General features: G+C 72.1%; 197 protein-coding genes, 4 tRNA genes, 1 pseudogene and 1 riboswitch (2 of these 203 cut by a window edge). Of the genes and pseudogenes, 85 read left to right on the top strand and 117 right to left on the bottom strand.

Going from position 1 to position 228909, the window contains the following annotated elements; all coding sequences use genetic code 11:
* The 11 genes and pseudogenes from U5C87_RS10495 to U5C87_RS10445 all read left to right on the top strand — a co-directional run.
* Positions 1 to 33, top strand: the 3' portion of a protein-coding gene (locus U5C87_RS10495; protein ID WP_330476513.1) for a DUF6636 domain-containing protein. It extends 642 nt beyond the left edge of the window; 33 of the gene's 675 nt are visible here — the last part of the coding sequence; its start codon lies beyond the left edge, outside the window; it ends in the stop codon at positions 31 to 33.
* Positions 34 to 269: 236 nt separating this feature from the next.
* The gene (locus U5C87_RS10490; RefSeq protein WP_330476512.1) at positions 270 to 2726 is read left to right on the top strand and encodes an immune inhibitor A domain-containing protein; all 2457 of its coding nucleotides are present in this window, start codon (positions 270 to 272) and stop codon (positions 2724 to 2726) included.
* A gap of 89 nt (positions 2727 to 2815) precedes the next feature.
* Positions 2816 to 5776 (top strand): Na+/H+ antiporter subunit A, encoded by a 2961-nt coding sequence (locus U5C87_RS10485; protein WP_330476511.1) that lies wholly within the window; start codon positions 2816 to 2818, stop codon positions 5774 to 5776.
* Complete coding sequence (locus tag U5C87_RS10480; protein WP_330476510.1) at positions 5773 to 6258, top strand: NADH-quinone oxidoreductase subunit K; 486 nt, start codon at positions 5773 to 5775, stop codon at positions 6256 to 6258. Before U5C87_RS10485 ends, U5C87_RS10480 begins: the two co-directional genes overlap by 4 nt.
* Complete coding sequence (locus U5C87_RS10475; protein ID WP_330476509.1) at positions 6255 to 7916, top strand: Na+/H+ antiporter subunit D; 1662 nt, start codon at positions 6255 to 6257, stop codon at positions 7914 to 7916. The genes U5C87_RS10480 and U5C87_RS10475 overlap by 4 nt, the downstream gene beginning before the upstream one ends.
* Positions 7913 to 8560 carry a Na+/H+ antiporter subunit E gene (locus tag U5C87_RS10470; protein ID WP_330476508.1) on the top strand — a complete coding sequence of 216 codons (648 nt, stop codon included), beginning with the start codon at positions 7913 to 7915 and terminating at the stop codon, positions 8558 to 8560. The genes U5C87_RS10475 and U5C87_RS10470 overlap by 4 nt, the downstream gene beginning before the upstream one ends.
* Positions 8557 to 8925 (top strand): monovalent cation/H+ antiporter complex subunit F, encoded by a 369-nt coding sequence (locus U5C87_RS10465; RefSeq protein ID WP_330476507.1) that lies wholly within the window; start codon positions 8557 to 8559, stop codon positions 8923 to 8925. Before U5C87_RS10470 ends, U5C87_RS10465 begins: the two co-directional genes overlap by 4 nt.
* Complete coding sequence (gene mnhG, locus U5C87_RS10460) at positions 8922 to 9296, top strand: monovalent cation/H(+) antiporter subunit G (RefSeq protein ID WP_330476506.1); 375 nt, start codon at positions 8922 to 8924, stop codon at positions 9294 to 9296. The genes U5C87_RS10465 and mnhG overlap by 4 nt, the downstream gene beginning before the upstream one ends.
* A 129-nt stretch (positions 9297 to 9425) precedes the next feature.
* Positions 9426 to 11138 carry an ABC transporter ATP-binding protein gene (locus U5C87_RS10455; RefSeq protein ID WP_330476505.1) on the top strand — a complete coding sequence of 571 codons (1713 nt, stop codon included), beginning with the start codon at positions 9426 to 9428 and terminating at the stop codon, positions 11136 to 11138.
* Positions 11138 to 12913, top strand: a pseudogene (locus U5C87_RS10450) (ABC transporter ATP-binding protein). The gene U5C87_RS10455 and the pseudogene U5C87_RS10450 overlap by 1 nt, the downstream one beginning before the upstream one ends.
* A gap of 642 nt (positions 12914 to 13555) precedes the next feature.
* Positions 13556 to 14107 carry a hypothetical protein gene (locus U5C87_RS10445; protein WP_330476504.1) on the top strand — a complete coding sequence of 184 codons (552 nt, stop codon included), beginning with the start codon at positions 13556 to 13558 and terminating at the stop codon, positions 14105 to 14107.
* 72 nt (positions 14108 to 14179) lie between these two features.
* Here U5C87_RS10445 and U5C87_RS10440 read toward each other — a convergent pair whose 3' ends face one another.
* Positions 14180 to 14485: a hypothetical protein gene (locus U5C87_RS10440; protein ID WP_330476503.1), complete on the bottom strand. Its 306-nt coding sequence runs from the start codon at positions 14483 to 14485 to the stop codon at positions 14180 to 14182.
* A gap of 120 nt (positions 14486 to 14605) precedes the next feature.
* Positions 14606 to 15040, bottom strand: a complete 435-nt coding sequence (locus U5C87_RS10435) for a hypothetical protein (protein WP_330476502.1) — start codon at positions 15038 to 15040, stop codon at positions 14606 to 14608.
* A 242-nt stretch (positions 15041 to 15282) separates the two neighbouring features.
* On the opposite strand from U5C87_RS10435, the gene U5C87_RS10430 reads away from it, so the two are divergent.
* Positions 15283 to 15789, top strand: a complete 507-nt coding sequence (locus tag U5C87_RS10430; RefSeq protein ID WP_330476501.1) for a hypothetical protein — start codon at positions 15283 to 15285, stop codon at positions 15787 to 15789.
* A gap of 128 nt (positions 15790 to 15917) precedes the next feature.
* Here the strand turns inward: U5C87_RS10430 and U5C87_RS10425 are convergent, their stop codons facing one another.
* Complete coding sequence (locus tag U5C87_RS10425; RefSeq protein ID WP_330476500.1) at positions 15918 to 16352, bottom strand: hypothetical protein; 435 nt, start codon at positions 16350 to 16352, stop codon at positions 15918 to 15920.
* 233 nt (positions 16353 to 16585) lie between these two features.
* On the opposite strand from U5C87_RS10425, the gene U5C87_RS10420 reads away from it, so the two are divergent.
* Positions 16586 to 16924: a DUF488 domain-containing protein gene (locus tag U5C87_RS10420; RefSeq protein ID WP_330476499.1), complete on the top strand. Its 339-nt coding sequence runs from the start codon at positions 16586 to 16588 to the stop codon at positions 16922 to 16924.
* Positions 16925 to 17028: 104 nt separating this feature from the next.
* Here the strand turns inward: U5C87_RS10420 and U5C87_RS10415 are convergent, their stop codons facing one another.
* The 3 genes from U5C87_RS10415 to U5C87_RS10405 form a co-directional block, all read right to left on the bottom strand.
* Positions 17029 to 17283: a hypothetical protein gene (locus U5C87_RS10415; protein ID WP_330476498.1), complete on the bottom strand. Its 255-nt coding sequence runs from the start codon at positions 17281 to 17283 to the stop codon at positions 17029 to 17031.
* A 76-nt stretch (positions 17284 to 17359) separates the two neighbouring features.
* The gene (locus tag U5C87_RS10410; protein WP_330476497.1) at positions 17360 to 19027 is read right to left on the bottom strand and encodes a GMC family oxidoreductase; all 1668 of its coding nucleotides are present in this window, start codon (positions 19025 to 19027) and stop codon (positions 17360 to 17362) included.
* A gap of 89 nt (positions 19028 to 19116) precedes the next feature.
* Positions 19117 to 20238: a GuaB3 family IMP dehydrogenase-related protein gene (locus tag U5C87_RS10405; RefSeq protein ID WP_330476496.1), complete on the bottom strand. Its 1122-nt coding sequence runs from the start codon at positions 20236 to 20238 to the stop codon at positions 19117 to 19119.
* Positions 20239 to 20304: 66 nt separating this feature from the next.
* Here U5C87_RS10405 and U5C87_RS10400 point away from each other — a divergent pair, with 66 nt between their 5' ends.
* Positions 20305 to 21792, top strand: coding sequence for a peroxidase family protein (locus tag U5C87_RS10400; protein WP_330476495.1), 1488 nt, complete (start codon positions 20305 to 20307; stop codon positions 21790 to 21792).
* 79 nt (positions 21793 to 21871) lie between these two features.
* Here U5C87_RS10400 and guaB read toward each other — a convergent pair whose 3' ends face one another.
* The 3 genes from guaB to U5C87_RS10385 are packed head-to-tail and all read right to left on the bottom strand — an operon-like array spanning position 21872 to position 25233.
* Positions 21872 to 23389 carry an IMP dehydrogenase gene (gene guaB / locus U5C87_RS10395; protein ID WP_330476494.1) on the bottom strand — a complete coding sequence of 506 codons (1518 nt, stop codon included), beginning with the start codon at positions 23387 to 23389 and terminating at the stop codon, positions 21872 to 21874.
* A gap of 42 nt (positions 23390 to 23431) precedes the next feature.
* Positions 23432 to 24667, bottom strand: a complete 1236-nt coding sequence (locus U5C87_RS10390) for a hypothetical protein (RefSeq protein WP_330476493.1) — start codon at positions 24665 to 24667, stop codon at positions 23432 to 23434.
* Positions 24664 to 25233, bottom strand: a complete 570-nt coding sequence (locus tag U5C87_RS10385) for a sigma-70 family RNA polymerase sigma factor (protein ID WP_330476492.1) — start codon at positions 25231 to 25233, stop codon at positions 24664 to 24666. The genes U5C87_RS10390 and U5C87_RS10385 overlap by 4 nt, the downstream gene beginning before the upstream one ends.
* A 372-nt stretch (positions 25234 to 25605) precedes the next feature.
* Here U5C87_RS10385 and U5C87_RS10380 point away from each other — a divergent pair, with 372 nt between their 5' ends.
* Positions 25606 to 25893 carry a WhiB family transcriptional regulator gene (locus tag U5C87_RS10380; protein ID WP_030196692.1) on the top strand — a complete coding sequence of 96 codons (288 nt, stop codon included), beginning with the start codon at positions 25606 to 25608 and terminating at the stop codon, positions 25891 to 25893.
* 190 nt (positions 25894 to 26083) lie between these two features.
* On the opposite strand, the gene groL is transcribed toward U5C87_RS10380, so the two are convergent.
* Together groL and groES are read right to left on the bottom strand one after the other, a co-directional pair.
* The gene (gene groL, locus U5C87_RS10375; RefSeq protein ID WP_330476491.1) at positions 26084 to 27697 is read right to left on the bottom strand and encodes a chaperonin GroEL; all 1614 of its coding nucleotides are present in this window, start codon (positions 27695 to 27697) and stop codon (positions 26084 to 26086) included.
* 147 nt (positions 27698 to 27844) lie between these two features.
* Complete coding sequence (groES, locus tag U5C87_RS10370) at positions 27845 to 28141, bottom strand: co-chaperone GroES (protein WP_030196684.1); 297 nt, start codon at positions 28139 to 28141, stop codon at positions 27845 to 27847.
* Positions 28142 to 28346: 205 nt separating this feature from the next.
* Between groES and U5C87_RS10365 the strand changes: the two genes are divergently transcribed.
* A complete protein-coding gene (locus tag U5C87_RS10365; protein WP_330476490.1) occupies positions 28347 to 29588 on the top strand; it encodes a class I SAM-dependent methyltransferase in 1242 nt (413 codons plus the stop codon).
* 204 nt (positions 29589 to 29792) lie between these two features.
* On the opposite strand, the gene U5C87_RS10360 is transcribed toward U5C87_RS10365, so the two are convergent.
* From U5C87_RS10360 to U5C87_RS10350, 3 genes are all read right to left on the bottom strand, one after another.
* Entirely contained in the window at positions 29793 to 30290 is a 498-nt protein-coding gene (locus U5C87_RS10360; protein WP_330476489.1) for an SRPBCC family protein, read from the bottom strand.
* Positions 30291 to 30381: 91 nt separating this feature from the next.
* Positions 30382 to 31215: a PfkB family carbohydrate kinase gene (locus U5C87_RS10355; RefSeq protein ID WP_330476488.1), complete on the bottom strand. Its 834-nt coding sequence runs from the start codon at positions 31213 to 31215 to the stop codon at positions 30382 to 30384.
* Positions 31215 to 32204 (bottom strand): nucleoside hydrolase, encoded by a 990-nt coding sequence (locus U5C87_RS10350; RefSeq protein ID WP_330476487.1) that lies wholly within the window; start codon positions 32202 to 32204, stop codon positions 31215 to 31217. The genes U5C87_RS10355 and U5C87_RS10350 overlap by 1 nt, the downstream gene beginning before the upstream one ends.
* Before the next feature lie 85 nt (positions 32205 to 32289).
* On the opposite strand from U5C87_RS10350, the gene U5C87_RS10345 reads away from it, so the two are divergent.
* Complete coding sequence (locus U5C87_RS10345) at positions 32290 to 33594, top strand: glycoside hydrolase family 3 N-terminal domain-containing protein (RefSeq protein WP_330476486.1); 1305 nt, start codon at positions 32290 to 32292, stop codon at positions 33592 to 33594.
* Between the two features lie 312 nt (positions 33595 to 33906).
* Here U5C87_RS10345 and tsaD read toward each other — a convergent pair whose 3' ends face one another.
* The 9 genes from tsaD to glmS all read right to left on the bottom strand — a co-directional run bounded on the left by tsaD (position 33907) and on the right by glmS (position 43042).
* Positions 33907 to 34953 carry a tRNA (adenosine(37)-N6)-threonylcarbamoyltransferase complex transferase subunit TsaD gene (gene tsaD / locus U5C87_RS10340; RefSeq protein ID WP_330476485.1) on the bottom strand — a complete coding sequence of 349 codons (1047 nt, stop codon included), beginning with the start codon at positions 34951 to 34953 and terminating at the stop codon, positions 33907 to 33909.
* Complete coding sequence (gene rimI, locus U5C87_RS10335; protein WP_330476484.1) at positions 34950 to 35447, bottom strand: ribosomal protein S18-alanine N-acetyltransferase; 498 nt, start codon at positions 35445 to 35447, stop codon at positions 34950 to 34952. The genes tsaD and rimI overlap by 4 nt, the downstream gene beginning before the upstream one ends.
* Positions 35444 to 36157 (bottom strand): tRNA (adenosine(37)-N6)-threonylcarbamoyltransferase complex dimerization subunit type 1 TsaB, encoded by a 714-nt coding sequence (tsaB, locus tag U5C87_RS10330; protein WP_330476483.1) that lies wholly within the window; start codon positions 36155 to 36157, stop codon positions 35444 to 35446. The genes rimI and tsaB overlap by 4 nt, the downstream gene beginning before the upstream one ends.
* 124 nt (positions 36158 to 36281) lie before the next feature.
* Positions 36282 to 36746 (bottom strand): tRNA (adenosine(37)-N6)-threonylcarbamoyltransferase complex ATPase subunit type 1 TsaE, encoded by a 465-nt coding sequence (gene tsaE, locus U5C87_RS10325; protein WP_330476482.1) that lies wholly within the window; start codon positions 36744 to 36746, stop codon positions 36282 to 36284.
* 5 nt (positions 36747 to 36751) lie between these two features.
* Positions 36752 to 38002: an alpha/beta fold hydrolase gene (locus tag U5C87_RS10320; protein WP_330476481.1), complete on the bottom strand. Its 1251-nt coding sequence runs from the start codon at positions 38000 to 38002 to the stop codon at positions 36752 to 36754.
* Entirely contained in the window at positions 37999 to 39222 is a 1224-nt protein-coding gene (gene alr, locus U5C87_RS10315; RefSeq protein ID WP_330476480.1) for an alanine racemase, read from the bottom strand. The genes U5C87_RS10320 and alr overlap by 4 nt, the downstream gene beginning before the upstream one ends.
* Before the next feature lie 73 nt (positions 39223 to 39295).
* Positions 39296 to 40831: a bifunctional ADP-dependent NAD(P)H-hydrate dehydratase/NAD(P)H-hydrate epimerase gene (locus U5C87_RS10310; protein WP_330476479.1), complete on the bottom strand. Its 1536-nt coding sequence runs from the start codon at positions 40829 to 40831 to the stop codon at positions 39296 to 39298.
* Complete coding sequence (locus U5C87_RS10305) at positions 40831 to 41181, bottom strand: holo-ACP synthase (protein ID WP_030196644.1); 351 nt, start codon at positions 41179 to 41181, stop codon at positions 40831 to 40833. The genes U5C87_RS10310 and U5C87_RS10305 overlap by 1 nt, the downstream gene beginning before the upstream one ends.
* A 1-nt stretch (position 41182) precedes the next feature.
* Positions 41183 to 43042, bottom strand: a complete 1860-nt coding sequence (gene glmS, locus U5C87_RS10300) for a glutamine--fructose-6-phosphate transaminase (isomerizing) (protein ID WP_330476478.1) — start codon at positions 43040 to 43042, stop codon at positions 41183 to 41185.
* A gap of 63 nt (positions 43043 to 43105) precedes the next feature.
* Between glmS and coaA the strand changes: the two genes are divergently transcribed.
* Entirely contained in the window at positions 43106 to 44116 is a 1011-nt protein-coding gene (gene coaA, locus U5C87_RS10295) for a type I pantothenate kinase (protein ID WP_330476477.1), read from the top strand.
* A 93-nt stretch (positions 44117 to 44209) separates the two neighbouring features.
* Here the strand turns inward: coaA and U5C87_RS10290 are convergent, their stop codons facing one another.
* The 7 genes from U5C87_RS10290 to U5C87_RS10260 form a co-directional block, all read right to left on the bottom strand.
* Positions 44210 to 45280 (bottom strand): lytic transglycosylase domain-containing protein, encoded by a 1071-nt coding sequence (locus U5C87_RS10290; protein WP_330476476.1) that lies wholly within the window; start codon positions 45278 to 45280, stop codon positions 44210 to 44212.
* Positions 45281 to 45569: 289 nt separating this feature from the next.
* A complete protein-coding gene (locus U5C87_RS10285; RefSeq protein WP_330476475.1) occupies positions 45570 to 46982 on the bottom strand; it encodes a PhoH family protein in 1413 nt (470 codons plus the stop codon).
* Between the two features lie 299 nt (positions 46983 to 47281).
* A complete protein-coding gene (locus tag U5C87_RS10280) occupies positions 47282 to 47800 on the bottom strand; it encodes a hypothetical protein (protein WP_330476474.1) in 519 nt (172 codons plus the stop codon).
* Positions 47797 to 48135, bottom strand: coding sequence for a hypothetical protein (locus U5C87_RS10275; RefSeq protein ID WP_330476473.1), 339 nt, complete (start codon positions 48133 to 48135; stop codon positions 47797 to 47799). The genes U5C87_RS10280 and U5C87_RS10275 overlap by 4 nt, the downstream gene beginning before the upstream one ends.
* Positions 48132 to 48803: a hypothetical protein gene (locus U5C87_RS10270; RefSeq protein ID WP_330476472.1), complete on the bottom strand. Its 672-nt coding sequence runs from the start codon at positions 48801 to 48803 to the stop codon at positions 48132 to 48134. The genes U5C87_RS10275 and U5C87_RS10270 overlap by 4 nt, the downstream gene beginning before the upstream one ends.
* 186 nt (positions 48804 to 48989) lie before the next feature.
* A complete protein-coding gene (locus U5C87_RS10265) occupies positions 48990 to 49964 on the bottom strand; it encodes a WXG100 family type VII secretion target (protein ID WP_330476471.1) in 975 nt (324 codons plus the stop codon).
* Positions 49965 to 50207: 243 nt separating this feature from the next.
* Positions 50208 to 50999, bottom strand: a complete 792-nt coding sequence (locus U5C87_RS10260; RefSeq protein ID WP_443082114.1) for an isoprenyl transferase — start codon at positions 50997 to 50999, stop codon at positions 50208 to 50210.
* 156 nt (positions 51000 to 51155) lie between these two features.
* On the opposite strand from U5C87_RS10260, the gene trhA reads away from it, so the two are divergent.
* Positions 51156 to 51866, top strand: a complete 711-nt coding sequence (trhA, locus tag U5C87_RS10255; RefSeq protein WP_330476469.1) for a PAQR family membrane homeostasis protein TrhA — start codon at positions 51156 to 51158, stop codon at positions 51864 to 51866.
* Between the two features lie 85 nt (positions 51867 to 51951).
* On the opposite strand, the gene U5C87_RS10250 is transcribed toward trhA, so the two are convergent.
* Together U5C87_RS10250 and mca are read right to left on the bottom strand one after the other, a co-directional pair.
* The gene (locus U5C87_RS10250) at positions 51952 to 52260 is read right to left on the bottom strand and encodes a hypothetical protein (protein ID WP_330476468.1); all 309 of its coding nucleotides are present in this window, start codon (positions 52258 to 52260) and stop codon (positions 51952 to 51954) included.
* Entirely contained in the window at positions 52257 to 53312 is a 1056-nt protein-coding gene (gene mca, locus U5C87_RS10245) for a mycothiol conjugate amidase Mca (protein ID WP_330476467.1), read from the bottom strand. The genes U5C87_RS10250 and mca overlap by 4 nt, the downstream gene beginning before the upstream one ends.
* A 189-nt stretch (positions 53313 to 53501) precedes the next feature.
* Between mca and U5C87_RS10240 the strand changes: the two genes are divergently transcribed.
* Positions 53502 to 53873, top strand: coding sequence for a DUF4307 domain-containing protein (locus tag U5C87_RS10240; protein ID WP_330476466.1), 372 nt, complete (start codon positions 53502 to 53504; stop codon positions 53871 to 53873).
* A gap of 196 nt (positions 53874 to 54069) precedes the next feature.
* Positions 54070 to 54555: a transcription elongation factor GreA gene (greA, locus tag U5C87_RS10235; RefSeq protein ID WP_030196589.1), complete on the top strand. Its 486-nt coding sequence runs from the start codon at positions 54070 to 54072 to the stop codon at positions 54553 to 54555.
* 210 nt (positions 54556 to 54765) lie between these two features.
* Here greA and U5C87_RS10230 read toward each other — a convergent pair whose 3' ends face one another.
* The 3 genes from U5C87_RS10230 to U5C87_RS10220 all read right to left on the bottom strand — a co-directional run bounded on the left by U5C87_RS10230 (position 54766) and on the right by U5C87_RS10220 (position 58510).
* On the bottom strand, positions 54766 to 55611 hold the full coding sequence (locus tag U5C87_RS10230; protein ID WP_330476465.1) for a hypothetical protein: 846 nt from the start codon (positions 55609 to 55611) through the stop codon (positions 54766 to 54768).
* 365 nt (positions 55612 to 55976) lie between these two features.
* Positions 55977 to 57311 (bottom strand): glutamate mutase L, encoded by a 1335-nt coding sequence (locus tag U5C87_RS10225; protein WP_330476464.1) that lies wholly within the window; start codon positions 57309 to 57311, stop codon positions 55977 to 55979.
* Positions 57312 to 57331: 20 nt separating this feature from the next.
* Positions 57332 to 58510, bottom strand: coding sequence for a cystathionine gamma-synthase (locus tag U5C87_RS10220; RefSeq protein WP_330476463.1), 1179 nt, complete (start codon positions 58508 to 58510; stop codon positions 57332 to 57334).
* An 80-nt stretch (positions 58511 to 58590) separates the two neighbouring features.
* Between U5C87_RS10220 and U5C87_RS10215 the strand changes: the two genes are divergently transcribed.
* The gene (locus U5C87_RS10215) at positions 58591 to 59304 is read left to right on the top strand and encodes an SGNH/GDSL hydrolase family protein (protein ID WP_330476462.1); all 714 of its coding nucleotides are present in this window, start codon (positions 58591 to 58593) and stop codon (positions 59302 to 59304) included.
* Between the two features lie 42 nt (positions 59305 to 59346).
* Here U5C87_RS10215 and U5C87_RS10210 read toward each other — a convergent pair whose 3' ends face one another.
* The 9 genes from U5C87_RS10210 to U5C87_RS10170 form a co-directional block, all read right to left on the bottom strand.
* A complete protein-coding gene (locus U5C87_RS10210) occupies positions 59347 to 60138 on the bottom strand; it encodes an amino acid ABC transporter ATP-binding protein (protein WP_330476461.1) in 792 nt (263 codons plus the stop codon).
* On the bottom strand, positions 60135 to 60803 hold the full coding sequence (locus U5C87_RS10205) for an amino acid ABC transporter permease (RefSeq protein ID WP_030196566.1): 669 nt from the start codon (positions 60801 to 60803) through the stop codon (positions 60135 to 60137). The genes U5C87_RS10210 and U5C87_RS10205 overlap by 4 nt, the downstream gene beginning before the upstream one ends.
* Positions 60800 to 61615 carry an amino acid ABC transporter substrate-binding protein gene (locus U5C87_RS10200; protein WP_330476460.1) on the bottom strand — a complete coding sequence of 272 codons (816 nt, stop codon included), beginning with the start codon at positions 61613 to 61615 and terminating at the stop codon, positions 60800 to 60802. Before U5C87_RS10200 ends, U5C87_RS10205 begins: the two co-directional genes overlap by 4 nt.
* 184 nt (positions 61616 to 61799) lie before the next feature.
* Positions 61800 to 62369 (bottom strand): DUF4825 domain-containing protein, encoded by a 570-nt coding sequence (locus U5C87_RS10195; protein ID WP_330476459.1) that lies wholly within the window; start codon positions 62367 to 62369, stop codon positions 61800 to 61802.
* A gap of 109 nt (positions 62370 to 62478) precedes the next feature.
* Positions 62479 to 63099: a response regulator transcription factor gene (locus U5C87_RS10190; RefSeq protein ID WP_330476458.1), complete on the bottom strand. Its 621-nt coding sequence runs from the start codon at positions 63097 to 63099 to the stop codon at positions 62479 to 62481.
* Positions 63096 to 64568 (bottom strand): sensor histidine kinase, encoded by a 1473-nt coding sequence (locus U5C87_RS10185; RefSeq protein WP_330476457.1) that lies wholly within the window; start codon positions 64566 to 64568, stop codon positions 63096 to 63098. The genes U5C87_RS10190 and U5C87_RS10185 overlap by 4 nt, the downstream gene beginning before the upstream one ends.
* 44 nt (positions 64569 to 64612) lie before the next feature.
* Positions 64613 to 65125: a hypothetical protein gene (locus tag U5C87_RS10180; RefSeq protein ID WP_330476456.1), complete on the bottom strand. Its 513-nt coding sequence runs from the start codon at positions 65123 to 65125 to the stop codon at positions 64613 to 64615.
* A gap of 175 nt (positions 65126 to 65300) precedes the next feature.
* Positions 65301 to 66308 (bottom strand): GNAT family N-acetyltransferase, encoded by a 1008-nt coding sequence (locus U5C87_RS10175; RefSeq protein ID WP_330476455.1) that lies wholly within the window; start codon positions 66306 to 66308, stop codon positions 65301 to 65303.
* On the bottom strand, positions 66305 to 67327 hold the full coding sequence (locus tag U5C87_RS10170; RefSeq protein ID WP_330476454.1) for a GNAT family N-acetyltransferase: 1023 nt from the start codon (positions 67325 to 67327) through the stop codon (positions 66305 to 66307). The genes U5C87_RS10175 and U5C87_RS10170 overlap by 4 nt, the downstream gene beginning before the upstream one ends.
* Positions 67328 to 67509: 182 nt before the next feature.
* On the opposite strand from U5C87_RS10170, the gene msrA reads away from it, so the two are divergent.
* Together msrA and U5C87_RS10160 are read left to right on the top strand one after the other, a co-directional pair.
* Positions 67510 to 68184, top strand: a complete 675-nt coding sequence (gene msrA, locus U5C87_RS10165) for a peptide-methionine (S)-S-oxide reductase MsrA (RefSeq protein WP_330476453.1) — start codon at positions 67510 to 67512, stop codon at positions 68182 to 68184.
* Positions 68185 to 68322: 138 nt separating this feature from the next.
* Positions 68323 to 68727 (top strand): hypothetical protein, encoded by a 405-nt coding sequence (locus U5C87_RS10160; protein WP_330476452.1) that lies wholly within the window; start codon positions 68323 to 68325, stop codon positions 68725 to 68727.
* 80 nt (positions 68728 to 68807) lie between these two features.
* Here the strand turns inward: U5C87_RS10160 and U5C87_RS10155 are convergent, their stop codons facing one another.
* Positions 68808 to 79367, bottom strand: coding sequence for a calcium-binding protein (locus U5C87_RS10155; protein WP_330476451.1), 10560 nt, complete (start codon positions 79365 to 79367; stop codon positions 68808 to 68810).
* Positions 79368 to 79599: 232 nt separating this feature from the next.
* On the opposite strand from U5C87_RS10155, the gene U5C87_RS10150 reads away from it, so the two are divergent.
* Positions 79600 to 80064, top strand: coding sequence for an SRPBCC family protein (locus U5C87_RS10150; protein ID WP_330476450.1), 465 nt, complete (start codon positions 79600 to 79602; stop codon positions 80062 to 80064).
* The gene (locus U5C87_RS10145) at positions 80061 to 80519 is read left to right on the top strand and encodes a GNAT family N-acetyltransferase (RefSeq protein WP_330476449.1); all 459 of its coding nucleotides are present in this window, start codon (positions 80061 to 80063) and stop codon (positions 80517 to 80519) included. The genes U5C87_RS10150 and U5C87_RS10145 overlap by 4 nt, the downstream gene beginning before the upstream one ends.
* Before the next feature lie 45 nt (positions 80520 to 80564).
* Here the strand turns inward: U5C87_RS10145 and U5C87_RS10140 are convergent, their stop codons facing one another.
* The 3 genes from U5C87_RS10140 to U5C87_RS10130 all read right to left on the bottom strand — a co-directional run bounded on the left by U5C87_RS10140 (position 80565) and on the right by U5C87_RS10130 (position 84620).
* Positions 80565 to 82529, bottom strand: a complete 1965-nt coding sequence (locus U5C87_RS10140) for a M13 family metallopeptidase (RefSeq protein ID WP_330476448.1) — start codon at positions 82527 to 82529, stop codon at positions 80565 to 80567.
* A 127-nt stretch (positions 82530 to 82656) separates the two neighbouring features.
* Positions 82657 to 83169 (bottom strand): hypothetical protein, encoded by a 513-nt coding sequence (locus tag U5C87_RS10135; RefSeq protein WP_330476447.1) that lies wholly within the window; start codon positions 83167 to 83169, stop codon positions 82657 to 82659.
* Positions 83170 to 83243: 74 nt separating this feature from the next.
* The gene (locus U5C87_RS10130; protein WP_330476446.1) at positions 83244 to 84620 is read right to left on the bottom strand and encodes a PspC domain-containing protein; all 1377 of its coding nucleotides are present in this window, start codon (positions 84618 to 84620) and stop codon (positions 83244 to 83246) included.
* A gap of 224 nt (positions 84621 to 84844) precedes the next feature.
* On the opposite strand from U5C87_RS10130, the gene U5C87_RS10125 reads away from it, so the two are divergent.
* Both U5C87_RS10125 and U5C87_RS10120 read left to right on the top strand, forming a co-directional pair.
* Positions 84845 to 86206 (top strand): ATP-binding protein, encoded by a 1362-nt coding sequence (locus U5C87_RS10125; protein ID WP_330476445.1) that lies wholly within the window; start codon positions 84845 to 84847, stop codon positions 86204 to 86206.
* Positions 86203 to 86907, top strand: coding sequence for a response regulator transcription factor (locus U5C87_RS10120; RefSeq protein ID WP_330476444.1), 705 nt, complete (start codon positions 86203 to 86205; stop codon positions 86905 to 86907). The genes U5C87_RS10125 and U5C87_RS10120 overlap by 4 nt, the downstream gene beginning before the upstream one ends.
* A gap of 139 nt (positions 86908 to 87046) precedes the next feature.
* Here U5C87_RS10120 and U5C87_RS10115 read toward each other — a convergent pair whose 3' ends face one another.
* Positions 87047 to 87877, bottom strand: coding sequence for an alpha/beta fold hydrolase (locus U5C87_RS10115; RefSeq protein ID WP_330476443.1), 831 nt, complete (start codon positions 87875 to 87877; stop codon positions 87047 to 87049).
* 219 nt (positions 87878 to 88096) lie between these two features.
* Between U5C87_RS10115 and U5C87_RS10110 the strand changes: the two genes are divergently transcribed.
* The 5 genes from U5C87_RS10110 to nirD are packed head-to-tail and all read left to right on the top strand — an operon-like array spanning position 88097 to position 96295.
* Positions 88097 to 89581, top strand: coding sequence for a nitrate/nitrite transporter (locus U5C87_RS10110; RefSeq protein ID WP_330476442.1), 1485 nt, complete (start codon positions 88097 to 88099; stop codon positions 89579 to 89581).
* Positions 89578 to 91722: a molybdopterin oxidoreductase family protein gene (locus U5C87_RS10105; RefSeq protein ID WP_330476441.1), complete on the top strand. Its 2145-nt coding sequence runs from the start codon at positions 89578 to 89580 to the stop codon at positions 91720 to 91722. The genes U5C87_RS10110 and U5C87_RS10105 overlap by 4 nt, the downstream gene beginning before the upstream one ends.
* Positions 91719 to 93296 (top strand): FAD-dependent oxidoreductase, encoded by a 1578-nt coding sequence (locus tag U5C87_RS10100; protein ID WP_330476440.1) that lies wholly within the window; start codon positions 91719 to 91721, stop codon positions 93294 to 93296. The genes U5C87_RS10105 and U5C87_RS10100 overlap by 4 nt, the downstream gene beginning before the upstream one ends.
* Positions 93296 to 95854, top strand: a complete 2559-nt coding sequence (gene nirB / locus U5C87_RS10095; protein ID WP_330476439.1) for a nitrite reductase large subunit NirB — start codon at positions 93296 to 93298, stop codon at positions 95852 to 95854. Before U5C87_RS10100 ends, nirB begins: the two co-directional genes overlap by 1 nt.
* 18 nt (positions 95855 to 95872) lie before the next feature.
* A complete protein-coding gene (gene nirD / locus U5C87_RS10090) occupies positions 95873 to 96295 on the top strand; it encodes a nitrite reductase small subunit NirD (protein ID WP_330476438.1) in 423 nt (140 codons plus the stop codon).
* A 135-nt stretch (positions 96296 to 96430) separates the two neighbouring features.
* Here the strand turns inward: nirD and U5C87_RS10085 are convergent, their stop codons facing one another.
* Positions 96431 to 97306 (bottom strand): SDR family oxidoreductase, encoded by an 876-nt coding sequence (locus tag U5C87_RS10085; RefSeq protein ID WP_330476437.1) that lies wholly within the window; start codon positions 97304 to 97306, stop codon positions 96431 to 96433.
* Positions 97307 to 97402: 96 nt separating this feature from the next.
* Here U5C87_RS10085 and U5C87_RS10080 point away from each other — a divergent pair, with 96 nt between their 5' ends.
* Positions 97403 to 97804 carry a winged helix-turn-helix transcriptional regulator gene (locus U5C87_RS10080; RefSeq protein WP_330476436.1) on the top strand — a complete coding sequence of 134 codons (402 nt, stop codon included), beginning with the start codon at positions 97403 to 97405 and terminating at the stop codon, positions 97802 to 97804.
* Here the strand turns inward: U5C87_RS10080 and U5C87_RS10075 are convergent.
* Both U5C87_RS10075 and cobA read right to left on the bottom strand, forming a co-directional pair.
* Entirely contained in the window at positions 97794 to 98927 is a 1134-nt protein-coding gene (locus U5C87_RS10075; protein WP_330476680.1) for a uroporphyrinogen-III synthase, read from the bottom strand. The two genes, U5C87_RS10080 and U5C87_RS10075, sit on opposite strands and share 11 nt — an antisense overlap.
* Positions 98928 to 98965: 38 nt before the next feature.
* The gene (cobA, locus tag U5C87_RS10070) at positions 98966 to 100027 is read right to left on the bottom strand and encodes a uroporphyrinogen-III C-methyltransferase (RefSeq protein ID WP_330476435.1); all 1062 of its coding nucleotides are present in this window, start codon (positions 100025 to 100027) and stop codon (positions 98966 to 98968) included.
* A gap of 170 nt (positions 100028 to 100197) precedes the next feature.
* Here cobA and U5C87_RS10065 point away from each other — a divergent pair, with 170 nt between their 5' ends.
* Positions 100198 to 100887, top strand: coding sequence for a sirohydrochlorin chelatase (locus U5C87_RS10065; protein WP_330476434.1), 690 nt, complete (start codon positions 100198 to 100200; stop codon positions 100885 to 100887).
* A gap of 157 nt (positions 100888 to 101044) precedes the next feature.
* Here U5C87_RS10065 and U5C87_RS10060 read toward each other — a convergent pair whose 3' ends face one another.
* Positions 101045 to 101758 carry a WXG100 family type VII secretion target gene (locus tag U5C87_RS10060; protein WP_330476433.1) on the bottom strand — a complete coding sequence of 238 codons (714 nt, stop codon included), beginning with the start codon at positions 101756 to 101758 and terminating at the stop codon, positions 101045 to 101047.
* Positions 101759 to 101883: 125 nt separating this feature from the next.
* Here U5C87_RS10060 and U5C87_RS10055 point away from each other — a divergent pair, with 125 nt between their 5' ends.
* A complete protein-coding gene (locus U5C87_RS10055; RefSeq protein ID WP_330476432.1) occupies positions 101884 to 102531 on the top strand; it encodes an IMPACT family protein in 648 nt (215 codons plus the stop codon).
* Between the two features lie 73 nt (positions 102532 to 102604).
* On the top strand, positions 102605 to 103177 hold the full coding sequence (locus U5C87_RS10050) for an HhH-GPD-type base excision DNA repair protein (protein WP_330476431.1): 573 nt from the start codon (positions 102605 to 102607) through the stop codon (positions 103175 to 103177).
* Positions 103178 to 103270: 93 nt separating this feature from the next.
* Here the strand turns inward: U5C87_RS10050 and U5C87_RS10045 are convergent, their stop codons facing one another.
* Positions 103271 to 104641, bottom strand: coding sequence for a cystathionine beta-synthase (locus tag U5C87_RS10045; protein WP_330476430.1), 1371 nt, complete (start codon positions 104639 to 104641; stop codon positions 103271 to 103273).
* A 107-nt stretch (positions 104642 to 104748) separates the two neighbouring features.
* Between U5C87_RS10045 and U5C87_RS10040 the strand changes: the two genes are divergently transcribed.
* Entirely contained in the window at positions 104749 to 105978 is a 1230-nt protein-coding gene (locus U5C87_RS10040) for an SGNH/GDSL hydrolase family protein (protein ID WP_330476429.1), read from the top strand.
* A gap of 92 nt (positions 105979 to 106070) precedes the next feature.
* Here the strand turns inward: U5C87_RS10040 and U5C87_RS10035 are convergent, their stop codons facing one another.
* Positions 106071 to 106847 carry a hypothetical protein gene (locus tag U5C87_RS10035; protein WP_330476428.1) on the bottom strand — a complete coding sequence of 259 codons (777 nt, stop codon included), beginning with the start codon at positions 106845 to 106847 and terminating at the stop codon, positions 106071 to 106073.
* Positions 106848 to 107173: 326 nt separating this feature from the next.
* Between U5C87_RS10035 and U5C87_RS10030 the strand changes: the two genes are divergently transcribed.
* Positions 107174 to 108397: an acetyl-CoA C-acetyltransferase gene (locus U5C87_RS10030; RefSeq protein ID WP_330476427.1), complete on the top strand. Its 1224-nt coding sequence runs from the start codon at positions 107174 to 107176 to the stop codon at positions 108395 to 108397.
* A gap of 188 nt (positions 108398 to 108585) precedes the next feature.
* Here U5C87_RS10030 and U5C87_RS10025 read toward each other — a convergent pair whose 3' ends face one another.
* Together U5C87_RS10025 and U5C87_RS10020 are read right to left on the bottom strand one after the other, a co-directional pair.
* Complete coding sequence (locus U5C87_RS10025) at positions 108586 to 108900, bottom strand: hypothetical protein (protein WP_330476426.1); 315 nt, start codon at positions 108898 to 108900, stop codon at positions 108586 to 108588.
* A 6-nt stretch (positions 108901 to 108906) separates the two neighbouring features.
* The gene (locus U5C87_RS10020; RefSeq protein WP_030196428.1) at positions 108907 to 109791 is read right to left on the bottom strand and encodes a Bax inhibitor-1/YccA family protein; all 885 of its coding nucleotides are present in this window, start codon (positions 109789 to 109791) and stop codon (positions 108907 to 108909) included.
* Between the two features lie 177 nt (positions 109792 to 109968).
* On the opposite strand from U5C87_RS10020, the gene U5C87_RS10015 reads away from it, so the two are divergent.
* Together U5C87_RS10015 and mptB are read left to right on the top strand one after the other, a co-directional pair.
* A tRNA-Leu gene (locus tag U5C87_RS10015) sits at positions 109969 to 110043 on the top strand.
* Positions 110044 to 110236: 193 nt separating this feature from the next.
* Positions 110237 to 111832, top strand: a complete 1596-nt coding sequence (gene mptB / locus U5C87_RS10010) for a polyprenol phosphomannose-dependent alpha 1,6 mannosyltransferase MptB (protein WP_030196424.1) — start codon at positions 110237 to 110239, stop codon at positions 111830 to 111832.
* 37 nt (positions 111833 to 111869) lie between these two features.
* Here mptB and U5C87_RS10005 read toward each other — a convergent pair whose 3' ends face one another.
* From U5C87_RS10005 to eno, 4 genes are read right to left on the bottom strand one after another with little or no spacing between them, the layout of a single operon-like run.
* The gene (locus U5C87_RS10005; RefSeq protein WP_330476425.1) at positions 111870 to 112862 is read right to left on the bottom strand and encodes a Ppx/GppA phosphatase family protein; all 993 of its coding nucleotides are present in this window, start codon (positions 112860 to 112862) and stop codon (positions 111870 to 111872) included.
* A complete protein-coding gene (locus U5C87_RS10000) occupies positions 112855 to 113421 on the bottom strand; it encodes a DUF501 domain-containing protein (RefSeq protein WP_330476424.1) in 567 nt (188 codons plus the stop codon). Before U5C87_RS10000 ends, U5C87_RS10005 begins: the two co-directional genes overlap by 8 nt.
* A gap of 37 nt (positions 113422 to 113458) precedes the next feature.
* Positions 113459 to 114169: an FtsB family cell division protein gene (locus U5C87_RS09995; protein ID WP_330476423.1), complete on the bottom strand. Its 711-nt coding sequence runs from the start codon at positions 114167 to 114169 to the stop codon at positions 113459 to 113461.
* Positions 114170 to 114173: 4 nt separating this feature from the next.
* The gene (gene eno, locus U5C87_RS09990) at positions 114174 to 115475 is read right to left on the bottom strand and encodes a phosphopyruvate hydratase (protein WP_330476422.1); all 1302 of its coding nucleotides are present in this window, start codon (positions 115473 to 115475) and stop codon (positions 114174 to 114176) included.
* A 370-nt stretch (positions 115476 to 115845) separates the two neighbouring features.
* Here eno and U5C87_RS09985 point away from each other — a divergent pair, with 370 nt between their 5' ends.
* Entirely contained in the window at positions 115846 to 117282 is a 1437-nt protein-coding gene (locus tag U5C87_RS09985) for a sugar transferase (protein ID WP_330476421.1), read from the top strand.
* Positions 117283 to 117320: 38 nt separating this feature from the next.
* On the opposite strand, the gene U5C87_RS09980 is transcribed toward U5C87_RS09985, so the two are convergent.
* The 7 genes from U5C87_RS09980 to U5C87_RS09950 all read right to left on the bottom strand — a co-directional run bounded on the left by U5C87_RS09980 (position 117321) and on the right by U5C87_RS09950 (position 126375).
* Positions 117321 to 118304: a MazG family protein gene (locus tag U5C87_RS09980; protein ID WP_330476420.1), complete on the bottom strand. Its 984-nt coding sequence runs from the start codon at positions 118302 to 118304 to the stop codon at positions 117321 to 117323.
* Positions 118305 to 118320: 16 nt separating this feature from the next.
* The gene (locus U5C87_RS09975; RefSeq protein WP_330476419.1) at positions 118321 to 118878 is read right to left on the bottom strand and encodes a hypothetical protein; all 558 of its coding nucleotides are present in this window, start codon (positions 118876 to 118878) and stop codon (positions 118321 to 118323) included.
* 33 nt (positions 118879 to 118911) lie between these two features.
* Positions 118912 to 122556 carry a transcription-repair coupling factor gene (gene mfd / locus U5C87_RS09970; protein WP_330476418.1) on the bottom strand — a complete coding sequence of 1215 codons (3645 nt, stop codon included), beginning with the start codon at positions 122554 to 122556 and terminating at the stop codon, positions 118912 to 118914.
* 54 nt (positions 122557 to 122610) lie between these two features.
* Positions 122611 to 123204 carry an aminoacyl-tRNA hydrolase gene (gene pth / locus U5C87_RS09965; RefSeq protein WP_030196397.1) on the bottom strand — a complete coding sequence of 198 codons (594 nt, stop codon included), beginning with the start codon at positions 123202 to 123204 and terminating at the stop codon, positions 122611 to 122613.
* Positions 123205 to 123360: 156 nt separating this feature from the next.
* A complete protein-coding gene (locus U5C87_RS09960) occupies positions 123361 to 124044 on the bottom strand; it encodes a 50S ribosomal protein L25/general stress protein Ctc (RefSeq protein WP_330476417.1) in 684 nt (227 codons plus the stop codon).
* Positions 124045 to 124318: 274 nt separating this feature from the next.
* Positions 124319 to 125422 carry a metallophosphoesterase gene (locus U5C87_RS09955; RefSeq protein ID WP_330476416.1) on the bottom strand — a complete coding sequence of 368 codons (1104 nt, stop codon included), beginning with the start codon at positions 125420 to 125422 and terminating at the stop codon, positions 124319 to 124321.
* A gap of 20 nt (positions 125423 to 125442) precedes the next feature.
* Entirely contained in the window at positions 125443 to 126375 is a 933-nt protein-coding gene (locus U5C87_RS09950) for an EamA family transporter (RefSeq protein WP_330476415.1), read from the bottom strand.
* 241 nt (positions 126376 to 126616) lie between these two features.
* Between U5C87_RS09950 and U5C87_RS09945 the strand changes: the two genes are divergently transcribed.
* The gene (locus U5C87_RS09945; protein ID WP_330476414.1) at positions 126617 to 127177 is read left to right on the top strand and encodes a CGNR zinc finger domain-containing protein; all 561 of its coding nucleotides are present in this window, start codon (positions 126617 to 126619) and stop codon (positions 127175 to 127177) included.
* A gap of 79 nt (positions 127178 to 127256) precedes the next feature.
* Here U5C87_RS09945 and U5C87_RS09940 read toward each other — a convergent pair whose 3' ends face one another.
* Positions 127257 to 128237: a ribose-phosphate diphosphokinase gene (locus U5C87_RS09940; protein WP_330476413.1), complete on the bottom strand. Its 981-nt coding sequence runs from the start codon at positions 128235 to 128237 to the stop codon at positions 127257 to 127259.
* Entirely contained in the window at positions 128234 to 129739 is a 1506-nt protein-coding gene (glmU, locus tag U5C87_RS09935) for a bifunctional UDP-N-acetylglucosamine diphosphorylase/glucosamine-1-phosphate N-acetyltransferase GlmU (RefSeq protein ID WP_330476412.1), read from the bottom strand. The genes U5C87_RS09940 and glmU overlap by 4 nt, the downstream gene beginning before the upstream one ends.
* Positions 129740 to 129983: 244 nt before the next feature.
* Between glmU and U5C87_RS09930 the strand changes: the two genes are divergently transcribed.
* Both U5C87_RS09930 and U5C87_RS09925 read left to right on the top strand, forming a co-directional pair.
* A tRNA-Gln gene (locus tag U5C87_RS09930) sits at positions 129984 to 130062 on the top strand.
* Between the two features lie 75 nt (positions 130063 to 130137).
* Positions 130138 to 130743: a TetR/AcrR family transcriptional regulator gene (locus U5C87_RS09925; protein WP_330476679.1), complete on the top strand. Its 606-nt coding sequence runs from the start codon at positions 130138 to 130140 to the stop codon at positions 130741 to 130743.
* 240 nt (positions 130744 to 130983) lie between these two features.
* Here U5C87_RS09925 and U5C87_RS09920 read toward each other — a convergent pair whose 3' ends face one another.
* Positions 130984 to 132855, bottom strand: coding sequence for a sigma-70 family RNA polymerase sigma factor (locus U5C87_RS09920; RefSeq protein WP_330476411.1), 1872 nt, complete (start codon positions 132853 to 132855; stop codon positions 130984 to 130986).
* 517 nt (positions 132856 to 133372) lie between these two features.
* On the opposite strand from U5C87_RS09920, the gene U5C87_RS09915 reads away from it, so the two are divergent.
* Positions 133373 to 134854, top strand: a complete 1482-nt coding sequence (locus U5C87_RS09915) for a cryptochrome/photolyase family protein (protein WP_330476410.1) — start codon at positions 133373 to 133375, stop codon at positions 134852 to 134854.
* Between the two features lie 25 nt (positions 134855 to 134879).
* Here U5C87_RS09915 and U5C87_RS09910 read toward each other — a convergent pair whose 3' ends face one another.
* Positions 134880 to 135770 (bottom strand): methyltransferase domain-containing protein, encoded by an 891-nt coding sequence (locus U5C87_RS09910; protein WP_330476409.1) that lies wholly within the window; start codon positions 135768 to 135770, stop codon positions 134880 to 134882.
* Positions 135771 to 135825: 55 nt separating this feature from the next.
* Between U5C87_RS09910 and U5C87_RS09905 the strand changes: the two genes are divergently transcribed.
* Positions 135826 to 136389, top strand: coding sequence for a MarR family winged helix-turn-helix transcriptional regulator (locus U5C87_RS09905; protein WP_330476408.1), 564 nt, complete (start codon positions 135826 to 135828; stop codon positions 136387 to 136389).
* A gap of 13 nt (positions 136390 to 136402) precedes the next feature.
* Here the strand turns inward: U5C87_RS09905 and U5C87_RS09900 are convergent, their stop codons facing one another.
* From U5C87_RS09900 to metG, 7 genes are all read right to left on the bottom strand, one after another.
* The gene (locus U5C87_RS09900) at positions 136403 to 136765 is read right to left on the bottom strand and encodes a VOC family protein (RefSeq protein WP_330476407.1); all 363 of its coding nucleotides are present in this window, start codon (positions 136763 to 136765) and stop codon (positions 136403 to 136405) included.
* A 61-nt stretch (positions 136766 to 136826) separates the two neighbouring features.
* Entirely contained in the window at positions 136827 to 138710 is a 1884-nt protein-coding gene (locus U5C87_RS09895) for an ABC-F family ATP-binding cassette domain-containing protein (RefSeq protein WP_330476406.1), read from the bottom strand.
* Positions 138711 to 138836: 126 nt separating this feature from the next.
* A complete protein-coding gene (locus tag U5C87_RS09890) occupies positions 138837 to 139781 on the bottom strand; it encodes a 4-(cytidine 5'-diphospho)-2-C-methyl-D-erythritol kinase (protein ID WP_330476405.1) in 945 nt (314 codons plus the stop codon).
* A gap of 30 nt (positions 139782 to 139811) precedes the next feature.
* Positions 139812 to 140738, bottom strand: coding sequence for a 16S rRNA (adenine(1518)-N(6)/adenine(1519)-N(6))-dimethyltransferase RsmA (rsmA, locus tag U5C87_RS09885; protein ID WP_330476404.1), 927 nt, complete (start codon positions 140736 to 140738; stop codon positions 139812 to 139814).
* Between the two features lie 284 nt (positions 140739 to 141022).
* Positions 141023 to 142159, bottom strand: coding sequence for a transglycosylase family protein (locus U5C87_RS09880; RefSeq protein ID WP_330476403.1), 1137 nt, complete (start codon positions 142157 to 142159; stop codon positions 141023 to 141025).
* Positions 142160 to 142344: 185 nt separating this feature from the next.
* On the bottom strand, positions 142345 to 143226 hold the full coding sequence (locus tag U5C87_RS09875) for a TatD family hydrolase (RefSeq protein WP_330476402.1): 882 nt from the start codon (positions 143224 to 143226) through the stop codon (positions 142345 to 142347).
* Positions 143223 to 145121, bottom strand: a complete 1899-nt coding sequence (gene metG / locus U5C87_RS09870; RefSeq protein ID WP_330476401.1) for a methionine--tRNA ligase — start codon at positions 145119 to 145121, stop codon at positions 143223 to 143225. Before metG ends, U5C87_RS09875 begins: the two co-directional genes overlap by 4 nt.
* Before the next feature lie 161 nt (positions 145122 to 145282).
* Between metG and U5C87_RS09865 the strand changes: the two genes are divergently transcribed.
* Positions 145283 to 145714, top strand: coding sequence for an SRPBCC domain-containing protein (locus U5C87_RS09865; protein WP_330476400.1), 432 nt, complete (start codon positions 145283 to 145285; stop codon positions 145712 to 145714).
* A gap of 84 nt (positions 145715 to 145798) precedes the next feature.
* Here the strand turns inward: U5C87_RS09865 and U5C87_RS09860 are convergent, their stop codons facing one another.
* Together U5C87_RS09860 and rsmI are read right to left on the bottom strand one after the other, a co-directional pair.
* Positions 145799 to 146224: an OsmC family protein gene (locus tag U5C87_RS09860; protein ID WP_330476399.1), complete on the bottom strand. Its 426-nt coding sequence runs from the start codon at positions 146222 to 146224 to the stop codon at positions 145799 to 145801.
* Between the two features lie 151 nt (positions 146225 to 146375).
* Positions 146376 to 147206, bottom strand: a complete 831-nt coding sequence (gene rsmI / locus U5C87_RS09855) for a 16S rRNA (cytidine(1402)-2'-O)-methyltransferase (RefSeq protein ID WP_330476398.1) — start codon at positions 147204 to 147206, stop codon at positions 146376 to 146378.
* A 138-nt stretch (positions 147207 to 147344) separates the two neighbouring features.
* On the opposite strand from rsmI, the gene ppc reads away from it, so the two are divergent.
* The gene (ppc, locus tag U5C87_RS09850) at positions 147345 to 150188 is read left to right on the top strand and encodes a phosphoenolpyruvate carboxylase (protein ID WP_330476397.1); all 2844 of its coding nucleotides are present in this window, start codon (positions 147345 to 147347) and stop codon (positions 150186 to 150188) included.
* 132 nt (positions 150189 to 150320) lie between these two features.
* Here ppc and U5C87_RS09845 read toward each other — a convergent pair whose 3' ends face one another.
* A complete protein-coding gene (locus U5C87_RS09845; RefSeq protein WP_330476396.1) occupies positions 150321 to 151313 on the bottom strand; it encodes a helix-turn-helix transcriptional regulator in 993 nt (330 codons plus the stop codon).
* Between the two features lie 61 nt (positions 151314 to 151374).
* Here U5C87_RS09845 and U5C87_RS09840 point away from each other — a divergent pair, with 61 nt between their 5' ends.
* Together U5C87_RS09840 and U5C87_RS09835 are read left to right on the top strand one after the other, a co-directional pair.
* Positions 151375 to 151950: a DinB family protein gene (locus tag U5C87_RS09840; RefSeq protein WP_330476395.1), complete on the top strand. Its 576-nt coding sequence runs from the start codon at positions 151375 to 151377 to the stop codon at positions 151948 to 151950.
* A gap of 14 nt (positions 151951 to 151964) precedes the next feature.
* Complete coding sequence (locus U5C87_RS09835; protein WP_330476394.1) at positions 151965 to 152573, top strand: DinB family protein; 609 nt, start codon at positions 151965 to 151967, stop codon at positions 152571 to 152573.
* Between the two features lie 897 nt (positions 152574 to 153470).
* On the opposite strand, the gene U5C87_RS09830 is transcribed toward U5C87_RS09835, so the two are convergent.
* Together U5C87_RS09830 and U5C87_RS09825 are read right to left on the bottom strand one after the other, a co-directional pair.
* Positions 153471 to 155792 carry an immune inhibitor A domain-containing protein gene (locus U5C87_RS09830; protein WP_330476393.1) on the bottom strand — a complete coding sequence of 774 codons (2322 nt, stop codon included), beginning with the start codon at positions 155790 to 155792 and terminating at the stop codon, positions 153471 to 153473.
* Between the two features lie 107 nt (positions 155793 to 155899).
* On the bottom strand, positions 155900 to 156637 hold the full coding sequence (locus tag U5C87_RS09825; protein ID WP_330476392.1) for a dienelactone hydrolase family protein: 738 nt from the start codon (positions 156635 to 156637) through the stop codon (positions 155900 to 155902).
* Positions 156638 to 156720: 83 nt separating this feature from the next.
* On the opposite strand from U5C87_RS09825, the gene U5C87_RS09820 reads away from it, so the two are divergent.
* From U5C87_RS09820 to U5C87_RS09810, 3 genes are all read left to right on the top strand, one after another.
* The gene (locus tag U5C87_RS09820; RefSeq protein ID WP_330476391.1) at positions 156721 to 157578 is read left to right on the top strand and encodes a CPBP family intramembrane glutamic endopeptidase; all 858 of its coding nucleotides are present in this window, start codon (positions 156721 to 156723) and stop codon (positions 157576 to 157578) included.
* An 88-nt stretch (positions 157579 to 157666) separates the two neighbouring features.
* Positions 157667 to 159262 (top strand): dolichyl-phosphate-mannose--protein mannosyltransferase, encoded by a 1596-nt coding sequence (locus tag U5C87_RS09815; protein WP_330476390.1) that lies wholly within the window; start codon positions 157667 to 157669, stop codon positions 159260 to 159262.
* A gap of 70 nt (positions 159263 to 159332) precedes the next feature.
* Positions 159333 to 159408, top strand: a tRNA-Ala gene (locus U5C87_RS09810).
* Between the two features lie 221 nt (positions 159409 to 159629).
* Here the strand turns inward: U5C87_RS09810 and U5C87_RS09805 are convergent.
* The 5 genes from U5C87_RS09805 to U5C87_RS09785 all read right to left on the bottom strand — a co-directional run bounded on the left by U5C87_RS09805 (position 159630) and on the right by U5C87_RS09785 (position 164256).
* Positions 159630 to 160304: a Type 1 glutamine amidotransferase-like domain-containing protein gene (locus tag U5C87_RS09805; protein WP_330476389.1), complete on the bottom strand. Its 675-nt coding sequence runs from the start codon at positions 160302 to 160304 to the stop codon at positions 159630 to 159632.
* Between the two features lie 65 nt (positions 160305 to 160369).
* On the bottom strand, positions 160370 to 161416 hold the full coding sequence (locus U5C87_RS09800; RefSeq protein WP_330476388.1) for an ABC transporter ATP-binding protein: 1047 nt from the start codon (positions 161414 to 161416) through the stop codon (positions 160370 to 160372).
* The gene (locus U5C87_RS09795; RefSeq protein ID WP_330476387.1) at positions 161413 to 162231 is read right to left on the bottom strand and encodes an ABC transporter permease; all 819 of its coding nucleotides are present in this window, start codon (positions 162229 to 162231) and stop codon (positions 161413 to 161415) included. The genes U5C87_RS09800 and U5C87_RS09795 overlap by 4 nt, the downstream gene beginning before the upstream one ends.
* Positions 162228 to 163124 carry an ABC transporter permease gene (locus tag U5C87_RS09790; protein ID WP_330476386.1) on the bottom strand — a complete coding sequence of 299 codons (897 nt, stop codon included), beginning with the start codon at positions 163122 to 163124 and terminating at the stop codon, positions 162228 to 162230. The genes U5C87_RS09795 and U5C87_RS09790 overlap by 4 nt, the downstream gene beginning before the upstream one ends.
* Positions 163117 to 164256 (bottom strand): ABC transporter substrate-binding protein, encoded by a 1140-nt coding sequence (locus U5C87_RS09785; RefSeq protein WP_330476385.1) that lies wholly within the window; start codon positions 164254 to 164256, stop codon positions 163117 to 163119. The genes U5C87_RS09790 and U5C87_RS09785 overlap by 8 nt, the downstream gene beginning before the upstream one ends.
* 351 nt (positions 164257 to 164607) lie before the next feature.
* Here U5C87_RS09785 and U5C87_RS09780 point away from each other — a divergent pair, with 351 nt between their 5' ends.
* From U5C87_RS09780 to U5C87_RS09760, 5 genes are all read left to right on the top strand, one after another.
* Complete coding sequence (locus U5C87_RS09780) at positions 164608 to 165759, top strand: magnesium and cobalt transport protein CorA (protein ID WP_330476384.1); 1152 nt, start codon at positions 164608 to 164610, stop codon at positions 165757 to 165759.
* Between the two features lie 36 nt (positions 165760 to 165795).
* Positions 165796 to 166626 (top strand): DUF72 domain-containing protein, encoded by an 831-nt coding sequence (locus U5C87_RS09775; protein WP_330476383.1) that lies wholly within the window; start codon positions 165796 to 165798, stop codon positions 166624 to 166626.
* A gap of 119 nt (positions 166627 to 166745) precedes the next feature.
* Positions 166746 to 167264 carry an OsmC family protein gene (locus tag U5C87_RS09770; RefSeq protein ID WP_330476382.1) on the top strand — a complete coding sequence of 173 codons (519 nt, stop codon included), beginning with the start codon at positions 166746 to 166748 and terminating at the stop codon, positions 167262 to 167264.
* A gap of 9 nt (positions 167265 to 167273) precedes the next feature.
* Positions 167274 to 169379: a phosphate acetyltransferase gene (gene pta / locus U5C87_RS09765; RefSeq protein WP_330476381.1), complete on the top strand. Its 2106-nt coding sequence runs from the start codon at positions 167274 to 167276 to the stop codon at positions 169377 to 169379.
* Positions 169376 to 170533, top strand: a complete 1158-nt coding sequence (locus tag U5C87_RS09760; RefSeq protein ID WP_330476380.1) for an acetate/propionate family kinase — start codon at positions 169376 to 169378, stop codon at positions 170531 to 170533. The genes pta and U5C87_RS09760 overlap by 4 nt, the downstream gene beginning before the upstream one ends.
* Before the next feature lie 63 nt (positions 170534 to 170596).
* On the opposite strand, the gene U5C87_RS09755 is transcribed toward U5C87_RS09760, so the two are convergent.
* On the bottom strand, positions 170597 to 171469 hold the full coding sequence (locus U5C87_RS09755) for an SDR family oxidoreductase (protein WP_330476379.1): 873 nt from the start codon (positions 171467 to 171469) through the stop codon (positions 170597 to 170599).
* A 25-nt stretch (positions 171470 to 171494) separates the two neighbouring features.
* Entirely contained in the window at positions 171495 to 172052 is a 558-nt protein-coding gene (locus U5C87_RS09750) for a hypothetical protein (protein ID WP_330476378.1), read from the bottom strand.
* Positions 172053 to 172231: 179 nt separating this feature from the next.
* Here U5C87_RS09750 and U5C87_RS09745 point away from each other — a divergent pair, with 179 nt between their 5' ends.
* Positions 172232 to 173485, top strand: a complete 1254-nt coding sequence (locus U5C87_RS09745; RefSeq protein ID WP_330476377.1) for an AI-2E family transporter — start codon at positions 172232 to 172234, stop codon at positions 173483 to 173485.
* Positions 173486 to 173755: 270 nt separating this feature from the next.
* Here the strand turns inward: U5C87_RS09745 and U5C87_RS09740 are convergent, their stop codons facing one another.
* From U5C87_RS09740 to U5C87_RS09720, 5 genes are all read right to left on the bottom strand, one after another.
* Positions 173756 to 174865: a hypothetical protein gene (locus tag U5C87_RS09740; protein WP_330476376.1), complete on the bottom strand. Its 1110-nt coding sequence runs from the start codon at positions 174863 to 174865 to the stop codon at positions 173756 to 173758.
* 70 nt (positions 174866 to 174935) lie between these two features.
* Positions 174936 to 175568 carry a GNAT family N-acetyltransferase gene (locus U5C87_RS09735; RefSeq protein WP_330476375.1) on the bottom strand — a complete coding sequence of 211 codons (633 nt, stop codon included), beginning with the start codon at positions 175566 to 175568 and terminating at the stop codon, positions 174936 to 174938.
* Between the two features lie 7 nt (positions 175569 to 175575).
* A complete protein-coding gene (locus tag U5C87_RS09730; protein WP_330476374.1) occupies positions 175576 to 176070 on the bottom strand; it encodes a MogA/MoaB family molybdenum cofactor biosynthesis protein in 495 nt (164 codons plus the stop codon).
* A complete protein-coding gene (moaC, locus tag U5C87_RS09725) occupies positions 176063 to 176566 on the bottom strand; it encodes a cyclic pyranopterin monophosphate synthase MoaC (RefSeq protein ID WP_330476373.1) in 504 nt (167 codons plus the stop codon). The genes U5C87_RS09730 and moaC overlap by 8 nt, the downstream gene beginning before the upstream one ends.
* A complete protein-coding gene (locus U5C87_RS09720; protein ID WP_330476372.1) occupies positions 176566 to 179208 on the bottom strand; it encodes a UTP--glucose-1-phosphate uridylyltransferase in 2643 nt (880 codons plus the stop codon). Before U5C87_RS09720 ends, moaC begins: the two co-directional genes overlap by 1 nt.
* A 59-nt stretch (positions 179209 to 179267) precedes the next feature.
* Between U5C87_RS09720 and U5C87_RS09715 the strand changes: the two genes are divergently transcribed.
* Complete coding sequence (locus U5C87_RS09715) at positions 179268 to 179882, top strand: 5-formyltetrahydrofolate cyclo-ligase (protein ID WP_330476371.1); 615 nt, start codon at positions 179268 to 179270, stop codon at positions 179880 to 179882.
* Positions 179883 to 179949: 67 nt separating this feature from the next.
* Here the strand turns inward: U5C87_RS09715 and U5C87_RS09710 are convergent, their stop codons facing one another.
* Positions 179950 to 182484 (bottom strand): penicillin acylase family protein, encoded by a 2535-nt coding sequence (locus U5C87_RS09710; protein WP_330476678.1) that lies wholly within the window; start codon positions 182482 to 182484, stop codon positions 179950 to 179952.
* A gap of 228 nt (positions 182485 to 182712) precedes the next feature.
* Between U5C87_RS09710 and U5C87_RS09705 the strand changes: the two genes are divergently transcribed.
* From U5C87_RS09705 to mscL, 5 genes are all read left to right on the top strand, one after another.
* Entirely contained in the window at positions 182713 to 184233 is a 1521-nt protein-coding gene (locus U5C87_RS09705) for a potassium/proton antiporter (RefSeq protein WP_330476370.1), read from the top strand.
* A gap of 44 nt (positions 184234 to 184277) precedes the next feature.
* The gene (locus U5C87_RS09700; protein WP_330476369.1) at positions 184278 to 184649 is read left to right on the top strand and encodes an FmdB family zinc ribbon protein; all 372 of its coding nucleotides are present in this window, start codon (positions 184278 to 184280) and stop codon (positions 184647 to 184649) included.
* Between the two features lie 73 nt (positions 184650 to 184722).
* The gene (locus U5C87_RS09695) at positions 184723 to 185601 is read left to right on the top strand and encodes an S-methyl-5'-thioadenosine phosphorylase (protein ID WP_330476368.1); all 879 of its coding nucleotides are present in this window, start codon (positions 184723 to 184725) and stop codon (positions 185599 to 185601) included.
* Entirely contained in the window at positions 185601 to 186281 is a 681-nt protein-coding gene (locus U5C87_RS09690) for an SAF domain-containing protein (protein ID WP_330476367.1), read from the top strand. The genes U5C87_RS09695 and U5C87_RS09690 overlap by 1 nt, the downstream gene beginning before the upstream one ends.
* Before the next feature lie 193 nt (positions 186282 to 186474).
* Positions 186475 to 186840, top strand: a complete 366-nt coding sequence (gene mscL, locus U5C87_RS09685; RefSeq protein WP_330476366.1) for a large conductance mechanosensitive channel protein MscL — start codon at positions 186475 to 186477, stop codon at positions 186838 to 186840.
* Between the two features lie 190 nt (positions 186841 to 187030).
* Here mscL and U5C87_RS09680 read toward each other — a convergent pair whose 3' ends face one another.
* From U5C87_RS09680 to U5C87_RS09670, 3 genes are all read right to left on the bottom strand, one after another.
* A complete protein-coding gene (locus tag U5C87_RS09680) occupies positions 187031 to 187447 on the bottom strand; it encodes a tetratricopeptide repeat protein (protein WP_330476365.1) in 417 nt (138 codons plus the stop codon).
* Positions 187448 to 187503: 56 nt separating this feature from the next.
* Complete coding sequence (locus U5C87_RS09675) at positions 187504 to 191616, bottom strand: AAA domain-containing protein (RefSeq protein WP_330476364.1); 4113 nt, start codon at positions 191614 to 191616, stop codon at positions 187504 to 187506.
* Positions 191617 to 191770: 154 nt separating this feature from the next.
* Positions 191771 to 192268, bottom strand: a complete 498-nt coding sequence (locus U5C87_RS09670; protein ID WP_162180991.1) for an ANTAR domain-containing protein — start codon at positions 192266 to 192268, stop codon at positions 191771 to 191773.
* Between the two features lie 238 nt (positions 192269 to 192506).
* On the opposite strand from U5C87_RS09670, the gene U5C87_RS09665 reads away from it, so the two are divergent.
* The 3 genes from U5C87_RS09665 to U5C87_RS09655 all read left to right on the top strand — a co-directional run bounded on the left by U5C87_RS09665 (position 192507) and on the right by U5C87_RS09655 (position 195656).
* Entirely contained in the window at positions 192507 to 195071 is a 2565-nt protein-coding gene (locus U5C87_RS09665; RefSeq protein WP_330476363.1) for a GH92 family glycosyl hydrolase, read from the top strand.
* 184 nt (positions 195072 to 195255) lie between these two features.
* Positions 195256 to 195328: transfer RNA gene (locus U5C87_RS09660), tRNA-Arg, on the top strand.
* A gap of 157 nt (positions 195329 to 195485) precedes the next feature.
* Positions 195486 to 195656, top strand: coding sequence for a PLDc N-terminal domain-containing protein (locus U5C87_RS09655; RefSeq protein WP_330476362.1), 171 nt, complete (start codon positions 195486 to 195488; stop codon positions 195654 to 195656).
* Between the two features lie 12 nt (positions 195657 to 195668).
* Here the strand turns inward: U5C87_RS09655 and U5C87_RS09650 are convergent, their stop codons facing one another.
* Entirely contained in the window at positions 195669 to 196541 is an 873-nt protein-coding gene (locus U5C87_RS09650; protein WP_330476361.1) for a hypothetical protein, read from the bottom strand.
* Between the two features lie 164 nt (positions 196542 to 196705).
* A complete protein-coding gene (locus tag U5C87_RS09645) occupies positions 196706 to 196924 on the bottom strand; it encodes a hypothetical protein (RefSeq protein WP_330476360.1) in 219 nt (72 codons plus the stop codon).
* Positions 196925 to 197321: 397 nt separating this feature from the next.
* Here U5C87_RS09645 and U5C87_RS09640 point away from each other — a divergent pair, with 397 nt between their 5' ends.
* Both U5C87_RS09640 and U5C87_RS09635 read left to right on the top strand, forming a co-directional pair.
* Positions 197322 to 199592 (top strand): MASE1 domain-containing protein, encoded by a 2271-nt coding sequence (locus tag U5C87_RS09640; RefSeq protein ID WP_330476359.1) that lies wholly within the window; start codon positions 197322 to 197324, stop codon positions 199590 to 199592.
* The gene (locus U5C87_RS09635; protein WP_330476358.1) at positions 199589 to 200089 is read left to right on the top strand and encodes an STAS domain-containing protein; all 501 of its coding nucleotides are present in this window, start codon (positions 199589 to 199591) and stop codon (positions 200087 to 200089) included. Before U5C87_RS09640 ends, U5C87_RS09635 begins: the two co-directional genes overlap by 4 nt.
* Here the strand turns inward: U5C87_RS09635 and U5C87_RS09630 are convergent.
* Entirely contained in the window at positions 200074 to 201765 is a 1692-nt protein-coding gene (locus U5C87_RS09630; RefSeq protein WP_330476357.1) for a zf-HC2 domain-containing protein, read from the bottom strand. The genes U5C87_RS09635 and U5C87_RS09630 overlap by 16 nt on opposite strands.
* Before the next feature lie 326 nt (positions 201766 to 202091).
* Here U5C87_RS09630 and U5C87_RS09625 point away from each other — a divergent pair, with 326 nt between their 5' ends.
* Positions 202092 to 202703: a carboxymuconolactone decarboxylase family protein gene (locus tag U5C87_RS09625; RefSeq protein WP_330476356.1), complete on the top strand. Its 612-nt coding sequence runs from the start codon at positions 202092 to 202094 to the stop codon at positions 202701 to 202703.
* 36 nt (positions 202704 to 202739) lie between these two features.
* Here U5C87_RS09625 and U5C87_RS09620 read toward each other — a convergent pair whose 3' ends face one another.
* From U5C87_RS09620 to U5C87_RS09605, 4 genes are all read right to left on the bottom strand, one after another.
* Positions 202740 to 203423, bottom strand: a complete 684-nt coding sequence (locus U5C87_RS09620) for a DsbA family oxidoreductase (protein WP_330476355.1) — start codon at positions 203421 to 203423, stop codon at positions 202740 to 202742.
* Between the two features lie 84 nt (positions 203424 to 203507).
* Entirely contained in the window at positions 203508 to 204287 is a 780-nt protein-coding gene (locus tag U5C87_RS09615; RefSeq protein WP_330476354.1) for a C40 family peptidase, read from the bottom strand.
* Positions 204288 to 204289: 2 nt separating this feature from the next.
* A riboswitch (cyclic di-AMP (ydaO/yuaA leader) is annotated at positions 204290 to 204454 on the bottom strand.
* A gap of 252 nt (positions 204455 to 204706) precedes the next feature.
* Positions 204707 to 205402: a metal-dependent transcriptional regulator gene (locus U5C87_RS09610; protein WP_330476353.1), complete on the bottom strand. Its 696-nt coding sequence runs from the start codon at positions 205400 to 205402 to the stop codon at positions 204707 to 204709.
* 29 nt (positions 205403 to 205431) lie between these two features.
* Positions 205432 to 206682 carry an MFS transporter gene (locus U5C87_RS09605; protein WP_330476352.1) on the bottom strand — a complete coding sequence of 417 codons (1251 nt, stop codon included), beginning with the start codon at positions 206680 to 206682 and terminating at the stop codon, positions 205432 to 205434.
* 67 nt (positions 206683 to 206749) lie between these two features.
* On the opposite strand from U5C87_RS09605, the gene U5C87_RS09600 reads away from it, so the two are divergent.
* Positions 206750 to 207976 (top strand): hypothetical protein, encoded by a 1227-nt coding sequence (locus tag U5C87_RS09600; protein ID WP_330476351.1) that lies wholly within the window; start codon positions 206750 to 206752, stop codon positions 207974 to 207976.
* A 324-nt stretch (positions 207977 to 208300) separates the two neighbouring features.
* Here U5C87_RS09600 and pdxH read toward each other — a convergent pair whose 3' ends face one another.
* A complete protein-coding gene (gene pdxH, locus U5C87_RS09595) occupies positions 208301 to 209017 on the bottom strand; it encodes a pyridoxamine 5'-phosphate oxidase (RefSeq protein WP_330476350.1) in 717 nt (238 codons plus the stop codon).
* A 110-nt stretch (positions 209018 to 209127) separates the two neighbouring features.
* Between pdxH and U5C87_RS09590 the strand changes: the two genes are divergently transcribed.
* Positions 209128 to 209532 carry a hypothetical protein gene (locus U5C87_RS09590; protein ID WP_330476349.1) on the top strand — a complete coding sequence of 135 codons (405 nt, stop codon included), beginning with the start codon at positions 209128 to 209130 and terminating at the stop codon, positions 209530 to 209532.
* 8 nt (positions 209533 to 209540) lie between these two features.
* On the opposite strand, the gene U5C87_RS09585 is transcribed toward U5C87_RS09590, so the two are convergent.
* On the bottom strand, positions 209541 to 210128 hold the full coding sequence (locus U5C87_RS09585; RefSeq protein WP_330476348.1) for a pentapeptide repeat-containing protein: 588 nt from the start codon (positions 210126 to 210128) through the stop codon (positions 209541 to 209543).
* Between the two features lie 132 nt (positions 210129 to 210260).
* Here U5C87_RS09585 and U5C87_RS09580 point away from each other — a divergent pair, with 132 nt between their 5' ends.
* Together U5C87_RS09580 and U5C87_RS09575 are read left to right on the top strand one after the other, a co-directional pair.
* Positions 210261 to 211382: a citrate synthase 2 gene (locus U5C87_RS09580; protein ID WP_030196165.1), complete on the top strand. Its 1122-nt coding sequence runs from the start codon at positions 210261 to 210263 to the stop codon at positions 211380 to 211382.
* Positions 211383 to 211534: 152 nt separating this feature from the next.
* Positions 211535 to 212224 carry a helix-turn-helix transcriptional regulator gene (locus tag U5C87_RS09575; protein ID WP_330476347.1) on the top strand — a complete coding sequence of 230 codons (690 nt, stop codon included), beginning with the start codon at positions 211535 to 211537 and terminating at the stop codon, positions 212222 to 212224.
* Between the two features lie 25 nt (positions 212225 to 212249).
* Here the strand turns inward: U5C87_RS09575 and U5C87_RS09570 are convergent, their stop codons facing one another.
* Positions 212250 to 212531 carry a hypothetical protein gene (locus U5C87_RS09570; RefSeq protein ID WP_330476346.1) on the bottom strand — a complete coding sequence of 94 codons (282 nt, stop codon included), beginning with the start codon at positions 212529 to 212531 and terminating at the stop codon, positions 212250 to 212252.
* A gap of 291 nt (positions 212532 to 212822) precedes the next feature.
* On the opposite strand from U5C87_RS09570, the gene serC reads away from it, so the two are divergent.
* From serC to U5C87_RS09555, 3 genes are all read left to right on the top strand, one after another.
* Positions 212823 to 213965, top strand: coding sequence for a phosphoserine transaminase (gene serC / locus U5C87_RS09565; protein ID WP_330476345.1), 1143 nt, complete (start codon positions 212823 to 212825; stop codon positions 213963 to 213965).
* A gap of 151 nt (positions 213966 to 214116) precedes the next feature.
* Positions 214117 to 215469: a lytic transglycosylase domain-containing protein gene (locus U5C87_RS09560; RefSeq protein ID WP_330476344.1), complete on the top strand. Its 1353-nt coding sequence runs from the start codon at positions 214117 to 214119 to the stop codon at positions 215467 to 215469.
* Between the two features lie 220 nt (positions 215470 to 215689).
* Positions 215690 to 217414, top strand: coding sequence for a ribonuclease J (locus U5C87_RS09555; RefSeq protein WP_330476343.1), 1725 nt, complete (start codon positions 215690 to 215692; stop codon positions 217412 to 217414).
* 172 nt (positions 217415 to 217586) lie between these two features.
* On the opposite strand, the gene U5C87_RS09550 is transcribed toward U5C87_RS09555, so the two are convergent.
* Together U5C87_RS09550 and U5C87_RS09545 are read right to left on the bottom strand one after the other, a co-directional pair.
* Entirely contained in the window at positions 217587 to 218873 is a 1287-nt protein-coding gene (locus tag U5C87_RS09550; protein ID WP_330476342.1) for an MFS transporter, read from the bottom strand.
* Positions 218870 to 219319: a MarR family winged helix-turn-helix transcriptional regulator gene (locus U5C87_RS09545; RefSeq protein WP_330476341.1), complete on the bottom strand. Its 450-nt coding sequence runs from the start codon at positions 219317 to 219319 to the stop codon at positions 218870 to 218872. The genes U5C87_RS09550 and U5C87_RS09545 overlap by 4 nt, the downstream gene beginning before the upstream one ends.
* Before the next feature lie 154 nt (positions 219320 to 219473).
* Between U5C87_RS09545 and U5C87_RS09540 the strand changes: the two genes are divergently transcribed.
* Complete coding sequence (locus U5C87_RS09540; RefSeq protein ID WP_330476340.1) at positions 219474 to 219929, top strand: hypothetical protein; 456 nt, start codon at positions 219474 to 219476, stop codon at positions 219927 to 219929.
* Between the two features lie 65 nt (positions 219930 to 219994).
* Here the strand turns inward: U5C87_RS09540 and U5C87_RS09535 are convergent, their stop codons facing one another.
* On the bottom strand, positions 219995 to 221497 hold the full coding sequence (locus U5C87_RS09535) for an NCS2 family permease (RefSeq protein WP_030196131.1): 1503 nt from the start codon (positions 221495 to 221497) through the stop codon (positions 219995 to 219997).
* 58 nt (positions 221498 to 221555) lie between these two features.
* Between U5C87_RS09535 and U5C87_RS09530 the strand changes: the two genes are divergently transcribed.
* Positions 221556 to 221828: a DUF2530 domain-containing protein gene (locus tag U5C87_RS09530; protein ID WP_330476339.1), complete on the top strand. Its 273-nt coding sequence runs from the start codon at positions 221556 to 221558 to the stop codon at positions 221826 to 221828.
* Between the two features lie 63 nt (positions 221829 to 221891).
* On the opposite strand, the gene U5C87_RS09525 is transcribed toward U5C87_RS09530, so the two are convergent.
* Both U5C87_RS09525 and U5C87_RS09520 read right to left on the bottom strand, forming a co-directional pair.
* Positions 221892 to 222839: a DUF3027 domain-containing protein gene (locus U5C87_RS09525; protein WP_330476338.1), complete on the bottom strand. Its 948-nt coding sequence runs from the start codon at positions 222837 to 222839 to the stop codon at positions 221892 to 221894.
* Positions 222840 to 222843: 4 nt separating this feature from the next.
* Positions 222844 to 223239 carry a cold-shock protein gene (locus tag U5C87_RS09520; protein ID WP_330476337.1) on the bottom strand — a complete coding sequence of 132 codons (396 nt, stop codon included), beginning with the start codon at positions 223237 to 223239 and terminating at the stop codon, positions 222844 to 222846.
* 193 nt (positions 223240 to 223432) lie between these two features.
* Between U5C87_RS09520 and U5C87_RS09515 the strand changes: the two genes are divergently transcribed.
* A complete protein-coding gene (locus U5C87_RS09515) occupies positions 223433 to 223909 on the top strand; it encodes an SRPBCC family protein (RefSeq protein ID WP_330476336.1) in 477 nt (158 codons plus the stop codon).
* 29 nt (positions 223910 to 223938) lie between these two features.
* On the opposite strand, the gene U5C87_RS09510 is transcribed toward U5C87_RS09515, so the two are convergent.
* The gene (locus U5C87_RS09510) at positions 223939 to 224880 is read right to left on the bottom strand and encodes an aldose 1-epimerase family protein (RefSeq protein ID WP_330476335.1); all 942 of its coding nucleotides are present in this window, start codon (positions 224878 to 224880) and stop codon (positions 223939 to 223941) included.
* A gap of 91 nt (positions 224881 to 224971) precedes the next feature.
* Here U5C87_RS09510 and U5C87_RS09505 point away from each other — a divergent pair, with 91 nt between their 5' ends.
* Positions 224972 to 227389 (top strand): helicase-associated domain-containing protein, encoded by a 2418-nt coding sequence (locus U5C87_RS09505; protein ID WP_330476334.1) that lies wholly within the window; start codon positions 224972 to 224974, stop codon positions 227387 to 227389.
* 6 nt (positions 227390 to 227395) lie between these two features.
* The gene (locus U5C87_RS09500; RefSeq protein ID WP_330476333.1) at positions 227396 to 227770 is read left to right on the top strand and encodes a DNA polymerase ligase N-terminal domain-containing protein; all 375 of its coding nucleotides are present in this window, start codon (positions 227396 to 227398) and stop codon (positions 227768 to 227770) included.
* Positions 227771 to 227851: 81 nt separating this feature from the next.
* Here U5C87_RS09500 and U5C87_RS09495 read toward each other — a convergent pair whose 3' ends face one another.
* Complete coding sequence (locus U5C87_RS09495) at positions 227852 to 228784, bottom strand: hydroxymethylglutaryl-CoA lyase (RefSeq protein ID WP_330476332.1); 933 nt, start codon at positions 228782 to 228784, stop codon at positions 227852 to 227854.
* A 113-nt stretch (positions 228785 to 228897) separates the two neighbouring features.
* Between U5C87_RS09495 and U5C87_RS09490 the strand changes: the two genes are divergently transcribed.
* A protein-coding gene (locus U5C87_RS09490) for a DNA repair helicase XPB (protein WP_330476331.1) crosses the window boundary here: on the top strand, positions 228898 to 228909 show its 5' end (the start). 1641 nt of this gene lie beyond the right edge of the window; only the first 12 of its 1653 coding nucleotides appear in the window; it begins with the start codon at positions 228898 to 228900; its stop codon lies off the right edge, out of view.

The raw sequence follows: 228909 nt of genomic DNA, 5'->3' as shown, positions 1-228909 counted from the left end.
TTCCTCGCCCGCAACAGCTTCGTCACCTTCTGACGCGCTGAGGCGCATACCAATTCTGACGCGCTGAGGCGCATACCAAGGCAAACGCACCAAGACGGGGCGAATCAGCCGAACCCCCGGATCACGAATCGATAACGGTGATGGTACGAAACGGCCACGGAGGACCACCGAGGTCTTGACTGCGAAAGTCGCGCCTCGGGGGCGCAGCGCAAGAATCAGCGGCGGGTGCGGCATCCCACAGGAAACTCACACTTCTAGGGACGGTCCTCGTGAGGCAATCACTCCACTCCGGGCGTCGCAGGCTCATCGGCCTGCTCGCCACGGGAGCCCTCGTCACCGGCGCCGTAGCGGCGTCCCCGGTGCAGGCGGCTCCCAGCGTCGGCAAGACCAAGGCCGACAACGCAGCATCGGGCAAGACCCGCAACGACAACCTGCGCTCGCCACTGGCGGTCAAGCAGGACGCCATGCGCCAGAAGGCGCTCGAGAAGCGCCTCAAGGGCGACGCCAGCGCCCAGGGCAAGGTCGCCAAGCTCGGCAAGGGACAGCACGTCCAGCTCGAGCGCGAGGGGACCGACAAGATCTTCGTCGTCATCGTCGAGTTCGGCGACCAGCAGTACCCCAACCCGATCTTCCAGGGGCCTCCGCCGGACGGCAGCGCCACCGACGTGACCGGCCCGCGCCACAACGAGATCCCGGCCCCCAACCGCGCCGTCGACAACTCGACGCTGTGGCAGAAGGACTACAACCGGGCGCACTACCAGGACATGTACTTCAACCGGATGGCGAAGTACTACGAGCGCCAGTCCTCCGGCCGCTACTCGGTCGAGGGCGACGTCACCGAGTGGGTCAAGGTCCCGTTCAACGAGGCGCTCTACGGCCGCAACTACTGCGGCAGCATCGTCTGCAACACCTCGACGGCGCTCGTGCGTGACGCCCTCGCGGTCTGGGTCGACGCGCAGCTGAAGGCCGGCAAGACGATGGCCGAGGTGCAGACGTACCTCAAGACGTTCGACCAGCAGGACCGCTACGACATCGACGGCGACGGCAACTTCAACGAGCCCGACGGCGTCATCGACCACTTCCAGATCGTCCACGCGGGCGGCGACGAGGCGGCCGGCGACCCCAACCAGGGCACCGACGCCATCTGGAGCCACCGCTCGTTCGCAGCCGTGCAGGGTGGCGGTCCCCTGGGGGCCGGCGTCAACGTCGGCAGCAACACGGGTCTGGTCTCGAGCTCGCTCGTGCCCAACAACCCGACTGGCGTCTGGGTCGGTGACTACACGATGCAGCCCGAGAACGGCGGCCTCGGTGTCTTCGCGCACGAGTTCGGCCACGACCTCGGCCTGCCCGACCTCTACGACACCTCCGGCAACACCGGTGGCGCGGAGAACAACACGGCGTTCTGGACCCTCATGAGCTCCGGCGCCAACATCGGCGACGGCGGCACCGACGGGATCGGCGACGACCCGACCGACCTCGGCGCCTTCGAGCTCTTTCAGCTCGGCTGGCTGCAGCCGCAGGGCAAGCAGGGGCCGTTCTATGACGTCGCGCGCGCCGGCAAGCGCTCGTCGCACACCATCGGCTCCAACGTCCCGGCGACGAAGCAGAGCCAGGCCCTCTTCACCGTCCTGCCGGACAAGATGGTGCCTCTCGAGCTGGGCGACCCCTACGAGGGCTCGAAGATGTACTACAGCGACGCGGCCGACGACCTCGACACGACGATGACGAAGTCGGTGACCCTGCCGGCCGGCACGGTCGGCCTCGCGGCCAAGGCGCGCTACAACATCGAGGAGGACTGGGACTACGCCTACCTGCGCGTCTCGGCCGACGGCGGCGCCACGTGGACGCAGGTGCCGACGAGCCTGTCGCGCACGACCGACCCGAACGGCAACAACCTCGGCCAGGGCATCACCGGCGTCAAGGCGTCGTGGACCGACCTCACGGCGGACCTCTCGCCGTGGGCGGGCAAGACCGTGCAGGTCCAGTTCCGCTACAAGGCCGACGGCGCACAGGTCGGGCAGCCCGGGGTGGACACCCCGCCGCCGGGCCTCCAGGTCGACGCCATCGCCATCACCGGCCAGCCGCTCGACGGGGCCGAGGCCGCAGCCGGCTGGACGTTCAGCCCGGCCGACGGCAGCGGCTTCCGGGCCACGGAGGGATCGGTGGAGCGGGCCTTCTTCAACGCGTACATCGCCGAGAACCGCCAGTACGACGGCTACGACACGTCCCTGAAGACGGCCTACAACTTCGGGTTCCCGACGAAGCCGGACATGGTCGAGAGCTACCCGTACCAGAACGGGCTGCTCATCAGCTACTGGGACAGCTCGCAGAACGACAACAACGTCGGCGACCACCCCGGCTCCGGCCTCGTCCTGCCGGTCGACGCCCACCCGGAGTTCACGCACTGGTCCAACGGCACGCTGATGCGCAACCGGATCCTGTCCTACGACTCGACCTTCGGACTCGAGCGCACCGACGCGATCACGCTGCACAACCCGGCCGACGGCACCACGGGCACCGTCGCGAGCAAGCCGGCCCAGCCGGTCTTCGACGACACGAGGACGTGGTGGTTCAACAGCGACCAGCACGGCGCGACCGGCACCCACCCGGGCCGCTACCAGCCCGGCTGGTACTCCGTCGACGTGCCCAAGACGGGCACGACGATCCGCGTCGTCGGCACCTCGAAGCAGGGCAACTCGCTCAACGTCCTCGTCGCCCCGAAGTGACGCGAACGGCCTGACGCACGAGGGGCCCCGTCGACCACTGGTCGGCGGGGCCCTTCGCTGCACCTAGAATCGGGGCACGACCTGAACCGATGTGGACCGAGCTCAACTCACCCGACGACCGAAGGGCCGCCGTGGCGCAACTCCTGCTCCTGCACCTGCTCGCCGCCGCCCTCGCGCCGTGGCTGGCCAAGGTCCTGCGCACGAAGGCCTTCCCGGTCCTGGCCCTCGCACCCGCGGTCTCGTTCGCCTGGCTCGTGTCGGTCTCGAACGACGTGCGCTCGGGCAACCTTCCGACACAACGGATCTCGTGGGTGCCCGGCCTCGGCATCGACCTCGACTTCCGGGTCACGACCCTCTCCTGGGTGCTCGGGCTGCTCGTCACCGGGGTCGGGGCCCTCGTGCTGCTCTACTGCACGTGGTACTTCAGCGACCGTGACCCGACGCTGTGGCGCTTCACGTCGGTCTTCACCGCGTTCGCCGGCGCGATGCTCGGACTCGTCCTGACCGACAACCTCCTCGTGCTCTACGTCTTCTGGGAGCTGACGACGGTCTTCTCCTACCTGCTCATCGGCCACAACCCGGCGAGCTCCACGAACCGGCGCGCAGCGATGCAGGCGCTCATCGTCACGACCTTCGGCGGCCTGGCGATGCTCGTCGGCATCATCGCGCTGGGCGTGCACCACAGCTACTCGATCTCCGTGCTGCTCGCCGACCCGCCTCCGCTCGACGCCGTCACGGTGGCCGCGGTCGTCCTGCTCCTCGTCGGCGCCCTGAGCAAGTCGGCGCTCGTGCCCTTCCACTTCTGGCTGCCGGGCGCCATGGCTGCACCGACGCCAGTCAGCGCCTACCTGCACGCCGCCGCGATGGTCAAGGCCGGCATCTACCTCGTCGCGCTGCTCGCCCCCGCCTTCGCCGGCGCGCCGGCCTGGCACGCGCTGACGGTCGGGCTCGGCCTCTTCACGATGCTCGTCGGCGGCTGGCGGGCGCTGCGCCAGCACGACATCAAGCTGCTCCTCGCCTACGGCACCGTCAGCCAGCTCGGCTTCATCGTCGCCATCGCGGGCCTCGGCACCAAGACGTCGGCGCTGTCGGCGCTTGCCCTCGTCATCGCGCACGCGCTCTTCAAGTCGACGCTCTTCCTCACCGTCGGCGTCGTCGACAAGTGCACCGGCACGCGCGACCTGCGTGAGCTCTCGGGCGTCGGGCGCCGCCTGCTGCCCGTCGCGGTGCCGGCGACGCTCGCCGGGCTCTCGATGGCCGGCATCATCCCCCTCGCGGGCTTCGTGTCCAAGGAGAGCGCGCTCGAGTCGCTCTGGCAGGACGTCCAGACCTCCGCCCCGCTCCCCGCGCCGTGGAGCTGGCTCGCGATCATCGGCGTCGTCGCCGGGTCGGCCCTCACCGTCGCCTACACGGCGCGCTTCCTCTGGGGCGCCTTCGCGGCGAAGCCGGGCGTGGCCCCGACCCCCGTCAAGGCGGCCCACCCGGGCTTCGTCCTCGCGCCCGTGCTGCTCGGCGTCGCGAGCCTGCTGCTCGGCCTGCTCGCGCCGCTCGAGTCACCGTGGCTCATGCCGTATGCCGTGGGCTTCCCGGTCGGGAGCGAGCCGCAGACGCTCGCGCTGTGGCACGGAGTCACGGTCCCGCTGCTGCTCTCCCTCGTGTCCGTGGCCGTCGGTCTCGTGCTCTTCGCACAGCGCGACCTCGTCTCGCGGGTGCAGTCCGGCGTGCCGGCCCTCGTGGACGGCGAGCGCGGCTTCGCCCGCACCCTGCGGTGGGTCGACCGCGGCGCCGTCGAGACGACCGCCGTCACCCAGCGCGGCTCGCTGCCCATCTACCTCGCCGCCATCCTCATCGTCTTCGTCGCGCTGCCGGGGGCGGCCGCCGTCACGCGCGGCACGTTCCCCCAGGTGCGGCTCTGGGACAACGCCGGCCAGGCGGTCGTCGGGATCGTCATCGTCGCCGCGGCCGTGCTCGTGCTCGTCACCCGCCGCCGCCTCACCGCCGTCATGCTCGTCGGCGCCACGGGCTACGGCGTCGCGCTGCTCTTCATCCTGCACGGCGCACCGGACCTCGCCATCACGCAGATGCTCGTCGAGACCGTCTCGCTCGTCGTCTTCGTCCTCGCCCTGCGCCGGCTGCCGACGAAGTTCACGCGGCACCCGCACTCACCGTCGCGCACCTGGCGCATCGTGCTCGGTGCGGCCGTCGGGGCGTCGGTGGGGGCCATCGCCCTCGTCGCGTCCGGTGGGCGCAACAGCGAGCCCGTGTCGGCCGGGTTCCCCACGGAGGCCTACGCGTTCGGCCACGGCAAGAACATCGTCAACGTCACGCTCGTCGACATCCGCGCGTGGGACACCCTCGGCGAGGTGTCGGTGCTCGTGGCGGCCGCGACCGGCATCGCGAGCCTCATCTTCGTGCGCACCCGCAACACCCGGCTCTCGCGGGCCACGGCCAAGTCGCTCCCGTCGACGAGCCCGGGCCGCGGCACGTGGCTGCACGGCGGCCGCACGATGCGCACCGAGAAGCGCTCGGTCATCTTCGAGGTCGTCACCCGCCTCGTCTTCCACATCATGCTCGCTGCGTCCCTCTTCCTGCTCTTCGCCGGGCACAACCAGCCGGGTGGCGGCTTCGCGGGTGGGCTCGTCGCCGGCCTCGCCCTCGTCGTGCGCTACCTCGCCGGCGGCCGCTACGAGCTCGACGAGGCAGCGCCGTTCGACGCCGGCCTCCTCGTCGGCATCGGGCTGCTCGTCGCCGTCGGGTCGGCGCTCGCACCACTCGCGTTCGGCGGCACCATCCTCGAGACGACGACAGTCGACTTCACCCTGCCGCCGTGGGGCGAGGTGCACGTCGTGACCTCGCTCGCCTTCGACATCGGCGTCTACCTCATCGTCGTCGGCATGATGCTCGACATCGTGCGCAGCCTCGGCACCGGCATCGACCGGCAGATCGCCGAGGAGGCCGAAGCCGCGGACGACGAGGACGACGCGCAGGACGACGCGGGTGTCGATGCCAGTGCCGAAGCCGCCGGCGCGCAGGAAGGGGTCCGGTCGTGACCGCCCTCGCCCCCACGCTCATCGAGTCGAGCCTGCAGCCGAACATCACCCTCGTGCTCGTCACCGTCGGACTCGTCGCCACCGGCACGGCGCTCGCGCTCGACCGCAGCCTCGTGCGCGTCCTGCTCGGCATGGTCCTCATCGGCAACGGCATCGCCGTGCTCTACCTCGTCATCAGCGGACGCGCCGGGCGGGCACCCTTCGTCGGTGAGGACCCGGCCGCGATCAGCGACCCGCTCCCCCAGGCCATGGTGCTGACCGCGATCGTCATCTCGCTCGCGACCATCGGCTTCCTGCTCGCCCTGTCCTACCGCCTCTGGCAGATCTCCGGGACCGACGACGTCCCCGACGACGCCGAGGACGCCCGTATCCAGCGCCTCGCCCTCGAGGACCAGACCTCGTCCACCTACGACCCGTCCGAGGAGTCGACGACGACGTCCGACGAGCTCGCGGCCGATGACGGGAGCCCCGGAGCGCCATGAGTCCCAACGCCTTCCCCGTGCCCGACCTCGTGCCCCTGCCGGTGCTGCTGCCGCTGCTCGGTGCCGCCCTCACCCTCGCCTTCCGCCGGTCGCCGAGGCTGCAGCGCAGCGTCAGCATCGCGGTGCTCGCCGCGGTGGTCGCCGTGGCCGGGATCCTCGTGTGGCAGACCGACGTCAACGGCCCGCAGGTGCTGTGGCTCGGCGCCTGGCAGGAGCCCCTCGGCATCTCGCTCGTGGCCGACCGGCTCAGCGCCCTCATGCTCCTCGTCTCGAGCATCGTCACCCTGCTCGTGCTCGTCTTCGCCATCGGCCAGGGCCAGGCCGACAGCGACGACGAGACCGAGAGCGAGACGCCGCTGACGATCTTTCACCCGACCTACCTCGTGCTGGCCGCCGGCGTCTCCAACGCCTTCCTCGCCGGCGACCTCTTCAACCTCTTCGTCGGCTTCGAGATCCTGCTCTTCAGCTCCTACGTCCTCATCACCCTCGGCGGATCCGCCGCGCGCATCCACGCCGGCACGACCTACGTCGTCGTCAGCCTGCTCAGCTCCGCGCTGTTCCTCGTCGGCATCGCCGCGGTGTATGCCGCGACGGGCACCGTCAACCTCGCCCAGCTCGCGATCCGCATCGGCGACCTCCCGTCCGGCGTCGCGCTCGTGCTCCAGCTCTCGTTGCTCACGGCCTTCGCCATCAAGGCCGCCGTCTTCCCCCTGTCGGCGTGGCTGCCCGACAGCTACCCGACGGCTCCCGCGCCGGTGACGGCCGTCTTCGCGGGCCTGCTGACGAAGGTCGGCGTCTACGCGATCATCCGCACCCAGACGCTTCTCTTCCCCGACTCCCCGCTGCAGGGCCTGCTCATGTGGGCCGCCCTGCTGACCATGGTCATCGGCATCCTCGGCGCCGTGTCGCAGTCGGGCCTGAAGAGGATCCTGTCGTTCACGCTCGTCAGCCACATCGGCTACATGATCTTCGGCATCGCGCTCGCCACCCCGGAGGGCACCGCCGGCGCCATCTTCTACGTCGCCCACCACATCACGATCCAGACCGCGCTCTTCCTCATCACCGGCCTCGTCGAGCGCCTCGCCGGCACGACCTCGCTCGACCGGCTGGGCGGTCTCGCCGTCGCCTCCCCCGTGCTCGCGACGCTCTTCTTCGTCTCGGCGATGAACCTCTCGGGCATCCCGCCGCTGTCGGGCTTCCTCGCCAAGGTCGGGCTGCTCCACGCCGGCATCGAGCTCGGCACGCCGCTCGCGTGGCTGCTCGTCGTCGGCGGCATCGTCACGAGCCTGCTGACGCTCTACGCCCTGACCAAGGTCTGGAGCCAGGCCTTCTGGCGCACCCTCGCCGACGCGCCACGCTCGTCCGAGACGGCTGCCGCCCCACAGGAGGGCGCCCTCGTCGGCGCGCGCGGGACCACCTCTGGGACCGCCACCCAGTCCGGACCCGAGACCGGTCCCGCGGGCGCCGTGCTCGTCGACGCGAACCCCCGTACCCTGCCCCGCACGATGCTCGGCGCGACGGCCGCCATGACCCTCGTCGGCCTGCTCATCACCGTCGTCGCCGGACCGCTCTTCGCCTACACGCAGCGGGCCGCTACCGACCTCACGAGCCGCGAGCCCTACGTCACGAGCGTCCTGCCCGTGGAGGTGCGCCGGTGAGCGACGTCCGCATGACGACCGCCCCGCGCGGGCCGGCCACCCCGCGCCGCCGGCGGCGGGTCCTGCAGCCACGCGCCGTCGTGACGATCGCGCTCGCCTGGGTGCTGCTGGGGGACCGGGTCACGTGGGGCAACGTCGTCAACGGCGTCCTCATCGGGCTGCTCGTCACCTATGCCTTCCCGCTGCCCTCGATCGAGTTCCAGGGTCGACTGCGCCCGCACCGGTTGCTGCTCCTCATCGGTCACTTCCTCGTCGACCTCGTCGCCTCCTCGTGGCAGGTGATGCGCCTCGCCTTCGGCCGGCGCCGCCCCCGCAACGCCGTCATCGAGGTGCAGCTGCGCTCACGCTCGGACTTCTACCTCACCATCACGGCCGAGCTCGTCGCGCTCGTGCCCGGGTCCGTCGTCATCGACGCGCGCCGCTCGACCTCCGTGCTCTACCTCCACCTGCTCGACGTCGAGCGCGAGGGCGCGATCGAGACCCAGCGCGCCCACGTCCTCGCCATCGAGCGACGCGTCGTGCGTGTTCTGGGCTCGCGCGAGGAGATCGCGGCCCTCGAGTCCGGGGGCGCGTGGCCCACCCCGAGCTCCGGCGCGACCCCCTCGACTCGCCCCGGCACGACCGACGAGGAGGACCTCGCATGACCGTCGTCCTCGGCATCTCGCTCGCCATGCTCGGCGTCGCGGCCGCGCTCGTGCTCGTGCGCCTCTACCGGGGCCCGAGCAACCTCGACCGCATCGTCGCCGCCGACATCCTGCTGGTCATCGTCATCGCGGGGGTGGCCCTCGAGTCGGCGCGTCAGCGCACGACGACCTACCTGCCGCTCCTGATGATCCTCGGGCTCGTTGGGTTCGTCGGCGGCGTGGCCGTCACCCGCTTCCTCTCCCGCGACTCCGACGAGCCGCAGGGCGTGCTGCGCGAGCAGCCCCTCCCCGCAACCACGCCCGAGCCCGACGGGCCGGACGGGCCGGAAGCCCAGCAGGACCGACGAGCGGAGGACCCGTCATGAGCTGGACCTCGCTGCTCGACGTCGCCGGGGCCGTCTGCCTCCTGCTCGGCTCGTTCCTCTGCCTCGCCGGAGCCATCGGCCTCGTCCGCTTCCCCGACACGCTCTCGCGGCTGCACGCCGCGACCAAGCCGCAGACCCTCGGGCTCATCCTCATCCTCGCCGGCCTCGCCCTGACGCTGCGCACCTGGGCGGCCGTCACGACGCTCGTGCTGCTGGCGGCGACGCAGTTCTTCACCTCCCCCGTCTCGGCGCACCTCGTCGGCCGGGCCGCCTACCGCAACCGGTGCGTCGACGTCGACACCCTCGTCGTCGACGAGCTGTCCGACGCCCTCGAGCGCGCCGAAGGAGCCGACGAGGACCGGGCGCGCTGACGGGACCCGGCCACCCGGCATACCCGGGCGCCGTTTGACCTCAAGGCGACTCGAGCTCCTGGCGTCTGCGACGTGACCCCGACGGAAAATGGCGTGAGGCGCCGTCCTGCCGAACGTACGATGAACCAAGTGATCTCGCTGCCCCTGGCTGACCCAGGCACCCCCGACCTGACCAGCCCGACGGCCTACCTCCGGTGGGTCGGCAAGGGTCAGTGGCGCACCCTCGTGATCGCCATCGCCTTCGGCATCGTGTGGCTCGTCAGCCAGGCGCTCTTCCCCGCCGCGATGGGCAAGGCCATCGACGAGGGCATCATCGGCGGCGACGCCGGCTCGCTCCTGCTGTGGTGCGGCATCCTCATCGGGCTCGTCGTCGTCAGCGCGGCGTCGGGCGCCATGCGGCACAAGTACGCCGTGACGAACTGGATGACGGGCGCCTTCCGCTCGGCCCAGCTGATCGGTCACAAGGCCGCCGACACCGGCGAGGCCCTGACGCGCGCCGTCCCGACCGGCGACGTCGTCGCGACCGTCAGCTCGGACGCGATGCGCATCGGCGGGCTCTACGACGTGTCAGCGCGATTCGCGGGCGCCGTCGTGTCCTACGTCGTCGTCGCGCTCATCCTGCTCGGTGCCTCGACGCCCCTCGGTCTCGTCGTGCTCATCGGCGTGCCGGTGCTCGTCGCGTGCCTCACCTTCATCGTCCGACCGCTCCAGGCGCGCCAGCTCGCCCAGCGCGAGGAGTCCGGCAAGCTCATCGGCCTCGGGGCCGACACCGTCGCCGGCCTGCGCGTGCTGCGCGGCATCGGCGGTGAGCACACCTTCCTGACGAGGTATGCCGTGCAGTCGCAGTCCGTGCGCCGGGTGGGCAACCGGGTCGCCGGCTACCAGGCGGCGCTCGACGCGGCGCAGGTGCTGCTGCCCGGCCTCTTCGTCCTCGTCGTCGTGTGGCTCGGTGCACGCTTCGCCATCGCGGGCGAGATCACCGCGGGGCAGCTCGTCGCGTTCTACGGCTACACCGCCTTCCTCGTCATCCCGCTGCGCACCGCGACCGAGATGGTCGATCGCGCGACCCGCGCCCACATCGGCGCCCGCAAGCTGACGAAGATCCTGCGCGTCGAGCCCGACCAGGTCGAGATGCCGGACGCCCAGCCGTTGCCGACGCAGCCTGCGCGCCTGCACGACCCGCGCAGCGGCGTCACCGTCGAGCCGGGCCGGTTCACGGTCGTCGTGTCGTCCCGGCCCGAGGAGTCCGCCGCGCTCGCCGACCGGCTCGGCCGCTTCGGCGCCGCCCCGACCGACGTCCGGCGCGACGGCACGCGCCTGGCCGACGCCTCCCTGGCCGAGGTGCGCCGCCGGGTCGTCGTGTCCGAGACCGACCCGCGCCTGTTCACCGGCACGCTGCGCGAGGAGCTCGACCCCTGGGGCGAGCACGACGACGCGTCGATCCTCGCGGCGCTGTCGGTCGCGAGCGGCGAGGACGTCCTCGAGGCGCTGCCCGGCGGCCTCGACAACGAGGTCGAGGAGCGCGGCCGCGCCTTCTCCGGTGGCCAGCGCCAGCGCCTCGCCCTGACCCGCGCCCTGCTGACCGGCGCCGACACCCTCGTGCTCGTCGAGCCGACGAGCGCCGTCGACGCCCACACCGAGGCCCGCATCGCCGAGCGGCTCACCGCCGCCCGGGCAGGACGCACCACCGTCGTCATGTCCGCGAGCCCGCTCATCCTCGACCAGGCCGACCACGTCGTCTTCCTGCGCGACGGGGCGGTCGCCGCGACCGGCACCCACGCCCGCCTGATGGCCGAAGAACCCGACTACCGACGCACCGTCGTCCGAGGAGAGGAGGACTGATGTCGCTGACACCAGCGCCGACCACGCGCACCCTGCCGGTGGCCGACACCGAGTCCGTGCGGGACCACACCCGTGGCCTGCTCCGCCGGCACCGTCGAAGCCTGCTCACCGTCGTCGGCCTGCACGCCGTGGCCGCGTGCGCCGCCCTCGTGGCCCCGCGCGTCATCGGCTTGCTCGTCGACGAGATCAGCCACGGCCGCTCGCTCGACGTCGTCAACCGCCTCGCGCTGTGGATCGCCGGCGCCGTCGTGGTCCAGACCGTCGTCACGTGGTTCGCCCGCCGCGCCTCGTTCGTCATGGGCGAGACGATCTTCGCCGAGCTGCGCGAGGAGTTCATGGGCCGCGTCGTCGAGCTGCCACTCTCGACCGTCGAGCGTGCCGGCACCGGCGACCTCGTCTCGCGCACGACGAACGACGTCGAGGCCCTCTCGCACGTCATCCGTTTCGGCATCCCGTCGATCTTCGTCGGGGCCGTGACGACGACGATCACCGTCGTGGCCGCCTTCCTCACCGGATGGCAGGTCGCCGTCGCGATCGTCGTCGGCGTGCCGATCCTCGTCGTCACGACCCGGCGCTACCTCAAGCACGCGCCCGACGGCTACCTCCGGGAGCGCGCCACGTACGCCGTCCTCAACGGGGTCGTCACCGAGTCGGCCGACGGCGCCCGCACCGTCGACGCCCTCGGCCTGCGCGGGCGTCGCCGTCGGCGCATGGACGACGCCCTCCGCGACTGCTACGACGCCGAGCTCTACACGCTCAAGCTGCGCATGCGGTGGTTCCCCTCGGTCGAGTTCGCCTTCTTCGCGCCCGTCGCGGTCACGCTGCTCTGGGGCGGCTTCCTCATCTCGCGCGACGTGGCGACCGCCGGCACGGTCACTGCCGTGGCGCTCTACGTCCAGCAGATGGCCGGCCCGCTCGACGAGCTCATCTCGTGGCTCGACGAGATCCAGGTCGGCGCGACGAGCCTCGCGCGCGTCATCGGCATCGCCGACGTGCCCGCGGACCGGGCGGCGACCGGCGAGGAGCCGGCGGACGACCACCTCGAGGTCGAGGACGTGCACTACTCCTACCGCGCCGGCCGCGACGTGCTGCGCGGCGTCTCGCTCGACCTGCGCCCCGGTGAGCGACTCGCCATCGTCGGCCCCTCGGGTGCCGGCAAGTCGACGCTCGGCCGGCTCATGGCCGGCATCGACGGACCCCGTGAGGGCCGCGTCGACGTCGGGGGTGTGCGCCTCGTCGACCTCGAGCTCGCCCAGCTGCGCGGGCAGGTCGCGCTCGTGACGCAGGAGCACCACGTCTTCGTCGGCTCGCTCGAGGACAACCTGCTCCTCGCCCGTCCCGGGGCCTCGCGCGAGCAGCTGCTCGACGCGCTGGGCGCCGTCGACGCCCGCGGCTGAGCTCTCGAGCTGCCCGACGGCCTCGACACCGTCGTCGGCTCGGGCGGCCACCGGCTCACCGAGCCGCAGGCGCAGCAGCTCGCGCTCGCCCGTCTCGTCCTCGCCGACCCGCACACCCTCGTGCTCGACGAGGCGACCTCGCTGCTCGACCCCCGCGCGGCCCGGCACCTCGAGCGCTCGCTGGCGGCCGTCGTCGAGGGACGCACCGTCGTCGCCATCGCGCACCGGCTCATGACGGCCCACGACGCCGACCGGGTCTGCGTCGTCGAGGACGGCCGGATCAGCGAGATCGGCTCGCACGAGGAGCTGCTCGCCTCCGACGGGGCCTATGCCGCTCTGTGGCGCTCCTGGCGCGACGAGCCCCAGCCCGCCCGCTGAGGAGCGCACGACACCGTCCCGGACGACTGTGACGACGGGGCCACTCGACCACCACGTCGAGTGGCCCCGTCGTCACACGCTCGGGCCCCGGGTCTCGACGACTTCGGCAAATAAATGGCAGATGCCGTAACCCCCCTCGGGCTGCCTCGTTGTCAGCGCGGTGCCGGGTCGTTTCTCGACCGGTTGCTGACCCGCACCGCCGGGTGGGGCCGTCTCTGAGGGGTGACGGCCTCACCCTCCCCCATCCGGACCGCCTGTTCGGCTTTGAGGTTTATGCCGGGTGCACTTCCGGTGCTCTGGGCCGCGACCCCCGCCGGGAGGTCGCGGCCTCGCTGCATCCCGGCCTCGGCGCGGTGCGTGACCGCGATGGCGGAGAGCCTTCTCCCGAATGGCGTGTCGGCGCGTCGATCGCGGGCAGCCGGGCTTGGGGATGCCGAGGCCATCGCCTGAAGTACGGGGCCGGCGAGCCGGGCTGTCCCTGCGATATGGAGGACGGAAGCACTCTTCCCGTCATGCCGATGACAGGATGTGCAGTTCTGGCTGCGCACGGTTTCATGCCAAGTGGTCTTGGCGGCCGGGCCTCTTGAGAGCTTGGCGTGTAGCGTGACGCCGACGCAGTAACAGCCGCGTCAGTCTTCGGGGGTGCAGGTGGAAGAGGGCAGATACGCCAAGTACGCATCGTTCCCGATTCAGATCCCTGCCGGAGAGCTGTATGACGGAGACGTCGTGCAGGACCCCTGTGGACGGTGCCTCACGGTCCTAGAGGCGTGGCATGGAGATGCCGGGGTGATCGCCCGATGCGCCCGCGGCGCATATCGGCTCAGCGATGCCGGCGGAGGCTTTGCCTGGAAGGGCCGAGTCCATGAGTATCAACCCCGCTCCACCCGCCTGCGCCTGACCGGCTCTCTCGAGACGGGCAAGCCGCTGCGGCTGGGCCACCTTCCCGGGCAGCCCCCAGAGTCACCGGCGTTCCTCGGCTGGTGGACGCCTGAGGTTGCTCCCGGCGACATGATCATCGCTGCCGACGGCTATCCGTACAGCATCAACGACGATGGTGATCTGGCCACGCCGTGGACCTGGACTGGCCCGTCGATACTGGCGGGGTGGCCAATCAGTACCCATCTCGGAAAGACAGCAATCCCTCAAAGTGGCTTCGTCGTCGTTAAGCCGCCGGAGGAACTGGCCACGACGTAGAGAGTTCGCGGCCATGCGTGCGCTTGACTGCGCTGGCCGGTCACCGTGGGCATCCGACCATGCCGCGTTCGGCTAGTATCTGAACTCGAGCAGGTGCTCGAACTCCTCTCTGCTGTCTACGCGCTCGACCGTCGGCCAGGGCGACTCTTCCCTGCGACCTTTCCAGGTCAGGTGCACCAAGAACACGTCGTCGCGGTCCTGGACCAGCACTTCATCCTGAGGCATCGCCTCGGCCACTACGGTCCACTTGCGACCCTGCAGCACGTGACCGTGACCGACCTCGCGAGCCAGCTCTGTCTCGAGCACCGCGGCACGCTCTGCCTCTGAGCGAAGATCCACCATGGGATCGACAAAGACGTACGTCTCGGTCCACGACATGGGCCCACCGTACTGACGCCGAGCCTCGAACGCAGATCGCACATCCTCATCTGCCGCGCTGAGGTCGAAGGCGTCGCCTGATTCAGTGTCCGAAGGGTCAGAGCCGATGTCCGTAACGCGTCATGGTGCGACAGACACCGACCAGTCAAGGGGCGCGCTCGGGTCGCCGCCCTCCCTTGGCGACACGATCAACCTGTCGATGGACACGGCGTGGCCCGCATCAGTCCACGTGACCGTGACGGTGTACATGACGTCCGAGATGTCACTGCGGGTGATGTTCACGTCGGTGACGTCTACCGGACGGCCGTCCACCTCGTTCAATCTTCTGGCCAGGAGGCCGGCGTTCCCGTCCAAGACGATGGCCATGGCGTCCCGATCGCCCTGCTCACGAGCGGACACGTAAAGGTCCACAGCGCGAATAGGGGTGTCAGCAGTGGGCGCGGGCCGGAGGGTGAGCACCAGCACCGCCAACAGACACCCGAGCAAGAAGAGCCCAAAGGCAAAGACCTTCCAACCGATGCGCCGAACCCGCCTTGGGGCCACGTCAACGACCATGCCTGAAGGTACCGCCCCAGTTGCCAACTTGATCGCCTCTCAGCTCGCCCATCAGGCGGGCTAGCCGCGTGCGGCCGACGCGCGCTCATGCCGCTCGTCGGACAACGCCCACAGCCGCGGACAGTGCGGCCGTGCCGATGGTAGGACGTTGCGATCCTGCCGATGAGCGCGCTTCGTCACGATGCGGTTTCGCCACCGAGCACGGGCGACTTCCGACCGTTGTTCAGCCCTATGTTTCGGGCATGTCCACGACTCGCAGGCTCGCCGCTAGCGCCCTCGTAGGACTCGCCGCTCTTCTCCTTTGCGGTTGCACGCCACGACCGCCCGGGCTCGTTGTTGTTGGCCGTGACAGTCACGGCACCGCCAGTGGAGCGATGGTGGGTTGCAGCGACCCTCCCGACCACGCCGTATTCGAGGCCACCGCGCAACTCCAGAAGAACACACCGGCCGGGACACAAGCGACATGGCAGTTCAAGCGCGAAGCGCTCCAGCGAGGGGTCCTCGTCACCTGGCCACTAATCGGGGGCACCAACCGCGACACCGTCCGCTCCCTGACAACATTGGATATCGCCCCAGAGGACGCGATGTCGCTCTACGTGCAAAGGGACCCCGAGGACGGCGCTTCCGGGATCGACTTCACGATGACTCAGGTCAACGAACTCCCGATCTCGCGGTTCCTCTACAGAGACTCAAACGACAAGCTTCGCCGCGGTACCGAGGCCGACGTGCTCAGCGCCGCCCACTGCTAGCGCTGAATATCAGACGACCACCATCCGGTCTGACCATCGCTGTAACGTCCGGAGATGCCGCTGAGCGAACATGCCGAAGCAGCGGACGTTGGGATCAGCCTCGTAGTGGTTCGGCTGGCCGCCCACTACTACAGATCGCCCGGCATGGCCGTCAACAGGCGCACCTCCAGCCGCGCAGCTGAGAACGACATGTGCAGCGCGTAGGTGAGGAGGTCGAAACCGTCGCCGGCGTCCCAAGAGAAGCCTGAGACTTGGCCGCAGTGCTTGGTATCCGAGAGAGCCTCCTCGTCGGTCTCCCAGACGGACAGCTCTACGGAGGAGAAGGCCATCTTCACCACCGGTGTTGCTTCAGCTCCGTATAGGGGCGCCGTTTTTGAGTCGTAGGCGAAGTAGAAGCGTCCTGTGGCATCAGGCAGGAGCGTCATACCGAGGAAGTCGGCGTCGTGCAGGTAGACGTGAACGCCGGAGTCGGTGAAGAACTCGTAAGGTCCGACGCCCGCGCGGATGCCCCGCCCGGACTCGGCTGACACACCAGCGAACTCGGCCACCCGACGGCTCGTCATGCTGCTCCCTCCGCTTCCTCCAGCAGATCGCAGGCTAACCGATGAGTCATCCGTATCTGCCGCTCTACGCGTCATCAGCGATGCACGCGGCGGCTGTGCGAAACTCGCTCATGGCCGCCATCGCATACGTAACGGGGCCCTCATTCACCCCGTAAGTCGCGTCGGCGTCGTAGTCAGCGGATCCATCGGCGCTGGAGGGCGGGATCGTGACGAAAAGTCCCCGAGACGTGAGAGTGCGCAGGATCTACGAACCGGCGGAAGAGCAAGACGGAAAGCGCGTCCTGGTGGACCGCCTGTGGCCGCGCGGAGTGAAGAAGGTCGACGCCCATCTCGATGAGTGGTCCAAGGACGTGGCGCCCTCCACAGAACTGCGCGAGTGGTACAGACACGCACCGGCGAAGTTCGAGGAGTTCAGCCGGCGTTACCTTGCCGAGCTCGATGACCCGGCGCGCGCCGAGGCTTTGGATCACCTTCGGGAGCTGGCGGGCGGTCAGCGGCTGACCCTGTTGACGGCAACCAAGAATGCCGAAATCAGCGAAGCGGCAGTCCTCGCCACCATCCTTCGTGAATGACGGGCCGGCGCAGACTCCCGTCGAGGAGAACAGGCGCCTCTGTCCACAAAGCAACCCTGAAAGCCGAACCGGTCCGGACCAGAGGGTCCGGATCCCCCGCGCGGTCAGCGGTACCAGAGGCTCCCGGTCACGGCGGTGAAGAGCAGGAGTGGCACCGCGGCCGCCAGCAGCAGCACGCTCACCCACCGCGGGCACCGCACAGCCGCAGCGACCCCAGCCGCCACGAGGAGCAGTCCCGCCCGCGCGACCCCCGGCAGCAGCAACGCCGCCAAGGTCAGCCCGGCGACGATCGCCTGCTGCTCGCGCGACGCCTGCTCGGCTCCCGGCAGTCCGTTCCTTGCGCTCGTCTCCGTGCTCACGTGGCCTCCCCTGTCGATGGTGGCCCGATCCAAGCACGGCAGGCGCCAGCGCGCGACCGCGTCGACTCGAGAGCGCTCAGGCGTCGACGAGGCGGTAGGCCTCCCCCTGGGCCGGGCGCCGGTCGGCCTCACCCCGGGCGGGCCACAGCGACACGGCGCGCTCGGCCTGGGCGGTGATGGTCAGGCTCGGGTTGACGCCGAGGTTGGCCGAGACCGCCGACCCGTCGAGGACGTGCAGGCCCGGATAGCCCCACACGCGCTGGTAGGGGTCGATGACTCCACGCTCCGGCGAGTCGGAGATGACGGCGCCACCGAGGAAGTGGGCCGTCATGGGAATGTCGAGGACCTCGCCGACCGACGAGCCGGGCCAGGCCCGCTCACCCGTGCTCTGCTCGAGACGCTCCGCCATGGCCCGCACCGCGACGTTGCCCTCGGGGATGTAGGTCGGGTTGGGCTCGCCGTGGCCCTGCGACGAGGTCAGGTGCCACCCGAACGGGCCCCGCCGGCGCCGCACCTTGATCGAGTTGTCGCTCGTCTGCATGACGAGGGCTATGACGGTGCGCTCGCTCCAGCGCCGGGTCGACAGCGACCGGGCGAACACGAGCGGGTGACGGGCCGCCGTGCCTGCGAACCGCAACCACCGGGGTATGCCGCCACCACCGTCGACCTGCATGACCGCGAGCGCTCCCATGAGGTTGGAACCCTTGCCGTAGCGGACGTTCTCGACGTGCGTGGTGTCGGAGACGTGGAAGCTCGACGTGATCGCCACGCCCCTCGTCAGGTCGACGTCGGCCGGCACCTTCGCGGTCATCGCGCCGCCCAGGGCCTCGGAGTTCGTGCGCGTCAGCTCGCCGAGCGTGTCGGACAGGCGCGGCAGCCCCCGCCCCTCGGGCTCGGCCTTCATCGCCTGGAGCAGCTGCGCCGTGCCCCACGCCCCCGCCGCGACGACGACCTGGGCGGCCGTGACGGTGCGCTCCCCCGCCCGGCGGCGACCCCACGACCCGCTGCGGACGGTCGTCACGGCATACCCCTGCTCCGGCGCAGCCGGATCGAGCGGGCGCACGCGCGTCACGGTGCGCAACGGCTCGATGGTGACCCCGCGTCGCTCCGCGAGGGCGAGATAGTTCTTGACGAGGGTGTTCTTGGCGCCGACCCGGCAGCCGACCATGCAGTTGCCGCACTCGGTGCAGCCCGTGCGGGCAGGCCCCTCGCCGCCGAAGTAGGGGTCGGGGACGCGCTTGCCGGGCTCGCCGAAGAAGACGCCCACCGGCGTCTTGCGGAAGGTGTCACCGACGCCGAGGTCGGTCGCCGTGTCGCGCATCAGCTGCTCGACCGGCCCCTCGCACGGGTTGACTGTGACCCCGAGCATGCGCTGGGCCGTCGCGTAGTGCGGCGCGAGCTCGGCCTGCCAGTCGGTGATGTGACCCCACTGCCGGTCGCGGAAGAACGGCGCCGGCGGCACGTAGAGGGTGTTGGCGTAGTTGAGCGACCCGCCGCCGACGCCCGCACCGGCGAGGACGAGGCAGTCCGGGAGGCGGTGGATGCGCTGCACGCCGAAGAGCCCGAGCTTCGGCGCCCAGAGGTAGCGGCGCACGTCCCAACTCGTCCGGGCGAAGTCCTCGTCCTCGAAGCGGCGCCCCGCCTCGTAGACGTGGACGCGGTAGCCCTTCTCGGCGAGCCGCAGCGCGGCGACGGACCCGCCGAAGCCGGACCCGATGACGACGACGTCGTGGTCGAACTCCATGTGCTCACCCTAGGGAGCGCGGGCGCATCAGGCTACCGGCAGTAACCTTCGCCACACGCTCCATGAGTGAGCCAGGGAGGGGCCGAGCGTCAGTTGCCGAGGTACGGCGAGACGACGACCTCGACGCGCTGGAACTCCTTGACGTCGGAGTAGCCGGTCGTGGCCATCGCGCGCTTCAGGGCACCGATGACGTTGGTCGCGCCGTCGGCCTGGCGTCCCGGCCCGAAGAGGACCTCCTCCAGCGTGGCCTGTCCGCCGAGGGCGATGCGCTCGCCGCGCGGGAGCTGCTGGTGGTGGGCCTCGGGCCCCCAGTGGTAGCCGCCGCCGGGCGCGTCGGTGGCGCGCGCCAGCGCCGCACCGAGCATGACCGCGTCGGCGCCGCACGCGACGGCCTTGACGATGTCGCCGGACGTGCCGACGCCACCGTCGGCGATGACGTGGACGTAGCGGCCGCCCGACTCGTCGAGGTAGTCGCGGCGGGCAGCCGCGACGTCGGCGACGGCCGAGGCCATCGGCGCGTGGATGCCTAGGGCGGTGCGGGTCGTGTGCGCGGCGCCACCGCCGAAGCCGACGAGCACGCCCGCGGCGCCGGTGCGCATGAGGTGCAGGGCGGCCGTGTAGGTGGCCGCGCCGCCGACGATGACCGGCACGTCGAGCTCGTAGATGAAGCGCTTGAGGTTGAGAGGCTCGGCGCGGCCCGACACGTGCTCGGCCGAGACGGTCGTGCCGCGGATGACGAAGAGGTCGACGCCGGCCTCGACGACGGTCTTCCAGTGCTGCTGGGTGCGCTGCGGGGACAGCGCGCCGGCCACGGTCACCCCGGCCTCACGCAGCTGGCGCAGGCGCTCGGTGATGAGCTCGGGCTTGATCGGCTCGGCGTAGATCTGCTGCATGCGCGCCGTCGCGGCGCCGTCCTCGAGGGCCGCGATCTCGGCCAGCTGCTTGGTCGGGTCCTCGTAGCGCGTCCAGAGGCCCTCGAGGTCGAGGACGGGCAGCGCGCCGAGCTTGCCGAGCGCGATGGCGGTCTCGGGCGAGACGACCGAGTCCATCGGGGCCGCCATGACCGGGATGTCGAAGTGGTAGGCGTCGATCTGCCACGACACCGAGACCTCCTCGGGGTCGCGCGTGCGCCGCGAGGGCACGACGGCGATGTCGTCGAAGGAGTAGGCGCGCCGTCCGCGCTTGCCTCGGCCAATCTCGATCTCGGTCACCGACCGATCCTATCGACAGCCGGGCACCGGACGTATCAGCACATACAGGCACGGGCACTGACCCCCATGGCACACGGATCAGCAGATGCCGGCGTCTTCACGCCGCAGTCGACGTTCTACGAGCAGGGCCGGTTCGGCCGCCTGTTCCCCACCCTGGCGCCCTTCTCCGCCGACACCCCCACCGTCCGCCGCGCCCTCATGGAGCTCGGCAAGCCCGGCGGGATCATGGACGCGCAGGACGGCACCGACCCCGTCGCGCTCATCGTCGACCCGACGCAGAGCGCGCACAACCCCAACAACCCCGACCTGACCGCGGGCATGACCTTCCTCGGCCAGTTCCTCGACCACGACATGACGTTCGACCCGACGAGCTCGCTCGCCCGGCGCCAGGACCCGGAGTCGATCCGCAACTTCCGCATCCCGGCGCTCGACCTCGACAGCGTCTACGGCGGCGGCCCCGGGGTCAGCCCCTTCCTCTACGACCACGCGGTCGACGGCGGCGCCACGAGCTTCCTCGTCGAGTCCATCCCCGGGTCCGATGCCGTGTCTCTCGGAGGGACCCGGACCGACCTGCCGCGCAACGCCCAGAACGTCGCCCTGATCGGCGACCCCCGGAACGACGAGAACCTCATCGTCAGCCAGCTGCACCTCGCGATGCTGCGCTTCCACAACCGGGTCGTCGCCGACGTCAAGGCCGACCTCGGCACCGTCCTCACCGTCGAGGAGGTCTTCGCCGAGGCCCAGCGGATCGTGCGCTGGCACTACCAGTGGATGGTCCTGCACGAGTTCCTGCCCAAGACCGTCGGCGCCCAGACCGCGACGGACGTGCTGACCCACGGCCGGAAGTTCTACCAGTGGCGCAACGACCCCTACATCCCCGTCGAGTTCTCCGTCGCGGCCTACCGTTTCGGCCACTCGCAGGTGCGCCCGTCGTACCGCGCGAACTTCGGCACGTCGGCCACCGACGCGAGCCAGCAGTTCTTCGCGCTGATCTTCGACCACACCGTGCCGGGCGGGACGGCCGACCCGGCGGACCTGCGCGGCGGCTGCCGGGCACCGCGCCGCTTCGTCGACTGGCAGACGTTCTTCGACTTCGGCGACGGACGCGCCCGACCCAACAAGCGCATCGACGTGACGCTCTCGTCGCCGCTCTTCGCGCTCATGGGCCAGGCGACCGGCACCCCGGTGTCGCTCGCGCAGCGCAACCTGCTGCGCGCCCTGACGATGAAGCTGCCCTCGGGCCAGGCCGTCGCCAAGGCCATGTCGCTGCCGGTGCTCGCGCCGGGCGACCTCGCCGACCTCGCCCCGCTGCACCTCGACCTGCGCACGCCGCTGTGGTTCTACATCCTTCGCGAGGCCGAGGTCGTCGCGCAGGGCCGTCACCTCGGACCGGTGGGCGGCCGGATCGTCGCGGAAGTCTTCCTCGGCCTCGTCGAGGGCGACGCCGACTCCTACCTCGCCCAGGACCCCGGCTGGACCCCGACCTACGGCACCGGCGCCGACTTCACCGTCGTCGACCTGCTCACCGCCGCGGGCGTCGTCGCCACCTTCTGAGCGGCGCCGACGACACCACGAGATGACGTATGCCGTCCCGCCGAGCCGGCGGGACGGCATACGTCCTCGTGGGGTGGGCTCAGCCCACGGTGTAGTTGGGGGCCTCGACGATGCCCTGGATGTCGTGCGGGTGGCTCTCCTTGAGCGAGGCCGACGTGATGCGCACGAACTGGCCCTTGTCCTGCAGCTCGGGGATAGTGCGCGCGCCGACGTAGAACATCGACTGGCGCAGACCGCCGAGCATCTGGTGGGCGACCTGCGAGAGCGGACCGCGGTAGGCGACGCGACCCTCGATGCCCTCGGGCACGATCTTGTCGTCGGAGTCGACCTCGGCCTGGAAGTAGCGGTCCTTGGAGTAGGACTTCTTGCCCCGGCTGCTCATGGCTCCGAGCGAGCCCATGCCGCGGTAGGCCTTGAACTGCTTGCCGTTGACGAAGATCAGCTCTCCCGGGCTCTCCTCGCAGCCGGCGAGCAGCGACCCGATCATCACCGAGTCGGCGCCGGCGACGATCGCCTTGGCGATGTCACCGGAGTACTGCAGGCCGCCGTCGGCGATGACCGGCACGCCGGCCGGCTTGCAGGCCTGGGCCGCCGCGTGGACGGCGGTGATCTGCGGGGCCCCCACGCCGGTGACGATGCGCGTCGTGCAGATCGAGCCGGGACCCACGCCGACCTTGACGGCGTCGGCGCCGGCGTCGACGAACGCCTGGGCGCCCTCGCGGGTCGCGACGTTGCCGCCGATGACCTGCACGTGACGGGTGGCGGGGTCGCTCTTGAGGCGGGCGACCATCTCGATGAGCAGGCGCACGTGGCCGTGGGCGGTGTCGGCGACGAGCACGTCGACGCCGGCCTCGATGAGGGTCGTGGCCCGCTCCCACGCGTCGCCGAAGTAGCCGATGGCCGCGCCGACCATGAGGCGGCCGTCGGCGTCGTTGCTCGCGTCGGGGAACTGCTCGCCCTTGACGAAGTCCTTGACCGTGATGAGCCCGGCGAGGTGGCCCTCGGAGTCGACGATCGGCAGGCGCTCGCGCTTGTGCTGGCGCAGCAGCGCCGTCGCCTCGTCACGGCTGATGCCGACGGGGCCCGTGATGAGCGGCATCGGCGTCATGACGTCGCGCACGAGCGTCGTGGCCCACTCGGCGACCGGCGTGAAGCGCAGGTCGCGGTTGGTCACCATGCCGATGAGCTTCTTGTCGTCGCCGATGACCGGCAGGCCCGAGACGCGGTACTCGCCGCAGATCGCGTCGAGCTCCTCGAGGGTGCGGTCGGGGCCGATGGTGATCGGGTTGGAGATCATCCCGGTCTGGGTCCGCTTGACGAGGTCGACCTGGTAGGCCTGGTCCTGGATCGAGAGGTTGCGGTGCAGCACGCCGAGACCGCCCTGGCGGGCCATCGCGATCGCCATCCGCGCCTCGGTGACGGTGTCCATCGCCGCCGAGATGAGGGGCGACCTGATCGACAGCTCGCGCGTGAGGCGCGTCGTCGTGTCGATGTCGTTGGGGGCGAGGTCGCTGTAGCCGGGCAGGAGCAGGACGTCGTCGTACGTCAGCCCCATCGAGGCGAAAGCAGCGGGCACGTCAGACGATCCGAGGCTCATTGCCCGATTCTACGGGCTCCCGGCAGCGCCTCCGAACGCGCGTCAGGAGGTGGTGCGGCCGGCTGCGGCAGGCGTGGCGGCGTCGGCGGGGACGACGCCCGGGAGGATGCCGGAGACCACACCGTCGACGAACGAGCCGACCGCGGCGGTGGCACCGCCGTCGCCTGCGGTGCTGCCCGAACCGTTGCCCGAACCGTTGCCCGAGCCGCTCCCGGAACTCCTGCCGGGGTCCGTGGCCGCGCTGCCCGAGCCGCCGGCGCCGGCCGAGGACCCGGGGGCTGTCTGGTCCTGCGGCGTGCTCGACCCGTTCGAGCCCGTCGAGACCGTGTCCCTCGTCGACCCGGGCGCACCGGGGGCGGTGCCGCGCACCTTGGCCTTGGGGGTGGGCCTGGACGCGGTGTTCGTGCTGGTCCTGGCCGTGGTCGGGGGCGCGAGCGTCGTCTGGGGCGCCACGAGCGCATCCGTCGAGGACGAGGGCGTCGGGGTCGGCGCGACGGTCGGCGTGGGCTTCTTGCCGCCCTGGGTCCCGCCGACGGGCTTCTTGCCGTTGTTGGTGCCCGGGGGCGTGCCTGTCTTGGTGCCGCCGTGGTCGCCCTGGTCGCCCTGGTCGCCCTGGTCGGTCGTCGTGCCGTCGGCGCCGGTCTGACCGTTGCCCGTCTGGCCGTTGTTGCCGCCCTGGGCATTGCCCGTCTGGCCGTTGCCGCCCTGGGCCAGGCCGTTGGTACCGCTGCCGGGCTGGCCGGGGCCGCCCGGCCGGCTACCCGCGGCCTGCTGGGTGCCGGGCACGCCCGGGACGACGGTGGCGCCGGCCGCGACCGCCGCTCGCTGCGCGGCCGCGACGGCGGCAGGGACCAGCACGATGGAGCCGTCGGCGCGACGGACGAGGACGAGCCCCTTCTCCTGCGAGCTGCGCGAGGTCTGCGGCAGGCCGAGGCGGCTCAGCAGCGCGCTCGGGGCGTCGCTGCGGGCACTGTCGTCCATCAGCTTGACGATGCGGGCGCGGTCGGCCTGGCTCGGGCCGTTGGCCGGCAGCGTGACGGCCGCTGCGACCCCGGCCCCGGAGGCCGCGACCGCGAGGGCCGCGAAGGCGCCGAGGTAGCGGTGCTTGTTGGCGATGCGCCGTCGTCCGGTGCGGGACGGCAGCGGGGTGTCCGCCTGCGTCGCGAGGGCGCCGAGCAGACCAGCGAGGGGCTCGGAGCCGGCGTCGACCCGACCGGCCAGCCGGTCGAGGAAGAGGTCGTCGGCGATGAGGTCGCTCATGGGAGACAGGTCGTTCATGCCACGTCACCCGCCCCGGTGCTGGCGGCGATCATGGCCCGCAGCTTGGTCAGGGCCCGGTGCTGGGCCACGCGCACGGCGCCGGCGGACATGCCGAGGGCAGCCGCGGTCTCGTCGGTGCTCATCCCCACGGCCACGCGCAGGGTGAGGATCTCGCGCTGCTGGGCGGGGAGCTGCTGCATGAGCGCCATCGCGGTGGCAGCGTCGTCGCGCATCACGGCCACGGACTCCGGCGAGGGCCCGTCGTCGGGGCCGTCGGGCAGGTCCGCGACCGGTGCCGGGCCGCGCATCGCGGCCCGCTGCGCGTCGGCGAGCTTGCGGGAGGTGATGGTGTAGACGAAGGCCTCGAAGGGCAGGCCGCGCTCCTCGTAGGTCGGCAGAGCCGTCACGACAGCCATGCACACCTCCTGAGCGACGTCCTGGGCAGTGTCCTCGGCGCCGAAGCGGCCGAGGCGGACGCGGGAGTACCGCAGAGCCATGTCCCTGACACGGGCCAGGAGCACCTCGCGCGCGTTGGAGTCACGCGCGGCGAGCGCCGCAAGCTCACGAAGCGATGGAGCGTCCATCCGCTCCATCGCGCCAACACCACCCGGCGTTACGCCGGTGTGTGTGGACCACCCAAGACCCATGAGAGTCGTCGTCCCCCCGAACTGTCGAATGTGCTGGCGACGCCGTCGTCTGCGCCCCGGTTCAACCCTCGCCGGAGCGCACCCATGCTAGTGCGACGTGTCCTTCCGGGACGAGTGCGATGGTCCGAACTCCCTCCGGGAACGAGCATGCCATCCGGATGGCAATTCTTGAACAAGTCCTTAAGATTCCGCTCTTTATCCGTGATCGCGCGCCCGGTTAGCGTCAATTCCGCGGTCCCGCACTCATGTCGTGCACCGAGGGGGCCGGTACGACACGGCGGCAACCCCGCCCCACCGAGAGACGAGTTCATGGCCGAGATCACCCGCCTGCCCGGACCGGTTGCCGACCTGTGGGACTGGCAGCTGGACGGGGCCTGCCGAGGCGTCAGCCCCGAGGTCTTCTTCCACCCCGAGGGCGAGCGTGGACCTCGCCGCCGCAACCGTGACGCGCAGGCCAAGGCCGTCTGCGCCGCCTGCCCGGTGCTGACCCAGTGCCGCTCCCATGCCCTCGAGGTCCGTGAGCCGTACGGCGTCTGGGGCGGCCTGACCGAGGCCGAGCGCGAGGTTCTCTACGACGGCATCCAGCAGGCGTCCTGACCCCCTGACGTCCGCCGGCACACGTCGCCGGCGGCACGAGCCACTCGGCCCACCCGCGAGACACGACGGGGTCGCGGAGGCCGAGCGCAGCAAGGGCCGCTCCCCATCGGGGAGCGGCCCTTGCTGCTGTTGCCGTGGCCGACGCGGCGCCCGTCAGGACGCCGTGCCGTATGCCGGGTGGCGGCGTCGGTCAGTGGCCGTGGCCGTGACCGTGGCCGCCGGCCTCCGGCTCGTCCTCGGGCTTGTCGACGACGAGCGTGTCGGTCGTGAGGATCATCGACGCGATGGACTCGGCGTTGCGCAGCGCGGAACGGGTGACCTTGACCGGGTCGATGACGCCGGCGGCGATGAGGTCGCCGTACTCGCCCGTGGCCGCGTTGAGGCCCTGGCCGAGGGGCAGCTCGGCCACCTTGGAGGTGACGACGTAGCCCTGCAGACCGGCGTTCTCGGCGATCCAGCGCAGCGGCTCGGCGACGGCCTTGCGCACGATGGCAGCGCCCGTGGCCTCGTCACCGCTGAGCTCGAGGGTGTCGATCGCGGAGGCGGCGTGGATGAGGGCGGTGCCGCCACCGGCGACGATGCCCTCCTCGATCGCGGCGCGCGTCGCGGAGATCGCGTCCTCGATGCGGTGCTTCTTCTCCTTGAGCTCGACCTCGGTGTGCGCGCCGACCTTGATGACGCAGACGCCACCGGCGAGCTTGGCGAGGCGCTCCTGGAGCTTCTCGCGGTCCCAGTCGGAGTCGGTGCGCTCGATCTCGGCCTTGATCTGGTGGACGCGGCCGGAGACCTCGCCCTCCTCGCCGTTGCCGTCGATGATCGTCGTGTTGTCCTTGGTGAGGACGACGCGGCGGGCCTGGCCGAGGACGGTCAGGTCGGCCTGGTCGAGGCTGAGCCCGACCTCGGGCGCGATGACCTGGCCACCGGTGAGGATGGCGATGTCCTGGAGCATGGCCTTGCGGCGGTCGCCGAAGCCGGGGGCCTTGACGGCCGCGACGTTGAACGTGCCGCGGATCTTGTTGACGACGAGCGTCGAGAGGGCCTCGCCGTCGACGTCCTCGGCGATGATGAGCAGCGGCTTGCCGGACTGCACGACCTTCTCGAGGACCGGGAGCACCTCGGCGACCGAGGAGATCTTGCCCTGGTTGATGAGGATGTAGGCGTCCTCGAGGACGGTCTCCATGCGCTCGGTGTCGGTGACGAAGTAGGCCGAGAGGTAGCCCTTGTCGAACTGCATGCCCTCGGTGAACTCGAGCTCGGTCGCCGTCGTCGAGGACTCCTCGACGGTGATGACGCCGTCCTTGCCGACCTTGTCGAACGCCTCGCCGATGAGGCCACCCAGGGTGGCGTCCTGGGCGGAGAGGGTGGCGACGGAGGCGATCTCGTCCTTGCCGTCGACCTCGCGGGCGTTGGCGAGGAGCTGGTCGTTGACCGCGGTGACGGCCTTGTCCATGCCGCGCTTGAGCGCGGCCGGGGCGGCGCCGGCGGCGACGTTGCGCAGGCCTTCCTTGACCATGGCCTGGGCGAGCACGGTCGCGGTCGTCGTGCCGTCACCGGCGACGTCGTTGGTCTTGGTCGCGACCTCCTTGGCGAGCTGGGCGCCGAGGTTCTCGTAGGCGTCCTCGAGCTCGATCTCGCGGGCGATGGTCACGCCGTCGTTCGTGATCGTGGGGGCGCCCCACTTCTTGTCGATGACGACGTTGCGGCCCTTCGGGCCGAGCGTCACCTTGACGGCGTTGGCGAGCGCGTCAACGCCGCGCTCGAGCGACTTGCGGGCGGAGTCGTCGAACTCCAGCTGCTTGGCCATGGTGTTCCTTTGGCTCGGGGTGCTTGGTGGTTCTGGGTGGTTCCGGTCTCGCGCGCGTTCGTTCCGCGCGGGCCGGGTGAAACGGGACGCACCCCGGGGAGACCCCGACGGGGCTCACCGGGGTGCGTTCACGGCATACGGAAAGCGTCAGCCGACGATGGCGAGGACGTCGCGCGCGGAGAGGATGAGGTACTCCTCGCCGCCGTACTTGACCTCGGTGCCGCCGTACTTGCTGTAGATGACCTTGTCGCCGACCTTGACGTCGAGCGGGACGCGCTCGGTGCCGGTGTCGTTGAAGCGGCCGGGGCCGACAGCGAGGACCTCGCCCTCCTGCGGCTTCTCCTTGGCCGTGTCCGGGATGACGAGGCCGGACGCAGTGGTCTGCTCGGCCTCGAGGGACTTGACGACGATGCGGTCTTCGAGCGGCTTGATGGAAACCGACACGGTGGTGACCTTCCCTTCGGGACAGTCGGAAACTGACTACGGACTGTGGGCTCTTCGAGGCTGGCCGCCGTCGCGGGGGTCGACCTCCCTCGATGAGGGCGCTGGCACTTTCAGGTCGAGAGTGCCAACAAGAAGAAATCTAGGTATGCCGTTAGCACTCGGTCAAGTCGAGTGCCAACAATCGGCGGCTGCGAGGATGGCTTCCATGGACGCTGCCATGGTCGATCGCCTCTCCGCAGGTGAGGGCTGGGCGCTGCTCCAGTCGCTGCCGCCCTACGACGAGGGGGAGTCGCTGCACCTGCAGGGACGCCTGCGCGAGGCGGGCTTCGCGCCCGACCTCGTCGCCGCGGCCATGACCCAGTCGCGGCTGCGCGCGCGGGGGGCCGAGAAGTTCGGGGACTTCGCTGCCGGCATGCTCTTCACCCCCGACGGGCTCGAGCAGGCGACCCGGCTCGCCATCGCCGCCCGTCACGCGCACCGGTATGCCGCGGCCGGCGTCCGCGACGTCTACGACCTCGGCTGCGGGCTGGGCGCCGACGCGATGGCCTTCGCCGGCCTCGACCTCACGGTCCACGCCGTCGACGCCGACGACACGACGGCCCGCGTCGCCGCCGTCAACCTGCGCCACTGGCCGTCCGCCCGGGTGACGCACGGGCTCGCCGAGGACGTACGCCTGCCGCAGGGTGAGGGCCGTCGCCACCTCGGCCTGTGGCTCGACCCGGCCCGCCGCGTCACGGGGGTCGCCGACATCACCGGCCGAACCAAGCGCGTCTTCTCGCTCGACGCGATCTCGCCGTCCTGGTCGCAGGTGCTCGCCTTCGCCGAGCAGGTCCCGGCGACCGGCGCCAAGCTCTCCCCCGCCTTCCCGCACGGCTCGGTCCCCCGCGGCGCCGAGGCGCAGTGGACCTCGTGGCACGGCGAGGTGCTCGAGTGCGCCGTGTGGTGGGGACCGCTCGTGACGACCGTCGGCCGCACCGCAGCCGTGTGCACCGAGACCTCGACGTCCGTCGTCACCGAGGCCGACGCCGAGGACGGCAGCGGACAGCCGGGACTGACGTCGGTCGCCGAGCTCGGCGAGTGGCTCTACGAGCCGGACCGCGCCGTCATCCGGGCCGGGCTGACCGGCGCGCTCGTCGCCGCCGTCGACGGCGCCGAGCTGGCGGCCGGGGTCGGCTACGTCACGAGCGCGCGGGCACGGGAGCTGCCGTGGGCGCGGCGTTTCCGCGTGGACGAGGCCATGCCGCTGTCGACCAAGCGCCTCGCCCGCTGGCTGCGCGACCACGGCCACGACCGGGTGACGATCAAGAAGCGCGGCGTCACCCTCGACGCCGACCTGCTGCGTCGCCAGCTGAAGATGACCGGTCGCGGCAAGGGCGGCTCCGAGGCGACGCTCGTGCTGACCCGGATCGGCGGCAGCCAGGTCGCCCTCGTCGTCACCCCCGCCTGACTCGGTCACTGCTCGCTCGTGTGACCGCGGTGACCGCGGTGACCGCCGCGGCCGCCGCGGCCGCCGCCGCTCGCGGCGTGGAGCGTCGGCGGGCGGTAACCGGGCGACGTGACCTTCCAGCGCACGCTGCCCGCCGCCGATGCCGCTCCCGGCGACGGACGCCACGGCCCTCGGGCCCAGTGGCCGGCCAGGTACCGCGCAGGCTCAGCGGGCTGCGGCGTACAGCGCGTGCAGGGCACTCCAGGTGTCGCCCCAGTCGGGCAGGGCATTGCCGGCAACATCGGCCTCGAGGCGGCGGACGTAGGTGTCCCAGCCGGCGGCATACCCGGCGACCTGCGTGGACGTCAGCCGCTCGTGGCGCAGGAGGAGCCGCGCACCCTCGCCGTCGGCCGCCACCTCGGCGGTGACGACGGACGCGACCCCGCCGACGGGCCACTCCCACACCAGCCGCGTCGGCGCCTCGCAGGTGAGGACGCGGCACTGCGGGGTGTCGGCGTCGTCGAAGTGGATGGTGAAGCGACCGCCGGGCCGCAGGTCCCCCGACACGGGAGCGAACCAGCGGGCCAGCCGGTCGGGGTCGGTGCACGCCTGCCACAGGTCCTCGGGCGTCGTGGCGTAGTGCCGGTCGAAGACCACCGCCACGGTCTCGTCACCGTCGCTGCCGCGCTCGATCCGGCCCAGCACCTGCATCAGCTCGCCCATCCCCTGCTCCTGTCCTCGACCCGCGGGTGCCGGGTGCGTCCGCTCAGGGTAACCCCACGGTTACGTAACACACAAGGTACGCACCCAAGGGTCACAAGGCGGCATCCGGCTGGGCCCCGACCCAGCGCACGGCGGCCGCGCCCGCCTCGTTGGCGGCCTCGAGGGCTCGCTGCGGGTCAGCGCCGCGGGCGAGCGCCGCCGCGAGAGCGCCGCAGAAGGCATCACCCGCACCGACCGTGTCGCCGATCTCGCCTGCAGGCACCTGTATGCCGTCGACCCCGTCGGTCCCCCACCGCGCCCCGGCTGCCCCGAAGGTGACGAGCAGCGAGCCGGGCAGCAGGTCCGAGTCCGCGAGCTGGCGCATCTCGTACTCGTTGACGACGACCGGGTCGGCGAGCGCGATGACGTCGGGCGGCAGGGCGGCATACGGGGCGAGGTTGATGACGACGCGGGCACCGGCCGCACGGGCCGCGCGCGCCGCGTCGGCGACCGTGACGAGGTCGACCTCGAGCGAGCAGAGGAGGACGTCGCCGGGCCCGAGGCGACCGGCCTCGTGGGTCAGCGACGGGTCCGCCTCCGCGTTGGCGCCGGCGACGACGATGATCGAGTTCTCGCCGGCCTCGTCGACGGTGATGAGGGCCGCGCCGGTCGGCGCGCTGTGGCTCGTCGACACCGCAGACGGGTCGACGCCGAGCGCTCCGAGCCGCGCGATGTAGGCGGCACCCGCCTCGTCGTCCCCCACCCGGGCAAGCATCTGCACGTGGCTCGCGCCGGCGCGGGCCGCGGCCGCGGCCTGGTTGCCGCCCTTCCCCCCGGCGTAGCGACCGCCGGCCCGGCCCAGGACGGTCTCACCCGGGACGGGGTGCCGCTCGACGAGGGTCACGACGTCGACGTTGAGCGAGCCGAGCACGGCCACGCGACCCATCAGTGCTCCTCGCGTCCGAGCAGGGTGTCGCGCCAGAGACGGGAGTAGCGCTCACCGTCCACCCCGAGCGCGACGTCGACACGGACCGGCGCCTCCCCGTGCGGGTCGTGCGCGATGGCCCCGCTCCAGTCGCGCCGGTCGACGATGGTCCGGCCGCGCGACCAGGAGCCGGCGAGCTCGATGCGCAGCGGCAGCGTCTCGGTGCGCAGTGCGGCGCGGTCGATGACGGCGCAGACCGCGCCGGCGTCGCCGATCGTGGCGTGCTCGCCGCCGAGACGCTCACGCTGGAAGTCCATGAGGCGACCGCCGAGCTCCGCCGGCCCACGACCACCCACGGCCACGAGCTCGGCCGCGGCGGCCCGGTCGACGACCGGCTCGTAGAAGACGTCGAGCCCGTACATCGTGACCGGGATCCCGAGGTCGGCGGCGGCGTCGAGCGTGATGGCTGCGGCCTCCGGGTCGTGGAAGACGTTGAACTCGGCCGAGGCCGTCGCGTTGCCCACGTTGGCGGCGCCGCCCATGAAGACGATCTCCGAGATGCCGCGCGCCGCGTCGGGATGGGTGCGCAGCAGCAGCGCGATGTTGGTCAGCGGTGCGAGCGGCACGAGGGTCACCGGCCGGTCCGCCTCGGCGGCGTCGCGGCACACGTCGCGGAGCAGCTCGACCGCGTGCCGGGGGTCGACGGTCGCCGTGGTGGCCGCGCCCCACCCGAGGTCGGCCATGCCGTCGTCGCCGTGCACGTGGCGGGCATCGACGGGAGTCTCGAGCAGGGGGCGTTCGGCGCCGCGCGCGACGGGCACGTCGGTGCGGCCGGCCGTCTCGAGGACGAGGAGGGTGTTGCGCACGACGTCGTCGACGGGCGCGTTGCCACCGACGCAGGAGACGGCACGCAGGTCGAGAGAAGGGTGCAGGGCGGCGAGGAGCAGTGCGCACGCGTCGTCGACACCCGTGTCGACGTCGAGCACGACGGGAGTGGGTTGGGTCGTCACAGCGGCAACGTACCCGCTCGCCCGGCGCGCACCGGCTCGCACCACGGCGCAGGGCGCTCGGACCCGTCGGGGATAGGCTCGAACGATGCGCCAGAGCCCGACCCGACGCCGCCGCCCATCCACGCCGAGCTGGACGGTGCTCGCGGCTGCCGTGACGGCACTCGCCGCGTGCTCGACGGCCCCACCGGCCGCCGGGCCCTCGGCCCCCGGGACCACGGCGCCTCCCCCGGCAGCCACCTCCACCGTCCCCACCACCGGGGCGAGCACCTCGACGAGCAGCGGGACCCCCTCGACCCCGAGCTCGCCCACCACGACGAAAGCGCCGAGGACACCCTCCTCGTGCGCGCCGGACCTCGTCGCGCGCATGGACGCCGGCGAGCGGTCCGGCCAGCTGCTCATGGTCGGGCTCGACAACGGCGCGAGCCGCACCAGCCTCGACGCACTCGTGGCGCGACGCCACCTCGGTGGTGTCATCCTGCTCGGCGGCTGGACCGGCGGCTCCGACAGCGTCCGCCGGACGACGCGGCACCTGGCCTCCCTCGCGTCGGCCGAGGACACCGCGGGCCTCGGGCTGCTCGTCGCCGCCGACCAGGAGGGTGGGGCCGTGCAGCAGCTGCGCGGCGACGGCTTCAGCCGTATGCCGTCGGCCCGCGTCCAGGACCAGGGCTCGCCCGGTGCGCTGACCGCCGACGCGACGCGGTGGGCCAACCAGCTGCGCACGGCGGGCATCAACGTCAACCTCGCGCCGGTCGCCGACACCGTCCCGACCTCGGTCGGTCGCGCCAACGGACCCATCGGCCAGTACGACCGCCAGTATTCGAGCGACCCCGAGCGCGTCTCCCGGATGGTGGGCGCCTTCCTCGCCGGCATGCGCGCCGGCGGGGTGGCCGCCACGGTCAAGCACTTCCCCGGCATCGGCCGGATCACCGGCAACACGGACGTCACTGCGCGCGGCATCACCGACCGGACGACGACCGTCGACGACCCGTACCTCGAGCCGTTCCGCACCGGCATCCAGGACGGGGTGGAGCTCGTCATGGTGGGCTCGGCGATCTACAGCCGCATCGACCCGGGCACCAACGCGGTCTTCTCGAAGCCCATCGTCACCGACCTGCTCCGCGACCGGCTCTCCTACGACGGCGTCGTCATCACCGACGACGTGGGCGCGGCCAAGGCCGTGGCCGCCGTGCCCGTCGGCGAGCGCGCCACCCGCTTCATCGAGGCCGGCGGTGACATCACCCTGACGGCCCGCCCGAGCGCCGTCCCCGCCATGCACGACGCCATCACCGCCAAGGCCAAGGCCGACCCCGCCTTCGCCCAGCAGGTCGAGACCGCCGCCACCCGAGTCGTCGACCTCAAGCTACGCATGGGCCTGGCCCACTGCCGCTAAACCACCACCGGCCGGGTTGCACCCAGCAACCCGACACCTGACAGTCACCAGCCCAAACCAACACCCCCGACCCCCAGGCGCCAACCGACGATCGCGGGGGCCTGCACACACGTCGTGGCCAGGACTCACCCAGCCAGGACGAGAGCCGCGCGCGGGGTCGAGAACGAGGGTGACCGGCCGTCCGCGCGGCATCGGAAGCCGGCCCGTGGCATACGAACGTGAGTGTGGGCAGGAACGGCCGGCTGACGCTCCACGCCGCGCGGAGGGTCGGTCGCCCGAAGGGCGTCCCAGCCACGCAGGCCTGAAAACGACCTACGCCTGAACCAGAGTCACCGGCATCGACGAGTCCGTAGGAAGACCGAGGTCGCTCGGCTCGCGCCCCTTGGCCACCATCTGCGCCCCGAGCGCAGCCACCATGGCCCCGTTGTCGGTGCACAGGCCCGGCCGGGGCACGCGGAGGGTCACGCCGGCCTTGTCGCACCGCTCCTGGGCGAGCGCGCGCAGGCGGGAGTTGGCCGCGACGCCGCCGCCGATGAGCAGGTGCTCGACGTCGTGCTCCTTGCAGGCGAGCAGGGCCTTGCGGGTCAGCACGTCGACGACGGCCTCCTGGAAGCTCGCTGCGACGTCGGCGACGGGCACGGTCTCGCCGGCGCGCTGACGGGTCTCGACCCATCGGGCGACGGCGGTCTTGAGGCCGGAGAAGGAGAAGTCGAAGCGGTGGCGCTCCATGTCGCGGCCGGTCGTGAGGCCACGGGGGAAGTCGATGGCGATCCGGTTGCCTTCTCGCGCAGCGCGATCCACGTGTGGCCCACCGGGGAACGGCAGCCCGAGGACGCGCGCGACCTTGTCGAAGGCCTCGCCGGCGGCGTCGTCCATCGTCGAGCCGAGCGAGCGCACGTCGTTGGTGACGTCGGGCACGAGCAGGAGCGAGGAGTGACCGCCCGAGACGAGCATCGCCATCGTGGGCTCGGGCAGCGGTCCGTGCTCGACGATGTCGACGGCGACGTGCGAGGCGAGGTGGTTGACGCCGTAGATCGGCTTGCCGAGGGCGAGCGCGAGCGCCTTGGCCGAGGCGACCCCGACGAGGAGCGCGCCGGCCAGACCGGGGCCGGACGTCACGGAGATGGCGTCGAGGTCGCGCAGCTGCACGCCGGCCTCACGGCAGGCGCGCTCGATGGTCGGGACCATCGCCTCGAGGTGGGCGCGGCTCGCGACCTCGGGCACGACGCCGCCGAAGCGCGCGTGCTCCTCGACGCTGCTCGCGACCGTGTCGACGAGGAGCGTCTGCCCGCGGACGATGCCGACCCCGGTCTCGTCGCAGGACGTCTCGATGCCGAGGACGAGGGGCTCGTCGCTCATGCGTCTCCCTTCGTGACGAGCAGGCGCATCACGAGCGCGTCCACGTCGCCGGGTTGGTAGTAGCGCCGGCGGACCGAGATGACCTCGAAGCCGGCGCGGTCGTAGAGGCGCCGGGCGGCGTCGTTGTCGGCCCGCACCTCGAGGAGCACCGCCTCGACACCCCGCGCGGTGGCGCGGCGCACGAGCTCGGTGAGGAGCACGCGACCGGTGCCGCGTCCCTGGTGCCCGGGGGCGGTTGCGATGGTCATGACGTCGGCCACGTCGCCGGCGACGTCGAGGCCGGCATACCCGGCGATCGTCCCGTCGGGGGTGGTCGCGACGACGTAGTCGCGGCGGGGTCGTCCGGCGAGCTCGGTCCACCACGTCGCCTCGGACCACGCGTCGTCGGCGAAGAGCTGCTGCTCGAGCTCGGCGAGGTGCGCGAGGTCGGTCCACTCGAGGTCGCGCAGCACGACCTCTCCGGGAGCGGCGGCCTCTGGCTGTGCCACGGTCATCCGAGCGTCGACTTCTTCGACGGCGGGGCGGGCGCCGCATCCGGCCGTCGGAGGTAGAGCGGCTCGAGCCCGTCGAAGCCGTGGCCGGGATCGACCAGCTGCAGCTCGTTCGCAGGGCCGGCGGGCGAATCCCTCAGCCGACGCGCCGCGAGGTCGGCGAGGACTCCCCCGCTGACGTCGAGCGGGCCGACCGCGTCGGGCAGTGCGTCGGCGTAGAGCGTCGGACCGCGCCCGGCCGTGGGCAGCCCGCGCACCTGGTCAGGCAGGTCGGCGGCACGCGACACGACGGGCTCGCCGACGCGGCAGGCGCGCTCGTCCCCGAGGCTGTAGGTCGCGGCATACACCTCCTTGCGGCGGGCGTCGGTGGCGACGAGCAGGTCGCCGCGGCGTCCCTCCAGCCAGGCCTCGTGGGCGAGGGCGTCGAGGCTCGTCAGGCCGCGCACCGGCAGGCCGAGCGCGAAGGCGAACGTGCGGCCGGTGACGATGCCGACGCGCAGCCCGGTGAAGGGCCCGGGACCGATGCCGACGACGACGTCGGTAACGTCGCCCGGCTCGGCTCCGGCCGAGGCCAGGGCCGCGCGGATGTTGGGCGCGAGGTGCTCGGCGTGCGCGCGGGCGTCGAGGGTGGTGGCCTCCGCGACGACCGAGGCACCGTCGTGCAGGCCGACGGTGATGGCGGTCGTGGAGGTGTCGATCGCGAGCAGGAGCACGACGGTCAGGCTATCCGAGCACGAGCGGGGTCCCCGAACCCGAGGTCGTATGCCGCGTGCCCCGTCACGAGCCGAGGCGGCGTCGGCACGTGGCGAGGTGCACGGCCGGGCGTGCCGGGTGGCGTCAGCTCACTGGCGCGACGGCGTCGAGGACGTCGTCCCAGCGCTCCCCGACCCCGACGAGGTGCGCCGTGCGGACGTCCTCGCCGGTGATCGTCAGCTCGAGGCGCTCGTCGCTCAGCTGCTCGGCGAGGCCGGCGCCCCACTCGACGATGGTCACGCTGGCTTCGAGGTCGGCGTCGAGGTCGAGGTCGTCGAGCTCGATCGCGCTGCCGAGGCGGTAGGCGTCGACGTGGACGAGCGCCGGTCCGCCGACGAGCGACGGGTGCACCCGCGCGATGACGAACGTCGGCGAGGTGATCGGGCCGCGCACCCCGAGCCCCTCGGCGATGCCCTGCGTCAGCGTCGTCTTGCCGGCACCGAGGTCGCCGGTGAGCACGAGCACGTCGCCGCCGCGGAGCAGGGCGCCGAGCCGACGGCCGAAGTCCTGGGTGTCCTCGGTGGTCGCCCACCGCAGCTGCCGCTCCACGCGGGTCACGCCCCCTTGGGCCGGCTGCGCTTGCCGCGGCGCGCGCGGGCGAGCTCGGCAGCCTCCGTCTCGAGGCGACGCTGACGGCGGTTCTTGGCGACGTCGGTGACGATGCGGCGCACGCGCGGCTGCTTGTCGACCTCGATCTGCTCGGCCCGGGCGCGCGCCGACTGGTCGACGAGCTGCACGAGGTGGGCGTTGAGCAGGTCGGGGTGCTCGAGCATGATGACGTGCCCGGCGTCGTTGACGACGATGTGCTCGGCGCCGGGGATGCCCTCGACGATGAGCTCGCTGTGCGACGGCGGCGTGAGGATGTCGTCACGGCCGTTGAAGACGAGGACGACGGCGTGCCGGAACTCGAGCAGCGCGGGCCGCTTGTCGAAGCCGTCGAACGTCTGGAGGTAGTCGTTGACGACGTCGAGCGGCGTGCTGAGCAGGATGTCGGCGGTGTAGCGCACGACGGAGCGCGGCACCGGCGAGGCGAACGAGTTCTGCTCGACCATGAAGTGCTCGATGTCGCGCCCGACCCGGCGGATCCGGGTGAACAGGTCCGGCCGGTTGCTGAGGGGCCCGAGCACCCCGGGTCCGAGCCGCTCGAGCATGAGCCGGCCGAGGGTGGCGACGCGGCCGCCGTTGGCGAGCATGATGCCGCCGGGGCTCGTGGCGACGAAGCCCGCCCCGACGACGCGCTCGACGACGAAGCGCGGCTGCTGCTCGCCGAGGGCCAGCATCGTCATGCCGCCCATCGAGTGGCCGACGAGCACGATGTCGCCCTCCGGCACGACCTGGTCGATGACGGTGTGCAGGTCCTGCCCGAGGCGGTCGATCGTGTAGCTGTCCTTCTCGCCCCGGCCCGAGCGGCCGTGTCCGCGCTGGTCCCAGCTGACGACGCGGTAGCCGGCCTCCTTGAGGGCCCGCCGCTGGTAGACCCAGCAGCGCAGGCTGAGGCAGTAGCCGTGGGTCAGCACGACCGTCGGCAGCTCCTCGGGCCGGTCGTGCCGTGTCGTGCCCTCGGCGGCCTCCCGGGCGGCCGGACCGGTGGGCAGGTCGATCTCGACGTGGAGCAGGACGCCGTCGTCGGTGACGACCACGCGCTCCTCGTCGGGCGTGATGTCGAGCAGCTCGGGGGTCTCCAGGGCCTCCATCGCGGCGCGGTGCTTGCCGGCCCGGTCCGCGGCGATGCCCGCGGCGACACCGGCGGCCACGCCGAGGGTGGCGGCGGCGACGCCGATGACCGGGTTGCGACGCGGGCTCATGCGTCCTCCCCCGGAGTGCCGACGTAGAGCCGGGGCACGCGAGCGCCCAGCCTGGTGACGATCTCGTAGCTGATGGTGTCGGTCGCGTCGGCCCAGTCCTGCGCGGTGGGCTCGCCGGGCGCACCACCGAAGAGCGTGACGACATCGCCCGCCCGGGCCTGCGAGCCCGGGCCGAGGTCGACGACGAACTGGTCCATGCAGACCCGTCCGGCGATCGTGGTGCGGCGCCCGTCGACGAGCAGCGGCCCGACGTTGGTCGCGTTGCGCGGCACGCCGTCGGCGTAGCCGGCCGGCACGAGTCCGACGACGGTGTCGACGTCGGGAACGTAGGCGTGGCCGTAGCTGATGCCCTGACCGGCCGGGAGCGACTTGACGAGGGCGAGGCGCGCCCGGAGCGTCATGACAGGGCGCAGGCCGAAGTCGTCGTCGACCTGCGGCACCGGCGTCAGGCCGTACATCGCGATGCCGGGGCGCACGAGGTCGGCGTGCGCCGACGGGTGCACGAGGGTGGCGGCGGAGTTGGCGAGGTGGCGCACCTCCGGGCGGATGCCGGCCTGCTCGGCCTCGGCGACGGCCTCGAAGAAGCGCTCCTGCTGGGCCAGCACGGTGGGGTGCTCGGGAGAGTCGGCGTGCGCGAAATGGGTCCAGAGGCCCACGACGGTGATCGAGCCGTCCTCCTCGAGCCGGCGGGCGTGTGCCACGAGAGTGGTCCAGTCGGCACCGTAGGCACCGCCGCGGCCCAGACCCGTGTCGGCCTTGAGGTGCACCCGCGCGGTGCGCCCCAGCGCGGAGGCGGCCGCTGCGATCTCGTCGAGCACCCAGGGTGCCGACGCGGAGAGGTCGATGTCGCGCTCGACGGCGCCGGCGAAGTCCGCTCCGGGCACGCTGAGCCAGGTCAGCAGCCGTGTCGTCAGGCCCGCGTCGCGCAGCGCGAAGGCCTCGGCGAACTGGGCGACCCCGAGCCAGGTGGCTCCGCCACGCACGGCTGCGCGCGCGACGGGCAGCAGCCCGTGGCCGTAGGCGTCGGCCTTGACCACGGCCATGAACTCCGACGACGGGGCGAGTGCGCGCAGGGTGCGCACGTTGGACTCGAGCGCGGCGAGGTCGATCTCGGCCCACACGGTCAGGCCGTGTGTCTGCAGCGGAGCGCTGCCCGGGGCAGCGTCACGGGCGGGGTCCGTCACGGTCCGGTCGGCGTCAGAGGCGTCGATCTCGCTCATGCGTGCAGTCTCGCAGTTCGTCAGGGCTGTCCGGGAACGGGGCGTGGCGACGGGGCTTCGCCGGCGGGCCGGGTCAGCTCGGAGCGGACCGTCCGCGGGCCAGCAGGTCCCGCACCGTGGGTCGTATGCCGTGTGCCACCGCGAGTGCCCGCAGCGGGCCGCCGCCGGACACCCGGTCGGCGGTGACGCCGTGGACCATGGCTCCGAGGGACGCGGCGTCGTGGGGCGTCAGGCCGGCCGCGAGCAGGGCGCCGATGACACCGGAAAGCACGTCGCCGGCTCCTGCCGTGGCGAGCCACGGCGGGGCGTCGGCCTGCGAGCGCACGGGCTCGCCGTCGGTGACGACGAGGGTCGTCGCACCCTTGAGCAGCACCGTGGCGCCGGTCAGGGCGACGAGGCGCCGGGCGTGCCTGAGCGGGTCGGCCTTGACGTCGTCGACGCCCACCTCGGCTCCCGAGCCCGCGGCGTCGTGGTCGGTGTCGCGGTCGGTGGCGCCGTCCTCGAGGCGGGTCAGAAGGCGCGCCAGCTCACCGGCGTGTGGAGTCAGGACGGTCGGCGCCTCGCGCCGACCCTCGACGAGCGCCAGTCCCCCGGCGTCGACGACGACGGGCAGGTCGCTCGCCAGGGCCGAGCGCGCCGCGTCGAGCTGGGTGCGGGCCTCGGAGTCGTCAGCGTCGGTGTCGAGACCGGGCCCGACGACCCAGGCCTGGACGCGGCCGTCACCGACGACCGCCTCGGGGACGGCCTGGTGCACGAGCCCGACCGGTGTCGGCGTGCCGACGTAGCGGAGCATCCCGACCCCGGCCTCGGCGGCGGAGGTGGTGGTGAGCACGGCTGCGCCGGGGTAGGCCTCGCTGCCCGCGACGACGCCGAGCACGCCGCGGGAGTACTTGTCGTCGCCGCTGCCGGGCACCGGCCAGAGGCCGGCGACGTCGTCCCACGTCAGGCGCTCGACAGCTGCGGGCACGTCGTCCACGTCGATGCCGATGTCGACGACGGTCAGGCGGCCGGTGGCGGCCTCGCCCGCCGGAAGCAGGTGCACGGGCTTCGGCGTGCCGAAGGTGACGGTCTCGTCGGCCCAGACGGCGTCGTCCTCGCCCTCCTCGCCTGCCGGGTCGAGCCCGCTGGCGAGGTCGACCGCGATGACCCACGCGTCGTCGTCGACGGAGTCGACGAGTCGCGCGGCGTCCGGACGCAGCCCGGGACGACCCCCGATGCCGACGATGCCGTCGAGCACGACGTCGGCCTCCGCCACGACCTCCGCGGCGGCAGCAGCGGCGCCGGCGGCCTCGTGGACCATGACCCCGGCGGCCTCGGCGGCGGCCAGCCCGGCGGCGTGCACGCCCTCCCGACCAGACGCGGGGACCAGCACCACGGCGCCGGCGAAACCGGCCTCGGCGAGGTGGGCGACGGCATACAACGTGTCACCGCCGTTGTCACCGGCACCGATGAGCCCGACGACGGCGGTGCCGTCGGTGTCGGCGAGGCGCGCGGCGGCCACCTCGGCGAGGCCGAGCGCGGCGCGCGACATGAGCTCGCCCTCGGGCAGCTGCGCCATGGCGGCCGCCTCGGCGGCCCGGACGGACTCGACGGAGTGTGCGCGGATCATCAGCCCTCAGCAATGACGACGGCCGACGCGACACCCGCGTCGTGCGACAGGGACAGGTGGAAGGAGTCGACGCCGAGGTCGTTGGCCCGGGCCAGCACCGTGCCGCCGATCTCGAGCGAGGGACGCCCGTCGTCGTTGGTCACGACCTGGGCGTCGGTCCAGTGCAGCCCGACCGGGGCGCCGAGCGACTTGGCGAGCGCCTCCTTGGCGGCGAACCGCGCCGCGAGGGAGGCGATGCCGAGGTGGCGCTCGTCGGCGGTGAAGAGACGCTCGCGCAGCGCCGGGGTGCGCTCGAGGGTCGCCTCGAAACGCTCGATGTCCACGACGTCGATCCCGACCCCGACGATCACGTCACTCGACCGTGACCGACTTGGCGAGGTTGCGCGGCTGGTCGACGTCGAGGCCCTTGGCCGTCGAGAGCCACAGGGCGAACACCTGCAGCGGCACGACCGTGAGCAGCGGCGCGAGCAGCGGAGAGGTCGCGGGCACCCGGATGACCTCGTCGGCGAACGGCACGACGGCCTCGTCGCCCTCCTCGGCGATGACGAGGGTGCGGGCGCCGCGGGCGCGGATCTCCTGGATGTTGCTGACGACCTTGCCGTGCAGGCCGTGCTCGCTCGTCGGCGACGGCACGACGACGAAGACCGGCTGGCCCGGCTCGATGAGCGCGATCGGGCCGTGCTTGAGCTCGCCGGCGGCGAAGCCCTCGGCGTGGATGTAGGCGAGCTCCTTGAGCTTGAGCGCGCCCTCCATGGCGATCGGGTAGCCGACGTGGCGGCCGAGGAAGAGGACCGAGCGGGTGTCGGCCATGAACTTCGCGATCTCCTTGACCCGGCCCATCTGGCCGAGGAGCGTCTCGATCTTGGCCGGGACGCCGCCCAGCTCCTTCATGACCGACTGGGCGTCGTCGGCGTAGGAGCCGCCGCGCAGCTGCGCGAGGTAGAGCCCGAGCACGTAGCAGGCGGTGATCTGGGCGAGGAACGCCTTGGTCGAGGCGACGGCGATCTCGGGGCCGGCGTGCGTGTAGAGCACGGCGTCGGACTCGCGCGGGATCGTCGAGCCGTGCGTGTTGCACACCGACACGGTGATGGCGCCGAGCTCGCGGGCGTGCTTGACGGCCATCAGGGTGTCCATCGTCTCGCCGGACTGGCTGATCGAGACGACGAGCGTGCGCTCGTTGACGATCGGGTCGCAGTAGCGGAACTCGTGCGCGAGGGCGACCTCGACGGGGATGCGCGTCCAGTGCTCGATGGCGTACTTCGCGACCATGCCAGCATACGCGGCCGTGCCGCAGGCGACGATGGTGATGCGGTCGACGGCCTTGAGCTGCTCCTCGGAGATGCTCATCTCGTCGAGGACGAGCCGGCCCTCGGCGTCGGTGCGCCCGAGGAGCGTGTCGGCCACGGCGTGCGGCTGGTCGTGGATCTCCTTCTCCATGAACGTCGCGTAGCCGCCCTTCTCGGCGGCCGCGGCGTCCCAGGTGACCTCGTAGGCCTTGCCCTCGGCGGGCGTGCCGTCGAAGTTGATGACGGAGGCGCCGTCGGGCGTGATCGTGACGATCTGGTCCTGGGCGAGCTCGAGCGCGTGGCGGGTGTGGCCGATGAAGGCCGCGACGTCGGAGCCGAGGTAGTTGGCGTCGTCGCCGAGGCCGACGACGAGGGGGCTGTTGCGGCGGGCGCCGACGACGACACCGGGCTGGTCGGCGTGGATCGCGAGGAGCGTGAAGGCGCCCTCGAGGTCGGCGACGACGACGCGCATGGCGGCCGTCAGGTCGTGCTCGCGGTCGTAGGCCGCGGCGACGAGGTGGGCGACGACCTCGGTGTCGGTCTCGCTCGTGAACTCGACGCCGTCGGCGAGCAGGCCCTGCTTCAGGGCGTGGAAGTTCTCGATGATCCCGTTGTGGATGAGGGCGAGCTTGCCGTCCTTGCCGCCGCGGTGCGGGTGGGCGTTCTGGTCGGTCGGGCCGCCGTGCGTGGCCCAGCGGGTGTGGCCGATGCCGGTCGTGGACGACGGCAGCGGGTCGGACTCGAGCTCGGCGACGAGGTTGGCCAGCTTGCCCGACTTCTTGCGGGTCTCGACGTGGTCCCCGTCGAGCAGGGCCACCCCGGCCGAGTCGTAGCCGCGGTACTCGAGGCGCGCCAGACCCTCCATGACGACGTCGAGCGCCGTCCCGTCATCGGTCCGCCCGACGTACCCCACGATTCCACACATGAGAACCAGCCTAGGGGAACCCCTGAGGGCCCGACGCCACCCTCGGCCGTGGTGTCCGCAAGAATGTCCAGCGTGTCGCAGCCATCCAGCGGGATCGACGGGAACGGCTCCGACGGGAGCCGTGCCACCAACGGCACGGTGATCCCGTCGCCCTACGTCGAGTTCGACCGGGCCGCGTGGTCCCGGTTGCGCGAGAACCACCCGCTCAACCTCGACGACGCCGACCTCGCGCGCCTGCGCGGGCTGGGCGACCGGGTCGACCTCACCGAGGTCGAGGAGGTCTACCTCCCGCTGTCGCGCCTGCTCAACTTCTACGTCGGGGCCACGCGGCAGCTGCACCAGGTGACGAGCGACTTCCTCGGCGAGCGTCCCGCCAAGACGCCCTTCGTCATCGGCGTGGCGGGGTCGGTGGCCGTCGGCAAGTCGACGACCGCCCGCATCCTGCGCGAGATGCTGGCGCGCTGGCCCGACACCCCGCGGGTCGCGCTCGTGACGACCGACGGCTTCCTCTTCCCCAACGCCGAGCTCGAGAGCCGGGGACTGTTGCAGCGCAAGGGCTTCCCCGAGTCCTACGACCGGCGCGCGTTGCTGCGCTTCGTCGCCGAGATCAAGTCGGGGCGCGAGGAGGTCACGGCCCCCGTCTACTCCCACCTGACCTACGACATCGTCCCCGGCGAGCGCATCGTCGTGCGGCAGCCCGACGTGCTCATCGTCGAGGGCCTCAACGTGCTGCAGGCGCCCCAGGTGCACCCCGTGCGCGGCACGGGGCTCGCTGTCAGCGACTTCTTCGACTTCTCCGTCTACGTCGACGCATGGGTCGACGACGTGCGCAAGTGGTACGTCGAGCGCTTCCTGCGCCTGCGCGAGACCGCCTTCTCCGACCCGGACTCGTACTTCCACCGCTACGCCGTGCTCTCCGACGAGGAGGCGGTCGCGACCGCCAACCGGATCTGGCGCGAGATCAACGGCCCGAACCTCGTCGAGAACATCCTGCCGACGCGCTCGCGCGCGAGCCTCGTGCTGTCCAAGGGCGACAACCACGAGGTGCGCCGGGTGCGCCTGCGCAAGATCTGACGCCCTGCGAGCGGTCAGGGGACGCCTGGGACGACGTATGCCGTGTGGCGCGCTCCCCCGGGAACGCGCCACTCGGCATACGACTCGGTCAGGTCAGTACCAGTGCGGCGAGCGCGCCTGCCACGTCGACCAGGCGTTGCACGGGTTGCCGTAGGACATCTCGATGTACCAGAGGCCCCACTTGATCTGGGTCAGCGGGTTGGTGCGGTAGTCGGCACCGAACTGCGACATCTTGCTCGCCGGCAGGGACTGCGGGATGCCGTAGGCGCCCGAGCTGGAGTTCTCGGCGAACCAGCGCCAGTCGCTCTCACCGGTCCACAGGTTGACGAGGCAGTTGTACTGCGCGTCGCTCGTCCAGCCGTGGTCGGCCATGAGGACGCGGGCGGCCGACTTGGGGTCGTCCTTGGCGTTGTCGATGGCGCGCTGGCGCTCCTTGGCGAGGGCTGCCTTGGCGGCGGCCTTGCGGGCCAGCTCGGCCTGCTTGGCGGCCTCCTGCTTCTTCTTCGCCTCGAGCTCCTTGGCCGTGCGCAGGCCGGTGGCGGCGATGGCGGTGCGGCGCTCGTTGCGCGAGACGGAGGCGGCGGCGCGGTAGGTGGTGTCGACCGTCGAGGCGCGGGCCAGCTCGTCGGTCTGGGCGACGACACCGCTGCCGACGACGAACGCGGCCGCGTCGGCGCCGATGAGGTTCGTGGCCTTGGCGTAGGCGAAGCCCGACGCGCCGAGGCCCAGGGCGAGGGCGCCGGCGAGGATCGGCCGACCGACGTGCCGCTTGCGCGAGGTCTGCTTGGCGTGGCGGCTGCTGCGGCTGGCGTGCGCCGGCGCGGAGGCGGTGTTCCGGTCGCCAGGGGTCCGGTCGGCGGTGTGCGTCCGGTCGGTGCGCGGCGCCGGCTCAGCGGTCTTGGCGGACTCAGCGAGCTCAGCGGGCTCGGCGCGGTGGGCGGGCGACGGGACGACCGGTATGGCGCGGGTCGGGTCGAACGCACGCCGCGCGCCCGGGGTGACGGGACGGGCCTGCGGACGCGTCGCCGGACGGGGGCTGCGAGGGACTGCGGGGACCTCCTCGCGCCGGGCCGAGCCGGACCGCGCCGGAGAGGTGGCGGGGTTCGGGCGCGGAGCGGTCGAGGGGGCCGGAGCGTTGCGGTGCCGGCCTTCATACCGTGCCATGAACAGACGTCACGCCTTCCTGGGGTCGGGGGCTGCCCGGCGCAGAGTGTACGGGCGACCGCCCGTCGACGGCTGCGCCCGACGTGAGAACACGGTCCCGGCCGATCGCGCTCACACCCCACGGTGAGCGTTATCGTTCCGAGACCTTTCAACCTGACACGGTGCCAGCCGATCGGATCAGGAGCAAATCGGTGTCCACCGCCCAGACGCGTCTCGGACGACCGGGCACGTGGCCCAGCGCACAGCGTCCCCGAGAACCGTGCTCGGGGACGCCGGTGCGCTGTGTGACTCAGGTCACATCGATTCCTTCGAGCATGTCGGTGACCAGGGCCGCGATGGGGCTGCGCTCGCTCCGGGTCAGCGTCACGTGCGCGAAGAGCGGGTGGCCCTTGAGCTTCTCGATGACCGCCGCGACGCCGTCGTGCCGGCCGACGCGGAGGTTGTCACGCTGCGCGACGTCGTGGGTGAGCACGACCTTGCTGTTCTGCCCGATACGGCTCAGCACCGTGAGGAGCACGTTGCGCTCGAGGGACTGGGCCTCGTCGACGATGACGAACGCGTCGTGCAGGGACCGGCCACGGATGTGCGTCAGGGGAAGGACCTCGAGCAGCCCGCGGTCCATGATCTCCTCGACGACCTCGGTCGAGACGAGGGCGCTCAGGGTGTCGAAGACCGCCTGGCCCCATGGGTTCATCTTCTCCGCCTCGGTGCCGGGCAGGTAGCCGAGCTCCTGGCCGCCGACGGCGAAGAGCGGCCGGAAGACGAGCACCTTGCGCTGGATCCGGCGCTCCATGACCGATTCGAGGCCGGCGCACAGGGCGAGCGCGGACTTGCCCGTGCCGGCCCGGCCACCGAGGCTGAGGATGCCGACGTCGGGGTCGAGCAGCAGGTCGAGGGCGATGCGCTGCTCGGCGCTGCGACCGTGCAGGCCGAACGCGTCGCGGTCGCCGCGGACGAGCCGGATCTGCTTGTCGGCCCCGACCCGCCCCAGACCGCTTCCCCGCGGCGAGAGCAGGACGAGACCGGTGTGGCACGGCAGCTCGGCTGCGCCGGCGTGCTCGATGCGTCCGCGGTCGTAGAGCTGGTCGAGCTCCTCGCTGCTGACCTCGAGCTCCTGCATCCCGGTCCAGCCGGAGTCGATGCCCTGCTCGTGGCGGTACTCCTCCGCCTCGAGACCGCACGCCGAGGCCTTGACGCGCATCGGGAGGTCCTTGCTGACGATCGTCACGTCGGCGCCCTCGTTGGCGAGGTTGCGGGCCACGGCGAGGATCCGGGTGTCGTTGTCGCCGAGCCGGAACCCGGCCGGCAGCGAGGACGGGTCGGTGTGGTTGAGCTCGACGCGCAGGGTGCCGCCGTCGGTGCCGACGGCCACGGGCTTGTCGAGCCGTCCCTCGCTGACGCGCAGGTCGTCGAGCAGTCGCAGGGCCTGGCGGGCGAAGTAGCCGAGCTCCGGGTGGTGACGCTTGCCCTCGAGCTCGGTGACGACGACGACCGGCAGGACGACCTCGTGCTCGGCGAACCGCAGCATGGCCCGCGGGTCGGACAGCAGCACCGACGTGTCGAGGACGTACGTCTTGTGCTCGGGCTCGCGCTGACGAGCCGTCGTGCGTGTGGTGGCGCGTGTGGAGGCCGCGGCCGACTTGGTGGTGCTGGCGGTCGTGCTGGCGGGGTCCGACGTGACCTGACGGGTCGTACGTGCCATGTGCCACTCCCTACGCGACGCGCTCAGCGCGCCTCATCGCTCCCGAGATGCCGGGCGGCCACCAGAGGGTGGCGTCGTGCCCGGCCCTCCGTCCTGAGCGATCGCTCCATGGGTGGGCCTCCTGGCAACGTCCGACGGGTGTCGGCCGTTGGATCGACGGTACGACTCGGGGGTGACAGTGGCGGGGATTGAACGCCGTCGTGTCGTCGTGTCGCCCGAGTGTTCACACGGGCATAACGCTCCGGACGCCGCACGGCGTCGGGGCGGCGCCGAGCCGGCAGCGACCCGTGTCGTCGGGCTCAGCGCCGTCGCGACCCCGCGACGAGCGCAGCCACGCCGACGAGCGCCGAGAAGGCGCCGAGCAGCACGATGACGACCATGGCGCCGGCGCCCGTGGGCGTCTCCCCCGTGACCGCGCGCCGCAGCGCCAGCACCATGACGAGCGTGACGGCGGCGCACACCACCACGAGCACCCAGCGCCCGACGCTGGCCACCCGCGAGTCGCCGCCGAACGCGTCCCCGACGTCGCCACCGGCGGCCGCCGCGGCCTCGAGCGGGTCCACGCCGGGGTGACGCCGCCGCCACGCCCGCCGCGCCACGCCCATGCGGACGACCACGGCCCCGATGACGACGAACGCGAAGCCGGCCACCGACCGGGCCACTTTCGCGTCCGGACCGCCGAACACGGCATACGCCAACGAGAACAGGCCGACGCCGCCGAGCACGGCGCCCAGCACCACGGTCGTGCGGACCCCCACCGGGCCGAGCGGCCGGGTGGGGTCTTCGAGCCAGGCGTACGGCGGCGGGTCGCTGCTCACGCCCAGGGCGAGCGACCCATGACGCGGACGTACTCGCGCTTCCAGCGCCAGCGGACGGCCGCGATGGCCATCCCGACGACGCCCAGCCCCGCGAAGATGGCGAGGATGAGGTAGGCCACGCCCATGGCTCCCTCGGCGCCCTGGTCGGCGCCCTTCTTGACCATGAAGAAGAAGACGACGCCGAGGACGGCGAAGGCGAGGAAGAAGACGAACATGAGCGCCGGTTCGCGGATCTTCAGCGTCAGCAGCCCACGCTGCTGGCTGACGTAGGAGAAGGGCTCCTTGGGCGGTGTCGCGCCGGCCGGTCCCGTGGCGCGGGGAGTCGGGGCGCTCATGCGCTGACCACCTCGGTGTAGAGAGCCGAGACCGCGGCCTGCAGACCCTCGGCGTCGACGATCCCGCCGGTACCGGTGCCGGGGCCGGCCACGTCGGCCAGGGCCTCGAAGCCCGAACCCGACCGCCGGACAGCGAGGTTGGAGCTGCCCTCGAGCGTCTGCACCTCGAGGAAGACACCGGACTCGGGGTTGGCGGCGAAGCGCTCGCGCACGAGCCCGGTCACGAGGGCGCCGGTCTCGCCGTTGCGCTCGCCGAGGCGGATGAACCACGAGGCGAGCTGGCGCGGCTGCATGAGCGCGATGACGGTGTCGGACTCGACGAGGATCGCAAAGTCCATCTGGCTGGCGTTCTCACCGACGAGCCCCACGCGGGTCCAGCGGGTGGCCGCGCCCACGGCGTACTCGACGAGGGCGGCGTTGGACCGGGTCTGCGCCTCGCCGTCGTCGGTCACGGTGAGCCAGCCCCGGGACGCGAGGCTGGAGGCCCCGGCGAGCAGCGCGGCGTCGTCGGCCGAGTGCGGGTCGAGCATGAGCAGGCGGCGCGAGCGCTCGCCGGCGGGCGTCTCGTGGCGGGCCATCAGGTAGGCGAGCTCGGCGGCCCCCAGCCCGAAGACGTCGTCGGGCAGCTCGAAGCCCTCGAGCGGGGTGCCCTTCATCGGGTCAGCCATGGTTCTCCTCGGTCGTTCACGGTCGGTCGTTCACGGTCGGTCGTTCACGGTCGGTCGTTCGTGGTCGGCGGTGTTGCGGTTGGGCGGTTCACGGTCTCAGGTCCTGGTCCCAACGATGCCGGGCGGCGCGGAATCTCGCCTCCCGGGCAGCCGGCGCCCGTCAGGATCCTGGGTCGACGGTCCGGGTCAGAAGGGCCACGCGGCGTCGGCGACGTCGCCCAGGGTGTCAGCGGCGCCGGAGGCGAAGTCACCGACCGCGTCGACCGCGTCGGACGTGAAGTCACCGACGGCGTCGGCGGCGTCCGAGGTGAAGTCGGTGATCGTGTCCCAGTTGTCGTAGACGAGCTGCCCCACGGCCATGCCGCCGGCGGCGATGCCGCACACGACGTCGACCGGAGGCGGCGTCAGCAGGGCCGCGGCCCCGAGTCCGGTCATCACCGAGTCGTAGCCGGCCCGGCCGTAGTTGCCCTCCGAGATGTCGTTGGCGACCGTGAAGCCACCGAACGCGACCCCGATCGGGCCGAGCGCCTTGCCCACGGTGCCCAGGGTGCGGGCCAGCGCCCCGCCCTCCGCCAGGGACGGCAGGAAGCGGGACAGCGAGCCCCAGTTCTTCGGCGCCAGCGCCTCGCCGAACTCGGCCAGCCGGCCGGTCTTCCACGCGTTCTTGAGGTTGGCGAACAACCCGGTCGTGCTGTCCCAGCTGCCGAGGTTGGACAGGAAGTTCCTGATCTTCATGCTCGTGCCGAGCAGGCCCACGGCGGTGCCGAGCCCCTTGATCGGGCTCCAGATCGACTTGAGGAGGTCGTAGCCGGGGATGCCCTTGCCGCCTCCGCCACCGGGACCGCCGTTGCCGCCGGCTCCTCCGGGGCCACCGCTGCCGCCGGCGCCCTGACCGCTCGTCGTGTCCTGGGCGCCCGCGTTGCGGCGCAGCGCCTCGGCCAGCTTGCCGAGGTCGGTCCCGAACTGCGTCAGCTGGGCCTCCACCGGGGGCCAGCGGTTCATCAGGTGGTCGAGGTCGGGGCCGCCCCACTGGCCCTTCAGAGCGTGGACCGCACGGCTCGCGTCGCTCTTGACGGTCTCGCACTCGCGCGCGTGGCCCGTGATCCGCTCGGCCGAGGCCCGCAGGGCCACCGGATCGGCACCCTTCTTGTAGATCGCCATCTGTCGTACTCCCCTGATGTCGTCGCCGCTGTCGAAAGTCCGGCCCGGTCTGTGCTGCTCAGTGCTGGTGGGCGCTGGTCGGTGCTGGTCGGGCCGGTGCGGGCCCGGGCGTCTCGGCCCACCCGCAACCTACGCAACCGGGCCAAGCCGGACAATGGGGAGCACTCCCCGGTGTCCGCTCGGCCCGCTCGGGCCGCTCAGCCCCCTCGGTCCACCAAGCCGTCACTCAGCCCTCGTCCACGGTCACCCGCCGAACCGACGGTGCCGGCCGGCATACGCCCTCAGGGCGCGGAGGAAGTCGACGTGGCGGAAGTCGGGCCAGTACGCCTCGCAGAAGTAGAACTCCGACGTCGCACTCTGCCAGAGCAGGAAGCCGCCCAGGCGCTGCTCGCCGGACGTGCGGATGACGAGGTCGGGGTCGGGCTGGCCCTTGGTGTAGAGGTGCTCGGCGATGTCCTCGACCGTGAGCTCGGCGGCGATCTGCTCGATGGTCTCGCCCTCGGCGGCCCGGGCGAGCAGCAGGTCACGCACGGCGTCGGCGATCTCGCGGCGACCGCCGTAGCCGACGGCGACGTTGACCGTCATGCCGTCGACGTCCTTGGTGCGCTCCGCTGAGGCGCTCAGGCTCGCGGCGGTGTCGGGCGGGAGCAGGTCGAGGGCGCCGACGATCTTCAGCTGCCAGTTGCCGGAGTCGGCGAGGTCGGCAACCGCGGTCTCGATGATCTTCAGGAGCGGGGCGAGCTCTTCCTCGGCGCGGCGCAGGTTGTCGGTGGAGAGGAGCCAGAGCGTGACGTACTCGACGCCGGCGTCACGGCACCACTCGAGCAGCTCCTCGATCTTGTCGGCGCCGGCCTGGTGGCCACTCGCCGTGCCCGCCCCGCGGGCGCGCGCCCAGCGGCGGTTGCCGTCGAGCATGACGGCCACGTGGCGCGGGAGCGCCTCCTTGGGGAGGTCCTTGAGGACTCGACGCTCATATGCGCCGTAGACCACATCGCGCCACCCCACGGGGCCTCCTCGTCGACTCGCTCGTGTCATCGCCGGTCAGGTCTGGGCAGCCCGGGAGAGCCGCGGTCCCACCGTACCCCCCGCCCCTCGCGCGTCCGCGGAGGTCGGCCGGAGGTCGGCCGCAGGTCGGACCGACGACTACCTACGCTTCCGTAACCTACGGTTGCGTAGGTTACACTCGGCGACATGAGCACCACTCCCGAGCCAGCCCCGCAGGCCACGTCGAGCGCTCCGGTCGCCGACCTCGTCGCGGTCGTCAAGCCCCGCCTCCGCGGCTGGCTGCACCTCGCGATGTTCCCCGTCGCCGTCATCGGCGGCCTGGTCCTCGTGCTCCTGTCCGACCCCGGAGCCGTGCGCACCGCCTCGATCGTCTTCACGATCAGCGCGGCCCTGCTCTTCGGCGTCTCGGCGGTCTACCACCGCGGCACCTGGGGCCCGAAGATGTCGGTCCTGCTCAAGCGCTTCGACCACTCGAACATCTACCTCATCATCGCCGGCACCTACACGCCGTTCGCGGTGACGCTGCTGCCCACCGACCAGGCGCGGGTGCTCCTCTCGGTGATCTGGGGCGCTGCCGTTGCGGGCGTGCTGTTCCGGGTCTTCTGGGTCAGCGCGCCGCGCTGGCTCTACACGGCGCTCTACCTCGCGCTCGGCTGGGCCGCGGTCTTCTACGTCGTGCCGTTCTGGCGCCAGGGCGGTCCGCTCATCGGCTCGCTCATCGGCCTCGGCGGCCTGCTCTACACCGCCGGCGGCATCGTCTATGGCACGAAGCGGCCCAACCCGTGGCCGCGCTGGTTCGGCTTCCACGAGGTCTTTCACGCCTTCACGCTCGGCGGCTTCCTGACGCACTTCACCGCGGTGATGCTCGCCGTGATCGGCTACCAGGCCGCCACCTGAGCATCCGCGTGACATGACGAACGCCCCGGCAGGATCTGCCGGGGCGTTCGTCGTCCTTAGACGGCGTATGCCGTGTGCCCGGGTCTCAGGGACGCGGGGCCTTGCCGCGGGCGTCGGGGTCGTCGCCGGGCTCGGCCGGGCTGTCGGGCTCGCCCGGGGTGGTCGGCGCGGCGCTCTGATCGGCCGGCGTGACCGCGTCGGCACCGACGCGCCTCGAGCCGTCGACCTCGGCGTTCGCCGCGAACTCCTCGGCGCGGTCGCGGTCGCGGTAGGCCATCCGGCGCAGACGGCTGTTCATGTTGCGCACGAGGAACCACAGGGCGAGCGCCAGCACGAAGAAGGCGATGAAGCCCCAGATGCCGGGACCGACCGGGAGGTTGCCGCCGCCGCTCATCGGGTGGTGCCTGCCGTCGTCGAGTCGCGCTCGCTGTCGTCCTCGTCGGCGTGCGTCTCGGAGCTGTCGCCGCGGGCGCGACCGTGCTCCTTCTCGCCCTCCTCGAGCTCGGGCTCGGGCTCCTCGGTGATGCGGCCGTCGTGGACGAGCGTGAGGTCGGTGCGGGTCGCGAGCGCGTCGGCCTCTGCCGGGCTGCCGAGGCCGGCGAAGAGGTCGTCCTCGCCGTCCGCGATGGGCACGTACGACAGGGCCGCCTCGAACTCCTCGACGCCCCAGACGCGCCGCTGGATCTCGAGCGGCACCTGGAACCAGAAGCCGTCCGGGTCGACCTGCGTGGCGTGCGCCAGGAGCGCGCGGTCACGCGTCTCGAAGTGCTCACCGCACGCGATCGTCGTGGTCGGGCGCCCCGAACGGCGCGGCTTCCAGTTGGCCAGCCACTCGGCATACGGGCTCTCGAGTCCCTCGGCGAGCATGGCGTCGTGGATCGCCTCGAGGCGCACCTTCGACCATCCGCCGTTGTAGTAGATCTTGAGCGGCTGCCACGGCTCGCCGGCGTGCGGGTAGCGGGTCGGGTCGCCGGCTGCCTCGAAGGCCGCCATCGACACCGTGTGGCACATGATGTGGTCGGGGTGGGGGTAGCCACCCTTCTCGTCGTACGTCGTCATGACGTGCGGACGCCACGTGCGGATGACCCGCACGAGCGCCTCGGTGGTGACGTCGATGTCCTCGAGCGCGAAGCAGCCGTCGGGCAGCGGCGGCAGCGGGTCGCCCTCGGGCAGGCCGGAGTCGACGAAGCCGAGCCACGTGTGCTCGCACCCGAGCACGTCCTGCGCGGCCTTCATCTCGTCACGCCGCACCTGCGCGATGTCGCGCAGGATGTGCGGGTCACCCTTGAGCTTCTCGTTGAGGATGTCGCCGCGCTCACCGCCCGTGCACGAGACGACCATGACGGACGCACCGTCGGCGACGTACTTGGCCGTCGTCGCGGCGCCCTTGCTCGACTCGTCGTCGGGGTGCGCGTGCACCGCCATCAAACGCATGCCCTCGGCCACGTGGCTCCCTGTTCGTCTGCAGTGTCGGTGGGGGTGCGGGTGGCTCGTCGTGCTGATCGTGCTCGTCGTGCCTCCCGGCGCCCGGGTCGGTGCGGCTCCCGCTGCGTCATGGGAGACACTGGACCCGCTCTCCATCCTCTCACTCCCCCGCGCCCCACCATGCACGGGCTCGAACCGCCAGGACCTCGTATGCCGTCCCGCCAGACCCTGCCCCGCCCCGCTCCCGGCCAGCTGAAGTGGTGGATCGTCGGCACGGTCGGCATCCTCGCGGGCGTCGGCCTCGCCATCTGGTTCGGGCTGTCGTCGACGCTGGGCCAGCCGAGCTGGCAGACGCTCGGCTACAAGGTGGTCAGCGACCAGCAGGTGCGTGTCGACTTCGAGGTCACCCGACCGGGCGGCCGGGCCATGACGTGCACGATCGAGGCCCTGGCGCGCGACTTCGCCCCCGTCGGCACGAGCACCGTCCAGGTGGCGGCGAGCGCCGAGGAGACCACGACCGAGTCGGCGATGCTGCGCACGACGTCGCGGGCCGTGACGGGGCAGGTCAAGACCTGCTCCTGAGCGGCGGGAAACGCGGCCGAATGCGGCGTGAACTGCATCTTTGCTACTCATTTTGTTATCCTGAATGCTTCATCCAGGGTCCGGACCCGTCGCCGACCGGCACATGCGTTGTCGACAACCCCGTTCGGGCCCTTTCTTTTGTGCAGGCGCCCACGCGAGCACCGCGTGGGCGCTGTTCATCCAAGGAGTGACAACCGTGACCGAGACTGCCGCTGGCTTCCTGACCCAGGAGGCCCATGACCGCCTCAAGGCGGAGCTGGACCAGCTCACGGGCGAAGGTCGCCTCGAGATCGCGCGCAAGATCGAGGAGGCCCGCGAGGAGGGCGACCTCAAGGAGAACGGCGGCTACCACGCCGCCCGCGAGGAGCAGGGCAAGATGGAGGCCCGCATCCGCCAGCTCACCGAGCTGCTCCAGAACGCGACGATCGGCGAGACGCCCCCCGACGACGGTGTCGTCGAGCCCGGCATGCTCGTGACGGTCGAGATCTTCGGCGACGAGGAGACCTTCCTGCTCGGCAACCGCGAGATCGCCGACGGCTCCGACCTGCAGGTCTTCTCCGAGAAGTCGGCCATGGGCGCTGCCATCAACGGCAAGAGCGTCGGTGACAGCACGAGCTACGAGGCCCCGAACGGCAAGACCATCGGGGTCAAGATCCTGGCCGCGAAGCCCTACACCGGCTGACCGCCACACCCACCTGACCCGAACGGGCCGGTTCCCCAAAAGGGGGACCCGGCCCGTTCGCCTACCCTCCCCCACCCTCAACCGTCGAGTGGCCAATGTTTGCGGGTCCCCACCGTCGAGTGGCCAATATTTGCGGGTCCTCCACCGTCGAGTGGCCAATGTCTGCGGGTCCTCCACCGTCGAGTGGCCAAGGTTGCAAGTGCGCACCCGCTAGGACCGTCGACGACGAGGCCTAGCGAACTGCGCGGGTGCGAAGAACTGCGGCGCAGCGGACATGACATCGAGCAGATGGGCGTTGACCCCGAGAAAACCTGCGAGCTCTCGCAGCTTCGCAGCACGGGCGTCGTGCTCGAAGACGTCGGCCGAGACGATCTCGACGACGGCCCAGTCGCCTCGCTCGACGCGATCGCGTCGAAGGCCGTCGTGGACGCGATCCCGCAGTCGGGTGTGGAACTCGACGCCGAGGAACTCGCCGACGACACGTTGCTCCTCCCAGACCAGGTCGCCGAAACCGAGCCAGTCGCCCGAACGGCTCACAACAGGCGCATTGAGCTTCGGCTCGGGCAGCCCGGCCCTCATGACCATGAGACGACTGCGGGTTTCCATGGGTGACCATGAGCCCATCCGGACACGCGGGAGCGCAAACGTCAGGGTCACCTTCCCGCGGGGCCTGACTCTGGACTCGATGGCCCTCTTGAGCGGAGCGAGCTCGCCGAGGAGATTTGCCGCCGCATCCCCCGCCACGATCAGGTCGTCCAGCCCCACGGGCAGCCCAGCGCCGACGTACTCCCCCAGGTCCACCCAGGTGTCGGCAGGCCCCACGACGGGCAGACCGTTCACCTCGACCACGCCGCGCGACTCCAACCCGCGGTGACCCCGCACCTCGCCGCGTCGAATGCGGTTGGCGGCGGTGCACGTGACGATGTGGATGTCCGGGTCCTCCTCCAACGCATACGGCAACGGGATGCCGAGGAGCCGAGCGGCCGTAGCGTGGGCGAAAGCGAACTCCTGCGGCGCCACGGCGGCGAATGCAGCTGCCCGCTCGCGCAGGTTCATCGGGATCTCGGCGGTCCTGACACCAGGCGTGGGTGTCCAGAGGTCACCCGCCCTGAGACGGGAGGGCGTCACTCCTCTCGCGAGGGCGTCCTGCGTGCGGAACGGCCGCAGGAGCAGGTCGGGCGGGAGTGCCTGGGATTCCATGGGCCGACGCTTCCGCCTGCAAGCACGGTGCGCCATGCGCTTGACGAGCCTGTGGGTCACGCCGTGCCCCGGCATAGGGATGTGGACAACGCCCAGACAGGTCACGGACTTTGGCCTCTCGACGAGCGGAGACCCACGAACTTTGGCCTCTCGAGGAGCGGAGACCCACGAACTTTGGCCTTTCGACGGGTGAGGACCCGCGAACTTTGGCCTTTCGACGGTTAGAGGGAGTGGGCGAGGGTTTGGGCCAGGTCGGGGGTGTCGGCGAGGAGGCCGATGGCGAAGAAGAGGTATGCCGTGTCGACCGTCGCGCGGGCCGCGCGGGGCACCTTCCAGCCGCCCGCGTGGTCGGCGAGGACGGCCCCGAGCACGTGGTCCCGACCGACATCGTCGCTGTGCCGCAGCACTCCCCCGGAGCCGACGAGGGCCACGACGTTGGCGAGCGGCCGCGCCGACTCGGTGGGCTGCGGGGGGCGGGCGTGACGCCGCACCGCGACGAGCGCCGCGAGCCGGGCCAGCTCGAGGTCGTGGGACCGCTCGACGTCGTCGACCGGCAGCGAGGCGGGCCGCTCGTGGACGCGGGCTGCATACGCCCTCAGCGCGTCGGGGTCGGGCACCGAGGCGAGCAGGTGCTCGGACTCCGCCGCCTCGAGGACGTGCTCGGCGTTCCACCGCATGCCGAGGTCGCCCTCGACGGTGCGGGCGTGCCAGAGCGGCGCGACGACGTCCTTGCGCAGGACGGCGTCCTCGCCCTCGGGGGTCAGGCACGAGTAGACGTCCGTCGTCGCGCCGCCGACGTCGACGACCATGACGTCGCCGTCGGTCACCGAGGCGAGCACCTCCACGCCGCGCAGGACGACGTCGGGGGTCGCCGCCTCGACCATCGCGGCGAACGCCGGGTCGCGGGACAGCCCCTTGCCGCCGATGACGTGCCGCAGGAACGCCTCTCGGATCGCGGCCCGGGCCGACTCCGGCGCGATGACGCCGATCTGCGGCAGCACGTTGTCGGCAAGGACGGTCGGCCGGCCGGTCGCCGCGAGCAACGCCGCCGCCTCGTCGCGGGCATCGACGTTGCCGGCGACGACGATCGGCACAGCGTGCGCACCGTGACCCCCGATGGCGCCCTTGGCCAACCGGGCGGCGTTGTGCAGCAGGACGTTGCGGTTGCCGCCGTCGGTGCCGCCCACGAGCAGGACCAGGTCGGGGCGCGCGGCGCGGACGGCCGCGACGTCGGCGGTCGTCAGCTCCCCCGCCGCCACGTGGACGACCTTGGCCCCCGCCGAGAGGCCCACGCGGTGCCCGGCCTGGGCTGTGACGGTGCGCTCGTAGCCGACGACCGCGAGCCGCAACCCGCCGCCAGCGCTCGAGCAGGCCCGCACGACAGCGTCGTTCGGGACCTCGAGCGCGGACCGCAACGTCCGGTAGCCGTCGAGGATGTCGCCGCGCCCCTGGGTGCCCGTCGTCGGCGTCGACGCCGTGCCGAGCACGGCGCCGTCGTCGCCGATGAGGGCGCCCTTGGTGAAGGTCGACCCGAAGTCGACGGCGAGGATCGTCATGGTCAGCCGGAGGGAGGGCCTCAGCCGTGGATGTCGAGCGCCTCGCGCAGGTCGGCGATGAGGTCGTCGACGTCCTCGATGCCGACCGAGAGCCGGATGAGGTCGCTGGGCACCTCGAGCTCGGTGCCAGCGACGCTCGCGTGCGTCATGCGGCCCGGGTGCTCGATGAGCGACTCGACGCCGCCGAGGGACTCGCCGAGGGTCCAGAGGCTGACGGCCGCGCACGTCTTGACGGCGGCGTCCTCGCCGCGTCGCATGCGGAAGCTGACCATGCCGCCGAAGCGCTTCATCTGGCGCGCGGCGACGTCGTGGTTGGCGTGCCCGGGCAGCCCCGGGTAGAGCACCTGCGAGACGCCGTCGTGGCCCTCGAGGAACTCGACGACCTTCTCGGCGTTGTCGCAGTGCCGCTCCATGCGGATGGCGAGCGTCTTGAGCCCGCGCAGCGTCAGCCACGAGTCGAACGGCCCGGCGACGCCGCCGATGCTGTTCTGGTGGAAGGCGATCCGCTCCTCGGCGTCCGCGTAGCCCGGGACCGTGATGGTCTTGGCCGTCACGACGGCGCCGCCCACGACGTCGCTGTGACCGCCGGAGTACTTCGTCGTCGAGTGCGTGACGATGTCGGCGCCGAGCGCGAGCGGGCTCTGCAGGTAGGCGGTGGCGAAGGTGTTGTCGACGACGAGCACCGCACCGGCCTCGTGCGCGACCGCTGCGATGGCCTCGATGTCGGCGATGCCGAGCAGCGGGTTGGTCGGCGTCTCGACCCAGACCATCTTCGTCTGCCCCGGGCGGATCGCGGCGCGGACGGCCTCGACGTCGCCCATGTCGGCGATGGAGTGCTCGACGCCCTGCGGCTTGGCCACCTTGTTGAAGTAGCGGTACGTGCCGCCGTAGGCGTCGTTGGGCACGACGACGTGGTCGCCCGGCACGAGCAGCGCCCGGGCCACGGTGTCCTGGCCGGCGAGGCCGGACGCGAAGGCGAAGCCGCGGCTGCCGCCCTCGAGCGCCGCGATGCACTCCTCGAGCGCGTTGCGGGTCGGGTTGGCCGACCGGCTGTACTCGTAGCCGTTGCGGAAGCCGCCGATGCCGTCCTGCTTGTAGGTCGACACCTGGTAGATCGGGGGCACCACCGCTCCGGTGAGCTCGTCGGCCTCCTGGCCGGCGTGGATGGCGCGTGTGGAGAAGCCGTGCTCGTCAGACATGGGTCCGAGCCTATGCCCTGGGCGGGGACCGCCCCCAACGACCCGAGCCGCGCCCGACGCTCGTCTGAGATGCTGCCGACGTGGCCCTGGACTTCGACTACAGCAACCGCAGCGTGCGGCCGCGCGGCCCCGTGCTCTCGGCGCTGTCGGCCACGTTCCCCGGCATCCGCGCGGTCCAGGAGCAGGTGCTTCCGTATGCCGTGTGGTGGGAGTCCCACAACCGCGTGGCCGCTGCGGGTGGCGGGCCCCTGTGGGTGGCGCTCGGCGACTCGATGACGCAGGGCATCGGCGCGAGCGCGCCCGACCGCGGCTGGGTCGGGCAGCTGAGCGGGCGCCTCGCAGCGCGCGGGTGGGACCACCGCCTGGTCAACCTCGGGGTCAACGGCGCCCGGGTCGAGGACGTGCTCGACCGACAGCTGCCGGCGCTCGAGTCGCTCACCGCCGGCGCCGCTCCCGCTGCGCTCGTCACGGTGGTCATCGGCTCGAACGACGTCGTCGTGCGCCGGCACCGGCGGGGTCTCGTCGAGCGGTTCGGCGAGCTGCTCGACCGGCTGCCGCACGGCGCCCTGGTCTCCAACCTGCCCAACCCGCACCGCGAGGCACGCGCCGTCGACGCGATGCTCCGCGAGCGGGCCGACGCAGGCAGCCTCGTCCTCGTCGACATGCGGCGTGACGGTCCGCGCTCGTGGCGCGGGCGCTTGGCCTCGGACAAGTTCCACCCCAACGACCGGGGCTACGCCGAGATGGCGGGGGTCGTGGAGCGCGCCGTCGACGCGGCCGGCCTGGTCGGCTGAGCGCACCACACGGCATACGCCCTCGGTGCGCGTCAGCGCGGGTCAGTCGAGCGGGTCGAGGATGCGGTGGAGGAACTGGCGAGCGCGCTCGGTGCTCGGCCGGGTCAGCACCTCTTCGGGCGTGCCACGCTCGACGATGACGCCGCCGTCCATGAAGAGCACCTGGTCGGCGACCTGCTGGGCGAAGCGGATCTCGTGCGTGACCACGACCATCGTCCACCCCTGTGCTGCAAGGTCTTTCATGACGAGGAGCACCTCGCCGACGAGCTCGGGGTCGAGCGCCGACGTCGGCTCGTCGAAGAGCATCAGCTTGGGGCGGATCGCGAGCGCGCGGGCGATGCCGACGCGCTGCTGCTGACCGCCCGAGAGCTGGTAGGGGTAGGCGCCTGCCTTCTCCTCGAGCCCGACGAGCCGGAGCAGCTCCTTCGCCTCGGCGACGGCCTCGGCCCGGTCGCGGCGCTGGGCGAGCACCGGTCCGGCCGTGACGTTCTCGAGCACCGTCAGGTGCGGGAAGAGGTGGTGCGACTGGAAGACCATGCCGCTCTGGGCGCGCAGGTCGGCGACCTGCCGCTTCGTGACCGGGCGCCGGGCGAAGTCGACCTCGACGTCCCCGATGCGCACGACGCCGGCGTCCGCGACGTCCAGGGCGTTGAGCGACCGCAGCACCGTCGTCTTGCCCGAGCCGGACGGTCCGATGAGGACGGTGACGCTCCCGGGCATGACCTCGAAGTCGATGGACCGGAGGACCTCGTGGTCACCGAAGGACTTCGCAAGGCCGGACACCGACACCAGCGGACCGGTCTGCGGGGCAGTGGTTTTCGGGGTCTCGGTCATGCTGCGACGTACCTGTTCTGTCGTTCCTCGAGGCGGGACTGTCCGAAGGAGAGCGCGAGGCAGACGACCCAGTAGTAGACGGCGGCGACGCCGTAGAGCGCGAAGAACTGGTACGTCGGTGCCGCGGCCTCCTGGGCCACGCGGAGCAGCTCGGTGACCTGGATGGTCGAGGCGAGCGAGGTGTCCTTGACGAGGGAGATGAGGGTGTTGGACAGCGGCGGGATCGCGGTCCGCGCGGCCTGCGGCAGGACGACCCTGCGCAGCGTCGTGACGTAGCCCATGCCGACCGTCGAGGCGGCCTCCCACTGCCCCTTGGGCACCGACAGGATCGCCGACCGGATCACCTCGGCCGCATAGCCGCCGACGTTGAGCGTGAAGGCGAGGATCGCCGCCGGGAAGGGGTCGAAGCGCACCCCGAGGGCGGGGAGACCGTAGTAGATGATGAAGAGCTGGAGCAGCAGGGGCGTGCCGCGGATGACCGAGATGTAGAGCCGCGCCAGCGCCGAGACCACGCGCACCGACGACAGCCGCATCAGGGCGACGCCGAGCGCGAGGACCAGCCCGAGGACGAAGCTGATCAGCGTCAGCGGGATCGTCGAGGTCACCGTGGCCCGCAGCAGCGGGCCCAGCGAGTCGAGGATCAGCGCGATCGTCTGGTCGTTCACGAGGCGGAGGCGGCAGCCGGCTGCTTCGAGACGTCGGCCGAGAAGTACTTCTGCGAGATCTTCGCCAGCGTGCCGTCCGCCTTGAGGTCGGCGAGCGCCTTGTCGATGGCGGCGACGAGGTCGGAGTCCTTGCGGGTCGCGACGACCTGCTCGGAGACGTCACCGGTCTTGGCTGCGATCTTGACGCCCTGGTCACCGGTGGACTTGAGGTAGTCGAGCACGGCGAGGCTGTCGTTGACGGTCGCGTCGACGCGCGACTGCTTGAGCAGCGTGATGGCCTGCGTGAAGCCCTCGACGGACTCGACCTCGGCGCCGGCGTCCTTGGCGACCTTGGTCCAGTTGCTCGTCAGGCTCTGCGCGGACTTCTTGCCCTTGAGGGCGGCGAGCGAGGTGATCGACGTGTCGTCGGCGCGGGTCGCGACGACGCCCTCGGACCACGTGTAGGTGCTGCTCAGGCCGTAGAGGCCGGCGCGCTCGGGGTTCTTCGTCACCTGGTTGACGACGACGTCGAAGCGGTCGGCGGCGAGCCCGGCGAAGATCGAGTCCCACGGCGTCTCGACGTACTCGACCTTGACGCCGAGCTTGTCGGCGACGGCTTTGGCGACCTCGACGTCGTAGCCCGTCAGGGCGTTGGTCTTCGGGTCGTGGAACGAGAAGGGCGAGTAGGTGCCCTCGGTGCCGACCTTGAGCACGCCGGCGTCCTTGACCGCCTGGAGCTCGGACCCACCGCTCGCGCCGGTGCTGCTGCACGCCGCGAGGACGGCGGTCAGGAGGGTGGTGAGCAGGACGGTGAGGACAGACCTCGAACGCATGGTGGGCACTTCCTGGTGGATCGGTCGGGGATGATGACGACCGTCAACCTATAAGCCCACCTTGGGATGGGCATAATCCGGCGAGGTCGTCCATCGCGTCCCAACCACCGCCGTGCCGCCGGCATTCCCGTCCCGGCGTGTCGGGCTCGCCGACACGCCCCGCGCCGGGGTGAGGGCGAGCCCGTCAGTCCCTGAGCGAGCGCACGTACTCGTCCAGGGCGGCCCGGTCGGTGCCGAGCGTCTTGACGTCGTGGCCGAGCGCCGTGCTCGCCTCCCCCGCTGTCATCGAGTACGTCTGGCCGGCCGCGGTGACGTGGACCGCATCGAGATTGGTGACGGTGCCGAGCAGGAGGGTCGCCGGGGCGCTGAAGTCCGTCGTCTCGAACGGCTTGGCCGGGTCGGTCAGGGCGATCGTCACGGCATACGGCTTCCTCGTCGTCCACAGCGAGAGCGCGTAGCTGCCCGCGGGACCGAAGCCCGCGTCGCCCACGAGCGCGATCACCTTGGAGTTGTCGCCGACGTATGCCGTCCGGTGGGCCCACAGGGCCTGCGCCCGGGCGTCTGCCCCGACCGTCGCGGACGGCCCTGGGTTCGAGGCGTCCGGGTCAGGGGTGGTGCAGCCGGCCAGCGCGACGGCGCCGAGCACGAGGGCACCGAGGGAGCCACGGACGGTGCGGGCGGTGCGGGCGGTGCGGGCGGTGCGGGCGGCGCGGGCGGTGCGGGCGGTGCGGGCGGTGCGGGTCAGGTGGGCCACGGGAGGTCTCCCTTCGACGGCGCCGGGACCGGCGCGCTGCGGTGTACGGACGGACGGCACCCTCCCCCGGTTCCGGCCGACAGCCGACGGCCGCGGGCGGCGCGCCGCCTCAGTCGATCCCGTGGTCGCGGGCCCAGAGCGCGGCCGACGTGCGGTCGCCGACCCCGAGCTGGCGGAAGACGTTGCCGAGGTGCACCTTGACGGTGCGCTCACTGATGCCGAGGGCACGCGCGATCTGCTTGTTCGCCTGACCGCGCGCGACGTGGGCGAGAACCTCGCGCTCACGGTCGCTGAGGGCCGGACCAGGCGGGCGCCGCTCGGTCGACGGCAGCAGGGCCCGCGCGACGCGTGGGTCGAGCGGGGCGTGCCCCGCAGCAGCGGCACGGACGGCGTCGAGGACGTCACCGGGCTCGCTGTCCTTGAGCAGGTAGCCGATGGCGCCGGCCTCGACGGCGTCGCGCACCCGGTCGGCCTCGGTGAAGGACGTGAGCACGACGACCGGTGACGTGGCTCCCGCGGCTCGGAGGCGTCGGATCGCCTCGATGCCGTCGACGCCGGGCATCGAGAGGTCCATGAGGACGACGTCGGGAGCGACCTCACCGACGACCGCCACGGCCTCGGCGCCGTCGCCCGCTTCTCCGACGACGCGGAGGTCGCTGCTCGCGTCGATGATGGTGCGCAGCCCCGCGCGCACGAGCCGGTGGTCGTCCACGACGACGACGGTCGTCATCTGTCCTCCTCCACGGGTAGAGCCAGCTGCCACTGCGTGCCGCGCCCCGGCGCCGACCGGACCCGCAGGACGGCCCCGACGTCGGTCGCCAGGTCCGCCAGCACGCGTACGCCGAAGTGTCCCTCGACCTGCGGCAGGCGAGCGGGGTCCAGGCCCACGCCGTCGTCCGTGACGCTCAGCACGACGGGACGGCGCGGGTCGACGGGCTCGTCGGCGTCGGGGGCCGAGAGTCGGATGACGACGTGCCGCGCGTCCGCGTGGCGCACGACGTTGCGCAGGCACTCGCGGGCGACCCGGTGCGCCACCTGCTGGGTGGCCTCACCGAGGCGGGCGGCCTGCGCCTCGTCGACGTCGACCACGACGTCGATGCCACGGCCCGCGAGGGGCCGGGCGAGATCGGCGACGGCCGCCGCGAGCCCCGCGTCGGCGAGCCGCTCCGGGTAGATCTCGACGAGGAGCGAGCGCAGGCTCGCGACGCTCGCGCGCACGGTCGAGGCAGCCTCCGTGATCGTCGCGGCGAGGCGGGGCCGCCCGTCGGAGCGGGCCGACTCGGCGGCGCCGCTGACGGCGAGCGAGCTCGCGACGAGGTCCTGGACCGGCCCGTCGTGCAGGTCCGCGGCGATCCGCCGCCGCTCGCGGGCCGACGCCTCGACGGACGCGCGCAGCACCGACTCGCGCTGCGCCTGGGCCGCGCCGAGCCGGTCGAGCAGGCGCCAGATGATCGGGGCCATGAGGACGAGCAGGAGCAGCAGGCTGCTCGCGAGCACCCCGGCGAGGCCGCGCCAGAGGTCGAAGGCCCGCGCGCTCACGGGCTCGTAGTCGCCGTAGACCTCGAAGAGCAGCTCGGCCCCCGACGGGGTCCACACCGGACGGTAGACCTCGAGCAGCTTGCCGCCGTAGCGCTCGAACTCGTTCTCCGACCGGTTGAGGTCGGACACCTCTGCGCGGGTCTGGGGCTGGGCGAGCGTCGCCCGCTGGTCGTCCCCGAGCGCGAACCGCTGGCCGACGAGCCGGGTCTCGTCGGCGTAGACGATGCGACCGTCGGGCGCCCACAGCTTGACCCGGACGATGCCGTTGGGCAGCACCCGCTCGCGCACCACCCGGTCGAGCGCGTCGTAGGCCGCGGCGTCGCCGGTGAGCAGGGCGTCCTGCAGGACGGGCTGGACGACCGCGAGCGCGAGCAGGTTCGTCGTGTGGGCGGCGTCGTTGACGGCCTCGCGCTCGGCGAGGCGGCTCGCCGCGAACGACGCGCCCACGACGACGACGACGAACACGGCCAGCGCCGCGATCGCCAGCTGCACGACCATGCGCCGCCGGCTGGGCAGCGGTCGCACGGGGGCCGGCGTGGCGCCGTCGGCGAGCGTCCACCACGGGGGGAGGTCAGGGTGGTCGTGGTGGTCACGCCCGCCGACGGCGCGCGGCGACTCCGGGGACAGGGGATCTCCGGAGCTCGCCGCCGTCACAGGCACCGGGACCGTGTCCGTGGTGCCTGTGCGGTCGGGGCGCCGGCTGGTCAGTGGTCGTCACCACCCGAGTCGTCGGAGCCGTGGCCACCCGACGAGTGCGAGCCCGAACGGTGCGAGCCGGAGTCGTCGGAGCCCGAGTGCCTGGACGCCGAGTCGTCGCCCCCCGAGCGTGACGACCCGGAGCCGGACGACCCCGAACCTGAGGAGCCGGACGACCCCGAGCCCGAGGACCCGGAGCCCACCCGGCCACCGTGGTCGTCGCCGGCCTCGGTCCGGGAGTCGCGGGGACGGTCACCGCCGTGGTCGTCACCGGCCTCGGTGCGCGAGGCGCGGGGACGGTCTCCCCCGTGGTCGTCGCCGACCTCGGTCGTGCGGGTGGCCGAGGGCGTGGCCACCGGCGTGCCGGTGTGGGGGTTGTCGTCACCGGACTCGGGGACGACCTGGGCGGAGGCCGGCACGCGGGCCGGGACGCTCTGGGCGAAGGAGCTGTTGCCGACGAGGCCGAGGGTGGCCGGCACGAGGGCGGCGACCGCTGCGGCGGCGATGGTGAGGCGTCTCATCAGGGTGGACCTTTCACGGTGAGGTGGGCGGGTCAGCGGGTGCTGTGGGTCCACCGTGCGGCCTCGGGACGGGCAGGCACCATCGGGCTTTGGTCCTAGTACCTGTCCCCCATGACGTCCCGGCGCCGCCGACGGTTCACCGCGACGCCGACCCCGCCAGCCGACCCAGGCCCAGTCAGAGCTGCTTGGCCCACTCGCGCGTCCACCCGGTGACGACGAAGCCGATGCGCTTGTTGATGGCGACCATGTGGGTGTTCGTGTCGGCGTTCCACGTGCGGACGGTCCTGACGTCAGGGCGCTCGCGCTGCAGGGCGCGCAGGTTCGCGAGCTTGACCGCGAGGCCGAGCGCGTGGCCCCGATGCTCGCGCAGGACGAGGGTGTCGGACTGGATCGCGAGGTCGGGCTGGCCGGGCCGGACGAGCAGGTCGGTGAAGGCGACGAGCCGCCCCGACGGGACGTGCCGGGCGACGGACTCGAGCGCCCAGATCGGGCTGGGCGTGTTCCACTGCTGCCTGACCCGCTCGGCGTCCCAGTCCTCCTCGTCGAGGTCGATGTCACCCGACGGCGCGTCGGTGCTCATGCGCCGGGCCAGCACCGCGCGGTCCTCCAGCCACTCCTCCGGGAGCGCGTCCACGGCGGTCTCGATGACGTATGCCGTGTCGTCGGGGCCCGGGTCGAGCGCGGTCAGTGCCGCGTCGTCGACAGGCAGCGCGAGGTCCTGGCGGAGATCGAGCAGGGTCTGGCGGTAGCCGCTCGCCAGCGCGAATCCCGTTGCGGCATCGCCCTGCTCGACCGGGGCGCCGCTGTGCTCGTGGATGCGGGTGCACCCGTCGTCACGCAGCGACTGCTCGCACTGGGCGAGCAGCAGCGAGCCGACTCCCTGCCGCTGGTGGTCCGGGTGCACCGAGAGCCACACGCCGGCCGTGTCAACGTTCTCGCGGGTGCGCCGGATGGTCTGGGCGGCCGCGACGGGAGCCTCGGCGCCGTCAGCACCGGGCTGCAGGACGACGAAGGTGCGCCGCACCTCGTGACGGCGCGGCGCGACGTCGAGGATCTCCTCGATGGACGTGCGCTGGGTGCCCTCGCCCCACACGCTGCGGTTCGCCGCGTGGTGCACCTCGAGCCACGCCTCACTCGTCGGGTCGCCGACGGCGAGCTCGATCTCCTTGACCTGCATGCTCATTCGCCTGCCACCGTGAGCTTCTGCCACTCCCGGCTGTAGCCGTCGACGGTGTAGCCGAGCTGCCGGTTCACTGCGAGCATGTGCTCGTTGGAGGCGGCGTTCCAGGTGCGCACCGCTGTGACCTCGGGCAGCTCGTCCATGAGCCGCAGGGCGTTCGCCGCCTTGAGGCGCAGCCCGAGGCCGTGTCCCCGGTGCTCGGTCAGCACGAGCGTGTCCTGCTGGTAGGCCAGCTCCGGCTCACCGGCCGACACCGACACGGTCGTGAAGCCGACGAGGCGGCCGGACGGCATGTGCCGGGCGACGGTCTCGATGACCCGACGGCCGGATGCCGCGGCTCGCGCGTTGCTCGCACGCAGCCGGTCCGCGTCCCAGTCCTCCTCCGCGATGTCGAGGTCGTCGCTCGGTGCGTCGGTGCTCATCCGCTGCTGCAGCACGGCCCGGTCGTCGAGCCAGGCCTCCGGCATCTCGTCGACGAAGCTCTCGAAGGCGTAGTCCTCGGCGCCCGGACCCTCGACCGCCCCACGCAACGTCGCCCGGTCGGCCGGGAGTGCCTGCTCGCTGCGGAGCACCGTCTGGGCCACGACGAAGCCATGGCCCGTCGCGAAGTCCTCGGCCACGTCACGGCCGCCCTGCACCCACTCGGTCTCGGCCATGAGGGTCGAGCGCTCGTGCTCCGCAGCCAGACGCTCCGCCTCCGCGAGCAGACCGGAGCCAACACCACGGCCGCGTGCCGACGGCAGCACCGAGAGCCAGAGCATCGCGGCGTGCTGGTTGTCCCGCAGCGGCAGGTGCACCTCGAGCGCCCCGACCACCTGGCCGTCGGACCACGCGGCCCGGGCCACCCGCTTCTTGTCGGCCCCGCGGACGAAGCCCTGGACCTCCTCGAGCGTCCACACGCTTCCTCGCTCGCCGAAGATGTCGCGCTGGGCCGCTGCGTGCACCCCGATCCAGTCCCGGGCCGCCGGCTCCCGGCTCGGGTCCAGCAGGTCGAGGGGCCTGATCTCGAAGTCGTCGTTCACGGGCCAGAGTCTGTCGGCCCGGCCACTGCGGAGGCGAGCGATTTGTCCGGGACCGCCGCCACACGGCATACGCCAGCGGTCAGGCATACGCGAGCCGGCGCGGACGTTACAGGGACGTAAGACGCTCCCGGCAGCAAGGATGTGACACTGGCATGGTGTTCGGATTCGGTAGGAAGTCCCAGATGCCCAGCCGCGACGAGGCCCTCCCCGGCCGCGCGGAACGACCGTTCGCCGTGAACCCCACCCACGTCGTGCTCGGAACCCCGATCGACGGCCCGTGGCCCGACGGCTCCGAGGTGCTCTACGTCGCGATGGGGTGCTTCTGGGGGGTCGAGCGGATCTTCTGGAAGCAGGACGGCGTCGTCTCGACCGCGGCGGGCTACATGGGCGGCTACACGCCCAACCCGACCTACGAGGAGACGTGCACCGGCCGCACCGGGCACGCCGAGACGGTGCGCGTCGTCTACGACCCCGCCCTGACGAGCCCCGAGCTGCTGCTCAAGGCGTTCTGGGAGAACCACGACCCGACGACGGCGAACCGGCAGGGCAACGACATCGGCACCGCCTACCGCTCGGCCATCTACTGGACGACCGAGGGGCAGCGCCTCGCGGCCGAGGCCACCAAGGAGGCGTTCCAGAAGGTGCTCGACGACAACGGTTACGGGCAGATCTCGACCGAGATCCGCTCCGCCGACGACGCCGGACCGTTCTACCTCGCCGAGGACTACCACCAGGGCTACCTGCACAAGAACCCCGGCGGCTACTGCAACCACGGGCCCAACGGCATGACGTGCCCCGTCGGGATCGTGCGCCAGGACCAGCTGCCCGCGCAGCAGGACATCGCGCCGCCCGCCTGACCCCCGTCACCGCGACACGGACGCGCCCACCCCGACCGGGTGGGCGCGTCCGTGCGTCACGACGCGGAACCCGCCGCCGGGGGCTTGCGTCGACGGTCAGCCCACTTCCCCAACGAACCCCGACCCAGGAGCCCCCGCATGAGCAACGAGCTGCAACGGCTGAAGCAGGACGAAGCCGTGACCGCCGCGCACGACGAGGCGGTGGCCCGCGGCGTGAAGCGGGTGCTGCGCAAGACCACGACCGGCGAGCTGCACAGCTACCCCGCGGACGAGATCGGCTTCAGCCCCGGTCGCGGTCAGGCCCAGGTCAGGACGTGGTGGGGAATGGCCGTCCTCGCGGTCCTGATGGCCCTGCTCTCGCTGGGTTCCGTGGTGGGGATGTTCGTCCTCCCCATGTCCCGGGGCGACGGTCCGGAGTGGGTCGGGCTCGTCCCCCTCGCGATGGGAGGACTGTTCACCTGGTATGCCGGGGGGCTCGCTCGCGACGAGTACCGCGCCAAGCAGGTCCGCCAGGAGAAAGGCTCCCCCGAGCCCGGCGCCTGAGACCCCGAGTCGAGAGACACGGACGCCCCCACCCGGCTCGGGTGGGGGCGTCCGTGCGTCCCCGCTGTGTCAGGGCGGTGTCAGGGCGTGCAGGCCGTCTCGTCGAAGTGACCCGGCGTGCCCGGGTAGGCCTGCCCCGCCCCGTGCTCGTTCTGCCCCGGGTAGACCATGGCGAGCTCGCGGAAGGCCGAGGTCCCCGCGGTCGTCACGTCGGTGCCGGGACGGCCGGCGCTCGAGGACCAGGCCAGCTGCTGCAGCCAGCTCTGCATGGCCGGCGAGTGGCCGCGCACGTCGTTGAAGCCGCCGTAGGCCGCGTTGCAGTGCGTGAACAGGTTGTAGGCGCCGTTCCAGTCGATGAGCCGGTCGCCCGCGTTCGGCCCGTTGGCCGTGACGTCGCCCTGGAGCACGTCGCGGTCCCAGCCGCCGTAGATCCAGTCCGTTCCCTGGTGGTGGTTGTCGTTCGCCGGGTCGGCGTCCGCCAGGCCCGTCATCTCGAACCACAGGCACGGGTCGACGGTGGTCGTGGCCTTCTTCGTGCCGGACGTCAGCGGCCAGTCGCCCAGCGTGCAGCCGCTGCCCGGGGCGTAGCTGCCCCGCGGCCGCACGTCGAGCAGGTCCGAACCGAGCACGTCCTGCTTCGCCGCGTCCGACTCGCCCGCACCGCCGAAGAGGTGGTCGACGAACCGGTCGTCGGTCCCCCGCGAGCTCGGCGTGAAGACACCGCCCACGAGGCAGTCGGGCGTCGCGGCGTCGAGGACGGCGTCGCAGCCCTGGCCGCCCCAGAGGACGTCCTCCCCGTCGCCGCCGAAGACGTCGTCGCCGCCGCTGTCGCCGCCCACGACGTCGTCGCCGTAGCCGGCGTGGATGGCGTCGTCGCCCGAGCCTCCACGGATGAGGTCGCGACCGCCCTCGTCCATGCCGTTGTGCGGCATGGCTGCTGCGGTCGAGGCGCCGACCCACTGGTCGCCGTCCACGTCGTGGAGCAGGTCGACCCGTCGGTCGTACGCTCCCCGTGCGAAGGCCGTGAACGTCTCCTTGGGCGGGCTGTTGAGCGTCACCGAGGCCTGGGCCGGGCTGTCCCCCGCGCTCAGGAGCTGGTTCACGACGCCGCCGCGGTCGCCGACGATCGCGTCGCGGCCGCTGTCGCCGCTGATGCGGTCGTCGCCGAGCTCGCCGTAGAGGTCGTCGTCGCCGTAGCCGCCGGAGATGACGTCGTTGCCGTCCTGCCCCCAGATGCCGTCGTTGCCGTCGTCACCCCAGATGACGTCGGCGCCGAAGGCACCGGCCACCTCGCACGTCGCCTGCACCGTGGTGCAGAAGCGGGTGCTCGGCCCGGGCAGAGCCGGGTCGTGGGTGCGCGACGTCGTCGCGTCGGACGGCACGGCCCCGTCGGGGTAGCGGTCGGTGTAGACCCTCTCGGTCAGCGCGCCGCTGATGCCCTGCAGGGTGCGCAGGAGCGACCCGTTGTCGCCGAGCACGACGTCGTCGCCGCCGTCGCCCTCGATGACGTCGGCGCCGTCGCGGAAGCCCGGCGCCGGGGTGCCGCCGATGATGTCGTCCTGTCCGGGCGTCGAGCTCGTGCCGCGCAGCAGCGCGGTCGGGCTCGCCGAGCCCGGCCAGGCGGCCGTGACGTCCGGGACCGTGGTGCCGTGGCTCGAGGCCTGGCCGAACGGCAGGTCACCGAAGAGCAGGTCGGCGCCGCCGTTGCCCTGCAGGTGGTCCGCCCCCGCGTCGCCGGTGACGGCGTCGTTGCCGTCCTGGCCCTCGAGCACGTCGACCCCGTCGCCGCCGGAGATCCGGTCGAAGCCATAGAGGCTCGCGGACGGCGTTGACAGCAGGTCGGTCCCGCGGTCCCACGGCTCGATGACGCGCGGCGCCATGGCCGTGCCCGGCGTGCTGCCGAGACGGACGGTGACGGACGAGGGAGCCTGGCCTGCGACGGGCCTCAGGACCTGCCCGTTGTCGCCGAGCACGACGTCGTCACCGGGGCCGCCGAAGACGGCGTCGTCGGTGTCGGGCTGGCCGGTGGTGGCCGCTCCGACGCTCGCACCGGCCACACCCGAGGGGGTGGAGCTGCCGCCGACGAGGTCGTCGTCGCCGAGGTCGCCCTCGACCCAGTCGACGTCCGGGCCGCCCTCGACGTAGTCGTCGCCCGCGTCGCCCTTGAGGCGGTCGGTGCCGCTCTGGCCGAGCACGACGTCCTGGTCGTCGCCGCCGAAGACCAGGTCCGCCCCCGAGTTGGCAGCGGTCGGGGTGGCACCCAGGTCGAGCAGGACGATGCGGTGCGTGGCCGCGAAGCCGCGCATGCGCGTGATGGGCGTCGAGTCCGCCGCGCTGACGCCTGACGTCACGACGGCGTTGTCGCCGGCGATGAGGTCGGGGCCGGCGTCGCCGTAGAGCACGTCACCGGCATCCGGGCGGCCGGTGCCCGGGCTCACCTGCTGGAACGAGCCACCGACGACCTCGTCCTCGCCTCGGTCACCGTGGACGGTGTCCGAGCCGTTGTTGCCCTCGAGGTGGTCGGCGTCGTCCCCGCCGTTGACGCGGTCGTCGCCGAGGCCGCCGTATGCCGTGTCGTCGCCCGCGCCGCCGAAGAGCTGGTCGCCGCGGCCCGCGGTGACAGGCGTCCCCGCGAGGTCGAACGGGATCGCTGCCGCGTCGGCGGACGACGACGGGTCGTCGACCGTGCCGTTGTCGCCGATGAGGATGTCGTCGCCGGTGTCGCCGGAGAGCACGTCGCCGGCATCGGCCGGGTCCGTGTCGGTGCGGCCCGAGGCGCGGGTGCCGCCGTAGACGAGGTCGTTCCCGTCGCCGCCGCTGGCCCAGTCCGCTCCGTCGTTGCCCTCGATGACGTCCGCGGCGTCCTGGCCGTAGAGGACGTCGGCGCCGGTGTTGCCGAAGAGCCGGTCGAGACCGGCACCGCCGTAGCCACGGTCCTTGCCGGTGCCGCCCCAGGCCGAGTCGGCGCCGTCGCCGCCGAAGAGGACGTCGTCACCCTGCTGGCCGCAGACGAGGTCGTCGCCGCCACGGGCGTCCACGCGGTCGGCTGCGCCGCCTGCGGAGATCGTGTCGACGCCGGCACCACCGGTGATGAGGTCCGGACCGTCGTCGGTGCTCGGGTCGCTGCCGCCCGAGGTGCCCTCGGGCACCGGGTCGGAGGCGACGGGCGAGCCTGCGCGACAGGTCTCGTCGGCGGCGGCCGTCACGGTCGCCGCGTCGCGCAGGGTGTCACCGAAGATCGTGGACGGACCGTCCCCGCCGATGACGTGGTCGCTGCCACGGCCACCGACGAGCGTCTTGGGCGACGCGGCCGTGTCCGCGGGCAGCGGCAGGTGCTCGACGTCACGGGTGTGCCCGAAGGTCACGCCCTCGATCGTCTCCGTGGACCTCAGCCCACCGACCTTGCTCGGCTCGGCCACGACGTAGTCGTCGTCGGGACCGCCGTACACGGCGTCGGCACCGTAGCCGCCGACGAGGGCGTCCTCGCCGCCGCCGCCGAGGAGGCGCGCCTTCTCGGACGAAGCCGAGTGGCTCGTCACGACGTCCTGCTCGCGGCTGCCGTAGACGACGTCGTCGCCCGAGCCCGTCTCGATGATGTTGGGGATCGTCGGCTGGCCCGACGGGGTCGTGAGCGTGTCGGCAGGACCGGCCGCGTCGACGCCGAAGGTCTGCTCGGTCGAGGCGAAGATCGTGTCGGGGCCGGCGCCACCGGTCAGGGAGTCGCTCCCCCGTCCGCCGATCATCGTGCTGCCCTTCGAGTGGATCGTCGTCCCCGTGGTGCCGGGTCGGTCGGCAGCGACGCCGACCTTGTCGTCGCCCGGACCGGCGTTGACCCGGTTGCGGCCGAGGCCGACGCTGATGACGTCGAGACCGCCCGTTGCCGGGTCGGTCGTGGTCGGGTCGACGTCGAGCGTGCTCCAGTCGACGACGTCGCCGAGGCTCACCGACGTGATCTTCGGTGAGGAGTTCGCGACGTCGACGTCGTTGAGCGCCGCGGTGACGGGCCTCGTCGCCGGGAGGCTGCCGTCGCTCGACAGGCGACCGTCCCCCGACACGTAGTCGTCGCCCTGACCGGTCGTGATGGCGTCGTCGCCCTCACCGCCGGCCACCCGGGCGACCTTGCCGACGGCGTCAGCCGTCACGATGCGGTCGTCGCCGGCGCCGCCGTCGACCCAGGAGCTGCCCGTGCCGGTCTGGATCTGGTCCTTGCCGGGCGTGCCGAAGACGACGGCGTCCTTGTCGAACGTCGAGAGGTCGGCCGCGCTCGTCGTCGACGACGGGTCGGAGTCCTTCTTCCCGTCACCGACGAAGCTGACGACGAGCGGCGTCGACGAGCCGCGGCCGTCGACGACGACCCGCTTGAGGCCAGGGTCGAGGTACTCGCGTCGCTCGCCCAGCATCTGCACGGCGAAGCCGTCGAAGTCGGGGTTCGTGCCCGCGTCGTCACCCGGCTTCTGGGCGAAGCGCAGAGCGGTCACCTTGACGACGTCCGACTCGGTGTCAGCCGTGTTGCCCCAGGGGTTTCCGCGCGCTGCGTCGGTGCCGAAGTGGCCCGCGAAGACGACGAGGGTGTCTCCGGTCGTCCCCCCGAGTCGTGGTGGTGGTGGGGTGCAGTTCGGTTTCGCCGTGAAGTCGAGCAGCGTGATGTCCGCGAGGTTGATCGAGAAGGACACGCTGAACGGCGAGAAGCCGAGGGTGACGTAGAGGCGCAGGAAGAGGCTGAGCCGTCCGGTCGTCGTGAAGAGGCACAACGGGTTGTTGACGGCGGTCTGGAGGAACTCGCTGACGCGGAACTTCCCGTCGTTGTTCGGGTCGTTCCAGTGGAACCCGATCGTCAGGTGCAGACCACCCTCGATGCCGACCGTGATGATGACGGCGGTGACGGCTGCCCCCGCGGCGATCTCGCCGTCGAGCTGCACGACCGGCACGGGACGCCCTGCGGAGTCCGTCGTCTTGAAGTACAGGCCGTCGAGGAGCTTCACGGCGTCGACGGACGTGCCCTTCTGGGCTGCCTCCACGGCATACCTGATGCCGGCGGTGTCGAGACCCGCCATGAAGCGCAGGGTCACCGACGCGGAGCCGGACAGGGTCACCATGACGGGCGGCGGCGCGTACACCGGTCCGAAGGACTGGCGCCACGTGAAGCCGAGCGTCAGCGGGCCACTGTCGAACTCGACGAGCGAGACGTCGCTGCCCATGAGCAGGCTGAAGACCGACGACGGGTTGTCGAGGATCGGGAACGTGAAGCCGGACTTGCCGGCGCTGCCCTCGGCCGAGCCGGCGCCGAAGACGTTGCCCTTGCCGCCCTTGCCGTTGAGGGCGCTCTTGAGGTCGTCGGAGGTGGCGGCGTTCGCGGTGTCGATGAGCGAGCTCGCGGTCCCGGGAGACAGGCTGCTCGTCGGCGAGACGTCGGTGTCGAGGGCCTTCGACCCGCTGACGGTGAAGCTGCCGATGGGGATGAGGCACGAGTCGCCCGGCTGGTCGCAGACGGGCAGGTTGTTGATCAGGGTCGTGAGCGCCGCGATCTTGTCGACGAAGTCGAGCTTCGGCCCGCCGGCCACCGTGTTGAACGTCTTGGCGAGCGTCATCAGGCTCACGTCGCCTCCGCCGGCCATCCGACTGAGGTCGGACAGGACGGGGATCGGCGCGTAGAGCGTGTCGAGCACCGGCTGGAGCGGTCCCGTCACGGACTTGACCTTCTTGAGCACCGGGCCGAGCAGGTTCGACAGGAAGCCGCCGGCATCGATGGCGACGTCCTTGAACTCGATGGTGGGAGCGCCGAGGTGCTCGAGGTCCTTGTTGGTGAACTCCCACCCGAGGACGAAGTTCGCCTGCACTCCCGGCAGGACCGAGTCGGCAGACGCCTTGACGATCCAGTCCGCCTTGATCTTGGCGGTCAGGGAGATGCCGAAGAGCTCGGAGGCGTCACCGTCGCCGATGTCGGCGACGGTCAGCACCGAGGTGCTCGACTCCGACGCGTCCCTCGACTTGAGGTCGACGAGGAACGCCCCGGCGAAGAGCGGCGCGCTGTTCTTCTTCTGCACGTCGATGTCGAGGAAGGCGAGCTGGGCCTTCATCGAGGTCGGCATGTCGAAGCGGGCACCGAGACCGAACTCCGGTGCGGCGGCGCCGCCCTGCCAGGCGTCGTGGGTGTAGATGACGAAGCCCTTGTCGGAGCTGACGCCGGCCTTGAGGTGCAGCTGGAGGCCGAGGCCGTAGGTGATGGCGTCGTCCCCGCCGGCCTTGAGGGCCAGGCCCGGGATGCCGATGTCGAGCGGCAGCTTCTTGTTGTCGCCCAGGCATCCCGATCCGGCGACGCAGCCGTCCTCGGGGGTGACCGTGCCGGCCTTGACGGTGAAGGCCAGGCTGATCCCGTTGATGCTCGTCGCCGGGCACTCGGTCCGCTGGGGCTTGGCGCTCACGGGGGTGTAGGCCGTGGCCGCGGAGCTGCCGTCGTCGGTCCAGGTCTGCGTGCTGTCGGCGGTCTCGTCGACGACCTTGACGAGCTCGAAGGGCGCACCGTCCTTGCTGCGCAGCACCTTGTACTTCGCGGCGCCCTCGCTCTTGGACCACGAGACCTTGATGGAGTTGCCGCTGCCGAGGGTGCCCCACGAGGTCGAGGTCTCGAGGCTCGGTGCCGACGGGAGGGTGTCACCGTCCGTGCCGGAGCCGTCGCCCTGGGTCGCGACGATCTCGTAGCGCCACTTCGTCGTGCCCGCCGTCGCCGGTGACGCGACGAGGGTCGGGGCGCCGGTCGGCTCGAGCGCGAGCTTGCACACGTAGTCGACCTGGAGCGTCGTCTGCTGCAGGCCGGCAGCGGTGATCGCCTCGGCGAGCTTGTCGTTGACGTAGGTGCGCGCCTCCGCCGGGCTGGCCGGGATGTTGCCGAGCTTGCTCTTGATCTGGGACCGGAGCGAGCCGATGGAGTCGGCGCCCTGCTGGAGGTCCTTGCCGACGAAGGGCAGCTTGCCGTCGAAGGTGGCCAGGCGCATCGCCTGCTCGATCTTCTCCAGGTAGCCGTCGAGGCCGGGGCCGATCTGCGTGAAGTCGGCGAACGCGTTGGCAAAGGCCGCGGACAGGTCGGGCACCTCGAACCGGGCCTTGGCCGCGTCGGGGGCCGGGAGGTTGCCCGAGAGGGTGGCGAGGTCGGCCGGGTCCGTGGAGTCCGGCAGCCGCAGTGCGATCGAGCCGAGGGAGGTCGGCGCACTGCCCGGGACCATGGCGTAGAGCGGGACGGTGCCGCAGACCATGAGCTTGGTCGTGAGGCCCTCACCGCAGTCGACGGGAGTGTTGGACGCGTTGAAGCTGACGTCGAGGCCCGAGAGGAACGTCGAGAAGCTGACCGGGGTGTTCGGCGTGGCGCTCGCGTCCGCGAGGTCGAGGCTGAGGTCGGCCTTGAGCGACACCTGCTTGGCGGCGTCGCCGCCGGGGTCACCCGCCGACACGGTGAGCGGGCCGATGGTGCCCGCCACGCGTCCGTTGAACTCGGCCGCGGCCGCGACGCTGACCTTCGAGTCGGCGAGGACCTTGAGGGAGGCCGCGTCGCCGGGGCCGGTCCCCGGCGCGAGCGGCACGACGAGGCCGACGTCGACACCGCCCTTGACGTGCACCGAGCCCTGCCCGGTCGCGGCGGCGGAGACGAGCGACTGGCTGCCGCCGAGGTCGAGGCGCAGCGGCGCGTTGGTCCGGTAGTCGCGCTTCCAGTCGAGGTCGAGCACGACGCTCGGCGTGCCCGCATCGTCGAGGTAGCGGAAGTGCAGTGCCCCAGTGCCGAGGCGCTGGTCGAGGAACGCGACGAGGTCCTGCATGTTCTGCGGCGGGTGCACCGACATGATGTCGATGGCGTCGTCGAGCGGCGACCGGAAGGTGTATGCCGTGTCGTCCGCAGGCGGGCTCGTCCACTTGTCGGTCAGGGTGACCGTGTCGCCGGAGACCGACGCGACGACGGCCACCTGGGTGCCGACGACGACCGTGCGCCCGACGAACGAGCTGTCGAACGTGCGGCCCACGTGCTGCAGGGTGTTCGAGCCGTAGTTGACGTCGCTCCCGACGCCCGAGGAGTCCCGCTGCATGAGGTCGCGAAGCGAGGTCCCGGTGCCCGGGATCTCCCGGCTGTAGACGCCCGTGGCGCCTCCGGGCTGGGCCTCGGCGAGCTGGGCTGCCAGGGTCTGCAAGGTCTTGAGGACGATGGCGAAGAGCTCCGCCTGCGAGCCCGGCTTGATGTCGAGCGCGAAGATCCGGGTGAGCCTGCTGAGGTCCAGCTGCGGCCCGTCGGCCCCGGAGAGCTGGGTGAGGTCGTTCCACGTCGCCGACACGCCGACGTCGGTGCCGGCGGGCAGGAAGCCGTCGGCGTCCGGGATCGACGCCTTGAGGTCCGCGGTCGCGCGCACGTTGACGTCGACGTCGAGCAGGTCGCCGGCCTTGCTCGGCCCGGTCGGGCTCGACGTCACGAGCTGCGCGAAGAGCTGTCGCAGCCGGATGTCGTGCTGCGCGTCGCCGGCCTGCTTGAGGCCGATGGACAGCATGTGGCCCGCACCGGGCGCCGAGCAGTCGGCGGGGGCGGCGCTGTTGCACACGGCCAGGTGACCCTTGAGGCGGACCTGGAAGAAGCCGGCGTTCGCGGTGAAGTCCACCGCGGTGTCGATCGGGAAGTCGGCGGTGAGCAGGGGGCTGCCCGTCCGCACGAGGACGCGGTCCGCGCCGAGCGGGAGCGAGGTCACGTTCGTCTTGAACGCGCCGGTGCTCTGGACGAACGGGCACGCCTCGGTGTTGCCCTCGAAGCCGATGCACGCGTCACCGGTCCTCGCGTCCTGCAGGTCGAGCACGAAGGTCAGGTCCGCCGCGAACGACGGCTTGACGGTGGCGAAGGTCTGGGCGGAGTTCGCCCGGAGGATGCCGCGTCGAGGACCGCCCGCGACCGGCTGGTCGGTCAGCCGGTCGCCGAACGTGACGGCACCGAGCTGTGCCTCAGGCCCGACGATGACGAACGGCGTGCTGGCAGAGGGCTGCCCACCGATCCACGGTCCGGACAGGGTGAGGGAGTTCTTCGTGTTCGACGCGATCTCCCCGGCGGACGTGCCGGCCATGACGCGCATGCCGGTCCACTGGTTCGGCTGCCACGGCCGGGACCCGTCGTCGAGCGTCAGGCCGGACGCGGCATACGTCGCCGAGGGGCGCGACGTGCGCGCGCTGCCGGCGTCCATGGCGACACCGGACGCAGGGGCGGCCTTGACCATCCTCATCCTGAAGGCGAGCTTGCTCGTCGTCGGGTCCCAGGCGAGGTCGTCGAGGCCGATGCCCGCCGCCTTGAGCTTGGCGATGAGGTCCTGGAGCGAGTCGAACGTCGGGTTGCCGACGGTCGTCGCGTCGAAGCCCGGCGGTGCCGGCTGGTCGGGGTCGGGCTGCTGGACGACGTTCGCCTCGAGGAAGTCGACGAGCACCTGGTTGGCCTTGACCGCGTCGGAGACCGTGCCGCGCAGGAAGGGTAGGTCGAGGTTGCCGGTCGGCGGGAGGGGGCCGGCGCCGTCGGGGTCGAACTTGGCCTGCTGGATCCCCGTGAGGGCGACCGCCACCTGCGCGAGGCCGTCGGCCAGGTCGCGCAGGCTCATGTTCTGGAACTTGCCGACGAGGCTGGCCAGCGTGGGCGCCGTGACGGTCGGCGTGCCCGTGGAGATGTTCGCCCACGCGACGGACACGTCCGCCGCGACGTTGGTCGGGAAGCTCACTCCCGCAAGGCCACTCGTGTCCGCTGCGATCGACAGCGTCCCGTTGACGGAGCCCGGGGTGCCGGGGTCGGAGGGGGACCCGGACGGGTCGAGGCTCGCCGACACGAGTCCGGCGAGGGAGCCGTCGGCAGCGAGCTCGCCGTCACCCACCCCGGCTGCGTCGAACGCGAGCACGCCGTCGTTGTTCGGGTCGGCGACGTGGGCGTAGGCGTGCGCGCGGACGGTGAAGTCGGTGCTGCTCAGGGTGACACCGAGGATGCCGACCGCGGCCTTGGCGGCAGCGGACAGCCGTGCGGTGACGTCGACGTCGAGACGCGGCGCGTGTGCGACGTCGCTCGCGAGGTAGACGCGGTTGGTCGTCGGGCCCGTCCACACGACCCACAGCGAGAGGGTCGCCTCGACCGTGGCCGTGACGCCCTTGGGAGAGCTGAGCTCGACCTTGGGGCTCGCGGAGCTGACGACGAGCGCCTGCTGGGCCGCCGTGCGCGTCACCACGAGGTTGACGTGGACACGCTTGCCGTCGCCGAGGTCGTCGACCGACACGTCGAGAGTGCCGTTGCGGCCACCGGGCAGCGAGACCGACTCCCCCGACGTCGCGAGGTCGGCCCAGGTCGTCGTGCCCGCCAGGGCCGTCGCCACGCCCTTCTCGACGAGGTCGTCGGCGCCGGCCAGCCCGCCGGGGCTCGCCGACACGAAGGGGATCGGCTTGCCGAGTGCACCGACCCCGGCAAGGCCCGACGTCCAGGTGGCGAGGTTCGTCGAGCCGCCGCTGCCACCCAGCAGGGCGACGACACGGTCGACCCCCGGATCGGGGTCGGCGGCGAACGCGGGCGATTGGCCGGCGAGCGCTCCCACGACGACGAGGAGCGAGGTGAGTCCTGCTCCGAGGGCACGACGAATCGACTTGCGCACCATGATTCTCCCCATGCGGAGGCGCGTCGTGTGCTCGGTCCCTGCGCGAGCCGTGTCCGCCACGCCCGTCCTTCGGCTCAAGGTAGTGAGGTCCACGTCACACGTCAGGCGAATCATGGGAAATCCGGACGATCTGGTGATAGCGGGACGGGTGGGACTCGTGGGACACCATCGGGCCGCGACCAGGCCGTGGCGTCACGCTCCGGCCCGGACCCGGCGGTGGCAGGATGCCGCCATGGCCGACAAGAGCTTCCACATCAGCCGTGAGACGACGATCTCCGCTCGCCCCGAGCGGATCCACGCGCTCCTCGACGACTTCCACGAGTGGCAGGCCTGGTCGCCGTGGGAGGGCCTCGACCCCGCCATGGAGCGCACCTACACCGGGTCGGCCAACGGCGTCGGCGCCATCTACGCCTGGCGCGGCAACAGCAAGGCCGGCGAGGGCCGCATGGAGATCCTCGAGTCCGAGCCGCTGCACGTGGCCGTCGACCTGCTCTTCGCCGCGCCGATGAAGGCCCACAACCGTGTCGACTTCACCCTGACCCCGGCCGGCGACGACACCCGCGTCGAGTGGGCCATGACCGGACCCCAGAACGTCGTCATGCGCCTCATGAGCAAGGTCTGGTCGATGGAGAAGCTCGTCGGCCCCGACTTCGAGAAGGGCCTCGCGCAGCTCAAGCGCACCGCCGAGCACGCATGAGCGAGTGGACGATCCGTCCCGCCACCCGCGACGACGTGCCCGCGGTCGTCGCGATGCTCGCCGACGACCCCCTCGGCGCGGCCCGCGAGGACCCGGCTGACACGGCGACGTACGACGCGGCATACGACCGCGTGGCTGCCGACCCGGCCCAGCACCTCGTCGTCGCCGAGCGCGACGGGACCGTCGTGGGGACGCTCCAGCTCAGCGTCGTCCCGGGGCTGTCGCGACGCGGCGCGACCCGGACGATCATCGAGGGTGTCCGCGTGGCGCGGGACGAGCGCGGCTCCGGCCTCGGGACCGCGCTGGTCACGTGGGCCGTCGAGGAGTCGCGACGGCTCGGGGGCACCCTCGTGCAGCTGACGAGCGACGCGAGCCGCACCGATGCCCGGCGCTTCTACGAGCGGCTCGGGTTCGTCGCGTCGCACGTGGGCTTCAAGCTGCCGCTGGACGACTGACCCCGCGGACGCGCGTCCACGGGGTCGGTCGTACGTCGACGGTCGTCAGAAGATGCGGACCCGCTCGTCCTCGGCGAGCCACATGGCGTCGTCGGGCTCGACGCCGAACGCCTCGTGGAACTCGGAGAGGTTGCGCACGGCGTTGCCGCGCACGTCCTGCGGCGAGTGGGGGTCGATGGCGAGCAGACGGATCGCCTCGGCCTCGCGCGCCTTGCCACGCCACACCTGTGCCCAGCCGATGAAGAAGCGCTGCGGGCCGGTGAAGCCGTCGAGCTCGGGCATGCCGCCCTCCTCGGTGGCGATGCGGTAGGCGGAGTAGCCGATCTGCAGGCCCCCGAGGTCGCCGATGTTCTCGCCGACGGTGAGGCCGCCGTTGACCTTGTGGTCCTCCGACAGGCCCGCGGGCGTGAAGGCGTTGAACTGCTCGATGAGCCGCTGCGCGAGCGCGTCGAACCGCTCGCGGTCGGCCTCGGTCCACCAGTCGCGCAGGGCGCCCGTGCCGTCGTAGCGCGAGCCCTGGTCGTCGAAGCCGTGGCCCAGCTCGTGACCGATCACCGCGCCGATTCCGCCGTAGTTGACGGCGTCGTCGGCCTCGAGGTCGAAGAACGGCGGCTGCAGGATCGCGGCCGGGAAGACGATCTCGTTCATCGACGGCATGTAGTAGGCGTTGACCGTCTGGGGCAGCATGAACCACTCGGTGCGGTCGATCGGGCGGCCCAGCTTCGCGAGGTTGCGGTCGACCTCGAAGGCCGTGCTGCGCCGGACGTTGCCGACGAGGTCGTCGGGGTCGATCTCGATGGTGGAGTAGTCGCGCCACACGTCGGGGTAGCCGATCTTGGGCGTGAACGCGTCGAGCTTGTCGAGCGCCTGCGCGCGGGTGTCGGGCCCCATCCACTCGAGCGAGGAGAACGACCGGCGGAAGGCCTCGACGAGGTTGGCCACGAGCTCCTGCATGCGCGCCTTGGCCGCCGGCGGGAACCACCGCTCGGCGTAGAGCTGTCCGACGGCCTCGCCGACGCACCCCTCGACGACGGCCACGCCCCGCTTCCAGCGCTCCTTGTTCTCCGGCTGGCCCGAGAGCGTGCGGCCGTAGAAGTCGAAGTCCTCGTCGACGAACGACTGCGGCAGCACGGAGGCGAACTCCGACAGGACGTGCCACGTCAGCCACGAGCGCCAGTCCGCGATGTCGACGGCCTCGAGCGCGGCACCCAGCCCGGTGGCGAAGCTCGGCTGCCGGATGACCACCTTGTCGAAGGCGCCCGCGGGTGCCTCGAGACCGGACAGCCAGGCGTCCCAGGGGAACTGGGGCACCAGGGTCTTGGCCTCGTCGAGCGTGTGGGCGTTGTAGGTCTTGATCGCGTCGCGGTTGCTGACGGTGTCCCAGTGCGAGGCGGCGAGCAGCGTCTCCAGCGCCATGATGCTCGTCGCCTTGGCGGCGGCGTCCGGGATGCCGGCGAGCCCGAGGAGGCGCTCGACATGGGTGACATAGGCCGTTCGGATGTCGGCGTACTTCTCCTCGCGGTAGTAGGACTCGTCGGGCAGGCCGAGCCCGCCCTGCTCGAGGTAGACGACGTAGTCCTCCGGCGAGCGCTCGTCGGGCGAGACGAAGTGCTGCAGGACGCCTGCGACGCCGTCGCGGGCCAGGCGCCCGAGGGCCTCGCCGAGCGACTCGACGCTGTCGACGGCGGCGACCTGCGACAGCACGGGCTGCAGCGGCGCCAGCCCCAGCTCCTCGATGCGGTCGGTGTCGGTGAAGCTCGCGTAGAGGTCGCCGACCTGTCGCTTCGGCGTGCCCGGTGCGCCCTCCTCGGCCTGCGCCGCCTCCTCGATGAGGTCGCGGACCCGCGCCGTCGACTCCTCGCGGAGGATGTCGAAGGTGCCGAAGCGGGCGCGGTCGCCCGGGATCTCCGTCGTGTCGAGCCACGTCCCGTTGACGAACCTGAAGAGGTTGTCCTGGGGCCGGGTCGACCGGTCGAGGGCCTCGAGGCTGATGCCGGACTTTCTGAGCACGTTCTCTCCCCACTGCGAGTGCCGGACGTGACCGGCGAGCGTGCTCCCGAGCCTAACCACGCAGCGGGGGCGCCGACGCGGTGACCTCCGATGCGTGACCTCGGAAGCGTGACCTCGGAAGTCGGGGTCAGCGGCGGAGCCGACCTGCCACGACGCCCGCGAGCCCGACGAGGAGCAGCATGCCGCCGAACGCGCCGATCATCGTGGGTCCGACCAGCCGGAAGCTGAGGTCGGCGTCGGTGAGGTTGGCCACGAGGACGTAGGCGGCCACGAGCATCGAGAGCAGCCCGAGCATGATCGAGCCCGGGCGCGGCCCCTTGCGCACCGTGACGAGGGCCGGGCGGGGCGCGGGCTCCTGGTACGCAGGGTAGGGCTGGGCCGTCGGCGGCGGCAGGTGCGGCAGGGCGGACCCCTCGGTGACCGCGTCGTCGGGCACCGGGGTCGCGGGCTCGACTCGGAAGGGCGTCGCCGCAGGCATGGCCTGGGTCGACACGGCAGGGATCTGCGTCGTCACCGCGGGGTCGGGCGACGGCCCCGTCATCGGGTTCGTCATCGGGTCCGCCAGCGGGTCCGTCATCGGGTCTGCGGTCGGGTCGCGGAACTGCGTCGGGTCCGGCTCGGGGATGTCGTTGCTGCTCATGTCACTGCTCTCCGCTGCGTTCGTCAGGTCGTGGGGCGTGCCGTTCGGCTGTTCGGGCATCGGGTCGGTGGGGCTCATGACGCGCTCGCGGTCGAGATCCGGATCTCCCCGACGCCGACCTCGGCGTCGACGACGATCTGCTCCGGCCCGGTCTGCGGGCCGAACCTCACGGCGCGGTCCCAGCCGATTCCTCCAGCGTCCACGCCGCCCGTCCCGGAGTCGATGTTCACGGCGCCGTCGACGCTTCCGGTCGCGTGCAGCGCTCCGGCACGAGCCTTGGTGTTGACGGTGACACGCACGTCCTTGGGGACGACGAGGTTGATCTGGCCGACGCCGATCGTTGCCGAGACGTGGTCGGTGCCGGGCGTGGCGGCGTAGTCGGCCTTCGTGAGGTCGACCCTCATCTCCCCGATCCCCAGCTGGAAGTCCGGTGCAGGCGTCAGCGAGGTCACGGTGTGCGCCTGCTCGCCGACCTGCCAGGGCTGCGACAGCCCGACCGGTGCGGCGGTCGTCGCGGCGGCTGCGATCATGCCGGTCACGGCGAAGAAGGCGAGGCCTCCCGAGCGCCGGCCGGCGATGCCGGCGACGAGGATGCCGAGGCCGAGCACGCCGAGGCCGCAGGCGATCCCGACGGCGACGTGGTTGCCGGGCCAACCGGCGGCCAGCGCCACCGACGACAGGACGACGGCGGTGACGATGGCGAGGCCCAGGACGAGCAGCCCACCGGCGAAGCCGATCGAGGGCGTGCGCTCCCAGACCGGGGTCGGGGCCGGCGGACGAGGCGTGGTGAGGGTCGCGCCGGCGTTGGCCGCCGCGTTGCCCGTCGAGCCGTATGCCGTCGGGGTCGGTGGCGATGCCGGGATGACCCCCGTGGCGGGCTGGGTGAGCGGCTCACCGGTGACGGGGTCGGTGGCCGTGGTCCCGGCCGGGGTGCCCGCGGAGGCGCCTCCGGCAGCTGCCGTCGGGCTCGGGGCGCCCGGCTGGCCCTTCCAGGGCGCCGACGCCATGAGCTCCCGGCCGGTGCCCGTGCGGGTCAGGAACCACCAGGCCCCGACGACGAGGAGCACGAAGCCGAAGAAACGGAAGCCGCGGCTGTCGCCGCCCCACCAGGGACCGCCGCCGAGGACGGCCATCACGGTGATGACGAGCAGGAAGACCGAGCTGCCCTCGCCGTGCTTGAGAGCGCGCTCGACATGGATCTCGCCGCGCTCGTCGGGCATGAGCAGCCACAGCACGAGGTAGAGGGCGATGCCCATCCCGAAGAAGATCGAGAAGAGGATGAAGCCCGCCCGGACGACGAGCGGGTCGACGCCCAGCCAGCGGGCCACGCCGGCGGCGACGCCGGCGAACCAGCGGCCGTTCGACTGGCGCACGATGCCGGGGCGTCGCAGCGCGGTGTAGAGGCCGTCGAGGCCGTGCCCCTGACCGGGGGCGTCGTTGCTTTTCGTCATGTCACCAGATTGGGCCCCCCGACGGCACCCATCCATGAGGGTCGACCCTGAGCGCACCCTGACGCGACCCCCAAAGAGGGCCCGGATGGTCGCCCCGAGCCGCCGGGGTGGGTGAGTATGGAACGGTGCAGACGGCATACGAGAACGGAACGGGCCCCGCGCGTCCCACGGGACCCCCGGGAGCACCGGGAGCGACGTGGCGGACGACGCCGCGGCCCCCACTCGTGCGCCAGCGGGACGGCAAGGTCATCGCCGGTGTCGCCAAGGGCCTCGCCGACCACCTGGGGATCCCCGTGGTCGCCGTTCGTGTCGCGCTCGTGCTGACGAGCATCCCCTTCGGCGCGGGCCTGGCCGTCTACGTCTTCCTCTGGGCGACGATGCGCGAGGTCGGCACCGTGAACCCCGCGGCCCCGACCGACCCCCTCTCCCCCGTCAGCACGCCGATCAGCTCGACCACCTCGACCTCCTCGACCACGGCAGGCACGTGCTCGTCGAGCGTCCGGCACCACGTCGACCTGGCGAGCCTGCGCACGTGGCTGCGCAGTGGCAACCAGGCCGTGCTCATCACCCTCCTCGGCGTCGCGGCCCTCGCCGTCGCGGGCGCGCTGTGGCTCGGCAGCGCCGGCCTCGACGTGCACGCCGAGGTGATCCTGCCCGTCGTCGCCATCGTCATCGGCGCGATCTTCTTCTGGTCCCAGCTCGACGACACCGACACCCTCGGCGCTCGGCGTCCGGTCCGCTGGATCTGGCTCGTCGTCGGCCTCGGCCTGACGATCCTCGGGCTCGTCGGGCTGCTCGTGCGCGGCACCAACCTCACCGAGCTCTGGCAGGTCGCCGGCGCCGTGCTCGCCGCGCTCGTCGGTGTCGCCGTGCTCTCGGCGCCGTGGATCCTGCGGCTGTGGAGCAACCTGCGCGTCGAGCAGGCGGCGCGCATCCGTGCCACCGAGCGCGCCGACATCGCCGCCCACCTGCACGACTCCGTGCTCCAGACGCTCGCCCTGATCCAGCGCCAGTCCGGCGACGCCGCGACGGTGGCCCGCCTCGCCCGCGCGCAGGAGCGCCAGCTGCGCAGCTACCTCTACGACGAGGACGCCCGCGCCGGCACGCTCGGTGCGGCGCTCACCGCCGCCATGGGCGAGGTCGAGGACCTCCACGGCGTGCCCGTCCAGCTCGTCGTCACCGGCGACCGGCCGATGGACGAGCACCTCGACGCCCTCGTCAAGGCGGTCCGCGAGGCCACGTGGAACGCCGTGCGCCACGCGAGCCCGCCCGTCAGCACCTACGTCGAGGTCGGCCCCGACGCCGTCGAGGCGTTCGTGCGCGACCACGGCGCCGGCTTCGACCTCGACACCGTGCCCGACGACCGTGCCGGCGTGCGCGAGTCCATCATCGGGCGCATGGAGCGCCACGGCGGCACGGCCCGCATCCGACGCCGCGCCGACGGCACGGAGGTCGAGCTGCGCCTGCCCGTCCGGCAGCCGGTCGAGCCCGAGCAGCCCTTTGCCGCAACGCCGGCCGCCGACCCGAGATCGCAACCCACCCCCGGCAGCATGCCGGACCCCCAGACCCAGGAGCAGGCTTCATGACCGACCCGCGGACCATCCGCATCGTCATCGTCGACGACCACCACATGTTCCGCACCGGCGTCCGTGCCGAGCTGACCTCCCTCGCCGCGACGCCGCGCAACGGCGCCTTCACGCTCGAGATCGCCGGCGAGGCGGGAGCCGTCGAGTCGGCCGTGCAGGTCATCAAGGAGCAGCAGCCCGACGTCGTGCTCCTCGACGTCCATCTGCCCGGTGGCGACGGTCACGGCGGCGCCGACGTCATCCGCGCGTGCAACGGCGTGCAGTCGCGCGCGGACGTGCCGGTGCGCTTCCTCGCCCTGTCGGTGTCGGACGCCGCCGAGGACGTCATCGCGGTCATCCGCGCCGGCGCCCGCGGCTACGTCACCAAGACGATCAACGCCGAGGAGCTGCTCACCGCGATCGGGCGCGTGGCCGACGGCGACGCCGTCTTCAGCCCGCGCCTGGCCGGCTTCGTGCTCGACGCGTTCGGCGCGGCGGCGGGCGAGGTCGCCGAGATCGACGAGGAGCTCGACCGGCTCTCGGCCCGCGAGCGCGAGGTGATGCGCCTCATCGCGCGCGGCTACCAGTACAAGGAGGTCGCGAAGGAGCTCTTCATCTCCGTCAAGACCGTCGAGACCCACGTCAGCTCGGTGCTGCGCAAGCTCCAGCTCAGCAGCCGGCACGAGCTGACCGCCTGGGCGATGGGCCGCCGCCTCCTCTGACGCGCCCCTCCCCTCCGTCCCCCTCCTCCACTGCTTCCCGACCGAACGCGGCGTTCGGTCGCGAACTCAGTGTTCTAACGCAGCGTTCGCGACCGAACGCTGCGTTCGTTCGGTGGGTGGAGCTGGAGGGCGTATGCCGTCAGGCGGGGTCGGCGACGAAGCGGCGCAGGGCGGTGACGATGATCTCGGGCGCGTCCGTGTGCACCCAGTGCCCGGCCCCCTTGATCGTGAACAGACGGGTCCGCGGGAAGTGCCGCCGCATGCGGTCGCCGTCCTCGCGCTGGACGTAGCGCGAGTCACCGCCGGCGACCCACAGCACGGGTCCTTCGTAGGGCGGGAGCTCATCAACGGCGTCGGGCCAGTCCGCGATGTGTGAGTCCACCCCGAGCGCCGCGTCGCCCGCGATGAGGTCGAGGTTGACCTGCCAGCGCCACGACTGGCCGTGCCGGCGCAGGTTCTGCAGCAGGAACGCCTTGACGCCGGGGTCGGTCTCGGCGAACCGCGCCTCGGCGTCGCCGCGGCTCGTCAGCTCCGCGAGCGGCAGCGCCTGCATCTCGCGGATGTAGCCCTCGAAACGCTCGAGCGAGCCGTAGCCCTTGGGCGCGATGTCGACGACGACGAGCCGCTCGACGAGCTCGGGGTGGCGCAGCGCGAGCACCATGGCGACCTTGCCCCCGAGCGAGTGGCCGACGACGGCCCACCGCTCCCCCTCGGCCGCCGCGCGCAGCGTCGCGGCCACGGCGTCGGCGTACGCGTCGAGGGAGAACTCCTGCGACCACGGCGAGCGGCCGTGGTCGGGCAGGTCGACGAGCAGGCAGCGCGCATCGGTGCCGTCGGGACCGCTCACCGCCTTGGCGATCTGGTTCCAGTTGCGGCCCTGACCGAAGAGTCCGTGCAGGAAGGCGATCCGTGGCCCTGCGCTGCCCACGGACAGGGTGCTGAGCGAGGCCTGGTCGGGAGCCGACGTCATGACCCGGAGCCTACGCGGCAGGTCGCCTCACACCGCCGCCGGTCGACCGTGAGGGCGCGACGGCGAGCCGTCGTGCGGGACCTCACGGCCGCGCCGGACCCCCGTGAGGCAGACGTAACGGAGTTGTCACACCAGGCCGGACGTGGCGCAACACCGGCTTCCTAGCGTGGGCGCCACGCTCTCGCAGCGGCCCCCGACCCGCCCCCGAGGAGGAACCCCGTGAGCACGACCACCGGAAACAGCACCGGCACCAGCACGAACGGCAGCGTCGCCGCACCCTCCAGCACGCCGACCCTCGTCCCGGAGACCCCGAGCCGCTTCCGACAGCTCACGGCGCCGAGGTCGCGCGTCATCCGCGACTGGGACCCCGAGAACACCGCTGCGTGGGAGGCCGGCAACAGCCGCATCGCCCGCCGCAACCTCGTCTGGTCGGTCGCTACCGAGCACATCGGCTTCTCGATCTGGTCGATCTGGTCGGTGATGGTGCTCTTCATGCCGCAGGCCGTCTACGGCTTCACCCCGGCCGACAAGTTCTTCCTCGTCGCGGTCCCGACGCTCGTCGGCGCCGTCCTGCGGGTGCCCTACACGATGGCGACGGCCTTCTTCGGCGGGCGCAACTGGGCCATCGTCAGCGGATTCGCGCTGCTCGTGCCGACGGTCCTGACGTGGTGGCTCATGGTCAACCCTGGCCACTCGCTGACGACCTTCCTGCTCGTCGCCGGCCTCGCGGGTCTGGGCGGCGGCAACTTCGCCTCGTCGATGACGAACATCAACGCCTTCTACCCGCAGCGGATGAAGGGCTGGGCCCTCGGGCTCAACGCGGGCGGCGGCAACATCGGGGTCCCCGTCGTCCAGCTCGTCGGCCTGCTCGTCATCGCGACGCTCGGCAACCGCCGCCCCGAGGTCGTCTGCGCCGTCTACCTCGTGCTGCTCGCCGTCGCGAGCATCGGCGCCGCCTGCTTCATGGACAACCTCGACCACCAGACGGCCAATCCCAGGGCGATGCTCGAGGTGCTGCGGCACGCCGACGCCTGGGTCATCTCGCTGCTCTACATCGGCACGTTCGGCTCGTTCATCGGCTTCGGCTTCGCCTTCGGCCAGGTGCTCAACCAGACCTTCCTCGCCGGCCTCACCGGCGGCGCGGCGCCGACACCCGCCCAGACGGCAGCCGCGAGCCTGCACGCCGCCCAGATCGCCTTCGTCGGCCCGCTGCTCGGGTCGGTCAGCCGGGTCTGGGGCGGCAAGCTCGCCGACCGTCGGGGCGGCGCCGCCGTGACGCTGTGGACCTTCGTCGGGATGGCCGTCGCCGGCGTGCTCGTCACGCTCGCGGCCCGCTCCGACGACGTCACCTTCGGCGCGGCGACCGGCCTCCAGCTGACCGGGCTCATCGGCGGCTTCGTCCTGCTCTTCGTCCTCTCCGGCATCGGCAACGGCTCGGTCTACAAGATGATCCCCGCCCTCTTCGAGACGAAGTCCGCCGCCATCCCCGGCCCGGCCGTCGAGCGAGCCGCCTGGTCGCGCTCGATGTCCGGGGCGCTCATCGGCATCGCCGGCGCCATCGGCGCCCTCGGCGGCGTCCTCATCAACCTCGGCCTGCGCGCGTCGTACCAGGGCGCGGCGAAGTCGGCCACGGCCGCGTTCGTCGTCTTCACCCTCTTCTACGTCGGCGCCGCCGTCCTCACCAAGGTGCGCTACCGACGATGACCACCGACCTCAGAACGCCCTCCCGCTCGAGCGCCGGGACCGCTCCGGCCGACCGGACCGGTGTCGCGACGCACTGCGCCTACTGCGGGCTCCAGTGCGCGATGACGCTGACCGGCTCGTCGGCCGAGGACCTCACGGTCACTCCCCGTCGCTTCCCCACCAACCGGGGAGGCCTGTGCCAGAAGGGGTGGACGAGCGCGGAGCTGCTGCGCACCCCCGGTCGCCTCACGACGCCGCTCGTCCGCCGTGACGGCGAGCTGCAGCCGGCGTCCTGGGACGACGCTCTCGACGTCGTCGCCGACGCCATCGTGCGGACGCAGGCGGCATACGGCCGCGATGCCGTCGCGGTCTTCGGCGGAGGTGGGCTGACCAACGAGAAGGCCTACCAGCTGGGAAAGTTCGCGCGGGTCGCGCTGCGGACCAGCCAGATCGACTACAACGGGCGCTGGTGCATGAGCTCGGCCGCCGCGGCGGGGATCCGGTGCTTCGGGCTCGACCGGGGACTCCCCTTCCCCGTCACCGACATCGGCTCGGCCCACGCGGTGCTGCTGCTCGGCGCCAACCCCGCCGAGACGATGCCGCCCTTCCTCACCCACCTCGTGCGGGCAGCCGACGCCGGCGGCCTCATGGTCGCCGACCCGCGCCTGACCCCGACGGCCGCCAAGGCCCTGGACGGCGGCGGCCTGCACCTGCAGCTGCGGCCGGGCACCGACGCGGCCCTCGCCCTCGGCCTGCTCCACCTCGCGGTCACCGAGGGGTATGCCGACCGCCGCTTCGTCGACGAGCGCACCTCCGGCTTCGAGGACGTGTGGGCCGTTGCGGCGCAGTGGCTGCCGGAGCGCGTCGAACGCGTCACGGGTGTCGCGGTCACGACGATGCGCGCCGCCGTCGCCGCGCTCGCCCGGGCGCGTGACACCGAGCGCGGCGCCTACATCCTGTCGGCCCGCGGCAGCGAGCAGCACGCGAGTGGCACCGACACCGTGACCGCCTTCATCGCCCTCGCCCTCGTGCTCGGGCTGCCCGGCAACCCAGGTACCGGCTTCGGCACGATCACCGGCCAGGGCAACGGCCAGGGTGGCCGCGAGCACGGCCAGAAGGCCGACCAGCTGCCCGGCTACCGCAAGATCGACGACCCCGCTGCCCGCGCCCACGTCGCCGCGGTGTGGGGCGTGGACCCGTCCGACCTTCCCGGTCCCGGCCGGAGCGCCTTCGAGCTGCTGTCGGCGCTCGGCACCGACGGCGGACCCCGGGTGCTCATGGTCCACGGCAGCAACCCCGTCGTCTCGGCGCCGGACGCGCGCGTCGTCACCGAACGGCTCGCTTCGCTCGACCTGCTCGTCGTGTCGGACTTCGTGCTGTCGGAGACGGCGGCCGTCGCCGACGTCGTGCTGCCCGTGCTCCAGTGGGCCGAGGAGGAGGGCACGCTGACCAACCTCGAGGGCCGGGTCCTGCGCCGTCGTCGCGCCCTGACGGCGCCGGAGGGGTGCCGCAGCGAGCTCGACGTCTGGAGCGACCTCGCCGCCCGGATCGGTTGCAGCACAGCCTTCTCCACCGACCCGCGGGTCGTCTTCGACGAGCTGCGGCGCGCGTCCGCGGGCGGCCCGGCCGACTACTCCGCGGTGACGTGGGAGCGACTGGACGCCGGCGAGAGCCTGCACTGGCCGTGCTCGACCGAGCGTCCCCAGGGCACGCCGCGCCTCTTCCTCGACCGCTTCGCCACGCCCGACGGTCGCGCACGCTTCGTCGCCATCGACCACGCCGGCCCCGTCGAGGCCGACGACGCGGCCTACCCCCTCGTCGCCACGACGGGGCGGGTGCTGCAGCACTACCAGTCCGGCGCGCAGACCCGTCTCGTCGACGAGCTCGCCGCCGCGGCGGGCGAGATGTTCGTCCAGGTGCACCCCGACACCGCTGCCGCCAAGGGCCTCGACGACGGTGGCACCGCCGACGTCGTGAGCCGTCGCGGACGCACCCGGGCGGTCGTCCGCCTCGACGACGACATGCGCCCGGACGTCGTCTTCCTCCCCTTCCACTGGGGTGGCGTCGCCCGCGCCAACTCCCTGACCCACGCCGCGCTCGACCCGACCAGCCGCATGCCGGAGTTCAAGGCGTGCGCCGTCCGCCTGGAGGCCGTCCAGTGACCGCCCGCACCCGCCACGTCCTCGTCGTCGGCAACGGCATGGCCGGGGCCCGCCTCGCGGAGGAGCTCCGCCACCGCGACCCCGACGCGACGCGCTTCGCCGTGACCGTCGTCGGCGAGGAGCCGCACGCCGCCTACAACCGCGTGCTCCTCTCGACCGTCGTCGCCGGCGGGATCACCGCCCGCGACACGCGGCTCAAGCCGGACGGCTGGTGGACGGCCCGCCACGTCGAGGTCGTGCCGGGTGCGCGCGTCACGTCGGTCGACGTCGCGACGCGCACCGCAGTGCTCACGGCCGACGGGTGCGAGCAGGCCATGGCCTGGGACGAGCTCGTCCTCGCCACCGGCAGCACGAGCTTCGTCCCGCCGACCGAGGGGTTGTATGCCGGCACGCCCGGTCCCGACACCCCGCTCGCTCCCGGGGTCGTCGCCTTCCGCACCGTCGACGACTGCTCCCGTCTCATCGAGGCGGCCGAATCTGCCCGCACCGCAGTGGTGCTCGGTGGCGGCCTGCTCGGCCTCGAGGCTGCGCGGGGGCTGCTCGCCCGTGGAGTCGACGTCACCGTCGTCCACCCGCAGGACTACCCGATGGACCGCCAGCTCGACGCGGACGGCGGCGCTGTCCTCTCCCGCGTCGTGCGCGGCGTGGGCGCCCGTCTCGTCCTGGGCCGCTTCGTCGCCGCCCGCCACGCCGCGACCGCGGACGCCCCGGCCCACGTCGTCCTCGACGACGGCACCAGCCTCCCCGCAGACCTCGTCGTCGTCGCGGCAGGCGTGCGACCGCGCACCGACCTCGCCGAGGAGATGGGCCTCGCCGTGTCGCGCGGCATCGTCGTCGACGACCGCCTGTCGACCTCGGCTCCCCACGTCCACGCCATCGGCGAGTGCAGCGAGCACCGCGGCGAGGTGCCCGGACTCGTCCAGCCGGGATGGGACCAGGCGCGAGTCCTCGCCGACGTGCTCTCGGGCGCGGACCCGGACGCGACGTACGAGGGCACGAGCGTGCTGACCCGGCTCAAGGCCCACGACATCGACCTCGCGAGCATGGGCACGGTCGACGTCGACGTGCACGACCCCGGACACGAGGTGCTCGCCTTCACCGACCCGAGCCGCGGCCGCTACGCCAAGCTCGTGCTGCGCCAGGACCGGCTCGTCGGAGCCATCCTGCTCGGCGTCGGGGACGCGGCCGGAGCGTTGACCCAGCTCTACGACACCGGCGCCGTCGTGCCGCGGGATCGCCTGTCGCTCATGCTCGGCCGCGCGATCACCCGCTCCGGGGCGGTCGAGAGCGTCAACCTCGCCGAGATGCCGGGCAGTGCGGTCATCTGCCGGTGCAACACCGTGACGAAGTCCGCCGTGGTCGGCGCGTTCCGCTCCGGCGCCGAGACCGTCGCGGCGGTCGCCGAGGCCACCCGGGCCACCACCGGGTGCGGCTCGTGCAAGGGCGCCGTCGACGGCCTGTGCTCGTGGCTGCGCTCGTCCGAGCCGCGACCAACGGCCTCCACCCCCACCGACCACACCACGACGCCCGAGCCGGTGTCGGCCCCCGCCGCCCTGACCGAAGGAGCCGCCTGATGTCCACCACCCCCGAGAACAGCGCTGCCACCTGCACGCGCACCGTCGTCGTCGTCGGCCACGGCATGGTCGGCCACCGCTTCGTCGAGGCCCTGCGCTCGCGTGACACCGAGAGCACGTGGAAGGTCGTCGTCCTCGCCGAGGAGGCGGAGGCGGCATACGACCGCGTCGGCCTGTCGTCCTACGTCGGAGCCTGGGACCGCAGCGCGCTCGCGCTCGCCGGCAACACGTATGCCGGTGACGCCCTCGTCGACCTGAGGCTCGGCACGCGTGCCGACCGCGTCGACAGGGACGCCCGCACGGTGACCACGAGCGCCGGCGACGTCGTCGCGTACGACGCGCTCGTGCTCGCCACCGGCTCCCACCCCTTCGTGCCGCCTGTGCCCGGCCACGACTCCGCAGGCTGCTTCGTCTATCGCACGCTCGACGACCTCGACGGCATCCGGACGGCTGCGGAGGCCGCCATCGAGCGGGCCCACGCAGAGGGACGCGAGGCCAACGGGCTCGTCGTCGGTGGCGGCCTGCTCGGCCTCGAGGCAGCCAACGCGCTGCGCCTGCTCGGACTGACGCCCCACGTCGTCGAGTTCGCCCCGCGGCTCATGCCGCTGCAGGTCGACGACGGCGGTGGCGCCGTGCTCGAGGGCCTCATCAGCAGCCTCGGCGTGCAGGTGCACACGGGTGCCGGCACGAGCTCGATCGCAGCCCAGGACGACGACCGCCTCGCGGTCGAGCTGTCCGACGGCACAGCACTGCTCACCGACCTCGTCGTCTTCTCCGCGGGCGTCCGGCCGTCGGACGCGGTGGCCCGGACGGCCGGCCTCGCCGTCGGCGAGCGCGGGGGCGTCGTCACCGACCTGGCGTGCCGCACGAGCGACGAGAACGTCTGGGCCGTGGGCGAGGTCGCCGCCGTCGAAGGCCGCTGCTACGGCCTCGTCGCCCCCGGCTACACGATGGCCGAGGTCGTCGCGGACCGGCTGCTCGGCGGGGAGGCGACGTTCCCCGGCGCCGACCTGTCCACCAAGCTCAAGCTCCTCGGCGTCGACGTCGCGTCGTTCGGCGACGCGATGGCCACGACGCCCGGCGCGCTCGAGATCGTGCACACCGACGCGACGAAGGGCACCTACGCCAAGGTCGTCGTCAGCGACGACGCCCGCACGCTGCTCGGAGGGATCCTCGTCGGCGACGCGTCAGCCTACACGACGCTCAAGGCCTACGTCGGCCGCGAGGTGCCCGGCGACCCGGGGGCGCTGGTCTCCCCCGCCGGCGCCGAGCTCGGCGCGGACGCCCTGCCCGACGACGCCGTCATCTGCTCGTGCAACAACGTCACCAAGGGCTCGATCTGCGGTGCCATCGCCGAGGGCGCGTGCGACCTGGCGGCCATCAAGGGGTGCACGACCGCCGGAACCACCTGCGGCGGTTGCCTGCCCACGGTCAAGAAGCTGCTCGTCGACTCCGGCGTCGAGCTGTCCAAGGCGCTGTGCGAGCACTTCGAGCAGAGCCGCGCCGAGCTCTTCGAGATCGTGGCCTCGACCGGCATCCGCACCTTCTCGGGACTGCTCGCACGCTACGGCACGGGGACGGGCTGCGAGATCTGCAAGCCGACCGTCGCCTCGATCCTCGCCTCGACGAGCAGCGACCACGTGCTCGACGGCGAGCAGGCCGCGCTGCAGGACAGCAACGACCACTTCCTGGCCAACATCCAGAAGAACGGCACCTACTCCGTCGTCCCGCGGATGCCCGGGGGCGAGGTGACGGCCGAGCAGCTCATCACCATCGGACAGGTCGCCCAGGACTTCGGTCTCTACGTCAAGGTCACCGGCGGCCAGCGCATCGACCTCTTCGGCGCCCGCGTCGAGCAGCTCCCCGCGATCTGGCAGCGGCTCGTCGACGTCGGCATGGAGTCGGGGCAGGCCTACGGCAAGTCGCTGCGCACCGTGAAGTCGTGCGTCGGCTCGTCGTGGTGCCGCTACGGCGTGCAGGACTCGGTCGGCATGGCCGTCGACCTCGAGCACCGCTACCGCGGCCTGCGCTCCCCTCACAAGATCAAGTTCGGCGTCTCGGGCTGCGCGCGCGAGTGCGCCGAGGCGCGGGGCAAGGACGTCGGCGTCATCGCCACCGACAAGGGCTGGAACCTCTACGTCTGCGGAAACGGCGGCCAGACGCCCGCCCACGCGCGGCTGCTCGCGAGCGACCTCGACGACGAGACGCTCGTGCGCTACATCGACCGCTTCCTGATGTTCTACGTCCGCACGGCCGACCGGCTGCAGCGCACGGCGCCGTGGCTCGACGCGCTCGAGGGTGGTCTGGAGCACCTCAAGGCCGTCGTGTGCGAGGACTCCCTCGGCATCGCGGACGACCTCGAGGCCGCGATGGCCCGTCACGTCGAGGGCTACGAGGACGAGTGGAAGGCCGTGCTCGACGACCCCGTGAAGCTCTCTCGCTTCGTCTCGTTCGTCAATGCTCCCGAGGAGGCCGACCCCACGGTCGCCTTCGACGAGACCGGACCGCGCAAGGTCCCGGTCCTGCTCGGCCTGCCCACCGTCCGCGAGAACGTCTGAGCCGCAGAGGATCCCACCATGACCACTCTCGTCAACACCCCCGTCCCGACCGCCGCGCCGACGGTGCGGACGCTCGTCCGCCCCGGCATCCTGCCCGCGCCGGGCGCGAGGCTGTGGGTGGCCGCCTGCCCCGTCAGTCGCCTCGTGCCCGGTCGCGGCGTGGCGGTGCTCCTGCCCGGCGGCGCCCAGGCCGCGCTCTTCCTGCTGCCCACCGGGATGATCTACGCCGTCGACAACCTCGACCCATATGCCGGTGCGGCCGTCATCTCACGCGGGCTCACAGGCGACCGTGCCGGAGAGCCCACCGTCGCGTCGCCCCTGCTCAAGCAGGTCTTCTCGCTGCGCACCGGCGCCGCCCTCGACGACCCCGAGGTCTCGCTGCCCACGTATGCCGTCCGCGTCCAGCACGGTGAGGTGCGCATCGGCCTCCCCCTCCCCTGAACCGTCGAAAGGCCAAAGTTCGCGGATCCCCACCCGTCGAGAGGCCAAACTTCGCGGGTGCCCAACCGTCGAGAGGCCACAAACCGGGGTCTTGGGTGCCCGGTGTGTGGCCTCTCGACGGTGGAGATGGGGCTGTCAGGCGGCGGAGCGCACGACGGCGGCGCGCAGCGCGGTCTCGAGGTCCGTCGTCGGGTGGCCGACGAGGCGCGACAGGTCACCGCTGTCGGTGAACAGCGCACCCTCGGCGATCCCGCGGTCGCTGTCGGCGAGCACCGCGGCATACCCCTCCGGCAGGCCGGCCGCGACGAGCGCCGCCGTGTAGTCCGCGACGGACAGGTCGCGGTAGGCGACCTCGCGACCGGCGACCCGAGCCACCGTGTCGGCGAGCTCACCGAGGGTGAACGCGTGGTCTCCCCCGAGCTCGTAGACGGCTCCTTCGTGCCCGTCCCCCTCGCCGGCAAGGACCACGGCGGCGGCCTCGGCGTAGTCGGCGCGGGTCGCGGCGCTGACGCGTCCGTCCCGAGCGGCACCGAGGACGGCGCCGTGCTCGAGGACGGTCGGCAGCTGGCCGGTGTAGTTCTCGAGGTACCAGGAGTTGCGCAGCAGCGCGTGCGGCAGGCCCGAGGCGGCGAGCAGCTCCTCCGTCGCGCGGTGCTCGGCGGCCAGGAGCAGGTCGGTGGTGTCGGCGCGCGTGATGCTCGTGTAGGCGACGAAGCCCACCCCGGCACGCTTGGCCGCGTCGATCACGTTGGCGTGTTGCGTGATCCGCTGACCGACCTCGCTGCCCGAGACGAGCAGTAGCCGGTCGACGCCGACGAACGCCGCGTCGAGGGAGGCCGGGTCGGTGTAGTCGGCGCGTCGCACCTGGACGCCGCGGTCGGCGAGGTCGGCGATCGAATCGGGGGTGCGGGCGATGGCGACGACGTCGGCGGCGGGCGTACCGCGCTCGAGGAGGGCCTCGACGACGAGACGGCCGAGCTGTCCACTGGCACCGGTGACGAGAAGGGTCATGACGTTCCTTTCGGGTGGGGCTGACACCCGTCCCAACGACGCCTCCTCCGCCATACTTCCCAGAAGTTAGTACCCACTTTGAAGTAAGGTACTGACATGACGGTTAGTCCCACCCTGCGTCGGCACTTCCCCGACGGCGTCTTCGCCTCCGACTGCCCCAGCCGCGTCGTCCTCGACCACGTGACGAGCAAGTGGGGCACGCTCGTGATCCTGGCGCTGGCCGAGGGTGAGCCGCTGCGGTGGAGCGAGCTGCGCCGACGCGCCGAGGGTGTCAGCGAGAAGATGCTCGCCCAGACGCTGCGCATGCTCGAGGCCGACGGCCTCGTCCACCGGGACGCGAGGCCGGTCGTGCCGCCGCACGTCGAGTACTCCCTGACGGCGCGCGGCGACGAGCTGGCCCAGCGCATGGTGCCGCTCATGGACTGGATCGCCGACCACGCGCCCGCGATCGTCGGCGAGGCCGCGTCGGCGGCCGGAGCCGCAGCCGCTACACGTTGAGCCGGTAGCCCCGACGCACGACCGTCTGCACGAGGTGGCGGTCCGGGAGGGCCGACCGCAGCCGGCTCACGGCCATGTCGAGCGCGTGCTCGTTCTCGGCCTCGGGCAGCTCGTCGAGCAGCCGCTCGCGGGAGAGGACGGCCCCGGGATCGGACATCAGGGCAGCCAGCATGGCTCGGGGCCCGCGCGCCAGGGTCACGGTCTCGCCCGCGAACGTCACGTCGCGCCCGTGGACGACGAGCGGACCGAGCGCGGTCTCGACCTCGGCGACCCCGTTGACCGTCAGGTGCTCGACGACCGTGCGGATGAGCGCGCCCATCCGGAAGCGGTCGGGCACGATCGGCGTCACGCCGAGGTCGAGCAACGGCGCTGCCGTCACGGGGCCCACTGCGGCGGCCGTGACGCCGCACCGGAGTGCCTCGACGAGCACGCCGTCCATGCCGAGCTGCGCTGCGGCAGAGACGAGCCCGTCGACCGCGGGTGCCGAGGTGAAGGTCACGACGTCGACCTCGCGGGCGGCGACCGACGCCACCAGACGCCCCAGCCGGCTCTCGTCGGTCGGCCGCACCCACCGGTACGGCGCGACGGTGAGGACCGTCGCCCCCGCCGATCGGAGCCGCTCGAGCTGCTCGACGTCCTCGTGACCGTGCAGCTGCACCGCGACCCGCTTGCCGGCGACGCCGCCCTCGAGCGCCAGCCCGACCGTCGAGGCCGTGCGCTCGTCGTCGGCGATGCCGTCGTCGTCGTGGCCGGCCGCGCGCACGGCCCCACGCGCCTTGGGTCCGCGGACGATGATCCGGGCGCTGTCGAGGGTGCGGCCGAGCTCCTCGCCGAGACCGGCGGCGTCGGCCGCCTCGATCCAGCGTCGGAAGCCGTAGGCCGTGGTGACGATGACGACGTCGGGACGGGCCCCGATGATCGCCCGCGTGTCACCGAAGAGGATCTCGTCCTCGTCGATCGGCGCGATGCGGACGGCAGGCGCGTGGATCACCTCGGCACCGCGGCGCACGAAGGCGTCGATGAGGTCGCCGGACCGACGGTCGGACGTGACGCCGATCCGGAAGCCCGCGAGCACCGGTCCCGCAGGCTCCGCGCGCACCGCGTCGAGGTCGGGCCCACCCAGCTGCGCCGACCAGGCCGTCGGCGGGTGGCCGCGCCCGCTCACGCGACGACGTCCAGGACGATCTTGTCAGCCGGCTGCCCGACGACGCAGCGCGCCGCCCAGACGGCCGACTGCCGCACGACCTCGCCGACGACGATGACCGACGGCGACGACGCGCGCGCCCGGCTCACGAGGTCGGGCAGGGTGCCGAGGGTCCCGACGATGCTGCGCTGGTCGGGGCTGAAGCCGCGCTCGACGACCGCGGCCGGGGTGTCCACCGCCAAGCCGCCGCGCACCAGCGCCGTCGTCAGCGGGACGAGGTTGTGCATCCCCATGAGCAGCACGACGGTGCCGCCGAGGCCCGCGAGCGCCCGCGCCTGCTCGGGCTCGAGCGGCACGTGCCCCGAGACGACGGTGAAGGTGTGGCTGACACCGCGGTGGGTCACGGGGATGCCGGCGCTCCCCGGCACGCCGACGGCCGACGAGACGCCGGGCACGACCGTCACAGGCAGTCCGGCCTGCACCGCGGCGGCGACCTCCTCCCCGCCGCGACCGAACACGTAGGGGTCCCCGCCCTTGAGGCGCACCACGGTGCTGCCGGCGAGGGCGTGCTCGACCATGAGTCGCTCGATCTCGTCCTGGGGCACTGCGTGGTGGCCTGGGCGCTTGCCGACGTCCACGACCTCGGCGCCGGGCGCGAGCGCCGCGACGTCCCCCACCTCCGCGAGCCGGTCGGTCAGCACGACGTCGGCGTCCGCGAGGGCGCGGATCCCGGCGAGCGTCATCAGCTCGAGACCCCCGGGACCCGCGCCGACGAGGACGACCCGGCCCCGGGGCGCATCCGGGATCGGCTCGGTCACGACGGGGCAGCGCCCCGCGAGCGCCGCGCGGGCCGTGGCCCACGTGGACGCCGGCCCGACGAGCACACCGAGCCGGGCGCGTGCGCAGGCCTCGCCCGTCACGTCGCCGGGCGCCGTCACCACGGACACGACGGCGCCGGCCCGCTCGTAGCGGCGCACGGTGGGCGCCGTCAGCCCGGGCGGCCCCACGACGAGCACGGGCAGACCCGTGAGGTCGGTCTCGATCAGCACGGCGGCCTCCCGTCGCAGCTCGCGTTCCACGTCGGTTCCTACGGTAGGAAACGCGTGTTTCGCCCGCGTTTCCGTCCCGCGATCTCTCGGTAACGACCTGCTCACCCGGGCGTATGCGTGGAGTGCGTCCCCGAGGCCGCGGGTCGTCGCGCTCGCGGGCGCCCCTCCACGACGCCCGCCCGACATGCCAGAGTGGGGCCATGACCAGCCCCGCGCCCGCGCTCGTCGCGGTGGCCCACGGCACGTCGTCCGCCTCGGGCCGGTCGGCCGTCGGGGGTCTCGTCGCCGCCGTCGCGGCGCGTCGCCCGGACCTCGTGGTCCGGGCGGCCTTCGTCGACGTGCAGCCGCCGGGTCCGGACGCCGTGCTGTCGTCGCTCGACCCTGCCGTCCCGGCGCGGCTCGTGCCGTTGCTGCTCTCGGCCGGCTACCACGTCTACGTCGACCTCGCGGAGGCGGCGGCCGCCGTGCCGGGCACGTCGGTCGCGGCCGCCCTCGGCCCGGACGCGCGACTCGCGGGCCTGCTCCGGCGCCGTCTCGAGGAGGCCGGGCTGCGTGACGACGACGTCGTCGTCCTCGGTGCCGCCGGCTCGTCGCAGGCCTCGGCGGTGGCCGACTGCGAGCGCGTGGCAGCTGCTCTGGGTCAGCTGGTCGGACGCCCGGTCGTCGCCGGCTACCTCTCCGCGGCGGAGCCGAAGCTCGCGGATGCCGTTGCTGCGCAACGTCGTCCGGGACGACGAGTCGTCGTGGCGACGTATCTGCTGGCACCGGGCTTCTTCGCCGACCTGGCGCGCCGGTGCGGTGCCGACGTCGTCAGCGACCCGTTGCTGCTCCCCCGCGAGCCCGCACCCGAGGAGCTCGTGGACGTGGTCGTCGACCGCTACCTCGGCTGACGACCGACCAGGTCACGCTCGGCTCCACGACGCGACCGACGGCAGACCGTGTCCGCCTCGGTGGACGTGCGCGACCCGGACCCGGGCGGTCACTGCGAGCGGGCGCCCCGCCGTCGTCACGCGACCGTTCGGTCACACCGCGGGCGCGTCGCCGCCGTCAGCGGATCGGCAGGCCGAGGTGGTGCGCCGCTGCCGCTGCCACGCCCGCCGGAACAAACGGGCCGTGGGCGGGGTCGACGACCGCGAAGGCGGACCCGCCGTGGGTGCTGCCGATCCACTGCCCCCAGCCCATGGCGTGCAGCGGCTGCGGGACACCTGCCGTCACGACGGGCCTCCCACCGTCCGGCCCCCAACCGACGAGGGCATCAGCCCATCCGGCTGGTGCAACGTGCGGGCGTCCGCCGTTGGACACCGCGAACGCCGCCTCGTGGACGCCGACGTGAGCAACGCTGCCGTGACCTCCAGCGCCCACAACCACAGCAGCTGCGGCGACGCCACTGGTCCCCGCGTGGCCCGTGTGGCCGGCACCGCCGCCACCTCCATGTCCTGTGAGAGGTTGGACGCCGGCGCCACCGCTCGCGTGGTGCGAGCCGCCACCGGCGGACGTGCCGCTCGAGCGGTGCTGCAGGTCGGCGTTGTCGTGCAGGCGCTGCCCGAGCCGGGCGAGCTCGGCACTGATCCGGTGCAGGTCGTGCTCGACCCGCCGCCAGCGTTCCACGAGGTGCTGCAGGTCGGGCCCCTGCCAGGCCCGCTGCATCGTGCTCACGGCTCGTTGACCGTGCAGGCGGACCACGTCGACCTCACGGCCGTAGGCCGCCATGCGGCCAGCCGAGTCGCGCAGCGCGTCGACGTCAGCACCCTTCGAGAACACAGATCTCCCCTTCACCCCTGCAAACCGGACCCATCCTCACCTGACCACGACGTCGGGTGCAATGGGGAGCGCTCCCCGGGCCCACGGCATACTCGGGAGGTCCCGTCGACCCGCCCAGAGAAGGTATGCCGCTGAGCCAGCCACGCCGCTACCTGACCCTCGCCTCCCCCGCCACCGCCGAGCTCGAGGTGAAGCGGTCCCGCTTCGTGTGCGACGTCGCTCCGGCCGGGTCCGAGGAGGCCGCGCGCGCCTTCGTCGAGCAGGTGCGCTCGGGCAGCCGCGACGCCCGGCACCACTGCACGGCCTTCGTCCTCGGCCCCGACGGGGCCACGCAGCGCAGCAATGACGACGGCGAACCGTCCGGCACGGCGGGCGCCCCCATGCTCGACGTCCTGCGCGGACGCGGACTGAGCGACGTGGTGGCCGTCGTGACGCGATGGTTCGGCGGGACGCTGCTCGGCACCGGGGGCCTCATCCGCGCCTACGGCGACGCGGTCACCGCTGCAGTCGAGTCGGCCCGGCTGGTCACGATGGAGCTGCGCGAGAGCCTCGTCGTCGAGGTCGACCACGCGGCCGGGCCACGGCTCGAGCACGCCCTCAGAGCGCTGCCGAGCGCGGACGTGGTCGATGTCGACTACCTCGCGCGCCACATGCGTCTGCACGTCGCGGCCGCTCCTGACGTGGTCGACGACGTGGTGCACACCGTCGCGAGCCTCACGTCGGGCGCGGGGCGGATCAGCTCCGGCGAGCCGTCGTGGGTCGCGGCCACCTGACCTGCTGGCGACCACCTCCTCCCGGGTGCGACGTCGTTCCGGAGGGTCGTCGGTCGCGTGAGAGCATGCCTGCATGGGCTTCCACATCGCCAACGAGCCGGCCGCCGACCAGGTCCTCGACGAGCACCCGTTCGCCGTCGTCGTCGGGATGATGCTCGACCAGCAGTACGGCATGGAGCACGCCTTCCGGGGCGGCTACAAGGTGCTGAACCGGTTCGGCACGCTCGACCCCGCGGCGATCGCGGCGGCCGATCCCGACGAGTTCAAGGCGATGGCCAGCACCCCACCGGCGATCCACCGCTTCCCGGGCTCGATGGCCACGCGCCTGCAGGAGCTCGCCTCCCTCGTCGAGAGCCGCTACGACGGTGACGTCACCCGTCTGTGGACCGAGCCGACCACGGGCAAGGAGCTGCTGAAGCGCGTGCAGGAGCTGCCGGGCTTCGGCAAGCAGAAGGCCCAGATCTTCGTGGCCCTGCTCGCCAAGCAGCTCGGCGTCCGCCCCGAAGGCTGGGAGGCCGCGGCGGGCGACTACGCCCTGGACGGCTACCGCTCCGTGGCCGACGTGGTCGACGCGGACTCGCTCCTCAAGGTCCGGGAGTTCAAGCAGGCCAAGAAGGCCGAGGCGAAGGCCAAGCAGCAGGCCTGAGCCGCAGCACTTCTCGCACGTATGCCGCTGGGTTCGCTTCTCATGGAAGCGAACCCAGCGGCATACGCCGTCTCAGGCGAAGCCTGACGGGAGTCAGTCGGCGAGGAAGCCGAGCAGGTCGGCACGCGTCAGCACGCCGATCGGCTTGCCGTCCTCGACGACGAGGATGGCGTCCGAGTCCTCGAGCTCCTTGCGGGCGGCCGACACCGGCGACCCGGCCCCGACGAGCGGCAGACCCGGCTCGATGTGCTTCTCGACGGAGTCGGCGAGGTGGGCGTGGCCGGTGAAGAGCGCCTCGAGCAGGGCCCGCTCGCTGACGGAGCCGGCGACCTCACCCGACATGACGGGCGGCTCGGCCTTGACGACGGGCATCTGCGAGACGCCGTACTCGCGCAGGATCTGCACGGCGTCGCGGATCGTCTCGTTGGGGTGCGTGTGCACGAGTGCCGGCATGTCGCCGGACTTGCTGTGCAGCACCGAGCCCACGGTCGCCTCGGTGTGGTCGTTGAGGAAGCCGTAGGAGTGCATCCACTCGTCGTTGAAGATCTTGCTCATGTAGCCGCGCCCGGAGTCGGGCAGCAGGACGACCATGACGGCGTCCTCCGGCAGGTCCTTCGCGGCACGCAGGGCGGCCACGACGGCCATGCCGCACGAGCCACCGACGAGCAGGCCCTCCTCGCGGGCGAGTCGGCGGGTCATCTCGAACGAGTCCGCGTCGCTGACGGCGATGACGTCGTCGACGACCGACGGGTCGTAGGCACCCGGCCAGAAGTCCTCGCCGACGCCCTCGACGAGGTAGGGCCGGCCGGTGCCGCCGGAGTAGACGGAGCCCTCGGGGTCGGCCGCGATGATGCGCACGGTGCCGTCGCTGACCTCCTTGAGGTACTTGCCGGTGCCGCTGATCGTGCCGCCGGTGCCGGCACCCGCGACGAAGTGCGTGATGCGCCCATCGGTGTCGCGCCAGATCTCCGGACCGGTGGTCAGGTAGTGGCTGTTCGGGCCCTCGGGGTTGTAGTACTGGTTCGGCTTCCAGGCACCGTCGATCTCGCGCACGAGGCGGTCGGAGACGGAGTAGTAGGAGTCCGGGTGCTCGGGCTCGACCGCGGTCGGGCACACGACGACCTCGGCGCCGTAGGCCTTGAGCACGTCCCGCTTGTCCTGGCTCACCTTGTCGGGGCACACGAACACGCAGTGGTAGCCGCGGCGCTGCGCGACGAGGGCCAGGCCCACGCCGGTGTTGCCGCTCGTGGGCTCGACGATCGTGCCGCCCGGCTTGAGGAGGCCGTCGCGCTCGGCGGCCTCCACCATGCGCAGGGCGATGCGGTCCTTCACGGAGCCGCCGGGGTTGAAGTACTCGACCTTCGCCAGCACCGTGCACCTCACCCCCGCGTCCGCGACGACGGAGCCGAGCTTGACCAGGGGCGTGTTGCCGACGAGGTCGGCGACGTTCTCTGCGTACTTCACCCGCCCATCCTAGGAGTGCCGTCCCACCGGTCGAGACATCCGGTCCGCACCGGCGCCCCTCCGACTGCGCGCAAACCGGGCACGGACGTCCACGCCCGGGCGTTACCGTGGTGGACCCGGACGAGCGGGTCGACAGTCACGAGGAGGGCACCGGGATGGGGCGGGCACGACGCGCACGCAAGATCGCACAGGCTGCCGCCTACGGCGGCGGTGTGGGCGTCGCGGGCCTGGGCGCCCTCGGTGCGCTCGGCTACGGGATCCTGCGGGTGGAGGCCATGATGGCGCGCCGGATCGTCGGGCAGCCCTTCGAGGGCGCGCCGTCCGACAGCGGCACCTACGGCTCCGGCTCCGGCAGCCCGGTGCAGTTCCTCGTGCTCGGCGACTCGACCGGTGTCGGGATGGGCGCCGACCACGCGCACCAGACGATCGGGGCCACGATCGCCCACGGCATCGCCGCCTTCAGCGGCCGCCCGGTCGAGCTGACCAACGTCGCTGTCATCGGGGCCGAGTCCCCCGGCCTCGACGAGCAGGTCGAGCGAGCCCTCGCCGCCGTGCCCGAGCCGCACGTCGCCGTCATCATGATCGGCGCCAACGACGTCACCCACCGCATCGACACCTCCGTCGCCGTCCGTCACCTCGAGATGGCCGTGCGCGGCCTGCGCGAGGCCGGAGCCGAGGTCGTCGTCGGCACCTGCCCCGACCTCGGGGCCATCGAGCCGGTGCCCCAGCCCCTGCGGCTGCTCGCGCGCCGCTGGTCCCGTGACCTCGCCGCCGCGCAGACCGTCGCGGTCGTCGAGGCCGGCGGCCGCGCCGTGTCGATCGGTGACCTCCTGAGCGAGGCCTTCTCGGCCGAGCCGCACGTGATGTTCAGCAAGGACCGCTTCCACCCGAGCCCCGCCGGCTACGCCCGGGTCGCCGCCGCGCTGCTGCCGACCGTGAGCGCCGCCCTCGACCTCTTCGGCGAGCGCAGCACACCGACCGAGCCCAACCTGCGTCGCGGCGAGAGCGTCGGCCCCCTCGCCGTCGCGGCGACGAAGGCGGTCACGCAGCCCGGCACCGAGGTCGCGCCCGCCGAGGTCGGCGGCCAGTCCCGCGGCGCGCACGGACGCTGGGCGGTGCTGCTCCACCGCATCCGCCCGACCGTGCCGGCACCGGCCCTCCCGGCGAGCACGACACCCGCTCCAGCGGACGACGGCCCGGACGACGAGCGCCCGACGGACGACGCGGCATACGCCATCGTCGACCCGGGGCCCGCCCAGCCCGCCCAGCCCGTCGACACCGAGCCCGCCGCCTCCGAGGCCGCCGACGGCCCGACCGAGGACGCCGTCCTGCGCTGACACCCGCTGGACGCCGACGCCTGCGAGCCGGCCCGTGGCACGACGAAGGGGGCGCCCGACGAGCGGACGGCCCCTTCGAGATGTGCTGGAGGTCAGCTGATCTTCATGATCTGGCTCGCCTCGGGCGCCTTGATGCCGAGGTCCTCGTTCCACTTGGAGAAGTCGAGCTGCCCCGGGCTGTCGGACGAGCCCGTGAAGCGCACGACTTCGGACTTGTCCTTGGAGACGTAGAGCGCGCCCTCGCTCTTGCCCTTCTTGTCGGTGAGGACCCAGCAGTCCACGCCGCCGACGTTCTCGCTGCCGACCTCGGTGGCGAGCTGCTCCGAGGTGACCGCACCGAAGGCCTTCTCGAGGAAGCTCTTGAGGCTCAGGCTCTCGGTCATCGACGCGGCCGAGGCCGGCGCCTTGATGAACTTGTCGCCCGCCTTCTGGACGGAGGCCGGCGCGTTCTGCTTCTTCCAGAACGTCGCGTCGCCCTGGATGTAGACGCCGTTGCCGACGGAGATGACGCGGGCCTTGCCGTCGCCCTCCATCTCGATGGCGATGTCGGCGGTCTTGCCGTCGCTCGTGCCCTTGAAGTCGATCTTGATGGTCTTGCCGGACTGGTCGACCTGGCCGACGAAGGCGCCCGACGTGGCGGCGAGCGCGTTGGTCTTGGCCTTCTCGAGGATGCTCGAGGCCTCGCTCGTGCTGCCGCTGTCGGTCGTGGTGGACGAGGTCGCGGCGGGCGCCGAGGTGCTCGACGAGCCGGCGCCCGTGGAGCTGCTGGTGCCGGCGGCGGGCGTGTCGGACTTAGAGCACGCGGCGGCGCCGAGGCTGATCGCGAGCGCGCCGGAGACGGCGATGACGCGAGTCGTGAAGGTCTTCATGGTTGGGCGAGCCCCCTGGTTGTCGGATGGTCAGGGGTGAGTGCCCGGACCCTGTCGGCGTGTGGGACGCCGACGATCCACCCTAACGGTCGTGCAGGTGGACTCCGTGGTCGTACCCGACCTGCGGGCCGCGCCCTCGTCACACCCTCGCTGCACCCGGCGGGCCTCCGCCGCACCCACCGTCGCGCGCCCGGAGAGACGCACGTCATGGCGGGCGGCCTGTCCAACGAGCGCGAGGACGTCCTACCATCGTGGGGACTGAGCAAGCGCTTAGTCGCCCGTCGCACCGCCGCGCGGGCCGTCGATGCTGCACCAGGAGATCCCCCGTGACCGAAGCCGTCATCGTCTCGACCGCCCGCTCGCCGTTCGGCCGCGCCTTCAAGGGCTCGCTCAAGGAGGTCCGCCCCGACGACCTCGCCGCCACGGTCATCCAGGCCGCGCTCGACAAGGTGCCCGCCCTCGACAAGCGCCTCGTCGAGGACATCTACCTCGGCTGCGCCGAGCCGTCCGGTCGGCACGGCTCCAACATGGCCAAGGTCGTCGCCACGCTGCTCGACATGGACTCGACGCCTGCCGCGACGATCAACCGCTTCTGCGCCTCCTCGGCCCAGACGACCCGGATGGCCTACCACGCCATCAAGGCCGGCGAGGGCGACATCTTCGTCTCAGCCGGTGTCGAGTGCGTCTCGCAGTACACCGACTGGGCCGGTGCCGGCGGCGCCAAGGAGGACCAGCAGAACGGTCGCTTCGCCGAGGCCCAGGCCCGCACCAAGCGCATCGCCGAGACCAACGAGACGTGGACCGACCCGCGCGAGGACGGCCTGCTGCCCGACATCTACATCGCGATGGGCCAGACGGCCGAGAACGTCGCGACGGCATACGGCATCTCCCGTGAGCGCCAGGACGAGTGGGGCGTCACGTCCCAGAACCGCGCCGAGGCCGCCATCGGCCGCGGCTTCTTCGACTGGGAGATCACGCCGGTCACGACGCCCGACGGCACCGTCGTCAGCAAGGACGACGGCCCCCGCGCGGGCGTCACGCTCGAGGCCGTCCAGGGCCTGAACCCCGTCTTCCGCGAGCAGGGCACCGTCACGGCCGGCAACTGCTGCCCGCTCAACGACGGCGCCGCGGCCCTCGTCATCATGAGCGACACCAAGGCGAAGGAGCTCGGTCTCGAGCCGCTCGCCCGGGTCGTCTCGACGGCCGCGACCGGCCTCTCCCCCGAGATCATGGGCCTCGGCCCGGTCGAGGCGACCAACCTCGCGCTCAAGCGCGCCGGCCTCTCGATCGGCGACATCGACCTCTACGAGATCAACGAGGCCTTCGCCGCCCAGGTCATCGGCTCGGCCGACCAGATCGGGATGGACTACGACAAGCTCAACGTCAACGGCGGCGCCATCGCCATCGGCCACCCGTTCGGCGCCACCGGAGCCCGCATCACCGGCACCCTCATCAACGCCCTCCGCGAGCGCGACGGCCAGTTCGGCCTCGAGACGATGTGCGTCGGCGGCGGCCAGGGCATGGCCGTCATCTTCGAGCGCCTCAGCTGACGCTCGGACCCGCGCCACGCACGTCGAGTGGGCGCCTTCCCTCCGGGGAGGGTGCCCATTCGACGTGTGAGAGGGATGCGGCGGATGGAACGCCCGATGGTCCTGCACCCGGTGGGGTGATGACCACACCTGACGCAGGACCATCGGCGCGATCATTCGCCCGCGGGCCTCGGGAGTGGGCACCCGACCTAGAGCAGCCTGCGTATGCCGGCCAGGGCGTCCGCGACCACGGCTGGGTCGGCGTCCGGCTCGGTCACGAACACGTCGTGCACCATCACCGCCAGCTGGTCCATGACGACGGCGGGGCCGAGGTCGGGCACGGGCCTGGACTCGAGCCCGCGTGCCCCGGCCACGCGGTCGGCGAGCGCCTGCACGACGGCCCGGACGGACGGCATACGCGAAAGCGCGTGGTCGAGCGGCAGCTGGTGCCACCGCTCGACCACGCGCCGGAACTCGTCGGACACCTCGTGCGGGGTCGGCGAACCCGCGCGCGAAGGTGTCATCGGATGTCAGTCGCGCAGGCGCGCGAAGAGGCGGACGAACTCGATGTAGAGCCAGACGATCGAGACGATCAGGCCGTGCGCGAGCAGCCACGAGTACTTCTTCGGGGCACCCACCTTGACGGCGTTGTCGATGGTGTCGAAGTCGATGGCCAGCGAGTACGACGCGAGACCGACACCGAGGATCGACAGGCCGATGCCGAGCATGCCGCTGCCACCGAAGCCCCAGCCGTCGATGACGCCGGTCATGAGCAGCACGACCTGCAGCAGCGAGAAGAGGCCGTAGCCGACGATCGCGAAGAAGAACATGCGGCGGGTCTTGTCGTTGACCTTGACGAAGCCTGTCGCGTAGCCGACGTACATCGCGACGAAGACGCAGAGCGTCGCGAGGACGGCCATCTGCACGACGCCGTCGTACTGCGGGATCGACGCGATGTACTGGCTGAAGGCGCCGAGGAAGGCGCCCTGCAGCACGGCGTAGACCATGAGCAGCGGCACCGACACCTTCTTCATGAAGGCGATGACGAAGCCGAGGATCAGCGTGCCGAACATGCCGCCGAGCCAGAACGGCAGCGTCATGTCGGTGTTGGCGTCGGTCCAGAACCACGAGACGCCGGCGACGGCGACCGTGACGACGAACAGCGTGAGGCTCTTGACGACGACGTCGTCGACCGTGACGCGGCCGGTGTCGACGGGGCCGGCGCTCTGGCGCGCGTACATCTCGTTCAGCTGCTGGGCCGTCATCGCGTCCTGGGTCGCGTAGCCGGTCGTCGCGGCCTGCGTGCCCTGCTGCGCCGGCTGCTGCGGACTGCCCTGGGGCGCACCGAAACCGGCGTAGCGCTCCTTCTCGATCTGCTTGTTGAGCCGGTCGAAGACCGGGTTTCCACCTGCCATGTGAGTGCGCTCCTAAAAGCACTGGGTGCCACGACCCGCGAATGGGCGTGACGACTGTCCCCAAGAGTAAGCGAACGCACCCCACCAGAAGGTTCCCGACCGAAACCTCTGAGCGCGCCGCGTCGTCCGGGAACCGACCTTCGGCACGGCACAGCAGCACGGCATACTGAGGGCCGCGCCCCCGTGGCCCAATCGGCAGAGGCAGGCGACTTAAAATCGCCAACGGTGAGGGTTCGAGTCCCTCCGGGGGTACGAGACCGGCGTCGCTGGTCCCGGCACGGTTCGGTAACGGCCACGCCCACTCCTCGGCGGGTACGGCGGGCACCCACCCGCTCCGCCTAGACTGACCTTCGAGAACGAGGTCCAGGGGCCCCTCACGTGCTCCGTCATGGACTGTGACGCACCCTCCGGGTGCAACCCCTCAGACCACATGAAGGAGCAGCGGGTGCTGGAGCATCGTGTCGCCGAGGCGACGACGACCGCTACCGCGCGCACGCCCCTGCACCCGTCCTGGGAGCTCGACCCCCGCGTCGTGGAGTTCGGCCAGCGTCTCGCAGCGGCCCTGCGCCGCACGTGGGCCGACCCGATGGTCCGTCGTGGCACGCTCGGCACGACCCTCGTGGCCGCCGGCTCCATCAGCCCCGCCTTCCTGCCCGCCGACACCTTCGAGCTGCCGGCCTCGCCGCTCATCGAGCGCTTCGGCCTCGTGTGGCTCGGCTCCGGCGCGGGACGGGTGCTGACGACGATCCTGCTCGCCGTCGGCATGGCCATCCTCGTCGACGCCTGGCTGCGGATGCGCCCGGTGCACGGCCGCAAGGCACCCTCGATGGCCTGGCTGCTGTGGAGCCTGCCGATCATGCTCGCGCCGCCGCTCTTCAGCCGCGACGCCTACAGCTACGCCGCGCAGGGCCAGATCGTGCTGCGCAACATGGACCCGTACGCAGTGGGCCCGTTCTGGGTGCCGGGGCCGTTCGCCGACCAGGTCGACCCCATGTGGGTCGACACGCCCGCCCCCTACGGCCCGCTCGCACTCCAGGTGCAGCACCTCGTCGTCAGCATCTTCCCGGAGAACGCCTACGTCTCGGCCGTCGCCATGCGCGTGCCGGCGCTGCTCGCGGTCGGCCTGCTCGCCTACGCCCTCCCCCGCCTCGCCGAGCGCTACGGCGTGAGCGGCCGCCATGCGCTGTGGCTCGGCGTGCTCAACCCGCTCGTCATCATGCACTTCGTCGGCGGCGCCCACGGTGACGCCGTCATGGTCGCCCTCGTGACGCTCGCGCTCCTGCTCGGCAGCCGCGGTCAGTTCATCACGGCCGCCATGACGATCGCGGCCGCCGCCGCCTACAAGCAGACCGCGGTGCTCGCGCTCATCGGGATCGTGGGCATGGCGCTGCAGGCCCAGTCCGACCTCGCACCCGGTGCCTCCGCGCGCCTCAAGGCGATGGCGCGCCACGGCCTCGTCTACGGCGGCATCACCGCGGCCACCTTCACCGCGATCACGGCCGTCTCGGGCCTCGGCTGGGGCTGGATCCCCAACCTCTCCGTGCCGGTCTCGCTGCGCTCGATGCTCTCCCCGCCCACCTTCGTCGGCAGCGTCGTCGAGTGGCTGCTGCGCCTCGCCGGCATGCCCGAGAGCGTGACGTCGGCGCCGGTGCCGATCGCCCAGACCATCGGCCTCGTCGCCGGTCTCGTCGCCATCGCCTGGATCGCCTGGCGGGTGGCGCCCCGCAACCCCGTGCTCGCCACGGCCGGTGCGCTGCTCGCCCTGTGCGCCTCGGGCCCGGTCATCCACCCGTGGTACCTGCTGTGGGGCGGTCTGCTCCTCGCGGCCGTGCGCCTCTCGGCCAAGCACGTGCGCGCCGTCGTCTTCGTGACGCTCTTCTTCGTCACCTACGGCGTCGTGGACGCGACGGTCTCCAACGGCACGTGGGCGCTAGGCGTCTCGGCGGCGCTCTGGATGGCGGCACGGCTGCGCGCCAACCGCCGACGCGCGCACGAGCAGTCCGACCAGCCCGTCATGGCTGCCGCCCTGCCGCGTCGCTGACGACCGGCGACGGGCGACGGGCGACAGGCCCCAACCGTCAGGCGCGTCGTGCTGCGCTCAGCGCGATGCCGTCGAGGATGTCGTGCTCCGACGTGACGACCTCGGTGACGCCCGCGCGGTCGACGACCCGCTCGACGACCCGCCTCCACACCAGGGCGCCGGCGCCGATGACGTCGACCCGGCCCGGGTGCATGTACGGCAGCTCGGCCCGCTGGGCGCGTGGCATGGCGAGCAGCTCGTCGCAGGCGACGACCATGTCCGCCGGCGCCGACCGGGCGAGGTGGATGCGCTCAGGGTCGTATGCCGTGAGGCGCCGCAGGTGCGCCGTGATCGTCGTGACGCTGCCGGCGAGACCGACGAGCGTCGCCACCCCGGCGAGCGGCACGGCGGACTCGGCGACGTCGAGAGCCGCGTCGATGTCGCGCGCGGCGGCGCCGATCTGCTCGTCGGTGGGCGGGTCGCCGACGAGGTGGCGCTCCGTCATGCGCACGCAGCCGATGTCGACCGAACGGGCGGCCTCCACGTGGTCGGTGCCCCGGACAAGCTCGGTGGAGCCACCGCCGAGGTCGACGACGAGGTACGGACCGGAGACACCCTGGGCGGCCAGCCCGCCCGTCGCCCCGGCGAACGAGAGCGCGGCCTCCTCGTCGCCGGACACGACCTCGGGCGACACCTCGGCGCCGTAGTGCTCGGCGAAGGCGGCGCGCACGCCGTCGATGAACTCGGCGGCGTTGCTCGCGTCGCGCGAGGCGGAGGTGGCGACGAAGCGCACGCGTGTGGCGCCCAGCTCACGGCACGCCGCGGCATACTCCCGCGTCATGGCGAGGGTGCGCTCCATCGACTCGGGGGCGATGACGCCGGTGCGGTCGACGCCGTGGCCGAGGCGCACGATCTCCATCCGGCGGCGCACGTCGGTCAGGGCCCCGGTGGTGGGGTCGACGTCGGCGACGAGCAAGCGGATCGAGTTGGTGCCGCAGTCGATCGCGCCGACGCGGACGGTCGCGCCCCCGGCGCCCGTGGTGTCACTCATCGCCGGCCTCCCGGGCAGCACCTGCGGCAGCATCCTCGGCGGCGTGCAGGGCGGCGCACGACGTGGGCCGCCACCAGTCGCCCAGCATCGCGAGCGCCTCGTCACCCAGGGGGTTGACCCCGGGGCCGGCGGCCAACGAGTGCCCGACGAGCACGTGTAGGCACTTGACGCGGGTCGGCATGCCGCCCGCCGACACGCCGTCGATCTCGGGCACGTCGCCGAGCTCGGCCCGCTGCGCGAGGTAGTGCTCGTGCGCCCTGGCGTAGGCGGCAGCGAGCTCCTCGTCGCGCCCGAGCCGTTCGGTCATCTCCTTCATGACGCCGGCCGTCTCGAGGGTGCTCACCGCGCCGGTGAGGCGGGGGCACGTGGCGTAGTACGTCGTCGGGAAGGGCGTGCCGTCGGGCAGGCGGGGCTCGGTGCGCAGCACGTCCGGCTCGCCGCACGGGCAGCGGTGCGCCACGGCGGCGACCCCGCGCGGGCGCCGTCCGAGCTGGCGCTCGACGGCGTCGAGGTCGGCCGTCTCGACGGGCGGCAGGGACGGACGTGCGGGGTTGCTCACGCGGTGCTCACTTCTGGTCGGTCGGGACGGACCGCGGTCACTTGGTGCGCGTGACCCCGGCCGTGGGTCGGTCGGCGATCTGGACCGACTGCCACACCTTGCCGTACCACGGCGAGGCGGCGTTGGCCAGGGGTGCGGCCACGACAGGGCGCGCGGGCGCGGGAGTGCTCGCGCGGTCCGCAGCGGGGTCGATGACCGTGTAGGCACGGTCGCCGACGCGGACGAACTTGAGGCGCTCGCGCGCCTGGACCTCGATGTAGGCGGGGTCCTTCCACAGGGCGGCCTCGTGCTCGAGCTGCTGCACGCTCTGGCGCTGCTCGGCGACCTTGTCGGCCAGAGCGGCCGTGTCGCCGCGCTGCTGCACGAGCGAGCGCAGCGTCGGCACGATGGTCACGGCGAGCATGACGAGGATGCCGAGCAGGATCGCGCCCCGCACCCACGCCGTCGAGGCCGAGGGCGGGGTGGTCTGGGGAGTGCGCGGCCGCGCCGCGAGGGCCGGCCGCTCCTTGCCGGCTCCCGGGCGGCTCGCGCGGGCGGCACCGGGGCGCGACTGTCCCGGGCGGGTCGCCGACGAGCGCCCGGCCGTGGCGCGGGTGCCCGAGCGGCCGGACGGGGTGCGCGCTGCGGACGTCGAGGCGCCCTGCGACCCGGACTTCGAGGTCGGACGGGCTGCGGCCGGCCGCGCGCCACCGCCCGAGCGGCCCGCGGATGACGGGCGGCCCGGGCGGGACGGCGTGCGGTCGGCCACGAGGTCAGCCCTCGGCGCCGAAGCGGCTCGCGTCGAAGCGCGGGAAGGCGCCCGTGCCGGCGTAGACCGCGGCGTCGTCGAGCTCCTCCTCGATGCGCAGCAGCTGGTTGTACTTCGCGACGCGCTCGGACCGGGCCGGGGCGCCGGTCTTGATCTGGCCGCAGTTGGTCGCGACGGCGAGGTCGGCGATGGTGACGTCCTCGGTCTCGCCCGAGCGGTGGCTCATCATGCAGCGGTAGCCGTTGGTCTGGGCCAGGGTCACGGCGTCGAGCGTCTCGGTGAGCGTGCCGATCTGGTTGACCTTGACGAGCAGCGCGTTGGCGGTGCCGGTCGAGATGCCGCGGCCGAGGCGCTCCGGGTTGGTGACGAACAGGTCGTCGCCGACGATCTGCACCTTGTCGCCGAGGAGCTCGGTCATGGACTTCCAGCCGTCCCAGTCCTCCTCGTTGAGGGGGTCCTCGATGGAGACGAGCGGGTAGGCCTCGACGAGCTCGGCGTAGTAGGCGACCATCTCGTCGGCCGACTTGCTGGCGCCCTCGAAGGCGTAGGACCCGTCCTCGAAGAACTCGGACGCCGCGACGTCGAGCGCGAGGGCGATGTCGCGTCCGGGCTCGTAGCCGGCCGCCTTGATCGCCTCGAGGATGAGGTCGAGCGCGGCGCGGTTGGACTCGAGGTTGGGGGCGAAGCCGCCCTCGTCGCCGAGGCCGGTGGCAAGGCCGCGCTCGCTCAGGACCTTCTTGAGGGCGTGGTAGACCTCGGCGCCCCAGCGGAGGGCCTCGCGGAACGTCGGCGCACCGACGGGGGCGATCATGAACTCCTGGATGTCGACGTTGGAGTCGGCGTGCGACCCACCGTTGAGGATGTTCATCATCGGGACGGGCAGCACGTGGGCGTTGGGTCCGCCGACGTAGCGGAAGAGCGGGAGCCCTGCCGACTCGGCCGCCGCGTGCGCGACGGCGAGCGAGACGCCGAGGATGGCGTTGGCGCCGAGGTTCTCCTTGTTCGCGGATCCGTCGAGCGCCATCATCTCGGCGTCGATGAGGCGCTGCTCGCTCGCGTCGAAGCCGACGAGTCGCGGGTTGATCTCCTCGATGACCGCGTCGACGGCCTGCTCGACGCCCTTGCCGAGGTAGCGGCCCTTGTCGCCGTCGCGGCGCTCGGAGGCCTCGAAGGCCCCGGTGGAGGCGCCGGACGGGACGGCCGCACGGGCGAACGTGCCGTCGTCGAGACGGATCTCGACCTCGACGGTGGGGTTGCCGCGCGAGTCCAGGATCTCGCGGGCGCCAATCTCCTCAATGCTGGCCACTTGGCTCTCCTGTGCTGGTGCTGCTCTGGGGTGGTCTGGGGTGCTGTCGGGTCGGGTCAGGTTGCTGGGACGAGCGTAGCCCGTGCGGTCCGCACCCCGACGGAGCGACCCGGCATACGGGCAGGTGGAATGCCAAGCGGCACAGACCGGTACGTACCGGACAGCGGGACAAAAGCACCCCTTCCAGTGCAAAGTTTTTTACCTTTTCCTTACCAAAGCCTGACCGGTTCCGGGCATACTCACAACTAGCCATCCGGGGGGGTGGAGCTGGTCGTAATAGGGCACCAGTGGGTGCCGGGGGTGGGGTATCAACATGGGTCAACCCATGCGCGAGTCGGGGGTTGTTCTTCTAGATGTGAGTGCGCGTCCCGTGACGCAGCCACTGAGTGAGAGGAGTCGGGGGCAGCGGCTGCTGCAGCTGGGGATCGCAGGTGGGGACCTGCTCCTCATCACGGCAGCGACGGCACTGGCCGCCGTGGGGCGCACGAGTCTCGACGTCTTCGACGTCGCGAACGACGTCAACCAGGTCGCCCAGTCGGTCGGCCTGTGGATCGTGGCCGCGTGGATGGTCGCCAACCTGGCGCTCGGGACCTACACGAGCAGCCACCTCGGCGTCGGCACCATCGAGTACGCCCGCGTGCTCAGCGCCGCAGGACTCACGGCCGGTGCCATCGGCATCCTCAGCTACCTGACGAAGTTCAACCTCTCGCGAGGCTTCTTCGTGCTGATCTTCGCCATCGGCGTGCCGCTCGTGCTGCTCTGGCGCTGGTACGCCCGTCGCCTCGTGCACCGCGCCCACGCCCACGGCCACCTGGTGACGCGGGTGCTCATCTCCGGCTCGGCCTCGCACGTCGACGACGTCGCCGCCGTGCTCGAGCGCGAGACGTGGCTCGGCTACCGCATCGTCGGCGCGCTGACGCCCTCGTCGCAGCCGACCCCCGCGACACCCCGCGGCGTCCCTGTCGTCGGCACGACGGCCCAGACGGCCGAGTCCGTGCTCGCCGAGAAGGCCGACATGGTCGTCTTCACCGAGGGCGCCTTCCCGTCGGCCGTCGACTTCCGGCGCATCGCCTGGGACCTCGAGGGCCACCACGTGCAGATGGCGGTCGTCCCGAGCCTCAGCGACATCAGCTCGGGCCGGATGGCGATGCGCCCGGTCGGCGGGCTGCCGCTCGTGCACGTCGAGCAGCCGCAGAGCCTCGGCGCCTCCCGCGGTCTCAAGCGCGCCTTCGACTTCGTCGGCGCCACGCTGCTGCTCGCGCTCGCCACGCCGATCATGGTCGTCTTCGCGATCGCCACGAAGCTGCAGGACGGCGGACCGGTCCTCTTCCGCCAGACCCGCGTGGGTCGCGACGGCGAGCTCTTCGAGTGCCTCAAGTTCCGCAGCATGGTGGTCGACGCCGAGGCGCGGCTCTCCGGGGTGACGCACCTCAACCAGAACGCCGACGGCGTGCTCTTCAAGGCCCAGCGTGACCCGCGGATCACCCGGGTCGGGGCGTTCATGCGGCGCTTCTCCATCGACGAGCTGCCCCAGCTGATCAACGTCGTCAACGGCGACATGAGCCTCGTGGGCCCGCGGCCCGCCCTGCCCGCCGAGGTGCGTCGCTACGTGCCCGACGTCCAGCGACGCCTTCACGTGCGCCCCGGCATGACCGGCCTGTGGCAGGTCTCCGGCCGCAGCGACCTCTCGTGGGACGACACCGTGCGCCTCGACCTCTACTACGTCGACAACTGGTCGATCGTGCAGGACCTGTCGATCATGGCCAAGACGATCCACGCGGTCGTCCGCTCGCGCGGGGCCTACTGACCCTCCACCGACCCGAGGGCGTATGCCGTCCGGCGCGCTCAGTCGCCGGAGCGCGCTCCCCCACTCGCCTCGCTGGCGGCCTCGAGCCGACGCAGGGTGTCGCGGAGAGCCGCTTCGGCGTCGACGCCGTCGACGCGGGCGCGACGCACGAGGTCGAGCAGCTGGGCGCCGAGGTCACCGGCGGCGACCGCCTCGTCGACGAGGTCGTCGCGCCCCGAGCGGTGCAGGCGCGAGACGTACTTCTCGGCCCGGGCCAGGGCCGGGAGCGAGACCGGCACCCCCTCGAGCGGGTGGGTCCGGTGCTGCTTCTCGGCGGCCTTGATCGACTCCCAGTTGGCCTCGACGGCGTCGGCGGTCTCGGCCTCGACGTCGGAGAAGACGTGCGGGTGGCGCCGGACCAGCTTGTCGACCAGTCCCCCGGCGACGTCGTCGATGTCGAACGGCTGGCTCGGGTGCTCCTCGGCGACGCGGGACTGGAAGGCGATCTGCAGCAGCAGGTCGCCGAGCTCCTCCTGCATGTGAGCGGGGTCGCCGCTCTCGATCGCCTCGATGGCCTCGTGGGCCTCCTCGAGCAGGTAGGGCACGAGCGAGGCGTGGGTCTGCTCCGCGTCCCAGGGGCACCCCCCGGGCGAGCGCAGGCGGTCCATGACGGCCACGACGTCGAGCAGGCGCGCGCCGGGCACGTCGAACGAGCCGATGAGCAGCTCGACGTCGGGCGGCTCGGGCAGCCGGGTCACCTCGACGGCGATCGCGTCGCTGAGGCCGGGGTCGCCGTCGGACGAGCCGACCCACACGACGTCGCCCGTCTCCGAGGCTGCGACGAGGTCGCGCGCGAGGTCGGCAGGATGCCCGTCCTCGCGGGGCCGGACCTCGATCCCCGCCTCGACCAGAGCGGCCGTCTGCGGCTCGTCGGGACGCCCCCACACGGCATACGCCGCCTCCAGACTGCGCCACGCCTCACGCGTGAGCAGCCCCGGGGCGACGCGAGGGGTCGTGACGAGCAGGACGACGCGGGCGGTCACGACGAGGGCGGCAGGACTACTGCGCGGGCGTCGCGGCCGGGGCGGGGTTGGCGCCGGCCTTGACCCAGTTGGGGGTCTGCTGACCGAGGGTGAAGTAGACCGGGCCCTGATCGGACGGGACGATCGCGCCGTACTTCGGGTTGACGCTGATGTCGGCCTTCTTGAGGTCGGCGCGGTAGGCGGCGACGTCGGCCGGCGTCATCTTCTGCGACTGGATGAGGGCGACCGCCTCGACGAACTCCTTCGTCGTGTCGGTGGCGCCGGGGATCGAGGAGATGACCGAGGCGTAGGTCTCGTCGGGCTTCCAGCTGCCGGAGGAGGCGACGGCGTCCTTGAGCAGCGGCGCCGCGACGAGCGCGGTGACGACGATGTTCTCGGCGAAGTCGAGCTTGGCCGCCTTGAGCTGGTCGAACGTCTCGCGGACGTCGGACTCGTGGATGACCGTGCCGTTGACCACGGCGGCGGCCTGCTGGCGCGTCTCGAAACCGCACCCGCCGAGCAGCGACGCGGCACCGAGAGCCACGATGCCGACGACGGCCACGCGCTTCGCGGGTTGAGCAGACCAAGCCTTCACGAAATTCCTCCTCTGGCGGATGCGTCTGACATCCTACGGTGCTCCCACGGCAGACCTGGCCGCGCCTGACGATGCGGACGATGCGGCGGCGATGTCGTCGAGCAGGACCGCCTGGATCAGCTGCCGCGCCCACGTCAGCACCTCGACGTCGCGCAGCGGCTTGCCGCCGACGCGGGCCGTCATCGGCGCCGGCACGAGGATCGTGCCGAGCGCCTCCTTGACGAGCGTGCCCGGGTAGAGGCGCATGAGCCGCAGCTGCTGGCTCTCGCGCAGCTCCTTGACCGGGCCGAAGCGCACGACCTTGCCCTGGACGCCGATGTCGCCGATGCGCGCGGCCCGGGCCACGACCCGGAGCCGGGCGACCTCGAGGAGGTTCTCGACCGGCTTGGGCGGGGCGCCGTAGCGGTCTCGCAGCTCGGCCTCGATCTCGTCGACCGCCTCGAAGGTCTCGACGGTCGCGAGCTTCTTGTACGCCTCGAGCCGCAGCCGCTCCCCCGGCACGTAGTCGTGGGGCAGGTGGGCGTCGACGGGCAGCTCGATCTTGATCTCGGCCGGGACGTCGACGGAGTCGCCGCGGAAGTCGGCGACGGCCTCGCCGATGAGCCGGACGTAGAGGTCGAAGCCGACACCCTGGATGTGGCCGGACTGCTCGCCGCCGAGCAGGTTGCCGGCGCCGCGGATCTCGAGGTCCTTCATGGCGACGGCCATGCCGGAGCCGAGGTCGGTGTTGCTCGCGATGGTGCGCAGACGGTCGTGCGCCGTCTCGGTCATCGGCTTCTCGGGCGGGTAGAGGAAGTAGGCGTAGGCCCGCTCCCGCCCACGGCCGACCCGGCCGCGCAGCTGGTGCAATTGGGACAGGCCGAGGACGTCGGAGCGCTCGACGATGAGGGTGTTGGCGTTGGAGATGTCGAGCCCGGTCTCGACGATCGTCGTGCAGACGAGCACGTCGAAGCGCTTCTCCCAGAAGTCCTCGACGACCTGCTCGAGCCGGTGCTCGCCCATCTGGCCGTGCGCCGTGGCGATGCGGGCCTCGGGCACGAGCTCGCGCAGGCGCGCCGCGGCCTTCTCGATGCTGTTCACCTTGTTGTGGACGAAGAAGACCTGCCCCTCGCGGAGCAGCTCACGCCGCACCGCGGCCGTGATCTGCTTCTCGTCGTAGGCGCCGACGAAGGTGAGGACCGGGTGACGTTCCTCGGGCGGTGTTGCGAGAGTGGACATCTCGCGGATGCCGGTGACGGCCATCTCGAGCGTGCGCGGGATCGGCGTGGCCGACATCGACAGCACGTCGACGGCCGTGCGCATCGTCTTGAGGAGCTCCTTGTGCTCGACGCCGAAGCGCTGCTCCTCGTCGATGATGACGAGCCCGAGGTCCTTGAACTTCGCGTCCTTGGCGAGCAGCCGGTGGGTGCCGATGACGAGGTCGATGCTGCCGTCGGCCATCCCCGCCATGACCTCCTTGGCCTCCTTGTCGCTCTGGAAGCGCGAGAGGGAGGCGACCCTGACCGGGAACTGCGCGTAGCGCTCGGCGAACGTCTGCTGGTGCTGGCTGACGAGCAGGGTCGTCGGCACGAGCACCGCGACCTGCTTGCCGTCCTGGATGGCCTTGAAGGCTGCCCGGACCGCGATCTCGGTCTTGCCGTAGCCGACGTCGCCGCAGATGAGCCGGTCCATCGGGACCTGCTTCTCCATGTCGGCCTTGACCTCGTCGATGCTGATCAGCTGGTCGGGCGTCTCGACGTAGCCGAAGGCGTCCTCGAGCTCACGCTGCCACGGGGTGTCGGGGGCGAACGCGTGCCCCTTGGTGGCCTGCCGAGCGCTGTAGAGGCGGATGAGGTCGGCCGCGATCTGCTTGACGTAGCGCTTGGCCCGCGACTTCGTCTTGGTCCAGTCGGAGCCGCCCATCTTGTTGAGCGTGGGCTCCTCGCCGCCGACGTACTTGGTCACCTGGTCGAGCTGGTCGGTGGGCACGAACAGACGGTCACCCGGTTGGCCGCGCTTGCCCGGGGCGTACTCGATGACGAGGTACTCGCGGGTGGCGCCGGCGACGGTGCGCTGCATCATCTCGACGAAGCGGCCGACGCCGTGCTGCTCGTGGACGACGTGGTCGCCGGGCCGCAGCTGGAGGGGGTCGACCTGGTTGCGGCGGCGTGACGGCATGCGCCGCATGTCCTTGGTGGACGTGCCGCTGCCGGGCTGGCCGGTCAGGTCGGTCTCGGTAAGCACCTCGACGCGCGCGCCCTCGTGGACGAAGCCGCGCCCCAGCGGGGCGGTCGTGACGTGCACGGTGCCGGCCTCGAGGGAGTCGTCGCGCGAGGTGTCGAGGACCCCCACGGGGACCTCGTGCTCGCGCAGCACCTCGGCGACGCGCTTGGCGAGGCCGGGCCCCTCGGTGACGACGGCGACGGCCCAGCCGTCGCGGACGCGCTCGCGCAGGTGCGCGACCGCGCGGTCGGTGTCGCCGCGGAAGGCGTCGGGGTCCGTGGTGCGCACGGCGAGCCGCTGGTCGACGTCGTCGTCCTCGATGACGAGGTCGGCGTCGGCCACGAAGGGCGTCAGCGTCCACCAGGCGCGACCGGAGGACTCGGCGAGGGCCCGCACGTCGGCGAGCGACCAGTAGGAGGCGCTGCCGAGCAGGGACTGCAGGTCGACGGGGACCTCGTTGCCGGCGGCGGCGTTGGCCCAGCTCGCCTCGAGGAACTCCTCGCTCGTGGCGACGAGGTCGTGGGCGCGGCGACGGACGCGCTCGGGGTCGGCGAGCAGGAGGATGGAGCGCGGCGGCAGGACGTCGAGGAGCGACTCCATGCCGTCCACGAGCGCCGGCGCGAGGGACTCCATGCCCTCGACGGCGATGCCCTCGGCGACCTTGGAGAGCATCTCGGAGACGCCGGGCAGCTGGTCGGCGAGGGCACGGGCCCGGGCCCTCACGTCGTCGGTGAGCAGCAGCTCGCGGCACGGTGGCGCCCACAGGCCGTGGTCGGCGATCTCGAGGGACCGCTGGTCGGCGACCTTGAACCAGCGGACCTCCTCGACGGTGTCGCCCCAGAACTCGATGCGCACCGGGTGCTCCTCGGTGGGCGGGAAGACGTCGAGGATGCCTCCCCGCACGGCGAACTCGCCGCGCCGCTCGACGAGGTCGGTGCGGGTGTACGCGGCCGCAGCCAGCGCGTCGACGACGTCCTCGAGGGGGCGTTCGTCGCCCGCGCGCAACGCGACGGGCACGAGGTCGCCGAGGCCCTTGGTCAGCGGCTGCAGGACGGCGCGGACGGGCGCCACGACCACCGAGAGGGGGCCGTATGCCGGGTCGTCCGGGTCGGGGTGAGCGACCCTTCGCAGGACGGCAAGTCGCCGACCCACGGTGTCGCTGCGTGGGGAGAGCCGCTCGTGCGGCAGCGTCTCCCAGGACGGGAAGACGGCGATGCGCTCCTCGGCCAGGAACAGGCTCAGCGCGCTCGCGAGGTCCTCGGCCTCACGCGTCGTCGCGGTGACGACGACGACGGGGGCCGGCTCGGACGCGGCGTCGGGGCCGACGGCCTGTGCCTGCTGGGCCAGGGCGGCGACGAGGAACGGGCGCGAGCCGTCGCTCGCGGACACGTCGACGAGGCGGGCCCTCCCGACCTGGTCGAGGACGTGACGGACATCGGGGAGCGCCCGGAAGGCGGACAGCAGTGGGTGCGGCATCAGTCGTCCAGTCTAGGTCGGTGCGACGACAGCGCGGGACGGGGTGCGCCGTCGTCAGCGTGGGGCGTGGAAGCGCTGCTGGGCGTCGAGCAGGCCCACCTCGATCAGTGCCTCGACCGCGTCGGCACCCTCGTCGAGCAGGAACGGCAGGACGTCGGTGCGCTCGGCCTTGGAGAAGTCCTTGAGGACGAAGTCCGCCGGGTCTTGGCGCCCGGGCGGACGGCCGATGCCGAGGCGCACGCGGAGGTAGTCGCGCGTGCCGATCGAGCGGGAGATGGAGCGCAGGCCGTTGTGGCCGCCCTCACCGCCGCCCAGCTTGAGCCGGACGAGGCCGGCGTCGATGTCGAGCTCGTCGTGGAGCACGACGATGCGCTCGGGCGGGACGTCGTAGTACTTCGAGAGGCCGGCGACGGCGGAGCCGGACTCGTTCATGAACATCGACGGCACGGCCAGGACGACCTTGGGTCCGCCGACGCGCAGTCGCGTCTCGGCGACACGCGCCCGGGCGCCCTTGTGCGCCTTGAAGGTGGCGCGGCCACCCACGGCGCGACCGGCGATCTCGTCGACGGTCATCGCCCCGACGTTGTGCCGGTTGCCGGCGTAGCCGGGTCCCGGGTTGCCGAGCCCGACGACGAGCCAGGTGTCCATGCGGGTCCCTCGATCGGTGGTCAGCGGCCGTGGCCGTGGAAGGTGGTCAGGTCGTGGTGCGGGCACGGGCCCCGCCGAGCCGGAGCTCGGACGGGACCCGTGGACGCGTGGTCATGCTGTTGCGGCGCGATGGGCGCCGCGACGTGGGGACGAGGCTCAGGCCTCGTCGCCCTCGGCCTTGGCCTCGTCGCCTTCGGCAGCCTCGCCCTCGGCGGCCTCGGCGGCCTCCTCGTCGGACTCCTCGCGCTCGATGCCGGCCTCGGCCTCGGCCTCGGCGAGCTCGGCCTCGAGGGCCTCGGCGGAGATGGCCTGCGTGACGTTGACGACGAGCGCCTCCGCGTCGGTGACGAGCGTCGCCCCCTCGGGCAGCTCGACGGCGCCGGCGAGGATCTGCGTGCCGGCCTCGAGCCCCTCGACGGAGACGACGACGTTCTCGGGGATGCTCGTGGCGAGCGCCTCGACCTGCAGCGTGTTGTGGTCGAGCGTGACGACGGTCTCGGGAGCGGCCTCGCCCTCGAGGTGCACGGGCACGTCGACGGTGACCTTCTCGCCCTTGCGGACGACGACGAGGTCGACGTGGTCGATGACCGGCTTGATCGGGTCGCGCTGGACGTCCTTGGCGAGGGCGAGCTGCTCGTCGCCGTCGATGACGATGGTGAGGAGGGCGTTGGCCTGCTTGAGCGCCATCATCGTGTCGTGGCCCGGCAGCGAGATGTGCACGGGCTCGGTGCCATGGCCGTACATGACGGCGGGGATGTTGCCGGCGCGGCGGATCTTGCGGGCGGCGCCCTTGCCGAAGTCGGTGCGCTTCTCGGCGACGAGCTTGGTGTTGTCGGACACGGGGATCTCCTGGGTATCTCGGATGAGGCGGTCTCTCGGTGGTCGGCCTCGACGCGGGACGACGCGCGGTGATCGGCAGTGACGGAGCAGGTCGCTGAGGTGGTCCGCACGCAGAGGCGAACCCGACCGTGAAGAGCTTCCACGTCAGGCCACCGCGTCGATCACGGACCCCGGCACGCCCTGCCGTGGCAGCCGTGCACCGTCCCTCGCCGAGGCAACTGCTCGATCTTACGGGACTGCGGCCCAAGGCACGAAATCCCCTCCGCCGGCCCGCTCAGGGTGCGGTCGCACCGTGCCGCAGCGCGAAGGCGTCACCGGTCGAGCCGTCGCTGCGCACGAACGTCGCCCGCAGGTCGCCTGCTGTGGCCCGCAGGTCGAGGTAGCCGTAGGGGTCCGGCGTGCTGCCCGCACCCGCGCTGGCTGCGAAGTAGCCGGCCTCGGGGTCGGTGGCCCTGACCGGTGACGGCAGCCCGCCGCCGGTGCCGACCCCGACGAGGACGGTGCCTGCCCCGGCGGCGAGCGAGGTGCCGCGGTCGACGACGCACCCGGGCAGGTAGGACCCGATCGCGATGCGGGTGCAGGCGCTCCCCTCGGCGAGCTGGGCCGTGCGCTGGTAGAGGTGCTCATGGCCGGACAGCACGAGGTCGACGTGCTTGGCCACGAGCAGGTGCAGCAGGTCGGGGCCGATGTCGCAGGAGTACTTCCCGAGAGAGAGGCACGGCTTGTGCATGCCGACGACGACCCAGGGGATCTTCGCGGCGCGCGCCCCGTCGATGGCGCGCTCGGTCCACGCGTAGTGCTCCGAGCCCGCCGAGTAGTCCCACGTGCCGTCGGGGAATGTCAGGGCCGGCGAGACCAGGACGACCCGGACGACCGGGTCCTGCTGCGGGAGGTCGACGTAGTACTCGCGGCCGTACTGGCCGACGAGCCCGGGGAGGCGGTTGGGGAGGCAGGCGGTGAAGGCGTCGATGGAGCCGTTCTCGCCGTTGCTCTCGTGGTTGCCGGAGAGGAGCTCGAAGGGCAGGCCCGGCCGGGTCCGGGCGGTGACGAAGTCGCACCACGCCTCCTCCTGACCGGGCTTGCCGTAGGAGAGGTCTCCCAGGGCGAGGTGCGCGTCCTGGCCGACGCGGCCGAGGGCCGTCAGGACGCGGCCCGAGGCGACGGGGTCGACGCCGTAGTCGCCCGCGGCCGTGAGATGGACGGTCCCGGGCGTCCCGGGCGTCCCGGGCGTCCCTGGCGTCCCGGGCGTTCCCGGCGAGCTCGTCGGGGACGGCGTCGACGGCGTCGCGACGGGCGGTTCGGGGGCGGCGGTCGACGTGACGCATCCCGCGAGGAGGACGGCAGCCAGGGCGATGGCCGCCCGCGGGCGCCAGCTCATGGGTGCACCCTAGGCGGGACTCACGGGATGGGGCAGGGCTGGGTGAGCGGCGTCTCCTCGCCCGCCGTCCCACCGCCTCGCGCCTCGTCGGCGCGGACCGCCACGAGGCCCCCGACGATGAGCACTCCGCCGAGGAGCTGGACCGTCGTGGGCAGCTCGGCGAGCACGAGCCACGCGAAGAGCACGGCGAAGAGCACCTCGGTCAGGGCCACGAACGAGGCGACCTTGGCGCCGAGCATGCGCACGGCGGCGATGCCGGTGACGTAGGCGAAGGCAGCGGCCACGAGGGCGATGACGAGGACCGGCACCCACCAGTCGACGACGACCCCGCCGAGCGGCACGCGGCCGGCACCCCGGCTCATGTCGAGGACGCCGACGAGGCCGGCCAGGCCGAGGGACAGCGCGCCGACGGCGAGGCCTCCCCCGGCGAGGGCGAGCGGCGGCACGTCGTCGTCGACGTGGTCGGCGAGCAGGAAGTAGAGCACGAGGCAGACGGCGGCGCCGAGACCCCAGAGGACGCCGACGGGGCTGACGCTGGCGCCGCCACCGAGGACGTCGAGCACGAGCAGCAGACCGGCCACGGCGAAGGCCACGCCGATGACGGTGAGGCGGCGGGGCGCCTGCCGGTGTCGCAGCCAGAGCCAGCCGACGATGAGCACCGGCGCGAGGTACTCGAGCAGCAGGGCCACGCCGACCGACAGGTGGGTGACGGCGTTGAAGTAGGCGAGCTGGCAGCCGGCGACCCCGGTCAGGCCGTAGCCGACGACGACCCAGGCGTTGCGTCGCAGCGCCGGCCAGCGGCCGCGCAGCGACCACAGCGCGGGGCCGAGCAGGACGAGGGCGGCGAGGGTGATGCGCATCGTCACGACGGCCCCCGGCGACCAGCCGCCGACGAGCAGGGACTTGCCGAAGGCGCCCGAGGTGGCGAAGGCGGCGGCCGACACGAGTGCCACGCCCAGCCCCACGAGCGGGTGCCGGACCGGACGGCCGGGACGGTCAGGACGGTCAGGGCGCCCTGTCGACGGCACGCTCCGAGCCGTGGTCCCGACCGCTGCTGGCGCGTCGACCTCGACCCGTTCCGTCATGACCGTCCTCGTCGCTCCCCGCCGACGGTGCCGTGGGCCGCCTGCCGGATGTCATCAGCAAAACTCTTTAGACTCATGACAGTAGCGATCGTCGCCGTCAGGAGTCAACGTGCTTTTCACCCATGACACCGATATCGCGCTGGCGGCGGCCGCCGCCCTCGTCAACACGATGCCGGGCTCCGTGCCCGGTGACGACGCGCCCGACCGACTGACGAGCCTCGAGCAGCTCGACGAGCTCTACCGCGAGCAGGGGTGGACCGGGCGCTTCGACCGCGACGCCGCCGAGCTCGAGGCGGTGCGCGCCCTGCGTCCACGCCTCCGGGGCTTCTGGGACCACGACGAGGCCGGCGTCGTCGCGCTCGTCAACGAGCTGCTCGCCGAGGCCCGCGCCGTGCCGCAGCTCGTCGACCACGACGACGTCGGCTGGCACGTCCACGCCACCCCCGACGATGCGCCCCTCCCCCGCCGCATGGCCGTGGAGGCCGCGATCGCCGTCATCGACGTCGTGCGCGCCGGCGAGCTCGCCCGCCTCCGGGTGTGCGAGGCGGCCGACTGCGACGACGTCGTCGTCGACCTCTCGCGCAACCGTTCCCGTCGCTTCTGCGAGGGCGGCTGCGCGGCCCGCGCCCACACCGCCGCCTACCGCGCCCGCCGCGCCGCGCGCGTCTGAGCACCCCACCACGCACCGAGGGCGTATGCCGTCAGGAAGGTTCCTGACGGCATACGCCCTCGTTCGTGTGGTGGGCCGTTCAGGCCTTGCCGTCGAAGAGGCTCGTGACCGAGCCGTCCTCGAAGACCTCGCGGATCGCCATCGAGACGAGCGGCGCGATCGAGAGGACCTCGAGCTTGTCGAAGCGGCGGTCGTCGGGGATCGGGAGGGTGTTGGTCACGATGACCTCCTCGACCTTGCAGGCCTTGAGGCGGTCGACGGCCGGGCCCGAGAGGATCGCGTGCGTGGCGGCGATGATGACCCCCGCGGCGCCCTGGTCCATGAGGGCGTCGGCGGCCTTGGTGATGGTGCCCGCCGTGTCGATCATGTCGTCGACGAGGACGCAGACGCGTCCCTTGATCTCACCGACGACGCGGTTGGCGACGACCTCGTTGGGCCGGTTGATGTCGCGCGTCTTGTGGATGAAGGCCAGCGGGGCGCCGCCGAGGCGCGAGCTCCAGTCCTCGGCGACCTTGATGCGACCGGCGTCCGGCGAGACGACGGCGAGGTCGAGGTGGCCGTACTTCCGGCCGACGTAGTCGGCGAGGATCGGCATCGCCATGAGGTGGTCGACCGGACCGTCGAAGAAGCCCTGGATCTGCGCGGTGTGCAGGTCGATCGCCATGAGGCGGTCGGCGCCGGCCGTCTTGAACAGGTCGGCCATGAGGCGGGCCGAGATCGGCTCGCGGCCGCGGTGCTTCTTGTCCTGCCGGGCGTAGCCGTAGAACGGAAGCACGACGGTGATGCGCTTGGCCGACGCACGCTTGAGGGCGTCGATCATGATGAGCTGCTCCATGATCCACTCGTTGATCGGAGCGGTGTGGCTCTGGATGACGAAGGCGTCCGAGCCGCGCACCGACTCCTCGTAGCGCACGTAGATCTCGCCGTTGGCGAAGTCGTAGGCCGAGGTCGGCACGAGATCGGTGCCGAGCGCCTTCGCGACCTCCTGGGCGAGCTGCGGGTGCGCCCGGCCGGAGAAGACCATGAGGTGCTTCTCGGTCGTCTTGTTGATGCCGCTCATCGTCGGGCGTCCTTCGTCTCGGTGGTCGGCTGGCCCTGTGTGGTCTCGGTGTTCTCGCTCGACGTGGCCGCCTGCGCGGCCTGCGCCGTCCGTGCTGCGTCGTCGGTCTTCGTGCCGGCGCGGCGGCGGGCGACCCAGCCGTCGACGTTGCGTTGCTGGGCGCGGGTCACGGCGAGCTGGCCCGGGCCGACGTCGCTGACGACGGCTGAGCCCGCTGCGACGTAGGCGCCGTCGGCGATGGTGCGCGGGGCGACGATGACCGAGTTGCTCCCGACGAAGCTGTGCGCACCGACGTTGGTGTGTCCCTTGGTGACGCCGTCGTAGTTGGCGAAGATCGTGCCGGCGCCGATGTTGGCGCCCTCGCCGATCGTCGCGTCGCCGCAGTAGGTCAGGTGCGGCACCTTGGCGCCTGCGCCGATGTCGGCGTTCTTCGTCTCGACGAATCCGCCGATCTTGCCCTTGGCGCCGAGACGGGTGCCGGGGCGCAGGTAGGAGAAGGGGCCGACGCTGGCTCCGGGGCCGATCTCGGCCAGCTCGGCCTGGGTGCGCACGACGCTCGCGCCGTCGCCGACCTCGACATCGGTCAGGGTCGTGTCGGGTCCGATGACGCAGTCGCGGCCGATGGTGCTGGCACCGAGGATCTGCGTGCCGGGACGCACGACCGTGTCCGGACCGATCGTCACGTCGGCGTCGAGCCACGTCGTGGCCGGGTCGATGACGATGGCACCGTCGCGCATGGCCTGCTCGACGGTGCGGCGGTTGAGCTCGGCCCCGAGCCGGGCCAGCTGCACCTTGTCGTTGACGCCCTCGGTCTGCCACAGGTCGGCGACGAGGTGGGCGCGGACGGCGAGTCCTCGACCGCGCGCGATCGCGACGACGTCGGTGAGGTACTTCTCGCCCTGGGCGTTGTCGGTGCCCACCTCGGCGAGGGCCTCGCGCAGGACGGCCGCGTCGAACGCGTACAACCCGCTGTTGACCTCACGGATCGCGCGCTGCTGCTCGTCGGCGTCCTTCTGCTCGACGATGCCCACGACGGAGCCCTCCGCGTCACGGATGACCCGGCCGTAGCCCGTCGGGTCCTCGAGCGTCGCGGTGATGACGGTGACGGCGTTGCGGGCCGCGTGGTGCGCGGCGACGAGCCCCTCGAGCGTCTCGCTCGTCAGCAGCGGCACGTCGCCGTAGGTCACGACGACGGTGCCGTCGAGGCCTGCGGGGAGGGCGTCGAGCGCGCACTCGACGGCGCGGCCGGTGCCCTTGACGTCGTCCTGGTCGGCGACGACCGCCTCGGGGTCGACCTGTCGCACGTGCTCGGCGACGCGGTCGCGCTCGTGGCGCACGACGACGGCGAGGTGCTGCGGGCTCGTGCCCCGGGCCGCCCGGATCGCGTGGGCCACGAGACTGCGGCCCCCGATCGTGTGGAGGACCTTGGGGGTCGTGGACTTCATGCGTGTGCCCTCACCGGCGGCGAGGACGATCACGGCGGTCGGCCGTAGATCGCTCACAGGGCGCAGCTCCTTTTTGGATCGGGGTGCACTCGGGTGCGTACGACCCCGGCCCACGAGGGCGCCGGGGTGCGCCTCGGCCATGCTACTCGTGGGGAGGGATGGCGCCGCCCCGGCCACGGGCGCGCCGTGACCCCACTCACATCCGTCCTCGTCACCCGTGGTGTCACCGACTGCGTATGCCGTGGGGCGGGGACCACCCGGCCCTGCACTAACCTGTGGTCGTCCCGGCCCGCCGGGACGTTCCCCGGTTGGTCTGTCGGCAGGGCCCGCCTGACTTTGAATCAGGACAAGCGACGCAGGTTCGACTCCTGCCCGGGGAGCAGGACCGCCCGCGCATGCACCAGACTGTGCGAGTGACTGCCGACCGAGCCGACCGCTCACGCCCGCGCGCCCGGATGACGGGTCCCGAGCGGCGCGAGCAGCTCATCGCCGTCGGTCGCAAGCTCTTCGCCGACAAGGGTTTCGAGGCCACCACGGTCGAGGAGGTGGCCTCGAAGGCCAACGTCTCCAAGCCCGTCGTCTACGAGCACTTCGGTGGCAAGGAGGGCCTCTACGCCGTCGTCGTCGACCGCGAAATCCAGGCCCTCATGGGCGGCATCAGCGCGGCCCTCGAGGAGCCGGAGGGCGCACGGGTCCTGCTCGAGCGGGCCACGCTCGCGCTGCTCGACTACATCGAGAGCGACCCGTCCGGCTTCCGCATCCTCGTGCGGGACTCACCGCCGGGGCAGTCGACGGGGTCGTTCGCCAGCGTCCTCGGTGACGTCGCCGTCCAGGTGGAGCACCTGCTCGCGGCGGAGTTCAAGCAGCGCGGCCTCGACCCGAAGTCGGCGCCGATCCACGCGCAGATGCTCGTCGGGATGGTGGCCCTGACCGGGCAGTGGTGGCTCGACCGCCGCAAGTTCAAGAAGGACCAGGTGGCCGCGCACCTGGTCAACCTGGCCTGGAACGGCCTGTCGGGCCTCGACCGCACGCCGCGGCTCGTCACGATCCCCCACCGCTGACCTGTCGATCGAGTGAGCACCCCGCCCCACGGCATCCGACGTCGAGTGAGCGCGCGGCCTCACCAGCCCCAGCGCTCCCGTGACGGCTGGGACGCAGCGCTCACTCGACCGAAGCGTGCCCCCGTCGAGTGAGCGCCCTGCCCCACGGCATACATCGAGTGAGCGCGCGGTCACACGCGTCACAGTGCTCAGGTGACGGCTGGGACGCAGCGCTCACTCGACGGGGCGGGTGGGGCGGCGTCAGGTGGGGCGGAGGGTCTCGGTCCAGGTGTTGCCGGCGGCGTCGGTGATGCGCACGACGATCGGCTCGACACCGCCCGTGACCGACTGCTCGAGCAGCGCCTGACCGCGACCCCCGGTGCAGCGCACCGAGGCCGGCGACGCCTGCGCGCACGACCAGCTCGAGTTGCGGACGGTCAGGGCCCCGGAGCCGGACACGTTGCTGATGCGCATCGTCAGGACACCTGTCGTCTGCGTGCGCACGCGCACCGAGATGCGCGACGGGTCGCCGGCGGCCACGAGCCGCACCGTGACGCTGGGTGCAGCGGGACCGGGCTGCGGCGGCGGGGTCGTCGGCGGCACGGTCGTCGGCGGCGGCGGCACGGTCGGCGGCGGTGCGGGCGGCAGGGTCGGCGGCGGTGCGGGCGGCAGGGTCGGGACGGATCGCGTCGTCGGCGGTCCCGGCTCGGGCGTGCTCGCCGGGGCCGGAGGCACCGTCGGACGGGTCGAGGTGGACGATGGAGTCGCGCCGCTCCCGGCCGCTCCGGCCTGGCCGGCGGACGAGGTGTCCGGCTGCTTCGCCCCGGCGGAGGGGTCGGTCACCAGCTCCGGCGACGGCGTGCCGGTCAGGCCGACGGCCGACGGGATCGCGGAGGCGCTCACGGTCTCGAGGGCGCCGCTCGGCTGACCGGTCGAGCCCGGTGCCGTGCCCGGGAGACCCGCGGTGACGCCGCCGGGGCCCGACGTCACCGACGGTGCGGGCACGGTGGTCGTCGCCGCCGGGACCGGCGCCGCGGACGGACGTGCGAGCGACGGGGCCGGAAGGGCGAGCGCCCCCGCCACCCCGGCCGTGACGGCGAGCCCCGCGACCAGGGCCGTCACCTGGCTCGCGACCTCGGCGACCGAGCCCGCACCCGACGCACCCGACGGCGCGCTCGAGCCGGCCGAGCCGGTGACTGGACCCGGAGTGCCGACAGCTCCACCGGCGACAGGTCCGCTGCCGGTCGCGGAGGCCGAGCCGGCGACGCCGGCCGCCCCCGCCCCACCGGAGAGACCCAGCAGGGCAGCGACACCGACGAAGCCCGGCGTGCCGAGACCTGCCGCGAGCACGAGCGGCACGAGCAGCGCCGGGAACCCGTCGTGGACCAGCCGCAGGTCGTCGGCGATGGCCGCCGCGTGCGGGCAGCCGGCGACGTGCGCCTCGGCCCGCTCGGTCTGCCGCTTGGGCAGTCGCCCGCGCACGAGGGCCCCGAGGTGCTCCACCGTCCAGCGGCACTCCTCGCTGTCCGCGTCCGCGAGCCCACGCTGCGCGCAGGCGTCGAGGTAGAGGGCCCGGAGCGACTCGCGTGCTCGCATCGCGCGGGCACTGACGGCGTTGGCCGTCATGCCCATCGCCGGCGCGACCGTGCGCGGTGCCGCGCCCTCGACGGTGGTGTGCCACAACACGCGCTGGTCGCGCTCCGAGAGCCCGGCGAAGGCCTCACGGACGAGGGCTAGCCCCTCGTCGTCGGCGGCGAGCACCGCGAGCGGGTCCTCGTGCGGCTCGGCCAGCTCCTCGAGGTCCTCGGGCTCGGCGGGCACGACCCGCAGGTCGCGACGGCCCTGGTCGATGGCGACGGTGCGCACGGCCGAGAGGAAGTAGGCGCGGAAGTGCTCGTCAGGTCCCCGGCCGTCGCGGATGAGCGCCAGCACCCGGGCTGCGGCCTCGGCGACGATGTCCTCGGGAGCCGAGCGGCCCCGGTGACGCCCGGCGACGGCATACGCAGCAGGCAGGTGACGACGCCACAGCTCGCCGAACGCCTCGGCGGAACCCTCCCGCGTGCGCAGGAGGAGGTATGCGTCAGGGGCCGAGGCCCATGCCTCGCTCGACCACAAGGTCGCGTCTGCCGACAACGCTTCGCCCTTCCACTGGCCCCGGTGCGGGCCAGTCTGCCAAGCGGCGGGGCAGGCGTCGAGTCGGAACGAGGACGTGTCCACGATCGGGACGAAGCGGACGGAGTCCGGGCCCGTCGGTGGCGGACGTGGCAGCAGCGGCAGGCGCGTCCCCCCGACGGGGTGGGCAGGTTTCGTCCTTCCGAATGATCCCCTCCACGAAACCACGCGGAAGGACGAAACCTGACGGCACCACCGAAGAGGCCCGTAGGGGTCACTCCCTCCCCTGACCAAGCGGGAGACCCCTGCGATGCCGTCATCTGTATGACGTGCCAGGACCCATTTCATGACACGGTTTTCGGAAATGGGCCGAAATGCCGGAAATTGACGGAGTTTTTTTCCTGACAGCGTCCGGCTGACGTCAACCAGACCCGCGTCTTACCGCCCGGTGACCCGCGCCTGACCCGGCTTGCCCGGACCTGACGGGGTCTGCCCGGACCTGGCGGGGTCTGTCGCCGGCGTCGGCCATGATGAGCCGATGACGAGACGCTGGCTGTTCGCCGACCAGCTCGGGCCGCACTTCGACGTCGGCCGGGGCGGGGTGCTGCTCGTGGAGAGTCGCGGGGCGCTGGCCCGCCGACCGTTCCACCGGCAGAAGCTGCACCTCGTCCTCTCCGCCCTGCGCCACCGCGCGGCCGAGCTGGGCGACGCGGCCGTCCTGCTGCGCACCGACACCTACACCGAGGCGCTGCGCGAGCTGGGCGAGCCCGTGCGGGTGCACGAGCCGACGTCGTATGCCGCCGAGCGCCTCGTGCGCCGGCTGCTCGCGTCCGGGATGGTGGAGTCCGTGGACCCGACTCCGGGCTACAGCCTGCCCCGGGCCGACTTCGCCCGGTGGGTCGGCAGCCGACGCCAGGTGCGGATGGAGGACTTCTACCGCTTCCAGCGCCAGCGCCTCGACCTGCTCGTCGAGGGCGACCGTCCGGTCGGTGGCCGGTGGTCCTTCGACGAGGACAACCGCGAGCCCCCGCCCAAGGGAGTGGAGCGCCTCGACGTGCCGCCGCCCTACCAGCCGCGCGAGGACGAGATCGACGCCGAGGTGCGCGACGACCTCGACCGGTGGACGCGTGAGGGGCTGGTCTCCCCCGTCGGGGCCGACGGTCCGCGCGTCTTCGCCGTCACCCGCCGCGAGGCGCTGGCGGCGCTCGAGCGTTTCGTGACGCACCGGCTCGGAGCGTTCGGGCCGCACGAGGACGCGATGCTCCGCGGCGACTGGGCCATGGCCCACAGCCTGCTCTCGGTGCCGCTCAACCTCGGGCTGCTCGACCCCGTCGAGGTCGTCGACCGGGCCGCGCAGGCCTACCGGGACGGCGACGCACCCTTGGCGTCGGTCGAGGGCTTCGTGCGCCAGGTCATCGGGTGGCGCGAGTACGTCTGGCACCTCTACTGGCACTTCGGCCCCACCTACCGGCGCCGCAACGCCCTGCAGGCGCGGTCCCCGCTGCCGGGGTGGTTCGACCGGCTCGACGCCGACGAGGTCGACGCCGCGTGCCTGCACGACGCGCTGGCCGGGGTGCGCGACCGGGGCTGGGTGCACCACATCCCGCGGCTCATGGTGCTCGGCAACTGGGCCGCCCAGCGCGGCTACGACCCCGACGCCCTCACGGAGTGGTTCCAGACCCGCTTCGTCGACGGCTACGACTGGGTCATGCCGGCGAACGTCGTCGGGATGAGCCAGCACGCGGACGGCGGCGCGATGGCGACCAAGCCCTACGTCTCCGGCGGCGCCTACATCAACCGGATGAGCGACTACTGCGGCGGCTGCCGCTACGACCCGAAGAAGCGCGTCGGCGAAGACGCCTGTCCCTTCACCGCGGGCTACTGGGCCTACCTCGACCGCAACGCCGACCGGCTCGAGGGCAACCACCGGATGACCCGCCCGCTCCAGCAGCGCCACCGCCTCGCCGACCTCGCCGAGGTCGTCGCCCAGGAGCGGCAGCGCGGCGACGAGGCCCCGTGAGTGCCAGCGCGTCTTTCAGCCTCCGTCAGCGCGGTGTCCTCGCGACGGCGAAGGTGCGGGTGAAGGGGAAGAGCACGCCGAAGGACCTGCAGGGGTATGCCGTGTCGAGCTCGCGCTCGTAGTCGGCGACGAACGCCGCGCGCTCGTCCTCGTCGAGCACGCCGAGCACCGGGCGCAGACCGGTCCCCCGCACCCACTCGAGCACCGGGTGCGGCCGGCCCTCGGGCGCGGCGAGCACGTGCTGGTAGGTCGTCTGCCACACGTCGACGTCGGGCGTGAGGTCGAGCAGGAGCGCGGCATACGTCTCCGGGCGGGCGACGGCGCGGGCACGGTCGAGGCCCGGCTGCAGGTCCGCCGCGCGCGCGTGCCGGGCCGCGACCTCACGCATCAGCCGGTGGGAGGCGGCGTCGAAGTTCGAGGGCACCTGCATGGCGAAGGTGCCGCCGGGCGCGAGGCTCTCGACCCAGGTCGGGATGAGTCGCAGGTGTCCGGGCACCCACTGGAGCGTGGCGTTCGTGACGAGGACGTCGATCGAGGCGCCGCACTCGGTGGGGTCCCAGTCCTCGGCGCTCGCCTCGACCCACTCGACGCGGCCGTCGGTGTCGAGCTCGCGCGCCCTGGCGAGCATCTCGGGCGAGCTGTCGACGCCGATGACCCGCGCGCCCGGCCAGCGCCGGGCCAGACCGAGGGTCAGCTCGCCCGGCCCGCAGCCGAGGTCGACGACGAGGGCCGGCAAGGTGGCGTCGACGCGGGCGAGCAGGTCGGCGAAGGGACGGCCGCGGTGTCCGGAGAACACGGCATACTGCCGCGGGTCCCAGGCCGCGTCGGTGTCGCGGGCTCCGGCTCCCGGGGTCGCGGCGGGAGCGGTGGAGGCAGCAGCCTCCTCGGCGGCGGGCAGGTCGGGCGTGGGTGTCATGTCGTCCTTGGTTTCTTTTGATGTCAAGAGTCTTGACGGCGACTACAGTTGGATCATGAGCGCCGACCGCAGGCCCGCCGACGACGTCGACGAGATCGTCGCGGCCTGGCGCCGGGAGCGCCCCGACCTCGACGTGTCACCGCTCGAGGTGCTCTCGCGGGTGTCCCGGCTGGCGCGCCGGCTGGACCTCGCGCGCGGCTCGGCCTTCTCCGAGCACCTGCTCGACGGCTGGGCCTTCGACGTGCTCTCGGCGCTGCGGCGGGCGGGCGAGCCGTACGAGCTCTCCCCCGGCCAGCTCGTGCAGCAGACGCTGGTCACCTCGGGCACCATGACCAACCGCGTCGACCGGCTCGAGCGCAGCGGCTTCGTCGAGCGGCGTCCCGACCCGGGCGACCGGCGCGGGGTGCTCGTGCGGCTCACGCCGGCCGGGCGCGACGTCGTGGACTCCGCGATGGCCGACCTCATCGAACAGGAGAAGTCGCTGCTCTCCCAGCTGTCGGCCGCCGACCGCACCCAGCTGGCCGGCCTGCTGCGCCGCATGCTCGCCCCCCTGGAGACGCGCGAGACCCGAGAGACCCGAGAGACCCGAGAGACCCGGCGGGGCGACGCCCACGGCTGACCGGCCCTCCCGATCACCGCTGTGCCTGCTGGAACTCGAGCCGGTTGCCCACGGGGTCGGCGGTGTGGAAGCGGCGCAGGCCCGGGATGTTGTCGTCCCACGTCACGGGTGAGCCAGCGGCCTCGACGACGCGGGCCAGCGCCTCGACGTCATCGACGGCGATGCCGGGGTGGGCCTTGCGGGCGGGGACGAAGCCCTCCTCGATGCCGACGTGGACCTCGGCCGCTCCGGCACGGAACCACGCCCCGCCGCGGGCCCGGAGCCGCTCGGGCTTGGGCACCTCGACCATGCCGAGGACACCGACGTAGAAGGCGCGCATGGCGTCCTCGCAGCCGGCAGGGCCGGACACCTGGACGTGGTGCAGGTACATCTCCATGCCCCGAAAGTATCTTGATATCAAGATACTTTCAAGACCTCCCCGCCCTCGGGGACCGAGGTCAGCCGACGATCTCCGCGGCCTCGAGCCACTCGAGCTCGAGCTCCTCGCGCTCGGTGACGACGGCCTGCAGCTTCGCGTTGAGGTCCGCGAGCGCCCCGGGGTCGGTGGCCTTCTCGGCCATGTCGCCGTGGAGGCGCTCCTCACGGTCCTGCAGGCGCGAGAGCTGCTTCTCGATCCGGGCCATGACCTTGCGCGCCTCGCGCACCTCGGCCGGGCTCGCCGTCGTCGCCGCACCTGCGGGTGTGTCCTCTGCCGGGCGCGCCGTGCCCGACGACGCGGCAACCTGACCGGGTGCCGAGGCGCCCGAGGAGCCCCGGGTGGCGGCCTGGCCCGCGATGTCCGCGGCCCGGAGCCGGAGGTACTCTTCCACGCCGCCGGGCAGCTCGCGCACCTTGCCGTCACCGAGCAGCGCGAGCTGCTTGTCGGCGACCCGCTCGAGCAGGTAGCGGTCGTGGGAGACCACGACGAGCGTGCCGGCCCAGCCGTCGAGGACGTCCTCGAGCGAGGTGAGGGTCTCGATGTCGAGGTCGTTGGTCGGCTCGTCGAGGATGAGGACGTTGGGCTCGGTGAGCAGCAGGCGGGTCAGCTGAAGCCGGCGGCGCTCGCCACCGCTGAGGTCCCCGACGCGCGACTGCTGGCGACCGCCCGGGAAGCCGAGGCGCGTGGCGAGCTGGCTCGCGCTGATCTCCTTGTCGCCGAGCATCGTCCACTGCTTGACGTCCTCGATGGCCTCGATGACGCGCCACTGCTCGAAGCGCTCGAGCTCGCGGACCTCCTGGGTCAGGTGGGCGATGGCGACGGTCTTGCCGATCTTGCGGCGGCCTCCGTCGAGCGGGATCTCACCCGTGAGGGCGCGGAGCAGCGTGGACTTGCCGGCGCCGTTGACGCCGACGATGCCGATGCGCTCGCCCGGGGCGAGGCGCCACGTCACATGGTCGAGCAGCACCCGCTCGTGGGGCGCCGTCCCGACCGACACGGTGACGTCCTCGAGGTCGAGGACGTCCTTGCCGAGGCGCCGGCTCGCGAACGAGGCGAGCTCGACGCTGTTGCGCGGGGCCGGCTCGTCGGCGATGAGGGCGTTGGCGGCGTCGATGCGGAACTTCGGCTTGCTCGTGCGGGCGGGCGCGCCGCGGCGCAGCCAGGCGAGCTCCTTGCGCATGAGGTTGGAGCGCCGGTCGGCGACGACCCCGGCGAGACGGTCGCGCTCGGCCTTCGCGAGGACGTAGGCGGCATACCCTCCCTCGAAGGCACTGACCTTGCCGCTCTCGACCTCCCACGTCATCGTCGCGTAGGCGTCGAGGAACCAGCGGTCGTGGGTGATCGCGACGGTCGCGTTGCCGGGGCGCGGTCGCTTCGTCGCCAGGTGGTCGGCGAGCCAGGCGACGCCCTCGACGTCGAGGTGGTTGGTCGGCTCGTCGAGCAGGAGCAGCTCGGGGTCCGAGACGAGCAGGCGGGCGAGCGCGAGCCGGCGGCGCTCGCCACCGGACTTCGGGCCGACGCGGCTGTCGAGGCCGCCGACATTCTCGGCGCCGACGCCGCCGAGCAGCCCGGTGAGGACGTCGCGGATGCGCGGGTCGCCGGCCCAGACGTGCTCGGGCAGGTCGCCGAGCACGGCCTCGCGGATCGTCCACTCGGGGTCGAGCGCGTCCTCCTGGCTCAGCATGCCGATGCGGATGCCGTCGGCGCCGCCCTGCTTGGTGATGCGGCCGGAGTCGGGCTCCTGCAGGCCCGCCATGACGCGCAGCAGGGTCGACTTGCCGCCGCCGTTGACGCCGACGACGCCGATGCGGTCACCGGTGAGGACACCGAGGCTGACGTCGTCGAGGACGTGGGAGGTGCCGAAGACGAGCGAGACGCGCTCGAGGGAGATCAGGTTTGCCATCGGTGTCTGACCCTATGCGCTCCGGTCGTCGAGTGAGCACTCCGTCCCACCAGTCACGCGCAGAGGCGACCTTCGCCGCGCACCGTGTGGGACGGAGTGCTCACTCGACGTTGTGGGACGAAGTGCTCACTCGACGTGGCGCGGGGAGGTGACGACGTGGGCGCCGTGGACCGGGCCCCTGGCCCGGCGCAGGTCGCGGCACAGGTCGGAGGCCGCGAGCGACACCGACAGGTCGAGGCTGGCCTCGTGGCTCTCGGTGAGGAACGCGACCGTCGGCCCCGACCCGGACACGATGCCGCCGAGCGCCCCGAGCTCGACGCCGGCGTCGCGCAGCTCCTGCAGCTGGGGCCGCAGCGAGAAGGCGGCCGGCTCGAGGTCGTTGTGCAGCGCGGCGCCAAGAGCCGCCGGGTCGCCCGACCGCAGGGCCGCCATCAGCTCGGGGCTGACGTGGGGCTCGGGCACGTCGATGCCGTCACGTTCGCGCAGGCGGTCGCACTCGGCATACACCTCCGGGGTGGACAGGCCGGTGTCGCTGATCGCGAAGACCCAGTGGAAGGTGCCGCGCGCGAGCACGGGCGCGAGCTGCTCGCCGCGCCCCGAGCCCATCGCGTTGCCGCCGGAGAGGATGAAGGGGACGTCGCTGCCCAGGGTGGCAGCCAGCTCGGCGAGCTCCTCGCGGTCGAGGCCCAGCCCCCAGAGCTGGTCGCACGCGACGAGCGCCGCCGCGGCGTCGGCCGAGCCGCCCGCCATGCCGCCGGCGACCGGGATGTCCTTGTCGATGCGGATCGAGAGGCGCTCGTCGACGGACCACCGGTCGGCCACGAGACGCGCCGCCCGGACGGCGAGGTTGTCGCCGTCGGTCGGGATGCGGTCGGCGTAGGCGCCGGCCGCGACGACCTGCCAGTCGTCCCAGCGGGCAACCGAGACCTCGTCGTGGAGCGAGACCGCCTGGTAGACGGTCGCGAGCGCGTGGAAGCCGTCAGGCCTGCGCGGGCCGACGCGCAGCTCGAGGTTGACCTTGGCCGGGACCCGCACGGTCACCGCGCCGGGCAGGGTCGGAGCGACAGTCATGCGCCCACCCTAGGGGCCGATCGCTCGGCGTCAGGACGTATGGCCTCGACGGCGCACTCGCGGCTGCGCTGTCCCGGCTCCCTCGGGGCGCGCCTCGGCGATCCGGGCGAAGGTCGTGATGTCGAGCTGCTCGCCCCGGGTGCGCGGGTCGACGCCCGCAGCGACGAGAGCCTGCTCGGCGGCGTCCGGCGAGCCGGCCCACGAGGCGAGGGCGCCGCGCAGGGCCTTGCGTCGCTGGAGGAACGCCGCGTCGATGCAGCGGAAGACGTCCTCGCGGCTCGCGGTGGTCTCCGGGGGCTTGCGCCGGCGGAAGGAGACGAGCCCCGAGTCGACGTTCGGCGCCGGCCAGAAGACGTTGCGCCCGACCCGCCCGGCGAGCTCGACGTCGGCGTACCACGCGGCCTTGAGGCTCGGGACGCCGTAGATCTTGCTGCCGGGCTTGGCCGCGAGCCGCTCGGCGACCTCGAGCTGCACCATGACGAGGACGCGCTCGATCGTCGGGAAGTGCTGGAGGAAGGAGAGCACGACCGGCACCGAGATGTTGTACGGCAGGTTGGCGACGAGGGCCGTCGGGTCGGGTCCCGGGAGCTTCGTCACCGTCAGGGCGTCGGCCGCGACGAGGCGCAGCTTGTCGGCGTTCTCGGGCTGGAGCGAGCGGACGGTCTCCTCGAGGGCCCCGGCGAGCCGCGGGTCCACCTCGACCGCGGTGACGTGCTTGACGACCGGCAGCAGCGCGAGGGTGAGCGAGCCGAGCCCGGGCCCGACCTCGACGACGACGTCGTGGGGCCCGACGCCCGCGACGCGCACGATCTTGCGCACCGTGTTGGCGTCGACGACGAAGTTCTGGCCCCACTGCTTGGTCGGTCGCACCTCGAGGCGCTCGGCGAGCTCGCGCACCTGGGCCGCCCCGAGGAGCGCGGCGTCGTCGACGTGCGGCGCAGCGTCCTTCTTCGTCATGCGCCCACCCTATGGCGCCCCGACCGAGGGCGTATGCCGCCCGGCCGGCTCGCGCGCCCACCGCTCCGACCCCCACTCGAGTGGCCCCGTCGTCCCACACCCGCGGGTGTGGGACGACGGGTCCACTCGAGCTGGTGGACGAGGTTCGTCGTGGGACGACGGGGCCACTCGACGAAGGTGGGGCACGGCACACCTGGAGATGCAGACGGCGAGAGGCCCCCGACCGTGCGGTCGGGGGCCTCTGCGCGCGTGCCTGCGCCGTGCTGAGGTCAGATCAGCTCAGGTCAGGCCTTGCACTGCCACTGCGAGATGCCGTTGTCGGCGTAGACGCGGTTGGCGACGGTGATCTGCTGCTCGCGCGAGGCGAGGTCGGCGCGCGACGCGAAGTCGCCACCGCCGTAGGCGAGCCACGTGGAGGTCAGGAACTGCAGACCGCCGTAGTAGCCGTTGCCGGTGTTGATGTGCCAGTTGCCGGTCGACTCGCACTGGGCGATCGAGTCCCACATGGCGGCACGGGCGAGGTTGAGCCCCGCACCGGACGTCGTGCGCGTGGACGTCGTGGTCGACGAGCTCTTGGCAGCCGCGGGACGGGCCTTGGTGCCGACGAGCAGGACCCGGTTGACGGGGGCCTTGGTGACCGTGGAGGAGACCTCCTTGGTGGAGACGACCTTGCCGTCGACGACCGTGGTGCGGACCGTCACGGTGCGCTGGCCGGCGACGCCGGCTCGCGCGACCTTGGTCTGGTCGCTGTAGAGGTCGGCGGTCTTCTGCTTGGTCGTGCCGAAGGCGATCGCCTTGGTGACGTTCTTGTCCTTGGTCTGCACGCGCTGGACGGCGACCTTGAGGCCGGACGTCAGCGGCGTCGTGACGGGCGGGTTGACCTTGTCGGCCTTGCCGACGCGCACGCCGAGCTGGGTCAGCGCCTCGCCGACCGTGGCGGCGGCGATGGTCTTCGTGGTCGTCTTGCCGTCGACCACGACCGTGACGGCCTTGGGGGTGACGACGGTCAGGGCGAGGCCCTGGCGACCGATGGTCTGCGAACGCGAGACGGACAGGCGGGCACCCTCGCCGCGGAGACCGAGCGCGAGCAGCGCCCCGTCGACCGTGGTCTCGGTGGTGCGCAGCTGACGGGTCTTGCCGTCGACGGTGAGCGTCAGCAGCCGGGCGTACTTGACGGTGACCGTCTGGCCGTCGCTGATGGGGGCGTCCGCGGCGGGCACGACGACGTCGCCCGGCTTCACGGAGATCCCCTGGCTGTCGAGGACGTCAGCGACAGTGCTGCCGAAGACGTGTGCGGTGCTCGCGGTGCCGTCGACGGAGAGGTTGACGGCCTTGTCGAGCTGGGCCGCGCCGACGGCGCCACCGGTGAGGACGACGGCCGCGCCAGTGGCGGCCAGGATCTTGGCGTTGCGAGAAATCAAAACACTCCGAACGTCGATCTATCCGGGTGCAACGCGCTCTCGATCCATCCTCCTCACGTCGTCGGGAGGAGGTCGATGCGGGGCAGCAACCGGCCAACAGTCGTCCACAGTGACCGATCGACGGCGACAAGGTCAAATTTCGGTAACGGCAACGCGTCCCGCTGGACGCGACGATCTGGCGTGCGCTAGGCGGTTTGCCCGGTTCGGTCGGCGCCCCACGGACCGTACACGCGCTCGCTGTTCTCGGACACCGCGCGGCACAGCGTGGGCACGTCTAGGTTGAGCACGGCGGCCATGGCGCGGACGGTCACCGGCACGAGGAACGAGGCGTTCGTGGCCCCCCGGTGCGGCGCGGGAGCGAGGTAGGGCGCGTCGGTCTCGACGAGGATCCGGTCGAGCGGGATCGCCGTCAGGGCGTCGCGCAGGTCGCGTGCGTTCTTGAACGTCACGGTCCCCGCGAAGCTGAGGTAGTAGCCGCGCTCGACGCACTCCCGGGCCATCGCGAGGTCGCCCGAGAAGCAGTGCAGCACCGTGTGCTCGGGCGCCCCCTCCTCCTTCAGGATCCGCAGCACGTCGGCGTGGGCGTCGCGGTCGTGGATCTGGAGGGCCTTGCCCAGCCTCTTGGCGAGGTCGATGTGCCAACGGAAGCCGTCCTGCTGGACGGGGACGCCCTCGGGCCCGGTGCGGAAGTAGTCGAGGCCGGTCTCGCCGATGACGCGGATGCGGTCGTGGGCCGCGCACCGCTCGACCTCGGCATAGGCCTCCTCGAGCTGACCTGCAGCCGCGAGGCGCGGAACCTCGTTGGGGTGCAAGGCGATTCCGCCGACGAGCTCGTGGTGCGCGTCGATGGCATCCATGGTGAAGCGGATGCCGTCGAGGTCGCAGCCGACCTGGACGAGGCGCGTCACCCCGACCGACCGGGCGGCCTTGATGGCGTCGGCGACGTCGAACGGCTCGTCCCCCTCCCGCGTGATGTCGAGGTGGACGTGGTTGTCGACGACGTCGATGGGCAGCGGGTCCGGCAGGGTCTCCGGCAGTCCCCGCTGCCCCGACGCGTGCGAGCTCATGCGGTCGGCGCCTCGTCGGTGCCCTTGGCCTGCTTCGGCGCTGCCATGTTGGGCGCGGCGAGCGGGTCGGTGTGGTGGCGCGTGCCGCCTGGTGCGGCGTCGCCGAGGCGGGCCCGCTCGTCCTCGATGACCTGCTCGGGGTCGAGCTTGACGAAGACACCGGTCGGCTTGGCGATGGGCGTCCCGACGACGACCGGACGCGACTCCCAGCGCGGCGTCGAGGAGTACTCGCCGGTGATGACGGGGTAGCTGCGGGTGTCGTCGTCGAGGTCGCCCACGACCTCCAGCCGCGGCATCGGCATGAACTCGCCGTCGCCCCCGAGGACTGCGTGGACGCGGTTGGCGGCGTGGGGCAGGAACGGTGAGATGAGCGTATTGATATCTGAGACGGCTTGGGCCAGCGTGTACAGCACGGTGGAGAGCCGCTCGCGCTGGTCGTCGCCCTTGAGCTTGAACGGCTCGGTCTTCGACACGTACGCGTTGGCCTCGCCGACGACGCGCATGACCTCCCCGAGGGCGGCCTTCTGCCGGTGCCGCTCGAGGGAGGCGCCGACGGTCGCGAAGGCACCCCGCACGGTCGCGAGCAGCTCCTCGTCGACGGGCTCGACGGCATACGGCTGCGGGATCTCGCCGAAGCTCTTGGCGATCATCGCGGCCGTGCGGTTGACGAGGTTGCCCCAGCCCGCGACGAGCTCGCTGTTGTTGCGCTGGACGAACTCGGCCCAGGAGAAGTCGGCGTCCTGGTTCTCGGGGCCGGCCGCGCAGATGAAGTAGCGGATCGGGTCGGGGCCGTAGCGCGCGACGATGTCCTGGACGTAGATGACGTGCTTGCGCGACGTCGAGAACTGCTTGCCCTCGAGCGTCATGAACTCGCTCGCCACGACCTCGGTCGGCAGGTTGAGCGTGCCGTACTCGCCCGGCTCGCCGCCCTTGTCGCCGCGACCGGCGTAGGCGAGCAGCTCGGCGGGCCAGATCTGGCTGTGGAAGGTGATGTTGTCCTTGCCCTGGAAGTAGTAGGACACCGCCGACGGGTCGTTCCACCACTCGCGCCAGCGCTCGGGCTCGCCGATGCGGCGGGCCCACTCGATCGAGGCGGACAGGTAGCCGATGACGGCGTCGAACCACACGTAGAGGCGCTTGGTGGGGTTGTCCTCCCAGCCCTCGAGCGGGATCGGGATGCCCCAGTCGATGTCGCGCGACATCGCGCGCGGGCGGACGTCCTTGAGCAGGTTCTTGGAGAACTTGATGACGTTGGGCCGCCAGGTGCCCGACGCCTCGCGGCCGTCGAGCCACTCCCCCAGCGCGCCGGCGAGCGCCGGCAGGTCGAGGAAGAAGTGCTGGGTCTCGATGAACTCCGGCGTCTCGCCGTTGATCTTGCTGCGCGGGTTGATCAGCTCGTCGGCGTCGAGCTGGTTGCCGCAGTTGTCGCACTGGTCGCCGCGCGCCTCGGGGAAAGAGCAGATGGGACACGTGCCCTCGATGTAGCGGTCGGGCAGCGTGCGGCCCGTCGACGGGCTGATGGCGCCACGGGTCGTCTGCTCGACCATGTAGCCGTTGGCGTGGACCTGGCGGAACATCTCCTGGACGACGGCGTAGTGGTTGCGCGTCGTCGTGCGGGTGAAGAGGTCGTAGGACAGTCCGAGGTCGGTGAGGTCCTGGGCGATGACGGCGTTGTACTTGTCGACGAGCTCCTGCGGGCTCAGGCCCTCCTCCTCGGCGAGGACGAGGATCGGCGTGCCGTGCTCGTCGGTGCCCGAGACCATGAGGACGTCGTGCCCCGCCATCCGCATGTACCTGCTGAACACGTCGGAGGGCACACCGAAACCGGCCACGTGGCCGATGTGGCGCGGGCCGTTGGTGTACGGCCAGGCGACGGCAGACAGGACATTGCTCATGCCGTGAATCCTAGGCGGGCCGCGCCGGCCGCCGCGCGCGCCTTCCGGTCGGTCACCCCACCGCCGATCGCACGGCCCACCCATGGCCTCCGTCACGGCCGACGCGAAGTGGGCCCACGGCATACGCCCTCTCGAGGTCCCCACGGGAGTAGGACAGGGGGATGACTGGTCATGTTGCACACGCGAAGGTCACGGTCGACGCCACGCCGCAGCAGGCGTGGCACGCGCTCACCGACCCGGACACCGTCCGACAATGGATGGTCGGCACCGAGCTCAGCACCGACTGGCAGGTCGGCAGCCCGATCACGTGGCAGGGCGAGATGGACGGCAAGCCCTACCAGGACAAGGGAGAGGTGCTCGAGGTCGACGCGCCCCGGCGTCTCTCGGTCACGCACTACAGCCCACTCATGGGCCAGGAGGACCGTCCCGAGAACTACCACACGATCGTCTACACGCTCGAGGGCGACGACTCCGGGCCGACGACCGTCACGCTCGAGCAGGACGGCAACGACTCGCAGGAGCAGGCGGAGCAGTTCGGGCAGAACTGGCAGTCCATGCTCGACGCCTACCGGACGACGGTCGAGTCCGCCTGAACCTTCCCCGTCGAGATCGCCTGCAGCAGACGACGATCGGCGCCGACCCAAGCGGGTCGGCGCCGATCGGCGTGAGAAGGGCGCTCAGCCCAGGCGTGCCTCGAGCGAGATCGGCACGGCCTTGAGGGCCTGGCTCACCGGGCAGTTGGTCTTGGCGTCCTCGGCGGCCGCCTGGAAGTCCTCGGCGGAGATGCCCGGGACGTCACCGACGACGCTCAGCGCGATCTCGGTGATGCCCGTGCCGGGGACGAAGGTGACGTTGGCCGTCGTGTCGAGCGTGGTGGCCGGTGTGCCGGCCTGGGCGAGTCCGTTGGACAGGGCCATCGAGTAGCACGAGGAGTGCGCTGCAGCGATGAGCTCCTCGGGGCTCGTCTTGCCGTTCGACGACTCCGCCCGCGAGGGCCAGTTGACGTCGTAGGTGCCGATGCCCGAGCTCTCGAGGCTGACCTGTCCGGAGCCCTCGAAGAGCGAGCCCTCCCAGTGCGTGCTGGCGGTGCGGGTGGTAGCCATGCCGTGCTCCTTCGCTGTGCTGTCGACTCGGCCGGGCGGTGCGCCGGCCCCGAGGAGAGAACTACGCAAGCCTTACCCGCTGTTCCCCTCGCGGCAAGGGGCTCGCCTGTCGAGACGCTCCCGAGAGGCGGCGCGGTGGCGTGGTCGCGGGTCAGCGCGCCGCGAGCGAGGCGTCGTAGAGCGCCTTCTTGGACAGTCCCGTCCGTGACGCGACGTCGGCCGCGACGTCCTTGAGCCGCTCCCCCGCGTCGACCCGCTGTCGTATGCCGGCAACGGCGTCCTCGAGGGAGGGCACCCCCCGCTCGGCACCCGCCACGACGATCGTGATCTCGCCCTTGACGCCGTCGGCGGCCCACAGGGCGAGCTCCGCCAGGGTGCCGCGGCGGACCTCCTCGTAGGTCTTCGTCAGCTCGCGGCACACGGCGGCGCGTCGGTCGGGGCCGAAGGCGTCGCGCATCGCGGTCAGCGTCTCCGCGAGCCGGTGCGGCGCCTCGAAGAAGACGATGGTGCGGCGCTCGTCGGCGACCTCGGCCAGCACCTTGGCCCGCTCCCCCGGCTTGCGCGGGAGGAAGCCGTCGAAGCAGAACCGGTCGACGGGCAGGCCCGACACGGCGAGCGCCATGAGGACCGCGCTCGGCCCCGGGACGCACGTCACGCGTACGCCCGCCTCGACCGCAGCGGCGACGAGACGGTAGCCCGGGTCGGAGACGGACGGCATCCCGGCATCGGTGACGACGACGACGCGCTCGCCGGCGACGAGACGGGCGACGAGGTCCGGGGTGCGGGCCGCCTCGTTGTGCTCGTGGTAGCTGACGACCGACCCGGTGGGCGTGACGGCGAGCTCGCCGAGCAGGCGGCGCAGGCGTCGGGTGTCCTCGGCCGCGACGACGTCGGCGGTCGCGAGCTCCTGCGCGAGCCGCGGGGCCGCGTCGAGAGGGTCGCCGATCGGGGTGGCCGCGAGGACGAGGGTTCCGGTGCTCATGACGTCATCCTCGCAGCGGTCACAGGTCCGCACGCCACGCGACCTCCGAGGAGTCACCCGGACGGGCGACGTGCCGGCGCCCGTCCCCATGGTGGGACACGACACACGTCCGAAACCTCGACGCGGTACGACTGGACCATGACCGACCACGGCCACACCACGACCGAGCAGCTCCTCGAGGCCGACCGCCGCGAGCCGGACGCCGCGACGTTCGCCTCCGGGGTGTCCTCGGCGCAGCAGCACGCGGCCCTTCGGGCGTCCGTGCGCCAGCTGGGCACCCTCCTCGGCGAGGCGCTCACTCGGCACGAGGGACCGGAGCTGCTCGCGCTCGTCGAGCAGGTGCGAGCCCTGGCCCGCGAGCCCGAGGACGACGACCTGCGCGCGCTGCTCGACGGGGTCGACGCCCCGACAGCCGTCGTCCTGGCCCGGGCGTTCACCGCCTACTTCCAGCTCGTCAACGTCACCGAGCAGCTGCACCGTGGGCAGGAGCTCGCGGCCGTCGACGAGGCACCGCTCGCGGGCACGGTGCGGCGCATCGGCGAGGCGCTCGAGGCCGGCACGCTCGAGCGTGACGAGCTGGAGTCCGTGCTGGCCCGGCTCGAGTACCGGCCGGTGTTCACGGCCCACCCGACCGAGGCCACGCGCCGCACGGTCCTCAACCTGCTCCGGCGCATCGCCGTCACCGTCACCGAGCTCGAGGACCCGCGCCGACCGGCGTCCGAGGGCCCGCGCGCCGAGCGCCGGCTCGCCGAGCTCGTCGACATGATGTGGCAGACCGACGAGCTGCGCATCGTGCGACCGGAGCCCACCGACGAGGCGCGCACCGCGATGCACACCCTGCGCTTCCTCGCCGAGCAGGTCGTGCCCGACCTGCTCGCCGAGCTGGACCGGACCCTGGCCGGCATCGGCGTGCAGCTGCCGCCGTCGGCGCGTCCGCTGCGCTTCGGGGCCTGGGCCGGGGGCGACCGTGACGGCAACCCGAACGTGACGCCCGAGGTCACCCTCGCGGTCATCGGCCTCCAGCACGAGGCCGGCCTCAGCGAGCTCGTCGACAAGCTCGACCACATGCTGCACGAGCTGTCGTCCTCGACGCGTTTCGTCGAGGTCACGGACGCCCTGAGCGAGAGCCTCGAGCGCGACGCCGAGGCGCTGCCCGTGACCTACGACGCGGTGCGTCGCCTCAACGCCGAGGAGCCCTACCGGCTCAAGCTCAGCTTCGTCCGCGTCCGCCTGCTGCGCACCCGCGACCGGCTCGCGCACGGCACACCGCACGAGCCGGGCCGCGACTACTCGAGCTTCGACGAGCTGCTCGAGGACCTCGTCCTCATCCGCGAGTCGATGCTCGCGGGCGGGGACACCCTCACCGGCGACGGCGCGATCCTGCGGCTCATCCGCGCCGCCGTCGCGACGGGGACGGGGCTGGCCACGCTCGACGTGCGCGAGCACAGCGCCAAGCACCACGCCGCCCTCGCGGAGCTCTACGACCGCATCGGCGAGCTCGACACCCCCTACCGGGAGCTCGACCGCCCCGCGCGGATCGCGTTGCTGTCGCGGGAGATGGCCTCGCGCCGACCGCTGACGGGCGTCGGGCTGGGCGCGCACGACGTCGGCGAGGCGGCAGCCGCGTCGCTGTCGCTCATGACCGCGATCCGCCAGGCCCTCGACGCCTACGGGCCCGAGGCGATCGAGACCTACATCGTGTCGATGACCCACGACGTCGACGACCTCTTCGCCGTCGTCGTCCTCGCCCGCGAGGCAGGGCTGCTCGACCTCGGCACCGGGTCGACGCCCGCCACGGCGCGCATCGGCTTCGCTCCCCTCTTCGAGACCGTCGCCGAGCTCGAGGCCGCCGGGCCGCTGCTCGACGCGCTGCTCTCCGACGCGTCCTACCGCCGCGTCGTCGCGGCTCGCGGCGATGTGCAGGAGATCATGCTCGGCTACTCCGACTCCTCCAAGGACGCAGGGATCGCCGCGTCGCAGTGGCAGATCCACCGCGCCCAGCGGGCCCTGCGTGACGTCGCGCGAGAGCACGGCGTCACGCTGCGCCTCTTCCACGGCCGGGGCGGCTCGGTCGGCCGCGGGGGTGGCCCGACGGGCGAGGCGATCCTGTCGCAGCCCTACGGCAGCCTCGACGGGCCGATCAAGATCACCGAGCAGGGCGAGGTCATCAGCGACAAGTACACGCTGCCCGGGCTGGCCCGGTTCAACCTCGAGACGGCCCTGGCCGCAGTCCTCGAGGCGTCGGTCCTGCACCGTCGCTCGCTGCTGCCCCGCGACGTCCTCGACGGCTGGAACGGGACGATGGACCTCGTCGCGGGCCGAGGCCAGGATGCCTACCGCGGGCTGGTCGGCGACGCGCGCCTCGTGCCCTTCTTCGTCTCGGCCACACCGGTCGACGAGCTGGGCAAGATGAACATCGGCTCCCGCCCGGCCAAGCGCCCCGGTGGCGACGGCGGTCTCGAGGACCTGCGGGCGATCCCGTGGGTCTTCGGCTGGACCCAGTCGCGGATCATCCTGCCAGGCTGGTTCGGCGTGGGCTCCGGCCTCGCCGCGGCGCGGGAGGACGGCCGGGAGCGCACCCTGCGCGAGATGTACGGCTCGTGGTCCTTCTTCCGCACCTTCCTCTCGAACGTGCAGATGACGCTGACGAAGTCGGACCTCGACATCGCGGCCGGCTACGTGCGCACCCTCGTGCCCGACGAGGTCGCCGGGGTCTTCGACGTCATCCGCGAGGAGCACGCGCGCACCGTCGAGGAGGTGCTGCGCGTGACCGGCCAGAAGGAGCTGCTCGAGTCGGCCCCGGTGCTGCGTCGCACCCTGGACCTGCGCGACAGCTACCTCGCGCCGCTGCACGCGCTGCAGACCTCGCTCCTCGCGCGGTCGCGCGCCGTGCCCGACGACGTCGAGCCCGACGCCGACGTCCAGCGGGCCCTGCTGCTGACGATCAACGGCATCGCCGCGGGACTGCGCAACACCGGCTGACTCATCACAACCCCATGTCGAGTGAGCGCCCCGCCACAGACACGGTGGGACGGGGCGCTCACTCGACCAGTACGCAGCTCCCGCCGCCATGTCGAGTGAGCGCCCCGCCACAGATGTGGTGGGACGGGGCGCTCACTCGACGGAGATGTCCGGGAGGCTCTGAGCGGCGCGGAGCATCCGGGCCGCCTGCTCGCGCATGACGTCCCGTAGCTCCGGCGGGTCGAGGACCGTCATCTCCCACGGCAGCGCGCCGATGTGCATCGCCATGAAGCCGAGGTGGTTGCCGCCTGCCTCGAAGACGCAGGCGTGCGGCCCGTCCGCCGTCACCGTGCCGACCGAGGCCGGGATCTGCTTCTCCACCAGTGCCTTCGGGGCCTCGATGCGCACCCGCGCGACGTGGTCGTAGGCATCGCGCGAGATGGACCGCTGCACGTGCTCGGCCGCGTCGGGCGCGTCGTCCCGCGGGCGGAAGCGCCATCCGCGCGTCTCGGCGTCGGCCATCCGGTCGAGCCGGAAGGTGCGCCAGTCCTCGCGGTCGAGGTCGTAGGCGAGGAGGTACCAGCGACGGCCTGTGGCGACGAGGCGATAGGGCTCGACGCGGCGTTCGCCGGAACCGCGCGGGCCGGCATACGCGAAGGTGACGCGCTCGGTCTCGCGGCAGGCGCGGGCGAGGAGCAGCAGCGTCGCGGCGTCGACGGGGGTGGCGCCGGAGTCGAGGGTGACGGTCGCCTCGTGGATGGCGTCGACCTGGGCGCGGAGGCGCCCCGGGAGCACTTGGTCGAGCTTGGCGAGCGTGCGCACGGCGGCCTCGCCGAGCCCCTCGACGGTGCCACCGGCCGCGAGCCGCAGGCACACGGCGACGGCGACCGCCTCGGTGTCGTCGAGCAGCAGGGGCGGCAGCCGTCGTCCTGCACCGAGCTGGTAGCCGCCGCCGGCGCCGTGGGCGGCGTTGACCGGGTAGCCGAGGTCGCGCAGACGCTCGACGTCGCGCCGCACGCTCCGGGTCGTGACGCCGAGCCGCTCGGCGAGCTCGGTGCCGCTCCAGACCGGGCGGCTCTGCAGCAGGTCGAGCAGGCGGAGCACGCGGGCCGTCGTGCCGTTGCCGCCGTCGGACGTCGAGGACATGCCGACAGCCTCGCACGCTCTGCGGACAGAAACTGTCCTATATGGCTGCGAGGGTCGAGCCATGACCACGACACAGACCCCCATCGACTGGACCTCCGTCCTTGTCGACCAGGCCGCCCGGCACTGGACCAACCAGCTGCGCCCCCGCTTCGAGGGCCTCACCGACGAGGAGTACCTCTGGGAGCCGACGCCCGGCGCGTGGAACGTCCACCGGCGCGGGCAGGGCGCGACCGAGCTCCAAGGCGGCAGCGGCGAGATGACGATCGACTTCGTCCTCCCGGAGCCGGTCCCGGCCCCGATGACGACGATCGCGTGGCGGCTCGCGCACGTCATCGTCGGCGTCCTCGGCATGCGCGTCCACAGCCACTTCGGCGGCCCGGAGGTCGACTACCTCTCCTTCGACTACGCCCCCACCGCGGACGAGGCGCTGCGCCAGGTCGACGAGGCATTCGCCGCCTGGACCGCCGGGGTCCGCGGGTGGGACGCCGATGCGCTCACCGAGCCGTGCGGCCCGAGCGAGGGCCCGTGGGCCGAGCACCCGCGCCTCGAGCTCGTCCTGCACATCAACCGCGAGCTCATCCACCACGGCGCGGAGATCGCCCTGCTCCGCGACCTCTACGTCCACCGCAACGACTGAGAGCAGGCAGCGACATGGCAGCACACGTCCCACCCGTCGCCGACGAGCGCGAGAGCCTCATCGCCTATCTCGACCAGCAGCGCGACGCCTTCGCCACCGTCGCCTTCGGCCTCACCGAGGAGCAGATCCGACTCGCCCCGACGGCAGGCGCGCTCAGCATCGGCGGACTCGTCAAGCACGTCACGACGTGCGAGCGCGGCTGGACCGAGAGGATGGCCGCCGCGCCCCAGGCGCCGGCGCCACCCGACCGGTCCGTCGAGGAGCAGGCCACCGCCTGGGGCGATGACTTCCGGGTCACCGACGGCGACACCCTCGAGTCCCTGCTGGCTGCGCTGGCGGCCCAAGGTGACGTGACGCGCGAGGTGCTGCGCAGCGCGGACCTGGCCGCCCCGGTGCCCGTGCCGCGCGACGCCCCGTGGTTCCCTCACGACGTCGAGGCCTGGTCGGTGCGCTGGGTCGCGATGCACCTCGTCGAGGAGCTCGCCCGTCACGCCGGCCACGCCGACATCGTCCGCGAGAGCATCGACGGGGCCACGATGTACGAGCTCGTCGCCGCCCGCGAGGGATGGCCCGAGACGCCATGGCTCAAGCCCTGGCGACCGGCGGCCGCGACCCTCGCCTGACGAAGGCCGCCACTCGGGAAGCATTGCAGCACAAGGCGAAGGGCCCTTGGGAGTATGAGTCTCAAGGGCCCTTCTGGGGTGATCGGTCGATGGTGACGCTCCCGATCGACTTCTCGTCGTCTCCGGTCCCGGCCGCCTCGTCACCCGGCTGCCGCGGTGGGTTGCCCCACCGGGTGGACCCTCGTCTCCAAGTCGTCCCGCTCTCCCCGAAGGAAGGGCGTGAGAGATTTCTATCCCCGCCGGCGGGGGTCCGCAAGGGCTTTGCCGAAACTTCTCGACGGTCCACAGGACGACGGCGTGTCGTCCACAGAGCGGGGGCTCTTCTCCACATGTCCACAGGAGCGGTGCACAGCTTGTGCACCGCCCCTGTGGACGACGGCGGCCAGCCGGGCGGGCCGCTCGGTCCCGTCGAGCTACCCGAGCTCGCCGAGAACCGAGCGCAGCAGCGCGGCCCCGGCGGCCGGGCCCGCTCGCTGTCACCGGCCGCGGCATACGCCGTCTGCGCCTCGACGAGCGACTGCACCTCCGCAGCGACGACGGAGCGCTCGGTCGCGTCGTCGAGCCGGCGGCGCTTGGCCTCTGTGACCCCGAGGCCGAGCGCCGCTCCGGCCACGTCGGCGGAGGCGGTGCCGGCCCGGCCGTCACCTGCAGGAACGGCCTCGGCGTTCTCGATGGCGGCCACAGCGGTGCGCAGCACGCTGACCGCCTCCCGGTCGCGCTCGCGCATCGCCGAGGTGAGACGGGACCGCAGGGCAGCTCGCAGCGTCGAGGACATGCCGAGACCGTATGCCGTCGGCAACTTTGCGCACCAACGGTTTTGGACCCCGCCCGGCATGACGGAGCGGGCGGGGACGTGTCCCGCCCACTCCATCACCCCGAGTGGTGCAGCTGACCCTGCTACTTGTTGACCGTCACCTGCATGAAGTCACCCTGCGTCGACGTGCTGACGACGCGGATCTTCGTGCCCGTGCTCGGCACCGGGACGCTGGACCAGCCGAAGTTGCCGATCGACGGGTTCGGCGCCACCCAGTAGCTCTTCGAGTCGTCGAAGACCGGGTTGGCCGGCAGGCTGCCGTAGCACTGCGACGCGGTCGACGAGGTGTGCAGGCAGACCCGGTCGGTCCGCTCGAGCCCGAAGGTCGAGTCGTAGGACTGGAACCGGGGGCGCCACACCTTGCCGTTGTCGGGACGCAGCAGCAGCGACGGGTGGGCATCGACGGGCAGGTAGAGCCCGCCGCACCGCCCGGCCGCGCAGTTGTCCCCGACGTTGTTGTCGGCGAACGAGGTGTCGTAGTACCAGACGAGGAGGCCGTCCTGGTACGGGTAGCGCTCCGTCCAGTTCGGCTTCGTGTCAGGGAAGCCGAAGTTGTACGGACCGGTCTTGAGGCCGGTGTCGTAGCCGCGGTAGTTGCGGTACTCGGCGAAGTACGCGTTGAAGTACGACTTGGTGATCTGACCCGTCGTCCGGGTGAATCCCTTGTAGACCCAACCGGGGTCGGTCTCGGCACCGTCGGTGGGCAGGCCGGTGATCGCGATGTCGTCGACGCCGAAGCCCGCCTCGGCCGCCGCCCCGTCGGTCCAGTAGCGGAAGCCCAGCGTCACCGTCTGACCGGCGAAGGCCGAGAGGTCGGCCGAGAGGTCGACCCAGCTCCCGTTCGTCGAGCCGGTGATGCCGTTGCCGAAGTTCTGCCCGTTCGGGTTGGTGGCGATGGAGAGGTTCGTCGCGACCGGGGACCCGTTGACCGTGAGGTACGCGTAGTCCCAGTCCTGCTCGATGGCATAGCGCACCTTGGCCGTGAGCCCCACCGTGCCGGCGGGCAGCGTCACCGAGCGCGTCATCGCGTTGTCGAGGTCGTTGCCGGAGCCGGAGTGGTAGAAGTCGGCCCCCGCGTAGGGCCCGCCGATGTCCGTCGTCACCTGCTTGTCAGGCAGGACCGTCACGAGCTGCTGGGCCTGCTTCGTCGTCGCCGACGCCGGACCGAGCTTGACCGCCGCGGACTGTCCGGGCCCGACGAGCTGGTAGTTCGACCAGTCGAGGAAGATCTTCTCGTAGGCCGACATGGGGATCGGCTTGGTCCCGATGCCGTCCTCGGGCTTGCCAGAGCTGCCGTAGGAGCCGGACGAGTAGAGCGTCCAGAAGCCGGTCGAGTTCTCGGCGCCGCCGGTGTTGCCGGAGGTGTCGTAGAGGTCGGGCAGGCCGAGGTCGTGGCCGAACTCGTGGCTGAAGACGCCGACGCCGCCGTTCTCCGGCTCGACGGTGTAGTCGCCGATCCAGAGGTCGGAGCTGCCGACCTGGATCCCGCCGAGCTTGTTGTTCGACGGGCCGGTGGAGCCGATGTTGTTGTAGAAGGCGTACCACCGGTGCGACCAGATGGCGTCGGTGCCCTGCGCGCCGCCGCCGGTCTCCTCGCCCTCACCGGCGTGCACCGACTGGAAGTGGTCGATGTAGCCGTCGGGCTCGTTGAAGTTGCCGTCGCCGTCGTAGTCGTAGCGGTCCCAGACGTCGTACTTGGCGAGGGCCGCGTTGATCTGTGCCGCGGTCTTGCCCGCTGCGACCTGCGCGTTGTACCAGGCGTTGACGGAGTCGCGGACGAAGAGCCACGTGCGGGCGCAGACGATGCCGCCGCAGTAGTTCGAGCCGTAGTAGGCCTCGTTGAAGGGCACTTGGGTCCAGTCGCTGACGTCACCGTTGACGGTGTAGCGGTTGGAGCTCTGCTCCTTGTAGAAGTTGCGCATCGACACCGCGCCCGGGGTGTCGGCGAAGAGCAGGTTCGCGAAGTACTCGGGGCTGAAGTCCGAGGTCCAGATGGTCGAGTTGTCGACCGCGCGGTCCGGAGCCGGGATCTGGTTGTGCTGGGGACCGGGGGTCCCGCCGTAGGTGGGGTCGACCGCGCTGCCGAACTGGCCGAGCACGGTCCAGATCGTGTCCTCGCCCTCGCGGGCCAGCTCGACGTACTGGCCCTTGGCGATCTTGGCGACCTTGGTGTCCGGGGCGAGCTTGCCCGACAGCTTCAGCTGGACGCCCTTGGTGCGCAGCGACTGCTGCTTCTTGCCGAGCGGGTGCGCGAGGCTGTCGCGCCCCTGCTGGGCCTGCGGCTCGGCACCCGTGCCACCTGCACCCGGTGCTGCGGTCACGGCCGAGGCGGCCGTGGTGTACGACCCGAAGGTGAGGGCGATCGCGAGTGCGCCCGCCGGTATCGCCAGAACTCTCTTCCTCATTGGACAAGCCCTTCGACGCTGGACTCCCCCGAGGCGCGGGCACGTGCGCGCGCATCGGCAGCGTATTGCCGGCGCTCGGTCCGCGAGGGGGGTTTCCCAGACTTCGTTCAGGCTGCTGGCATGAGACGTTCACGAAGGAACCCGACGACCGCCTCGACCGCGTCCGGGTGCCGCTCGGCGGTGAGCGTGGCGTGCCCCGACCCGTCGAGCTCGACCCGGCGGAACCCGTCGCCCAGGGCTCCGGTGAGCGTCTCGAAGCGCGTGCCCGTGGCCCAGTCGTCGCGGTAGCGCACCCCGAGCACCGGGCACCCGGCGCGGACGCGATCCTGCACGGCCACGAGGTCGCCCGCGTCGAGACCCACGTCGGCGGCACGACGCACCCCGAGCGGCACGGGCACGGCCGGCTGGGCCACGACAGGGGCCGCGACCGACGGGTCGACCATCATCGCCAGGGCGAAGCCGCCCGTGAAGCACATCCCCACGGCCCCCACCCCCACGCCGCCCAGCTCGGCGTGCAGGTGCCGCGAAAGGCTGCGGAGCCAGCCGGCCACCGGTGTCGTGCGCCCCGTCGCCACCATGGTGAACTCCCGCCCGACGCACAGGCGCGGGATGACGCGCGCGGCCTCCGCCCGTCGAGGGGACTCGTGCGCGCTGCCGAAGAAGTGCGGCATGACGACGGTGAAGCCCTCGTCGACGAGCTCCCCGCCGAAGCGCACGACCTCGGGCGTCAGGCCCGGGCTCTCGTGCATGACGATGACGCCCGGCCCCTCGCCGTCGCGGTAGGTCGGGAACTCGAAGCCGTCGGCCGCGTGCGCCCCACGGCGCCAGCCGGAGAGCAGCGACATGCCAGCGACAGTACGCCGGCCTCCTGTCCGCCGCCCTGTCCGTCCCTCCTGTCCGTGGGGCAGGACGAAGTTACGCTGGCGCCATGTCGACCCCAGCGACCACAGCGACCACGGAGCGCGGACGGTTTGCCGGACTGCTCGCGCCGTCGGAGCGCGATCCCGCCCCGGTCAGCGACCCTGCGACGCAGCGCGGCCTGCGCCGCGAGACGGTCCTCGTCCTCGGGGTCAGCCTGGGCTCGTCCGCCGTCTACGCCGTGCTCAGCATCATCGAGAAGCTGACCCGGCCCACCCCGCTGTCGCAGCAGACGACGGCGATGAACCAGTCGGCGACGCCGGGTCGTCCCTGGCTCGACCTCGCCTACCAGCTCGCCGGCATCGTGCTGCCGCTCGTCGCGGTCGCGCTGGCCCTCTACCTGCTGAACCACATCCACCGGCCCGCCGGTGACGTGCGCGCCGGCCACTTCGTCGGCTTCGACCGGCGCGAGCCCGGGCGCGACGCACTGCGGGGGCTCGGGCTCGCGGCCGTCATCGGCATCCCCGGGCTCGGCTTCTACTTCCTCGCCAAGGCCATCGGCATCAACACGCAGGTCTCGGCCGCGAACCTCGAGGCGGTGTGGTGGTCGGCGCCCGTGCTCGTGATGGCCGCCATCGAGAACGCCGTGCTCGAGGAGGTCATCATGGTCGGCTACCTCTTCACGAGGTGGCGCCAGTCCGGGTGGTCCTGGCCCCTCGTCATCGGGCTCTCGGCGGTGATCCGCGGCAGCTACCACCTCTACCAGGGCTTCGGCGGCTTCGCCGGCAACATCGTCATGGGCCTCGTCCTCGGGCTCGTCTTCGTGCGGACCCGGCGCGTCATGCCGCTCGTCGTCTGCCACGCGATCCTCGACACGGTGGCCTTCGTCGGCTACTCGGTCCTGCAGGCCCGCGGCATCTCGCTCTGACGCCGGCGGGAGTCCCCGCCGTGCGCCTGGCCGTGCGCCCGGCGACGCGTGCGCGACCCACCCAGCCACACTGCATACGATGGCGCCCATGAACTCGGCCAGGCAGGTGCGCGCTCGCCTGCTCGGGGACCCGGCCGACGACTTCCGCCTGACCCGGCGCACGGCCGGACGCATCGCCTGGCTCGGCTGGGGCGGCCCGCTCTTCTTCATGCTCGTCGGCGGCTTCATGCGCTTCTGGCACGTCGGGGCGCCGCACCAGCTCGTCTTCGACGAGACGTACTACGTCAAGCAGGGCTGGTCGATGGTCCTGTACTGGTTCGAGATGAAGAACGACCAGCTGCTGCAGGACGCCAACCAGGTCGACCAGCACTTCACCGCCAACGACCCGATGGTCTACGGCACCGAGGGCGACTTCGTCGTGCACCCCCCGGTCGGCAAGTGGCTCATCGGGTGGGGCGAGTCGCCGTTCGGCATCCTCAACTCGTTCGGCTGGCGCTTCGCCGCCGTGCTCGCCGGCACCATCTCGATCCTCATGCTCGGGCGCATCGCCCGGCGGCTCTTCCGCTCCGACCTGCTCGGCACGGTCGCCGCGGCCCTGCTCGCCTTCGAGGGGCACCACTTCGTGCACTCGCGCACGGGGCTGCTCGACATCTTCGTCATGTTCTTCGGGCTCGCGGCGTTCGGGGCGCTGCTCATCGACCGCGACAAGGCGCGAGAGGTCTTGGCCCGCAAGGTCGGTGACCGCGCGCGGGCCGCCACGTCCTGGCTGGGGCCGTGGCTCGGCTGGCGACCGTGGCGGTGGGTCGCGGGCATCATGCTCGGCCTCTGTGCCGGGGTGAAGTGGTCGGGCCTCTACTTCCTCGTCTTCTTCGGGCTGCTCACCGTCCTGTGGGACCTCGGTGCGCGACGTGCTGCCGGCGTGCGCGGGTGGTCGGTCGGCGGCGTCGTCAAGGACGGGCCGTACGCGTTCGTGCAGCTCGTCGTCACCGGCGTCGTCACGTACGTCGCGACGTGGACCGGCTGGATCCTCACCAAGGGCGGGTCCTTCCGGACGTGGGCGGAGAACAACCCCGACACCGCGCACGGCTGGCTGCCCGACTGGTGGCGCTCGCTCTGGGCCTACCACCAGCAGATGTACGCGTCGACGCAGGCGATCACGAGCTCGCACCCGTACCAGACGAACCCGTGGTCCTGGCTCATCCAGGGGCGGCCGACGTCGTTCTTCTACGAGGGCCCCAAGAAGGGCGCGGATGGCTGCCTCGTCGAGCAGTGCAGCAAGGCGATCACCTCGATCGGCACCGTGTCGATCTGGTGGGGCGGCACGCTCGCGATCTTCGTGCTGCTCTTCATGTGGGCGCTGCGCCGCGACTGGCGGGCCGGCGCGATCCTGTGCGCGCTCTTCGCCGGCTACCTGCCGTGGTTCTTCCTCGGTGACCGGACGATCTACTCCTTCTACGCGGTGGCCTTCGTGCCCTACGTCGTGCTCGCCTGCGTCTACGTCCTGGGCCTCATCATCGGTGGCCGGGAGGCGTCGCTGACCCGTCGCCGCGTGGGCTACGGCGTCATGGGCGCCTTCGTGCTGGTGTCGATCGGGTTGTTCGCGTTCTTCCACCCGATCTACGTGGCGGACGTCATCCCGCTCTCGGAGTGGCAGGCCCGGATGTGGTTCCCCAGCTGGGTCTGAGGGCGGCGTCGGCTTCGCCGGGTCGATTGGGTATGCCGGTCGGCGTGGTGTTATCGTTCCTTCGCACCAAGGGGCTGTGGCGCAGTTGGTAGCGCGTCTCGTTCGCAATGAGAAGGTCAGGGGTTCGAATCCCCTCAGCTCCACCAACGGCAGAGAGACCGGACACGCTTTTCGTCCGGTCTCTCTGCCGTTTCTGGGACTCATGTGATTCGAGGAGGAGCCGGAGCGGAGCGGAGGCGACGGAGTCCCCTCAGCTCCACAACATGAAGAAGGACCGGACACGCTTTTCGTCCGGTCCTTCTTCATGTTCTGGGTCAAGGCGCGGGGATTCGGGAGGAGCCCGGAGCGCAGCGGAGGGCGACAGCCGCTAGTGCGGACTCACCTCGGGCAGGAGACTCCAGCGGCCCTCGGACACCACCTCGGCCATCCCGTCGACCACCCGGATCGCGGACTGGTCGTCGAGGACGTATGCCGGGCCGCCGATCTCGGCAGCCCACTTCTCGGCATCGGCCATGGTGTTCTCCGGGAACACGTCGAGGTGGGGAAAGACCGCGAAGTCGACGAGGCCGAGCGTGCGGTCGTCGGGCGCCCCCGGCCACTGCACGAAGTCGGGCCCGATCCGCGGCGTCATCACCATGCTGCCGGCGCTCACGCCCACCCAGACCGTGTCGGACAGCGACGGCAGGAGGTCCGCCAGCCCCGACTCCTTCATCCAGTGGCACAGGTACGTCGCCTCGCCACCGTCCACGAGGAGGACGTCAGCCGCACGAACCCACGGCACCCAGCGTTCTTCGCCGATCGTCGCCAGCGCAGACAGCTCGAGCAGGCCGAGCGACTTCCACGGCATCGAGGTCATCCCGCCCCAGGGCGGTAGACCAGCGACGAACCCGCGCGCCGAGACCGGTCCGCACATCGGATGACCCCACTGTGCGGTGGGGATGCAGAGCGCCGTCGCCTCGTCGACCGGCTTGCCCAGCAGGTCGACGAGCGCCTCGTGGATGGTCGGGTTCGTGACTCCACCGGACGTGAGCAGCATCTTCACGATGCCCACTGAACCACAGGAAGGCGGCGGTCATCCGTTGGCGGAGCCGGGGCGGGAGACGCCGGCTACCCCGCGGCGATGGCGAGAGCCGGCGCCCCCACCGGACGGATGGTGACGCGGTCGCCGGGTGAGAAGTCGGCCACGACGGCACTGGGCACCTGGACGAGCACCTGGTGCAGGTTCTCGCCGGGGCTGACGACGACCCGCCCCTGCGCCCCGAGGAAGCTCGAGCTGATGACGACAGCCGACCCGCCGGCGTCCTGGGCCACGGTCAGGTGCTCCGGGCGGATGAGCACCGTCACGGGCCCCTCGCTCGCCGAGCCGGGCAGGAGCGGGACGTCGGCGCCGAGCACCTGGGCGGTCGTCCCGTGCGACGTGCCCATGACCCGGTTCGTCAGTCCCACGAAGTCCGCGACGAAGTCGTCTGCCGGCCGGGAGTAGAGCTCCTGCGGCGCCGCCAGCTGGAGGAGCCGACCGCTGCGCATGACCCCGACCCGGTCGGCGATCGCCAGCGCCTCCTCCTGGTCGTGGGTCACGAAGAGGGTCGTCGTGCCGACCTCGAGCTGGATGCGGCGGATCTCGTCGCGCAGCTGGGTGCGGACCTTGGCGTCGAGCGCGGAGAGCGGCTCGTCGAGCAGCAGCACCTGCGGCTCGATCGCGAGCGCCCGCGCCAGCGCGACGCGCTGCTGCTGGCCGCCCGACATCTGGTGGGCGTACTTGTCGACGTGGGCCGAGAGCCCGACGAGCTCGAGCATCTCGGTCGAGCGGCGGCGCCGCTGCTCGCCGCCCTGCTTGCGCAGCTGGAGGCCGAACTCGACGTTCTGCCGCGCGGTCAGGTGCGGGAAGAGGCTGTAGGCCTGGAAGACCATCCCCATGTCGCGCTTGTTGGTCGGGACCCTCGTCAGGTCCTTGCCGCCCACCTCGACCCGGCCGGAGTCCGGGTCCTCCAGCCCGGCGAGGCAGCGCAGCGCCGTCGTCTTGCCGCAGCCGGACGGCCCGAGCAGGGCCACGAGCTCTCCGGGCTCGAGGTGCAGGGTCAGCCCGTCGAGGGCGTTGACCCCCGAGTAGGTGCGGCGCAGGTCGGTCAGCTGGACGGCGACGCCACGGCTCATGAGGGCTCCTTGCGGGAGGGGCTCCGACCGCCGACGAACGACAGTGCGAAGAGGACGAGGAAGGCGAAGACGAGCGACGCCAGGCCGACCGCGACGCTGACCTGTGCGTCGGACTTGCCGAGGAGGAACATCGCGACCTGCAGGTTGGTGCGGCTGAACAGGTTGGCGATGGTGAACTCGCCGAGGGTCAGCGCCACGGCGAGGAACGCCGCCGAGAGCACCGCGGTGCGGAGGTTGGGCAGCACGACGCGCACCATCACCGTGCCCCAGCCTGCTCCGAGCGAGCGCGCGGCCTCGGAGAGGGTCTTGACGTCGATGGCCCGCAGGCCGACGTCGAGGGAGCGGTAGGCGTAGGGCAGCACGAGGATGACGTAGGCGAACCCGAGCCAGATCGTCGACTCACCGAGGAAGTAGGTCACCCACGAGTAGACGGGGGTGAGCCCGACGACGAGGACGATCGCCGGCACCGTGAGCGGCAGCAGGCAGAGGAACTCGACGGTGCGCGACAGGCCGGGCAGCCGCAGCCGCACCCACGTCATCGTCGGGACGAGCAGGACCAGCATGACGACGACCGTCAGCACCGCCAGCCCCACCGACGCGGTGAAGCCCGCAGCCAGGTCGGGGTAGTCCCGGGAGACGCCCTGCACGTCGACGAGCTTGGCCCACGTCGCGCCGGTCCGGTTGCCCTGCGCGTCCTTGGTCGTGAAGTCGAGCATGCCCGCGAGGGGCGCCGCGAAGAACACCATGCACAGCGTCACCACGACCCAGCGCAGCACCGACTGGCGACGACGCCGGGTCGCCCTGATCCCGCTCATCGCGCGAGCCAGCGTGACGCGCGGCGGTCGATGGCGGCATACAACGTCATGACCGCAGCGACGACGACGACCATGAGCAGCGCCATGGCCTTGCCGACGTTCTCCTGACCGAGGATGACCTCCGAGTTCAGGGTTCCCCCGATCGCAAGCGGAAGGAGCGGGGAGCCCTGCGAGACAAGGGCGGCCGCCGTCGCGTAGGCGCTGAACGCGTTGGTGAACAGCAGCAGCAGGGCGCCGACGAACGACGGGAACAGGATGGGCGCCGCGACCTTGCGCCAGTAGAGCCACGTGCTGCCGCCCAGGGTCTCGGCGGCCTCGCGCCACTGGGGACGCAGGCCCTCGACCGCGGGGAGGAAGACGATGAGCATGAGCGGGATCTGGAAGTAGAGGTAGACCAGCATGAGGCCCTTGTTCCACTCGTACAGCCACAGGCCGCCCGTGTCGTCGAGGCCCGTCGAGGCCAGCAGCTTCGTGAGGTAGCCCGTGGCGCCGAACGTCGCGAGGAACGCGAAGGCCAGGGCCACGCCGCCGAACTGCGCCAGCACCCCGCACAGGGAGGTCGTGAAGCGGCGGAGAACGCCGTCCGGCCTCGCCGTCGACACGGCATACGCGAGGAAGGCGCCGATGACGGCGCCGGCCACGGCGGTGACGGCCGACAGGATCAGCGAGTGCCAGAGGGCCGAGGTCACGGCCGGCTCCGCCAGCGCCCTGACGTTCGCGAGGCTCAGCCCGCCCTGACCGCCCTGCCCCGTCGCGATGAACGCCCCGACGACCACGACCAGGGTCGGGACGAGGAGGAAGACCGTGACGTAGACGAAGAAGGGGACGACGCCGAGGAGGGCGCTCGACGGCCGGCGACCGGCGAGCGCCCCTCGACGAGCAGTGTCAGCCAACGGCGTTCGCCCACGCCGTGGCGAGGTACGCCTTGCCGGACGTCGCGTCGGCCTGGGAGGGCACGACCGGGGTCCCGCTCACCTTCGGCAGCGCGGCGGCCGCGGCGGCATCGAGCGAGCCGGCCTTCTGCATGGCGTCGAAGCGGACCGGACGCGCACCGCCCTTGAGCCAGAGGTTCTGACCCTCGTCGGAGTAGAGGAACTCCTGCCAGAGGCGTGCGGCCGCGGGGTGCGGAGCGTCCTTGTTGATGGCTTGGTAGTAGTAGCCGGCGATGACGGCGCCCTCGGGGACGACGACCTTCCACGACGGCAGCTTCGCGGTGGCGGCGGCGTTGAGGTAGTCCCAGTCGATGACGACGGGGGTCTGGCCGGACTGGATCGTGGCCGGCGTCGGGTCGACCGGGATGAAGTTGCCGGCAGCCTTGAGCTGCTTGAAGAAGTCGACACCCTTGGTGAGGTCACCGGCGGTGCCGCCCTGGGCGACCGAAACCATCTGGACGCCGGCGAACGCGGCTCCGGCCTTCGTGGGATCGCCGTTCAGGGCGACCTTGCCCTTGAACTCCGGCTTGAGCAGGTCGGCGACGCTCGTGATGGCTGGGACCTTGGAGGAGTCGTAGCCGATCGACATGTAGCCGCCGTAGTCGTTGACCCAGGCGCCGTTGGCGTCCTTGAACGAGTCGGGCACGTCGGCAAAGGTCGCCACCTTGTAGGGCGCGTACTTGGCCGTGTTGGCGAGGGCGACGGCTGCACCGAGGTCGAAGACGTCGGGCGCGGTCGACTGGCCCTTGAGCCGGTCCGCCGCGGTGATCTCGTCGGCGCTGCTCGCGTCGGGCTGCGCGCTCGTGACCTTGATGCCGTACTTGTCGCCGAACGCCTGGATGATGGCGCCGTAGTTGGCCCAGTCCGGCGGGAGGGCGATGACGTTGAGCGCGCCTTCCTTCTTGGCCGCCGTGACGAGCGCGTCCATCCCGCCGAGGTCCGCAGCCGACGTGGCGGTGGCGGCACTCTTGCCGCCCGCAGCCGTGGTGGTGTCGGAGCTCTTCGTCGGCGCCGAGCAGGCGCTGACGACGATGGCCGACGTGGCGACCAGAGCGAGCATCCCGGTGGACCGGCGCAACAGGACAGAGTGCATGCGATTCCCTCCCAGTGACGAGAGCCCGAGGCGGGCTGATTCGAACACTAGGGGCAACGCGGTCCACGTGAGTAGGACTTTCGGCCCGGTTCATCTGATGCCCTCGAACACGTCATCACCGGTTCGCACGCACCCGACGGCCAGGTGCCGCACGACAGTCGGGTCTAGACTCCCCCGGGGCGACGGCACACGGGCACGTCGCGCGACGACGGCAGGGAGGTGGGCGCCATGTGCGGCGAGCCTCCCAGTCATAGGCCCGACGAGAGCTGACCGCTCGAGACTCCCGCAGGGGCCTCGCGGCGGTTCTCGTCGCGATGACCGCCTGCCCCTTCGTCCCACCAGGGAGTCGTCATGTCCGAGCGCCCTCGCAACCCCATCCGCACCCTCGCCGGCCGCGTGCGCCGTCCGTCGCCGTCGACGCCCGCCGGCCGCACCAGCCCGCAGCCGACCGCCCCGTCGACCCGTCAGGACCGCCGGCCCGGCGCGAGCATGGTCGACAGCGCCATCTACGTCGACGGGAGGCGCACGGCGTCGCCGGTGACGCTCGCCGAGACGTTCCGCGGCCTGCGAGAGCTCACCGAGTCCGTCGGCTGGATCGGTCTCTACCGGCCGACCCAGGACGAGCTCGCCGCTCTCGCAGCGGAGTTCGACCTGCACGAGCTCGCGGTCGAGGACGCCATCGTCGCCCACCAGCGACCCAAGATCGAGCGGTACGGCGACACCCTCTTCGTCGTGCTCCGGGCCGCCCGCTACGTCGACGCGTCCGAGGAGGTCGAGTTCGGCGAGGTGCACCTCTTCGTCGGCCCCGACTTCGTCATCACCGTGCGGCACAGCGAGGCACCCGACCTCTCCGCCGTGCGGCGCCGCCTCGAGAGCGACCCGGAGCTGCTCGCCCGCGGACCCGAGGCCGTCCTCTACGCGATCCTCGACCGCGTCGTCGACGGCTACGGACCCGTCGTCCGGGGACTGCGCAACGACATCGACGAGATCGAGACCGAGGTCTTCCGCGGCGACCCCGCGGTGTCGCGCCGCATCTACGAGCTGAGCCGCGAGGTCATCGAGTTCGAGCGCGCCGTGCGTCCGCTCGCGACGGTCATCGCGTCCCTGTCGGCCGGCTTCGAGAAGTACGGCACCGACGAGGAGCTGCGGCGCTACCTGCGTGACGTCGAGGACCACCTCACCGAGGTCCGCGAGCAGGTCGACGGCTTCCGCCACCTGCTCCGCGACATCCTCACCGTCAACGCGACCCTCGTGGCGCAGCAGCAGAACGAGGAGATGAAGACGCTCACCGAGGCGAGCATGGACCAGAACGAGGAGGTCAAGAAGATCTCCGCGTGGGCCGCGATCCTCTTCGCGCCGACGCTCATCGGCACGGTCTACGGGATGAACTTCGACGCGATGCCAGAGCTGCACTGGCGCTTCGGCTACCTCTACGCCATCGGCATGATGGGGCTCGTCAGCATCGGGCTCTACGGCATCTTCAAGGGGCGTCGCTGGATCTAGCCGGTCCTGCGGCGTCCCCACGGGTAAGGAGCGGACATGGCTCACGCACGGATCGGCGTCTCCGGCTGGCGCTACCCGTCGTGGCGCGGCGACTTCTACCCCAAGGGCCTGCCGCAGCGCCTCGAGCTGACCTACGCCGCCGAGCGGATGACCTCGATCGAGCTCAACGGGTCGTTCTACTCCCTCCAACGACCGAGCTCGTATGCCGCGTGGCGCGCTGCCGTCCCCCGTGACGTCGACTTCGCCGTCAAGGGCGGACGGTTCATCACCCACATGAAGGCGCTGCGCGACGTCGCGACGCCGCTGGCCAACTTCTTCGCGAGCGGGGTGCTCGCGCTCGGGCCGCAGCTCGGGCCGGTCCTGTGGCAGCTGCCCGAGCGGATCACCTTCGACCGCGAGCTCCTGGCCCGCTTCTTCGAGCTGCTGCCGCGCACGACCGGCGACGCCGCGCGCCTGGCCGAGCAGCACGACGACAAGCTCAAGGAGGACCGCACCCTCACGACGTGCGAGGTGGACGTGCCGATGCGCCACGCGCTGGAGCCGCGGCACGAGAGCTTCGACTCCGAGGAGGCGCGGGCCCTGTGCCAGGAGCACGGCGTCGCCATGGTCATCGCCGACAGCGCGGGCCGCTGGCCGGTCATGGACGACGCGACGAGCGACTTCCGCTACGTGCGCCTGCACGGCGAGACCGAGCTCTACGCCAGCGGCTACACCGACGCCTCCCTCGACCGGTGGGCGCGGACGTGCGAGGCCTGGCTGGAGCAGGGCCACGACGTGCACGTCTACTTCGACAACGACGCCAGAGGGCACGCGCCGCACGACGCGGTGCGCCTCGTCCGCAGACTCGGGCTGCACACGACCGCCTGAGCCGGAGCGACCGCCGGACCGCACGGGCGCACACGAGCCGGGCACCCGGCATACGGTGTCGGAACAGGACCCTGACGACGGGAGCCAGCCATGGCCCAGCAGCACCTGAGCGACGCGGCATGAACCGGGACGAGCTGCGCGCGGCGCAGGAGCCGCTCAAGGCGCGCTACCGCGAGGACCCGGAGGCCGCGATGCACTCGGTCTCGGCGAGCGCCGTCTTCGGCGAGCCGGTCACCGTCGAGGTGCGCACGACGGCGGGTGTCGTGCGCGCGGGACTGCACCCGGCGACGGGCGGCGACGGGTCGGACGCCTGCTCGGGCGACATGCTCATGGAGGCGCTCGTCGCGTGCGCGGGTGTCACGCTGCATGCCGTCTCGGTCGCCTTCGGCGTCGAGCTGCGCGACGTCGCGCTGCGGGCGGAAGCGCAGTTCGACGCGCGCGGCACGCTCGGGGTCGACCGGACCGCGCCGGTCGGGGTCCTGATGCCGCGGGTCGTCGCCGAGGTCACGACCGACGCCGACGACGCGACGCTGGCACGGCTCGCCACGGCGACCGAGCGCTACTGCGTTGTCGGGCAGTCCCTTCGGCACCCGCCGACCTTCGAGGTGCGACGACGCCCCCGCGCTGCGGACCGGTAGGTTCGTGTCGTGAGCCGAAGCGTCTACGTCGCCTCGCCGGAGGGGCTGACGGGCAAGTCCGCCGTGGCCCTCGGCCTGCTCGACGCCCTGTTGCGAGAGGTCGGGTCGGTCGGTGTCTTCCGCCCGCTGACGACGCTGGGCGGCACGGGTCCCGACGACGAGGTCGACCACATCGTCGAGATGCTCGTGAGCCAGCCCGGCGTCGAGCAGACCTACGACGAGGCCCTCGGCGTCACCTACGCGCAGGCCCACGACGACCCCGACGAGGCGCTGCACCTCATCGTCGAGCGGTTCGGCGCCCTGAGCACACGCTTCGACGTCGTGCTCGTGCTCGGCTCGGACTACACCGATGTCTCGACCGGCACCGAGCTGTCCTTCAACGCCCGCGTCGCCGCCAACCTCGGCTCGGCCGTCGTCCTCGTGGTCCACGGCCGTGACCGCACGCCCGACCAGATCCGCGTCGCCGCCGACGGCGCCATCGCCGAGCTGCGCGCCAACCACGCCCAGACGGTCGCCGTCGTCGCCAACCGGGTCGAGCCGGACGACCTCGACGAGGTGCGGGCAGCGCTGGCCACGCTCCCCTTCCCCGTGACAGCCGCGATGCCGGAGAACTCTCTGCTGTCCGCCCCGAGCTTCCGCGCCCTCGCTGACGCCATCGGCGCGCAGCTCGTGCTCGGCAGCGAGTCGTGGATGGACCGGGACAGCCTCGGGCTCATCGTCGCCGCGATGAGCCTGCCCAACGTCCTCGCGCGGCTCGGCCCGGACGTCACCGTCATCGCCCCGAGCGACCGCACCGACCTCATCCCGGGCCTGCTGCTCGCCCACCAGTCGGGCACCTTCCCGACGCTCGCCGGGATCATCCTCACCGGCGGCTACCCGATCCCCGAGACGATCTCGCGGCTGTCCGCCGGCGTGCAGCAGGACCTGCCGATCGCGCTCACCGACGACGGGACCTTCCGCACGGCCGAGCGGCTCATGCAGGTGCGCGGCCCCATGACGAAGGGCTCGCGCAACAAGATCGAGACCGCACGCCGCCTCTTCGCCGAGAGCGTCGACCAGGCGGCCCTCCTCGCGGCCGTCGACGTCTCGGCCTCCGAGGTGCGCACGCCGCTGATGTTCGAGTTCCAGCTCATGGAGCGGGCCCGCTCGGACCGCAAGCACATCGTGCTGCCCGAGAGCCAGGACGACCGCATCCTCGAGGCGGCCGACATCCTGCTGCGTCGCGGCGTCGCCGACCTGACGTTGCTCGGTGACGAGACGAAGGTGCGGGCGCGCGGCTCGGCCCTGGGGCTCGACCTCGACGCCGCTGCGGTCGTCTCCCCCACCGATCCCGAGCTCGTCGAGCGCTTCGCGCAGGAGTATGCCGTCGCGCGGGCCCACAAGGGCATGACCGTCGAGCGCGCCCGCGAGGTCGTCACCGACATCTCGTACTTCGGCACGATGATGGTCCACCTCGGTCTTGCCGACGGCATGGTGTCGGGCGCGGTCAACACGACGGCGCACACGATCCGGCCGGCCCTGGAGTTCGTCAAGACGGCCGAGGGCGTCAAGACCGTCTCGAGCGTCTTCCTCATGTGCCTGGCCGACCGGGTGCTCGTCTACGGCGACTGCGCCGTCATCCCCGACCCCACCGCCGAGCAGCTCGCCGACATCGCCATCTCGTCGGCGCAGACCGCGCAGCAGTTCGGCATCGAGCCCCGCGTCGCGATGCTGTCCTACTCGACGGGGTCGAGCGGGTCGGGCGCCGAGGTCGAGAAGGTCCGCGCCGCAACGACGCTCGTCGCCGAGCGCGCCCCGGAGCTCGCGCTCGCCGGGCCGATCCAGTACGACGCGGCCATCGACCCGGTCGTCGGCCGCGCGAAGATGCCGGACTCCGACGTCGCGGGCCACGCGACGGTCTTCGTCTTCCCCGACCTCAACACGGGCAACAACACCTACAAGGCCGTCCAGCGCAGCGCGCACGCCGTGGCGGTCGGCCCCGTGCTGCAGGGCCTGCGCAAGCCGGTCAACGACCTGTCGCGCGGCGCTCTCGTCGACGACATCGTCAACACCGTCGCCATCACCGCCGTGCAGGCGCAGGGCGTCTCGGCCGAGCAGCAGGGAAGCAACCAGTGACGCAGTCCCCCACCGACCGTCCCGTCCTCGTCCTCAACGCCGGGTCCTCCTCGCTCAAGTACCAGCTCGTCGTGCCCGAGTCGGGCGAGGTCCGCGCCGCCGGTCTCGTCGAGCGCATCGGCGAGTCCGGCAGCGACGTCGCCGACCACTCCGGGGCACTCGAGGCGATGCGGGCGCAGCTGCAGGACGCCGGGATCCGGCTCGACGAGGTGCCGCTGCGCGCCGTCGGACACCGGGTCGTCCACGGCGGCCCCGACTTCTCCGAGCCCGTCGTCATCGACGACGGCGTGCTCGACCGCATCAAGTCGCTGAGCGCCCTTGCGCCACTGCACAACCCGGCGGCCGTCATCGGCATCGAGGCCGCGCGCAAGCGCTACGACGTGCCGCACGTCGCGATCTTCGACACCGCCTTCTTCTCGTCGCTGCCGACCGAGGCGTCGACGTATGCCGTGCCCCGCGACCTCGCCGCGAAGCACTCGATCCGCCGCTACGGCTTCCACGGCACGTCGCACCAGTTCGTCGCGCACGCCACCGCCGAGCTGCTGGACCGGCCCGTCGAGGACCTGCGCCAGGTGATCCTCCACCTCGGCAACGGCTGCTCGGCCTCGGCGGTCCGCAGCGGCCGCGCCGTCGAGACGTCGATGGGGCTCACGCCCCTGCAGGGACTCGTCATGGGCACCCGCTCCGGCGACGTCGATCCCGGGCTGCACGCATACCTCGCCCGCGAGGCGGGGATGTCGCTCGACGAGATCGACACCCTGCTCAACAAGAAGTCCGGGGTCCTCGGCCTCAGCGGCGTCAACGACTTCCGCGAGCTCGTGGAGCGGGTCGAGGCCGGCGACGACGACGCGCGCCTCGCCTTCGACGTCTTCGTGCACCGGCTCAAGCACTACGTCGGGGCCTACCTCGCGATCCTCGGCGGCGCCGACGTCCTCGTCTTCACCGCGGGCATCGGTCAGCACAGCGCCCCGGTCCGCGCCGCGGTCGCCGAGGGACTCGGCGAGCTCGGCATCAGCATCGACGACGCCCTCAACGAGGCCGGCTCGACCGAGGCACGGGTCATCTCGCCCTTCGGGTCACGGGTCGTCGTCGCGGTGGTGCCGACGAACGAGGAGCTGGCCATCGCCCGCCAGACGGCCGACCTCGTCGGCTGACCCGGGGCGTCTGGTCCCGCGGCCCCGGTCGAGGTGATGCCGGCACTCAGGCGGGTGCCGTGATCACCTCGACCCGCGCTGGGACTCGAGGTAGTCGCGCAGCGAGGTCGGCCGGCGGCCGGTGAGGCGTTCGCCGTCACCGCTGACCCCGTCGAGCTCGCCGGCGGCGACCGCCGTGTAGGTGGAGACCCAGGCGTCCACCTGCCAGTCCGGCGCCCCGTAGGCGGCGCGCGACGCATACGCCTCCTCCACGCTCTCGTCGTGGAAGCGCACGTCCCGACCGGTGACCTCACTGACCGTCCGGGCCATCTCGGCGAACGTCAGGGCCTCCGGCCCGGTCAGGTCGTAGGTCGCGCCCACGTGCGACGCCGGGTCGAGCAGCACGGCGACAGCGGCGCGGGCGATGTCGGCGTGCGCCACGACGGCCGCGCGGCCTTCGCCTGCCGGGCCACGGAGGAGGCCGTCGTCGCCGACCATCTGGTCGATGAACTCGAGGTAGAGGTTGTCGCGCAGGAAGGTCCACGACATCCCGGAGGCGCGCAGGTGCTCCTCGGTGGCGGCGTGGTCGCGGGCGAGGGTGAACGTCGCGTCGGGGGCCGCGCCGAAGAACGACACGTAGACGACGTGGTGCACACCAGCCGCGGCCGCGGCGTCGACGAACGCACGGTGCTCGGCCAGCCGGTCCTCGTTCTCGGCCGCCGAGACCATGAAGAGCGTCTCGACGCCCTCGAGGGCAGCTCGGGCGGCGTCGCCATCTCGGTAGGTGCACTGGGCCGCAACGGAACCCGGCAGGTCCGGGGCCCGCGTCACGTCACGCACGAGCAACCGCTGCCGGACGCCCCGGTCCGCGAGGTCCCTGGCGACGAGCCCGCCGAGCCAGCCGGTCGAGCCGGTGACGGCGATGGTGGGACGGTCTGCAGCCGAGGCGTCGCTCATCCTCCGAGCGTACGCATGGCCGACGTCAGGTGCGCCGGACCAGGCGTGCGAGGTCGACGCAGGTGACGCCCACCGCGGACATCCGGGTCGTCACGGGGCGCCCTTGGTCGCGCGGCACGACGAGGACCCCGGCCACGCCTCGGCCCAGTGCGTCGGAGACGTCGTCGCGGGCGCGGGCCAGACGCTCCCAGTCCGAGAGCCAGTCGTCGACGGGCAGGTCGTCGGCGCGCGTCGCGGCGTCGAGCGTGCGCACGTGGGCCACGAAGGCGCGGATCGCCTCGTCCTGGGCCGAGATGGCCGCGGCGCGCACCGACGGCGCCGCGCCCGTCGGCACGGGGTGGGCCGCGAGGTCGGCCCGGAGCCTGGCGCAGCCGTCCTCGACGACCGCCACGACGTCCGGCCGGTCGATGAGCTCGGGGCGGTCGTGGTTCGCATACAGCCACAGGCCCACGGCCGAGAGCACCAGGAAGCCGACGAGCCCGATCACCGAGACGACCACGACGACGGCGACCGGGCGTGACCAGCGAGCGCGACGAGGCCGCACGGGTGGCGCTGGTGGCGCCTTCTCCCAGAACGTCGTCATGCCGAGAGTGTCGTCGTCGACGTCGTGGCGGAGGCCCTCATCCACCGCGCCGATGCCCGATCGTGACACCGAGTCAGCCACCGAGTCAGCCACCGTGGCAGCCACCGAGGCAGCCGTCGCGGACCGACCCCACGGCGGGTGATCCACCGGAAGCCCGCCACGCGGCATACGGTGTGGTCGTGACCGACAACCACGCCGCCCCCTCCGGCGCGCCTCGCGACGTGACCCAGCCCGTCTCCACGCGCGACGGCGACGACGCGCACGACCTCGACGACCGCCCGACGAGCACCACTGACGAGATCCACGACGAGATCCCCGACGAGATCCCCGGCGTGGAAGCCGCGGCCGTGCCGCAGAGCATCCGGGTCGCGAGCGAGTGGGCCTGGCGCCTGCTGCTCATCGGCGCCGCCATCTACCTGCTGTCGCTCGCCGTGCGCACGGTCTCCGAGATCATCGTGCCGGTCGCGATCGCGATCCTGCTGACGGCGCTGCTGCGCCCCGTCGCGAGCTCGCTGCACCGGGTCATGAAGCCGGGCGCCGCCGCCGGCCTGACCCTGCTCGGCACGATCCTGCTCATCAGCGCGCTCTTCACGCTCGTGGGCACGCAGTTCAGCAGCGGCTTCTCCGACCTCACGAGCCAGGTGGCGACCGGCCTCGAGCGCATCCGCGACTGGGTGCGCACGACGTTCAAGATCACCGACGCCCAGTTCGACGCGTACTTCAACACGATCCGCGACAAGGTCAGCGAGTCGGGCAACCTCGGCGACACCGCGACGTCGGTCGGCCTCACCGCGACGCACTTCGTCGCGGGCCTGTTCATCGCGCTCTTCTCGCTCTTCTTCTTCCTCTACGAGGGACCGCGCATCTGGAGCTGGGTGGTGCGGCTCTTCCCGCGCGCGACCCGGACGCGCGTCAACTCCTCCGGCTTCATCGCCTGGCACCAGCTCTCGGCGTTCGTGCGCGCGACGATGATCGTGGCCTTCGTCGACGCCGTCGGCATCTCGGTCGGTGCGGCGATCCTCAAGGTGCCCTTCGCGTTCGCGATCGGCATCCTCGTCTTCATCCTCGCGTTCATCCCGATCGTCGGTGCGCTGCTCTCCGGCGCCGTCGCGGTGCTGCTCGCCCTCGTGGCCCACGGTCCCGGGGTCGCGCTCATCATGCTCGCGATCGTCATCGGCGTGCAGCAGCTCGAGTCGCACGTGCTCCAGCCGTTCCTGCTCGGCAAGGCGGTCAGCGTGCACCCGCTCGCAGTCATCCTCGCGATCGCCACCGGCTCGATCATCGCAGGCATCGTCGGCGCGCTCGTGGCCGTGCCGTTCGCGGCCGTCCTCAACGCCGTGGGCAAGCACCTCTTCAGCGACGAGTCGTCAGCGGAGCTCGACCACGAGATGGAGGCGTCCGCGCGCGACGGAGGGGCACCCGCCAACGCCTGAACCGATGGCGTATGCCGTGTGGCGCGGACCCGCGTCCGTCACCACACGGCATACGGCACCGTCGACGGCCCGCGGCGCCCGGCTCGGCGGTACAGCGCGCTGACCAGCCACGAAAGCTCGGCCCGACGGAGAGAGCGCGACGAGACCGACCGGCCCCCGGCACCGCAGCAACTCCGCCCCGGCGGCGGACCCAACGCGACAAAACCGGGCCTCACAACGCCGACAGCTCCGCCTGGGCGGAGCTGTCGGCGTTCTGCTGGTGGGTCCCGGTTACTGCGAGACGGCGCGGCGGGCGAAGAGGGCCCGGTCGTCGAGCTCCTCGGCCTCGTCGGCGAACTCAGGCGTGTCGAAGACGTCCGCCGGGATGCCGCTGTCGGTGTAGCGCGGCTCGGCCTTGGCCTTGAGGGAGTACGTCGGGCGCGGCACCGGCACCGGGCTCCAGCTGCCCTCGGCGACCGGAGCGGCCTCGGTGTGGACGACCGCCTGCGCCGCGGCGACCGGCACCTCACCGGTGATCGGCGCCTGGACGTCGAACACGCCGGGCTCGGCGTGCTGGGCGACGAGGGGCGGCTGCGACGCCGGGACGACGGTGGAGGTCGCCGGGACGGGCGTGCTGCGGATGACCTGGGTGTCCTCGCTCGACAGGACCGGCACGTGGTGCTCGGCGCGTCGGCGAGAGCCACGACGCCCACGGGGAGCCTCGGCGTCAGGGCGCTCGTCGGCGCCAGCGCGCAGCCGGTCGGTCTGGGCCTCGGCGCGCAGCCACACGAGCACGGCGGCGACGGTGAGCACGGCGAACGGGATCGAGATCCACATGAGGACGCCGGTGACCGTGAGGGTGATCGAGACCGGGAGCCACGCGAGTGCGACGAGGAGCAGAGCCGCGCGAATCCGGCGCTGTGCCAACGGAACCCGCACGGGAGCGGCCGGTCGGCTTGGCCGGGGGCGGCCTGCGTGGTGCGACTGGCCGGCTGACTCGGGCATGCGGTCCACCTCGGCGGCGTAGGGGGCGATGTCGTGGTCGGTGTGGCTGTGGTCCGACCGGCCACCCGACGGGAGGGTGGCGGTGAGGACGCGCTCGTCGGCGCGACGGGCGACGAGCGGGGAGCTCCGACGCGTGCTGCCCGCGGGCACGGCCCGCTTCACGTCGACGGTGGGGCGGCCCGTGGTGGCGGGCTTGACGGCGTACGAGTGGGGGCGCGGCGTGCTGAGCTCGGTGGCCGGCAGGGCCCGCCGCTTCTCGAGGACGCGCATGGCCTGGGTGAAGCCGTCGACGGAGCGGGTGGCTGCGGCGTCCTCGCGCCGGCGCGCCCAGTGCTGCACGAGATAGGCAGCCCAGATCGCCACGATGACGACGAAGATCAGGCTGCTGACGGGCACGTGACCCACGGTAGGACGCGGTTCGGTAACGACCCCGCACATTCGAGGCGTGTCGCGCAAGAGGCTGGTGTTACACCTGTGACAGACGAGCCATGAGGGTCGATCCGGCGAGGTCCTCCGTCGTCACGGCGAACGACCGGTGGTCGCGCCAGGCCCCGTCGATGTGCAGGAACCGCTCGCGGACCCCCTCGTCGCGCAGCCCCAGCCGCTCGACGACCCGGAGCGACGGCACGTTGTCGAGCCGGATGTTGACCTCGATGCGGTGCAGCCCGCCCGCGCCCAGCGCGTGGTCGAGCGCGAGGGCGACCGCGCGCGTGGCGATGCCCTGCCCGGTCACCGCCTCGTCGAGCCAGTAGCCCGCCGCGGCGGACTGCTGCGCCGCACGGACGATGCCGAAGAGGTGCACCTGCCCGACGATGCGCCCGCCGACCTCGATGCACCACGGCATCGCCCGGTCCGCGGCGGCCTCGGCGTCGAGGTCACGGACGAACTGCCGGAACGAGACCGGGGTGCGCGCCGGCGAGCCGGGCGGGAGCGTCGGCTCCCACGGCTGGACGTATGCCGCGTTGTCCCGCCGCACGCGTTGCCAGTCCCGCTCGTCGTCGACCCGGAGGGGACGCAGCACGATCGGGGGCTCGAACGTCGCGTCGCGCAGCACGACGGGCCACCGGCCCCGTCCGTCACGGTGCGGACGCCACGGCATCCTCACGTCAGTGGTCGCTGCCGGGGATCTGGTCGAGGGCGTGGCCCAGGACCGGTTCGAGCACGTCGAGCGCGTCGCTCACGCCGCCGCGCGAGCCGGGCAGGTTGACGACGAACGTGCGCCCCGACAGGCCGGCGAGCCCTCGGGAGAGCATCGCCGTCGGCACGCCCTTGGCGACGCCAGCCGCACGGATGGCCTCGGCGACACCCGGCACGAGCCGGTCGAGCAGCGGCGCCGTCTGCTCGGGAGTCGCATCGGTGGGCGTGAGGCCGGTGCCCCCGGTCGTCAGCACGAGGTCGGGCTCGCTCGCGAGCACCTCGCGCAGCTCCATGCCGAAGTCGTCACCGTCGGCGACGACGATCGGCCGGCTCACCGTGAAGCCCCAGCCCCGCAGCCGGTCGACGATGATCGGCCCGGACACGTCGGCGTAGACCCCGGCTGCGGCCCGGGTCGACACCGTCACCACGACGGCTCGGCGGCCCTTGCCGGGACCCTCACTCATGCCAGTCCCCCGAGCGGCCACCGGACTTGGCGGTGACGCGCACGTCGGTGATGCGGCCGTGCTTGTCGACGGCCTTGACCATGTCGATCAGCGCCAGCGCGGCGACCGAGACGGCCGTCAGTGCCTCCATCTCGATGCCCGTGCGGTCGGCGGTGCGCACGGTGGCCGTGATGTCGGCGCCGTCGTCGGCGACGGTGACGTCGACCTCGACGCCGTGCACGGCGATGGGGTGGGCGAGCGGGATGAGCTCGGGCGTGCGCTTGACCGCCTGGATGCCGGCGATGCGTGCCACCGCGAGGGCGTCGCCCTTGGGCACCCGGCCCGACCGCAACGCGGCCACCGCGTCGGGGCTCAGCAGCACCCGCCCGGCCGCGCTGGCCTCACGTGCGGTCACGGCCTTGGCCGAGACGTCCACCATGTGCGCGCTGCCGTCCGCGCGGACGTGCGTCAGCGAGGACGCCGGAGTCGAGGGCGCCTCGGGCGACTGGTCGCTCATCAGGCCTCCTTGTCGAGCAGGAGGACGTCGACGACCTCGCCGGCGACGAGCTCGGTGACGTCCTCGGGCACGACGAACAGGGCGTTGGCCCGCGCGAGGTCGGCGACGAAGTGCGATCCCTGACCCGCCACCGGCACCGCCACGAGCGTCCCCTCGGCGGAGCGGGACACGACGGCCCGGCCGTACTGCCTTCGGCCGACGAAGGACTCGACGCCGGAGATGAGAGTCGCGGGTCGCAGGCGGCGCTTCTCCGGGGTCAGGCGCATGAGCCGGCGCAGCGCCGGCCGCACGAAGATCTCGAACGAGACGAAGGACGACACCGGGTTGCCGGGCAGGGCGAAGAGCGGCACCTGCTTGCCGTCGGGGCCGGCGAGCAGGCCGAAGCCCTGCGGCTTGCCCGGCTGCATCGCCACCTTGACGAAGTCGATGCCCTTGCCGCGCAGCGCGCTCTTGACGACGTCGTAGGCGCCCATCGACACCCCGCCGCTCGTGATGACGACGTCGGCCTTGCCCACGATCTCGTCGAGGGCGGCGAGCAGCTCCTCCTCGGAGTCGCCGACGGCACCGCGCACCTCGGCGGTCGCTCCTGCGCCGACGGCCGCGGCCCAGAGCATCGAGGAGTTCGAGTCGTGGATCTGTCCGGGGCCCAAGGGCTTTCCGGGCTCGACGAGCTCGGTGCCGGTCGAGAGGACGACGACGTGCGGGCGGCGGTGGACCTCCACGCCGGCGTGCCCGCACGCCGCGAGCAGGGCGATGGTGCGCGCCCCGACCACCTCTCCGGCCGAGACGACAGCAGAGCCCGTGGCGACGTCCTCGCCGCGTGGCCTGACGTAGCGGCCGCGTGCCACGGAGGCGCGGCACTCGACCTCACCGGTCGCGGCGCCGTCCGTGTCCTCGACGGCGATGACCGCGTCGGCCCCATCGGGGACCGGCGCGCCGGTCATGATCCTGGCGGCCTCCCCCGGGCCGACCGAGAAGGTCGGGTCGTCACCGGCCGCCACCTCGCCGACGATGCGCAGCCGCACGGGCGCATCGGCCGCGCCGGCGAGCGACGCCGCGCGGACGGCGTACCCGTCCATCGAGGAGTTGTCGAAGCTCGGCAGGTCGACCTTCGAGCGGACGTCTCGCGCGACGACGAGACCGAGGGCCTCGGTGAGCGGCGTCCACTCGGTCGGCGACGGCTCGAGCGTCGCGAGGATGGCCTTGAGGTGCTCGTCGACGGTGCGCACGTCGCTCGGGAGGGCACCGGGCCCCGCTGCGGTGAGGGGCGGCTCCCCGAGCACGGAGTCGTCGAGGACGCGGCGGTAGCCGTCGATGAGCACGTCGCCGATGCAGCGGACGTTCCGGCCGAAGACGGGGTCGCCGATGACGCGCAGGCTCGTGCAGTCGCGCATCGACGGCACACCCTTGGGGAAGCGCTTCTCGAAGCCGGACACGAAGCGGTAGGCCGAGTCGAGGTCGACGTAGGGCTCGGGGCCGTCGACGGTGGCGACGACGTGGTAGCCCTCGTCGAGCGAGAAGAAGTCGGACCGGATGACGAGCAGGTCGTTCGTCGTCTTGACCGGCCGGAAGCGTGTGCGGGGCACGAGGATCGCCTCGGACCCCTCGAAGACCTCGATCGCCGTACCCATCGCCGACTCCATCTGGATGACCTCGGGCGAGCCGGGGTCGGCGGGGTCGACGTTCTTGCGGTTGACGATGATCGGCAGGCCGAGCACCCCCTGCTTGGCCGTCATGCGCTCACGCAGGACCTCGAGGTCGATCCACACGTTGTTGGCGTTGAAGGTGTTGTGCCGCTTGATGTCGCGGAAGTAGCGCTCCTCCCCCTCGGCGACCATCGCCGTGTCGCGCAGCACGATGCGACCGTCGGACTTGCGGACCGCGAGGTGCCCGCCCTTGCGGTCGCTCTTGGTGCGCTGGCACACCTCGGCCACGTAGGGCAGTCCGTGCTCGACCATCCAGGCCGCGACGTCGGGGTCGCAGGTGGCGCCGAGGTTGTCGGAGTTGGAGAGGAACGCATAGCGGATCCCCTTCTCCAGCAACGCGTCGAGCACACCGGAGGTGACGAGGGAGACGTAGATGTCGCCGTGGCCCGGCGGGCACCACTCGAGCTCGGGGTCGGCGGGCCACTGGACGGGCATGAGGTCGTCGGGTCGCAGCTTGGGCTCGGCGTTCTGGATGAAGTCGAGCGGCAGGCCCTCGACGGGCAGGTCTGGGTACTTCGAGAGGATCTTGAGCGACTCCTCCGAGGTGCGGAAGGAGTTCATCAGCACGAGCGGCAGCTCGACGCCCCACCGCTCGCGGAGGGCGAGCACCTGCAGCGCGATGATGTCGAGGAAGGTCAGGCCATCCTTGACCTCGAGCGCCGACTTGGCCCCGGTCATGCCCATGCCGGTGCCGAGACCGCCGTTGAGCTTGATGACCGCGGTCTTGGACAGGGCCTCGCGGGCCTCCTCGTCGCTGACCTGCACCTCACCGAGCGCCTGGATGTCGCCGAGGGGCTCGATCGAGTCCTCCGGGATCGTGCCGAGCGCGCCGGCCTGCAGCTGCTGGAAGTAGTGCTCGAAGACGCTGATGGCCTCGGGCCCCAGGCCTCTCCGGCGCATCAGGTCGACGGAAACGCGCAAGCCCTGGTCACTCATGGCCCTCACCTTACGATGGGCTCCATGCACGTCCGGCCCGTCCCAGGAACCCGACCAGCGTGACAGCCGGCACCAAGCGTGACGTGCGTCACGCCGCGCGGGCCCGGCGGCGTGAGCTCGCGCGCGGGACGGACCACGCGGCCCGCGAGGCCGCCGCCGTCGCGATCGCCGACGCGGTCCTGCGCTTCGTGCCCGAGCCCTGCCGGGTGGCCGTCTACGAGTCGCTCCCGGACGAGCCGCCGACCGGCCGCCTCGTCGAGGCGCTCCTCGCCGCGGGGCACGAGGTCATCGTGCCCGTCGTGCTCGAGGACTTCTCGCTGGAGTGGAGGTATGCCGTCCCGGGCGCCTCGGGCGACGACGCCACCGTGCGCCGCCCGGGCCACGGCGGCCACGAGCCCGACGCCGACGTGCGGCAGCGCTGGCTGGGCACCGACGCCCTCGCCACGTGCGACCTGATCGTGACGCCCGGCCTGTCGGTCGACAGCCACGGCACGCGGCTCGGACAGGGCGGCGGCTGCTACGACCGGGCCCTGCTGCACCGCGACCCGTCGGCACCCGTCGTCACGCTGCTGCACGAGGGAGAGCAGAGCGAGCTCGACCTGCCGGCGGACGCGCACGACGTGCCCGTCGACGGCTACGTGACGACCACCGGCCGCGTCGTGCGCCTGCGCTGACGAGGTCAGCACACGGCATACGCCATCGCGTCGCGGCCCTCAGGCAGCGAGCGTCAGGGAGCGGACCTCAGGGAGCGGGGGCCGGCGACGGCGGCACCAGGGTCAGCTCGTCGTCCGTCGCGTCGCGCACCGCGGCCTGGCTGAACGGCCACGCGAAGGTCTCGTTGGCCGCCCACGCGTCGATCTGGTCGGCGTAGTGGTCGTCGTAGGCGTGCCCCGACTGGCCCGTCGAGTTGACCCAGCGGGACGCGTCGAGGTTGCCGAGGTCGACGACCATACGCATCGACGGGCCGTTGGTCACGTCGTAGCCCGGCTTCGAGGCGTTCCACGAGTTGGCGTTGACGATGGAGTTGCCGCCGCCGAGCTCGATGTCGTTGCGGTTGAAGAGGTTCTGGACGATCTCCGGCACGCCGTCGGCGCCCATGACCTGGTGCTTGAGGTCGAGCTGGTGCAGGCGCCCCCAACGCCACGTGGCCGGCACCTTGCCGAGCTCGCGCGCGAGGTCGAGACGCGCCTCGACGAGCGCCCGCTTGAGGATCTCGCCCGACCCCTCGGTGACGCCGGGGGTCGTCTTGTCGTCCCACCAGTCGTTCTTCGGGTCCTTGAGCAGCTGCTCCATGACGACCATCCAGCGGCTGCCGCCGTCGGGGGCGATGTCGGGCGGGAGCTCGTCGAAGGTGTACTGCAGGAGGTACTTCCAGACGGCGTTGTAGTACGCCGCCGAGGCCGCGTCGCGCGACTTGTCGTTGGGCTGGCTGCCGTCCCAGTCGCGCAGCAGGCGCTGGGCCTGCGCGGTGAAGTCGTCGACCTGGACCGACAGGAGCCGCTCGACGAGCTCAGGAGCGTAGGTGTTGCGGGTGTCGCCCTGGATCTGCGACATCGTCTCGGGCGAGACCTTCGGGGTCGCCGCGAGGAGCGTGCGGATGCGCTGCGCCCGGAAGCCGTAGTCCCACTCGGAGGTCAGGAACGGCGTCGGGCTCGCGGTGACCGCCTGGTTGGCGGTGACGACGAAACCCTCGGCCGGGTCGAACGAGTTCGGCAGGTCGTCGAACGGGACGTAGCCCTTCCAGTCCCACTGGGAGTCCCAGCCGGGCGAGGGCCAGAAGCCGGGAGCCGCACCGGGCGTCGCCGAGCGACGGACCGGGATCTTGCCGGGCGCCTGGTAGCCGATGTGCCCGGCCGTGTCGGCGTAGACGAGGTTCTGCGACGGGACCGAGAAGAGCGCGGCCGCCTTGCGGAAGTCGGCCCAGTTCGTCGCCCGGTTGAGGGCGAAGATCGCGTCGGCGGTCGTGCCCGGCGTCAGCGCCGTCCACGCGAGCGACACGGCATACCGGTTCGACTGCGGCGCACCCCGCACGACGCTGCGGTCGCCCGCGGCGTCGATCGACGGGACCACGTCGGAGAGGATCGGTCCGTGCACGGTCGAGCGGACCGTCAGGGGCACGTCGGCGCCGCCGGCGACCTTGATGACCTCCTGACGCTTCGTGACGCGCACGTTGTCGCCGTCGCGGAGGTAGGTGTCGCCCGAGACCTGCTCGAGGTAGAAGTCCGTGACGTCGGGGCCGAGGTTGGTCATGCCCCACGCGACCTTGTCGTTGTGGCCGATGACGACGCCGGGGAGGCCGGAGAAGGTGAAGCCCGAGACCTGGAAGGGGCACGCGGCGCTGAGCGTGCGGCACTGGAGGTTGACCTGGCCCCAGATGCCGGGGATCGACAGGGCGAGGTGCGGGTCGTTGGCGAGCAGGGGCTTGCCCGTCGTCGTGCGCGAGCCGGACACGACCCACGAGTTGGAGCCGATGCCGTCGCCGCGCCCGAGGCTGACCGGGACCGCCTCGACGGAGGCGAGCGCCGAGTCGATCGCGTCGCTGCCGTCCGCCGTGCGCAGCGCCTTGAGCGCGGCGGGCGCGGGGCTCGCGGCCTGGTCGCTCTGGGCCGACGCCGGCTGCCAGTCCTGCTCGGAGAGGATCGGCTGGTTGCGGTCGACCGGGTAGGGCGGGTAGAGCAGGTTGACCTGCTTGAGCGAGCGGGTCGTGCGCGAGAGCCGGGCCCGGGCGAGCTCGTCCTTGTAGTCGCCGCGCAGGTCCCACGCCATCGCCTTGAGCCAGGCGAGCGAGTCGACGGGCGTCCACGGCTCGACGCGGTAGCCGGGGTTGCGGCGCGCGAGCACGGTGTACTCGAGCGACATCTTCTCGGGCGACTCGGTCTTCTTGATGTAGGCGTTGACGCCGTCGGCATAGGCCTGGAGGTACTGCCGGGTCTCCGGCGCGAGCTTGGGCAGCTCCTGCTCGGCCACGCGGCGCCAGCCCATCGCGCGGATGACCTTGTCGCTGTCGATGCCCGCACTGCCGACGAGCTCGGACAGGCGCCCGGCCGTGACGTGGCGGCGCAGGTCCATCTCGAAGAAGCGGTCCTGCGCGCTGACGAAGCCCTGCGAGCGGAAGAGGTCGTTCGCGTTGTCGGCGTAGATGGTCGGGACGCCCTGGGCGTCGCGGTGCACCGAGACCGAGCTCGTGAGGCCCTCGATCTCGAGCTGGCCGGTGGTGTCCGGGAAGGACTGCCGCACCACACCGATCGCCAGGATGCTCACCGCGACCACCGCCATGACGACGAGGACGGAGACGAGCAGGACGATCCGACGGGCGCGCTTCAACCGTGACACGCGACGAGCCTAGGCCACCGCCGACGGCCCGGACCGCAGCCCGGCGGGCGCCGGCGCACATCGTTGCCGAACCGACGACAAACCGGCGACGTGGGTCGACCGAGCCCCGGACCGCTCCACGACGGCCGACGCCGGGATGGTTGGATTGCCCCCAGACCTGAGGAGCTGCCCTTGCCCGCACTCGCATCCATCACGTCGTCGACCATGGACCTCGACGACCTGACGCGTGTGCTCCTCGTCGGCTCGCTCGTGCTGCTCGTGGCGGTCGCCGCCGTGCGCCTGTCGGTGCGCTCGGGCCTGCCGTCGCTGCTCATCTACCTCGGCATCGGCGTGGCGCTCGGCAACGCCGGAGCCGGCATCCAGTTCGACGACGCGTCGATCACGCGGGTGCTCGGCTACGCCGCCCTCGTGCTCATCCTGGCCGAGGGCGGCCTCACGACGTCGTGGTCCAACATCAAGGACTCGGTGGCACCGGCGGCGGTGCTCTCGACGGTCGGCGTCGCCGTGTCGGTGCTCGTCGTCGCCGTGGCGGCGCACACCCTCCTCCCCCTGTCGTGGACGATCTCGCTGCTCATGGGCGCCATCGTCACCTCGACCGATGCGGCCGCCGTCTTCGCCGTGCTGCGCAACGTGCCGCTGCCCAAGCGGCTCTCGGGGATGCTCGAGGCCGAATCGGGCTTCAACGACGCGCCGGTCGTCATCCTCGTCGTCGCGTTCGCCGCCCAGGGCGTGCCGGGCGGGACGGCCGACCCGTGGTGGGTGCTGCTCCTGCACGCGGTCGTCGAGCTCGTCGGCGGCGCGCTCGTCGGTGGCGCGGTGGGCTGGCTGGGCGGGCAGATCCTGCACCGCGTCGCGGGCGCGTCGTCCGCGCTCTTCTCGATCGGCGTCGTCTCCCTCACCGTCCTCGCGTATGCCGTGGGCTCGGCCGTCCACGTCTCCGGCTTCCTCGCCACGTACCTCTCGGCCCTCGTGCTCGGCAACATGGGGCTGCCCAACCGGGTCGCCTTCCAGAGCTTCGCCAACGCCCTCGGCTGGATCGCGCAGATCGGGCTCTTCGTGCTGCTCGGCCTGCTCGCCGACCCGCGGCGCCTCGGCGAGCAGCTCGTCCCCGCCATCGTCATCGGCCTCGTCCTGCTGCTCGTCGCCCGCCCACTGTCGGTCGTCGCGTCGGTGTCGTGGTTCAAGGTGCCCTGGCGCGACCAGCTCTTCCTCTCGTGGGCGGGGCTGCGCGGCGCCGTCCCCGTCGTGCTCGCAACCGTGCCGCTCGTCGTCGGCACGCCGGACACCGAGTGGATCTTCGACCTCGTCTTCATGCTCGTCGTCGTCTTCACCATCGTCCAGGGCCCGACGCTGCCGTGGGTGGCGCGGCGCCTCGGGCTCACCGAGCAGGTGCACTCGGTCGACGTCGACCTCGAGTCGACCTCGCTCATGGAGATCAGCGCCGACGTCATCCAGGTGACCGTGGGACCCCAGTCCCGGCTGCACGGCGTCGCCGTCTTCGAGCTGCGCCTGCCCAAGGGTGCCAACGTCACCCTCGTGGTCCGCGGCGGCGAGGGCTTCGTCCCCGACCGGCACACGACGATCCGGCACGGCGACCAGCTGCTGGTCGTCACGACCTCCAAGGTCAAGCAGCGCACCGAGCAGCGCATCCGCGACATCAGCCGCGGCGGACGCCTCGCCGGGTGGCCGTAGACTGACCCTCGGCCTGTTTCCCTTACGACGTCCGAGGTTCACCTGTGCCCACCTACTCCTACGCGTGCCAAGAGTGCGGTCACGCCTTCGACATCCGCCAGTCGTTCACCGACGACTCCCTGACGGTGTGCCCGGAGTGCGGCGAGCCGCGGCTGCGCAAGGTGATCCACCCGGTCGGCATCGCCTTCAAGGGCTCGGGCTTCTACAAGACCGACTCGCGCGCGGGGGCCAAGAGCGCCGCGACGCCGGCGGCCGGCGGCTCGAGCGAGAAGAAGGACGCCGCGACGTCCTCCTCCGACTCGACCTCCTCGAGCGCATCCACGACGTCCGGCTCCTCCAGCTCGTCGAGCACGTCCTCGACGGGCTCGACGGGATCGTCGGGCTCGGGCTCCGGCACGTCGTCCACAGCCTCCTGAGCCACGGGGACGTTGTCCCCACCCGATGACGTATGCCGTCCGGCCGGCCGGGAGCCCACCCTAGGCTCGTGCCATGACGACAGAGCAGACGACCGTGTCCGACCCCGCCCTCCCGGTGGCGCCCGCTCCGGGCCCGCGCGCCGAGATCGGCGTCATCGGCGGGTCCGGCCTCTACGAGTTCCTCGACGACTACGAGACGGTCGAGGTCGACACCCCCTTCGGCCGGCCCAGCGACCCGCTCGTCGTCGGTGAGGTCGAGGGACGCTCCGTCGCCTTCGTCGCCCGCCACGGCAAAGGTCACCGCTTCGCACCCCACCGCGTCAACTACCGCGCCAACCTCTGGGCGCTCCGAGCGGTCGGCGTGCGCCAGATCCTCTCCCCCTGTGCGGTCGGGTCGCTCCGGCCCGAGCACGGCCCGGGCACCATCGTCGTGCCCGACCAGGTCGTCGACCGCACGTCGGGCCGCGCGCACACGATCTACGAGGCCGAGGGCCCGGTCGTCCACGTCGGGTTCGCCGACCCGTACTGCCCCAACGGCCGCCAGGTCGCCGTCGACGCGGCCCGGCTCTCCGAGCTCCAGGTCGTGCCCGACGGCACTCTCGTCGTCATCAACGGGCCCCGCTTCTCCTCGCGCGCCGAGTCGCTCATGCACCAGGCGGCCGGCTTCGGCATCGTCGGCATGACGACGATGCCCGAGGCGGCGCTCGCCCGTGAGCTCGCCATGTGCTTCACGACGATCGCGATGGTCACCGACCACGACGCCGGGGTCGAGGGTGGCGCCGCGGTCACGCACGAGGAGGTGCTGCGCGTCTTCGCGACCAACGTCGAGCACCTCACCGGCATCCTGCGCGACGCCATCGGGCAGATGCCCGCGGCCGAGCCGGACGACACCGCGACCTGCCCGTGCCGTCGCAGCCTCGACGGTCTCGAGCTGCCCTTCCCGCTCCCCTGATGGCCGGGACGCGCGTCGGGGGGCGCTGGGGTCGGGGTCCGGCTGCGGCGGCGTGGCCCGACGGCCCGCGTCGTCGTCGCGCGCGCCGCACCCGGTGGCGCCGGTGGGCGGCCGCAGGTCTCGCGGCCCTCGCGGTGCTCGTCACCGTCGGCGCCCTGCGCCCGGCACCGGCCGGTGGCACTGGGCTGCCGACCCTCGTCATGGTCCGCGACGTCGCGACCGGGCAGCGGCTCGGTCCCGACGACGTCGCCGTCGCGACGAGGCCGGGCGGACAGCGACCCGAGTCTGCGCTCACCCGGCCCGACGCAGCGGTGGGCCGCGTCGTCGCCGCGCCGCTCGCGGTGCACGACGTCGTGACGCCCGAGCGCCTCCTCGGCCCTGACCTGCTCTCGGGCCAGCCGGCCGACCGCGTCGCCATCAGCGTCCCCGTCCTCGACGCCGCCTCGGTGGGCGCTCGCCCCGGCGACCACGTCGACCTCTATGCCACCGGCACGGGCACGAGGACGGCCACCGACGTCGTCGTCCTCGCCGTGCGCGACGCCGAGGAGTCGACCGGCCTCGGCACCGGGGCCCCCGCCCGCGTCACCCTGGCCCTCGACCCGAGCCAGGCCACCGAGGTCGCGCGCGGCCTCAGCGCGCTCGCGGCCGGCCAAAGTCTCGTCATCGCCATCCGGCACTGAGGACGAGCCCCGCGGTAGGCTCGAACCGCCGGGGTCGCTCGTCACACGAGCCACTCTCGTCGCAACGCCGCACGCGGGCCGGGCCGCAGGCTCAGCATGGACAGGCAGGACCCTCGGGGACGAGTCGACACCCACCGCATCCCCTCGAGGCACCGAGACGCCCCCCTTCCATGGGGCAGAGAAAGGGACGCTCATGATCAAGGGTTTCAAGGATTTCCTGATGCGGGGCAACGTCGTTGACCTCGCAGTCGCGGTCGTCATCGGGACGGCGTTCGCCAAGGTCGTCGACGCGTTCGTCGCCGTCATCATGGACCTCATCGGCAAGATCGGTGGCACCCCGGACTTCTCCAACTGGACGCCCGGTGGGGTGAAGTTCGGGGCGTTCCTCACGGCGCTCATCAGCTTCGTCATCGTGGCAGCCGCGGTCTACTTCATGGTCGTCGTGCCGATGAACCACCTCGCGGCCCTGCGCAAGCGGGGCGTCGAGCCCGAGCCCGAGGCACCGTCCGAAGAGGTCATCCTGCTCACCGAGATCCGCGACAGCCTCCGCGCCCGCTGACCTTCAGCCACGCACCGAAGTGCCCACTCGACGCCACGTCGAGTGGGCACTTCCATTCCCACAGAAGTCGAGTGGCCCCGCAGTCACACAAAGTCGAGTGAGCGCCCCGCCCCACCACGAAGTCGAGTGGCCCCGTCGTCACGGGTGTGACGGCGGGGCCACTCGAGTTGTCTGAGTAGTTGTCGGGGTCTCAGGCGGGGTCGGTCGCCTCTGGACGGCTGGTGCCGTAGGCCTGAGGACGCTCGTAGTCACCGAGGATCTCGGCGAGGGCGAGCGGACGGGCGGCCTCGGCGTGCCGGCCGGCGCGCTGCAGCGTGCGCCCGAGCAGCAGGTGCGCGTAGGAGTCGGTCGGCGACTGCTCGATGACCTGCGTCAGCGTCGCCTCGGCGCGGCCGAGCTGCGCCGACTGGAAGTAGGCGCGGGCCAGCATGAGGCGCAGGTCGGTGACCGAGTGCAGCACGGCCTCGGACTCGGACGAGCTCTCACGGGACGACTCGACCTCGTCGACGAGCTCGGCCAGGGCGGTGGCAGCGGCCGCGTGGTCACCTCGCTCGAAGAGACCCTGGGCCCAGGAGAGGCGCAGCGAGAACGGGGTCGTCGTGTTCATGCGCCCGTCAACGCGGCGCGGGGTCGCGGCATTCCGCGGAGGTCACTCCGGAGGGGTCACTCGTAGTGCGGCGGTCGCTGCTCCTGCAGCCACCGGTCGCCGAGGCCCGAGCTGGAGGGGCGTTCGCCCCAGCCGAGGTCGAGCTCGTCGCTGCTGCGCCCGAGCGCGGCGCCCGGCTCGCTGCCGTCGGTCTCGGAGGTCGACTCGGTGGCCGCGGTGCCTTTGCGGAAGACCCGGCGCCGCTTGCGCTTCGGGGCGGTAGCCTCCTGCGTCGGCGTCGCGGCAGCCGCTTCGGTCGAGCCCCCGTCCGAAGAAGCAGCATCGCCACCGCCGTCCGACGTCGCGTCCGCGTCTGAACCCTGCGGGGCCTGAGGCTCCTCGACCGGCCCCGACGTCTCGGCCGCTGCGTCAGCAGCCGGAGGGGGCGGCGACGAGCGGGCCAGGTTCACGATGCGCGCGATCTCACGAGCCGGGTCGCGGAACACGTCGGTGCTCCAGACCCGCTCGTGCACCCACCCGAGGCGGGCGAGCTGCTCCGGACGCAGACGGTCACGGTCGCGCGTGCTGCGCAACGCGGCATACCGCTCCCCGTCGGTCTCGACGGCGATGAGCGCGCGACCGCGGTGGTAGGGGTCCTCGACCGCGATGTCGATGCGGTGGCTCGCCGTGCCGTAGTCCTCGTGGACCGTGAGCCCGTGACGGCGAAGCCGCTCGGCGAGGTCGTGGCGCAACGGGTCGTTCGAGACGGGAGCAGAGGCGAAGAGGGTGTCCTCGTCGCCGGCCCCGCCACCACCCTCGGCGTAGGCGAGGAAGTCGCGCAGCATGAGAGCGCCCCGTGCCTTGAGGCGACCGGGATCGAGGTCGATCGCCCGCAGCGCCGACACGACCGTCATCCGAGAGCGGGCGCGGGTGATGGCGACGTTGAGGCGACGCTCACCGCCCTCGATGTTGAGGGGGCCGAAGCGGTGCAGCACCCGACCGTGCGGTGTCTTGCCGTAGCCGATCGACAGGATGATGGCGTCGCGCTCGTCGCCCTGGACGCGCTCGAGGTTCTTGACGAAGAAGCGCTCGTCGCGGGCGTCGTCGAAGAAGGCGGCGACGTCGGGTGCGGTTCGCAGCGCCTCGGTGATCGCCTCCTCGAGGCGGTCGGCGTGCTTGATGCCGAGCGCGATGACGCCGAGCGACTCGGAGGGGCGCGTGCGGGCGTGCTCGAGGACGAGCTCGACGACGCGCGCGACCTCGCCGTCGGTCGTCTCGATGGTGTCGACGCCGGGCTGGACGACGGCCTGTCCGTCGACCGGCTCGAAGGTGACGGCCGAGTCGAGGGACGTGCCGGGGAAGGTCGTGAGGCGCCCGTCGTACATCGCCTCGTTGGCGAAGGCGATGAGCCGCTCGTCCCGACTGCGGTAGTGCCAGCTGAGGTTGCGCGTCGGCAGCGCCGCCGCCAGCACGTCGAGCACCGACTCGAAGCCCTCGGTCAGGGTCTCGTCGGCCGGGGCCGCGTCGGACTCGTCGTCGGAGACCACGGTGAAGAAGTTGGTCGGAGGCAGCTGACGCTCGTCACCCGCGACGACGACCTGGCGGGCGCGCGAGATCGCCGAGATCGCCTGGGCCGGCTGCACCTGCGACGCCTCGTCGAAGATGACGACGTCGAACCAGCGGCCCGGGGGCAGGGTGGAGGCGACGACGAGCGGGCTCATCGCCCAGCACGGCTTGATCGCCGTCAGCGTCGGCGACGCCTGCGGCATGAGGTCGCGCAGCGGGCGGTGTCGCCGGGCCTTGCCGGCTTCGGCCCGCACGAGCGCCTCGTGCGCGGGATGGTCGGCGAGGGTCTCGCGCACGTTGCGGGCAACGGCGGCGCGGACCCGCGCGACGGTGGCGGACTGGTGGGCGCGGTCGGCCTCGGCGAACTCGGCGACGTCGCGGCGCAGGCCCGTTCCGTCGTGGGCGCCGTAGGCGGGGTCACGGACGGTGATCTCCTGGGCGAGCGAGGCCCACCACACGTGCTCGACCTCGGCCGTGACCTGCTCGGTGGGGATCCCCCGGGCGGCGAGGTCGTCGACGACTCCCCCGAGACCGACGGCGCGCAGCTCATCGAGCGCGGCCGTGACCTGGGGCAGCACCGCGATGCGGTCGGGGCGGCTCGCGAGGGCGGCGAGACGCTCGCGCAGCTCGAGAAGCGGCAGCGAGGTCAGCGTCTGGCCCTGGGGGCCGGGCTGGAGTCGTTCGTCGAGCCACTCGAGGTCGGCGGTGAGGTCGGCGAGCAGGGCGAGGCCCTCGTCGAGTCGCGGCGAGATCTCGGGCCGGCCGCCGCCGCCGACGAGCTCGAACCAGTGCTCGCGCTGCTCGCTGGCCGACACGAGCTCCTCGTGGAGGTCGGCCGGCGGGCGGCCCGGACGGAGCAGGCGCTTGGTCTGCTGCCGGATCTTCCAGCGGTCGAGCCAGCCCATCTCGACGTCGCGCGCCTCGCGCCAGTCGCGCGTCGCGGTCGCCGCGATGTGCTCCTTGAGGGGGATGTCGAACACCTCGGGTCGGAACACCTCGAGCGTCTCGCGGACGCTCGACATCGTCGCGAAGGCCGACTTCCAGTCCTCGAGCGAGTTCGCCTCTGGCACACGGGATTCGGACAGTATGCGGTTGAGCTGGCGAGCAGCGTCGTCGAGCCCGCTCGTGCTGTGCTTGCTCGTGATCTCGAGCGCACGGGACGCGTCGTCGGAGCTGAGGATGCGGGCGCCGAACCACGGGTCGTCACCGTCGCGGGTCCACGCGCCGAGGCCGGCGGCGTCGCGCAGGCGACGCCCGAGCTCGACGGCGCGAGTGCGGCTGAGCCCGGCGAGGTCGCGACTGCCGAGCCGCACGTGGCAGGTCGGCGGAGGCGTACGGGTGCCCAGCTCGACGAGCGCCTCCTGGGCGTCGTGGGCGGACACGCCCCACGGGTCGCGCACGGCGTGCAGGGCCTGCACGTGCTGCTGCAGCCGGGCCCGGCGCTCGCGCAGGGTCGCGGTGGTGCGGTCGCTCTCGGTGGCGTCGTTGTCGACGGCGGCCTCGAGGCTGCGCGCGAACTGCTGCGCAGTCGCCCGCTTGTTGGTCGGGCCGTCGTACGCGTCGAGGACTAGGTCACCGAGGCCGAGGCGGTCGAGGCGGCTGAGGACGGCGTCGATGGCCGCGCGCTTCTCGGCGACGAAGAGCGTGGACTTGCCCTCGGCGGCGAGCGAGGCGATGAGGTTGACGATGGTCTGCGACTTGCCCGTGCCGGGAGGTCCCTTGACCACGAGGTGTGCCCCAGCGCGTACGGCATCGATCGCCGCGTGCTGGGAGGAGTCGGCGTCGAGGACGAGGTACTCGTGCTCGGGGTCCGGGTCGGGCTCGCTCTCGGGAACCCGGAGGCGCACGGCCGCCAGCGCCGACTCGTCACCGGCGAGCGCCGCGACGACGTCGTGGTCGGCGAGGGTCGCCCCCTGCAGTGCGAGGTCGGCGACCATCGGCAGCTTGGCGTAGGAGAAGGTGCCGAGGACGAGCCGGGGGCTGATCTCGAACTCGGGCACGTGCTGGCAGGCGTGGCCGAGAGCGGCATACACGGGGTAGGGGTCGAAGCCGTTGCCGGCGCTGGCGAGGTCGGCGAGCGCGTCGGCGTCGATCTCGATGCCCTGCTCGGAGCGGAGGTACTCGCGCAGCACGGGGTTGAACTCGGCCTCGGGCCCGAGGTCGATCTCGAAGTCCTCCTGCGCGGCGCCGGTGGGTCGCAGCACGCACGAGCGCAGCAGCACCGGCGAGGCCGGCGGCCGGGCGGCGCGGGGCACCGACCATGTCGCCATGCCGATGGCGATGAAGCCGGCCGCGATGCCGCGCTCCTCGCGAAGCTCGAGTGCCTTGGCGCGGATGGCCCGCGCCCGACGGCGGGCCTCCTCGAAGGCGGCGGGCTCGCGCACGAGGTCGGACAGGCGGGTGCGGCGGCCCGCGAGCAGCATCGAGACGCCGCCGGGGTGGGCGGTCGTCAGGTCCAGCGTGCCCGAGGGGAGGTCGCGGTACCAGAGCAGCGTGTTGCGGCCACCAAGGTCGACGAGCGTGCCCTGCCACGTCCTGACGGCGGCCGCGACGCGGTCGGCACGCGGGTCGCCCGAGGGCGACTCCGCCGGGATGGCAGGGTCGGTCCTGAGGGCTTCGGTCATTCCAGCAGGCTAACGAACGAACCTCCGTAGTCCTGCCAGCGACAGACCACCGCGCGGAGGAATCGCTTCGGCGGGCACACGGCATACGCAGACGACGGGCACTGCTGCACGCGTCGCGGGCACGTGTCGCCGAGCGGGATGCGGAACGTGCGGGCTAGACGGCCTCGGCAGACTCCGTGGACTCGGCACCGAGCGGCTCGGCAGGCAGCAGCGTCACGTCGCCGGTCTCGACGATCTCGTCGGCCACGAGACGCAGCTTCTGGTTCGTGTTCTGGCTCGCGGTGCGCAGCAGCCCGAAGGCGGCCTCCTCGCTCACCTTGCGCGCCAGCATGACGATGCCGATCGCCGCCCCGATCCGGCGCGAGGTGCGCAGGGCGAGCTGGAGCTGCGTGGTCAGCTCATCGCGCACCAGACCCGCGGCCTGGAGCTCGAGGAGCAGCTCGTGGTCCAGGTCGGCACGACACTCCAGACCGTCGATCCGCTTCCGGTCGTCCTCGGCGCGACCCTCGATGGAGTCCGCCCGGGCGGCTGTCTCCTCCGAGGTGTTGAGGAGGTCGTCGATGTCCGACCTGTTGACGGTCATCTGGGCCCGCATCTGCTCGACCTCGGCCAGCAGATCCGGCTCGTCCTGCGACTGAGCGTGCTCACTCATGCCCTCCATTATGGACGACCGGGGGCCGCCGACGGCTCGTAGGAGACCGCCTTGAGTGCGAGCTCGATGACTCCGGGCCGGGGCTGGCGCTCGCATCGGGCGGTCGTCACCGGTCCTGTCCGCCCGGCTGTCCTGATCGGACAAATGCGACATCTCGCATTGCCGCCGCTTCGACGCGATCCCTAGCGTGGCTGGCTCCGAGCCAACCCCAGCGTCGGGGAACGAAGGAGAGTCGACCATGCACCTGTCGAGGACCAAGGGGAGGTGGACGGTGGCCGTGACGGCGGCCGCCCTGCTCGCCACCGGCACATCCGGGGCGGCCAGCGCACGCTCCGACCATGGCGCCGTGCCACCGCAGCACCGGAAGGTCCTGCCGCTGACCCAGTACGTCAACCCGTTCATCGGCACGGCGGTGTCGGCCACGAGCGGCTACGCGGGCAACAACAACCCGGGCGCCAAGGTGCCCTTCGGCTTCACCAACTTCGGCCCGGACATGCCCCGGACCAACTTCAACGGGTCGGGGGGCTACCTCAACCCGCCCGACGCGACCACCGGCCGGATCAACTTCTTCAGCCTGACCCACCTCAACGGCGTCGGCTGCCCGGGCCAGGGCGCGGTCGGGATGATGCCGGCAGCGTCGCCGACACCGGTGGCCTCGAGCACCGGCGTCCCGACCGGTGTGCCCTTCCACACCGACACCGAGTCCGCCTCCCCCGGCTACTACGGCGTGAAGCTCGACAACCAGGTCAAGGTCGACCTGACGGCCACGACCCGCACCGGCATGGCGCGCTTCACCTATCCCGACGCCGGGTCCGGCTACTTCTCCATCGACACCCGGCTCAACGGCAACAGCAACCGCAAGACCGAGGCCGGCAAGATCACCCCCGACCACGTGTCGCTCGACGTCAGCAAGGACGGGCGGGTGCTGTCCGGCCAGAGCGTCGCCCCGGCCTTCTGCACCCCGTACGGCACGCCGTGGAACTCGCCGGTCTACTTCTACGCGGAAGTGAACCGGCCGCTCCAGCAGACCGCGGAGAACGCGGTGAACTCGCCGAAGGACGGCGCCGCGCTGCTGCACTACTCGCTCCCGGCATACGACCCGACGCTCACGATGCGCGTCGGCATCTCGGCCGTCAGCGTCGAGAACGCGAAGCTCAACCTCCACACCGAGAACCGCGCGTCCGACTTCGAGCAGGCGCGCAAGGCAGCCGACACGGCCTGGAACGCGAGGCTCAACACGATCCAGGTCGACCGGGCAGCCGACGCCCGCACGCTGACCGGTCCTGAGCGCGACAAGCTCGTAAAGTTCTACACCGCCCTCTACCGCGTGTTCGGCTCTCCCACCGTCTATTCCGACGTCAACGGTGACTTCCGAAGCATGGGAGCCGAGCGCCCCTACCCGACCGGCGTCGACACGACGGGAGGGATCGCGCCCCGCAAGACGGCCAACGTCGCGGACTACTCCTACACGAAGCCGGACGGCGAGAAGGACCGCTACACAACGCATTACAGCAGCTTCTCGATGTGGGACACCTACCGGTCGCAGGCGCAGCTGCTCGCACTGCTGGCCCCCAAGGAGTCCGGCGAGATGATGCAGTCTCTGGTCGTCGACGCGGAGCAGTGCGGCGCCTTCCCCCACTGGGTTGACGCCAGCGACGACTCGACGCCGATGGCCGGCGACGACGCCCTGCCAGTCCTGGCCGGTGCCTACGCCTTCGGTGTCAAGGACTTCGACGTCACGCGCGCCGCTCGCCTCGTCAAGCAGTCGGCCTTCGACCCGAAGAGCGCGTGCAACGGCAACAAGAGCATGACGTCCTCGGAGCAGTACCTCCGGGACGGCTACTACCCCAGCCCGGAGTGGTCGTCGAGCAACATCGAGCGCTACAACAGCGACCGGGCCGCGGCCGCGTTCCTCGCGGACGTCCCCGACTCGGTGCGTCGCGACCCGAGCGTCGCCGTCACTCGGGCGGACCTGGACAAGCTCTACGACCGGGCCGGCTGGTGGCGCAACATCTTCGACACGGCCAACGGCCGCATCGCCACTCGCGCGGCGCCGACCACCCCGGGGACTCCGGGGGTGCTGATGCCGGGCACCTTCCACGAGTCGACCGAGCCGAACTACTTCTGGTCGTTCGGCTATGCGTGGACCGACCTCATCGCAGCCATCGGCGGCAAGGACCGGGCCGTCGACCGTCTCAACCGGCTCTTCTCGATTGACTCCTCGCTCAGCACCACGCCGACGGCTGCCCAGCTCAACGGCGGCCAGGAGGCCGAGACCTTCTACATGGGCAATGAGATGAGCTTCAACGCGCCGTGGGCGTACAACTGGGCGGGAGCTCCGGCCTCGACGCAGTACATCGTGCAGAAGCTCATGGACGTCACCTTCAGCGCCGGGCGTGACGGTTTGCCGGGCAACGACGACATGGGCGCCCTGTCGAGCTGGTACGTCTTCGCGGCGCTGGGCATGTATCCGACCGTCGCGTCGGCGCCCGGCCTGTCCCTGTCGACGCCGCAGTTCCCGGCAGCGACGGTGTGGCTGAAGAACAAGGCGCTGCGCATCACGACGGACCACGACGCGGCCGCCCGCCCGTTCATCAGCAGCCTCACGGTCGACGGTGACGCGCACGCGAGCTCGTGGCTGCCGCTGCGCGACGTGAAGAACGGCGGCGCCATGGCGTTCTCGCTCGCCGCCAAGCCCACCAGCTGGGCTGCGGCACCATCGCTCACGCCCCCGTCCGGCCCGAACGCGGACTACACGCGCTCGACCGCATCGGGGCACGGCGCAGGTCCCCGGGGACGGTAGTCCCTGCGGCGAGGACGGCGGGGTGCGGCAGAGAGGCTGCTGCACCCCGCTTCTTCGTGCGGCTTGGTGCCGCCGGCAGGCCGCGACGAGCGAGGGGGTCAGGTCGAGTAACCTGTCCACCGTTGGCCGGCCCGGCGATGGTCTCACCACCGCGAGAACCACACGCAGGTCCGTGCCATGCCCCGCCCTCGTAGCTCAGGGGATAGAGCACCGCTCTCCTAAAGCGGGTGTCGCAGGTTCGAATCCTGCCGGGGGCACTTACTTAACCTGTGAATTCGCCTGCTGGTTGACGTTCGGCTGGATGCTCGCACGCCGATGACGCCATGTGACGTGAACGCGGACAGCATTGTTACCCGGATGGGCCGATGAGACGATCGTGCAATGGGGCACGCTGCGGTCTGGACACCAATCGCGATGCTGGTCCTTGCCGTCGCCTTCTGGGCCTTCACCCTCATCGACTTCTCCGCGACACCGGACCGCGACGTCCGCACCTTCCCCCGCAATGCCTGGCTGGTGATCATCACCTTCGGCAGCGTGCTCGGCTGCATCGCCTGGTGGCTCGTCGGACGCCCGTCGCGCCCCTGAGGAACTCAGCCGTCACGAGCCGGACGGGCTCGCGGTCCCCCCGTCTCGCAGCCCGGTCGCCTTGTGGTCCGCGAACCTCGTGACCGCCTCCTGCGAGGCACCGAAGAGCGCCGCCATCATCGCGAAGCCGGCCAGCGACGTGGGCGTGGTCGGCGTGTCCCCCTTCGTCAGGAGAGCAGCCGACGCGGCCATCAGACCGATGACTGCCGACCAGGCGCCCACGACGACCTTCAGGGCCGCCTGCTCACGGACAGGACTGAACGACGTCGCGCTCTCGGGCACCTGTGACAACGACGGGATGGCACTGAACAGCGCCCCCAGGGCGCCGAAGACCAACGCGATCGCGACCGGCGCCAGATCCTGGATGTCCTTCACGGGAGGAAGGAGGGACCAGTGCCAAACCTCCACTGCCACAAGCAGACCCGCGGCCATCGCGACGAGGACCCCGACCTGGAGCCGTAGCCCGTTCTTGAACGTCCGGAGCTCGCGGTGCTGGCGGTCGCTCGCAGAGTGGCTGGCGACCAGGACGTTGCGGGCCAGTGCATTGATCGTGCCAAGGTCCGGCGGCGTCTTCCCCAGCTCGAGGGCCAACGCCTCGACCATGACGTCGTCCTTCGGGAGGTATGCCTTGGCGTGACGTTGGGCGTCCACGACGTGCGCGAGCACGTCGTGGACGGCTGCAGCGTCACGCGCGATCATCTTCTCGGCGGAGCGCAGCTCTCGCCAGCAGGACTCGATGCGGCTGCCCGTCCACCACTCCGCCGGGCTCTGCCGGTGGTCGGCCAGCACGCTCGCCGCCTCGAGATGCGCTCTCACCTCTTCCGACGGTGACGGCAGCTCGTCGACGATCCGGTAGATCCGGTCGAACGCCTCCTCACGCCACAAGCCTCCACGCCATCGCGTCGGCCTGACCCCCTGCTCCAGCACACCCTGTGCCATGTCCCTCATCCCCTCAGCTCGCTGCTGACCTTTCCTCGAGGGGCCCGCCCGTCAGAAGGCGCGTCCCAAACGCCGCCGACGACGTCCGCCTTCCCACCTACGTCCAAGGGCTACTTCGCCGTGTCCGCCACCGGCTCTGGCCCCGTCTTGAGCAGGTTCAGGTTGTTCGGCGCACCCGAGTCGATCTGCGCGTAGATCGGACCCTCGTTGCGCAGGATGTCGATGTACATGCCGAACGACGACATCGGCGCGACGATCCCGCCGCGCTTGCCGGTGAGATCCGTGAAGTTGCCGCCGGCATCGGCCTGCGCCTGCGTGGCCGCGAACACGACGAGCAGCTGCTCGTTCGCCGGTCCTCTGCAAGAGATCGTCGCCGCGGCATAGTTGAGCCCCGTGAAGCCGACACCGACCGACTTCCCATGAGCACCTGATAGGTCTTGACCTCGAAATTCAGGATGGTCATTTCTTTCGCCTCCGAAAGGCACCCCGGCGAGACATTCTTCGCCCAATTCCAGCGTAGGCAGCCGCCCCGTCCCCGTCCGGGCATCACCCTGAAAACGGTGCGATCTGTGACACACGAGACCGGACGTCATTGAACGGACAATTCACGTCGCGGCCTTTCAGGAAAGCCGGACGAAGGGCTCGTCACGTGACACCCGGTGCTCCTAGAGTCATGGCCATGGCGAAACGCGAACGGCTGGGCCGCCCCGGACGATGACGACAGGCATGGACGCCGTCGACCGTTCGGGTCCTGCCGCCCTGCCCTCCGCCACCTCCGCTCCCACTGCACGCACCGCACCGGCCCACCCCGCCACGAGCCCCGCCAGCCCGCCGGGCCACGCGACCCGCACCGGCCTCGCCACCCCGCCCTCTGCCGTCTCCCCCGCCCGTCGCGCCGGCCGGCTCGTCGTCATCGCCCTCGCCTACTACGTCGGAGCGCGCCTCGGCCTCGAGCTGTCACTGGTCGGCAACGACGTGACCCCGCTCTGGCCGCCGACCGGTGTCGCGGTCGCCGCCCTCGTCGTCGTCGGACGGTCCTACTGGCCGGCGATCGCCGTCGCGGCCCTCGCCGTCAACCTGCCGATCAGCGCCAGCCCGCTCGCCGCTGCCGTCACGGCGGTCGGCAACACCCTCGCCCCGGTCGTGGCGGTCACGCTGCTCCGGCGCGTCGGCTTCCGCCGCGAGCTCGACCGGCAGCGCGACGCGCTCGCGATCGTCTTCCTCGGTGCCCTCGCGAGCATGCTGGTCAGCGCGACGACCGGCTCGGCCACGCTGCTGGCTTCCGGCTCCATCACCTCGGCGCAGCTCGCGGCAGCGTGGGCCGTGTGGTGGACCGGTGACGCGATGGGCGTCCTCGCCGTCACCCCCTTCCTGCTCTGCCTGCCCCTCTTCTGGGAGCAGCGTCGCTGGCCCCTGCGCCAGTGGCTCGAGGGTGCGGCGGTGCTGGCGGCGTCGACCGCCGTCATAGCTGCCGCGTCCGTGACCGAGCTGCCCGTCCTCTTCCTCACGCTGCCGGTCCTGGGCTGGGCGGCCTGGCGCCTGCAGCTGCGCGGCGCCGCCCCCGCGGCCCTCATCGCGAGCCTGCTCGCGACGTGGTCCGCGGCCCAGATGATCGGCCCCTTCAAGGGCATGACCCTCGTCGGCCAGATGGTGACCCTGCAGACCTTCAACGCCTGCGTCGCCCTGACCTCCTTCTTCCTCGCGGCCCTCGTCAGCGAGCGCCTGCAGACCGCGGCCGCGCTCAGGGCCGCGACCACTGAGCTCGAGCGCCGCGTCGAGCACCGCACGGCGCAGCTCTCGGCCGCCAACACCCGTCTCGTGCAGGAGATCCAGGAGCGCTCCGAGGCGCAGGAGCTGCTGAGCCACGAGGAGGCCCGCGCCCAGCGCGAGCACCAGATCGCCGAGACCCTCCAGCGCAGCCTCCTGCCCGACCGCCTCCCCGACGTCCCCGGCGTGGCCCTCGCCGCCCGCTACGTCCCGGCCACGGCCGACGTGCAGATCGGCGGCGACTGGTACGACGTCGTCCAGCTGCCCGGCGGCCTGCTCGGCCTCGCCATCGGTGACGTCGCGGGCCACGGGCTCCCCGCCGCCGCGACGATGGTGCAGGTGCGGATGGCCTTGCGCGCGTACGCCCTTCAGGACCCGTCCCCGCCCGCGGTCATGCGCGGCGTCCACCAGCTCGTCGCGCAGCTGCCGGTCCCCGAGATGGTCACGCTCATCTACCTCGTCTTCGACCCGGCCACCCGTCGGATCCGGTGGAGCAACGCCGGCCACCCCCCGGCCCTCACCGTCGCCGACGGTCGGGGCACCTTCCTCACCGGCGCGCTCTCGCCGCCGGTCGGGGTCACCGCGGACGGCTCGTTCACCGAGGCGAGCGCCGAGCTGCCGCCGGGCGCGACCCTGGTCCTCTTCACCGACGGTCTCATCGAGCGCCGGGGCGTGTCGCTCACCGACGGCCTCGACCGCCTCGCGCGGGAGGCTTCGGCTGCGGCCGTGGACGACCGTCTCGAGGCCCTGTGCGACCGCCTGCTCGAGACCTTCCTCGACGAGCACCACATCGAGGACGACGTCGCCGTGCTCGCGATGCGGGCCGCGCCGTCGGTCGACGGAGAGCTCGACCTGCGCCTGCCCGCGGAGGCCCGCAACCTCGTTCAGGTCCGCAGCGCCCTGCGCCGCTGGCTCAGGGAGTCGGGCGTGTCCGACCACGACGCGGACGAGGTCCTCGTGGCGTGCGGCGAGGCGTGCGCCAACGTCGTGCAGCACGCCTACAGCGAGCAGCCCTCCGCCGGAGACCTCGTCGTCGAGGCCCGGCTCGACGACGACCGTCTCGAGATCCGGGTCCGCGACGACGGCCAATGGCGTGCTGCGGCCGAGCGCGGGGGCGGCTGGGGCCTCCAGCTCATGAGCGCCCTCGTCGACGACGTCGCCGTCGAGCGCTCCCCCGACGGCACCGAGGTCCGCCTCCGACGACGCATCCGGCTCGGAGGCACGTCGTGAGCGACCTCGCCCGAGTCGACACGACGCGCTCGGGCGCCACCCAGCTCGTGCGCATCACGGGCGAGCTCGACCTCTCCAACGCCCGCTCCCTGACCGACGCCCTCGCCCACGCCGTCCCCGACGACGTGACGCTCGTCGTCGTCGACCTCACCGGCACCACCTACGTCGACAGCGCCGCCATCGCCTCGCTCTTCCGCCTCTCCCAGCGCCTGCGCGACCGCCGCCAGGACCTTCGTCTCGTCGTGCCGCCCGTGACGCCGATCCGCGCCGTCGTCGAGCTGACCCGGCTGGGCCAGGTGATCCCCGTCGACGAGAGTGCGCCCGACCTGCCCGTCGACCCGATGGCGTATGCCGCCCTCCCGCCCCCGGGCGCGCCCGCTGCCCCTTCGCCCGTTGCCCCTTTGCCCGCCGGCACCACCAGCGGCAGCACAACCGACAGCACCGACGCGGAGTCGGACCTCGACACCGCCGTCGACGAGGCTCACCGCAGCAGGTAGGCCCCCGAGCCGGGCAGTGGCGCGCCGGACCGGTCGGTGAAGACGGCGGTCAGCGCACCGGTGACGTCCGGCCTCACTCTCGTCACCTCGACGACGAGGTCCCCGCCCCCGAGCCGGCCGTCGAAGACGGTGACCGGCTGGTCCACGTGCTCGCGCACCCGGGCGCCCTTGACGTCCCGCACCGAGGTGATGGCCCAGCCGCCCGGCACCTCGAGGTGGGCGCTGTAGCCACGGTCGCTCGGCGTGAAGGCGAGGCTCGTCACCGTGCCGACGGGACTGACCGTCGCTGTCGGCGTGTTCGTGGTGGGCCTTGCCGAGGTGGACGTGGGCCGCGCGGCGGTCGAGGTCGAGGTCGGCGACGTGCGGGGCCGACGGCTCGCGGAGCTGCTGGACCCGCCTGTGCCCACTGCCGCCTGAGCCTGACTCCCGGCCCGACCGCCCGACGACTGGTAGCGCGAGACCCCTTCTGCCGTCGCGACCCCGATGACGGGCCGGGGCGCGGTCGCGCTGGCATCGGCGCTGCCGGACGTCTCGTCCGGATGGTCGGTCTCGCCACCGTCGACCGACCCGGACGAGGATGCCTGCCCCACAGGCGAATCCGCTGCGACACGACCCGACGGCTCGAGCTGGGTCAGGAAGAGGGCGGCCGCCACGAGGAGGGCGGCAGCGGCAAGCACCGCGGCGACGGATCGCCCGGGCACGGAGACCACCCGCCCGAACACCTCCTCCTCAGGGTCGTCGTCAGGCCCTCGGTCGTCGTCCGCCCCCTCCATGAGCCACGCCACGCCGACGGGGACCGGCACCCAGCTCTCGGCGAGCGCGGCCGCCGTCCCGTCGTCTCCCGACGGTTCGTCCGTTCCCGACATCTCGCCCGCCCCAGCCTCGTCGGCGACCGCCGACGCAGCAGCCCCCGCGACGGCCCCCGCGAACGCTCCCGGCAACAGCACCGGCGCCACCCGCAGCAGGATCGCGGCATCGAGGTCGACGGCGTCGAGGACGGCAGCGCGGCAGCGGGCACACCCGTCGAGGTGGTCGTCGACCTGCTGTCGTGCGGGCTCCAGAAGATCGTCGCGCAGGTAGCCCCCGAGCTGGCGCCGCACCGCGCGACAGTCCGGCTCCCCCGCCTTGGCGACGAGCTCGGACAGGAACGCCCGACGCAGACGCTCCCGCGCCCGCCGGCTCCGTCCGGCGAGCCCGCTCGAGGTCGTTCCGAGGGCCGGGGCGATCTGGTGCGGCTGCTCCTCGTGGACGGCCAGACGCCAGAGGAGAGAACGGGACTCGTCGGGCAGCGAACGCCACGCGGCCCAGACGGCATCGCGCTCCTCCGCCTCGACGGCGTCGTCCGGGGCGCCGCCACGGGCGAGGCCGTCGAGGGCCGCGACCCGTCGCAGGGTGCTCAGCAGGTAGGGCCGGAAGGCCGTGTCGGCGCCGCCACCCGCGCGCAGGTCGTCGCGAGTTCGCACGAAGGCACCGTCGACAAGCGCGGCGGCCGGCGCCGTGGACCCGGCGAGCCGATCGGCGAGACGTCGGGCGTCCGGCTCGTGCCGCGCGCGCAGCTGCGCCCAGGCCGCATCGTCACCCCCACGCACCCGGCCCATGAGCCCGGCGTCCGTCTCGTGCGCGTCGTCCTGCGCCTCGTCGTGCGCGCCCTCGCGCCCGCCGTCCGACTGCTCCACCCTCACCCACCCCGGTCTGCCGACCTCGCCGGCTGCTCGACCCGTCGCTGGACTGCTGCGCGACCGCACCGACCCTCCACCCGGGCCCCACCCGAGCGCGCGACCGCGCACCCTCGCATCCTTCCCCCGAAAGGCCGCGCGAGAGCCGAATCCCAGCGCGACATGCCCACGACTGTGCAGGGTCCGCGCCGCACTGGGCGTTTTGCGTCGTTCTGTCCCGGCCACCACGAGCATCAGCCTCGCGATCACTTCCGCACGAGCCCGGACGCGCCCAGCAGCCCGTGCGACGATGAAGCACCACGCCCCGACACCGAGGGAGCTGCGCCATGGCGACGACACACCCGAGTCACGGCTTCCTCGCGGAGCCCCCGCCGTCGCCCGAGGTGCAGGCGCTCTTCGACGGCGACGTCGCCGACCACGGCTTCGTCATGAACCTCACGCGCGTGTGGGCGCACTCGCCGTCGGCCAAGGTCGCGCTCTTCGCTCTGCTCGGCGACCTGGCCCAGCAGGCAGGCCTCACCTTCCGCCAGCGCGGGGTCCTCATCTCCGCGACCGCCGGGACCGTCGGCGACTCGTACTGCTCCCTGGCGTGGGGCAACCGGCTTGCGACGGCAGCCGGCGACGACGTCGCGCACACCGTCCTCCGCGGCGACGACGACGGTCTCGACGCCGTCGACGCCGCCCTCGCCGGATGGGCACGGACGATCGCCCGCGACCCGAACGCCACGACGGCCGCCGACCTCGAGCCCCTCCGGAGGGCGGGCTTCGACGACCGGCAGATCTTCGCGATCACCGCGTTCGTCGCGCTGCGTCGTGCCTTCTCGACGGTCAACGACGCGCTCGGAGCACTGCCCGACCGGCAGCTGCGCGACGAGGCACCGGCCGGGGTCGACGCCGCCGTGTCGTTCGGCCGCCCGGCCGCCGACGAGGCGTCCTGACCGAGGGCGTATGCCGTCCCGCCCGGTGGGTGCGCCTCAGACGGTCTGCGTGGCCACGCCGCGAAGGAGGGCGAGGTAGTCCTCGACGGGACGCGCACCCGACACGGCGGCATACCCGTTGGCGACGACGAAGGGCGTCGACGTGACGCCCATCGAGCGGGCCTGCTGCTCGTCGGCGCGCACCTGCTCGGCGTACTCGTCGGACGCGAGCACGGAGGACACGCGCCGCTCGTCGAGGCCGCACTCGGCGGAGAGCCGCTGGAGCACCTCGTGGTCGTCGATGGCCAGCCCCTCACCGAAGTGGGCGGAGTGGAAGCGCTCGACGGCCGCGGACCGCAGGGCCGGACCGCCCATCTCGCCGGCGAGGGCGCAGAGCCGGTGGGCGTCGAAGGTGTTGGCGCGCACGGCGCGGTCCCAGTCGAAGAGGAGGTCGTCGGCCTCGGCGACCTCGCTCGCCTTGGCGTTCATGAGCCGGCCGGCACCCGCGTCGCCCCCGTGCCGCACCGAGAGGTGCTCGCTGACGGGTACCGCCCCACCCACGGGCACGTCGGGGTCGAGCTCGAACGACCGCAGCCGCACCGTGACGTCGTGCGGGCGCTCGAAGGCGGCGACGGCGGCCTCGACACGCCGCTTGGCCACCCACGAGTAGGGGCAGACCAGGTCACTCCAGAGGTCGAGCTCGATGAGGGTCGTGGACTCGGCGGCAGGCTGGTCGGTCATCAGCTCAGTCAACCACGGGTCCGAAAAGCGCTGCACCCCCACCGGTGACCGGTGGGGGCGCAGCGAACAAGCGGAGGGGGCGGCTCAGAAGCGGCCGTAGCCCGACGGGGTCGTCCAGATCGAGTGGTTGCCGATCACGGTGCCGGTGCGCTGGGCGTCGATCATGCGACCGGGGCTGACGTAGATGCCCACGTGGTAGGCCGGCGAGCCGAAGAAGACGAGGTCTCCGGGGCTCGGGTTGCTGACGCGCGTCGCGGCGGCCTGCTGCGCCGACGCCGTGCGCGGGATCGAGATCCCGGCCTGGCGGTAGACGTAGGAGGTGAAGCCGGAGCAGTCGAAGCCCGACGGCGACGAGCCGCCGTAGACGTACGGGACGCCGAAGAAGGACTGCGCGATGCCGACGATGCCGCTGGCGGTCGGCGCCGGTGCGGGTGCGGGGGCGTTGAGGGCGACACGCGTGGCCGACCGCGAGGCGCGCTCGGTCGCGGCCTGGCGCTCGGCGGCAGCCTTGGCAGCGGCCTTCTTCTCAGCGCGAGCCGTCTTGACCTGGATGTCTTCGATGACGACCGGCTTGACGTTGGCCTGCTTGAGCGCGGGCTTGGCGAAGCCGATGGCGGAGAGGGCGTTGCCGGCCTTGAGCGTGCCGACGGCGGGGCCGACGGCTGCGGGGGCGGCGACGGCGCTGCTCGAACCGTCGGCTGCGTTCGCCGTGCCGGCGAACGAGGCGACGAGGCCACCCGAGGCGGCCACGATCGCGGCACCCTTCACGGCGGGCTGAGCAGACTCCTTGGCGATCGTCTTGAGCTCTGCGATCGCGTTGAATCGACCGGGGGCGCGGTGGCGCCCGGGAACGTTCTGAGCCACGGTTGACCTCTCGACGCCTACGAGGTGAGCTGTCGGGTTCGGGCTTGAGGTACTGCCCGGCCTTCGCTCGGACCAGGTTCGGTCCACGGAGGGCTTCACCCCGAGGGCGTCTCTCGACGTCCGGAGAAAGTGGTTCCCCCGCTCCTGCCATGCGGTTCGTGCTGAGCCTCGGGTCGATGGCAGGACTAGGCGGTTCGACCCACGGCACTCACTCGACGGGGAGAGCAAGTGGGGCCAACCGTACCCAAGACCCCCAGCCTTGTCACCTCCGAGTTCCCACTCGTCACAGAATTTTTCCGAGGCTCTCGAGGGGCTCGTGGCGCGCTGTGGCAAGGACTGACAAAAGGGTCCGGCAGCAGGGGGCAAACCCCCACAGACCGACCCCCGCCACAGCGGGGAACGGCCAGGACCGACCGGCGTCAGGCGGCCTGGCAGAAGACGTGGACGGCGACGTCGTCGGGCAGCGACACGCCCGTCGAGGGCTCGCTGCCCTCACGGACGGCCACGACGCGGCCCCCGTCCCGCACGACCTCGACGCGGGCCCCGGGCACGACGCCGGCGCTCGTCAGCAGCGCGAGCGCCTCGGGGTCGACCTGCACGGGCTCGCCGATGCGGCGGATCGTGACGACGGCCGGGGCGTCCTTGACCGCCGCGGTCAGGGTGCTGAGGCCGGTGAGGAAGTCCTCGTCCTGGCGCACACCGAGCTCGTCGAGCCCCGGGATCGGGTTGCCGTAGGGCGACTCGAGACCCTCGCCGATGAGGCCGAGGATCTTGCGCTCGACCTTCTCGGACATGACGTGCTCCCAGCGGCACGCCTCGTCGTGGGCATACTCCCACTCGAGGCCGATGACGTCGACGAGCAGGCGCTCGGCGAGCCGGTGCTTGCGCATGACGCGGGTGGCGAGCAGCCGGCCGTGGTCGGACAGCTCGAGGTGCCGGTCGCCCGAGACCGCGACGAGCCCGTCGCGCTCCATGCGGGCCACCGTCTGCGACACCGTGGGACCGGAGTGGCCGAGACGCTCGGCGATGCGCGCGCGCAGGGGGACGATGCCCTCCTCCTCGAGCTCGAAGATGGTGCGCAGGTACATCTCGGTGGTGTCGATCAGGTCCGTCACGGTCATACCTTCTCAGAGTCGGAGAGCGCTCAGGGACCGCTCGTCGCAGCGCCGCGGTCGCCGACCCGGGTCGGGTCGTGCCGAGGCACCCAGATGCGCAGCCACCCCGCCCCGACGACGGCGCCCACGCCGAGCACGACGGCGGAGGCGCCGAGGGACATGATGGCGCTCAGCCCTGACAACGCCAGCGGCCCCGCTGCCCTTCCCAGGTCGGCGCAGAGGCGCCACCCGCCGAGGAACTGCGCGCGCCCGTCGGCCGGCGACGCGTCGGCCCCGAGCGTCATGATGAGGCCCGCGCCGAGCCCGTTGCCGACCCCCAGCACGGTCGCCGCGGCCGTCACGGCGACGAGGCTCGTCGCAAGGGGCATGAGCGCCATGCCGAGACCGAGCACGAGCATGCTCGGGACCGCGGCGGCCACCCGGCCGTAGCGGTCCATCAGCCACCCGGAGGGGTAGAAGAGCAGCATGTCGATGGCGCCGGCCACGCCGAAGACGAGCGAGGTCTGCGCGGGCGAGAAGCCGACCGACTCGGCCCACAGCGGGACGAGCGCCTCACGGATGGCGCGGGCCCCGGCCACGCACATCGCGCCGGTGCCCAGCGTCAGCAGCACGTGTCGGTGCTGCAGGAGCACCGACACGACGCTGCGCGGTGGGCCACCACCCGCGACGCGGTGGGCCGATCCCGTGATGTCGGGTGCGACGAGGACGAGGACGAAGGCGGCGATGCTCGCGACGCCGCCCACGGCATACGCGGACTCCGTGCCCCACCGCACGATGGCGAGCGACCCGATGAACGGGCCGAGGAAGTAGCCGATGCGGTGGACCCCGCCGAGCGTCGACAGGGCCCGCGCGCGCATCGCGACCGGCACGGCCTCGGTGAGGTAGGCCTGCCGGGCCAGCCCGAAGAGGGAGCCGGCGAGGCCGATGACGAGGACGCCGACGAAGAGCATGACGAGACCGCCCGCGAGCGCAGAGACGAGCATCCCGACCGCCTCGACGACGGCGGCGACGAGGAGCGCGCGACGCTCACCGATGCGGGCGGCGAGCGCCCCCGACGGCAGGTCACCGAGCAGCTGACCGACGCCCATCATCGCGACGAGCAGCGCGGCCACCCCCACCGACGCACCGAGCTCGCGCGCCGAGACGGCCACGATCGGGGACACCGCTCCGGCGCCCGTCGAGCCGAGCAGCGTGGGGCCGTAGGCCGACAGGGCGATCGCCCGCAGGCTGCCGCTCCGCCCGGCGGCCCCGTCCGCGCCGTCCCCCTGAATCTCGGTCACGCCACAGGACCCTAACGATCGGGTTACTCGGGTGGCCGCGCCGACCAGCCGACGAAACCATGGGCGCGTGGCCGAAGCCGAGGAGTCGAGCGCCGCGAGTGCCGTGCCGCGCTCGCGCACCCTGACGCTGCTCGTGCTCGGCGCCGTGGCCGCCTCGCTCGCCCTCACGCTCCGCTCCCCCGTCGCGACGGCCGTGATCGGCCTCATCCTCTTCGGGGTGCTGCACAACCTCCTCGAGATCCGCTACGTCGTGGGGCGTTTCGGGGGCCTGCTGGCCCGTCCCTTCCTCGACCTGCTCGTCGCGCTCGTCACCGGGATCGTGGCCTTCCGGCTGCTCGCCCCCGTCATCGGACGTCCCGCCCAGCTGGGCGAGATCGCCCTGGGCTACGCCGTGCTCGCCGTCGCGGCGCACCGCGTGCTCGAGGGCCGCCGCCGGGTGGTGGCCTGGGCGCTCATCGGGGTGGCCGCAGCCGTGTCGCTGGCCTTCCCGGCCTACCACCTCGTCGTGCTGGTCCACCTGCACCACGTGGTGCCGCTCTTCTTCCTCTGGGAGTGGTCGCGGCGCATCACCTCGCTGCGCGGTCGCCGGGCGTTCCGGGCCGTGCAGCTGCTCTGGGTCGTGGTGGTCCCGGCCGTCATCCTCACCGGGGTGTTCGACGGGTCGCTGACCGCGGACCCCGGCATCGTGCGCAGCGTCGTCGGTGACGGCCACGCGGTCCTCGCAGCGGGCGCGCTGCCGGGAACGACCGCGACCGTCGTCGGGGTGCGGCTGCTCACCGTCCTCGCCTTCATGCAGACGATGCACTACGTCGTCTGGGTGGCGCTCATGCCACGCATCGCCCCCGACGCGTCCGCGGCCTTCGAGGCGCGGGTGCCGTGGGTCACCGGCCCGCGACTGTGGGCCGTCGGCTTCGTCGCCGCCGCCCTCTTCGCCGTGCTCTTCGGCGTCGACTACGCCCGGGCCACGACGTTGTATGCCGCCCTCTCCAGCTATGCGGCCTACCTCGAGCTCCCGGTGCTGCTGGCGATGCTCGTCGGGGCGGGTCGTCTCTACGGGTCGACGAGCGCTGCCGCCGGGTCGCAGTCCGAGGACGCGAAGTCCCGGGACGTGGCGGAGCCGCCGGCCTCGACCGCGGACGCGACGTCCGAGCCGTCGGAGCCGTCCGTCGCGACGCTGCCCTACTGGCCGCCGGCCGCGCCGCCCCTGCCGCCGACCGGTGGTGGCTCGGGCCCGGTCGGCCTGCGCCCCAGCGCGCCGGCGGCGGTCGCGCCGGACCCCGAGCCCGGCGTCTGACGGTCTGCCGACAGCCCCCGATAAAGCTCTTGCCGCCCTCGCGGACCCGACCTAAGGTCGAGACATCGAAACCGAAGGGAGGTGATCCGAGAAGTGATTTCTTCCGGAGCGTGTGAGGTGGCCACGCGATAGCCGCGTCCCCATCCACACCCATGGATGAAGCAGGGCAGTCCGACTCGTCGGGCTGCCCTGTTCCACGTCCAGCCCCTCCCCGCCTCTTCGACCGAACGCAGCGTTCGATGCCGAACTCACTGTTCTAACAGTGAGTTCGCGACCGAACGCTGCGTTCGGTGCGGTCAAGCGGGGTCAGCGGGGTTGGAGGGGTCAGGGCTGGAGGCGCAGCCTCGTCCACGAGGCGGCGTCGGCGAGGTCGCCGTCGCCCGTGCGGCGGAAGACGATGCGGTCGTGCAGCCGGTTGCGCCGCCCCGCCCAGAACTCCACCTCGTCGCACACGATGCGCCACCCGCCCCAGAAGTCCGGCACCGGCACGTCGTGGTCGCTGCCCGTGTCGGGGAAGCGCTCCAGGACCTCCTGCCACTTGCGCTCGAGCTGGTGCCGGTCGTCCGCCGGACGCGACTGGTCCGACGCCCATGCCGACAGCCTCGAGCCGTAGGGGCGCGAGTCGAAGTAGGCCTCGACCTCGTCGCGCCCGACGAGCTCCGCACTCCCCCGGAAGCGGATCGCGCGGTAGAGCGAGGGCCACGTCAGGGCTGCCGCGACGCGCGGGTTGGCCTTGAGGTGCTCGCTCTTGGCCGAGTCGAGGTTGGTGACGAAGCCGGGTCCGCGCTCGTCGAGGAAGCGCATCAGGACGGTGCGCACGTCGGGCGTGCCCGTCGCGTCGACGGTGGCGACCGAGATGGCGGTCGGTTCGGGCACGTCGTCGCGCTCCTCGGCTGCCGCCACGGCGTCGTCGACCCACGCCCGGGCCTGGAGGTACGGCGAGGCCGCGACATCGGACTCGACGAGGCCGTCGCCGGAGTAGTCGACACGGCGGACGGCTGCCAGGCCCTGCGGGGCCGCATCGCGCGGTGAGCTGTTCATGACCCCACACTAGGGTTGACCCGAGAAGGTCCGCGCGGACGTCAGGCCACGGCGCGTGCGGCCCCGACGACAGCCCCGGCTCGGCCCGGGGCGCTGTGAGGAGTGACCACATGGCAGGCAAGGGCAAGCTCGTCACCCAGGGCGTCAAGCTCGGCATCAAGTACGGCCCCCAGATCTGGGTGGCCACGCAGGCGCTGCGCGAGCCGGCCAAGGAGGCCGCCAACAAGGCCATCTCGAGCGAGCGAGCCCGGCGCCAGGCCATGGCGCACGCCAAGTCGCTCGCCGACGGCAGCATCCTCAAGGTCTACAAGGGCGACGTCGCCCACTGGGTCGTCTTCAGCGGCGACGAGGCCGTCGGCGTGCACCCCCACACCGACATGCTGCTCTCGGACCTCGTCGAGCGCGCCGACCTCACCAAGCGCATCCGGCCCGACGACAAGGTCAAGGCCACCGACCGCGCCAAGGACGCGGCGACCGCGGCCCTGCGCCGGGCCAAGCCCAACCAGATCAACTGAGCTCCGGCTCAGTCGGCGACGAGGATCCCGAGCTCGGCCGCGAGGGCGTCGGCGAGGTCGATGACCTGCGTGCGGCTCAGCGTCGCGCCCCTGAGCCCGGCCAGCCCCACCGGCGAGCGCAGCGTGGCGCCGGAGAGGTCGAGGCCGGCATACGTCCCGCGACCGAAGGTCGGCGCCACGAGCGTGCACCCTTCGAAGGTCAGTCCGTCGACCTTCGCCTCCTGCAGGTCCAGCTCGCCGACGACGCAGTCGACGAAGGCGACGTCCTTGAGGCGCGCCCCGCGCAGGTTGAGGAAGTCGACCTTGCCGCCGCGCACCGTGACGTCGCGCCACGTCGTCCCCCACGCCGAGACGGCCGCGAGCCGGCAGCCCTCGATCGTCGTCTCGACGAGGGTCGACTCGGTCAGGACGACGCCCACACCACCGACGCGCTCCCACTCGCACTCCGACCACCGCGAGCCCTCGAGGTGCGCCTCGTCGAGCGTGCTGCCGACGAGCGAGCACTCGAGGAAGCTGTGGCCCTCCGCGTGCGCCCCCGTGAAGTCGGTCCCCTCAAAGCGGACGGCGTCGTGGTGCTGGTCTCGGGTGGTGAACACGGCATCACGAAAGACGGTCTGGTCGGCGGCTGACGGCATACGGTGAGTCTGTCAGCCGCGACCGACGCCCGAGCGTCCGCGGCTGCCGGCCTCCACACCGCGGTGGTACCGCCTGCACAGCAAGGATCGTCCATGGCAGACAGCACGCCCGACCCCGACTTCAAGCCAGGCCTCGAGGGCGTCATCGCCTTCGAGTCGACCATCGCCGAGCCGGACAAGGAGGGTGGCGCGCTGCGCTACCGCGGCGTCGACATCAACGACCTCGTCGGCCACGTCGACTTCGCCCACGTCTGGGGCCTGCTCGTCGACAACGAGTTCGACCCCGGACTGCCGCCCGCCGAGCCGTATCCGCTGCCCGTGCACACCGGGGACGTACGCGTCGACGTCCAGTCCGCGCTCGCCATGCTCGCGCCGGTGTGGGGTTTCAAGCCGACGCTCGACATCGACGCCGACGAGGTGCGCGACAACCTCGCCCGCGCCGCCGTCATGGCGCTGTCGTTCGTCGGCCAGTCCGCCCGCGGGCTCGACAAGCCGATGGTCCCGCAGAGCGAGGTCGACAAGGCCCGCACCATCACCGAGCGCTTCATGATCCGCTGGCGCGGCGAGCCCGACCCGAAGCACGTCGAGGCCGTCGACGCCTACTGGGTCTCTGCGGCCGAGCACGGCATGAACGCCTCGACCTTCACCGCGCGCGTCATCACCTCGACCGGCGCCGACGTCGCCGCCGCGCTCTCGGGCGCCGTCGGCGCGATGTCCGGACCGCTGCACGGCGGCGCCCCCTCGCGCGTGCTGCACATGCTCGACGGCGTCGAGCAGCAGGGCGACGCGACGGCCTACGTCAAGGGCGTGCTCGACAAGGGCGAACGGCTCATGGGCTTCGGCCACCGCGTGTACCGCGCCGAGGACCCGCGCGCCCGCGTGCTCCGCTCGGCCTGCGAGCGCCTCGGCGCGCCGCGCTACGAGGCCGCCGCCGCCCTCGAGAAGGCAGCCCTGGACGAGCTGCACGCCCGCCGTCCCGACCGGGTCCTCGCGACCAACGTCGAGTTCTGGGCGGCCGTCATCCTCGACTTCGCCGAGGTGCCGCCGTCGATGTTCACGCCGATGTTCACCTGCGCCCGCACGGCGGGGTGGTCGGCCCACATCCTCGAGCAGAAGCAGACCGGCCGGCTCATCCGACCGTCGTCGCGCTACATCGGGGAGGGGCCGCGCAAGCCCGAGGACGTCGCCGGCTGGACCCCGGAGATCTCGCACTGAGCCGCCTCCCACCGGGCCGCCTCCCGCCGAGCCACCGGACGGACCACCGCGCGGACCTCCGGCAATCACGGACGCGGCGGGTCGGCCGCTCGTACGCTTGATCGGAGGCCGTGCGGCCGACGAGCCGGTGCGGCAGACCCGAGGTGGCCGCCATGACCGACTCATGCGTGCACGAGGACGACGTCATCCGCCTGCTCGAGATCCTCGACCACGCCCACGTCTGGGACCCGGACGACATCTTCTACACCTCGGTGCTCGCGGAGCTGGCCGAGCTCATGCCGGCCGACGAGGTCGCCTTCCAGGTCACCGCGTGGCTGCGGCTCTCGGGCGTGGTGCTGCAGGTCGCGGGCGGGCGGCGCACGGTCATGGTCCTGACCGGCGCCGACCCGGACGACCTGGTCCTGTGTCGGGCCTGCGCCGGACTCTCCGAGCAGTTCGGCTCCCACGGAGTCACCGCGCACACCGAGGTCAGCGGGGGTCGGCGCACGTCCGGGGTCCTCGGCTTCCTCGCGCCCGTCGGCGAGCTGGACCGGCGGGTGCTGCTCCACCGCCACGGCGGGCCGGCCTTCTCCACCCGCGAGGTCGACCTGCTGCGGCTCGCGCGGCCCCACCTCGCGGAGCTGCACCTGCGTCGCCGCGCGGAGCTGCACGGGCTGTCCTCGCTGACTCCCCGGCAGTGGGAGATCCTCCACCTCGTCGCCATGGGCGCGACCAACCTCCAGATCGCGCACCGCCTGCTCATCTCCGAGGGGACGGTGCGCAAGCACCTGGAGCACGCCTACGCGCGGCTCGGCGTCGTGAGCCGCACCGAGGCGGTGGCCACCCTGCTCGGACAGCTCTGAAGGACCGCCCGTCGCGGCAGGACGGTCAGGGGTGGCGCGGGCGACCGTGCCCGGGAATCGCCAGGGTCACCGTCGCCGCCAGCACGAGGACCCCCGCGAACACCCAGTCCCCCACGCCGTCGTCGCCCAGGACGGGGACGGCGACCGCGGGCGGTGGCAGCGGCGGCCAGATGCCGGATCGCCCGACCGGCTCGGGCATCGGCTCGGAGGCGAGGGCCGCCGTGACGCCGACCATGACACCGACGACCACCCCCGTGGCAGCCAGCGTCACAGCAGTCAGGAACCGGGCCGCGTTGCGCAGGACCATCTGTCCGTCCCCCTTCGAACGTGCCGGACCGTCGCCCACCGCGACCCGGCACCTCCCAGCGTCCTCGCGGTGCCGGCGCCCCCGGAATACGCCCTTCCGCGTACGCCGCGCAGACGCCTCCCGGTGCCGAACCGATGACCCGATCGGTGCCGCACGGATGTCCACACATCGATCACCGGTGTCCAAGGGGTGGGCAGCTGGGGTTCAATGGCGGCGATGACAACGGTGTCATCCGTCGTCAACACGTCTGCCACCTGCCCCGTCACGTGGCCGCACTCCCGAGGTGGATCCGTGACCGAAGCGCCAGCCGCGACCCCGCCCATCACCATCCCGGCCGAGCTCCTGCCCGCCGACGGACGGTTCGGCTCCGGACCCTCGAAGGTCCGCCCCGAGCAGGTGGACTACCTCGCCTCGCTCGGGCGCACGGTGCTCGGCACCTCCCACCGCCAGGCGCCGGTCAGGCAGCTCGTCGGCGACGTCCGCGAGGGTCTGCGCGACCTCTTCTCGCTGCCCGACGGCTACGAGATCATCCTCGGCAACGGCGGCTCGACCGCGTTCTGGGACATCGCCGCCTTCGGCCTCGTCCGCGACCGCGCCCAGCACCTCGCCTTCGGCGAGTTCTCGAGCAAGTTCGGCAACGTCACGGCCGCCGCTCCCTTCCTCGGTGACCCGACGATCGTCAAGGCCGACCCCGGCACCCTCGCGACGCCCCACGCCGAGGCCGGCGTCGACGTCTACGCCTGGCCGCACAACGAGACCTCGACCGGTGTCATGGCCCCGGTCCAGCGGGTCGAGGGTGCCGACGACGACGCGCTCGTGCTCATCGACGCGACGTCCGGAGCGGGCGGCCTGCCCGTCGACATCACGCAGACCGACGTCTACTACTTCGCGCCGCAGAAGTGCTTCGCGTCCGACGGTGGCCTGTGGCTCGCCGCCTTCTCCCCCGCCGCGCTGGCCCGGGTCGAGCAGATCGCCGCCTCGGACCGCTGGGTCCCAGACTTCTTCAGCCTGCCGACCGCGATCGACAACTCGCTGAAGAACCAGACGTACAACACCCCGGCGCTGTCGACCATCGCCCTGCTGAAGAGCCAGCTCGACTGGATGAACGGCAACGGCGGCCTCGAGTTCACGACCGGCCGCACCAAGGACTCCTCGACGCGTCTCTACACCTGGGCCGAGCAGACCAGCTGGACGACGCCCTACGTCGCCGACCCGGCCGCCCGCTCGCAGGTCGTCGGCACCATCGACCTCGACGACTCCATCGACGCCGCGGCAGTCGCGAGCACGCTGCGCGCCAACGGCATCGTCGACGTCGAGCCCTACCGCAAGCTCGGCCGCAACCAGCTGCGGGTCGCGATGTTCCCGGCGGTCGACCCCGAGGACGTCACGAAGCTGACGCAGGCGATCGAGCACGTGGTGTCCGCGCTGGGCTGAGTTCCCTGGCACCCTCGAGGGGGCCGGATGCCGTATGCCGGGTGCCGGCCCTCTCGCACAACCCGTCGTCCCGCGTGCGTGACCTTCGGGTCGGTGGCTCGTTGAACCGACAGACCGCCAAGGAAGGCGGCTGACGCATCGAGGAGTCACCATGGTCCGCATTGTCCGCGCAGGCACCACGGCGCGCCGGGTCGCTGCAGCCGTGCCGGTCATCGCCCTGGCCACGGCCGGCATCGCCTTCGCCGCCACGCGCAGCACCGACACCGTGAGGCCCACCTCGGCCATCACCGTGCCCGACCAGGCGATCGCCGAGGGCAGCCCGCTCTACCCGCAGGCCGGTCCCGCGCCCGCGCCGATGCAGCTGCCCCCGATCTACCAGACCTTCACCAAGGACTACGCCCGCGTCGACGTCCCGTCCGAGGCGCGGGGTGCGATCTCGGCCATCGAGTCGCTCGCCCCGGTCCGCCTGGACGCGAACGGCATACCTTCTCTCGCCCTCGCCGCCTACCAGCGCGCGGCCGGCGTGCTCGACGGCATCAAGCCGGGCTGCGGCGTGGACTGGGCGCTGCTCGGCGCCATCGGCCGCGTCGAGAGCAACCACGCGCGCTTCGGCGGCAACGTCCTCGACGCGAGGGGCATCGCCCGTCCCGGCATCATCGGCATCCCGCTCGACGGCTCGCGCGGCACCTCGAGGATCACCGACACCGACGGCGGCGCGCTGGACCGCGACGCCGTCTACGACCGCGCCGTGGGTCCCATGCAGTTCATCCCCACCTCGTGGAGGCTCGCCGGCCGCGACGGCGACGGCGACGGGGTCGCCAACCCGCAGAGCCTCACCGACGCCGTCACCGGCGCGGGCGTGCTGCTCTGCTCGGGTGGCACCGACCTGCGCGCGCCGGGCGCGGCCTACAAGGCCGTGCTGCGCTACAACCACTCCGACTCCTACGTCCGCACGGTCCTGTCGATCGCCGACGCCTACCGCCGCGGCGTGACCGTGGTGCCGATGAGCGCGCTCCCCGCCGCCCGCCCGGCCGCCGGCAGCGGCTCGGCGACGCCCGACGGCTCCGGGTTCGCGTATGCCGGGTCGCCGGCTCCCCGTTCGACGGCTTCGCCGGGCGCGCGCCCCACACCGAGCTCCTCTGCGAAGCCGTCACCCTCGGCCGGCACGCCCAAGCCCTCGAGCTCGCCCAAGCCGTCCTCGTCACCCAAGCCGGCGCCCGCGCCGAAGCCGGGCAAGGGCTCCCCCGGGCTGCCGGTGCCCCTGCCGTCGGTCCCTGGGGTGCCGCTCCCCTCGGTCACCGTGCCGCTCCCGTCGGTGACCAAGCTGCCCGTCCCGACCCTGCCGGCCGAGATCGTGCGACTGCTCGCGCTGCCGCACCTGCCGCTGCTGTCGGGCGACCCGAAGGACCTCGTGCGGGTGCTCGACCCGCTCAAGGCCAAGGTCGTCTGCGTCCTCGTCGACAAGGTCGTGACCTGCCCCACCGGCGGCGGCCTGCTCGGCTGACCGGGGGTCCGCCCGCCGCCGGCCTCGGGCCGGGCTCGGGCCGGGCTCGGGCCGGGCTCGGGCCGGCCCGGTTGCGTGAGCGCGTGGGTCGGCCGGGAGCCCGGCACGGTCTGACGTGAAATGCTCTCCCCATGTCGACCCACTCGCTCACCCCCGCCACCCGACGGGCCCCCGCACCCTCAGGCCAGCACGCCGCCAGCTCCCGTCCCGGAACGGGCCTGTGAGCTCCGGCGGCGGTCGCGGGCGGCAGTCCCGTGGCCGGGGACGTGGCCCCCGGCGTTCCCAGGAGCTCCCCGCGCTCGCACGCGACGGCCTGCGGATCGTCCCGCTGGGTGGCCTCGGGGAGATCGGCCGCAACATGACGGTCTTCGAGCACGCCGGACGGCTGCTCGTCGTCGACTGCGGCGTGCTCTTCCCCGAGGAGCACCAGCCGGGCGTCGACGTGATCCTGCCCGACTTCTCCTGGATCCGTGACCGTCTCGACAAGGTCGACGCCATCGTGCTGACGCACGGGCACGAGGACCACATCGGCGGAGTGCCCTACCTGCTCCGGGAGCGGCCGGACATCCCCGTCGTCGGCTCGCGCCTGACGCTCGCCTTCCTCGAGGCGAAGCTCAAGGAGCACCGCATCACCCCCGTCACCGTGCAGGTGAAGGAGGACGAGCGACGCAGCTTCGGGCCCTTCGACTGCGAGTTCGTCGCCGTCAACCACTCGATCCCCGACGGGCTCGCCGTCGCGATCCGCACCGCCGCCGGCCTCGTGCTGCACACCGGTGACTTCAAGATGGACCAGTTCCCGCTCGACGGCCGGGTCACCGACCTTCGCGCCTTCGCCCGCCTCGGCGAGGAGGGCGTCGACCTCTTCCTCGTCGACTCGACCAACGCGGAGGTCCCGGGCTTCACCGTGTCCGAGGGCGAGCTGTCCCCCGCCATCGAGGCCGTCTTCCGGACGACGCCCGGCCGGGTCATCGTGTCGAGCTTCGCCAGCCACGTCCACCGCATCCAGCAGGTGCTCGACGCGGCCCGTGACCACGGCCGCAAGGTGGCCTTCGTCGGCCGGTCCATGGTGCGCAACATGGGCATCGCGGCCGAGCTCGGCTACCTCGACATCCCCAAGGGCCTGGTCGTCGACCTCAAGCAGCTCGAGCGCCTGCCCGCGAACCAGATCGCCCTGATCTGCACGGGGTCGCAGGGCGAGCCCCTCGCCGCGCTGTCACGGATGGCCAACCGCGACCACCCCATCCGCATCACCGAGGGCGACACCGTGCTGCTCGCCAGCTCCCTCATCCCCGGCAACGAGAACGCCATCTACCGGGTGATCAACGAGCTGACCCGATGGGGTGCCAACGTCGTGCACAAGGGCAACGCCAAGGTGCACGTCTCGGGCCACGCCAGCGCCGGCGAGCTGGCCTACTGCTACAACATCGTGCAGCCCTCCAACGTCCTGCCGGTCCACGGCGAGTGGCGCCACCTGCGGGCCAACGCCGACATCGCCATCCGCACCGGGGTCGACGCCAAGCAGGCCCTCATCGCGCACGACGGCGCCGTCGTCGACCTCGTCGACGGACGGGCGAGCATCACCGGCACCGTGCCGGCCGGGCTCGTCTACGTCGACGCGATGACCGTCGGCGGAGCGACAGAGGAGTCCCTCCACGTGCGACGCACCCTCGCCGAGGAGGGGGTCATCACCATCGTCTGCATCGTCGACCCCGAGACCGGCAAGCTCACCGAGGAGCCCGACTACCTCGCCCACGGGTTCGAGCACGAGCCGGGCGACTTCGCCAAGGCCACGCCCGCCATCCAGAAGGCGCTCACCACGGCGACCAAGGAGGGCATCGAGGACATCGAGCAGGTCGAGGAGCTCGTGCGCCGCGCCATGTCGACGTGGGTCCACCGCCAGGCACGCCGCAGCCCGCTCATCATCCCCGTCATCGTGGACGCCTGACCGTCCCTGACGCTGCAGCCTCGGGGCACGAGGCCCCGTGACGACCAGCGCCGCCTGCCGACGTCGGCAGGCGGCGCTGGGCCGTTTCAGCGGTTGACGAGGGCCGCCACCACGGCGATCACGATGAAGAGCAGGAGCGCCGCGACCGTGATGCGGTGACGGAACTTGAAGTTCACTTCATGGCCTCGGGTGCGGTGGGCATCGCCGAGGCGAGCTGGATGCGAAGGCGCGGGCGGCGCTGCGTCTGGAAGGTCACCGCGACATTCTGCCGACGTGCGACCCAGAGAGCCACCGCGACCAGGCTGAGACCGACGGCGACGGTGCCGATGGCGATGGTCCAGCGCGGACCCCACACGTCGCCGATCCAGCCGATCACGGGCGCACCGACGGGGGTGCCGCCCATGAAGATGGCCATGTAGAGCGCCATGACGCGTCCCCGCATGACGGGGTCGACGCTGACCTGGACCATGGCGTTGGCCGTGGTCAGCGCGGTCAGGGCAGCAAGACCCGTGGGCACAAGGTAGATCGCGAACATGACGTAGTTCGGCGCCGTCGAGAGCAGGGCCGTCGACACGGTGAAGCCGACGAGGGCGACGAGCAGCACGCGCAGGCGCGGACGGGCCCGCCGGGCCGACAGCAGGGCCGCGGTGAGCGACCCGACGGCCATGATCGAGCCGAGCAGACCGTACTCCCCCGGCCCCTTGTCGAAGACCTTGGTCGCCATGAGCGCCATCGTGAGCTGGAAGTTCATGCCGAAGGTCCCGAGCACGAAGACGAGCGCCATGATGAGGATGAGGTCGGGCCGTCCCTTGACGTAGCGCAGGCCCTCGCGGATCTGTCCCTTGCCGCGGGCGCGGGGCGAGGGGGTGAGCAGCCGCGTGTTCATCCGCAGCAGCGCCACGAGGACGAAGACGAACGTCGCCGCGTTGACGTAGAGCGCCGGTGCGATGCCGAACCAGGCGATGACGAGACCGGCGACGGCGGGACCGACGAGGCGGCCGAGGTTGAACGACGCGCTGTTGAGCGCGACGGCGTTCGGCAGGTGCTCGGTGTCGACCATCTCGGACACGAACGTCTGACGAGCCGGGTTGTCGACGGCCGTCGCGACGCCCTGCAGGAACGCGAGGGCGTAGACGTGCCAGAGCTCCACGACGCCGGCGGCGGTGAGGACCGCGAGCAGCAGCGCCGTCACGAGCAGGGCCGTCTGGGTGAGGAAGAGGATGCGGCGCTTGGGGAAGCGGTCGACGAGCATCCCCGCGAACGGCGCGAGGATGAGGAACGGCAGGAACTGCAGGCCCGTGACGATGCCGAGCGCCGTCGAGGAGTGGTCGGTCAGCACGGTGAGCACGAGCCAGTCCTGGGCGACCCGACCCATCCAGGTGCCGACGTTGGAGACGATCGCGCCCGAGGCGTAGATGCGGTAGTTGGGGATGGAGAGCGAGTGGAAGGTGGGGCTCACTTGGAGGCCACCTTCCCCAGCACGGCGGCGGCGCGCTGGAGCAGTTCCCGCTCCTCGTCCGTCAGCGTCTCGAACCGCTCGAGCATCCACTCGTCGCGGTGGCGCCGGATGCGGCGCAGCGCCTTGCCGCCCTCCTGGGTCAGCGACAGGATCACCTGCCGGCCGTCGGTGGGGTCGTCGGCCCGAGAGACGTAGCCCCGCTCGACGAGCATGTTCGTCGTGCGCTTCATGCTCGGAGCCGAGACGCGCTCGATGTCGGCCAGCTCGCTGTTGGTGCGTGCGACGCCCTCGAGGCGGCACAGCACCGAGAACTGGTGCGGCGGCAGCTCACGGTCGGACTCGAAGCGGACCCGGCGCGAGATGCGCATGCAGGCCAGTCGGATGTCGTTGGAGAGCGAGACGAGCTCGGCCCGGGAGAGGTGGGCGGTGGGGTTCTTTGCAGTCAAGAGCGGATCCTCGGAAGTACAGTCGGCAGATGTTTAGCCTAACTCATTACCTCGGCTAACCATTCCCGACCTTGGACAGACCCGGACGGATGGATCGATCCGGGGCCGCCGCGTGTCCTACGGTCTGAGCACCGACACAGGGGGGGGAACGCCGATGACACACCGCACCTCACTGGCCCTGCACCGCTCCAGCGCTGTCGCCGTCGCCGTGGCGGCCGTCTGCCTCTCCGGGTGCGCGGCCGCCCCGGACGGCGCGCCGGGCACGACGGTCTCGGGCGTCAGCTGCCCCACCGCCGGCCCTTTCCGAGCGTCCGAGCTCGACCGGCTCTCGGTGTGCGAGCTGCCGCCCGGCGCGGAGATCTCGATCGACCTCTGGCCCGGCGGCGCTCCCGCCACCGGGACCGGGACCGCCGCACCATCCGCCGACGAGATGCCCGCAGGATCGGTGCAGAACGTCGGCGAGTGCGCCGGCTCGGCCGAGGGCGTGCCCGTCACGGTGTGCACCTTCGCGGCGCCCGTCGGCACGGCCGGCTTCGCCGGCGAGGCCGACGCGCGCGTGTGGTTCGGCAGCCCCGAGGGCGTGGCCCGGGTCCGGAGCACGATGGGCTGAGCAACGGGTGAGGCCCCCGTCCCGGTCGGGAAGGGGGCCTCACCGTCGTTCGGCGTCGGGCGCGGTCAGGAGAGCATCGACTCCAGCGGCGCCTTGACGAAGTAGATGACGAAGAAGGCGGCGACCACCCACATGAGCGGGTGCAGCTCGCGCGTCTTGCCGCGGGCCATCTTGACGAGCACCCAGGCGATGAAGCCCGCACCGATGCCGACGGTGATGTTGTAGGTGAAGGGCATGAGCACGATCGTGAGGAACGCCGGGAGGGCGATCTCCATGTCGTCCCACTCGATGTTCTTGACCTGGGTCATCATGAGGAAGCCGACGATGACGAGCGCCGGGGCCGCGGCCTCCGACGGCACGACCGCGAAGAGCGGGGCGAGGAACGTCGCGAGCAGGAACAGCACACCGGTCACGACGGACGCGAGACCCGTGCGGGCGCCCTCCTCGACGCCGGACGCCGACTCGATGTAGGACGTGTTGCTGCTGACGCCACCGGCACCACCGGCGATGGCCGCCACCGAGTCGACGACGAGGATGCGGTCGGTGTGGGGCGGGTTGCCGTCCTCGTCGAGCAGCTTGGCCTCGGTGCCGATCGCCACGACGGTGCCCATCGTGTCGAAGAAGTCGGCGAGCAGCAGCGAGAAGACGAACATCACGGCCGTGACGATGCCGATCTTCTGGAACGACCCGAGCAGGCTGAACTGGCCGAGGATGCCGAGGTCGGGGGTGTTGGTGATCGAGTCCGGCAGCTTGGGCACGGTGAGGGCCCACGCGGACGGGTTGGTCAGGGCGCCCTTGTCGTCGAAGACGCGCGGACCGATCTTGAAGATCGCCTCGAGGGCCATCGCGAGCACGGTCGCGGCGACGATGCCGATGAGGATCGCGCCCTTGACCTTGCGGATGAGCAGGACGGCGATGAGGAAGACGCCGACGACGAAGACGAGGGTCGGCCAGCCGTCGAGGCTGCCCCCGATGCCGAGCTCGCTCGGGACCGAGCCGGGCGAGGTGGGACGGCGCGCGAAGCCGGCGTCGATGACGCCGATGTAGGCGATGAACAGGCCGATGCCGACCGAGATCGCGACCTTGAGCGGGCCGGGGATGGCCCTGAAGACGGCCTTGCGGAAGCCGGTCAGCACGAGGACGAGGATGATGACGCCCTCGATCACGACGAGGCCCATGAGGTCGGCGAAGGTGATCTTCTCGGCCGAGTGGGTCAGCACCATGCCCGTGATGAGGCCGTTGATGCCGAGGCCCGCGGCGAGCGCGATCGGGAAGTTCGCGACGAGCCCCATGAGGATCGACATGACGCCCGCGACGACCGCCGTGCCCACCGCGACGAGCAGCTTGCTGCGCACGAGGTCGGTGGTGCCGCCGATCATCGTGCCCGAGCCGTCGACGACGCCCGAGAGGATGATGGGGTTGAGGACCACGATGTAGACCATCGTGAAGAAGGTGACGATGCCGCCTCGGACCTCACGGGCGACGGTGGACCCGCGCTCGGTGATCTTGAAGAAGCCGTCGAGCCCAGACCGGGTCGGTGTGGGGGTGGTGCGCGTATCCGTCGACATGGCGCACACCTTAGTGGCGGCGCGTTTCGCGCGTGTGACGAGACCCTAGGCTGTCATCGTGAGCGACGAGACCAGGCCCGACGTGCAGGCCGGCGCGACCGAGCCGGCGACGCCCGAGCAGATCGAGCCGCTGCACGTGCCGATGCTGCGGATCATCGAGGTCGGCCTCGCCGTGTGGCTGCTCGCCCTCGTCGTCACGCTCGTCGTGCCCGCCCTGCACCAGGGCGACCGTGACTGGTGGCCGTGGACCTGCGTGGCCGGTCTCGTGCTCGGCGGGATCGGCTGGGCCTACGTCCGTCGCGGTCGCGGCAACGCCCGCGACGCCGCCTGAGCCGCCCCCGGACAGCACGAACCACCCGGGTGCGCCGGGTGGTTCGTCGCGCTGGACCTGCCGTCAGTCGGTGACGGGGTCGTCCGAGCCGTGCTGCTCCTCGGCGGGCTGGTCCTCCGCGGGTGTCTCACCCGGAGACGCGTCCGGGGCTTCGTCCGTGGCCCCGTCCGTGGTGTCGTCCGTGGTGTCGTCCGTGGTGTCGTCGGACGCCTCGTCCGTCGTGGCGGTCGGCGACTCGTCCTGGTCCCGCTGCGTGGGACGCTCGGCGGGCTCGACGTCGACGGCGAACTCGTCGACGATCGGCTCGCCGACCGGCATCGGCTCGGGGTGGTCCATGTCGGTCTCGGAGTGCGCGCCGCAGCCGTGGTCGAGCGTGACGACGCGACCGTCGGACGGGCTCCACTCGTTGGCGCAGACCCCGAAGGTCACGCGCAGCGCACCGGCCATGGGCAGGAAGTAGCCGCAGGTCGAGCAGTGCTCGGTGGCCTTGGCGGCCACCTCGGAGGTCGGGCCGTTGTCGCCGGAGTACCACCGGGTCGCGGCGGCCTCACGGCCCTCCGCCGAGAGCACCCGGGGGCGGCCGAGACCGAGCTCGAAGAAGGCCATCTGGTCGACGTCCTCCTCGCCCGTCGCCTCGAAGCCGGCCTCGAGGTTGGGATCGTCGGGACGGAACGGCAGCACGTCGCCGGCGCCGAGGTCGCCGGGAGCGAGCCGGTCGGCATACGGCAGCCACTCGGGGGCCAGGACGGCGTCGGGGCCGGGGAGCAGGTTGGTCTCGCAGACCGTCGCGACCTTGGCGCGCGGCACCCGGGCGACGCTGACGCCCCACCGCCACCCGCGATAGCCCGGCGACGTGCACTCGAACCAGTGCATGCCGAGGCGCTCCTCGAGCAGGTCCATGCCGAGGTGGGCGCCGATGGTTCCCGGCTCGGCGACCTCCTCGAGGACGCTGCGGGCGAGGTCGGACGCGGCCAGCAGCACGGCGTCCGTCTTGGGGGCGGTGACGGTCATCAGCTCACTTCTCCAGCTCGTCCGCGAGGCCGCGCAGGGCGCGGGCGACGTTGGAGGCGAGCTTGCGGTCGGGGCGGCGTCCGGCGCGGTAGCCCTCACCGACGCCGTCGAGCAGCTGCACGACGTCCTCGATGATGACGACGAGCTCCTCCGGGGTGCGGCGGGTCTGCGCGGACTTGTTGGCGGCGACGGACTGGACCGGGTCGAGGATCTTGACCGACAGCGCCTGGGCGCCCTTGCGCCCCTCGACGATGCCGAACTCCACGCGCACGCCCTTCTTCAGGGTCGTGACGCCCTCCGGGAGCGCGTTCGCGTGCAGGAAGACGTCCGCGCCGGAGTCCTCGGAGATGAATCCGAAGCCCTTGTCCGCGTCGTAGAACCTGACCTTGCCAGTCGGCACAGTCCACCTCGTTCAGATCTCGGTCGGCCGTCCGACGGCACGACTCGATGGCGCTCCTTGCGCTCTGCTCCAGCCTAACGGCTCGGAGCAAACCGAATTCGCCGCCGCGCACGTTCGGGCCACGCCACCGGCAGGCCCGGCACCAGCCCTGTCGGAAGCCCCCGGCCGCGCACGAGCCGCCCTACGCTGGACCATGCCCTCGTCCCTGCACCTCGAGTCCTCGCGCGCCGTGCCCGTCGAGGTCGGCGCCGCCTTCGACCGGCTGATCGGCCATCCGCTCACCGACCTCATGTCACGCCGCTACGGCCTGCTCCCGCCCATCCGCGAGGTCCGCGACCAGTCCGGTCCCTGGGGCACGGTCGGGCAGACCCGGACGATCGTGACCTCGGACGGCGGCACGATGCGCGAGCGGCTGACCGAGGTCGTGCGCCCGGAGCGCTTCGACTACGTCCTGACCGACTTCACGGGCGCCTTCAAGCCGCTCGTCTCGCACGTCGACGGCCGCTGGGCCTTCGCCCCCGTGGGGACGGGCGTGCTCATCACGTGGAGCTGGACGCTGCACCCGACGAGCGCGTATGCCGCCCGCGTCCTGCCGCTCGTCGGCCGGATGTGGCGGGGCTACGCGCGTCAGGCGCTCGAGCACACGTCGGACGTGCTGCTCGGCCGCTGATCCCCCCGGCGTCGCTGCACCTCCGCTGCTCAGGCCGGGGAGATGCCCCAGACGCCGGACCACTCCTCGCCCGGCGCGAGCACGACGAGGGCGTCGCCGGAGTTGAAGGCGTCGGCAGGGCAGCTCATCGGCTCGACGGCGATGCCGACCTCACCCTTGCGGTCCTCGGCGATGGCGGTGAAGACCTGCAGCCACGGGAAGGACTCGTCGGCCCAGAGGGTCGTCGCGCGGTCGGCCGCCGACACGGTGCAGCGCCACATGCCGTCCTCGTCGCGCAGGACGTCGGTGTAGGCGGTGTCGAGGCGCGCGCCGTCGACGGCGTGGGCGCTGCGGAAGTCGTAGTCACCGCCGTCGACCGGGTGGGTCGCGGCCGGCAGCAGCCGCTCGTCGACCTCGACCCACGTCTCGGCCGGGATGCGCAGCCGCACGTCGGTCAGCTGCGTGTCGCCGATGGCGAGGTAGGGGTGGGCGCCGTAGCCGAAGGGCGCGGCGGACGGTCCGACGTTGCGGGCCGCGGTCGTCACGACGAGCCCGGAGTCGTCGAGCAGGTAGGTGGTGCGCAGGTCGAGGAAGTGGTCCCAGCCGGGCTGCGGGTGCAGGCGGTAGCCGACGGTCACGCGGTCGTCCTCGAGCTCGACGAGCTCCCAGAGCGCCCAGCGGACGAGGCCGTGGCTGGCGTTGCTGCGCGGGACCTCGGTGACCGACAGCTGGTGCTCGGTGCCGTCGAAGGTGTAGCGGCCGTCGCGGATCCGATTGGGCCAGGGCATGAGCTGCTGCCCGCGACCGGACGCGCAGGCCTCGTCGGCGGCATAGCCCGCGACGAGGTCGACGCCGTCGCGGGTCAGGGTCCGCAGTCCCCCGCCGACCTCGACGACGGTGGCCTCGAACGGGCCGTGGCCGATGGTCCACTGCTCCCCGGTCGGGTGCGCCGGCACGGGCTCGGCGGGTGACACGGGTGAGAGCGCGCTCATGGGGGCAACGCTAGCGGCCAGCGCACGGGCCCGAGGCCACCCCACGGCATACGGACGCGGAACGGCCGGCGACGGGCAGTAGGTTGGGAGGATGGCCACCCCGAGCCGGAGCCTCGCCGACGACATCCGCGGTCGCAGCGACGCAGAGCTCATCGACCTCGTGCTCGCGCGCCCGGATCTCGCGCGCCCGGCTCCGGCCGACCTCACCGGTCTCGCGGCCCGCGCCGGCACCCGCGCCAGCGTCCAGCGCGCCGTCGAGGCGCTCGACCGCGGCCACCTCCAGGTGCTCGAGGCCGTCGTCGTGGCCGGCGACGCGGCCGACCGCAGCGACCTGCTGCGCCTGCTCGGCACCGATGACCGCGCGACGGTCGAGACGATCGTGCAGGACCTCTGGCGCTCGGCCCTGCTCTGGAAGGGCGCCGACGGCTACCACGTCGTGCGCACGGTGCCCGAGGTGCTCGGCACGTCGGTCGCCGGGCTCGGCGCCCCGATGCGCGAGCTGCGTCCGTCGGCACCGCCCGAGCAGGCCGACCCCGAGCTCATCCGCGCCACCGTGGCGCAGGCTCCCGACGACTCGCGGGCCATGCTCGAGCGCATGACGTGGGGGCCGGCGTTCGGCGTGCTGCCCGCCGCGCAGCCGGGGCGCACGACCGCACGCTGGCTGCTCGAGCACCACCTCCTCGTGCCGGTGTCGACCGACCGTGTGGCGATGCCCCGCGAGGTGGGTCTCGTGCTGCGCGACGGACGCCTGCACCGGTCCGTCGAGCTGACCCCTCCCGCGATCGAGGCGCGCTCGGTCTCCCTCGTCGACGCGGCCGCGGGCGGCGCCGCGAGCGAGTGCCTGACCCACGTCGACGAGCTCGCCGCCACCTGGGGGGCCGAGCCGCCCCGCGTGCTGCGCGCCGGCGGCCTGTCGGTCCGCGACCTGCGCATCACGCAGATGGCGCTCGACCTCGAGCCCGAGCACACCGCCTTCGTCGTCGAGCTGGCGTATGCCGCGGGCCTCGTCGCCGACGACGGCGAGGTCGTGCCCGTGTGGGCTCCCACGTCGGAGATCGACGAGTGGAGCTCGAGCGAGGCCGGGCACCGGTGGGCCGCGCTGGCCCTGGCCTGGTTCGCCTCGACCCGCGCGCCGCACCTCGTCGGGCGACGCAGCACCGGCACCGGCCCGGCCAACGCGCTCGGTCCCGACGTGCAGTGGCCCGCGATCCGTGCGATTCGGCGCGAGGTGCTGCGCGAGCTCGCCTCGCTCGAGCCAGGATCGGCGCCCGACCACGCCTCGCTGCGCGAACGCCTCGCGTGGCGGCGGCCCAACCGGTCCGCTGCCGTGCTCGACGAGGCCGTCGAGGCCGTGCTGCGCGAGGCGGAGTGGCTCGGCGTCACCGGCCGCGGCGCCCTGTCCGACGCCGGTCGCCAGCTCGTCGCCCCCCTCGCCCCCCTCGTCCCCCCGGTTCGAGGTGATGGCGACAGCAAGGCGGGTGGCGCGATCACCTCGAACGGCAAGCGCGCCGGGCGCGGTCGAGGTGATGGCGACAGCGGCGCCGGTGCCACGATCACCTCGAACGAGCCGGGGGCGCCGACAGGTGAGGAAGTCGCCGAGAGCGTGGCCGCCGCGATGTCGGCCCACCTGCCCTCGCCGGTCGACCACATCCTCGTCCAGGCCGACCTGACCGCCGTCGCCCCGGGGCCCCTCGTCGGCGGCCTCGGCTCCTTCATGCGCCTCGCGGCCGACGTCGAGTCCCGCGGCGGCGCCACGGTCTACCGGTTCACCCCCGAGTCGGTGCGCCGCGCGCTCGACGCCGGCTGGACCGCTGCCGACTTCACCGAGACGGTGCGCCGGTCGAGCCGCACGCCCGTGCCGCAGCCGCTCGAGTACATCGTGACCGACGTCGCCCGCAAGCACGGCCAGACCCGCATCGGCGGGGCCGCCGCCTACATCCGCTCCGACGACGAGGCCGTGCTCGACACGATGCTCGCCTCGCGCGACCTCGCTCCCCTGCGCCTGCGACGGCTCGCGCCGACCGTCCTCGTGTCGTCGGCCGACCCACGCGTGCTCGTGGAACTGCTGCGCGACAACGGTTTTGCGCCCGTGCACGAGGGGCAGGACGGCACGGTCGTGCACGCCGAGACCCCGCGCCGACGGGCCGGCTCACGCCGCCGGGGTCCAGGGCCCAACGTCTCACCCGTCGACCGGCCCTACACCCAGTCGCTCGTCGACGGGCTCCGCGCCGCCGAGGCCACCGCCGACCAGCGGCGCACCGAGGACGAGACGCGGGCGGGGCCGCGCATCCAGGCGATGGACCCCGTCGTGACGCTGTCGCTGCTGCGCGACGCCGTCGCCGACCGGCACGGCGTGTGGATCGGCTACTCCGACGGCCACGGCGCGACGAGCCGCCACCTCATCCACCCCCAGAAGGTCGAGGGCGGGCGCGTGCGCGCCACCGACGAGTCCGGCCACGAGAAGTCCTTCTCGGTGCACCGCATCACCGGCGCGACGCTCGAGGGCTGAGCGGCCTTGGGAGGCAAGGGATCCCGCGAAGGGCACCAGCCGGCATACGTGCTCCACGACCATCGGAAGCCTCGACCGCACTTCGACCTGCGGCTCGAGGAGGCCGGTGTGCTGCGCTCGTGGGCGGTGCCCAAGGGGCTGCCGACGTCGAGCCGTCACGACCGGCTCGCGGTCGCGGTCGACGACCACGCGATGGACCACCTCGGCTACACCGACGAGCACAAGTCGGTCGCCGACACCGGCTGGTGGGAGGAGGAGTCACGCGACGACCACCGCATCGTCTTCGTGCTCCACGGCCGGGGTGAGCCGCGGCGCTACGCGCTGATCCGCACCGACCGCGACTGGCTGCTCCACCTCACCAAGGACCAGCCCCCCACCTGACGCGGGCCACTCGGCCGGACCGACACGAGGAGACGCACTCCTGGAGCTGAAAGCCGCGTTCGTTCCAGCCGGTCGGACCGTTCAGGCGCCGGCGAGGGCGCGCACGACGTTGCTCGGCGACGGCCGGCCGAGCTGCCCGGCCATCCACACCGACGTCTCGACGAGCGCGTCGAGGTCGACCCCGGTCTCGACGCCGGCGCCGTGCAGCGCCCAGACGAGGTCCTCGGTGGCGAGGTTGCCGGTGGCCGACTTGGCGTAGGGGCAGCCGCCGAGGCCGCCGGCAGCCGCGTCGACGACGGAGACACCGTCGCGCAGGGCTGCCATGGTGTTGGCGAGCGCCTGCCCGTAGGTGTCGTGGAAGTGCACGGCGACGCGGTCGGTGCCGATGCCCCGGGCGGCGAGCGCCTCGAGCAGCCGGTGCACGTGGCCTGTCGTGCCGACCCCGATCGTGTCGCCGAGGCTCAGCTCGTGGCAGCCGAGGTCCATGAGCCGCTCGGCCGTGTCGACGACCTGCTCGATCGGGACCGGCCCCTCCCACGGGTCGCCGAAGCACATGGAGACGTAGGCGCGCACCCACATGTCGTCGGCCAGCGCGCGCTTCACGACCGGCTCGAACATGGCGTACTGCTCGCTGACCGACCGGTTGAGGTTCTTCTGCGCGAAGGTCTCGGTGGCCGAGCCGAAGATGGCGATCGCGGTCAGGCCCAGCTCCTCGGCGCGGTCGAGGCCGCGCTCGTTGGGCACGAGGGCGGGGCGCCGCCTGCCGAGCCCGTCGGCGCCGAGGGCCGCGAGCACCTCCTCGGCGTCGCCCATCTGCGGCACCCATTTCGCCGGCACGAACGACGTCGTCTCGATGGTGCCGAGCCCGGCGGCCTCGAGCCGGCGGATGAACTCCACCTTGGTGGCGGACGGCACGACGGTCTTCTCGTTCTGCAGGCCGTCGCGCGGACCGACCTCGTAGATCGTCACCTTCGGTGGCAGCCCCGTCGCCGCCTCGACCTGTGGGGATCGCATGCGCCCATACTGTCACCACGCCACACGAGGCCCCTCGCCGCCGGTTCGATGTATCGGCGCGGTCCAGGGGCCGCCGGAATACCTCGACCCACGCTCGGAGTTGTCCCCACACGATGAATGACGGA

It is taken from the genome of Terrabacter sp. C0L_2 (assembly GCF_036352015.1).
GTDB lineage: Bacteria > Actinomycetota > Actinomycetes > Actinomycetales > Dermatophilaceae > Terrabacter > Terrabacter tumescens.
This window is presented reverse-complemented; position numbering and strand designations above follow the sequence as displayed.

Excerpts from the sequence above, each read along its gene's own strand:
- U5C87_RS10485 (WP_330476511.1), top strand. The coding sequence starts at position 2,816 with ATGTGGACCGAGCTCAACTCACCCGACGACCGAAGGGCCGCCGTGGCG.
- U5C87_RS10475 (WP_330476509.1), top strand. The coding sequence starts at position 6,255 with ATGAGTCCCAACGCCTTCCCCGTGCCCGACCTCGTGCCCCTGCCGGTG.
- U5C87_RS10465 (WP_330476507.1), top strand. The coding sequence starts at position 8,557 with ATGACCGTCGTCCTCGGCATCTCGCTCGCCATGCTCGGCGTCGCGGCC.
- mnhG (WP_330476506.1), top strand. The coding sequence starts at position 8,922 with ATGAGCTGGACCTCGCTGCTCGACGTCGCCGGGGCCGTCTGCCTCCTG.
- U5C87_RS10440 (WP_330476503.1), bottom strand. The coding sequence starts at position 14,485 with ATGTCGTGGACCGAGACGTACGTCTTTGTCGATCCCATGGTGGATCTT.
- U5C87_RS10435 (WP_330476502.1), bottom strand. The coding sequence starts at position 15,040 with ATGGTCGTTGACGTGGCCCCAAGGCGGGTTCGGCGCATCGGTTGGAAG.
- U5C87_RS10430 (WP_330476501.1), top strand. The coding sequence starts at position 15,283 with ATGTCCACGACTCGCAGGCTCGCCGCTAGCGCCCTCGTAGGACTCGCC.
- U5C87_RS10425 (WP_330476500.1), bottom strand. The coding sequence starts at position 16,352 with ATGACGAGCCGTCGGGTGGCCGAGTTCGCTGGTGTGTCAGCCGAGTCC.
- U5C87_RS10410 (WP_330476497.1), bottom strand. The coding sequence starts at position 19,027 with ATGGAGTTCGACCACGACGTCGTCGTCATCGGGTCCGGCTTCGGCGGG.
- U5C87_RS10400 (WP_330476495.1), top strand. The coding sequence starts at position 20,305 with ATGGCACACGGATCAGCAGATGCCGGCGTCTTCACGCCGCAGTCGACG.
- guaB (WP_330476494.1), bottom strand. The coding sequence starts at position 23,389 with ATGAGCCTCGGATCGTCTGACGTGCCCGCTGCTTTCGCCTCGATGGGG.
- U5C87_RS10390 (WP_330476493.1), bottom strand. The coding sequence starts at position 24,667 with ATGAACGACCTGTCTCCCATGAGCGACCTCATCGCCGACGACCTCTTC.
- U5C87_RS10385 (WP_330476492.1), bottom strand. The coding sequence starts at position 25,233 with ATGGACGCTCCATCGCTTCGTGAGCTTGCGGCGCTCGCCGCGCGTGAC.
- U5C87_RS10380 (WP_030196692.1), top strand. The coding sequence starts at position 25,606 with ATGGCCGAGATCACCCGCCTGCCCGGACCGGTTGCCGACCTGTGGGAC.
- groL (WP_330476491.1), bottom strand. The coding sequence starts at position 27,697 with ATGGCCAAGCAGCTGGAGTTCGACGACTCCGCCCGCAAGTCGCTCGAG.
- U5C87_RS10365 (WP_330476490.1), top strand. The coding sequence starts at position 28,347 with ATGGACGCTGCCATGGTCGATCGCCTCTCCGCAGGTGAGGGCTGGGCG.
- U5C87_RS10360 (WP_330476489.1), bottom strand. The coding sequence starts at position 30,290 with ATGGGCGAGCTGATGCAGGTGCTGGGCCGGATCGAGCGCGGCAGCGAC.
- U5C87_RS10355 (WP_330476488.1), bottom strand. The coding sequence starts at position 31,215 with ATGGGTCGCGTGGCCGTGCTCGGCTCGCTCAACGTCGACGTCGTGACC.
- U5C87_RS10345 (WP_330476486.1), top strand. The coding sequence starts at position 32,290 with ATGCGCCAGAGCCCGACCCGACGCCGCCGCCCATCCACGCCGAGCTGG.
- tsaD (WP_330476485.1), bottom strand. The coding sequence starts at position 34,953 with ATGAGCGACGAGCCCCTCGTCCTCGGCATCGAGACGTCCTGCGACGAG.
- rimI (WP_330476484.1), bottom strand. The coding sequence starts at position 35,447 with ATGACCGTGGCACAGCCAGAGGCCGCCGCTCCCGGAGAGGTCGTGCTG.
- U5C87_RS10320 (WP_330476481.1), bottom strand. The coding sequence starts at position 38,002 with ATGAGCCCGCGTCGCAACCCGGTCATCGGCGTCGCCGCCGCCACCCTC.
- alr (WP_330476480.1), bottom strand. The coding sequence starts at position 39,222 with ATGAGCGAGATCGACGCCTCTGACGCCGACCGGACCGTGACGGACCCC.
- U5C87_RS10310 (WP_330476479.1), bottom strand. The coding sequence starts at position 40,831 with ATGATCCGCGCACACTCCGTCGAGTCCGTCCGGGCCGCCGAGGCGGCC.
- glmS (WP_330476478.1), bottom strand. The coding sequence starts at position 43,042 with ATGTGTGGAATCGTGGGGTACGTCGGGCGGACCGATGACGGGACGGCG.
- coaA (WP_330476477.1), top strand. The coding sequence starts at position 43,106 with ATGTCCAGCGTGTCGCAGCCATCCAGCGGGATCGACGGGAACGGCTCC.
- U5C87_RS10290 (WP_330476476.1), bottom strand. The coding sequence starts at position 45,280 with ATGGCACGGTATGAAGGCCGGCACCGCAACGCTCCGGCCCCCTCGACC.
- U5C87_RS10285 (WP_330476475.1), bottom strand. The coding sequence starts at position 46,982 with ATGGCACGTACGACCCGTCAGGTCACGTCGGACCCCGCCAGCACGACC.
- U5C87_RS10275 (WP_330476473.1), bottom strand. The coding sequence starts at position 48,135 with ATGAGCGCCCCGACTCCCCGCGCCACGGGACCGGCCGGCGCGACACCG.
- U5C87_RS10270 (WP_330476472.1), bottom strand. The coding sequence starts at position 48,803 with ATGGCTGACCCGATGAAGGGCACCCCGCTCGAGGGCTTCGAGCTGCCC.
- U5C87_RS10265 (WP_330476471.1), bottom strand. The coding sequence starts at position 49,964 with ATGGCGATCTACAAGAAGGGTGCCGATCCGGTGGCCCTGCGGGCCTCG.
- U5C87_RS10260 (WP_443082114.1), bottom strand. The coding sequence starts at position 50,999 with ATGACACGAGCGAGTCGACGAGGAGGCCCCGTGGGGTGGCGCGATGTG.
- trhA (WP_330476469.1), top strand. The coding sequence starts at position 51,156 with ATGAGCACCACTCCCGAGCCAGCCCCGCAGGCCACGTCGAGCGCTCCG.
- U5C87_RS10250 (WP_330476468.1), bottom strand. The coding sequence starts at position 52,260 with ATGAGCGGCGGCGGCAACCTCCCGGTCGGTCCCGGCATCTGGGGCTTC.
- U5C87_RS10240 (WP_330476466.1), top strand. The coding sequence starts at position 53,502 with ATGCCGTCCCGCCAGACCCTGCCCCGCCCCGCTCCCGGCCAGCTGAAG.
- U5C87_RS10230 (WP_330476465.1), bottom strand. The coding sequence starts at position 55,611 with ATGAACCTGCGCGAGCGGGCAGCTGCATTCGCCGCCGTGGCGCCGCAG.
- U5C87_RS10225 (WP_330476464.1), bottom strand. The coding sequence starts at position 57,311 with ATGACGATCCTCGCCGTCGACTTCGGGTCGACCTTCACCAAGGGCGCC.
- U5C87_RS10220 (WP_330476463.1), bottom strand. The coding sequence starts at position 58,510 with ATGTCTGACGAGCACGGCTTCTCCACACGCGCCATCCACGCCGGCCAG.
- U5C87_RS10210 (WP_330476461.1), bottom strand. The coding sequence starts at position 60,138 with ATGACCGAGACCCCGAAAACCACTGCCCCGCAGACCGGTCCGCTGGTG.
- U5C87_RS10200 (WP_330476460.1), bottom strand. The coding sequence starts at position 61,615 with ATGCGTTCGAGGTCTGTCCTCACCGTCCTGCTCACCACCCTCCTGACC.
- U5C87_RS10190 (WP_330476458.1), bottom strand. The coding sequence starts at position 63,099 with ATGACGACCGTCGTCGTCGTGGACGACCACCGGCTCGTGCGCGCGGGG.
- U5C87_RS10180 (WP_330476456.1), bottom strand. The coding sequence starts at position 65,125 with ATGAGACGCCTCACCATCGCCGCCGCAGCGGTCGCCGCCCTCGTGCCG.
- U5C87_RS10175 (WP_330476455.1), bottom strand. The coding sequence starts at position 66,308 with ATGAGCATGCAGGTCAAGGAGATCGAGCTCGCCGTCGGCGACCCGACG.
- msrA (WP_330476453.1), top strand. The coding sequence starts at position 67,510 with ATGCCCAGCCGCGACGAGGCCCTCCCCGGCCGCGCGGAACGACCGTTC.
- U5C87_RS10160 (WP_330476452.1), top strand. The coding sequence starts at position 68,323 with ATGAGCAACGAGCTGCAACGGCTGAAGCAGGACGAAGCCGTGACCGCC.
- U5C87_RS10155 (WP_330476451.1), bottom strand. The coding sequence starts at position 79,367 with ATGGTGCGCAAGTCGATTCGTCGTGCCCTCGGAGCAGGACTCACCTCG.
- U5C87_RS10150 (WP_330476450.1), top strand. The coding sequence starts at position 79,600 with ATGGCCGACAAGAGCTTCCACATCAGCCGTGAGACGACGATCTCCGCT.
- U5C87_RS10145 (WP_330476449.1), top strand. The coding sequence starts at position 80,061 with ATGAGCGAGTGGACGATCCGTCCCGCCACCCGCGACGACGTGCCCGCG.
- U5C87_RS10135 (WP_330476447.1), bottom strand. The coding sequence starts at position 83,169 with ATGAGCAGCAACGACATCCCCGAGCCGGACCCGACGCAGTTCCGCGAC.
- U5C87_RS10130 (WP_330476446.1), bottom strand. The coding sequence starts at position 84,620 with ATGACGAAAAGCAACGACGCCCCCGGTCAGGGGCACGGCCTCGACGGC.
- U5C87_RS10120 (WP_330476444.1), top strand. The coding sequence starts at position 86,203 with ATGACCGACCCGCGGACCATCCGCATCGTCATCGTCGACGACCACCAC.
- U5C87_RS10115 (WP_330476443.1), bottom strand. The coding sequence starts at position 87,877 with ATGACGTCGGCTCCCGACCAGGCCTCGCTCAGCACCCTGTCCGTGGGC.
- U5C87_RS10105 (WP_330476441.1), top strand. The coding sequence starts at position 89,578 with ATGACCACCGACCTCAGAACGCCCTCCCGCTCGAGCGCCGGGACCGCT.
- nirB (WP_330476439.1), top strand. The coding sequence starts at position 93,296 with ATGTCCACCACCCCCGAGAACAGCGCTGCCACCTGCACGCGCACCGTC.
- nirD (WP_330476438.1), top strand. The coding sequence starts at position 95,873 with ATGACCACTCTCGTCAACACCCCCGTCCCGACCGCCGCGCCGACGGTG.
- U5C87_RS10085 (WP_330476437.1), bottom strand. The coding sequence starts at position 97,306 with ATGACCCTTCTCGTCACCGGTGCCAGTGGACAGCTCGGCCGTCTCGTC.
- U5C87_RS10080 (WP_330476436.1), top strand. The coding sequence starts at position 97,403 with ATGACGGTTAGTCCCACCCTGCGTCGGCACTTCCCCGACGGCGTCTTC.
- U5C87_RS10065 (WP_330476434.1), top strand. The coding sequence starts at position 100,198 with ATGACCAGCCCCGCGCCCGCGCTCGTCGCGGTGGCCCACGGCACGTCG.
- U5C87_RS10055 (WP_330476432.1), top strand. The coding sequence starts at position 101,884 with ATGCCGCTGAGCCAGCCACGCCGCTACCTGACCCTCGCCTCCCCCGCC.
- U5C87_RS10050 (WP_330476431.1), top strand. The coding sequence starts at position 102,605 with ATGGGCTTCCACATCGCCAACGAGCCGGCCGCCGACCAGGTCCTCGAC.
- U5C87_RS10035 (WP_330476428.1), bottom strand. The coding sequence starts at position 106,847 with ATGAAGACCTTCACGACTCGCGTCATCGCCGTCTCCGGCGCGCTCGCG.
- U5C87_RS10025 (WP_330476426.1), bottom strand. The coding sequence starts at position 108,900 with ATGACACCTTCGCGCGCGGGTTCGCCGACCCCGCACGAGGTGTCCGAC.
- U5C87_RS10020 (WP_030196428.1), bottom strand. The coding sequence starts at position 109,791 with ATGGCAGGTGGAAACCCGGTCTTCGACCGGCTCAACAAGCAGATCGAG.
- U5C87_RS10005 (WP_330476425.1), bottom strand. The coding sequence starts at position 112,862 with ATGAGTGACACCACGGGCGCCGGGGGCGCGACCGTCCGCGTCGGCGCG.
- mfd (WP_330476418.1), bottom strand. The coding sequence starts at position 122,556 with ATGCCGCACCCACTGCTGTCCGCCTTCCGGGCGCTCCCCGATGTCCGT.
- pth (WP_030196397.1), bottom strand. The coding sequence starts at position 123,204 with ATGGACACCTGGCTCGTCGTCGGGCTCGGCAACCCGGGACCCGGCTAC.
- U5C87_RS09955 (WP_330476416.1), bottom strand. The coding sequence starts at position 125,422 with ATGAGCTGGCGCCCGCGGGCGGCCATCGCCCTGGCTGCCGTCCTCCTC.
- U5C87_RS09940 (WP_330476413.1), bottom strand. The coding sequence starts at position 128,237 with ATGAGCGGCATCAACAAGACGACCGAGAAGCACCTCATGGTCTTCTCC.
- U5C87_RS09925 (WP_330476679.1), top strand. The coding sequence starts at position 130,138 with ATGACGGGTCCCGAGCGGCGCGAGCAGCTCATCGCCGTCGGTCGCAAG.
- U5C87_RS09915 (WP_330476410.1), top strand. The coding sequence starts at position 133,373 with ATGACGAGACGCTGGCTGTTCGCCGACCAGCTCGGGCCGCACTTCGAC.
- U5C87_RS09910 (WP_330476409.1), bottom strand. The coding sequence starts at position 135,770 with ATGACACCCACGCCCGACCTGCCCGCCGCCGAGGAGGCTGCTGCCTCC.
- U5C87_RS09905 (WP_330476408.1), top strand. The coding sequence starts at position 135,826 with ATGAGCGCCGACCGCAGGCCCGCCGACGACGTCGACGAGATCGTCGCG.
- U5C87_RS09900 (WP_330476407.1), bottom strand. The coding sequence starts at position 136,765 with ATGGAGATGTACCTGCACCACGTCCAGGTGTCCGGCCCTGCCGGCTGC.
- U5C87_RS09895 (WP_330476406.1), bottom strand. The coding sequence starts at position 138,710 with ATGGCAAACCTGATCTCCCTCGAGCGCGTCTCGCTCGTCTTCGGCACC.
- U5C87_RS09890 (WP_330476405.1), bottom strand. The coding sequence starts at position 139,781 with ATGACTGTCGCTCCGACCCTGCCCGGCGCGGTGACCGTGCGGGTCCCG.
- rsmA (WP_330476404.1), bottom strand. The coding sequence starts at position 140,738 with ATGACGAAGAAGGACGCTGCGCCGCACGTCGACGACGCCGCGCTCCTC.
- U5C87_RS09875 (WP_330476402.1), bottom strand. The coding sequence starts at position 143,226 with ATGAGCTCGCACGCGTCGGGGCAGCGGGGACTGCCGGAGACCCTGCCG.
- metG (WP_330476401.1), bottom strand. The coding sequence starts at position 145,121 with ATGAGCAATGTCCTGTCTGCCGTCGCCTGGCCGTACACCAACGGCCCG.
- U5C87_RS09865 (WP_330476400.1), top strand. The coding sequence starts at position 145,283 with ATGACTGGTCATGTTGCACACGCGAAGGTCACGGTCGACGCCACGCCG.
- U5C87_RS09860 (WP_330476399.1), bottom strand. The coding sequence starts at position 146,224 with ATGGCTACCACCCGCACCGCCAGCACGCACTGGGAGGGCTCGCTCTTC.
- rsmI (WP_330476398.1), bottom strand. The coding sequence starts at position 147,206 with ATGAGCACCGGAACCCTCGTCCTCGCGGCCACCCCGATCGGCGACCCT.
- ppc (WP_330476397.1), top strand. The coding sequence starts at position 147,345 with ATGACCGACCACGGCCACACCACGACCGAGCAGCTCCTCGAGGCCGAC.
- U5C87_RS09845 (WP_330476396.1), bottom strand. The coding sequence starts at position 151,313 with ATGTCCTCGACGTCCGACGGCGGCAACGGCACGACGGCCCGCGTGCTC.
- U5C87_RS09840 (WP_330476395.1), top strand. The coding sequence starts at position 151,375 with ATGACCACGACACAGACCCCCATCGACTGGACCTCCGTCCTTGTCGAC.
- U5C87_RS09835 (WP_330476394.1), top strand. The coding sequence starts at position 151,965 with ATGGCAGCACACGTCCCACCCGTCGCCGACGAGCGCGAGAGCCTCATC.
- U5C87_RS09830 (WP_330476393.1), bottom strand. The coding sequence starts at position 155,792 with ATGAGGAAGAGAGTTCTGGCGATACCGGCGGGCGCACTCGCGATCGCC.
- U5C87_RS09825 (WP_330476392.1), bottom strand. The coding sequence starts at position 156,637 with ATGTCGCTGCTCTCCGGCTGGCGCCGTGGGGCGCACGCGGCCGACGGC.
- U5C87_RS09820 (WP_330476391.1), top strand. The coding sequence starts at position 156,721 with ATGTCGACCCCAGCGACCACAGCGACCACGGAGCGCGGACGGTTTGCC.
- U5C87_RS09815 (WP_330476390.1), top strand. The coding sequence starts at position 157,667 with ATGAACTCGGCCAGGCAGGTGCGCGCTCGCCTGCTCGGGGACCCGGCC.
- U5C87_RS09800 (WP_330476388.1), bottom strand. The coding sequence starts at position 161,416 with ATGAGCCGTGGCGTCGCCGTCCAGCTGACCGACCTGCGCCGCACCTAC.
- U5C87_RS09795 (WP_330476387.1), bottom strand. The coding sequence starts at position 162,231 with ATGAGCGGGATCAGGGCGACCCGGCGTCGTCGCCAGTCGGTGCTGCGC.
- U5C87_RS09785 (WP_330476385.1), bottom strand. The coding sequence starts at position 164,256 with ATGCACTCTGTCCTGTTGCGCCGGTCCACCGGGATGCTCGCTCTGGTC.
- U5C87_RS09780 (WP_330476384.1), top strand. The coding sequence starts at position 164,608 with ATGTCCGAGCGCCCTCGCAACCCCATCCGCACCCTCGCCGGCCGCGTG.
- U5C87_RS09775 (WP_330476383.1), top strand. The coding sequence starts at position 165,796 with ATGGCTCACGCACGGATCGGCGTCTCCGGCTGGCGCTACCCGTCGTGG.
- U5C87_RS09770 (WP_330476382.1), top strand. The coding sequence starts at position 166,746 with ATGAACCGGGACGAGCTGCGCGCGGCGCAGGAGCCGCTCAAGGCGCGC.
- U5C87_RS09755 (WP_330476379.1), bottom strand. The coding sequence starts at position 171,469 with ATGAGCGACGCCTCGGCTGCAGACCGTCCCACCATCGCCGTCACCGGC.
- U5C87_RS09750 (WP_330476378.1), bottom strand. The coding sequence starts at position 172,052 with ATGACGACGTTCTGGGAGAAGGCGCCACCAGCGCCACCCGTGCGGCCT.
- U5C87_RS09735 (WP_330476375.1), bottom strand. The coding sequence starts at position 175,568 with ATGCCGTGGCGTCCGCACCGTGACGGACGGGGCCGGTGGCCCGTCGTG.
- U5C87_RS09730 (WP_330476374.1), bottom strand. The coding sequence starts at position 176,070 with ATGAGTGAGGGTCCCGGCAAGGGCCGCCGAGCCGTCGTGGTGACGGTG.
- moaC (WP_330476373.1), bottom strand. The coding sequence starts at position 176,566 with ATGAGCGACCAGTCGCCCGAGGCGCCCTCGACTCCGGCGTCCTCGCTG.
- U5C87_RS09720 (WP_330476372.1), bottom strand. The coding sequence starts at position 179,208 with ATGAGTGACCAGGGCTTGCGCGTTTCCGTCGACCTGATGCGCCGGAGA.
- U5C87_RS09710 (WP_330476678.1), bottom strand. The coding sequence starts at position 182,484 with ATGGCGGTGGTCGCGGTGAGCATCCTGGCGATCGGTGTGGTGCGGCAG.
- U5C87_RS09695 (WP_330476368.1), top strand. The coding sequence starts at position 184,723 with ATGACGACAGAGCAGACGACCGTGTCCGACCCCGCCCTCCCGGTGGCG.
- U5C87_RS09690 (WP_330476367.1), top strand. The coding sequence starts at position 185,601 with ATGGCCGGGACGCGCGTCGGGGGGCGCTGGGGTCGGGGTCCGGCTGCG.
- mscL (WP_330476366.1), top strand. The coding sequence starts at position 186,475 with ATGATCAAGGGTTTCAAGGATTTCCTGATGCGGGGCAACGTCGTTGAC.
- U5C87_RS09680 (WP_330476365.1), bottom strand. The coding sequence starts at position 187,447 with ATGAACACGACGACCCCGTTCTCGCTGCGCCTCTCCTGGGCCCAGGGT.
- U5C87_RS09675 (WP_330476364.1), bottom strand. The coding sequence starts at position 191,616 with ATGACCGAAGCCCTCAGGACCGACCCTGCCATCCCGGCGGAGTCGCCC.
- U5C87_RS09670 (WP_162180991.1), bottom strand. The coding sequence starts at position 192,268 with ATGAGTGAGCACGCTCAGTCGCAGGACGAGCCGGATCTGCTGGCCGAG.
- U5C87_RS09665 (WP_330476363.1), top strand. The coding sequence starts at position 192,507 with ATGCACCTGTCGAGGACCAAGGGGAGGTGGACGGTGGCCGTGACGGCG.
- U5C87_RS09655 (WP_330476362.1), top strand. The coding sequence starts at position 195,486 with ATGCTGGTCCTTGCCGTCGCCTTCTGGGCCTTCACCCTCATCGACTTC.
- U5C87_RS09640 (WP_330476359.1), top strand. The coding sequence starts at position 197,322 with ATGGACGCCGTCGACCGTTCGGGTCCTGCCGCCCTGCCCTCCGCCACC.
- U5C87_RS09625 (WP_330476356.1), top strand. The coding sequence starts at position 202,092 with ATGGCGACGACACACCCGAGTCACGGCTTCCTCGCGGAGCCCCCGCCG.
- U5C87_RS09620 (WP_330476355.1), bottom strand. The coding sequence starts at position 203,423 with ATGACCGACCAGCCTGCCGCCGAGTCCACGACCCTCATCGAGCTCGAC.
- pdxH (WP_330476350.1), bottom strand. The coding sequence starts at position 209,017 with ATGAACAGCTCACCGCGCGATGCGGCCCCGCAGGGCCTGGCAGCCGTC.
- U5C87_RS09590 (WP_330476349.1), top strand. The coding sequence starts at position 209,128 with ATGGCAGGCAAGGGCAAGCTCGTCACCCAGGGCGTCAAGCTCGGCATC.
- U5C87_RS09580 (WP_030196165.1), top strand. The coding sequence starts at position 210,261 with ATGGCAGACAGCACGCCCGACCCCGACTTCAAGCCAGGCCTCGAGGGC.
- U5C87_RS09575 (WP_330476347.1), top strand. The coding sequence starts at position 211,535 with ATGACCGACTCATGCGTGCACGAGGACGACGTCATCCGCCTGCTCGAG.
- U5C87_RS09570 (WP_330476346.1), bottom strand. The coding sequence starts at position 212,531 with ATGGTCCTGCGCAACGCGGCCCGGTTCCTGACTGCTGTGACGCTGGCT.
- U5C87_RS09560 (WP_330476344.1), top strand. The coding sequence starts at position 214,117 with ATGGTCCGCATTGTCCGCGCAGGCACCACGGCGCGCCGGGTCGCTGCA.
- U5C87_RS09540 (WP_330476340.1), top strand. The coding sequence starts at position 219,474 with ATGACACACCGCACCTCACTGGCCCTGCACCGCTCCAGCGCTGTCGCC.
- U5C87_RS09535 (WP_030196131.1), bottom strand. The coding sequence starts at position 221,497 with ATGTCGACGGATACGCGCACCACCCCCACACCGACCCGGTCTGGGCTC.
- U5C87_RS09525 (WP_330476338.1), bottom strand. The coding sequence starts at position 222,839 with ATGACCGTCACCGCCCCCAAGACGGACGCCGTGCTGCTGGCCGCGTCC.
- U5C87_RS09515 (WP_330476336.1), top strand. The coding sequence starts at position 223,433 with ATGCCCTCGTCCCTGCACCTCGAGTCCTCGCGCGCCGTGCCCGTCGAG.
- U5C87_RS09510 (WP_330476335.1), bottom strand. The coding sequence starts at position 224,880 with ATGAGCGCGCTCTCACCCGTGTCACCCGCCGAGCCCGTGCCGGCGCAC.
- U5C87_RS09505 (WP_330476334.1), top strand. The coding sequence starts at position 224,972 with ATGGCCACCCCGAGCCGGAGCCTCGCCGACGACATCCGCGGTCGCAGC.
- U5C87_RS09495 (WP_330476332.1), bottom strand. The coding sequence starts at position 228,784 with ATGCGATCCCCACAGGTCGAGGCGGCGACGGGGCTGCCACCGAAGGTG.